The organism is Microbacterium sp. LKL04, assembly GCF_900102005.1.
Classification (GTDB): domain Bacteria; phylum Actinomycetota; class Actinomycetes; order Actinomycetales; family Microbacteriaceae; genus Microbacterium.
Genome location: NZ_LT627736.1, coordinates 280341 through 505946, shown reverse-complemented (window position 1 = coordinate 505946; position 225606 = coordinate 280341). Strand labels below are relative to the sequence as shown.

Sequence of the window (225606 nt, the reverse complement as noted above, 5' to 3'; positions counted from 1 at the left end):
CGGAAGCCGAACGACGCGAGGTCGTCGTACCGCATGTCCATCTCCTTCACGACCCACTGCAGCGCCTCGGCCGCCTTCTTCGGGTTCGTGATGATGGGGGTGATGAGGTGCGGCACGCCGGCGTAGGACGTGAGCTCGACGCGCTTCGGGTCGATGAGGACCATGCGGACGTCCGACGGCTTCGCGCGCATCAGGAGGCTCGTGATCATCGAGTTCACGAAGCTCGACTTACCCGAGCCGGTCGAACCGGCGACGAGCAGGTGGGGCATCTTCGCGAGGTTCGCGACGACGTACCCGCCACCGACGTCCTTGCCGATGCCGATCGTCATGGGGTGCGTCGCCTGCTGGGCGTTGGGCGAGCGCAGCACGTCGCCCAGGGTGACGATCTCACGGTCGGTGTTCGGGATCTCGACCCCGATCGCGCTCTTGCCGGGGATCGGCGCGAGGATGCGGACCTCGTTGGAGGCGACGGCGTAGGCGATGTTGTTGGTGAGCGCCGTGATCCGCTCGACCTTGACCCCGGAACCGAGCGCGATCTCGTACTGCGTCACTGTCGGACCGCGCGAGAACCCGGTCACCTTCGCGTCGATCGAGAACTGCTCGAAGACGCCCATGATGGCGCGCACCATCGCGTCGTTCGCCTCGGAACGGGCTTTGTGCGGCGTGCCGGCCGCCAGAGCGTCGGCGGACGGAAGGCGGTAGTCGCCGGCATCCGGGTCGACGGAGTCGAGGTTAGCGGCGACGAAGTCGGGCACGGGCGGGATGGGCGGGGCCTCGGGCGCGGCGTCGCGCTTGCGGCCCGGTGTGCGCGGGGGTGCGGGCGCGATGATCTCGGTGACCGCGTCGGGCATGACGGCGGGCGTCGGAGTGGTGACGGGGTTGTCGAAGCTGCCGTCGCCGCTCGCCTCGAGCAGGGCGGTGAGGTCGTCGGCACCGAGGCCGCCGTCGGCGTCCTCCTCGCGGCCCGACTTGTTGCGGCGCCACCACGGCAGGGAGTCACCGTCGTCCTCGGGGGCGTCGAACGCGACCGTGGGGCCGGTCTCGCCCTTCGTCGGCGCCGCGTCGCGTTCGGGACGCTCCGCACCGAACATCCAGGCGTACAGGTCGCCGAGGCGCTGCCCGATGCGGTTCGGAGGCGTCTTCGTGAGGATCAGGACGCTCAGAAGCGCCAGGAGACCGAGGACGATGCCCGCCCCGATCTCCGTCATGACCGTCAGCGGCTCACCGATCGCCCATCCGAACAGGCCGCCGGCGCCGCTGAGCTCGACGAGACCCTCGCTGGGCTGCGGGCGCCCCCCGGCGACGTGGCAGAAGCCTGCGACGACGAGGACGAAGAGTCCGGCGCCGATGCCGATGCGACCGTTGTCGTGCACGGACGGCGGATGCCGGAACAGCCACCCGGCGAGCAACAGCAGGATGACGGGGAAGACGAACGCCTCGCGGCCGATGAGGGCGCCGACGCTGTAGGCGCTGATGTTCGTTCCCACGTCGGTGCCGATCAGGAACCACTCCACGACGGCCCCGGCGATGGCCATCAGGACGAGCAGGAAGGGGAACCCGTCGCGGCGCTGATCCTTCTCGAGCGACTCCGATCCGAACGCGCGGAACATGCCCCCGGCGACGTGCGCGAGCCCCAGCCAGGCGCGAACGATGACAGGGGGGCGGTCGGCGTCGTCGACGTAGCGGCGCGGGGCCGGCTCTGACTTGCGCCGCGGGGTCGGTTCGGCTTTCTTGGCCCGCGCCGAGGAGCCCGACGCGGTCGCGCGGGGTTTGCTGGTCGGACTACTGCTCCTGGGCATAGCTTCCACGGTAGGCGGCATGTCCGACATGTCGCCGGATTGACGCGGGTTTCGGCGTCAGCCGAGGCGCTTGACCATCGTGTCGCGGCCGATGCCGCTCCGCGTCACCGCGAAACCCTCGGTCCGGTAGAGCACCTGAGCGAAGTTGCCGCGCTCCACCGACAGGCTGATCCGTGCACGCCCTTCGGCCCGCGCGGTCTCGCACAATCGGCGCAGCAGCGCTCGTCCGACTCCGTGGGACCGCCAGAGAGGCTTGACGCCGATGATGAGCTCCGGCACGCCGCTCCCGACATAGCCGAATCCCGACTCGATGCGCGGCAGCGTGCGATACCAGGCCGCGCCGATGTCCTCCGCCCCGGCCACGGCGACGAAGCCGACGTCCCCGGGACGCATCCACCCCGCGAGGTAGCGACGGTGGAACGGATCGGCGAGGACGTCGTGGCGCGGACGGGGCGGCCCCGGCCGCCAATTCGCGGCCTCGACGACCATCTCACCCAGGAAGACGCCGTCGGCCTGCGAGGCAGAGCGGAGCGTCCAGGACTCGGGCATGCCCGAATGTTAGCGGGCGGGCGAGCCCTTTCAGCGGGTCAGGCCTCGATGACCATCGGCACGATCATCGGACGGCGACGCAGCGACTGGTTCACCCAGCGGCCGATCGTGCGACGGACGACCTGCTGCAGGGCGTGCTGGTCGCGGACCCCCGACTGGGCCGCCTCGGTCAGCGCCTGCGCGATCTTCGGTTTGACCGAGTCGAACACGGCATCGTCTTCGGCGAACCCGCGAGCGTGGATCTCAGGACCCGTGATGATACGGCCGGACGCGGCATCCACCACAACGATGACGGAGATGAAGCCCTCTTCGCCGAGGATCCGACGGTCCTTGAGGTCGGCATCCGTGATCTCGCCGACCGACGAGCCGTCGACGTAGACGAAGCCGAGATCGAGCTGACCGACGACGTTGGCGACCCCGTCCTTGAGATCGATGACGGTGCCGTTCTCGGCGATGATCGTGTTCTCGGCGGGGATGCCGCTGTCCTGGGCGAGCTTCGCATTCGCCATCAGGTGGCGGTACTCGCCGTGGACGGGGAGCACGTTCTTCGGCTGCAGGATGTTGTAGCAGTACAGCAGCTCGCCGGCGGCGGCGTGACCCGAGACGTGGACCTTCGCGTTGGCCTTGTGGACGACGTTGGCGCCGAGCTTGGTCAGCCCGTCGATGACTCGGTAGACCGCGTTCTCATTGCCCGGGATGAGGCTGGAGGCGAGGATGACGGTGTCGCCCTCCCCCGGCTCGATGGCGTGGTCGAGGTTCGCCATGCGCGACAGGACCGCCATCGGCTCTCCCTGCGAGCCGGTCGACATGTAGACGATGCGATCGTCGGGGAGGTCCTTGGCCTTCTTGTAATCGATGAGCACACCGTCGGGCACGTTCAGGTACCCGAGCTGCTCGGCGATCGTCATGTTGCGGACCATGGAACGCCCGAGGAACGCGACGCGACGGCCGTGCGCAGCAGCGGCGTCGATGACCTGCTGGACGCGGTGCACGTGACTCGAGAAGCTCGCGACGATCACGCGGCGCGGGGCCTTGCCGATCACCTGGTCGAGCACCGGCCCGATCGCGCGCTCGAGCGGGGTGAACCCCGGGACGTCGGCGTTCGTGGAGTCGACGAGGAACAGGTCGACCCCCTCCTCGCCGAGGCGGGCGAACGCGCGGAGGTCGGTGAGCCGGCCGTCGAGTGGAAGCTGGTCCATCTTGAAGTCACCCGTCGCCAGCACGAGGCCCGCGGGGGTCCGGATGCCGACGGCCAGTGCGTCGGGGATGGAGTGGTTGACGGCCACGAACTCGAGGTCGAACGGACCGACCTGCTCGCGCTGGCCTTCCTTCACCGTCAGCGTGTACGGCTTGATCCGGTGCTCCTTGAGCTTCGCCTCGACGAGAGCGAGAGTCAGCTGCGAGCCGATGAGGGGGATGTCGCCCTTGCGCTTGAGGAGGTAGGGCACCGCCCCGATGTGGTCTTCGTGGCCGTGCGTGAGCACGACGCCGACGATGTCGTCGAGGCGACCGCGGATGGCTTCGAAGTCGGGGAGGATCAGGTCGACGCCGGGCTGGTGCTCCTCGGGGAAGAGGACGCCGCAGTCGACGATCAGCAGCTTGCCGTCGAACTCGAAGACGGTCATGTTGCGACCGACCTCACCGAGCCCGCCGACGGGGGTCACCCGGAGGGTTCCGGGCTCGAGCGGGTTCGGGGCGGAGACGGGGTTGCTCATCGAGTGGTTCCATGCACCTTCGGAAGGGCGCCGCCGGCAGCGGCATTGCGATCAGGTCGGAAATTGGAGAAGTCGGCGCCCTGGATGTCCTTCACGAGATCGAGCTCATCCTCGATGAGGGCGGCTTCCCACTCCTCCGGGCCCACGAGCGGCAGGCGCACGCGGGGGCTGGAGATGCGGCCGAGGCCGTGGAGGATGTATTTCGCGCTGACGGTGCCCGGCACGTGCGTCATGACGGCGCGGACGAGGGGTTCGAGCTTCTGGTGCGCGGCGGTCGCCGTCGTGAGGTCTCCCCGGTTCACCGCATCCACGATGGCCCGATAGGGAGCCGACGTGATATTCGCCGTGACGCCGATGAGACCGGCGGCCCCGATCGACAAGTGCGGGAGGACGTTCGCGTCGTCGCCGGAGAAGTAGAGCAGGTCCGTCTGGTTGAGGACCCGGCTCACCTCGCTGAAGTCGCCCTTGGCGTCCTTCACCGCGAGGATGTTCGGGTGCTTGGCGAGGCGGAGGATCGTCTCGTACTTGATGGGCACGCCGGTGCGACCGGGGATGTCGTAAAGGATCACCGGCAGATCGGTGGCGTCCGCAACGAGGCGGAAGTGCGTCAGGATGCCGGCCTGCGTCGGCTTGTTGTAGTACGGCGTGACGATCATGATGCCGTCGGCGCCGGCCTTCTCACTCGCCTTGTAGAGCTCGATCGCGTGCGCGGTCTCGTTGGAACCGCCGCCCGTGATGATCTTCGCGCGGCCCGAGGAGACGGACTTGCCGACCTCGACGAGCTTCAGCTTCTCGGCATCCGTCAGCGTGCTGGTCTCACCGGTCGTGCCGGTCACGACGATGCCGTCGGCTCCGCCGGTGATGACGTCGTCGATGTGCTTCTCAACGGCCGGCCAATCGACCTCGCCGTCGGCCGTCATCGGAGTGACGAGCGCGACGAGCACCTGACCGAACGGATTGGCGGAGTGCGTCATGGTTCCCAGGGTACCGGTCGGCGTCCGTCGGCCGTGCTCGGGGTTCGGTGGGGGTGGGTGCCGTGTGCCGAAAGACCGATCGGGTCTGGACGCGCCGGCCTCGACGGTGCCCAAACGGGGTGTCAACGGCCGGGAGTGGTCTTTTGCGACTCCGGCGCGTCAGGAGGACGCCCGACGCGCGCGAACGAGAGCACCCGTCGAACAGCGGCGCGGAGAGCGGCATCCGTCACTCCGGCGGCCCGAAGAGTCGAGGTTCGCGCCACACCGCCGTGCGCCGCGACGGCATCGACGGCTGAGCGACTCACCCGGTCGAGTGTGCGGAACCACCCCCGAGGGCGATGATCGGACGGGCTCCCCGGTGGACCGATCCCGAGGTCGGCTGACTGGGGAGGATCCTCGACGTGCGGCATCCCGGATGGAAAGACCGGCGGAGGACACGACGCGCCGTGCCATACCCCTGTGCCCCGGGGCGTCGCGGGACGGACCGGTCTTTCGCGTCAGCGGCCGCGGGAGGCGGCGGCGACCACGAGTCGGTCGGGCAGCAGGCGCGACACGGCGACGAGCGCCTTGTAACGGAGGGACGGGATGCTGACGGCCCGGCCGTGCGCGGCATCCCTCAGGGATTCGCGGACCACCTTCGGGGCGGTCAGCCACATCCAGCGTGCGACGCCCTCCTCCCCCGGAGGGAGCCCGAGCCGCTCGTGGAAGTTCGTGTGGACGAAGCCGGGGCAGACGGCCGTCACCGTCACGCCCGTCGGTGCGTAGACCGCGTTCGCCCAGCGGCTGAAGCTCACCACCCACGCCTTGGCCGCGCCGTACGTCCCCCGCGGGATGAGTCCCGCGACGGACGCGATGTTCAGGATGCGGCCCCGGCCGCGCGCGAGCATCGCCGGGAGCGCGGCCCGGGTGAGCCGCATCGTGACCTCCACGTGCAGCTCGAGGTGCCGGGCCTCGTCCTCGATGTCGCCCGATGCGAACCCGAGCGACAGGCCGTACCCAGCGCTGTTGACGAGGAGGTCGACGCCCTGCTCGAGTCGCTGTTCGACACGGTGCCGCTGGCCCGGGTCCAGGAGGTCCGCGACGAGGACCTCGGCATGCCCGCCGCGTTCGTCGAGCTCGGCGGCGAGGGCCTCGAGGGCCGCATGGTCGCGCGCGACGAGGACGACGTCGGCGCCGCGCGCGGACAGCTGCCGGGCGTACTCGGCTCCGATCCCGGAGCTCGCGCCCGTGACGAGTGCGGTGCGGTTCATGCGCGTCAGCCTAGGACGCGCCGAGGCTCAGGGGGCGACTCGCCCGTTCGCGTTGAACGCCGCGTACGTCAGCGGCATGAGCTCCCGCCAGACGTTCTCCATCTTCTCGGCGCACATCTCGATCTCGCGCTGCGGGAACGACGGGAAGTGCGTGCCCTCCCGCGTCGTGCGCAGCGACAGGAAGTTCATGAGCGACCGCGCGTTCACCGTCACGTACATGGACGACATGATGTTGAGCGGCAGGACGATGCGGGCGACTTCGCGGGCGATGCCGGAATCCAGCATCCGCTGGTAGCTCTCGAAAGCGGCGACGGATGCCTCGCGCGTCTCGCGGGCGACGAGCTCGACCTGCTCGTCGGATCCGGGGAGGAAGTTGTACGCGCCGGGCTTGCCGACCTGCACGAGGTTGCGCTCGGGCGCGGGGACGTAGAAGACGGGGCGGAGCTCGCGGTATCGACCCGACTCCTCGTTGTACGACGCCATCCGGTGGCGCATGAACTCGCGGAAGACGAAGATCGGCGCCTGCACGTAGAAGGTCATCGAGTTGTGCTCGAACGGCGAGCCGTGCCGATCGCGCATCAGGTAGTTGATGAGGCCGCGGTCGCGCCCTGTCGCCTCGGAGCCGTCGGCCGCCGCCGCGAGGGTCTGCTCGCCCTGGGTCGACACGCGCGCCGCGAAGAGGACGTCGCTGTCGGAGGCGGACGATCGCACCAGCTCGACCGTGACATCGCTGCGGAACTCGATCTCGGGGCTTTCGGGGCGCTCACTCACGGCTCACACACTACCCGCCGGGCTCGTCACACATGACGTCGCGCGAGCCGCGACACCACGCGCGGGACTACTGTGGAGCGGTCATGGATCTCCTTCCCGCCATCCTCGTGCTGACCGCGCTCCTCGTGGTCACCGTGGGCATCGGTCTGACCCTGCGGTGGCGGCAGAACCGGCCGCGCCCCTTCGACCCCCGCGAGATCGTCGAACCCACCCGTCTCGGGGCCGAACGCCTCGGCGAGACCGCGACGCTGCTGCAGTTCAGCACCGAGATGTGCAGCCGGTGCCCCGGCGTCCACCGCACGCTGCGCGAGATCGCCGACGACCGCGACGGCGTCCTGCACCTGAACGTCGATCTCACGCACCGCGTCGACATCGCTCAGCACTTCCACGTCCTGCAGACCCCGACGACCCTCATCCTCGACAAGGACGGCATGGTCCGTTCCCGGTTCGGCGGCGTTCCGGGTCGCCAGGTCGTCGAGATGGAATTGGACCGCGTGACGACGGGAGCCGACCGTGGCTGATGTGCGAGGGATCGATCCCCGGGGTCCGCGCTTCGCGGCATCCATCACCGCTGTGCTGCTGCTCATCGCGACGCTGCTCGCGCTGCTCGGTGGCTCGACGGCCCACACCGACGCGGGGTTCGGCTGGCTGAGCCCGCTCGGCGGCGGCATGTTCATCGTCCCCATGCAGGGATGGGTGCTTCCCTTCACCCCCGTGGGCATGCGGGTCCTGGATCCCGGCTTCCTCGCCGTGCTCGTCATCGCCCTCCTGTTCCTCTGGGGCGTCGTCTCGCCGCGCACCGCGCCGTGGAGCGTGCTCTATCGCCGTGCGATCCAGCCGCGCCTCGCTCCCCCGACCGACCTCGAAGACCCGCGCCCGCCGCGCTTCGCGCAGGGCGTCGGCCTGTTCGTCACGACCATCGGTCTCGTGCTCCACGTGCTCGGCGTTCCGCTCGCCCTGCCGATCGCGGCGGCGTTGGCGTTCATGGCGGCATTCCTCAACGCAGTGTTCGGCCTGTGCCTCGGATGCCAGTTGTGGCTCCTCCTGCAGCGCGTCGGTCTCGTCGGCCGCACCGCCTGAGTCCCCTCCCCCTCCTCGTCAAGACGTATCGCCCGCTGATCCGCGAGGCATATGCTCGGCAGCGATTCGTCACGACCACGACAGAGGAGACACCATGAGCGTCACGAGCGAAGCCACCACCAGCTGGAAGGGCACCCTGTTCGAAGGGTCGGGCGAGGTCGCCCTCGAGAGCTCCAACCAGGGCCCGCTTCCCGTGAACTGGAAGGCCCGCAGCGAGGGATCGACGTCGGTGACGACGCCCGAGGAGCTCATCGCAGCAGCCCACTCGTCGTGCTTCAGCATGGCTCTCTCCAACGCCCTGGCCGAAAACGGCACTCCGCCTGAGAGCGTCGAGACGACGGCATCCGTCACCTTCATCCCGGGGACCGGCATCACGGGCTCGCACCTGAACGTCAGCGCATCCGTCCCCGGCCTCTCGGCCGAGGACTTCGACCGCATCGCGAACGAGGCGAAGACCGGATGCCCCGTCTCGGCAGCCCTGTCGGGCATCGAGATCACGCTCGAGGCGACGCTTGCCTGAGCGCCGCGTCGTCGTCTCGGGCGCGTCGGGCTTGATCGGACGCGCCCTCATTGACTCCCTCGTCGCCGACGGCTACGCCGTCACGCGGCTCGTCCGCCACCCGGCCCAGGGCCCCGACGAGGTCACCTGGTCGCCCGGTGAGAAGCCGCTCGATCCTCAGGTGCTCGCAGGCGCAGAAGCTGTCGTCAACTTCAACGGCGCGACCATCGGACGTTTCCCGTGGACGGCCTCGTACAAGAAGCAGCTCGTCTGGTCGCGCCTGCGCCCGACGCAGACGCTCGCCCGCGCACTCCGGGAGCTCGGCGAGGATGCGCCTCTGTTCGTCAGCTCGTCGGCGTCGGGGTACTACCCGCCCGACGGACACGGGCGCACGTTCGACGAGACCGGTCCGCGCGGCGACGCATTCCTTTCCGAGCTCTGCGGCGAGTGGGAGGCTGCCGCCGTCGCGTCGGGCGCTCGTACGGCGCTCCTGCGCACCGCCCCGGTCGTGCACCGCGACGGCGTCCTCAAGCCGCTGCTGCTGCTCACGAAGCTCGGACTGTCGGGACCGCTCGGACGCGGAACCCAGGTCTGGCCGTGGATCTCGCTCGATGACGAGATCCGCGGCATCCGTCACGTCATGGACCACAGCATCACGGGACCCGTCAACCTGACCGGGCCGGAGCGGGCTACGGCGAACGACCTCGGCTTCGCGCTCGCGCGTCGCTTGAACCGGCCGTACCTGCTCCGGGCGCCCCTCTGGGCCATCCGACTGGTCCTGGGGAAGGATGCCGTCGACGCGCTCCTCGCCACCGACTCGCACGTCGTGCCCGCGGTGCTCCTCGAGTCCGGGTTCCAGTTCCACCACCCGACCGTCGAGGACGCGGTGGCCGCGGCGGTCTGAGGACTCAGCGGCGCCGTTCGGCGCGCTCGTGCGAGATCGCGGTGCGGATCGCGCCGCGGGCGCGCCGGCGGTCGCCTGCTCCGTCGTAGAGGAGCCCGAGCCGGTACCAGGCGCGCCAATCCGTCGGGTTCGCCTCGACGGCGTCGCGGTACGCGGGGAAGAGGGCGTCCGCCTCGGCCTGGACGGGTCTGCCGCTGGGCCGGAGCGTGAGCTCTTCGGCGGGCAGGGCGCCCTCCGCCTCGAGCCGTCGCCCCAGCCGCTCCGCGCCCGCGCCGAAGCTCAGCTCGCGCCACAGCGCCCAGACGGCGACGACGGGAAGCAGCACGAGCGCGACGCCCATCGCTATGCCCACGGCGTCGCCGCTCGTGAACAGCAGCACGGCTCGCTGTGCGACGAGAGCGATGTACAGGACGAGGACGACGGCGACGATCCCGACGCCGATACGCGTCCTCATCGGGTGGTCGCCGCCGCGGCCTGATCCGAGGCGTCCCCGTCGGCGACGGGCGCCGTACGGGCGGGGTGAGGCATCCGGATCCCGATGTCGATCATCGAATCGAGCCCGAGGACGACGCCCGACGCGTCGCGAGCGGCTGCGAGGGCGACCCGGATGCCGGGGGCGTACGCCGCGGCCGGGTCGATCGTGTCGTGGACGATCGTGAGGGACTCCCCCGGCCCCGACAGGATCGTCTCCTGCCGTGCCACGACACCCGGCCGGCGCAGGGAGTGCACGGGGACGCTCGCGATCTGCTGCCCGCGGGCGCGCTGATCGACGTGCGGAGCCTCGACCGGGCCGGCCTCGGAGCGTGCGGCGGCGATCAGCTCCGCGGTGCGGACTGCGGTGCCGCTGGGCGAATCGACCTTGGTCTCACGGTGCGTCTCGACGATCTCGATCGACGGGAAGAACGGGGCGGATGCCGCCGCGAGAGCGGACCCGATGACGGAGCCGAGCGAGAAGTTCGGGATGAAGACCGCGCCGGTGCCCGCGGCATCCACGAGGGGACGGACGAGGGCGATGCGCTCGGCGGACCAGCCGGAGGTACCGACGAGGATGTTCTTGCCGCGTTCGATCGCCGCGCGGACGACATCGATCGACACGGCCGGCGTCGAGGCGTCGACGACGAGGTCGGCGGCGTCGATCTCGGCGAGATCGCTCGAGGAGCCGAGGACAGCGACGGTCTCGAAGCCGTCGGTCGCCGCGATGACCTCAGCGATGATGCTGCCGAGCTTGCCGGTCCCGCCCACGAGGGCCACACGCGTCGTCATGTCCCCAGCCTAAGCGGGCAGCAACCCGGCGACCGTGTCCCACGCGAGCTTCACGACCAGGAGTCCGAGGACGACGAGGAACACCACGCGGACGAAGCCGTTGCCCCCGCGGGTGGCCATCCGGGCGCCGATGAAGCCGCCGGTGATGTTCGCGCAGGCCATGACGAGACCGAGCGCCAGGATGATCTCGCCGTGGACGCCGTAGACGATCAGCGCGGCGAGGTTGGTGGTGAGGTTGGCGATCTTGGCATTGACGCTCGCCTGCAGGAAGCCGAACCCGAGGACCCCGACGAGGAGGATGACGAAGAACGACCCGGTGCCGGGACCGAGGATGCCGTCGTAGAACCCCACGCCGAGCCCGATGACCCCCGAGCGCCACACGACCGCGACGCGCTCGGCGTGCCGCGGCTCGTGGTGCAGGCCCATCTTCGGGCGGAGGAGCGTGTAGACGCCCACCGCGACGACCGCCACCAGGACGACCGGCGTGAGCACCTCGCGGGGGACGTACCTCGAGAGCGCAGCGCCCACCGCCGAGCCGCCGAAGGCCCCGAGGACGAGCGGGATCAGGAGGACGAGATGGACCTTCACCCGTCGGAGGTACACCCAGCTCGCCGACAGCGTCCCGAAGAACGAGCTCAGCTTGTTGGTGCCGAGGATGAACGGGGTGGCGACGTCCTCGGGCACGCCGATGACGAGGGCCGGCAGCTGGATGAGGCCGCCCCCGCCCACGACGGCGTCGACCCACCCGGCCACCCCTGCCGCGACCACGAGGAACAGCAGCGCGCTCGCGGAGACGGGGAGCCAGTCGGCGAGGAGAGGACCGGTCAGCACCTCACACCGAGAGGATGTCGGGAAGGCCCGTCCGGAGCTCCACCGGGAGGTGTGCGAGGTCGTTGTGGGCCACGAGGGACCACGGCCGCCCGGGACGCTGAGCGAGCACGGTGAGACCGCAGTGCGCCTGGTTGATCGTCAGCCAGCGCCATTCCGGAGCCTGCAGCACCTCTCGGACGAACCAGGCGATGACGAAGTTGTGGGTGATGAGCAGCTCGTGCGCGTTGGGGCGGTGAGCGAGGAACTCCGCCCCGGCATCCGCCATCTGCGCCGCGCCCGCGTCGGCCTCGGCCTCGGTCACTCCCCCGAAGAACGGCTCGTAGACGTTCGGGGTGTCGGGCGTCATCCCGCTCGGCACGCAGTCGAACAGCAGGGCGGTCGGCTCGGGGTCGACGGCGGGGAGCCGCTCCGAGACGGCCCGTGCCGTCTCGGCGGCGCGCAACAGCGGCGAATGCCAGACGGCGGTCAGCGGAACGCCCGACAGGCGGTCCGCGAGGAGGTCCGCCTGTCGCCGACCGCGGGGCGAGAGCGGTCCGTCGGCGAGTCCGTGCTCCGCGTCGAGGTGCTCGCCGTGCCGCACCAGGTACAGATAGTGCGTCACGTGGTCGCTCGCTTCATCGTGGTTCCCCCGGGTCCCCGGACGTTCCCGGGGTAGCTCCAAGCCTAACCGAGGCTCAGTCGGTGGCCTTGGCGATCTCGGCGAGGTGCGCGCGGCTGAGATGCACGCCGACGCCCTGGACGAGCTCCTCGACGTGAGCGACCGCATAGGCGTTGACGATCGGTGCGGCGACGACACGCTGCGCGAGCAGCCAGGCGATCGCGACCGCCGCGGGCGGAACGGCGAGCTCCGCCGCGATGCGGTCGAGGGCGCGCAGCGTGCGGGCGCCGCGACGGTTCATGCTGGCGGCCAGCTGCCGCCCCCGGACCGAGCCGCCGACGCGGTCGCGAGCCCGGTGCACGCCGGAGAGGTAGCCGTGCTCCAACGCCTGCGAGGGCGTCACAGCGATGCCCTGGGCGCCGGCGACGAGACGGAGGTCGCCGTCGAACTCGTCGCGACGGAGCACGTTGTACGGGACGTCGAGCACCGTGAACCGGGGATACCCCGCGGCCGAGAGGATGCGGGCCTCGACGAGCTGGGCGGCGCGGTAGCCCGCAGCGCCGATCGCGCGCACCTTGCCGGTGTCCACGAGCCATTCCGCCGTGGCGAGGGTGTCTTCGAGGAGCGTCGTGCGGTCGGCGGTGCCGTCGAGCGAGAGGACGTCGATCCGGTCGGTGCCGAGACGGGTGAGGGATGCCTCGACCGCGCGCACGAGGTTGACGGACCCGAGTCCGGGGTTGTCGGCACCGCGGCCGACCTTGACCGTGAGGACGAGATCGTCGCGGTTGCGGCGCGCGGCCATCCAGCGACCGATCGCATGCTCGCTGCGGCCGGCGGCGTAGCTGTCGGAGGTGTGGACGGCGTTGCCGCCCCGTTCGACGTATCGGTCGAGGATCGCGTGCGCCGCGGCGAGGTCCACGTGCCAGCCGAACTCCGCACCGCCGAGGACGAGCGGAAACACCGAGAACCCGGTCTCGCCGAGCGGAACGCGGATGTTGCGGCCGACCGGCGCACCGTGCACGGGGAGCGGACCGGAGGGGTGGATGCCGGGCACGACCGTCGGCGACGCCTGATCCGCCGTCTCGAACGCTGCCATACCCGTCTCCTTGCGGAGCGCTCGGGGGTTCGCGTGCCCACGCATCCTCCGATGCGCTCTCTCCGAGGGTAGAACAGCCCTCAGACCCGACGCGGACGCGCGCGAGACAACGGGTGACGTTTCCATAACGGTTCGATCCCACCGGATCGACTGAGCGTCCCGACACGACGAACGCCCGCCCTCCGAAGAGGACGGGCGTTCGCCAGAGCGTGGCTCAGGCCTCGGCGGGCGCCTCGGCCGCCGCGTCGCCGGCCGGAGCCGACTCCTCGACGACGGGCTCGAGCGAGAGCTTGCCGCGGTCATCGATCTTCGTGATGCGCACGAGGATCTTCTGTCCGACACCGAGCACGTCCTCGACGTTCTCGACGCGCTTTCCGCCGGCGAGCTTGCGGACCTCGCTGACGTGCAGCAGGCCGTCCTTGCCCGGCAGGAGCGAGACGAACGCACCGAAGGTCGCGATCTTGACGACCGTGCCCAGGAACTGCTCGCCGACCTCGGGGTTGGTCGGGTTGGCGATCGCGTTGACCTGCGCACGGGCGGCCTCTGCCGAGGGTCCGTCGACAGCGCCGATGTACACGGTGCCGTCGTCCTCGATCGAGATCTGCGCACCGGTCTCGTCCTGGATCGCGTTGATCGTCTTGCCCTTGGGGCCGATCAGCTCGCCGATCTTGTCGACGGGGATCTGAACGCTGATGACGCGGGGCGCGGTGGGCGCCATCTCGTCGGGAGCGTCGATCGCCGAGTTCAGGACGTTCAGGATCGTGAGGCGAGCCTCCTTGGCCTGGGTCAGCGCGGCCGCGAGCACCGACGACGGGATGCCGTCGAGCTTCGTGTCGAGCTGGATGGCCGTGATGAACTCGCTCGTTCCGGCGACCTTGAAGTCCATGTCGCCGAGAGCGTCTTCGGCGCCGAGGATGTCGGTCAGCGCGGCGTAGCGCGTCTGGCCGTCGACCTCGTCGGAGACGAGACCCATGGCGATACCGGCGACGGGGGCGCGCAGCGGCACACCCGCGTTCAGCAGCGACAGGGTCGAGGCGCAGACCGAGCCCATCGACGTCGAGCCGTTGGAGCTCAGCGCCTCGGAGACCTGACGGATCGCGTACGGGAACTCCTCGCGGCTGGGCAGCACCGGCACGAGGGCGCGCTCGGCGAGGAAGCCGTGCCCGATCTCGCGACGCTTCGGGCTGCCGACACGGCCGGTCTCACCGGTCGAGTAGGGCGGGAAGTTGTAGTGGTGCATGTAGCGCTTGCTCGTCGTGGGCGACAGCGAGTCGATCTGCTGCTCCATCTTGAGCATGTTCAGCGTGGTGACGCCCATGATCTGGGTCTCGCCGCGCTGGAAGACCGCCGAGCCGTGAACGCGCGGGATGACCTGCACCTCGGCGTCGAGCGGGCGGATGTCGGCGAGCCCACGACCGTCCATACGGACGCCCTCGGAGAGGATGCGGCCGCGAACGACGATCTTTGTGACCGACTTGTACGCCGCAGCGAACTCGATCGGCGCACCGGCGGGGAGCTGTTCGGCCTCGACGGCGGCGATCAGCTCGGCCTTGACGCGGTCCTTGACCTTGTCATCGGCTGCCTGACGCTCCTGCTTGTCGGCGATCTGGTAGACGTTCACCAGGTCGTCGTACGCGCGGCCGGCGACGAAGTCGTAGACCTCGGAGCTGTACGGGGCGAAGACCGGGTAGACGCCGGGCTCGCGCGACGAGGAGGCAGCCATCTGAGCCTGCGCCTCGACGAGCTGCTTGAGGAACGGCTTCGCGGCCTCGAGGCCGCCGGCGACGATCTCTTCGCTCGGCTTGACGGCGCCGCCCTTGATGAGGTTCCAGCTGTTCTCGGTGGCTTCGGCCTCGACCATCATGATCGCGACGTCGCCGTCGGGCAGGACGCGACCGGCGACCATCAGATCGAAGACGGCCTCTTCGACCTGAGCCTGGTTCGGGAACGCGACCCACTGGTCGGCGTGCTCGCCGTGGCCGGGGATGAGCGCGAGGCGCACACCGGCGATCGGACCCGAGAAGGGCAGACCGGAGATCTGCGTCGACGCGGAGGCCGCGTTGATCGCAAGGGCGTCGTAGTACTCGCCGGGTGCGATCGAGAGGACCGTGACGACGATCTGGACCTCGTTGCGCAGGCCGTCGACGAACGACGGACGCAGCGGCCGGTCGATGAGGCGGCAGACGAGGATCGCCTCGGTGGAGGGGCGGCCCTCGCGACGGAAGAACGAACCGGGGATCTTGCCCGCGGCGTACGAACGCTCTTCGACGTCGACGGTCAGCGGGAAGAAGTCGAAGCCCTCACGGGGGTGCTTGCCGGCGCTGGTGGCCGACAGGAGCATGGTTTCTTCGTCGAGGTAAGCGGCAACGGCGCCCTGCGCCTGCTGTGCCAGTCGTCCGGTCTCGAACCGGACGGTGCGGGTGCCGAAACGGCCGTTGTCGAGAACGGCTTCGGCGGCGGTGATTTCTGGACCTTCCAAGAGGTCTCTCCTTCTTTGTTTAGACTCGCACGCGCGTTTCGCGCACGAGATCGTGCGAAGGAGCAGGAACAGGCAGTTATGGGCGCGCGGAGACGTCCGCGAAGTCCGCCTGCGCTGGCCACCAGTCGAAGACCACCATCCGCCGGAACGGGATGGGAATCCACCACAGGGGACCAGCTTCCTGCCGGGCCTGCTCCATGAGCTCACTGTGAAGTTGAGCGGATGCCGCGAACAGAACCGCGGACAACCCGAGCCAGCCTATCAGCGCACCCCCTTCGGTGCGTATCGTGGCGGGATGAGCGACGACGAGAAGACCGCGGACGCGGCATCCGATGACATGAAGCGGAAATTCCGCGAGGCGCTCGAGAAGAAGAACTCGCGCACCCGGCAGGGCGAGGCCCACCTGGACGGCGATTCGGCCGTGCACGGCACGCACGGTGCGGTCACCAAGCGCGAGTTCCGACGCAAGAGCGGCTGAGCACGACACGACGAAGGCCCGGATGCCGAGTGGCGTCCGGGCCTTCGTCGTGACAGTCGCGTGTCAGCTGCCGAGATCGGCGCGGCGCGCGCGGGCCCGCTCCTCCTTGGCCTCCGCCTCGGCGAGCGCGGCGTCGTTGAGTCCGGAGGTGTCGACGGCACCGGTGTCATCCGAGACGCCGTGGGCGGTCAACGTCGCCTCGTCGAACGGGCGGCGGCCGGCGAGGACGGCCGCCACCTGCTCGCGGTCGATCTGCTTGGTCCACGTCCCGATGAGGAGGGTGGCGACGGCGTTGCCGGTGAAGTTCGTCAGCGCACGCCCCTCGGACATGAACCGGTCGATCCCGACGATGACGCCGACGCCGTCGACCAGGTCGGGACGGTAGGCCTGCAGGCCGCCGGCGAGGGTCGCGAGACCCGCGCCCGTGACGCCCGCGGCGCCCTTGGAGGCGATGATCATGAAGACGAGGAGTCCGATCTGCTCGGGGATGGACATCGGGGCGCCGAGCCCGGTCGCGATGAACAGCGAGGCCATCGTCAGGTAGATCGCGGTGCCGTCGAGGTTGAACGAGTAGCCGGTGGGCACCGTGATGCCGACGACCGGCTTGGAGACGCCGAGGTGCTCCATCTTGGCGATGAGGCGCGGCAGGGCCGACTCGCTCGAGGACGTGCCGACGATGAGGAGGTACTCGCGCCCGAGGTACTTCATGACCTGGAAGATGTTGACCCGGGCGACGGCGTAGAGCATCGTGCCGAGCACACCCACGATGAAGACGATGCACGTGATGTAGAAGGCGATCATCAGGATGCCGAGGCTCACGATCGCCGCGAACCCGGTCTTGCCGACGACGGCGGCGATGGCGCCGAACGCACCGATCGGGGCGAGCCAGAGGATCATGCCCAGGATGCGGAAGACGAGGGCCTGGAGGTTCTTGACCGCATTCATGATGGGCTCGGCCTTCGCGCCCATCTTCTGCAGAGCGAAGCCGACCAGCAGCGCGATGAAGAGGACCTGCAGCACGCTCTCGCCGGTGAAGGCGGAGAAGAACGTGGTCGGGATGATGCCGAGGATGAACTCGGTCGTCGTCTTCGCCTCGCTCGTGTCGCCCGCGTCGTACTGGGCGTTCTGCATGTTCAGGCCCTCACCCGGGTGGATGATGTTGCCGACGACGAGACCGATCGCGAGGGCGAAGGTCGACATGGCCATGAAGTACAGCAGGGCGAGGCCGCCGATGCGACCGACCGTGGCTGCCTTCGCGATCGACCCGACACCGACGACGATCGTGCAGAAGATGATCGGCGCGATCATCATCTTGATGAGGTTGACGAACGCCTTGCCGACCGGTTCGAGGGACTCTCCGAAGGCGGGCCAGATCAGACCGACGACGCAGCCGAGGACGACGGCGATGATGACGGAGACGTAGAGCCATGTGTGCTTGTCCCACGCCTGCTTGCCCCGGCGCGGGTTGTATCCGGGGAGCCGGAACGAGGATGTGAGGGCCATGATCTCTCCTGGGTGACAGTCGTTGTCGGAGTCGACGGCGGTGTCGACGAGGATCAGCGTGCCGCGTGTGCACGCGCCCGAGCAGTTGTGGTCGTATTGGTCGCAGATCGACGAGAGGAGGCGATGTGGCCCGATCAGGCGCAGCGAGCGCGGCATCCCGCGTGTTCCTCGCCGTCGCCGCGGCCGTCGTGATCCTGTCGCTGGCGATCGCGGGGATCCTTCTGTGGGAGGGGCAGCGCGCCGCCCGCGCCGAGGCGGAGCGTGTCACCCGCGCCGTCGCCGAGACGATCGCCGACAGCACCGGGGTCGCCGATACCCTCGCGCGCGGAGACCGCGCCGCGGCGACGCGTCTCCTGCAGCCGGAGGTCGAGGCGGTCACGAAGGACGCCGGCGTCGATTTCGTCACGATCATGGACCCGGCCGGCATCCGCATCACCCATCCGGACCCGGCTCGCATCGGCAAGACGTACATCGGGACGATCCCGACCGGGACGGCCACGCTCACGGAGGAGTTCACCGGCACGCTCGGACCGTCGGTCCGCACGATCGTGCCCGTCCAGTCCGACGGCGTCGTGGTCGGACGGGTCTCGGTCGGCGTCACGATCGGCTCGATCACCGAGGCGCTCGGCCCGCGCATCCTCGTCGCCGTCGCCATCGCCGTCCTCCTCGCGGCGGCGGGACTCGCCGGCGCGGTCTACGCCCGCCGGGTGACCCGTCGGGTCGCGGGCGACCTGCCCGCCGGGGCCGTCCGCGACGCCGTCTCGTCCTACGAGTCGATGCGAACGCTCGGCGACGCGTTCCGGGCGCAGACCCACGAGCACGGGAACCGCCTGCACACGGCCATCGCCCTGCTCGAACTCGGACGCACGCGCGAAGCGATCGACATCCTCTCCGAGGACGCGCGGCAGAGTCAGCTCCTCGTCGACCAGGTCGCGGCGCGCCGTGAGGGCGATCCGACCGTCGGTGCGCTCCTGCTCGGCAAGGCGTCGCAGGCGGCCGAGCGTGGCGTCGAGTGGCGCGCCCGCATCGACGCCGACGCTCCGCGCTCGGTCCTCTCCCCCGTCGACGCGGTCTCGGTCGTCGGCAACCTCATCGACAACGCGCTGGATGCCGCGGCATCCGCTCCCCCGCCGCGGTGGGTCGACGTGCAGATGACGCGCACGACCGAGGACGAGCTCGCCCTCGAGGTCGCCGACAGCGGAGCCGGGATCCCCGCTGACATCGCGGACCGCATCTTCGAGCACGGGTTCTCGACGAAGCCCGCAGGCAAGGCCGGAAGAGGCGTCGGGCTCGCCCTCGTCCGCGCGATCGTCGACGAGGCCGAGGGCACGATCTCCCTGCATTCCGACCCGACGACCTTCCGCGTGATCCTCCCACGGGGTGACGCATGATCGGCGTCATGCTCGTCGACGACGACGCTCTGACCCTCGAACTGCACCGCGGCTACGTCGAGCGGCTCGACGGCTTCGAGGTCGTCGCGGAGTGCACGGGCGCGCGCGCCGCCGTCTCCGCGCTCCTGGGCAGCCCCGGGGCGGGCGAGATCGATCTGGTCCTCCTCGACATGACGATGCCCGACGGCTCCGGTCTCGACGTCCTCCGCCACCTGCGGGCGCGCACCGGCACCGTCGACGTGATCGCCATCACCTCGGTCAGGGATTCCGAGGTCGTCCGTCAGGTGATCGCCCTCGGCGCCGCGCAGTACCTCGTGAAACCGTTCACCTTCAGCGACTTCCGCGACCGGATGATGCAGTACCTGCGGTTCCGCGAGCGACTCTCGCTCGCCGCGGGGACAGCGACCCAGGCCGAGATCGATGCGATGGTGGGCGCCCTCCGCACCTCACCGACCCCCACCCTTCCGAAGGGGCTGTCCGCAGAGACGCTGGACAGGGTGAGCGCGCTCCTGCGGTCCGGACCCGCATCCGCGAGAGAGGCCGCCGACAGCCTCGGGATGTCGCGGGTCGCCGCGCGACGCTACCTCGAACACCTCGCCGAGGCGGGGCGCGCCGAGCGTGCGCAGCGCTACGGGACTCCCGGCCGCCCTGAGGCGGAGTACCGCTGGGTGCGCTGACCGCCCGCTACCTGCGGACGTCCGCGTGTCCCGTGGGGCGCCCGACGACGACGTAGTCGGGCAGCTTCGCGGAGCGGCCGTCGCCTGCCGTCCGTCCCCGCAGCCGACGCCACATCCACGGGAGGGCATCGCGGCGCAACCAGGTGCCGGAGGACGGCGGGTCCTCATCGACGTGGAACGCCTCGTCGAGGTCGGCGAGAGCGTCGGCGTGGGGCACGCCGAGCGCCTCGGCAGCGCGGTAGGCGACGGAGCGGTGCCCGCGGGAACGAAGGTGCACCTTGTCGTCCGCCCACACGTCGACCCTCGCGAGATCGACGTCCGCAGCGAGATCGAGAAGGGTTGCCCCGGTGCGGGCGGCGACCGCACGCAGTCGGGCGTTGTAGACCGCGAACCGCCGCGTGAACACGCGTGCGGCCAGGCGGTCGGGCAGGAAGATCGTGGCCAGCAGCACGTCGCACCCGGCGCTCCGGAGCCGCGTGACGGCATCCTCCACCTCAGCCGCGAGGGAGAGGGGGTCGCACACCGGCTGCACGAGGTCGTTGGCTCCGATGAGGATCGAGACGAGGTCCGGACGCAACTCCAGGCATCGCGGCAGCTGCTCGTCGACCAGGTGGGAGACCCGTTGGCTGCGGACCGCCAGATTCGCGTAGCGGAACGGCCGGGTAGCCCCGCCGCTCAGTGCGAGCAGGTGCGCCAGCCGGTCCGCCCAGCCGCGGAACGACCCCGCCGGCATCCGGGAGGTGTCGCACAGACCCTCGGTGATCGAGTCCCCCAGCGCGACGTAGCGGGACCATCGACGCGCAGGTGCGGGTCGGGTGACCGTGTCCGGACGGGGCCATGCGACGACGCGACGCCCGGCATCCCGGCGATGGAGGATTGCGGCCCGGTCGTAGTGCTCGAGCAGGCGCTCGGCGAGCGCGTCCCACGTGCGTCCGGCGACCGCGGTCCGCGCGGCGTGGGCGAAGGCGTGGCGCTTCGCATCGTCGCCCGCGAGGTCCACGACACGAGCGCGCAGGTCGTCGGCGTCCCCGGGACGGTACAGCCATCCGTCGACGCTGCTGCGGACGAGGTCGACCGGGCCGCCGGTCCCCGTCGCGACCACGGGGACCCCGCTGGCCTGCGCCTCCTGGATGGTCTGCCCGAACGTCTCGCTCTCACCGGGGTGGACGAAGACGTCGAACGACGCCAGGGCCGTCGCGAGCGCGTCCCCGTCGAGGTGTCCGAGGAAGACGGCTTCCGGGAGGAGCCGCTCCAGCGATGACCGCACAGGGCCGTCGCCGACGATGACGAGACGGATGCCGGGGGTCCCCCGGAGCGCGATCAGATCCTCCACCTGCTTCTCGGGGGCGAGCCGACCGACGTACCCGACGATCACCTCGCCGGGGGCGATGCGGGCACGCCAGGCCTCGTCGCGTCGCTCGGGGGTGAACCGCTGCCCGTCGACGCCGCGCCCCCACAGGCCGACGCGGTCGACGCCGAGCGCCGCGAGCTGGACGCGCGCGGCCTCGGAGGGGGCGAGGGTGAGAGTGGCCCTCCGGTGCAGCCGGCGCACCTGCGCCTCGGCGAGCGCGGTGGCCTGCGGGACGCCGTACCGCCCCGCGTAGGCGATGACGTCGGTCTGATACACGGCGACGCTCGGCAGACGCTGCGAGTCGGCCGCGATGACGCCCTGCCACCCCAGCAGGAAGGGCGAGGCGAGATGGACGACGTCGGCACCGAAGCGTGCGAGGTCGCGCGCGATCGAAGCCGCGGGCGGGACCGCGAGCCGCACAGCGGGGTATTTCGGGAGCGGGATCGACGCGACGGCGCGGCCCGGCATCCCGAGGTCGTACCGCCTGACCCCCGGGGCGACGACGAACACGTCGTGCCCGCGGCGCTGGAGATGCTCCCGGATCTGGAGGACGGACCCGGTGACCCCGTTCATGTGCGGGAGGAATGACTCGGTGACGACCGCGACTCTCACACGACCAGGGTGCCCGCGTGCACGGGGCGGGCCAGGGCTCAGACCGCCGGATCGCGGACTGTTCATCCACCTCTCGTCTCGCCGTCACCGGAGCGTTCCCCGCCGGCTTCGCGTTCGCGCGGCGTTCACATCGCACTGGTACGCAGGGGCCGTGATCGGCGATCTCCTCACGAGCGTGGCCTCGAGTCCTTGGGCGCTCCCCGCGCTGTTCGCCCTCGTCTTCGCCGACGCAGTGCTCGTCATCGTCCCCGGCGAGGTGGCGGTGACAGCGACGGGGGCGCTCGCCGCCGCCACGGGCAGTCCCCCGCTCGTCGCCGTCGTCATCGTCGCCGCCGTCGCCGCCTTCTGCGGGGACGCACTCTGCTACGGCATCGGCAGGGTCGCAGGCGTGGACAGATGGCGGTGGATGCGGCATCCCCGCGTCCGCTCAGCCTTCGCGTGGGCCGGCACCCGACTCGCCCAAGGCACGGCGACGGTCGTCTTCACGGCCCGTTTCATCCCGTTCGCCCGACTCGCGGTCAACCTCACGGCGGGCGCCACCCGGGTCCCGCCCGGTCGCTACGTCGTGGCGGTCGCCGTCGCGGCGACGGCGTGGGCCGTCTACCAGGCCGTCATCGGCGCCGCGATCGGCACGCTGCTGCCGGACAACCCGATCGTCGCCGTCATCGCCTCGATCGTCGTCGCGATCGCGCTCGGACTCGTGATCGACGTGGCGGCGGCCCGGCTCGCGGGCCGCCGCACGCGATGAACGGCTATTCGCCCGAGAGGCCGCCCAGCAGGTGGCCGAAGGATCCGCCCTTGCCGAGGTAGGACTCGGGGTCGAAGGGGTCGAGCGCCTCCTCCGCCGGGCGTCGGGTGACGGCATCCGCCAGTTCCCGTGCACCGCGCTCGATCCGTGCCGACAGGGGCGACACGTCGTCGGCACGGGCGCCCCAGTCCGACGACGCGGCGAACACGCCCGTCGAGACGGCCTCGGCGTGCAGGTAGGCGAACAGCGGTCGGATCGCGTAGTCGATGGCGAGCGAATGACGGGCCGTGCCCGCGTTCGCTCCGATCAGCACGGGCTTGCCCTGCAGGGCGTCGGGGTCGAGCACGTCGATGAACGACTTGAACAGCCCCGAGTAGCTCGTCGAGAAGATCGGCGTCACGACGATCAGCGCATCCGCCGAGACCACCGTGTTGATCATGGTCTCGAGCGCGGGCGGCGCGAAGCCGGTCAGCAGGTTGTTCGTGATGTCGTGCGCGTACTCGCGCAGTTCGAAGGTGTCGACGGATGCCTCCACCCCCCGCTCGCGCAGGTCCGCCAGCACGGCGGCCGAGAGCTTGTCGGCCAGCATTCGCGTCGACGAGGGGTTCGACAGCCCCGCCGACACGACCGCGATGCGGCGGGCGCTCATCGTGCACCACCCAGACCGAACGCGGCGCCGACGGGCGTCGGGGTGTCCTGGTAGGGACTCGGACCCGACAGGTTGTCGCCGCGGTTGGCGCGGGGACGCGCCTCGCGCACCGGTCCGTCGCCGTACGTCGCCGCGACCCGCGCCGCGTGCGTGGGCGCGTCGGGGACGATCGCCGGCCGGTCCTCCGCGAGCTCCTTGCGGAGGACGGGGACGACCTCGCCGCCCAGGAAGTCGAGCTGCTCGAGGACCATTTTGAGCGGAAGCCCGGCGTGGTCGACGAGGAACAGCTGCCGCTGGAAGTCGCCGAACAGGTCGCGCATCCCGGCGTAGCGGTCGATGACCTGCTGCGGCGAGCCGACGGTCAGCGGCGTCATCGCGGAGAAGTCCTCCATCGACGGACCGTGACCGTAGACGGGGGCGTTGTCGAAGTACGGGCGGAACTGCGCGACGGCATCCTGCGAGTTCTTCGCCATGAACGCCTGCCCGCCGATCCCGACGATCGCCGTCTCGGGGGCGCCGTGGCCGTAGTGCTCCCAGCGCTGGCGGTACAGCCCGATGAGGCGCTGGTAGTGCTCGGCGGGCCAGAAGATGTTGTTCGCGAAGAAGCCGTCACCGTAGTAGGCCGCCTGTTCGGCGATCTCGGGCGTGCGGATCGAGCCGTGCCAGACGAACGGGGCGACTCCGTCGAGCGGACGCGGCGTCGAGGTGAAACCCTGCAGCGGGGTGCGGAACTTGCCCTCGAAGTCGACGACGTCCTCGCGCCACAGCTTGTGCAGCAGCGCGTAGTTCTCGATCGCGAGAGGCACGCCCTGACGGATGTCCTTGCCGAACCAGGGGTAGACGGGTCCGGTGTTGCCGCGGCCGAGCATGAGGTCCATGCGCCCGCCCGACAGGTGCTGCAGCATCGCATAGTCCTCGGCGATCTTCACCGGGTCGTTGGTCGTGATGAGCGTCGTCGAGGTCGAGAGGATGAGGCGCTCGGTCTGCGCGGCGATGTACGCGAGCGTCGTCGTCGGCGAGGACGACCAGAACGGCGGGTTGTGGTGCTCCCCGATCGCGAACACGTCGAGGCCGACCTCTTCAGCGTGCTTGGCGATCTCGACGGTCGCCGAGATGCGCTCACGCTCGCTGGGCGTGTGACCCGTGGTCGGGTCCTGCGTGATGTCGGTGACGGTGAAGATGCCGAACTGCACCCCGGGCCAGCTGGCGGTGCTGTTGGTGTCGCTCACGATGTCTCTCTCGATTCCCGGACGGATCGCGTCCGATTCATGCAAGTGAATATACCGGAGTCAACGTCTCAGCGTCCACGTTATTCCCGCAGGTACGCTGGCCCGAATGAGCACCCCCGGCCGCACCCGCCGCGTGCCCATCTGGGACAACGCCCGGGCCGCCTGCATCCTTCTCGTCGTCCTCGGGCACGCGATCCAGCGCCTGACCTACGACTCCGACATCGCGCAGAGCCTCTACTACCTGATCTACGCGTTCCACATGCCGGCGTTCGCGCTGATCTCCGGGTACTTCTCGAGGTCCGATCCGCCGAACCGGCGCCGGATGGTCCGCATCCTCACCGACATCGTGCTCCCCTACGTCATCTTCGACGGGCTCTGGACCCTCACGAAGCTGCTCGTCGAAGGACGCACCAACCCCAACCTCACGCAGCCCTCGTGGACGCTGTGGTTCCTGCTCGCCCTCGCGATCTTCCGACTCGTGCTCCCCTACCTCGCACTGCTCAGGATGCCGCTGCTCTGGGCGCTCGTCGTGTCAATCTCGGTCGGCTACCTCCCGAACGTCGACTCCACACTCTCCCTGTCGCGGACCCTCGGCTTGCTGCCCTTCTTCACCCTCGGCTGGTGGCTGCATCAGCACGGCTTCCTGGAGCGGCACGGATTCCTTCACCGCCGACGCGTCTCGCTCCGGATCGCCGCCGCCGCCGTCCTGGCCGCGGCGGGCGTCTGCGCATGGCTCTTCGTCGACGAGCTCACGACCATGCACCTCGGACAGTGGCTCTTCTACGAACAGGACTACGCCGATCTCGGCGGGACGCAGTGGTGGGCCGGCGGCATCCGTCTGCTGCTCATGGCCATCGCGCTCGTGCTCAGCGCATCGTTCTTCGTCCTCGTCCCCCGACGGGAGTACCGCTGGACGGCGATCGGGCGTTACACGATGTACGTGTACCTGCTGCACTCGTTCGTGCTCTACCCGCTGCGCGAATCGGGGATCCTCCGGGGCCTCGACCCGACCTGGCTGTGGCTTCCCCTCGTCGCACTCCTGTCCGCGGCGATCACGGTCGGGCTCGCGTCGAAACCGGTTCGGCGCGTCTTCCGACCGCTCGTCGAACCGCGTCCGGGGTGGCTCTTCGCCGATCCCGACCTGGTCCGCCCCGGCGCGACGCGCACCGACCCGACCGGGTCGCGGCGTCCTCAGACGCCGACGCCGGCAGGGTCGTAAGCCAGCCCGAAGGCCGCCGCGACGCCCTCGTTGGTCACACGCCCGCCACGCACGTTGAGCCCTTTCGCGAGCGCAGGATCGGCGGCCGCCGCGGCATCCCAGCCGCGGTCGGCGAGTGCCGTCACGTAAGGGAGGGTCGCATTCGTCAGAGCACGCGTCGACGTTTCGGGAACCGCCCCGGGCATGTTCGCGACGCAGTAGTAGACCGCATCGTGGACGGCGAACGTCGGGTCGTCATGGGTCGTGGGCCTCGATCCCTCGAAGCACCCGCCCTGATCGATGGCGATGTCGACGAGTACCGCCCCCGCCTTCATCCCCGCAACCATGTCGAGCGTCACGAGCTTGGGCGCCGCCGCTCCCGGGATGAGGACCGATCCGATCACGAGATCGGCGGATGCCACCTGCTCGGCGATCTCGAAGCGGGTGGACGCCCGGGTGTGAAGGCCCGTGTAGCGCTTCTCCAGTTCACGCAGCCGCGGCAGCGACACATCCAGGACGGTGACGTCCGCGCCCATGCCGAGCGCGTTGGCCGCAGCGTGCTCCCCGGCGACGCCGCCGCCGATCACGACGACCTTCGCCTTCGGCGTGCCTGCGACGCCACCGAGCAGCGTACCGCGGCCACCGGCCGCGCTCATGAGCGTGTGAGCGCCGACCGTGATGGAGATGCGCCCCGCCACCTCGCTCATCGGCGACAGGAGCGGAAGGGCGCGGTCGGCGGTCTGCACGGTCTCGTAGGCCACGGCCGTGGTCCCCGCGGAGATGAGGGCGTCGGTCAGCGGCCGATCCGCAGCCAGGTGGAGGTACGCGAACAGCGTGAGATCGTCACGGAGGTGGGGGTACTCCGCTGCGATCGGCTCCTTCACCTTCACGACGAGCTCGGCCCTCCCCCACGTCGATTCCGCATCGGGGGTGATGACGGCACCGGCCGCGGCGAACGCGTCATCTCCGATGCGCGAGCCTGCGCCGGCGCCGGACTGCACGAGCACCTCGTGACCGCGCGCCACGAGTGCGTCGACCCCCGCGGGGGTGATGGCCACGCGGTTCTCGTTGTTCTTGATTTCCGTAGGGATGCCGATGCGCATGGCGTCACGCTCCTCGTCAGCGAGTGATGTGCGAATCATCCTTCAGAAGATTCGTTACAGCCGGGTGACAGTCGAAGATCATTCGGTGAAAATGGATTCACACTCCCGAATCGAGGAAGAATGACCGCAACTCCGCTCGATGCGACGAAGAATCATCGGCCGGCGGCTGACCTCGACGAGGTCGATCGGGCCATCGTCGAGGCCCTGGCCGCGGAGGCGCGGCTCACGAACGCCGAGGTCGCCGCCCGGGTCGGCGTCGCGGCATCCACCGCCCACGCGCGCACCCGCGCGCTCGTGGACCGCGGCGTGATCACCGGCTTCCACGCGAGCGTGGACCAGCGGATCGCCGGCGCGGGCCTGCAGGCCATCGTCCATGTGACCCTGCGCCCCGGCTCCCGGCATGAGAGCATCACCGAGTTCGCGCACGAGGTGCGCGGCCTGCCGCAGGTGATCCAGATGTTCTTCCTCGGCGGGTCCGACGACTTCCTCATCCATATCGCCGTCGCGGATTCCAGCGATGTCCGTGCCTTCGTCGTCGAGCACCTCTCGGCGCAGCGCAGCGTCGCGAACACGCGCACGAGCATCATCTTCGACTACCACCGCAACCGCGTCGCCGCCCCGTTCCACTGAGTCGGTAACCGCTTGAAACAAAGCGCCGACCACCAGAAACCTCTGCTTATCCTCGGACCATGTCCGCGCAGAGTCTCCCCGTCCTCGACCTCTCCCTCCTCGATCAGGGAGCGGATGCCGCAGAGGCGTTCCGCACCGAGCTGCGCCGCGCGACCCACGAGGTCGGCTTCTTCTACCTCACCGGCACCGGCGTCTCCCCCGAGCTGGAAGACCGCCTCCACCGCGCCGCGCGCACCTTCTTCGAGCTGCCCGATGAAGCCAAGCTCGAGATCGAGAACATCAAGAGCCCCCACTTCCGCGGCTACACACGCATCGGCGGCGAACGCACACAGGGTCTCGTGGACTGGCGCGAGCAGATCGACATCGGCCCCGAGCGTCCGGCGATCGACGATCCCGACGCTCCCCCCTATGCCGCCCTCGTCGGACCCAACCTGTGGCCGAGCGCCCAGCCCGAGCTCCGCGAGATCACCGACGAGTGGACCGCGATCCTCTCCGCCGTGGGACGAAAGCTCCTCCGCGCCTGGGCGGAGGCTCTCGGCGCACCGGCGACGTACTTCGACGACCACTTCGGCGAGGCGCAGACTCTGCTGAAGATCGTCCGCTACCCGGGGTCCAGCGCCCCCGAGCCCCAGCAGGGCGTCGGAGCGCACAAGGACGCCGGCGTCCTCACGCTGCTGTGGGTCGAGCCGGGCAAGGGCGGCCTGCAGGTCGAGAAGGACGGCGAATGGGTCGACGCCCCCGCCGTGCCCGGTACGTTCGTCGTCAACATCGGCGAACTCCTCGAACACGCGACCGGCGGCTACCTCACGGCGACGAACCACCGGGTCGTGTCGCCGCGCGCCCCCGGGGACCGCATCTCGGTGCCGTTCTTCTTCAACCCGTCGCTCGATGCGGAACTCCCCGCTATCGAGCTGCCCGCCGAGCTCGCGGCGCAGGCCCGCGGGATCTCCCAGGACCCCCGCAACCCGATCCACGGCCTCCATGGCGAGAACGCGCTGAAGTCCCGACTGCGGGCCCACCCGGACGTCGCCGAGATCTGGCACCCCCACCTCGTCACGGCGCGCGTCTGAGTCGCGCACCCCGCCGGGAACGATGAAGGCCGCCCCACACCGTGGGGCGGCCTTCTCAAGAATGTTCTGCGCGATTGAACGCTGGCAGCGATGCCTTATCGACGGAGGCCGAGTCGCTCGATGAGCGAGCGGTAGCGGTTGATGTCGACGTCCTGGAGGTAGCCCAGGAGACGGCGGCGCTGACCGACGAGCAGGAACAGACCACGACGCGAGTGGTGGTCGTGCTTGTGCTCCTTGAGGTGCTCGGTGAGGTCCTTGATGCGCTGCGTCAGCATCGCGACCTGCACCTCGGGGGATCCGGTGTCACCGGGGTGCGTCGCGTACTCTTCGATGATCGCCTTCTTGACGTCTGCTTCCAGTGCCATAGGTGATCCCCTTCCTCTTCGTTGCGCGGCGCCCGACGCCTGATGCGTGGGCTCTCTTTATCCGCGGCCGATCGAACGGCAACCACAGGAGTCTACAGGACGACGCGGCCGCGGACGACCGAGGGCCTGGCCGCCGAAGCGACCAGGCCCTCGTGTGCGATGCGTCTCAGCCGACGGCGAGCAGATCGATGATGAAGATCAGCGTCTTGCCGCCGAGGAAGTGGCCGCCGGCCGGGCCGTAGGCCAGGTGCGGCGGGATGACGAGCTCACGCCGTCCGCCGACCTTCATCCCGGGGATGCCGTCCTGCCAGCCCTGGATGAGGCCGCGGAGGGGGAACTGGATGCTCTCGCCGCGGTTCCACGACGAGTCGAACTCCTCGCCGGAGACGTACTCGACGCCGACGTAGTGGACGGTGACGGTGTCGCCGGGCTTCGCCTCGGCGCCGTCGCCCTCGATCAGGTCGCGGACGACGAGGTCGGAGGGAGCGGCTCCCTGGGGAGCGTCGATCTCGGGCTTGGTGCGGTCTGCAGTCATGAGTCCATCCAAACCGAGCGGCATCCGGTGGTCAAACGCGACTCAGGCCTGGATCGAGCCCTGGAGGTCGAGCTCGATCGTGACGTCCTTGCCGACGAGCACGCCACCGGTCTCGAGCGCGGCATTCCAGGTGAGGCCGAAGTCCTCGCGGTTGATGACCGTCTTCGCCGTGGCGCCGGCCTTGTAGTTGCCCCAGGGGTCGGTGCCGAAGCCGCCGAAGTCGACCTCGAAGGTGACGGGCTTGGTGACGTCCTTGATGGTCAGGTTTCCGTCGACGAGGAAGTCGCCCTTCTCGATGCGCACGCCGGTCGACGCGAAGGTGATCTCGGGGTAGGTCTCGACGTCGAAGAAGTCGGCGCTGCGAAGGTGACCGTCGCGGCCCTCGTCCTTGGTGTCCAGCGACGCGGCGTCGACCTTGGCCTCGAGCGTGGCCTCGAGCGGGTTCTCGGGGGCGACGAGGGTCGCCTCCTTGACGTTGAAGTGGCCGCGGACCTTGGAGATCATCATGTGGCGGACGCTGAAGCCCACCTCGCTGTGGGACGCGTCGAGGATCCAGGTCCCCGCCTTGTAGCCGGGGATGTCGAGGGTGGCGGTGGAGTCGGTCATGATCGTCCTTCGTGGAGGGGTTCCGGCACGCGCCGGCGGTCAAGAGGGCGAAACGTCGCCGGGTCCAAGCCTATTCCCATGAATGCAGATCCACCGGTAAGCGACCCCTCTTGACACCGCACGGGGGCGGCGGGATCATTTCAGTACGCCAACTCAGCGCCCGGAAGACTCGCAGGCATCGCCGCGGCACCGGGCGCTGAGTCTTTCCCCCGGCGCTCCACCGCCGCTCACCTCAGGGCGCGAGGACGGCCTGACGTGCGCGGGTGGCTCGTTCGAGGTAGACGCGTTCGTCCGCAGCGGCTCGAGGATCCCGTCCGCTGACGACTCGTTGCCGAGCCGCCGCGAGGGACGTCGCCTCCGCGATGAAGCGTCGCATCGCCGAGACCCGGTCGCCCGGCAGCGACCGAGCCCAAGCGAGGGCGCGGGAGCGCCCGCCGCGCGTCGCCAGCATGTCGACCTCGGCGGGAGAGAACCAGCCCACCGCCGCATAGTCGGCGAGCCGGGCGCGTGTGAGACGCGCCTCCTCCCGGCGGAGGAGCACGATCCCCACGATGAACGCGGCGAACAGCGGGACCTGGAGCGTCACATACAGGACGAAGAAGTCCGCCATGGCCGCTGAACCGTTCCACAGCGCGTGCAGCCCGATGGCACACAGGACCCCGACGGTCCACCTGCCGAGAGCGGCACCTCCCCTCGCGCCCGTCCGTGCGGCGAGCCCGAGGGCGTATCCCGTGGCGGCCGTGAACATGACGTGCGCGAACGGAGAGAGGATGCCGCGCAGGAAGAACGTGAACGCGGCGCCCTCCGCACCGCCGGTGAGGAGACTGTCGCCGAAGTACAGGATGTTCTCCGTGAAGGCGAACCCCGCTCCGACCAGTGCGCCGTAGACGACGCCGTCGACGGGACCGTCGAACGCGCGACGGGCAGCGACGAAGAGGAGGAGGACTCCGGCCCCCTTCGCGATCTCCTCCACGATCGGAGCCTGCACCACCGACGACACCGTCTCGGGCAGCCAGGGCGCCACGACCGAGACGACCAGCCCGACGCCGAGCGCCACCGCTACCGATGCGACGGCTCCCCACAGGAGCGCGAAGACGACGAGCCCGCGCGGCTCCGGCTCCCATCGGTCGATGATCCGGATGGCCGCCACCACGACCGCGAGCGGGACCAGGGCGAGGACGGCCGAGACGACCGAGGCGATCGGCCCGAGGAACGCGAGGAAGTAGACCGCGAGACCCAGGGCGACGACCCCGAGCACGATCGCGACGACCCACAGAACCACGCGCCCACCCGAGGCCGCCGGCACCGGGAGCTCGCGGTGCGGCGGAGCTGGCGGTGGCGTCATCGCCGTCGCGTGGACCGGCTGCGCAAGGGGCGACGGGAACGACATGCGCTCAGCCTAGGGCGGCCCGATCGAGCGCCGGAGCGGGGGACGATACCCTGGAGCAATGCGCTTCGCCCACGTTGTCCCCGACGGAGTCGACGAGCCGCAGCTGGTTCTCGTCGAAGAGGATCGCGTCACCGTCGTGTCGCGCCTGTTCGACGGGGCCCCCTCTCGTCTGCAGCAGCTGATCGAGGGCGGCGACACTCTTCTCGACCGGGTGCGTGAAAGCGCACCCGCAGCCGAATGGATGCCGCTCGGCACCCCTGTGTTCGCGTCGGCGATCCTCGACACACCGATCACCATCGCGATCGGCCTCAACTACTCCGCCCACTCCAGCGAGCTCGGCCTCAAAGCGGACGCCGCACCCACGGTCTTCATCCTGTGGCCCGGCTCCCTCACCGGCCACCGCCAGACCACGACCTGGCCTCGCTCGCTCAGCACGTCCGTCGACTACGAGGCTGAGCTCGGCGTGATCATCGGACGACCCGCGCGCGACGTGGCGATCGAGAACGCCCTCGACCACGTGTGGGGCTACACGGTGGTGAACGACATCACGGCACGCGACATCCAGTTCTCCGAGGCTCAGTGGTCGCGCTGCAAGTCGTTCGACGGGTTCACCCCGACCGGGCCGTTCGTGGTCACCGCGGACGAGGTCCCCGACCCGCAGGATCTCCACATCTGGGCGATCGTCGACGGGAAGATGGTGCAGGACGCCTCGACCGATCAGATGATCCACCCCGTCGCGAAACTCGTCTCGTTCCTGTCGCAGTCGGCGACGCTGCTGCCGGGAACACTCATCTCGACCGGGTCGCCGGGCGGGGCCGGCTACTCCCGTGACCCGCAGATCTTCCTGCGCGACCGATCGACCGTCACGGTCGGCGTCGACGGGATCGGCGAACTCACGACCTTCTGCCGCATCCTCGACTGACGCGGCGAACGAACGACGAAGCGGCGACCACCCGAGGGTGATCGCCGCTTCGCTTTGCGGATGTCAGTAATCCAGCTGGGTCGACCCGTTGAGGACGTCGGAGCACGGCAGGTCGACGCCGTACACGTTGACGATGGCCGTCGGGTCTGCCGCGCAGGTCATCCCCGCCGCGATGGGCGGCCAGACGAGCGCGAAGAAGATGATGATCCCGACGATCATGAGGACGACGCTCACGATGATAGCCGCGAGGGCCAGTCCGTTCTTGACGCCGGCCTTACGGCTCTGAACAAGGGCGACGATACCCAGGATGAGGCCGATGAGCTGCGTGAAGGGGATGATCGCGAGGATGAGCGCGACGATTCCCATCGTGCGCCCCGGCTTCGCACCGGGCGTGGGTCCACCCGCGTTGTACTGCGGCGCGTTCCCGTAGGCCGGAGCCTCGTACGCCGGCGGCGCGGGCGGGATGTTCTGGGAGTTCGGCTGGTTGGGGTCGGTCATGGGGTGTCCTTCACATCGCAGATCGGCCGAGATACGACCCCGACGCTAGCGTTCATGGTTCTCTCAGACAACCTGGAATCAATTCTGGTCCGCAGCGGTCGGTTTCGTGATAATCGGGATCGCGCGCGTGACCGCCTGCAGACCCGACAGCCGCGCCGGGGACAGCTGCTTGTCGACCTCGTCGCGTGACATCAGGCCGGCCTCGACGACGAGGTCTCCCACGTTGCGCTTGGTCAGCAGAGCCGTCTTCGCGAGGGCCGCCGCCGCCGTGTACCCGATGAACGGCGTCAGCGCCGTGATGACGCCGACGGACGAGCCGACCATCGTGCCGAGTCGTTCGCGATTGGCGGTGATGCCGTCGACGCAGTTGACGCGGAGCGTGCGCATGCCGCGCCGCATCCAGGTGATCGACTGGAAGATCGAGTGCGCGATGACCGGCTCGAAGGCGTTCAGCTGCAGCTGACCGCCTTCGACCGCCATCGTCACCGTGAGGTCGGCGCCTGCGACGGCGAAGGCGACCTGATTCACGACCTCGGGGATGACCGGGTTCACCTTGCCGGGCATGATGCTCGAGCCCGCCTGGCGCGGCGGCAGGTTGATCTCGCCGAAGCCCGCCTGGGGACCGCTGGAGAGCAGGCGCAGGTCGTTGCTGATCTTGGACAGCTTGATCGCGTTGCGCTTGAGCGACGACGAGAACGACATGAATGCGCCGGTGTCGCTCGTGGACTCGACGAGGTCTTCCGCGGTCTCGAGGTCCAGCTCGCTGATCTCACGCAGGTGCCGCAGGACGGCACCGGAGTAGTCCGGATGCGTCGTGATGCCGGTGCCGATGGCCGTCGCACCCATGTTGATCTCGTAGAGGAGGTGCGCGTTCTCGCGGAGGCGGTGGTAGTCCTCCCCGAGCGTTGTGGCGAACCCGTGGAACTCCTGCCCGAGCGTCATGGGGACGGCATCCTGCAACTGGGTGCGCCCCACCTTGAGCACGTCGTGGAACTCGTCGGCCTTCTTCAGGAAGGACTGCCGCAGCAGATCCAGCTCTTCGAGGAGGGACTGCAGGTCGAGGCCGAGTCCCACCTTGATCGCCGTCGGGTAGACGTCGTTGGTGGACTGGCTGCGGTTCGTGTGATCGATCGGAGACAGGAAGGCGTAGTCGCCCTTCTCGCGTCCGGCCATCTCGAGCGCGACGTTGGTGATGACCTCGTTCGCGTTCATGTTGGTCGAGGTGCCGGCGCCGCCCTGGATGACGCCCACGACGAACTGGTCGTGGAACTCGCCGTCGATGACGCGCTGAGCTGCCTGATCGATGAGGTCGGCGCGGGATGCCTCGAGCACCCCGATCTCCTTGTTGGCGCGCGCGGAGGCCTGCTTGACCATCGCGAGGGCGACGACGAGGTCGCGGTAGACCGAGATCGGTCGCATCGAGATGGGGAAGTTCTCCAGAGCCCTCGCCGTGTGGATGCCCCAATAGGCGTCGGCGGGGATCTCCATCGATCCCAGGGAGTCGGTTTCGGTGCGCGTCGTCGCGTCAGATGCCATGTGCGGTGTCCTCGTGGGTCACAGGGGTGCAGGGATGGATCGAGCCTATCCCCGCACCCCCCGACCTCACCGGTTCACGCTGGACATGTCGGCGTAACGATCGCCGACCGCCGGCGCCACGTCACCGAGTCGGCGCAGCTGGTCATCGGTCAATGTCAGGTCGGCGGCTCCGATGTTCTCCTCGAGTCGCTCGAGCTTGCGCGTCCCGGGGATCGGGACGATATCCTCGCCCTGCGCCAGGAGCCACGCGAGCGCCACTTGAGCCGGAGTCGCCTCGGCTTCCGCGGCGATCCCCTCGACGACCTCCACGATGCGGAGGTTGGCGGCGAGCGCCTCGTCCTCGAATCGCGGGTTGCTGCGACGGAAGTCGTCCTCGGCGAGCTGGTCGACCGAGCGGATGGTGCCGGTCAGGAAGCCGCGACCGAGCGGCGAGTACGGAACGAACCCGATGCCGAGTTCGCGCAGCGCCGGCAGCAGCTCCGCCTCGGGGTCGCGGGTCCAGAGGGAGTACTCCGTCTGCACGGCGGTCACCGGGTGCACCGCGTGCGCGCGGCGGATGGTGGCAACGGATGCCTCCGACAGTCCGTACCCGCGGATCTTGCCTTCCTGCACGAGCTCGGCGAGCGCACCGACGGTCTCCTCGATGGGGACGCCCGGGTCCATCCGGTGCTGGTAGTAGAGGTCGATGCGATCGGTCTGCAGGCGCTGCAGTGACCCCTCGACCGAGCGGCGGACGTTCTCGACGCTGCCGTCGACACCGGAGCGGCCGTCCGGGTGACGGACGATGCCGAACTTCGTCGCGAGCACGACCTCGTCGCGGCGACCCGCCTCCGCGAGCGTCGCGCCGAGGAGCTCCTCGTTCGTGTGAGGTCCGTACATCTCCGCGGTGTCGAGCAGGGTCACGCCGCGATCGAGGGCGCCGAGGATCGTCCGCTTCCCTCCCGTGTCGTCCTGCCCCGCGCCGGTGTAGAACGCGCTGATGCCCATGAGGCCGAGGCCGATGCGACCGACCTGCGGTCCGTGGGCTCCGAGTGTGGTGGTCTTCATGATGGGCCGATCTCCTTGTCGTAGATGTCGATCTTGTGGTCGATGGCGGCGAGGCTCAGGGTGACCTCGTCGAGCTGCCGTCGGACGACCTCCCTGTGCTCGACGAGCAGCCGGCGGCGTTCGGCGACCGTCCCCTCCCCTTCGCGGGCGAGCTCGGTGTAGCGACGCATCGTGGCGATCGGCATCCCGGTCCAGCGCAGCCGCGCGAGGAAGCGGATCCAGACGAGGTCCGCGTCGGAGTAGCGACGGTGGGATGACGATGCCCGGTCGACCGGGTGCAGCATCAGCCCGGCCCGCTCGTAGTAGCGCAGCGTGTGGGCGCTGACGCCGGTGGCGTCGGCTGCTTCGGCGATCGAGGCGCCGGAGGGACCGGAGAGGAGGGTCATGCCTTCACGGTAGAACTTCGAGCGCGCGTGAAGTCAAGCGGTGGCTCAGGAAGGTTTGCGCGAGAACGCCTCGAGGCGCTCCTGCGGGCTGAGGGCTGCCATCCTCTCGACCCATTCGGCCGAGAAGTAGTCGCCGGTGGGGGCATCTACGACAGGCACGACGGTGTGGGTGATCGTGTCGTCGTACACGTGGACGAGGTGGAAGGACTGGCCGGCATCCATCCCGTTCACGTCCGTTGCGGGTCGCTGCAGATTCATCGTGTAGCAGGTGGCCGACGCCACACTCACGGGGAGGCCGGCGAAGGTCCCGCTCGTCGAGTAGTGCAGGTGGCCGGCGAGGATGCCGCGCACGTCGGTTCCGGCGACGATGTCGGCGAGGGCGTCCTGCTCCCGGAGCTCGAGGATGTCGAAGAACGGGATGTGGCTCGGCAGAGGTGGGTGGTGGAGTGCGAGGAGGGTGCCGAGCGGCGCCGGCTCGGCGAGGACGCCGCGGAGCCATTCGCGCTGGGCCGCGTCGACCTCGCCGTGATGCCAGCCGGGAACCGTCGAATCGAGCACGACCAGTCGCAGCCCGCCGAGGTCGTGCACGGCCGTGAGCGGCTCGAGCGAGGCTGGTTCGTCGAACAGACCCTCGCGCATCGCGGGGCGTTCATCGTGGTTGCCTGCGACCCAGACGATCGGCGCGTCGAGCCGTTCCGCGACCGGCTCGACGATCTCGCGCAGGCGCCGATACGCCTCGGGCTCGCCGAGGTCCGTCAGGTCGCCCGTCACGATGAGGGCGTCGGGACGGATGCCGGTGCGCTCGATCGCCGCAAGGGCGGCCTCTGCTCCCCCGGTCGAGTCGTACGCGCCGCCGAGCCGACGATCGCCCGCGAGCAGGTGGGTGTCGCTGAGGTGGACGATCGAGCGGAGGGCGGGCGCGTGCCGGCCGAAGGAGACGGACTGCATATCGTCAGCCTATTGACGGTCCCGGACGGTGCGCGGTCAGTGGTTGAAGAGGATCAGCAGGAGCCCGCCGAGGACGACGAGCCCGCAGACGGCGAACGACCCGTATGCGCTCACCAGGGCGACGCGCTTCTGCGCGGGGCTGAGCGGGTTCTTCTTCGCGGCCTTCTTGGCTGCCTTCGCCGCCCGCTTCTGCTCCTTCGGCGTCATGACCGTCAGCGCGTCCGTGAAGGTGGCGGGGATCACGACGGGCACGCGCCCGGCGAGGACGAGCAGCCGCAACCCGACGGCGTAGAAGAAGACGACGACCGACGCGGCGAGGATCGCGGCGACGAAGACCTGGACGAAGGCGAGCCAGTCGATGCTGACGCTCATCGGACGCCCTCCTCGTCGGATGCGGCGGCCGCCTGCGCGACGCGCTGCTGACGCCGTGTGGGCGGCGGCTCCTCGGTGAGGTCGACCGCGGCGCCGGAGTCGGCCACCTCGCTCATCGCGTTGGCCGCGGTGACCTCGCTGCGACGCGACCGCAGGAAGATGGCGAGGACGATCGCGACGGCGATGACCGCGCCGATGATGACGCCGATGAGCTCACCGACGCCCTGCCCGAACAGGTTCTCGAAGCCCACGATGAGGAACGCGGCGAGCGCTCCGACGATGCCGGCCGCCGGGAGCGTCAGCACCCAGCCCACCGTGATGCGTCCGACCGTGCCCCAGCGGACGACCGCGCCGCGGCGCCCGAGGCCGGATCCGATGACGGAGCCCGAGGCCACCTGGGTCGTCGACAGCGCGAACCCGAGGGCGCTCGAGGCGAGGATCGTCGAGGCGGTGGATGCCTCTGCCGAGAAGCCCTGCGCCGGCTTCACGTCGGTGAGGCCCTTGCCGAGGGTGCGGATGATGCGCCAGCCGCCCATGTAGGTGCCGAGGGCGATCGTGAAGGCGCAGGCGAAGATCACCCAGAGCTGCGGGTCGGACTGGGTCTGCCAGCCGACCGTGATGAGCGCGAGGGTGATGACACCCATCGTCTTCTGCGCGTCGTTCGTGCCGTGGGCGAGCGCGACCAGCGATGACGTGAAGATCTGTCCCCAGCGGAAGCCGTCGCGCCCGTCGGGCTTGTTGTCGTAGCGACGGGTCACGACGTAGGCGATCTTGGTCGCCACGAAGGCGATGATGCCGGCGGTGAGCGGCGCGATGAGCGCCGGGAGGACGACCTTCGAGAGCACGACTCCCGTATCGATGGCGCTGATGGAGGCGCCGACGACCGTCGCGCCGATGAGGCCGCCGAACAGGGCATGCGACGAGCTCGAGGGGAGCCCCAGGAGCCACGTCAGCATGTTCCAGGTGATGGCTCCGATGAGCCCGGCGAAGATGATGGCCGGGAAGATCGATTGCGAGAGCTGATCCTCGCGGATCATGCCACCCGAGATGGTCTTGGCGACCTCGGTCGACAGGAACGCGCCGACGAGGTTGAGGACGGCAGCCAGGAGCACGGCGACCTTGGGCTTCAGGGCACCCGTCGCGATGGGCGTGGCCATCGCGTTGGCGGTGTCGTGGAAGCCGTTGGTGAAGTCGAAGAACAGTGCCAGTGCGATGACCAGGACGACGATGAGTGCTGCGGTCTCCACAGTTCGCTTTCCGTCGGGAATCGGGGGAACGGGCGCCGCGGCGATCGGCAGTGCGAACGAAAAGTTCACCCAGACGTCAGCGAGTGTTCAGTCGGGCCTGGAAAATCCTCGCACACGTTGCGCCATGGCATAACCCGCGCGCGCTCGCGAGGGTCGGTTAGCGTGGTCGGGTGACTTCCGAAGCTGTGACACCGCCCGTCGCCGACCGCCGCCCCTTCACCCGGACCCATCACGGCGACGCCGTCTCGGATCCGTATGAATGGCTGCGCGCGAAGGAGGACACCGAGGTCGTCGGTCACCTCGAGGCCGAGAACGCCTACACCGATCAGCGCACGGCGCACCTGGAGGGTCTCCGGAACCGGATCTTCGACGAGATCAAGGGCCGCACGCTCGAGACGGATCTCTCGGTACCCTCACGGCGCGGGCAGTGGTGGTACTACGGACGCACCCTGGAGGGCAAGCAGTACGGCATCAACTGCCGCGCCCCCATCGCGGACGTCGACGACTGGACCCCGCCGGTGCTGTCACCCGACACGGACGTCCCCGGCGAACAGGTCCTGCTCGACGGCAACGTCGAAGCCGACGGCCACGACTTCTTCTCGCTCGGGAGCCTCGACGTCTCGAACGACGGCACGCGCCTGCTGTACGGCGTCGACATCGCCGGCGACGAGCGTTACACGCTCCGCATCCGCGACCTCGCGTCGGGTGAGGATCTGCCCGATGTCATCGAGAACACGTCCTCGGGCGCGGTCTTCTCCCCCGACGGCCGGCACGTCGTCTACACGACGGTCGACGACGCGTGGCGTCCCGACACCGTCTGGCTCCACGTCGTGGGGACGGATGCCGCTTCGGATCGGATCCTCTTCACCGAACCCGACGAGCGCTACTGGGTCGGCGCCGGTTTCACCCGCAGCGACCGGTTCCTCGTGATCGGGGTCGGATCGTCCATCACCTCCGAGGAGTACCTGGTCCCGGCCGACGACCTCACCGCCGAGCCGCGCTCCGTGTGGCCGCGCCGCGAAGGCGTGGAGTACTCGCTCACCCACGCGGTCGTCGGCGGCGAGGACGTCCTCTACATCCTGCACAACGACGGCGCCCTGGACTTCGAACTGGTCCGGGTCGCGGCATCCGATCCGACCGGGTCGCGCCACGTCGTCCTTCCGCACCTCCCCGGGCGTAGATTGCTGGACGCCTCGGCGTACCGCGACTGGGCGATCGTCGAGTACCGACGCGACGGTCTCGCCCGGGTCGGCATCCTCGACTACGCGACCGACGACGTCCGCGAGATCGCGTTCGAGGAGCCGCTGTACGCGGTCGGGGCGAGCGGGTCGTCGGAGTGGGCACCGCCCGTCATCCGGCTCGGGTACGCCTCGTTCGTGACCCCGGGCACGGTCTTCGACTACGAGGTCGCCACGGGCGAGCTCCTGCACCGCAAGAGCCAGCCCGTCCTCGGGGGCTACGACGCCTCGGACTACGGACAGGAGAGGGTCTGGGCGATCGCCGACGACGGCACGCGGATCCCCGTCTCGCTCGTGTGGAAGCGCTCGTTCGGCGAGCCGGGCAGGTCCCCGCGCCCCGTCCATCTCTACGGCTACGGCTCCTACGAGCATTCGATCGAACCGGGGTTCTCGGTGGCGCGCCTTTCGCTGCTGGACCGCGGCGTGGTCTTCGCCATCGCCCACGTCCGCGGCGGCGGCGAGATGGGGCGTCAGTGGTACGAGGAGGGCAAGCTCCTCCACAAGCGCAACACGTTCACCGACTTCGTGGCCGTCGGCCGCCATCTCGTCGCCGAGGGGTACACCTCGCCCGATCGCCTCGTCGCCGAGGGCGGCTCCGCCGGCGGGCTCCTCATGGGCGCCGTGGCGAATCTCGCCCCCGATCTGTTCGCCGGCGTTCTCGCGGGTGTCCCGTTCGTCGATGCGCTGACCACGATCCTCGACCCCTCCTTGCCGCTGACCGTCATCGAGTGGGATGAGTGGGGTGACCCGCTGCACAACGAGGACGTCTACGCCTACATGAAGTCGTACACGCCCTACGAGAACGTCCAGGACGGTGTCTCGTACCCCCGCATCCTCGCCGTCACCTCCCTCAACGACACCCGCGTCCTCTACGTGGAACCGGCGAAGTGGGTGGCCCGCCTGCGCGAGGTCGGCGCGGACGCGCTCCTGAAGTGCGAGATGGTCGCCGGTCACGGCGGCGTCAGCGGTCGGTACAACTCGTGGCGCGAGCGCGCGTTCGAACTCGCGTGGCTGCTGGACGTGCTGGGACTCGCCGAGACCGACTGATCGTCGCGATCGCATCGCGCGGCTGGGTACGATTCCGCCATGGCCTCAGATCCTCGCTACCGCGCGTCGGTCCGCATCGATCTCGATCTGGTCTGCGCGCACCCCGACGATCTCCTCACCGGCATCGACGGTTCGTCCCGCATGTCCGCGTCGACGATGGATGCCGAGGACGCCCTGCTGTCGCTCCTCGACGTCGCGGTCTCCCCGGGAGCAGATCACCTCGTCCGGATCGAATCCGCCAGCACGGCGGTCGTCGACTCCGAGTGGGAGGGGACGTCGGGCGGCGTACCCGCAGGCTCGTCCGACACCGCCCGAGTGGCGCGCGCGGGCGCGAGACTGGCTGGCATCGACTGGGCGCTGAACGAGCTCTTCGGCGGGGCGACCGGTGACGCGACGGCATCCGAGTTGCGGCAGCGCACCATCATCAAGGGACTCGTCTGGAACGCCTCCGTCATGGTCGTGGACTGCCTGTTCGATGACGTCCTCCACCTGGCGGATGCCTCGGGCGACCACTCCGCGTGGCGGGATACCCACGTCATCTCGCAGTTGCCGCCGCAGTACGCGACCCATTACGACCGAGGGTTCGCGCAGAAGTTCCTCGCCGCGACGATCGAGGTCACATCACGCCTGAGCGCGTCGCCCGTGTACCCGCCGACCGTCGCGCACGAGCTGGCGCTCAAACTCGTCCTCGATGAGGCGGAGCGCAACGCGGACCGGCTGAGCGGCGACCTGCCCGAAGGATGGCGGGAGCACCTCGACACCGTGCTGTTCCAGGATCTCGACGTCGACTCGCTGTTCGCCGAGCAGGACGCGGCGTCGAAACGGGATGCCGCAGCGGCGACCCCTCCCCTCGACTTCGCGAGCTGGTTCATCCCGTACGCGCACGCACCGGCGCCCGCGCCGTACGCGAGCGACGACCTCAAGGAGCCCGCAGGGCGCTAGCACGGCCGACCCCGTCGAGGCAATTGTCAGTCTTGGCCTTCGGCATCCCATAAAATCGGAAGTCCCCAGGGGGAGTACTCCGATACGGTCGGTTCGTCATTACGGATGTGAAGGCGCATCCCGGACCACCGGTCTCGAGCAATCGAGATGGAGAAGACTCTGGCGTCATCTGTTCACGCCATCGAGGAGACTCCTGTGGAAATCACCCCGCTCGTCTGGGGCATCACGATCGCCGTCACGATCGCCTTCTTCGTCTACGAATTCTTCGCCCACGTGCGCAAGCCGCACGAGCCGTCCATCGCCGAATCGGCACGCTGGTCGGCCTTCTACATCGGCCTCGCCCTGCTGTTCGGCGTCGTCATCGGCTTCATCCCGGGCTGGGGATGGGTGTACTCGGGTGAGTACTTCGCCGGCTACCTGACCGAGAAGGCGCTGTCGATCGACAACCTCTTCGTCTTCCTGATCGTCATGGCCGGCTTCGCCGTTCCGAAGATCTACCAGCAGAAGGTGCTGATGATCGGCATCGTGATCGCCCTGATCATGCGCGGTGGATTCATCGCGGTGGGCGCCGCTCTCATCGAGAACTTCTCGTGGATCTTCTACATCTTCGGCGCGCTGCTGCTGTTCCTCGCGTACCGTCAGGCCTTCACCCACGGCGAATCCGACCCGGCCAACGGCAAGTTCATGCAGTTCGTCCGCCGCCACCTGCCCGTCAGCGACGAGTACAACGGCGACAAGCTCACGGTCAAGAAGGACGGCAAGCGCTTCGTCACCCCGATGCTGCTCGTCATCGTCGCGATCGGCTTCGTCGACCTCATCTTCGCCGTGGACTCGATCCCGGCCATCTACGGCCTCACGAACGAGGCGTACATCGTCTTCACCGCGAACGCCTTCGCGCTCATGGGCCTCCGCCAGCTCTACTTCCTCATCGGCGGCCTGCTCGAGCGTCTCGTGTACCTGGCTCAGGGCCTGGCGGTCATCCTCGCCTTCATCGGCATCAAGCTCCTCTTCCACGCCCTGCACGTCAACGAGCTGCCCTTCATCAACGGGGGCGAGCCTCTGCTGTGGGTTCCCGAGATCCCGATCTGGCTCTCGCTCCTGTTCATCGCCGCCACGATTGTCGTGGCTACGGTCGCGAGCCTCGCCAAGACGCGGCGCGACGACGCCAAGGCGCTCGCGAGCGGGACGCCCACGACCACTCCCGAGCAGAAGAAGGAGCACAGCTGACCGATGATCAGCGACCATACGCAGACGCCCACCGTTGAGGCCGACACCATCGAGCAGATCCGATGAACGACCTCGCCCTGAACATCGCCCTCGTCGTGGTGTTCGTCCTGGTGGGCGGAGTGTTCGCCGCCACCGAGATGGCTCTCGTCACGCTCCGTGAGAGTCAGATCAATGCGATCGCGGCGCGCGGCAAGCGGGGCGCCAAGGTGGCGGGGTTGGCACGGAACCCCAACACGTTCCTGTCGGCTGTCCAGATCGGCGTGACCGTGGCCGGGTTCGCGTCGGCCGCGTACGGCGCCACGTCGATCGCCCCGTCTGTCGCCCCGCTCATCGAGTCGTGGGGCGTCGATCCCGGATTGGCGCTGACCTTCGCGACGCTGATCCTGACCCTGCTGATCGCCTACCTGTCGCTCGTGCTCGGAGAGCTCGTGCCGAAGCGGCTGGCGATCCAGCGGAATGCGCAGTTCGCCTACGCCGTCGCCCCTGTCCTCGACGGGTTCGCGAAGGTCATGCGACCCGTCATCTGGCTGCTGTCGGTCTCGACGAACGCGCTCGTGCGCCTGCTCGGCGGTGATCCTCACAAGACCGGTGAGGAAATGACCGACGAAGAAGTCCGCGACATCGTCGCGAGCCACGAAGGCCTGCCAGAGGACGAGCGTCGGATCCTCGAGGACGTGCTCTCGCTGCGGGGCCGCCAGCTCAGCGAGGTCATGCGCCCGCGTCCCGAGGTGACCGCGCTGGATGACACCGCCACGATCGGGGAGGCCGTCGCCGAGGCACGGGAACTGCCGTTCTCCCGGTATCCCGTCGCCGACACCTCCATCGACGACATCGTCGGATTCGTCCACGTCCGTGACCTGTTCGAGGCGGTCGTCGAGGGCCGGGATGCCCCGTTGTCGGGCATCGTGCGTCCGATCCCGTACTTCCCGTCGACGGCGCGCGTCCTCCCGACGCTGACGAAGATGCGAGCCGAGGGCCACCAGATCGCGGTGGTCGTCGACGAATACGGCGGGACCGACGGCATCGTCACCCTCGAGGACCTCGTCGAGGAAGTCGTGGGCGAGATCTTCGACGAGTACGACACCGCCATCGCCCCGGACGCGGACCGCGAGATCATCGACGGTCGCCTGAACCTGCAGGACTTCTCGGAGGCGACGGGCGTCGTGCTCCCCCGTGGAGCGTCCGACACGGTCGCCGGCTTCGTCACGGAACGGCTCGGCCGTCTCGCGGTCGTCGGCGACGTGATCGAGGTCGACGGCGCGACGATCGAGGTCACGGCCCTCGACCGTCGCCGCATCGCCGAGGTCCGCGTGACCGCGCGCGACGCGGTCGAAGCAGACGAGAGCTGACCTCAGACGTCGCACAACAGAGAGCCCCTGCGTCCTCGAAAGGAGCGGGGGCTTTTCTGCGTTCTGATGTGGGGTTCGTGGTGCCGGCTACAGGACTTGAACCTGCAACCCCCGTATTACAAGTACGGTGCGCTACCAATTGCGCCAAGCCGGCAGATGGCCCAGTCTAACCGGGCCGCGCAGCTCACTCCGCAGGCGCAGTGGGCGTCGGTGTCGCGGTCTGCTCGGTGTAGAACTTGTCGCTCGCGCTCGTCAGGACGAACTGCGAGAACTCCGCGGCATCCTTCAGCGCACCCATGTACGGCTGGCCGTTGACGAGGATCATCGGCGTTCCGGCGAGCTGCAGACCGTCGGCGTCGGGGATGCCGGAGATCGCACGCTCCGTGGCGTCCTTCGTCCACTCGATGTAGTCGCCATCCTCGATGCAGTCGCGGACCTTGTCGGGCTCCTGGGCGCCGACGGCCTGCGCGAGGTCGGCGAGTTCGGTGTCGGAGAACCCATCGGTGTCCATCGCGGGCTGACGGCTCAGCAGTTCCGTGTTGTAGGCGAAGAAGACGTTCTCGTCGTGCGTGGCGACGCACGCCGCAGCGGCGGCGGCGCGCAGCGAGTACTTGGTGCCGTTGGACTTGGCGGTAAGCATCGACACGGGGTGGTAGCTGAGCGTCGCCGCGCCCTCGTCCACCCACGTCTTCAACTGATCCACGTTGGCGAGCTGCCATTCGCGTGCGCCCGGGGAGAGGTAGTCCACGTAGACGCGGATGTCGACGGGAGCCGCGGATGCCGTCGGTGCGGGTGCGGCCTTGTCCGACTCCGGGGTGGCCTCGACCGCGCTGTCGTCGATCGCACCCTGGCTGCCCGCGACGCCGGCGACGTCGCTGACGGCGAAGCCGTCGGAGCTGGCGGTGTCCGGGGTCAGGTCCCGTCCACCCATCGTGGAGGTCACCGACCAGACGACGACGGCAGCGACAGCGGCGACAGCTCCCGTCGCAAGGACACCGAGCGAGATGCGGCGCGCGAGCCGGACGCGCGACTGCTTGACGTGGACGCGCTGCGCTTTCTCGCGCACGGCCTCGCGACGATCGGTCGCGGATGACGGGGTGTCGCCGGAATCGGTGGACATGAAACCTCGGGAAGATCTGTGGTGCGGCCGGAGGGCCCGGCGCCCGGGTGTGGCGCACGCTCCGATGTTAGTCAGACGCGCTGGAAAAAGGCTGACGAGGAGGCATCCCCTCCCTCCGCGCAGGCGTGGCATACTGAACACGCACCCGATGGCGGGTGTGCGGGGTGTCCCCCGCTCGCTTCACAACGGATCGTCCGGCACGTACCTGCCGGTGAAGGAGAAGAAAAGATGGCGTCCGTCACGTTCGACAACGCAACCCGTCTGTACCCCGGTGGCACCCGCCCGGCGGTCGACAAGCTCAACCTCGAGGTCGCCGACGGCGAGTTCCTCGTCCTGGTCGGTCCTTCCGGCTGCGGTAAGTCCACCTCGCTCCGCATGCTCGCGGGTCTCGAAGAGGTCAACTCCGGCTCGATCCGCATCGGCGACCGCGACGTCACCGACGTGCCGCCGAAGGACCGCGACATCGCAATGGTGTTCCAGAACTACGCGCTCTACCCCCACATGACCGTCGCCGAGAACATGGGCTTCGCGCTCAAGATCGCCGGTGTCGGCAAGGAGGAGCGCGCCTCCCGCGTTCTCGAGGCAGCCAAGCTCCTCGACCTCGAGGAGTACCTCACCCGCAAGCCGAAGGCCCTCTCGGGTGGTCAGCGTCAGCGCGTCGCCATGGGCCGCGCGATCGTTCGTCAGCCCCAGGTGTTCCTCATGGACGAGCCGCTGTCGAACCTCGACGCCAAGCTCCGCGTGCAGACCCGTACGCAGATCGCCTCGCTGCAGCGCCGCCTCGGCGTCACGACGGTCTACGTCACCCACGACCAGACCGAGGCCCTCACCATGGGCGACCGCATCGCCGTCCTGAAGGACGGCCTCCTGCAGCAGGTCGGCACCCCTCGCGACCTGTACGAGAAGCCGAACAACGTGTTCGTCGCCGGCTTCATCGGGTCGCCCGCCATGAACCTGTTCCCGGCCGACCTGGCAGAGGGCGGCATCCGCTTCGGCTCCGAGATCGTCCCCCTCGACCGCGACACGGTCGGCCGCGCAAACGGCAGCCAGGTCACCGTCGGCGTCCGTCCCGAGGACATCGAGGTCGGACCGGCCGACGGCAAGGGCCTCGCGGTCCAGGTCGACCTCGTCGAGGAGCTCGGCGCGGACGGCTACCTCTACGGCCACGTGGACATCAACGGCAAGCGCACCGACATCGTCGCGCGCGTCGACGGTCGCAACCACCCGAACGCGGGCGAGACGGTCACCCTGGCCGCCAAGCCGGGCCACGTGCACGCGTTCGACATGGAGTCGGGCGACCGCCTCAACGACAAGCCGGTCGTCTCGGCCTGATCGTCATCATCAGCAGGACCGCGGCGCGGGAAGGTCTCCGGACCTCCCGCGCCGCGGTGCGTGAGTCGGAGGTCACCGCGTGGTCCATTCCCTGAGCATCACCGCCAGCAGCGTCGACGCAGGGCTCCTGGCCCTGCCCTGGTCCACGCCTCTCGGCGAGTGGCCGAGCGACGCGATCGTCTCCCTCCCCAAGGGACTCTCCCGCCACCTCGTGCGCTTCGCGAGCCTGTCGGGCCGTGTCGTCGCGGTGAAGGAGACCACGGCCGAGATGGCCCGTCGCGAGTACGAGATGCTCGGCTCGCTCGCTCGCCTCGACGTGCCCTGCGTGAGTCGCGTCGCCGTCATCGACGGGCGCCGCACGCCGAAGGGCGAGCCGCTCCCCGCCGCTCTGGTCACCGCCCACCTGCGCTTCTCCCTCCCCTATCGCGCGCTGTTCACGCAGGTGCTGCGACCCGACACCGCTACGCGCCTCGTCGACGCTCTCGCAGCGCTCCTCGTCCGCCTGCACAACGTCGGCTTCTTCTGGGGCGACGTGTCGCTGTCGAACACGCTGTTCCGGAGGGATGCCGGGGCGTTCGCCGCGTACCTCGTCGACGCCGAGACGGGTGAGCTCCACGAAGGGGGTCTGACGCGCGGCCAGCGCGAGCACGACCTGGACGTCGCGCGCACCAACATCGCCGGGGAGATCATGGACCTCGAAGCCGGCGGACGACTCGAGGGCGGTGTGGATGCCGTGGCGATCGCCGACGGCATCATGTCGTCGTACCGGTCGCTGTGGAGCGCGCTCACCGAGACGGAGACATTCTCGGCCAACGAGACCTGGCGCATCACCGAGCGCGTGCAGCGCCTGAACAGCCTGGGGTTCGACATCGGCGAGATGTCGATCGACGAGACCTCCGACGGCACCAAGGTGCTGATCCAGCCGAAGGTGGTGGATGCCGGGCACCACCAGCGGCGTCTGCTGCGCTTGACGGGCCTGGATGTCGAAGAGAATCAGGCCCGCCGCCTGCTCAACGACATGGACGAGTTCGCTGCCCGCGTCTCGCGCCTCGGCAGCGACGAGGAGATGGTCGCCCACGAGTGGCTGACCCGCGTCTTCGAACCGGTCGTCAAGGCGATCCCGTGGGAGCTGCGCAGCAAGCTCGAGCCCGCCGAGGTGTTCCATCAGGTGCTCGAGCACCGGTGGTACATGTCACAGGCCCGCGGGCGGTCGATCCCGATCGCCGAGGTCCTGTCCTCCTACATCGACGGCGTGCTGCGTCACCGCCGCGACGAGGCGACCGTGATGGGTCCGCCGACCGAGACGACGGCGCTTCCGGTGATCACGTCCGACGTGCCCGTCAGCGACGACGACGAAGACGAGGTCGACTGGCGCGACCTCGTCTGATCGTGGTCGTCAGTATCCGACGGTGAACCGCTCGCGCACATGCGCGGGCGCCTCGATCTCATCGAGGACGGCGATCGCGAAATCGGCGCCGGAGATGAAGGACTCGCCCGTGTCGTCGGTGACGATGACGTCGCCGCCGGTGCGGTACGAGCCGGTGCGCTCCCCCGGCGCCCATGCGCCGAATCCGCCGGCCGGGTGGATGTAGAACCAGTCGCGACCGCTGGTGTCGGCCTGGAGGTCTTCGAGGATGCCGATGGCTTCCATCGCCTCGGGCTTGATCTCCTCGGGAAAGCCGCTGTCGATCACGCGGGGACCGCCCGGGGCGACGAGGCTGCCACCGGCGCCTCCGATGACGCCGACGCGCACCGAGAGCGGCAGCGCCGCGATGACGCCGTCGACGGCCTCTCGCATCTTGCCGACCATGTCTCCGCGGGGCGAGGTCGCGAAGACGACGACATCGACTCCGTCGAGTTCTGCCGCGAGTGCCGGGGCGTCGAGCATCGTGCCCTCGACGTAGGTCGCTCCCTCGATCCGGTCGGCGGGGATCTTGCGCGCGACGGAGACGACGGTGTGTCCTCGACGGACACCCTCGGCGACGATGTTGCTGCCGGCGTAGCCGGTGCCTCCGATGACGGCGATGCGGGTCATGATGGTTCCTCTCCTGCGGATGGACAGTCGAGTGCCAGTCTGACCCGTCTCCCTATGGTCGCGCTATCCGTCGGCCATGCAGCGACGCGTATGCGTCACTCGCTCGCGGAACGCAGCGTCGACACCTGGTACAGCGCGACGGATGCCGCGATGCCGGCGTTGAGCGATTCGGTCGCCGCGTTGATCGGGATCGACACGATCTGGTCGCAGGTCTCCGTCACGAGGCGCGACAGGCCCTTGCCTTCTGAACCCACGACGATGACCACGGGGCGGTCCGCGAGCTCGAGCGCCGGCAGCGACACGTCGCCTCCGCCGTCGAGACCGAGGATGAAGACGCCCTGCTTCTTGAACTCCTTGAGCGTCGTCGTCAGGTTCGGGGCGATCGAGACGGGGATGCGGGCGGCCGCGCCCGCGCTCGTCTTCCATGCGGCGGAGTTGACGCCCGCCGAGCGGCGCTGCGGCAGGATGATCGCCTGTCCACCGAAGGCGGCCGTGGAGCGGATGATCGCGCCGAGGTTGCGGGGGTCCGTGATCCCGTCGAGGGCGACGAACAGCGGCAGCTGGCCGCGGTCGATGACCTGCTCGAGCAGGTCCTGCGGGTGCGCGTACTCGTAGGGCGGCACCTTGAGCGCGACGCCCTGGTGCACGCCGTCGAACCCGGCCATGCGGTCGAGCTCCTGACGGGTGACCTCGAGGACGGGGATCTCGCGGTTCGTCGCGATGGAGAGCATCTCCTTGACGCGGTCGTCCATCTCGACACGCTGCGCGATGTAGAACGCGGTCGCGGGGATCTTGGCGCGGAGGGCTTCGAGCACGCTGTTGCGACCGGTCACGGTCTCGGTGTCGTCACCGGACTTCGCCTTGGGCGCGCGCCCGCCGGTCGTCTGCCGGATCTGCGGCTTGCCGCCCGCCGCGACGAAGCGCTCCTTCGCTGCCTTGCGCTTGCCGGCCGGGTGCCAGGCGCGGTCCTCGGCCTTGGGGGTCGGACCGCGACCTTCGAGCGAGCGCTTGTTCTTGCCGCCGGTCCCCTTCGTGGGGCCCTTCTTGCCGCGTCCCGCGGAGGGGTTGCCGTGCTTAGCCATCGTTCAGACTCCAATGGGTCCCCGAGGGACCGTCTTCGAGGACGACGCCTGCCGCCGCGATCGCATCGCGGATGCGGTCGGCTGCCGCCCAGTTCTTGGTCGCGCGGGCCTCCGCGCGCTGGTCGATCATGGTGCTGACGAGGCGGTGCAGGGCGGTCGCCATGGACTGCGCCATCACCGCGGACCACTTCGCATCCATGGGGTCTATGTCGAGAAGGCGCACCATCGCCGTCACCTGCCGGAGGGAATCCTCGGCGGCGGCGGAATCGCCTGCATCGAGGGCTGCGTTGCCCCGACGCACGGTCTCGTGGAGGACTGCCAGCGCCTGCGGCACACCGAGATCGTCATCCAGCGCCGCCGCGAACTCCTGTGGGACATCCGATGCGAACCAGCCGACGGATCCGTCACGGGCGCGGAGCCCGCGTTGCAGGAACGAGCGGATGCGGCCGAGCGCGGCATCCGCTTCGGTGAAGGTGGACTCGGTGATGTCGAGATTCGAGCGGTAGTGCGCCGAGATGAGCGCGTAGCGGACCACGAGCGGGTCGGTGTCGCGCAGGACATCCTCGGCCAGGAGGAAGTTGCCGAGAGACTTCGACATCTTCTGGTCGCCGACCGTGACGAGCCCGTTGTGCACCCAGTAGCGCGCGAAACCGTCGCCGGCCGCCGTCGATTGGGCGAGCTCGTTCTCGTGATGCGGGAAGCGGAGGTCGAGGCCGCCACCGTGGATGTCGAACTCGGGACCGAGGTATCGGCGGCTCATGGCCGAGCACTCGATGTGCCAGCCCGGTCGCCCGGAGCCCCAAGGAGAGTCCCATGTCGCGTCCGCGGGCTCGCCGGGCTTCGCACCTTTCCAGAGCGCGAAGTCGCGCGGGTCGCGCTTGCCGCGCGGGTCCGCATCGGCGGCCGATTCCATGGCGTCGACCGACTGACGGGTCAGCGCGCCGTAGGGCGCCCAGGAACGCACGTCGAAGTAGACGTCGCCGGCGGCGGCGTACGCGTGCCCCGCCTTGATCAGGCGCTCGATGAGCTCCTGCATCTGCGGGATGGACGCCGTCGCCCGCGGTTCGTAGGTGGGGGGCAGGATGCCGACCGCGGCATACGCGCGGGAGAATTCGAGCTCCATCCGGTAGGCCAGCGCCCACCACGGCTCCGATTCCGTCGCGTTCGCGAGGACCTTGTCGTCGATATCGGTGACGTTGCGGACGAAGGTGACCCGGCCGAATCGGTGCTCGAGCCACCGGCGGAGGATGTCGAAGCTCAGCGCCGCGCGGACGTGGCCGATGTGGGGTCCGGACTGGACCGTCGGACCGCAGACGTACATCGTGACGTTCTCGGGGTCGGCGGGCGCGAAGTCGCGCAGCGCCTGAGCCTGGGAGTCGTAGAGCCGAACCGTCACCGGTCCATGCTACCGGCGGGTGGCATCCGAGCCCGCTCCGAGGCGATAGAAAGGACGGGTGCTGCACGTGTTCGCCGTCTTGGCCGCCGCCCTCCTGTTCGGGACCACCGGAACGGCACGAGCACTCGGACCGGACGAGGCCTCGGCGCTCTCGGTCGGCGTCGCTCGGTCGGTGGTCGGCGGGACGGCCCTGGCCGTGCTGGCGTTCGGACTGGCCGCGGCGCATCGACGCCGGGTGCCGGACCGCCCTCGGCCGAAACCGACCTGGCGTCCGCTCGCCCTCATGGCCGTCACCGGTGTCGCGCTCAGCCTCTACCAGCCGCTCTTCTTCGTCGGCACGCAGACCAACGGTGTCGCGGTGAGCACGGTGATCGCCTTGGGCTCCGCTCCCGTGCTCGCCGGCATCCTGGAATGGATCCTCTCGCGCCGCGTGCCGTCGATGCTGTGGATGGGCGCGACCGCCCTGGCTGCGATCGGCGTGGTCCTGCTGGGGCTCGGCGGCGGAGGCGGCTCGGGCGGCGTCGACGCGCTCGGTCTCGCCGCCGCCGTCGGCGCGGGCGCGTGCTTCGCCGTGATCGCGAATGCGCAGCGCCGTCTCCTCGACGCAGGGTGGGACGCGTTCACCGTCGTGGGCGCCATGGGAGTCGGGTCCGCGCTGATGTGCGCGGCCGTCATCCCGTTCGTGGATCTGTCGTGGACCCTCACGCCGCCCGGCATCGCGATGGCACTGTGGCTCGGCCTCGCGACGATCGGCGTCGCCTACTCGCTCTTCACGTGGGGGCTGCAGGGACTCACTGCAGCGACCGCCGCGACGCTGACGCTCGCCGAGCCGTTGACCGCGACGGTGCTGGGCGTGACCGCGCTCGGCGAGACGCTGTCCCCCCTCGCCGTCGTCGGGCTCGCGGTCCTGGCCGCAGGCCTCGTCACCCTCGCGTGGGGCAGCCGTCGGCCCCGCGACCCCCGACCTTTCGCCGTGGAGGCCTGACATGCCCGTATCCGACGACCTCGACATCCGCGTCGACGATCTGACCGGCGAGTCGACCGTCGCGCTCGTCCGCCAGCACCTCGCGGGGATGCACGAGCTTTCGCCCGCCGAAAGCGTCCACGCACTGGACGTGTCCGCGCTTCGAGATCCCGCCGTGACGGTGTGGTCCGCGTGGCGACGCAACGACCTCGCGGGGATCGGCGCGCTCTCCCGCCTGAGCGACACGGACGGCGAGCTGAAGTCGATGCGCGTGACCGCCGACCACCTCGGGACGGGGGTGGGACGCGCGATCCTCCGCCACATCCTCGCCGACGCCAGGGCGCAGGGCGTCACCCGGGTGTGGCTCGAGACGGGCTCGGATGCCGGGTTCCTGGCCGCGCGGACGCTGTACGCCAGCGAGGGGTTCACCGAGTGCGAACCGTTCGGCTCCTACCGGCCGGACCCCGCGTCGACGTTCATGACGCGTCCCCTCTGACCCGCTCGATCAGGCGGGGACGACGACCGCGACCGCGAAGGCCGCCACGCCGTCTCCTGTTCCGGTGAACCCGAGGCCGTCGGTCGTCGTCGCCGACACGGTCACCGGCGCGCCGAGGGCGTCCGACAGCACGCGCTCGGCTTCGACGCGCCGCGCGGCGAAGCGCGGGCGCTTGGCCTGCACCTGAACGCTGACATTGCCGATCACCCAGCCGGCCTCCGCCGCGAGCGCGCGGGTCCGCGCGAGGAACGCCGCCGCATGCGCCCCCGCGTACTCGGGCTGATCCGTCCCGAAGTGCGTGCCGATGTCCCCCAGGCCCGCGGCCGCGAGGACCGCGTCCACGATCGCGTGGGCGACGGCATCCCCGTCGGAATGCCCATTCAGCCCCGGCTCCCCGGGCCACTCCAGACCGGCGAGCCACAGGGTGTCGTCCCCGCCGAAGGCGTGTACGTCTGTTCCGATCCCGACGCGCGGGATCGCCGGGGCGGGGACCCGGACGACCGGCGGGACGGGTGCGACGAGTGCGCGAGCGCGCTCGAGGTCTGCCGCTGTCGTGATCTTGAACGCGAAGTCGTCTCCGGGAACCGTTCGCACGACGGTTCCGGCTGCCTGGAGGAGCGCGGCGTCATCGGTGTGGTCGGCGGCCGCGTCGCGGTACGCCTCGTCGAGCACCGCGCGTCGGAACCCCTGCGGGGTCTGGGCCGCGGCGAGGACCGAGCGGTCGACCGGCTCGACCACCGCGTCGCCGTCGACGCGCTTGAGCGTGTCGACGACGGGGCGGACGGGGATGACGGCATCCGATCCGCCTTCAACGGCGTCGATCACACGTTCAAAGACCTCGGGAGGGGTGAGGGCGCGCGCGGCATCGTGGACGAGGACGATCTCGACGTCCGGCCAGACCGCCCCGAGTCCGGCGGCGACCGACGTCTGCCGGGTGGCTCCTCCCGCCACCACGGAGACCAGGTCCCGGCGATCCCCGGCAGCCTCGAGCGCCTCGGTCTCCGCGTCGCCGACCCGGTCGCCCGGCGCGACGACGATCACCTGTGCCTCGGGTGCGGCGAACACCCCGCGGAGGGCATGGCGCAGGATCGTGTGCGAGTCGATGCCGACGAACGCCTTCGCCGACCCCGTGCCGAGTCGCGTGCCCGAACCTGCGGCGACGACGATGACGGCAACACGCGGAACGGGGATGAGGCTCATGCCTCCGAGCGTACCGAGCCGTCGGCGACCGGGCTGCGGCGCAGCAGGAGGACGGCGACTCCCAGGAGGAGGGCGCCGACCACCGCTATCGGGAGGTCGAGGAACCACTCCATGACGGCGAAGGGCGGTACGAACGCGCACACCCACGCGACCGCCACGATCCCCGTGGCCGGCGCGCGCCCGAGCGTGCCCAGCGCCTCCCATTTCGCGAGGACCAGCGAGAGCGCGAGCAGCACTCCGAGCACCACGATGAACAGGATCGGACGCGACCACCACCACGCGGGCGACGCCGGCGCCGGTGCGGCGCCGGGGATCAGCAGGCTGACGCCCGTGAGGGCGAGCATGACCGGAAGGTGCCAGAGGTAGATCGTCATGAGGCGCGACCCGAGGACGAAGACCACGCCCTGCATCGCCCGGAGCGCCATGAGGCGCGCGAGCACCGGCTTGAGCAGGCGCAGCAGGCAGGCCTGCGCTATCCCGAGGATGACGAGCGGAACCGTCGGCGGATTCAGGTTGCCGAGCATGCTCGCGGAGTACGGGCCGAGGGAGGTGAGCGGCCAGAGCAGGAGGTAGCACGCCGCCGCGATGGCGACGAGGGAGAGCGGATGCCGTCGGTCGAACCATCCGTCGGCGTACCAGAACCCGAATTGCTGGATGAGCGGCCAGACGAAGAGGAGATTGAGCAGCCCGATCTCCGGGATGCCCGTCGAGAAGCGCACGGCGTCGACGAGGACGACCCCCATCGCGAGGGTCAGAAGCGTGAGGACCGGGCGGCGGGCATGGCACGCCGCCAGGAGCGGCACCGCTGCCTGACAGAGCAGGTATGCGGCGAGGAACCAGAGGGGGGATCCGGCGCCGATGGCGGCATCCGCAACGAGCTGGTCGGGCAGCCCCGCCGCGGTCGCGACCCCGAGGACGACGGCGAAGAAGATGAACAGCGGCAACGCCGGCTGAGCAAGGCGGAGCGTGCGGGTCCGCACGAACCCGGCGGCGTGGCCGCCCTTCGCGGTCCAGGAGCGCCAGCCCGTCGCCGAGGCGAACCCGCCGACGACGAAGAACAGCGGCATGATCTGCCCGACCCAGGTTGCTGCGTTGAACCAGGGCTGCTCTTCGGCGGGACGGGATGCCGCGAGCCCGCCGTCCGGGCCGGGACCGATCCCCACCTGCACGAGGTGGACGACGATGACGAAGAGGACGCACACCACGCGGGCGAGGTCGAGCGTGAGATCACGACGCGAGAGGTCCACGGTGGCGGTCACGGAACGGGTGGTCACGGGCACATCATGCCGCACCCCGTCACCGCCGTGCGGCATGCGCTCGGACAACGAAGAACGGCCGGCTGAGCAGCCGGCCGTTCTCAGAATGTGTCAGGAAGCGAGGACCTCGTCGAGGACGGTGGATGCCTTCTCCTCGTCGGCCTTCAGCGCCAGCGCGATCTCGGAGATGAGGATCTGCCGGGCCTTGGCCAGCATCCGCTTCTCCCCCGCGGACAAGCCACGGTCCTGGTCGCGGCGCCAGAGGTCGCGGACGACCTCGCTGACCTTGATGACATCGCCCGACGCGAGCTTCTCGAGGTTCGCCTTGTAGCGACGCGACCAGTTGGTCGGCTCCTCGGTGAAGGGTGCGCGCAGGACATCGAAGACCTTCTCGAGCCCGTCCTTGCCGATCACGTCGCGGACGCCCACGAGATCGACGTTGTCCGCAGGGACCTCGATGATGAGATCGCCCTGGGTGACGTTGAGCTTCAGGTATTTCTTCGTCTCGCCCTTGATGACGCGATCCTTGACCTCGATGATGGTCGCAGCGCCATGGTGCGGATAGACGACGGTTTCGCCAACCTCAAAAAGCATGCAGTTGTGTCCTTTCGGCAACCTCCAGAATACCACAGGCGACATACGCTAAGGTTCGCCGCCGACCTGCCCGATGCCACTCCCACGACCCCATAGGATGAGAGGGTCGCCGTTCGTGTCATCTGGAGGATCCGTGAAATCGCGTCTCATCGCGTCCCTGGCCCTGGGCGCCGCAGTCGTTCTGGGCACCACCGGCTGCAACATGCTGGCCCCGCAGGCGACGACCATCCAGTACTCCGCTTCCGACGGCGTCAACATCCCCGACTCCGGGCCTCTCAAGGTGCGCAACGCCCTGATCATCGCCGACGAGGAGGGCACGCTGGGCAACCTCGTCGCCTCGATCGTGAACTCCACCGATGACGCGCTCGCCCTGAACGTCTCGATCGAAGGCCAGCCGCAGAGCGTCGAGATCGCCGCGAACTCCTCCGTCACCCTCGGCGTCGACATGGCACCCATGACGTTCGACAACGTCGGCAAGCCCGGCGCCAACGTCGAGGTCTCATTCCAGTCCGGCGAAGGCGAAGGCGTCCGCGTCTTCGTCCCCATTCTCGACGGCACGCTGCCCTACTACACGCAGTTCGTGCCGACCCCCGCCCCGACGGCGACGCCCGCCGGCTGATCTCACGCTGCACGACGAAGGCCCCCACCGACTCGGTGGGGGCCTTCGTCGTGTGGCCGCGTCGTCAGGCTTCGAAGCGATAGCCGAGCCCGCGCACCGTGAGCAGCATGCTCGGGTCGCTGGGGCTCTTCTCGATGCGGGAGCGGATGCGCTTGATGTGGACGTCGAGGGTCTTCGTGTCGCCGAAGTAGTCGCTCCCCCACACCCGGTCGATGAGCTGACCGCGGGTCAGGACGCGACCGGCATTGCGCATGAGGAGCTCCAGGAGCTCGAACTCCTTGAGCGGCATCGAGATCTCGGTGCCTTCGACCGAGACGGTGTGGCGGTCGATGTCGAGGGTGACGCGCCCGCCTTCGATGATGCGGTCGTCGACGTCGAGCTCGTCGTTCTCGCTGCGGCGGAGGACCGCGCGCATGCGTGCGAGCAGTTCCCGAGACGAGTACGGCTTGGTGATGTAGTCGTCCGCGCCGAGTTCGAGTCCCACGACGATGTCGACTTCGCTGTCCTTGGCCGTCAGCATGATGATGGGCACCTTCGAGGTGGACCGGATGACGCGGCACACCTCGGTCCCCGGCATCCCGGGGAGCATGAGGTCGAGCAGGACGATGTCGGCGCCACGCGAGGTGAACGAGTCGAGGGCGATGCCGCCGTCTTCGGCGATCTCGACCTCGAATCCCTCTCTGCGCAGGAGGTAGGCGAGCGGGTCGGCGAGATCGGGTTCGTCTTCGACGATCAGGACGCGGGTCATGGTGTCTTCCTTTTGGCGGGCGCCTTCGCGCCGATCTTCTTGGGCTTCTTCTTGCGAGTGGGGGTGTCGCGATCCGCCTCGGCGACGAGGGGAAGTCGGATCGTGAACGTCGACCCGCGACCGGGACGCGACCACAGCTCGACCGACCCGCCGTGCCGCTGGACCGCGTGCTTCACGATCGCGAGGCCGAGGCCGGTTCCGCCGGTGCGGCGAGAGCGCGCTTGATCGGCGCGGTAGAACCGTTCGAAGACGCGCTGCTGGTCATCCTCGGGGATGCCGATGCCGTGGTCGGCGACGGCGATCTCGACGGCGCCGTCGGCTTCGCGCACGCCGATCCCCACCTGCGCTCCGGCGGGCGAGTAGGCGATCGCGTTGGCGAGCAGGTTGCTGACGGCTTCGGTGAGGATCTGCGGGTCGCCTCGCACGAAGAGCCCCTTCTCCCCTCCACTGGCGACGCTGATCTCCGCCGACTCCGCGGCGATGGCCTGGGATTCGATGGCCGACCGGACCACCTCGTCGACCGCCACGTCGCGCATCTCGGCGATCTCATCCGCCGACTGCAGGCGCGAGAGGTTCATGATGCGGGAGGTCAGCTGCCCGAGGCGGGTCGCCTCACCGCTGAGCCGCCGCACGAAGTGGCGCACCTGATCGGGGTCGTCGGCGGCGGACTCGATCGCCTCGGCGAGCAGCGTGACCGCGCCGACGGGCGTCTTGAGCTCGTGGGAGGTGTTCGAGACGAAGTCGCGGCGCATCTGCTCGACGCGCTCGCGCTCGGTGATGTCGCGGATGACGATCAGCGTGAGCCGCGGCGTGATGACACTGGCCCGCGCGGCGACGACGCGAGGCTCGACCCCGCGGTTGAGGGTCATGTTCTCGGTCGCGGGGAGCCCCGTCTGACGAGCGTTGCGCACGAGGTGCCGGAGGCGATCGGCGTCGAGGGTCTCGTTGACCGTGAGCGAGAACACCTCTGCCGTGGCGGATGCCGCGAGCACGAGCATGGACGGATCGACCACGACGGCGGCGTCGTCCATCGCCTGGAGGACGGAAGCGGTGCCCTCGGGCATGTCCAGCGATGTCACCAGCCGGGTGCGCGCGCGCTCCTGCATCGCGTAGACCACGAGTCCGACCGCGCCGGCGCCCACGAAGAGCCCCACGACGAGCGCCAGCAGCTCGAGCTGCGTCGAATCCATGACCCCAGCGTAAGGTGGTCGCACCTCCGCAATCGGACGGAAATCGGCCCGTGCGTCGCGCACCGTCGACTGTTCACCGTGTCGGCACCGACCGTTAACCTGAGCGCGGGAGGATCGCCGAGGTCTCTGCGCGACAGGTCGCGCCCCTCACCCGCCCGCACGAAGAGAAGGTGCTCCATGCGCGAAGTTTTCCACCAGTCCCTCGAGGACGTGCAGACCCGTCTCGTCGAGATCTCCGACCTCGTGACGGTCGCGATCGAGCGGGCGACCCGCGCGTTCGCGACGAGCGACGTCGCCCTCGCCGAGGACGTCATCGACAACGACAAGGTCATCGACGACAAGGCCATCGAGCTCGACGAACTGGCCATCGAGATCCTCGCCCGTCAGCAGCCGGTTGCCCGCGACCTGCGCATCGTCGTCGCGGCGCTGCGTGTGAGCGCCTCGCTCGAGCGGATGGGTGACATCGCCGAGCACATCGCCCAGCTGACGCGCATGCGCTTCCCCGAGCGCGCCGTCCCGAAGGGCCTCAAGAACACCTTCACCAAGATGGGCGAGATCGACACCGAGGTGGCACGCACCCTCGCCGACCTCCTGCGCACCGAGGACCTGTCGCTCGTGAGCCGTCTGCACGAGCTGGACGACGAGCTCGACGCGCTCCACCTCGCGGTCTTCGAGAAGGTGCTCAGCGACAACTGGCAGGGCGAAGCGTCGGCGACCGTCGACGCGACGCTCGCTTCCCGCTACCACGAGCGCTTCGGCGACCACGCGCTCTCCGTCGCGAAGAAGGTCTCGTACCTGGCCACGGGCACGTGGTCGGCCGACCCCGAGGGCGTCGACGCCGAGGTCTGATCCCGGCTCGGGTGCGCCCGGACGACGAAGAGCGGATGCCGCGAGGCATCCGCTCTTCGTGTTCCCGGTGGCGTGCCGGTTACTTCTTGCCCTGCGAGGCGACCGCGGCGGCGCCGGCGGCGGCGGCTTCGGGGTCGAGGTACTCGCCCGGCTCGAGCGGCTCGAGGTTCTCGTCGAGGCGGTACACGAGCGGGATGCCGGTGGGGATGTTCAGCTCGGCGATGTCGTCGTCGCTGATGCCGTCGAGGTGCTTCACGAGCGCGCGGAGGGAGTTGCCGTGGGCCGTGACCAGGACGGTCTTGCCGGTCTTGAGGTCGGGGACGATCTCGTTCTCCCAGTACGGGAGCAGGCGGTCGATGACGATCTTGAGCGACTCGGTGCGGGGCACGTCGCCGTCGATGTCGGCGTAGCGCACGTCGCCGACCTGCGTGTAAGGGTCGTCGTCGGAGATGTCCGGCGGCGGAACGTCGAACGACCGGCGCCAGAGCATGAACTGCTCCTCGCCGAACTCGTCGAGGGTCTGCGCCTTGTCCTTGCCCTGCAGGGCGCCGTAGTGACGCTCGTTCAGACGCCACGAACGCTTGACGGGCACCCAGAGGCGGTCGGCTGCGTCGAGCGCGATGTTCGCGGTCTGGATCGCACGCGACAGCAGCGACGTGTGGAGGATGTCGGGGAGCAGACCCGATTCCTTCAGCAGCTCGCCACCGCGCTGGGCCTCCGCCTTGCCCTGATCGGTGAGGCGGACATCCACCCAGCCGGTGAACTGGTTGGACTTGTTCCACTCGCTCTGACCGTGCCGAAGGAGGATCAACGTGTAGGGGGCTGTCATGCCCGCAATCCTACCGGCGCGGTGGGTGCGATCATGGGGTCATGACGCGTTCCGATCCGGTCGTGGGGCAGGTGACCCGGGGGACGACGAACACCAACCGGCTGCGCCGGGTGGATCGTTGGATCGCTCGGCATCCGATCCTGCGACGGACAGCGGACCCGCTCGTGGTCGACCTCGGCTACGGGGCGAGCGGCGTGACCGCGTTCGAGCTCGAGGCGAGGCTCCGTCGCGCTCGCCCCGACGTCGAGGTGCTGGGGCTGGAGATCGAACCCGCGCGCGTCGGTCGGGCGCGCGAACAGCTCGCTCGGGTGCGCGCGGGCGAGGCGAGCTTCGCCCGGGATGCCCGGGTCTCCTTCGCGCGCGGCGGGTTCGAGGTACCGGTGCCGGACGGTCGACGTCCAGCCGTCATCCGCGCGTTCAACGTGCTGCGGCAGTACGACGAGCACGAGGTCGCCGACGCATGGGCGCGGATGGCGTCGCGCCTGCGCCCCGACGGCATGCTCGTCGAGGGGACGTGCGATGAGCTCGGTCGGATCTCGACCTGGATCGAGGTGGGGCCGGATGCCGCGCCGCGCAGCCTGACCATCTCGTTGCGGCTCGCGGAGCTCGACTCCCCCGCGATCGCGGCGGAGCGCCTGCCGAAGGCGCTCATCCACCGGAATGTGCCAGGGGAACGGGTGCACGACGTGATCGAGGCGCTCGACCGGGAGTGGACGCGCGCGGTCGCGGCGTCAGCGTTCGGGCCCGTGCAGCGGTGGCGCGCCGCGCTCGACGCGCTCGACGCCGCGGGATGGGCGATCGGCGGTCGCGCGCGATGGCGGCTCGGCGAGCTGACCCTGCCCTGGGACGCTGTCGCGCCGCGGTGACCCCGCGATTACGCCGTGGTGACGAACGGGGTCAGACCCGCGGCAACCGGGCCCGGGCGTCCGCCGGGCTGAGGCCCGTCGCGCACAGCAGGTCGGTGGCGAGGGGGCGGAGCGCCGTGATGAGCGTCTGGTCGCCGAGGGAGCCGTCGGGCACGAGTGCGATTGGATCGAGGCGCGCGGCGACCGCGGTGAGCACCTCGCGCGCAGCCGGTTCGTACGTGATGTCGGTGAGGGACTGCTGCACGAGGTCGGCGCCGCGGATCAGCTCGACCAGGAGGTCGGCTGCGACATCGCGCTCGCGGCCGTCGTCGACGAGGTAGGCGGCGCGGCGCGCGACGACGCGGAGGTTGCGCACCGCGAGGTCCATGCTCACCCGCATCCGTTCGTACCGTTCCAGCTCGAACCGTTGCCGCCGCAGGAACGGCGAGATGCGGGCGATCGCTGCGCCGGATTCGACCGAGGTCTTCCAGTCGTCCACGAGGCCCTGCAGCTCGCGCGCCTTCTCGAGACCACGTTCGGTCCGCACCCGACTGCCGCGGCGAAGCCCCTGGGCGACGGTGCCGGCGGCGCCCTGGAATGCGGAGAACAGGCGCCCGGCATCCGTCAGCGCGGTCCGCAGCGGACTGCGCGGGATGAGGGCCGTCACCAGCAGCGCCATCGCGCCGCCGATGAGCGCGTCGAGCAGGCGCAGGAACGGCACCTGGGCTGGCACGACGACGACGATGATCGACTGGATCGCCGCAGCGATCGCGAACCCCGCCTGCGGGGACACGAAACGGGCGATCGACAGACTGACCGCGAGAGTGAGCGCGAGCTGCCACCAGCCGTTGCCGGCGAGGAACACGACGAGCTCGGCGACGAACACGCCGAGCGTCATTCCGATGACGGTTTCGAGGACGCGCCACGGTCGCGCGTCGCGGACGAGTCCGAGGCTCGAGATCGTGACGGTCGCCGCGATCAGCGGGGCGGGATGCCCGAGGCCGTAGTGCGCGATCGAGAACGCCGTGCTGGCTGCGACGACCAGCTGAAGGATCGCGACGGCGGAGCCCTTCAGGCGGGTCCACCCCTCGCGCGGGTACCGGCGGGCGGTGGGTACCGGAGCCGTCGCCGTCGGTTCCCCCGTCATCGTCAGCGGCGCTGGGACAGGCGCGGCAAGCGCGGGACGGATGCCGCGCGACCCGCATTCGGCGGCACGACGACCTCTTGCGCCGCGGCGATCTCGCCGTCAGGCACCTCGACCGTCAGCGCGGCGTCGACCGGCACGGACCGCTTCACGATGGCGAGGGCGATGGGACCCTCCTCGTGGTGACGGGCGACCGAGGTGACGGCGCCGACATCGGCCCCGTCGAGCCGGACCGCTGCGCCGGGTGCCGGGAGCTCGGCATCCGATCCGTCCAGCTGGAGCGAGACGAGTCGCCGCGGCGGGTGGCCGAGGTTGTGGACCTTCGCGACGGTCTCCTGTCCGCGGTAGCACCCCTTGTCGAGGTGGACCGCGGTGCGGAGCCAGTCGACCTCGTGCGGCAGGGTGCGTCCGTCGGCCTCGCTCGCGGCGCGCGGGCGCCACGCGGCGACGCGCAGAGCGTCCGCGGCGAGGTATCCCGCGAGGCGGGCCTCACCGCGGCCCGCCGCGGCGGCGAGGTCGTCGAGGACGGCACGGCGCACGACAGCCTCGGCCCAGTCGCGATCGGCTCCCGGGTGAGGGTCGACGGCGGCGTATCCCCAGCCGCCGATGCCGACATTCGGCCACGGGTCGCGCCAGACGACCTCGGCGCCGAGCGCATCGACGGCCGCGTTCGTGCCGGCGACGACGGCGAAGCCCTCGGACGCGTCCTGCGGGTCGACGCGCAGGCGGAAGCGCATGCGGGTCAGCCAGGTCAGGAGCGCGCCCGCCCGGTCCCGGTCGACGATGAGCCACGTGCGCTCCCCGTCGTCGACGACGGATGCCGCGTGCTCCACGTGCCCCTGCGGATCGAGCACCAGCAGTTCGGTGCCGACGCCGGGAGCGAGCGCGGCGAGCGCCTGCGATGTGATCGAGTCCAGCCACGAGAGCCGGTCCTCGCCCGCGACTGTGAGGACCGTGCGATCGGCCAAGGGCGCGACCGCAGAGCCCGCGGCGAGGTCGCGCTGCTCGCGGACGGGGTTGCCGAGGTGCGCGAGACCGCGCTCGTCGACGACGGCGCCGGGGACTCCCGCGAAGACGTCGGCGGTCACTGGACCCTCGCCAGCCGCGCGGAGGCGTGCGACGACAGTGCGGTGCCGAGGGCCGCGATGTCCCAGGCCCAGAGCAGGTGGCCGTCGACGAGGCCGTACATCCGGGTGGCGGACGAGTAGTCCTTCGCACCGGCGGGACGCACGATCGCATCGGTCGCGATGTCGATGCGCGGGCCGCGGACCTGTCCGAGGTAGAGCTCGCTGATCCCGTCGGAGTGGACGAGCGCCACTTCGATCTCGAACCCGCCGCCGTCGGCGCGCAGCGCCTCGACGTCGTCCACGGTCCGGGCCGCGTCACGGGGGGCGAGGGCCGGAAGAAGTGCCGGTCCTGCGTCCTGCTCCGTCGAGGGACGGGACAGACGCCAGAAGCCCGTCTCGGCGACGAGGTCGTGGCGGGTGCCGTCGGCATCCTCGAACCATGCGGTCGCCGCGTAGTTGAGCGCGTCCCCGCCGTCGTGGCTGAAGCTCACGCGGTGGGAGAACTCGCCTGACATGGTCCGACCCTGCGCGTCGTATTCGAGGACGCCGGTGCCTTCCCAGACCCCGATGAGCCAGGAGAGCGGGACCAGATCAGCCGGAAGGTCGGTCGGCAGATCGATCACGGTCTCAGCGCTGACCGCGGTAGAGGTTCCACACCACGACGCCGGACACGAACGCGATCGCGAGCGATGCGAGGCCGAGCAGCCCGACGAAGAAGAGTTCGAGTGCGACGAGATCCATGCCGTCCACTTTAGCCGCCGCGGACGCGGGTGCGGTCGACGGATACCGCCGGCTCAGAAGCCGGCAAGGAGCTCGGCGAGCGCGAAGCCGGCACCGAGCAGGCCCATGACGGCCAGGGCACCGAGGACGCTCGCCGCGATGCGGACGATGAAGCCCTGCGACCGGCCCGAGGCGAGCTGGACCGCGAAGGCGACGAAGAAGCAGAGGCCGAAGCCGACGAGCAGCCACGCGCCGCGCCAGTCCGGTTCGACGAAGACGCCGACGGCGAGCGCGACGAGGGCGGCGACCACCCAGACCGCGATGACGCCGGCGATCCGACGACGGGGCAGGATCTCGGGCGCGGTCATGGTCCCATTGTTGCGCACAGCGCGGGCGGGTGCACCGGCGGCGACACGGCGCCTGCCGGGGGTACCCCTAAGATGAAACGCGTTTCCGAGTCTGCACCGGAGGGTCCTCCTTGGCACAGCTGCTCGTCCTGAGCTCCGCCGCCGGCGGCGACTCCGTCCTGCCCGCCCTCGAGCTCCTCAGCCACCGCGTCCGGCAGATCCCCGCCGAAGCCGCGCAGCTGGTGAACGCCCCGAACGCGGACGTCGTCTTCGTGGATGCGCGCAAGGACCTCGTCGGAGCGAAGTCCCTCTGCAAGATCCTCACGACGACGGGGCTCGACTCTCCGCTCGTGCTCGTCGTCACCGAGGGCGGCCTCACCGCCGTCTCACCCGACTGGGGCATCGACGACGTCATCCTCGTCACCGCCGGTCCCGCCGAGGTCGACGCCCGCATCCGCCTCGCCGTCGGTCGCGTCTCGAAGGAGCAGGTGTCGACGCGCATCCAGACCTCGGGCATCAGCATCGACGAGTCCTCTTACTCGGCGAAGGTGCACGGGAGGCCGCTCGACCTCACCTACAAGGAGTTCCAGCTCCTGCACTTCTTCGCGACGCATCCGTCCCGGGTCTTCACCCGCGAGCAGTTGCTCAGCGAGGTCTGGGGATACGACTACTTCGGCGGCACCCGCACCGTCGACGTCCACGTCCGACGTCTGCGCGCCAAGCTCGGCGACCTCGAGCAGCTCATCGGCACCGTCCGCAACGTGGGCTATCGCTTCAACGTGTACGAGGACGACCAGCTGCCCGGCGCGCCCGCCTGAGGCCGACACAGCGGCATCCGTCCGTCGTGTTCACGCATGGGACACGTCGCCCTGCAATGATGTGGGGATGATCGACACCCAGGTTCACGACTCCGGACTGGGCGACGCGGACGACGACGACTTCGACGACGTCGTCGAGGCGTACGACTCGCAACTGCCCGACAACCGCTACCTCGACCGCGAGCTCAGCTGGCTCGCCTTCAATCAGCGCGTACTGGAGCTGGCCGAGGATCCGAACCTGCCCACGCTCGAACGCGCGAACTTCCTGGCGATCTTCGCGAGCAACCTCGACGAGTTCTTCATGGTGCGCGTCGCGGGTCTGAAGCGCCGCATCCTCACCGGACTCGCGGTTCCCACCAACGTGGGGCGCGCTCCCCTCGACGTGCTCGCCGACCTCGCCACCGCCGCGCACGCGCTGCAGGAGCGCCACGCCGCGGTCTGGTCGAAGCAGGTGCGGCCCGCCCTCGCCGAGTCCGGCATCGAGGTCGTGTCGTGGGCCGATCTGTCGGATGAGGAACGCGAGATCCTCTACGACTACTTCTCGTCGCAGGTGTTCCCGGTGCTCATGCCGCTGGCAGTCGACCCGGCGCACCCGTTCCCCTACATCTCGGGGCTCTCACTCAATCTCGCGATCCGCATCCGCAACGCGCGGACCGGACGCCAGGAGTTCGCGCGTCTCAAGGTGCCCCCGATGATGCCGCGCCTCGTCGAGGTCCGGAAGGACGGCAACACCGTCCGCTACCTCCCGCTCGAAGAGCTGATCTCCGAGAACCTCGGCGACCTCTTCCCCGGCATGGAGATCCTCGAGCACCACACGTTCCGCCTCACCCGCAACGAGGACGTCGTGATCGAGGAGGACGAGACCGAGAACCTCATCCAGGCGCTCGAAGCGGAGTTGCTGCGTCGCCGGTTCGGTCCGCCGATCCGCCTCGAGATCACCGAGGACATGGACGACGTCACCCTGTCGCTGCTGCTCGACGAGCTCGACATCACCGAGAACGACGTCTACCGACTGCCCGCGCCATTGGATCTGCGCGGCCTGTTCTCGCTGTCGCAGATCGAGCGGCCCGACCTGCGCTACCCCGCGCACGTACCGAAGACGGCGACGCCCTTCCAGCCCGCCGAGCAGAACGGACGCGCGGACCTGTTCGCCGCCATCCGCAAGGAGGACATCCTCGTCCACCACCCGTACGAGTCGTTCACGACGAGCGTCGTCTCGTTCCTGCAGCAGGCCGCCCGCGACCCCCACGTGCTCGCGATCAAGCAGACGCTATACCGCACCTCGGGCGACAGCCCGATCGTCGAGGCCCTCATCAACGCGGCGGAGAACGGCAAGCAGGTGCTCGCCCTCGTCGAGGTGAAGGCGCGCTTCGACGAAGCGGCGAACATCGGGTGGGCTCGCACGCTCGAGAAGGCCGGCGTCCACGTCGTCTACGGCCTCGTCGGACTGAAGACGCACTGCAAACTCCTGCACGTGATCCGCGAGGAGGACGGCGCCCTTCGCAGCTACAGCCACATCGGCACGGGCAACTACAACCCGAAGACGAGCCGCATCTACGAGGACTACGGGCTGTTCACGGCGAACGAGCAGGTCGGTCGCGACCTCACCCGTCTGTTCAACGAACTCAGCGGGTACGCGATCGAGAAGAAGTTCAAGCGCCTGCTCGTCGCTCCCCTGCACCTGCGCAAGGGACTGCTGCGCCTCATCGACGCCGAACGCCGCAACGCGCTGGACGGCAAGCCCGCCTACGTGCGCATCAAGGTGAACTCGATGGTCGACGAGCAGATCATCGACGCGCTGTACCGGGCGAGCCAGGCCGGCGTGAAGGTCGACGTGTGGGTGCGCGGCATCTGCTCCCTGCGCTCCGATCTGCCCGGGGTGAGCGACAACATCACGGTCCGCTCGATCCTCGGCCGCTACCTCGAGCACTCCCGGATCTTCGCGTTCGCGCACGGCGGGGAGCCGCAGGTCTACATCGGCAGCGCCGACATGATGCATCGGAACCTCGACCGTCGTGTCGAGGCGCTCGTGCGCGTCATGGAGCCGGCCCACGTGACCGAGCTGCTGGCGCTGTTCGACCTCGCGATGGACGACGGCACGAGCTCGTGGCACCTCGGTGCCGAGGGCGAATGGACGCGTCGTCACCTGGGCGCCGACGGCACGCCGCTCGTCGACCTGCAGGAGAAGACGATGTCGGACGTCCTGCGCCGGCGGCGCCAGCGGGCGGTGCGATGACCGAAACCGCGGTCTACGCCGCCGGCGGCGTGGTGTGGCGGATGCTCGACGGCAAGCTCCTCGTGCTCGCCATCCACCGCACCAAGTACCGCGACGTCACCCTGCCCAAGGGCAAAGTCGATCCCGGGGAGACGCTCGCCGAGACGGCCGTGCGCGAGATCCACGAGGAGACCGGCATCCGTGTGCACCTCGGCGTGCCCGTCGGGATCTCGAACTATCGCCTGCCGAGCAAGCGGACGAAGATCGTGCACTACTGGAGCGCGCAGGCGACCGAGAAGGCCATCCGCGAGTCCGCGTTCGTCCCGAACCGCGAGATCGCCGCACTGGAATGGATGCCGGCGCGCAAAGCGCTCGGCAAGCTGAGTTACCCCGTTGACGTCGAGATCCTCGAGAACTTCCTTCGCCTCGTGGACGACGGCGTGCTCGAGACCTTCCCCCTGGTGGTGCTGCGTCACGCGAAGGCGACTCCGCGCGATGACTGGTCGGGAGAGGATGCCGCGCGCACCCTCTCCCCTCGCGGCAAGAAGCAGGCGAAGGCGATCGTCGGACCGCTCCGGGCCTTCGGGGTGCGCCGCGTGTACTCGAGCGACGCGGTGCGGTGCGTCGACACTGTCACCCCGCTGGCGAAGTCGCTGCGCCGCGACATCCGTCGTACCGCCGCGATCTCGCAGGATGCCTGGGATGCCGGGACCGCGGACGCGCGCACTCTCGTCGGCACGCGCGTGCGGGCGCGAAAGCCAGCGGTGCTGTGCTCGCACCGGCCGGTCCTCCCCGACGTGATGCACGAGATCGCGCTGGCGACGGGAACGGTGAAGGGCTCGTACCTCGGCGCCGCGTCGTCCCTCGAACCGGGCGCCTTCTCGGTCGTCCACCTCTCGGCGACGAACCCCGGATCCGGGATCGTCGCGATCGAGACGCACGCGCCGCAGGTGTGATCCGACAGACGGACCCGTTCGGACCGGGTCCGTTCACCTGTCGTTCACCTCCGGAGCGGAACCTGGTCACCGGCGGCTCTTAGCGTCGAGCCAGCCCCGCACCGGGGTGTCCCGATCACCCGAAGGAAATCACACGTGAAGCTCAACCGCATCGCCCGCGTGGGCGCTGTCGCAGCCGTCGCCGTCCTGTCGCTCTCGGCCTGCGCGGCCAACGAGGGCACTCCTGCTGGCAGCGGCCAGCCCTCCGACGGCGGCTCCTCGCTGTCGGGCACCGTCAAGGCGACCGGCGCCTCGTCGCAGGGCGCGGCCCAGCAGGCGTGGACCGCTGCGTTCCAGACGGCGAACCCGGACGTCACGGTCAACTACCAGCCGACCGGTTCGGGCACCGGCCGCGACAACTTCATCGCGGGCTCCAGCAACTTCATCGGCTCGGACCGCGCGTACAAGACCGACGAGATCGCGGCCGGCAAGTTCGGCGCGTGCGCCACGGCCGACATCATCGAAGTCCCCGCCTACATCTCGCCCGTCGCCGTCGTCTTCAACCTCGAGGGCGTCAAGGAGCTGAACCTGACTCCTGAGGTCATCGGCAACATCTTCAACGAGAAGATCGAGAAGTGGAACGACCCGGCGATCGCCGATCTCAACGAGGGCGTCGAGCTCCCGGACCTGGCTATCACTCCCGTCTTCCGCGGCGACGAGTCGGGCACCACCGGCACGTTCACCGCGTACCTCGCGGCCGTCGCCCCGGATGCATGGCCCTACGAGGACGACGACGCCTGGCCCGTCAAGACCACGCGCTCCGAGGCAGCACAGCAGACCTCGGGCGTCGAGGCTGCCGTCAACGGCGGCCAGGGCACGATCGGCTACATCGACGCCTCCCGCGTCGGCGAGCTGGGCTCGGCCGCCGTCAAGGTCGGCGACGACTTCGTGCCGTTCTCCTCCGAGGCTGCTGCGGAGCTCGTCGCGTCGTCGCCGCTCGAAGAGGGCCGCGCCGACGGCGACCTGGTCTTCGACGTCGACCCCGCCGAGGCACCGGCCGGGTCGTACCCGATCGCTCTCGTGAGCTACCTCATCGGCTGCGCGCAGTACGAGGATGCGGCCACCGCCGACATCGTCAAGGCGTACTTCTCGTACATCGTCAGCGAAGAGGGCCAGAAGGTCGCCAACGAGGCTGCCGGCTCCGCTCCCCTGTCGACCGAGGTCGCCGAGAAGGCCCAGACCGCGATCGACATGATCAGCGCCAAGAAGTAAGACCCTCGCTGCTGGTGGCTCCCGCTTGTCGGGAGCCACCAGCAGCACTCACGTCCGCCCCGCTTCCGACCCGAGGACTGCGATGCCCCCCACCACCGAACTGGTCGCCGACCAGGACACCGCCCGGCGACCGACGCGTCGACGTGGCGATCTCGTCTTCTCGAGCACCGCGCTGGGCGCGGGCATCATCATCCTGATCGTCCTCGCCGCCGTCACGCTCTTCCTCATCGTCGAAAGCGTGCCGGCCTTCACCGCGAACCCCGACGAGACCCAGTTCCTGAGCGGTGAGCCGTTCTGGGAGTACGTCTGGCCGTTCGTCTTCGGCACCCTCTGGGCCTCCGTCATCGCACTCGTCGTCGCGACGCCGCTGGCGATCGGCATCGCCCTCTTCATCTCGCACTATGCGCCGCGAAAGCTCGCCTCGGTGCTCGGATACGTCATCGATCTGCTCGCCGCTATCCCGTCGGTCGTCTACGGCCTGTGGGGCGCGCTGGTCTTCTCGCAGCTCCTGCAGCCGTTCTACGTCTGGCTGAACGAGAACTTCGGCTGGATCCCCTTCTTCGCCGGTGCGGTCTCCCCCACCGGGCGGACGATCCTCACGGCATCCCTCGTCCTCGCCGTGATGATCCTGCCGATCATGACCGCCATCACGCGCGAGGTCTTCCTGCAGACGCCGGTCCTCCACGAGGAGGCGGCGCTCGCCCTCGGCGCGACGCGCTGGGAGATGATCCGCATGGCCGTCTTCCCCTTCGCCCGCGGCGGAATGGTCTCGGGCGCGATGCTCGGCCTCGGCCGCGCGCTCGGCGAGACGATGGCCGTCACGATGGTCCTCTCGGCGACGGGTGCGGTCACGTTCCAGGTGCTCAACTCGAACAACCCCACGCCGATACCCGCGAACATCGCCCTGAACTTCGGTGAGGCGTACGGCGACGGCGTCAACGTCCTCATCGCGACGGGCCTCATCCTCTTCATCGTGACCTTCGCGGTCAACGCGATCGCCCGGTGGGTCGTCAACCGCCGTGCCGAGTTCTCTGGAGCGAACTGATGACCACCCTCACCCGCTCCGAGACCCGCACGCCCGTGGGCAACTCGCTCACCGCGGGACAGCTGCCCAAGTGGATGCCGTGGGTGCTGCTCGCCGGCGCGCTCGTGCTGTCCGGCATCCTGTTCGCCATCATGAACAGCGGCAGCGATGTGGCCGACTTCAACATCGCCGGCGCCACCTTCGTGGGCGTCGTCCTGTTCGCGATCGTCCTCGTCGTCCTGTCGAGCGTCGTCGAGACGCGGCGCCGCGCCGCCGACCGGCTCGCGACCGTGCTGGTGTCGATCGCCTTCACGATCGCCCTGCTCCCGCTCATCTCGCTGCTGTTCACGGTCATCGTCAACGGCGTCGCCAGGTTCGACCCGACCTTCTTCTCCAACTCGATGCGCAACTTCGTGGGCGAAGGCGGCGGCGCCGTCCACGCGATCTGGGGCACCCTCATCGTGACCGGCTGGGCGACCGTCATCTCGGTGCCGATCGGTCTCATGACCTCGATCTACCTCGTCGAGTACGGCCGCGGCCGGGTCGCGAAGCTGATCACCTTCTTCGTGGACGTGATGACCGGCATCCCGTCGATCGTCGCGGGTCTGTTCATCGTCGCCGTGTGCGCGCTGCTGTTCGGTCCGGGGCTCAACACCGGCTTCATGGGCTCGCTCGCCCTGTCGGTGCTGATGATCCCGGTCGTCGTGCGTTCCAGCGAGGAGATGCTGCGACTGGTTCCGAACGAGTTGCGCGAGGCGAGCTACGCCCTCGGTGTGCCGAAGTGGCTGACGATCGTGAAGGTCGTCCTCCCCACCTCGATCGCCGGCATCACGACGGGCATCATGCTGTCGATCTCGCGCGTCATCGGCGAGACCGCGCCCCTTCTGCTGACAGCCGGGTTCACCCAGTCGCTCAACATGAACGCGTTCGACGGCCCCATGATGACGCTCCCGGTGTTCGTCTACGACCAGTTCCAGAACCCCGGCACGAACATCCCCGCCGCGCTCGAGCGCGCCTGGGCCGGAGCGCTCACGCTCATCATCATCGTCATGGCGCTGAACCTCATCGCACGCTTCGTCGCGAAGAAGTTCGCCCCCAAGTTCGGCCGCTGACCCGCGGCATCCGACAGAAAGCACCCCGAAGTGTCCAAGAGCATCGAAGTCAACGACCTCAACGTCTACTACAGCGACTTCCTCGCCGTGGAGGGCGTCTCCCTCGACATCGAGCCCCGCAGCGTCACCGCCTTCATCGGCCCATCCGGTTGCGGCAAGTCCACGTTCCTGCGCACGCTCAACCGCATGCACGAGGTCATCCCCGGTGCCCGCGTCGAGGGTGAGGTGCTGCTCGACGGCGAGGACCTGTACGGTCAGGGCGTCGACCCGGTGCTCGTGCGCCGCCAGATCGGCATGGTCTTCCAGCGCCCGAACCCGTTCCCCACGATGTCGATCCGCGACAACGTGCTGGCCGGCGTGAAGCTCAACAACTCGCGGATCTCGAAGTCGGACGCCGACGCCCTCGTCGAGAAGTCGCTGCGCGGTGCGAACCTCTGGAACGAGGTCAAGGACCGGCTCGAGAAGCCCGGCTCCGGCCTCTCGGGCGGTCAGCAGCAGCGCCTCTGCATCGCGCGTGCGATCGCCGTCTCACCCGACGTCCTGCTTATGGACGAGCCCTGCTCGGCCCTCGACCCCATCTCGACCTTCGCGATCGAGGAGCTCATCCAGGAGCTCAAGAGCCAGTACACGATCGTCATCGTCACGCACAACATGCAGCAGGCGTCGCGCGTCTCGGACAAGACCGCGTTCTTCAACATCGCCGGCACCGGCAAGCCCGGCAAGCTCATCGAGTACGACGAGACCGGCACGATCTTCACCAAGCCGTCCGTGCAGGCCACCGAGGACTACGTCTCGGGCCGCTTCGGGTGAGCCGGCTGTAGGGGGCGAGGGATGCTGCGCGGGAGCGCGGTGTCCCTCGTTCTGGTTTGTGGGGCTGGGCGGGGCGCCGGGGGCGCGCGCCGTGTGCGGATGCAATAGATGGCGGGCGACACGCGGCATCCCGGCCCTGAACGGCGGGGTGTCGCGGTGGATCTATTGCATCCGGTGACGTTTGTCGGCCGGGCGTGCATGGTTCGGGCTGTCGCGGCGCGGCGGCGCGCCGCTGTGGCGCTGTGTGGGGATGCAATAGATCGCCGGCGACACGCGGCATCCCGGGCCTGAACGGCGGGGTGTTGCCGCGGATCTATTGCATCCGCTGACGCTGGCGGCGCGGGCGCTCCCTCGTCGCACGGATCGCGGCGGACAAAGGCGATCGAGGACTTCTCCCCCGCGGGGGTGGGATGCCGGTTTTCCCCGGCATGAGCCGGTGCGGCTCGTGAGGGCCGGGAACGGGCGAGGCTCGCGGGTATGTGCGAGCTTCGGCATCCAATCGTCCGTCTGCGGCAGCTGCTCGATGCGGGGTGGTCGCAACGTCGGGTGCAACGGGCCCTGCGGCGCGGCGAGCTCGAGCGGGTGCGGATCGGGGTCTACGCGTGGCCTGAGACGTGCGCGGAGGCGCGACTGGCCGCGAGGCACGGCGGTTCGCTGGCGTGCGTGAGCGCGGCGCGGCACCGCGGCCTCTGGGTGATGGAAGATGCACGGATGCCGCACGTCTGGATGCGGCCCGGGCAGCGTACGCACGACCATCCGTGCGACTGCACCGAGCATTGGGATGCCGCCGGGCCCGGGGAGGATCGGCGGGAACCGTCACTCGCACGGATTCTGCGACAGATCCTCACTTGCTACGGCGGCGAGGCGTTCTTCGTCGCGCTGGAATCCGCGCGCCGGCAGGACCTTCTGGACGGTGACGACATGCGCTGGCTGAGCCGGAACGTGAATCAGGAAGGGCGCGATGCGCTCGGACTCAGCAGGGACGACGCCGACAGCGGGCTCGAGTCGATGCTGCGGTGGCGGCTGCGCGGCCTCGAACTGCGCGTGCAGACACAGGTGCGTATCGCGGGCGTCGGGGTGGTGGATGCGCTGATCGGCGACCGGCTGATCGTCGAGGTCGATGGGCGCGACAACCACGACGGACCGTCGCTGCGGCACAAGGACCTCGTTCGCGACGCGAACGCGGCCATGTGGGGGTACGTCACCCTCCGCTTCGATTACGCGCTCATCGTCCACGACTGGGACATGGTCGAGCGCGCGATCCTCGGGGCGCTCGCGCGGTTGTGAGAGCCGAGGTGCGTGCGCGGGTGCAATGGATCATCGGCGGCACGCGGCATCCCGGGGCGCATGGGCGGCGTGTCGGGTCGCGACTATTGCATCGGGTGACCGGGGCGAGAACAACCGGGTTCCCACGCATCGGCCCGGCGGCGCGTGTGCGGATGCAACGGATCGCCGGCGACACGCGGCATCCCGAACCCAAGCGGCGGCGTGTCGGGTCGCAACTATTGCATCCGCGAACGCCGGCGACGGCTCAGTCGCGCGGGCTGAGCAGGTACTGGTTGAAGGATGCCGTGAGCTCGCCGTCGAGGGTCAGGGGCCGCTCGTCGACCGCCGTGATGGGCGCGGCCAGGCGGACGCTCGAGACGAGCCACGCGGCATCCGCGTCGTGGAGCGCCGAGACCGGCAGGGTCTCGTAGGCAGTCTCGAAGCCGCGCTCAGCGAGGTGGTCGAACAGGCTCAGCTGGGTGGTCCCGTGAAGGATGCCGCCGTTCGGCGCAGGGGTGACGAACGTGTCGCCTCGCCGGATGATGAGCGACGCGGTCGGCGCCTCGAGCACGAACCCGTCGGAGCTGACGAAGACGGCATCGTCGGCGCCGCGGCGCTTCGCCTCGCGGATCGCGGCCATGTTCACGGCGTACGACAGCGTCTTCGCGCCCAGCAGCAGCCACGGCGCCCGACCCGGCAGGTCGATGCTGTAGCCGCGGTCGAGGACGGCCACGGCGATACCCTCGGTGCGCGGCTTCGTGAAGTCCGCCGCCGGCGCCACCGTCACCCACGCGGTCGGGGTGGGACCGTGCTCGACGCCGCGGCTCAGGATCAGCTTGATGACCGCCTCTCCCTCCCCCGACGCCGCCTGCGCGCGGCTGATCGCCTCGCGCCACTGCTCGAGGTTCGGCGCGGGCAGCTCGCAGATCTCGGCGGAGTGCGCGAGCCGCGCGAGGTGCGGCTCGACCTCCTGCGCGTGTCCGTCGACGACGCCGATCGACTCGAAGATCCCGTCACCGCGCTGCGTGCTCAACTCCCCCACGGTCAACGCGGGAGTCGAGGGATCGATCTCGCTGAACGTGTCGGCGAAGTCGGTGCGCGCATCGTCGGATGCCGCAGGGTCGATCATGAGTGCGAAGCGCCAAGCCATGCCACGAAGCCTACGCGGCGGCATCCCCGTCAGCCGATGCAATAGTCGCCGCGCGACACGCCGCACGCGAGCCCCGGGATGCCGCGTGTCGCCGAGGAACCATTGCATCGGTGCACGCGCCTCGAGACCGCATCCCGACACGCCCGACCGACCCCGAATCCGCGCCGGACCGGAATACCTCGGGAGCCCCTCCGTTACACTTTTCTAGCCGGGCCGCAGTAACCCCGGGCTCCATCTTCAGCCGCTGCGAGCGGCCACGCGCCGAGAGGCGTTCTGCGGTCCGGCACTTTCTATGCCTACGTGAGGCCGTCGCGTCGCCACAGGGCTGCGGCCGCGATGAGGTCCCCCGCGTACGTGTCGAGGCGTAGCGCCCGCGTCGTGAAGGTCGACGCCCGCACCGGCTCGCTCTCGTCGTAGTCGTCGGCGAGATCGGTCGCCCCTGCAGCCACGACGCGCGAGAAGGATGCCGCCCGCTCGAGCGCGAGCGCGAAGTCACCCGCGAACACCCCGCGCAGGATCAGGTCGATGAGCGAGACGAGCTCGTCCGGGCTCGCCGGAGCCGGCGCACCCGCGATGACGACGTCCGCCGACGACAGCCGCGTTCGCCCACGCTCGTAGAGCAGCGCAGCGGTCGCCGCGTCGTCGTGGATCATCAACTGCAGCAGGTACAGCCGCCACAGCGCACCCGGCAGCGAGCGTGCGGGCGAGTGCGCCCAGAGCTCCGCGATCGTCGCGATGCCGTGCGCGTCGGTGAAGGTCACGAGCCTGTCGATGACTTCGTCGTGCGGCTGTTCGCGCACCCGTGAGAGCAGAGCGGATGCCGTGGCGTGAGCCACACGGCTGGCTTCGGCGGGATCATCGGCGGCGAAGTTGCGATCGAACGAATCGGGTGAGCGGCGGACCGGCTTGTGGAAGTCGCGGGACGCGTCAGACATCCCTCCAGGCTACTCCGGCAGCAACGCACCCCGCCCGGTCGGAGCCGGAGCGGGGTGCGTTGTGAAGGCTGTCAGGCCGTGGGGATCGCGACGATCGGCTCGGTCGTCGGCTTGCCGTCGGGCGAGCCGCCCGCCTGCTCGACCGTGATCGCGATGATGTCGCCGGGCTGGAAGTCGCCGTCGAGGAGGGCGGTGACATCGTCGGACGGGTCGAAGGTCCCGGCCGCGATCGGCTCATCGCCTCGGACGAACCAGAGTTCGAACGTGCGGTCGTCGGCGATGCTGGGCGCATCGTCGGTGGTCAGCACGACCTTGCCGAGCGAGGGAGACCAATGCACCTCCGCCTCTCCGCCGTCGGTGAACTGACCCGTGGCGCTCTGCGCGTCGGGCGAGGCCTCGATCTGCTCGAGCGCCTGCACCTGAGCCGGCGTCCGCACCTGTTCCATGATGGAGCCGACGCCCCAGCCGATGCCGACGAGGAGGGCGGCTGACGCGACGAGGGCGAACAGTCCGCGCGTCCAGGTCCGACGCTGGACGGCCTGGACCGCCTCGGTCGGCGGTCCGGCGACGACGAGCTCGGGCTCGGGCTCGACGACGGGCTCGGGAGTGGATGCAGCGGCCACCGGCATCCCGTGCGGAAGTGACCCGATCTGCGCGAGGAGGCGATCGCGGACGCCCGCGGGAGGTGCCTCTTCTCCGGCACCTTCGGCGAGGAAGCCGGCGACCTGTGCGTCGGAGTCGACGAGCTCTTCCCACTCGGGGTGGTCGGCGAGGGCCCGCTGATACGCCTGCTCGTCCTCCGCGGACAACGCGTCGAGCGCGTGCCCAGCCGAGAGTTCGGCGAAGTCCTTCTCGTTCACAGCGTCACCCCCATCTCCTGTCGTAGGCGGTTCAATCCATCACGCATCCGTGTCTTGATCGTTCCGAGCGGCGCTCCGAGGAGTGCCGCGATTTCACTTTGGCTATACCCCCCGAAATACGCGAGGGTGATGGCTTCACGTTGCGCGTCGGGCAGCGAGCGAAGCGCGCGTACGACGCGACGACCTTCGATCCGCAGCTCGACCTGCTCGGCTATGCCTTCTTGTTGTGTGTTCGCGTCACGGGTGCCGACGCGAATGTCCCGGTCCACGCTGGACTGCGATGCGCGGACCCGGTCGACGGCCCGACGATGAGCCATCGTCAGGATCCAACTTCTTCCTTGCCCCTTGTTCGGAGCAAAGGCAGAAGCGGATTGCCAGATCTCCAAGAAGACTTCTTGGAGCACTTCCTCGCTCTGGGAGGGGTCGACGAGGACCCGTCGGATCAGTCCGAACACCCGCGAGGACAGCATGTCGTAGAGCTCTGCGAAGGCTGCCTGATCGCCACCGGCGACGCGAACGAGGAGATCGCCGGCGTGATCCGCCGACTCCCCGTCTTCAGGGACTTCTACACCGTCGATAACCATTGGTCCCAGCATGCCATCCTCGCGCGCGCGAACACGGATGGCAGGGCGGGAATCCCTGGTGAGCAGAGCGGATCGAGAGCGATTCGTGACCCGCGCAGGCCCCGCGAAACCGCGGATCCAAAAAAATCTCGACAGATGTGCAATCCGTTTGCCTAGCGGTTCCGAAGACCTGTCATCGCCGCCGCAGAGGGCGGTCCCAACACATGGAGGAAATCATGTTCAGCACGAAGAAGAAGATGACCGCAGCACTCTCTCTGACGCTGGTCGGTGCCTTCGCACTCGCCGGATGTTCGTCGAACTCGATGGACAGCGGCAGCGGTTCGAGCGAGGCCCCGTCCTCGCAGGCTCCGATGGAGTCGCCCGAAGCCACCGAAGGCGGCATGGACACCGCGTCGAACCTCGTCGGCCCCGGCTGCGCGGACTACGCGGCAGCTGTTCCGGACGGCGCCGGCTCGGTCGAGGGCATGTCGAAGGACCCGGTTGCGACCGCGGCCTCGAACAACCCGCTCCTCAAGACGCTCACCGCTGCTGTCAGCGGCCAGCTGAACCCCGACGTCGACCTCGTCGACACCCTGAACGGCGACAAGTTCACCGTCTTCGCTCCGGTTGACGACGCTTTCGCCAAGATCCCCGCCGAGACCATTGAGGGTCTCAAGACGGACTCGGCCACGCTGACCAAGATCCTTACGTACCACGTGGTCCCCGGCGAGATCGCTCCGGCCGACATCGACGGCACCCACAAGACCGTCGAGGGCCAGGACCTCGAGGTCACCGGCTCGGGCGACGAGCTCATGGTCAACGACGCCAAGGTCATCTGTGGTGGCGTCGAGACCGCGAACGCAACCGTGTACCTCATCGACTCGGTGCTGATGCCCCCGATGTAATTCACGGTCTCATGACCGGCGGCGTCGTCGAAGCTCTGCGGGCTTCGGCGGCGCCGCCTCCTTTTGTTTCCACCTTCCGGGGGATGCCGGTGACCCGGGCTCTGCGTAGCGTCGAGGTATGGCGAACAACAACATGCGCGGAATGTCGTTCGGTCTGTCGATCGCGTTCGGCATGCTCGGCGGCGCGATCGTCGGGATGCTCTTCCTCGACAACATCGGCCTCGGTGCGGCCTTCGGCCTCTCGTTCGGGATCATGTTCGGCATCATCTTCAGCTCGCAGAAGGGCACGAAGTGACGGATGCCGCCGCCCTCGCCCATTAGGCTGGGTCGCTGAGGGCCTCTAGCTCAGTCGGTAGAGCATCGGACTTTTAATCCGCGGGTCGTGGGTTCGAGCCCCACGGGGCCCACCTCTGAAACAGCGTCAGAACCTCTGATTTCCCGCGGAATTTGGGATGCTGTGAGTCACTGAACGCCAGCTCTTGGCAACAGAATGGCAACACTTCTGACGGCCGATTCTGGCGCCCGCGGGCTAGACGAACCGCGCCGCGGCCTCGGCAACGGACCGCAAGTGCGCGGCGGACCTAGTTGGTCGTCGAGTCGCTGGTCGACGAGGCGCGTCGACTCCGCGTCCGCACGCCGCTCTCCAACGAGGCGAGAACGTCTCCGACGCCAGACGCATCGGCGGCTCGAGCCAGCGCGGCAGCCACGTTGTCGAGGTAGTCGTCGAAGAGGTCGGCGTAGGTGTCGAGGGTCATTGCACCCGACGAGTGACCGAGCACCCGCTGGACCGGCTTCACGTTGGCGCCGGCACTGATCGCCAACGACGCTGCGGTGTGACGCAGATCATGAGGGGTGACGCGCGGGAACGGAGGCGGCGGACGAAAGCCAGCAGCAGTCGCGGCTTCGATGCGCTCCTGCGTCTCATCGCGAACCTGCATTACGGCGCTGTTGAACCATCCGATGGTCGACTTCGCTCGTCGGACGAAGTGGTCCCCGTCGCCGAAGAGCAACGCGTCCCTCGGTCGCGTGGCGACCAGGTGCTCGATGACCGGCGCGAAGAACACCGGGGCGGCACTGTCCGCTTCTCGTGCGTCTTCGGCGTGCCGATGATGCCCTGGCTGCCGACCTCGACTGCGTTCTCTTCGACCCTCACTCGGTGTCGCGCGGTGTCGACGTGCTTGCGTCGTCGACTCTGCAGGGCTCGGAAGGCACGATCACCGGCATCTCTGTTGGCTTCATTAGTAGTCGTTCGTCCCGCGCTCTTCGCGCATCGCATCGCGCGGGTTATCCGTTCGCTCCGCCCATAGCGCCTCCACCACCGCATCGTCGACGCCGGCGATGCCCGTTGCAGGACCGGTAACCGCACGCGCTCCGGCCCGTGCGCAATAGGCCTCAACCGCGCATCGCTCGCGAGCGGACGCACAAACGGGCAGGCGCAATTCGGACCTGCCAGGATCGAGCCATGGATATCGCTGCGCTCGTCATCTCCGGCTTGGCCGCTGTTATCGCCGGGATCGGAACGATCCTGGCCAACAGGCGCGCCAATGAGGCGCTGCGGGAGTCCAGGAGGGCAACAGCAACGGCGCTCTGGTCCGCGCTACAAGAGGCGGTGCAGCGGCTCGTTGGATTCGATCCGAGTGCGGAGCCAGTTGGCGAGCGTCTTGCGAATCTGCGCATCGCCGCGATCGCACTTGCCGACGAGTACACGGAGTGGGAAGGTCTCGACGCGTGGCTGGAGTCCGAACGAGTCCTCGGCGCGACCCTCGGCCGACAGGTGATGGATGCGGCGCAACCGGGCGACACGGTGGAGCGTCGTCTCAAGGTCCTCGACCCGCTGATGAGTTGGGCGCACGCTTTCAGTCAGAATCTCCGCCTGTTCCGCAACAGCGGGTACGACAGGCAGACTCTCTCCAAGTTGCAGATGCACGCCGCGGACCTCACCAGAAGTATTTCTGAGCGGCACGGTTGGGAGTCGCCGCGCACCTCGAATCCTCGCTTGAGCACGCTCGACTAGTGCAGTAGCGAACCCGCGTCGGGCTGGGCGCTTCCTCTGAGCACCGATCTACGGGCGGCGCCAGAGCCCTAATTCATAGAGAACGTGAAGGAGCGGTGACGGCTTACCAGCCGAGGAATTGGCTCGCAACTTCGAGGACTCCTGCGGCCGCCACTTCAGTGGTGATTCCTCCGGCGAGCCGGACCGCGCCGGTCCCGATGGAGCCTGCGATCTTCCCAAGCTTCGACTTCTTCGCACAGGCATCGCTGTCTCCGGTAATGATCGCGACAGCTTCTCCGATCACCTTCGCGTCAGCGAGAAGATCTTGGAGTGCGGCAACCAGGCCCGTGAGATCGCCCTTCGCCACCGTCGAACTCTGGGTGATCCCGTTGCCCTGTGCGATGTTCGCACCGTCACCGTAAATGTGATTTATGTTGACCATCACGGCCTGTTCAATCGCGGGATCGTCTCGTGTTGGTCCACCGACTTCCCCCGCGGCTGGGTTCGCGGTCTGAAGGTCCAGAGCTAGGTCGAGTGCCTTGGTTCGTATGCTCTCGACGATCGCAGTTACGAGCGCTGGAGTGACCACGCGGTGCGCCGAGTACACCCCCATCATGTCGAAGTGCGGAACTTCCTCCTTTTCGACGAGCTCGTTGTACTCGGCCAGTGCGTAAGGATTCCAGGGTTGCCCCAGCTCCTCGCCCTGACCCGCAAGCACCTCCAGCTCGGCGGCAGCCTGGCGAAAACTGAACTTGAACAGCGGCAGGAAGTGCGTGGGAACGCCAACGGTAGAGAGAGTGCTTTGCGCGCTCGAGTTGAAGGGGCCCGCCCAAGTCGCCTTCACCGTAGCGTCGTACGGCCCTCGGTACGCAGGGAGTGGCGCATCCTCGGCATACCCGTCAAGTTCAGCCCTGACCCACTGACGTAGTTCGGTCGCGCCGACCCGATGTGCGACCGTCTGCACTTTGCGGAGAAGGTTTGTCGTGGATACACCGTCGGACGACGCGCCGTCGATAATTTCGTCGAGAAGCCCCATCCTCGGATCGTATCGATCTTCACGTACGCCGCGCCCTGAACTGCGCCGCCTCTCTCTCCGAACTGGTGCTCGACAGCAATGGACGCTTGGCACATATGCGTGGCTTGCCTGTGTCCAGCCTCTCCGGCCCCGCGCACGTCCGCTGCCTGACATGCGTGGCATCGCTGAATCGACCGACGGGATCGATAGGGTCGTGACAGCGTGGCGCGTCTGTAAGGGGACTAGATCCATATGGCGGTTCAACAAGTGCGGGTTAGCCTCGTTGCAGGTTCCGTTGCAATGGACGCCTTGTGCGCCGGGTATGAGTCAAAGGTTTGGCGGTCCGACGCGCTTGTCGAAGACGTATTCGATCGTCACCTCCTGACCTTCGCGCTCAGCTATTCGGAGGCGAAGAACGTAACGAGCGCAACCGCCATACGGTCAATCCGAGACGCCGCGGTTTCCGTCTACACGACCGACAAGTACCGCCGCCGAGGCGAGTTCGGAGAGTTGCTCCTCCACGCCGCCCTGGTCGACTTCTATGACGCTGAGCCGGCCGTCAGCAAGATCTACTACGAAGACTCGTCCAATGACGTCGTCAAAGGCTTCGACAGCGTTCACGTTGTAGCGGACACAGCCGGATCGCTCAAGATCTGGCTGGGTGAAGCGAAGTTCTATTCTGACCTGGATGGCGCGATGCGGAGCGTCCTTCAGGACATCGAGACTCACTTGGCTAGGGACTTCCTGCGCAAGGAATTTGTGTTCATCACGCGCAAGGTCGATGACGCGTGGCCCCACGCGACGGCGTTCAAGGAGATGATCGCGAGGGCCCGGAGCCTCGACGAGATCTCGACGTCACTCGTGATGCCGATCTTCCTTACGTACGACAGCGAGGCGGTCGACGCGCACGATGTCGTCGGTGACGAGTACATTGCGGCCTTGACGGCGGAAACGGCGGCAGCGCTCGAAGAGTTTGAGTCTCGGGTGGCAAAGCCGCTCGAGGTCGAGATCCGCTTGATTTTGGTTCCGTTGAAGTCGAAGGCGAAGTTGGTCGATCTAATGCACGCGAAGCTCAAAGCCCTCCAAGGCATCTGATGGCGAACACAGACTTCGCCGAGCTGCGCGAGATCTCCAACTTGCTACTAACGAGCGATGACGAGCAGCACGCTCGGGACAGGTTCATCCGGTTCCTCGATCGATACTCTGGCACCGGTCCGCTTACTCCGGTCGTGGACTCGCTGGCCGTTCGGCTGGGCCTATTTCCATACGCGTCGCCGAACGTTAGCGCAATTGGCGAGGCGGAAGCCCTTAGCTTCGCGTATCACTCGCCGCAGGTCCTACGCGAGCGCGACTTTACTTTTCACGCTGAGCAGCAACGCATCTACGAGCGACTCATGGACGGCGAGAGCATAGTCCTCTCGGCGCCCACCTCGTTCGGAAAATCTGCAATCGTGGACGCACTCATCTTGTCCGGAAAGTGGCTCAACATCGTCATCATCGTGCCGACGATCGCGCTCATCGACGAGACACGGCGACGCTTGGTTGCTCTGGACACTGGGTACACGGTCGTATCGCACCCGGGCCAGGTGCCCGCCGAACGCAACATCTACGTACTTACCCAGGAGAGATTCCTCGAGGTCGACCCTGTGCCACCTGTCGACTTCTTTGTGATCGACGAGTTCTACAAGCTCGGGGATGGAGAGACGGATGAGAAGCGCCGGTCGACGCTCAACATAGCGTGGCGCCTGCTTCGAAACACAGGCGCTCAGTACTACCTGCTCGGACCGAACGTCGACGCGCTCGGTGTGGACAATGGGAGCGACCTGGCTAAGTCCTTCATCGCTACCGATTTCAATCCGGTCGTGATTGATGTAGAAGATCGATCGCACTTCGATGCCGACGATCGACTCGCGGACATGCAGCAGTTCCTCGAACAGGATGCCGCTGGCCCCAGCCTGATCTTTGTAAGTGCACCCGGTCGCGCGAGCGAGATCGCCTTCGAAATATCGACGGACGCAGCCGACCCGTTCGTTCTCGAACTGGCTGACTGGATCAGCCTCAATTACGACCCCGAGTGGTTTGTCTCAAAGGCGCTCGCTGGCGGTGTTGGCACCCATACCGGACCTATGCCTCGGAGCCTGCAGCGGGCCATGATTCGACTCTTTGCCATGGGGAAGATCGATCGGCTCGTCTGCACAACCACACTCATCGAGGGTGTGAATACAGTGGCGAAGAACGTGATCATCTACGACAAGAAAATCGATAGGAAGCCAATTGACTTCTTCACGTTCTCGAACATCCGCGGCCGGGCTGGCAGGATGCTCAAGCATTTCGTCGGACGAGTGATTTCATACGCTGATCACCCGGAGCCGACCCTGTCCACTGTGGACATGCCGATTGAGTCGCAGTCGCCGGCGGCCTCGCTCGCAACGCTGATACAACTGGATCGCGACGAGTGGTCGGCTGAGTCGAAGGCACGGTTGCAAGACATTCTCGACCAGGATGAGCTGTCGATAGAAACGATCCGTAAGAATCGGGGCCTGGATCCAGGGCTGCAGGTTGGAGCCGCTCGTCGCATGCGTGACGCGTCTGCGGGCGACTTTCGTAGTCTCACCTGGTCGGGCGTGCCAACTAGGGATCAGTTCGCGGCCACAATAACTCTCGGGTACGACGAACTCCTGCGCGGCCGCGACAGAAGCGGCGACAACCCGCAATCCATCCTCGCCAAGCTGAACGCGGCCCGGAGAGCTCAGGGCAGCGTCCCGTCACTCGTCGAAGCGGCCCTGCCGCACAAGCGGGCCAACCAAACTCGAAGTGAAGTCGTCGATGACGTCTTGAGTTTTCAACGCAACTGGATGGGTTTCAAGATCCCATCTATGCTGCGTGCGTCTAGTTCGATCCAGACCGAAGTGGCGCAAGACAGAGGTATGCCGGCGTCCAACTACGAATTCATCATCCGTGAGATCGAGTCCCTATACCTACCTCCCTTCATCGCGGAGCTCGAGGACTATGGGCTTCCGATACCTGTGGGCGTGAGGCTCGCGAACCTGGGGCTCAGAGGAGAGTCGATCGAAGACGCTGCCGCGAACCTGGTCGCGATGGCAAAGCGCCAGGACGTATTGGCACGGCTCACCAAAGTGGAGCGATGGTTCCTGTCCGACGTGGCGTCGGGGCTCACTCGGGAGATACCGACAGTTAAGGTGCAGGGAACTTCGAGGGATCAGTAGCGCCGATCGGTCCAACACATTTCAGATGCCAAGGCGCGGGTTCCTCTCGCGTGCTCGGAGCCTGCCCCTCAGTGCATTCGGCGAGCATCGGTTGTCTCCTGCCCCGCCCCGCACGCTCAGACGGGCCTGTCCGTTCACGAGCTGGAGTGCTTCGTCATGGAGCGTGCCGGGGGCTCTGTGTCGACGTGGTCGACCACGAGCTGAGAACCAATCCCGGGGTGTTCGCAACGTCCCTCATCCGCGCACTGCTCGCCTCTCGCGCGGATTGAGCCGATGCCCCTAAGCCCGGAAATCAACGATCCTGATTGAATACGACCCGGCTGATCGCCCGTCGGCCGAGTTCGAGCCCCACGGGGCCCACCTCTGTTGTCACCCGCCGGGGCGGAGGACGGCCCAGCCCGCGTTCAATTCATCCGCGAATATCTTGAGCTGCACGAGGGTGTCTGCGTCGAATGCGACCCCCTCGATCCGGCCGGGCGCGCCACAATCCTGGGTGACGGACGTCGGCCCGACGGGGTTGGCCGGTTCCTCGCCTTCGGCGGGAGCCGGGGCCCATTCGAGCGTCACCCGGGCAGTCGACGGACTGCAGTCGAAGTCGATCACGTACCGCTCCCCGGCCTCCACCACACCCGAGACGGTCGCCTCGCCTTCGGAAACGCCGTCGGCCCCCTCGGCGACGAATGTGATCCGCGAGAGCTCGTCGTCAGCGACGCCGGGCACGGCATAGTCGCCGTCGACCGTCGCGGGAGGGCTGGGGGCGGACACCGTGGGAGAAGGCATCGCCGGCGGTGGAGTCGTCGTCGCGTCATCGCTCAGATCGGTCGTGGAGACACACCCCGTGAGCACCATCGACACGGCGAGTGTCACAGCGGTAGTCCACATCGAGCGTCGGCTCATGGGCGCCACGTTACCCGCGAGGCAGGATCGGCCGAAGGTGCTGTGAAAGCGGAGACCGAGATCGAAGCTCAAGCGACTGAAGGAGTCCGACGAGCGGTCGACTGACTGACGGTCAACTGCCTGCGCTCGTAGCGGCGGTCTGCCTGAGTATGAAAAAAGCCCCGACTGTTACCACACAGCCGGGGCGAGACGAATGAGAAGTCCGCCTATCGATCCCTACGATACCGCGGCAACCTGGGAGTCGCCCCGGCGCCTCCTCGACCCGGCGACAGCGTGGGGGCGTTACGGTTGCGGAATGCTCCGCCTCGTCGCCCGGGTCTATTGGACGTTCAGCAGATGGACGCTCGCAACCGAGCCCGCGCCGACCCGACCCACCGTCGTCCTCGGGGCGCCGCACACCTCCAACTGGGACTTCGTGCTCATGCTGGCGATCGCCTGGCGCCTGAAGATGCGCTTCCGTTGGCTGGGCAAGGAGAGCCTCTTCCGCGGCTGGCGGGGTCCGCTGATGCGCTCGATCGGCGGCATCCCAGTCGACAGAGCGAACCCCGCCGGGGTGGTCGACGCCCTTGTCCACCGCATCCGTGCCGGCGAGGTCTTCGGCCTCGTGGTGACGCCCGAAGGCACGCGCGGCGGCGTCGGGCACTGGAAGTCGGGCTTCTACCGCATCGCCCGCGAGGCCGACCTTGGCGTCACGCTCGGATACGTGGACCGCACCACCATGACGACCGGGCTCGGACCGACGCTCACTCTCACCGGCGACGTCGGCGCGGACATGGATGCCATCCGCGCGTTCTACTCCGACAAGTCGGGGCTGCGTCCCGAGCGACGCGTCGAGCCTCGCTTGCGCGAGGAGGGCGATCCTCGGCCGGCAGCTTCGGCTTAGCCGCAGCTGAATCCGGCGACAAGAGGTCTTACTCCTCCGTCTCCGCTGCGGTCGATGTCACATACCAATCGGTGAACGACCTCGCGCGGCCGTCATCCGTCAAGCGAATGACCATGAGGTTGTCGTACAGCCGACTCTTCGTCGTTGCGCCCGGGTAGCTGGTCCGGCCGCGGATGATCGCGATGTCGCCGTCGACCGCCGTGAGCTCATGCTCGAATGACCACGTGTCGGGCTCATCCTTCTGACCGAGCCACCCCGCGAGGATGGCGTCGTGGCCGACCCATGGCTCGGTCGAGGGGCCGTCGCGGTACTCAGCGTCCTCCGTGAACAGCGACCGGATGTCGTCCCGGTCGTTGGTCTCCCACGCGCGCACGTATCGGCCGATCCAGTCGTTGGCAGCCGCAGCCGCTGCCTCGCGATCCCACATTGCCCCAGGCTCGCTGACCGTTGCGGCGAGCGCAAGGTGCTCCGCGCCAGGAGTCAGTAGTACACCGCCAGCCGCCCCCGCGGACCGTCGACCACATCGACCGGCGTATCGAAGATCCCCGTCAAGACATCGCCACGGATGATCTCGTCCGGGGTCCCGAACGCAGCAACGCGCCCGTCCTTCATGGCGCACACGCGGTCGGCGTAATGGCCGGCGAAGTTGATGTCGTGCAGCACGACGACGATCGTGCGACCCAGCTCGCGCGCCGCGCGCTGCAGGTGACTCATCATCTGCACGGCGTGCTGGATGTCGAGGTTGTTGAGCGGCTCATCGAGCAAGACGTACTCCGTGTCTTGTGCGAGCACCATCGCCACGTAGGCGCGCTGACGCTGCCCGCCCGACAGCTCGTCGAGGTACCGACCCTCGAGCCCGTCCAGGCCGAGGAAGTCGATGGACCGGTCGATGACCCGCTCGTCGTCGACCGTGAGCCGCCCCTGCGAGTGCGGATACCTCCCGAACCCGACCAGCTGTCGTACCGTCAGACGAGTGACGAAATGGTTCTCCTGCCGGAGGATTGCGACGACTTTCGCGAGCTCGCGCGACTTCACCGCCGCGACGTCATGTCCCCCCACCGAGATCGACCCGGCGTCGGCGGGCAGCAGGCGACCGATCATCGTCAACAGCGTGGACTTGCCGGCGCCGTTCGGCCCGATGAGCGCCGTGATGCCGCCCGCGGGCAGGTCGAGGGTCACCGGGCCGATCGCGACCTCGGTGGTGTAGCGCTTCTCGACGGCGGTGAGAGAGATCACAGGCGTCCCTTTCGGAGCAGGTGGATGAGGAAGAGCGTGCCGCCGACGATCTCGACGATGACGCCGACCGACCCGGCGGCGTAGAAGACGTGCTTGAGCACGACGTACGCACCACCGAGCACGACGAAGCCGACGAGCGCGGCGAGCGCGAACATCCGGCGATGGTCGAACGTGTCGGCCAGTTGATACGTCAGCATCGCGACGAGGAAGCCGAAGAAGGTCATCGGCCCGATCAGCGACGTCGAGACGGCCATGAGGATCGAGACCAGCAGCAGCGCCAGGATCGAGTCGCGTCGCTGGGACGAACCGAGACTCAGAGCGACCTCGCGTCCCAGCCCGAGCACATTGAGACGGCCGCCTCCCCACACCATGAGTCCCGCCGCGACGACGACGAGCGGGATGGCGATCGGCAGGTTCGTACCGTCGGCATTCGCGACGCTGCCGATGAGCCGCGCGGTGAGCAGGTCGAACTCGGTGGGCGTCAGCATCCGTTGCAGGAACGTCGAGAACGCGGCCAGCGCACCGCCCAGGATGATGCCGACCAGCAGCATGATCTGCACGTTCGCGTAGCGGCCCGAGAGCAGCCAGCCGTAGAGAACACCCGAGAACGCGAGCATCGCGAGGATCTGCAGGAGGTAGGGCCCCGTCCCCTGGACGAGCAGCGCGCCGGCCGCACCGAAGAAGAAGATCGCCGCAGTCGATATCGCCGTGTAGAGCGACTCGAAGCCCATGATCGACGGCGTGACGATGCGGTTGCCGGTCACGGTCTGGAAGGTGATGGTCGCGATCCCCTGACAGACGGCGACGATCGCGATGACGACGACGCTCGTGACCCGCAGCTGAGCGATCCGCCAGAAGCCGGCGCTGCCTGCGGGCGCGGGGTTATCCCAGGCGAGGATGCCGACGGCCACCACGACGGCGAGGACGATAAGCACCGCGAGGGTGAGCGCGTAGCGACGGGCCCGGATCGCGGTGGGGAAGGCGCCCGACAGCGCGACGGTGTCAGCCACGACGACGCTGCCGGAGGAGAAGGGCGATGAACACGACGGCTCCGACCATGGCGAGGATGAGCGAGACGGGCACCTCGAAGGGCGCGTTCACGATGCGGGCGAGGATGTCGCACACGGTGACGAGCGCGATGCCGCCGAGCGCCACCCAGGGCAGGTTCGAGCGCAGGTCGTCGCCCCGGATGAGCGACACGACGTTGGGGACGATGAGTCCGAGGAACGGCAGGTTGCCGACGACGACGGTGACGACACCGGCGGCGAGGGCGATGAGCACGGTGCCGATGAGGACGACGCGCGAGTAGTCGACGCCGACGTTCGTCGCGACGTCGCGCCCGAGACCGGCGATCGTGAAGCGATCCGCCGTGATGAACACGGCGATGACGACGAGCAGGACGATCCAGAGCGGCTCGTACTGCCCGCGCAGGACAGAGGTGAACGAGCCGGTGAACCAGGCCGCCATGCTCTGCAGAAGATTCGTCGACAGCGCGATGAAGGTCGACACCGCGCCGACGACGGCGCCGAGCATCATCCCCACGATCGGGACGATGATCGACGACGTCAGCATGACGCGACGCAGGAAGAGGAAGAACAGCATCGTGCCGACGAACGCCATGCCGACCGCACCGATCATCCGGACCATGAGCGGCGCGTCGGGGAAGACCAGCATGACGAGCAGCAGACCCAGACCCGCCCACTCGGTCGTGCCGGTCGTGGTCGGTTCGACGAACCGGTTCTGCGTCAGCTGCTGCATGACGAGCCCGCACATCGCCAGCGCCGCTCCGGCGAGCACGAGTCCCACCGTGCGCGGGATCCGCGTGATCGCGAACATCTCCGCGCCGTCGGCAGCGCCGATCACGTCGTAGACGCCGACGAAGAGCGACAGGACCACCACCCCCCCGACGACGGCGGTGCCGCCGACGAGGGGCCAGGTGAGCAGGCGCCCGCGGGAGCGTCGGCTCACCGCGGGCGCCGTCAGGGCGTCGGTCATCGACCTTCGAGCGCGTCGGCCAGGTCGTTGAAGAACTGCGTGTACGTCTCGATGCCCTCGTTCAGGTAGGTGCCCTGCGGCATGTAGACCACGTTGCCCTCGGTCACGGCGGTCACGTTCTTCAGAGCCTCAGAGTTGCTGATCAGGTCATTGGCGGGCGTGTACGCCTCGTCGGTGTTGACGCTGACCGCGGCATCCCGATCCATCACGAGGATCCAGTCCGGGTTCGACGATGCGACCGCCTCGACCGAGATGTCATCGCCCTGGTGGTCGGTCGAGCCCTCGGAGTCGAGCGCCGGGGTCAGCCCGAGGATGTCGTACACCGGGCCGAGGGTGCGACCGGTCGTCGGCGCGGCGTAGTTGATCTCGCCGCCCGAGGTGATGAGACCCATTGCCGTCTCGCTCGTGTCGTACGCGGCCTTCACGCGATCGATGGCGGCCTCGAAGTCGGCGACGAGGGTCGCCGCTTCTTCCTGCTTTCCGAAGATCTCGCCGAGCGCGATGACCTGGCGCTTCAGCTCGGCATCCAGCGGCTCGCCATCGCGCGGGTCGAGCTCGACGATGGTGGCGTCCGGCACGAGGGTCTGGAAGTCGCCGTAGTACGTCGAGAAGCGCTGGCCGTTGACGATGAGGTCGGGGTCGGCGGCGACGACGGCTTCAAGGTCGGGCTCGCGGTGGTTGCCGAGGTTGGCGACGTTCGGGTCGTCCTTGAACGACAGCCCGGCGGGGAAGATGTCGAGCGGCGCGCCGACGACCTCGACACCCCAGGAGTCGAGCATCGCGATGGTGCGGTTGTCGGTCGCCACGACGCGCTTCGGCGGCGTCGTGACGGTCTGCTCACCGTGGTTGTCCTCCACCGTGACGGTCGTCACCTCCGCCTCTGCGGCGGGTTCGACTTCTGTCGTCGGGCTCGCGCACCCGGCGAGGATGACGGCCGCGAGTGCGACGAGCGGGGTGGCGGTGAGGGGACGGATGCTGCGCATGTGACTGCTCCTGTCGTCGGAAGCGCGGGCGCGTATGAGCGCGCTGGCGCGTCCGTTCGGAAGGGGATGCCGGGCGATCGCCGGTGCGTCTTAGGCTAGCCTTACCTATGTGAGCTCCGTCAAATCCGCCTCCTCCTTCCGCTTCGAGCGGCAGCCGCTCGACCTGACCTTCCGGCGGGCGACGCTCGCCGCCCGGACGTGGGAGACGTCGACGTACGTGCGCGTCCGACTCGAGGGCGACGATCTGCGAGGCTTCACGTCGCTCGGCAGCGACGATCACATGCGACTCTTCTTCCCCGACGACGACACCGACGACCTCGAGGTCATGCGTCAGTCACCGAGCCGCGAGTACACGCCGCTGGCGTGGGATGCCGATGCGGGCTGGCTCGAGGTGGAGTTCGCGGTGCACGGCGACGACGGTGTCGCGGCGCCGTGGGCGGCGACGGCCCCGCTCGGTTCAGTGATCGGCGTCGGCGGTCCGCGCGGGTCGATGGTGATCGCCGGCCGCCCGGACTCCTGGTTCCTCGCGGGTGACGAGACCGCCGTTCCGGCGATCCGGCGCTTCGCGGCGCTCATGGATGAGGATGCCACCGGCCGCGTCCTCATCGAGGTCACCGATGCCGCCCACGAGCTCGCGGTTGCGGCTCCGACCGGCGTGACCGTCGCGTTCGCTCATCGGGGCGACGCATTGCCGGGGACGGCCCTGGCGGCTGCGCTCGATGACCTCTCGGAAAGTGAACGACCGGCCGGCGACGTCTTCGGGTTCGTCGCAGCCGAGCAGGGTGTCGTCAAGGCGGGGCGGCGCCTGCTGCTCGAGCGGTGGGGCGCGGCATCCGATCAGGTCATCGTGAAGGGTTACTGGAAGGCCGGAGAAGCCGAGTATCACGCACCGCACTGACGTGCGATCAGTGCCCGGGTAGCTTCCTCACTGCCTGGGCACCGACCGCACGCCGCGAAGCGTTACATGCGGCCGAACGTCGCGTCGATGTCGGCCATCTCCATAGCAGCCGTCGCTTCGATGAGCGCTCGCAGCTCCTTGTCGGCTCCCGGAGAGAACTCCTCGGGCCGCTCCGGCGAGATGGTCATGGGCGAACCCGCGGGTGCCTGCTCACTGGCATCCAGCTGCGTTCCGTCGTTCGACGGCGACGCCCCCTGGAAGATCCGACCGGCCTCGGACTGATTGCCCAGGTCGAACGAATACTGCTTGCTCTGCAGCCCCAGGTCGACGAGACGCTTGACCTCGGGGAACTGCTCGGCGTTGGTCTTCGGGATCGGGAGCGACGTACGCCAGTTCACTCCGAGGGTCTCGAGAGCCTTGGCGTAGGCGTTCTCGTGTGCCTGGTCTCGCACGATGAGGTACGAGATCGTGCTGCGCGCCATCTTGTTGTCGGTCATCTCGTAGAGCCGGCACTTCTGCAGTCGGCCCGTCGACTCGAGCATGAGGTTGTAGAGCAGATCGAGCACGAGGTTGCCCGAGTTGTAGACGTAGCTGCCCATCCACGGGTTGCCCGCGGCATCCACCGGCAGCGCACCCTGCGCGCCGACCAGGTAATGATGGATGTTGCTGTGATCGACGGCGATGCTCAGCGGCGTCGCACCGCCGGCACCCGGCTCGTCGACGGGATCGGTCGGCTTGCCCTTGTACCCGGGCGAGCCATCAAGCAGACGCGAGATCGTTGTGCCGATGAGCTCGACGTGGCTGATCTCCTCGGTGCCGATGCCGTGGATGAGGTCCTTGTAGGGCTTGCCCGAGGGTCCGCGGAAGTTGATGCTCTGGAACAGGTATTGCATCATCGTGCGCATCTCGCCGAACTGTCCGCCGAGACCCTCCTGCAGCGCATTCGCTGCGGCGGGATCCGGCTCGTCCTGTGCGATCTCGTTGATGAACTCTTGAACGTGGAAGTACATGGTTCCTCCGGGGGGGGGTTGGGGATGCCGACGATCCACCTGTCTCCGCGCCCCGCCGCGCCCCTTGCCGACGTAGAGGACACCCGCTACCTTCCGGCCCGTGAGTCGATTCAGCCGACCCCGGCGATGCGTTCGTGGGTCGCGCGGACGAAGGCGGCATACCCTCCCGGCGTCCGTCCCCAGAAGCGGCCGGACGTGACCACTTCGTTCTCGTCCGTCGCGACTACGCGTGCGCCGAGCGACCGTGCGGCATGAACGAGCGCGACGTCCTCGTGCTCGTCGAGATCAGGGAACTCCCCCGCCGCGACGTACACCTCGGCACGCAGTCCGAGGTTCGCGCCGTGCGTATTGCCCGCCGGACGGCCTCGCGGGTGCGTCGCCAGCCAGTGCTCCGCGTGCTCGGCGGTGAGGTCCGCGAAATCCGGACGGACGGTGCCGAGGACCACATCTGCTCCCGCGGCGCGCAGGTCGAGCTGATGACTGAGCCAGGCGGCCGGGACGGTCGAGTCTCCATCCGTCGTGCCGATCCAGACGTCAGCCGGGGGCGATCGCAGCTCCGCGACGGCCGCCGCTACGCCGAGGCGTCGAGCCGTCCCCACGTTTCGCGCGGCGATCTCGATCGTGCGAACCGGCCACGACAGCGCGATCCGGGCCGAGGCATCCGTGCACGCATCGAGGACGACGACCGTCGAGATCCGCACTCCGGGATGGGTTTCACGGGTGTACTCGATGGCCGCGGTGAGCGCCGCGAGACAGTCGTCGAGGAGCTCGGCTTCGTTGTGCACCGGGACGACGATCGCCACCGAAGGGACGCCTCTAGCCGTCATGCGACGAGCCCCGTCTCGGCAGCGACCGATCGGGCACCCGTGAGCCCGTAGACCTCGAGTACGAAGTCCTCCTCCTCGTGCAGCACCAGGCGGGTGAGCCCCTCGGCCGCGCGAAGCGCCGCGTGGACGTCGTCACCGGACTGCGGATATTCCGTGACGGGATGCCGCCAATGGCAGGCGATGAGGTGGCCACCGGCATCCATTGCTCGTCGGATTCGGTCGATGGCGGTGGTCAGGTCTGCGGCATCCCAGTAATAGCCGACCTCCGACAGGACGACGAGGTCGAACGTGCCGGCGGGCCACTCCCCCGGCAGTGCGAGGCGTTCGAGACGCACACCCTCTCGATCGCCGAGGCGACGACGTGCGATCTCGAGGGGAGCGTCCGCGATGTCGATCGCGAGCACCGCGTCGCACCGGTCGGCGAGCGACTCGGTGAGAACACCGGTGGAGCACCCGAGCTCGAGGGCGGACGAATACCGCGCACGAGGCAGGCTCGCCAGGGCGATGCTGCGTTTGCGCTCCTCGTACCAGCGGGTCTCGAAACCCCACGGGTCGTCGCCGTTGCGGCGGTAGAAGTCCTCGAAGAATGTCTCCGCCAGACTGCGCCCGGCGGGGCGGACGAAGACCTCGAACGGCCGGTCGAAGTGCGCCTGCATCCCCTCGTGGAGCATCACCTCGTCGCCCGGTGCGTCGGACAGCGGCTCGACCTGGCTGCGGTGGCGACGCAGGGCGCGCCGCTTCGCATCGACGGTTGCGTCGTCGATCGCAAGGACCTCGATCTCGGCCCACGGCACATCGTCGGACGTGCCCCAGTGCCACAGCCAGATCGGGTACCACCGGCACGGGATGCCCCGCTCGGCGCACACTTCGGCCGTCACCTCGCCGACCACCCGATGATCGCGATGGCCGTCGCCCGTCCATGGCGCGACGACGAAGCACGAGCCGGCGCCGGCGACGATCTCGCGGAGCGCCGTCGAGATGCGGGCGCGATGACCGTCGGTCCCGCCGTCGGGGATGCCGAGGAACCGCAGCTCGATCGACGGCGCCAGCTGCGCGAGCGCGTCGGCCGCCTCGCGGCGGCGCAGCGCGCCGAGCTCGACGGGTGTCGCGGACGGCGAGTCGGGATGCGATCCCTCCCCGTCGGTGACGACGAGCACCGTCACCCTCGCCCCGCGGCGGGCGGCGACCGTCATCAGACCTGCCGTTCCCAGGGTCTCGTCATCGGGGTGCGCCGCCACGACGACGAGGTGGTCGACGTCGACGTCGAGGCCCGCCGGGTTCCGCCCGGCGAAGGCCTCGGCCCAGACCTCTTCGCCCGTCCCGGGATCGAGGTGGCTGAAGCTCACCATGCGCCGCGCCCCTGACTGAGGTCGGCGCCGATCCGAGCCAAGTCCCGCTCCCCGTGGTGCTGGCGGAGGTAGATCTCGAGATCCGCGACCCGACGCGCGTGCGCGTCGTCGGCGACCAGCGGCAACGGTCCGAGCGCACGGGCCGACTCCGCGAGAGTGGTTTCGACGGCACCCGCGACGATGGCTCGCACGCGTGCGGCCAGGATGCCGGGCTCGGGAACGCGGTCGGATGCGGCGGGCGCAGCATCCATCTCGTGCGCAGCCGACTGCAGCGCGAGTCGCGCCGTCCACAGAGCCGTGTCCACGCGACCGAGATGCAGACGCGACAGCTGGTCGGCACCGTCGCCCTGCGCCGCCGCGAGGAGCGCTGCGCGGAGGGGGATCGCGCCGCCCCACCAGCACGCGGCCACCCCGACACCGCCGGCCGCGAAACCCGGCCGCCGGAGGTACCAGCCGGGCTCTCCGACCGGCACGGCCGGCGCCGCCGCGAAGTCCACCGGGGCGCTGACGACCTGGCGCAGCCCGCGCGCATGCCACGGCCCGTCGTGAGAGCGGACCTCGGGCCGCTGCAGCGCCACGGCGAAGAGGCGGCGCTCGTCGCCGACCCATGCGGTGACGAGCGCGTGGGTCAGGTGCTGCGCGAGCGAGCACCACGGCTTGGTGCCCGTCAGCATCCAACCGGAGCCACCCCGATGCGCATCGAGACGCACGCCTGCACCTTCGGCGGCGAACACGCCCCACGACGAGCCGGGATCGGCACCGATGGCTGCGAGGTCGGGCCCGACGTCGGCGCGTCGCGCCTGTTCGAGGATGTCGAGCGCGTCGAGGTGCGGCTCGAGGATGCGGGCGGCCGCGACATCCCGCTCCGCGGCCGCCGCCAGGAACGACCAGTCGTCGGCAAGGGAACGGGCGTCGTCGCGCGCGATGCCGACGCCGACCGCCCACGCGAGCGTGGTGGACACGTCGGTTCCGAACCCTGGGAGTTCGTCGGCCTCGGTGAGTGCGGACTGTTGCGCGCGCGGGAGCGGGTGATCACCGAAGGCAGACGAGGGCGATGGGTGTGCGGCGCGGGGACTCACACGTGCGAGTCTGAGGCCGGGCGGCGACAAACGGCAGAGGCTTGCCATGGCGTCGGCCTCTTCGCTAGCGCTCGGACGCGGCGGTCGGCGGCCGAGGCAACTGCTGCGCCGACAAGCGCCTCATGGTGGTCCCGAGATGACTCCGTACTCGGCGTAGTCTCAGGATCGGGTCGAACAGACGCGCGATCCACATCCTCGAGAAAGCAGCACGACATGGGGCATCTGATCTACGGTGTCGCACCCGCCATCAATATCGAAGACCGGACACTGCACCACCTCCGTGCCGTGATCGTGACCAAACTCCGTCGCGACGAGAGCTTCGTCTTCACGTGGGACGACGAGCCGACCACCACCGGCGACGACTCGTCCACGGAAGGCGGCCAGTACGGCAGCGTCTGGATCTCGAAGGCCTCGTCGCTGTACTTCAAATTCGACGCCCCTCTAGGAGGCGCGCTGAACGCGGAGTGGCTGCAGCTCCTCGCGGACTCTGCGCAGAGCGTGACTGGGCTCCGTCCGCTGCCGGAACCCTCGCACCCCTGATCCGCCGTTCCGGAACCGGTCTGTCAAGGGGACTGGTCGTGAGCGCTGGGAGCGTACGCTCACCGAATGACCGCACGTTCGCCCGGGGAGAAGACGATCGTCGCCATCGACGATGATCGCTTCGAATTGGATGCCGACGCGTCGGTTCCCGAGCTTCGCGATGCGATCGAGCGTGCGGTTGCGTCTGGGGGAACGTTCGTGGACATCGAGGTCGCCCACGGCAACTCCGTCGCGGTCCTGGTTACTCCACGCACACGCGTGATCATCAGCGTGATCCACGAGATCGCCCCCGAGCCCGAGCCGATCTCGTATTCCAGCGGCTTGCACATCATCGACGACATCTGATCAGACCGTTGCGGGTCGAGAGCCATCACACCGCCGTCGTCAGAAGTCAAGCCTGTCGTGCGGATCGACGACGGCCCTGAGCCTGAGGCTCCCCCATCTGATGAGAGGAGCCCGTCGTGACTCAGGCCAAGCCATCATTCGAACCATCGACCGCAGAGTTGATCTCCCGCCTGTCGGAGCAGACGTCCCGCCTCGTGCGGGACGAGATGCGTCTCGCCCGAGCGGAGTTCTCGTCGACGGCGAAGCAGGGCGGGCTCGGCGTGGGGCTGCTCGGCGCAGGCGGCGTGCTCGCGTGGTTCGGCGTCGGCGCGCTCATCGCGACCGCGATCATCGCGCTGTCGCTGGTCCTCCCTGCGTGGGCCGCAGCGCTGATCGTCACCGCCCTACTGTTCATCGTCGCCGGCATCCTCGCGCTCATCGGCAAGAAGAAGGTGTCAGCCCTGTCGCCCATGCCGGAGCTGACCGTCCGCAACGTGAAACAGGACATCGCCGAAGTGAAGGAGCGCACCCACCATGACCACCCCTGACATCCCCGCGCGCGACGTGCCCCTCTCCTCCGCCCCCGCCAACAGGCCGGAACCCGCGGACGACGCGTCGGTCGCCGAGATCGAAGCCGACATCGCGCAGACCCGAACCGAGCTCGGCGACACGGTGGAGCAGCTCGCAGGCAAGCTCGACGTGAAGGCGCGGGCGAAGCAGCAGGTCGAGACCGTGAAGACGAACGTGGCCGCGCAGATCGGCGACGCCCGCGACCACGCGGCCGACTACGTCCACCAGGCGACGGATGCCCTCACGGACGACGCGGGCAAGCCGAACCGCAACGGCTGGATCGCCCTCGCCCTCGCGGTCGTGGCGATCGGTGCCGTCATCACCGCCGTCGCACGCCGCGGCCGCTGACACACATCTCGGAAGGACCCCGCATGTCGAAGAAGACGTCGAAGTCAGAGAAGAAGTCGAGCACGTAGGCGAAGATCCTGTACCGCCCGATCGGGCTGATCAGCGGCATGGTGAGCGGAGCTCTCGCCGGTGTGATCTTCAAGCACCTCTGGAAGCGCGCGAGCCCGACCCACCGCGACGACAGCCCGAAGGCCCTGGAGTCCGAGTTCGGCCTCGGCGAGGTGCTGATCGCGGCCGCCCTGCAGGGCGCCTTGTTCGCGCTGGTGAAGGCGCTGGTCGACCGCGGCGGCGCCCGGGCGTTCGAGCGCGCGACCGGAGAGTGGCCCGGCGACTGACCCCGGGTGTAGGTCAGCCGCCAGGTGCCGCGCGGGCATCTATTGACGCTGTACTTGCATTTTGCAAGTATCGTGACATGAGCCTGTTCATCACCTGCCCGGTCGCCGACGTCGCCCGGGCTACCGCTTTCTACAGCGCCATCGGCTGGACCCTCAACGCCGAGATGTCCGACGACAACGTCTCGTGCTTCGCCATCGCCCCCGACCAGTACGTCATGCTCGGAAGCCGCGAGATGTACGCGAGCGTCGGCGGCAGCGAGGAACTCATCGGCGGCCCCGATACTCCGTCGAAAGTCACGGTTTCGTTCGACATGAACAGCCGCGAAGAGGTCGACGCGCTTCTCGAGCGGGCGAAGGCCGCGGGGGCGCGGATCGGCGACACCGATGACTACCCCTTCATGTACCAGCGGCAGTTCGACGACCTCGACGGCTACCACTACTCCCCGTTCTGGATGAAGCCGGACGCCGACCAGACCTCGTGACCGACCTCGCCGCAGCCCTCGACGTCGTCGGGGCACGCTGGGCTCTGCTCATCGTGGAGCAGCTGCTCGAGGGTCCGCAGCGGTACGGCGACCTTCAGCGCCATCTCGGGGTCCCGACGAACATGCTGGCGACGCGACTCAGAGAGCTGGAGGCAGCTGGCGTCTTGCGGAGACTCCCCCTGAAGCACAACACCCGGGCGTACGTCCTCACCGACCGCGGACTGGAGCTCGCTGACGCGATCACGGCGCTCGGTCGCTGGGGCGTCGGCCTGGCCGGCGCCGAGTGACCGTCAGCCCCCGATGGCGTTCATCCCTCGCGCGGGCTGCAGGAACGACGGGTCGTTGATCGCGTGGCCGGGGAGCTTTCCCAGCACGCACGCGTGGAGCGTCTCGGCGATGACGCGCTGACGATCCTCGCGTGTGGCGGCCACCGGCATCCCACGCACAGCGCTCGTGACGTCGTACTCCGTCAGCGAGAAGAGGCAGTTGCGGAACTGACCGTCGGCGGTCAGGCGCAGTCGGTCGCACGCTCCGCAGAAGGGTGCCGTCACCGACGCGATGACGCCGACCTCGTGCGGGCCCCCGTCGATCCGCCACTTCTCAGCGGGCGCGCCACCTCGGCCCGGCACCGGCTCGAGCGACCACCGCTCCGACAGCGCCTTGAGGATCTCCTCGCGGGTCACCATCGCACTGCGGTCCCAGGTGTGCCCGGAGTCCAGCGGCATCTGCTCGATGAACCTCAGCTGGGCGCCGACCTCCATCGCGAAGGCGACGAGGTCGGCGAGCTGGTCGTCGTTCACGCCGCGCATCGCGACGGCGTTCAGCTTCAGAGGCTTCAGGTCGGATGCTGCGGCTGCCGCGATCCCCTCCAGCACGTCGTCGAGCCGGTCGCGGCGCGTGAGCGCGGCGAACCGCTCGCGATCGATCGTGTCGATGCTGATGTTCAGCCGTGTCAGCCCCGCGGCGATCAGGTCGGGCAGCACCTCGGCGAGCCGGATGCCGTTCGTCGTCATCGCGACCTCGACCGGCCCCTCGGGTCCGGAGATCGCGGCGACGCGACGGACCACGTCGACGATGTCGGCGCGGAGCAGAGGCTCGCCGCCGGTGAGCCGGAAGGTGCGGATGCCGAGGCTCGCAGCGACCTCAGCGATCTCGACGATCTCATCCGTGGTCAGAATGCTCGTGCGCGCGAGCCATTCGTTGCCCTGCTCGGGCATGCAATACGTGCAACGCAGCGAGCACCGGTCGGTGAGTGAGATCCGCAGGTCGCGGTGGACGCGTCCGTGGGTGTCGACGAGGCCGACGGCGGGATCGGGAAGGCCGGCCGATCCGGAGGGGATCTGCGGCGCGCGCCCTAGCGAAATCGGGATTGCGGTCACCGCTGCGTCCCCCATCGCCGTCTCATCTTCCGAGCCTAATCGGTGGGGGTGGCTAAGAGGGCTGGTCAAGGGCTCGAATGTGCGTGTGCCATCGACCGTGCCCGGAGAGACGAACCGATCACCGCACCGCCGCGAGCACCACCGGGTCCTCGCACCCCCTCGCGAAGCCCTGGATGCGCCGATCCATGTCGCGCTTCAGCACGATCGCACCGATCCGCTCGGCGAGCGGAGCAAGCCATTTCGGGCGACACGCGAAGTTGTACCGCCAGACGGCGAGGGTGCTGCTCGGGTCGTCCGCGACGGGCGTGAACTTCCACCCGCCGGCGAGACGCTCGAAGAACCACGACCCCTTCGTCATCTTCATGCCGACGTTCGACGGAGGGTTGAACGAGACGTACTCGCTCTCCATCCGGAAGCCGAAGCGCTGCACGGTGAAGGTCCGCACGCCCTTCCCCGGAACGTCCGCGCCGCCCAGGAAGTACTGACGCCGGATGAAGGGGTCCCAGCGCTTGCGTGTCTCGCCCGTGGTCTGCGAGACCGCGAACGCGACCTCCACCTCGACCGGCACGACGCAGCGGGACTCGATGACGGGCATGGACCCATGGTGACAGGCCCGACGCCAGCGCCGCGCACCTCAGCCCAGCGGCACGAACCGCACTCGCGATGGTTCGACGTGCAGCCACACCGTGTCGCCCGGCGCCCACTGGGCACCCGTTTCGGCGACATCGACCACGCCCGCCGTGGTGCGCACCCGAACCCCGGCGAGTGTCGGTTCGACGCGCACCACGTCCGCCGCCCACGCGTTGACGCCGGCCCCGTCCACGATCCGCACGTCACCCGGCCGGAACACGGCGGCGAGCGCGACGCCCTCGACCCCGGCATCCGCTCCCATCAGCACGCGGCCCGCGGCATCGGTCCACCCGCCGCGCGCCGAGACCCCCGGCATCCGATTCATGTCGGCAACCGATGCGACGAACGCGGATGCCGGGGCTCCCAACACCTGCCGCACGGGACCGCTCTGCACCACGGCGCCCGCCTCGATCACGAACAACCTCTCGGCCAGCGCCACCGCGTCGCCGGCGTCGTGCGTCACGGCGACCGTCGTCACCCCCGCGAGCTGCTCCCGCAGCATCCCCCGGATCTCGGACGCCGTCACGGGATCGAGCGCGACCAACGGCTCGTCGAGCAGCACCACCTGCGGCGAGGCTGCCAGCGCCCGGCCGATCGCGACGCGCTGCTGCTCTCCCCCCGACAGCTCGCGCGGCATGCGCGACCCCAGCCCGCCCAGGCCGACCCGGTCGAGCCACGCATCGGCATCGGCGCGCGCCCGGGCGACAGGTGTGCCGGCGGCGCGCGGCCCGAAGGCGACGTTTTCGCGCGCGCTCAGATGCGGGAACAGCCGCGGGTCCTGACCGAGCAGCACGACGCCGCGGTGCATCGGCGGCGTGTGCACCCGGGGTGCGGCCATGCGCTCCACGGTCCGCCCGGCGACAGCGACCTCGCCGCCGTCCAGCGGGACGAGACCGGCGAGCGCGTCGAGCAGTGTCGACTTGCCGGCTCCGCTCGGACCCATGATCGCGACGGTCTCCCCCGCGGCGGCGTCGAACACGACGTCCACGCGGAAGCGCGGCCGGTCGACGACGACGTGCGCCTGCAGCCCGCTCATCGCGCCGCCCCCGGCCGCCAGCCGCGCACCAGCATCAGGACGAGCACCGCGGTCGCCAGCAGCAGGAGCGCGAGGGCGACCGCGGTCCCCTGGGTTACGCCCGCCCCGTTGAACGCCGTGTAGATCGCGAGCGGCATCGTCTGCGTGACACCGGGGCGGTTGCCTGCGAACAGGGCAGTCGCACCGAACTCACCGATCGCGCGGGCGAAGCACAGCACGACACCCGCGACGATGCCGGGTGCCGCAAGCGGCAGCGTGATGCGCCGGAGGATCGTCCACCGACCGGCTCCCAACGCGGCGGCGGTCCGCTCGAAGTCCACCCCGGTCGAGCGCACCGCGCCCTCGACGGCGAGCACGAGGAACGGCAGCGCCACGAACGTCTGCGCCACGATGACCGCCGGCGTGGTGAACGACAGACCCCACCCGCCGAGCCACCCCTGACGACCGAACAGGTACAGCAACGCGATCCCGCCGACCATCGGCGGCAGGACGAGCGGAACGGTCACCGCCGCACGCAGCACCGCCGCGAGCCGCGGACCCGACCGCGCGATCAGCAGGGCCAACGGCACACCGATCACGATGCATGCCACGGTGGCCGCCGCGCCGGTACCGAATGACAGCCCGAGTGCCTCGAGCGCCGCGGGCGAGGTCACGTCGACGACGAACGTCGACCAGTCCACCCGCGCGATGAGAGCCAGCAACGGCAGGATGAGAAAGGCAAGACCGACGAAGGCGGGGAACGCGAGGCTTCGAGGGACATATCCCCGCGCGGAGCTCACGGCGCCCCGAAGCCGTGGTCTGCGAGGATCTTCTGCCCGGCCTCGGAACGCACGAACGTGACGAACGCGGCAGCCGCGTCGGGGTTCGCGGCATCCTTCAGCGCGGCGATCGGATACCTGTTGACGACCTCATCAGCGCCCTCGGGAACGACCGCCTCGACGTCGCTGCGCCCGACGACATCGGTCGCGTAGACGAGGCCCGCATCGGCTTCACCGGCCGCGACCTTCGTCAGCACCGCCGTGACGTTCTGCTCGAGGCTCGCGGCGTCGACGGCCACACCCGCCGCGCTCAGCAGCGTCGCGGATGCCGCGCCGCACGGCACCTCGGGCGCGCACAGCACCGTGACGACATCCGCCAGGTCGGCCAGCGCCGAGACCTTCTTCGGGTTGCCTGCCGGGACGGCGATCACGAGTGTGTTCGAGGCGAAGACTGCGGGGTCGAGGGCGAACTCCGCCACCTTCGCCATCGTGGCCTCATCGGCCGACGCGAACACGTCCGCCGGTGCCCCCTCGGCGATCTGCGTCGCCAGGGTCGACGACCCGTCGTAGACCGGACTGATCTCCACCCCGGGATGCTGCGCCGTGAACGCTTCGTCGATCTCGTCGAACGAGCCCTTGAGGGATGCCGCGGCATACACCGTCAGCGAACCGCCGAGCTGGTCGCCGGAGGTCGACGGCGCAGCCGCCGCGCATCCGGTGAGAAGGAGCGCGAGCGCGCCGAGGGCGAGCGGCCGGACCAGGGAACGACGCATGTCACTCCCCCGCCAGCTCGACGACGACGTTGGTGGCCTTGACCGAGGCCCTCGCGAGAGTACCCACCTCGAGCTCCAGCTCGCGCACCGCCTCGGCCGACAGGAGCGAGACGACGCGGTGCGGGCCGGACTGGATGTCGACCTGGGCCATGACGCCGTCGACCTGCACGCGCGTCACGATCCCGACGAAGCTGTTGCGGGCGCTGGAGCGGTGCTCGTATCCGTCGCCCGGGTCGTTCGCCATCGAGACGGCGAACTCGGCGAGCGCCTCGCCGGGGATCTCGGCGGGCATGGCATCGGTCACCGGGAGCAGTCCCTGGTCGATCCAACGCCGCACCGAATCGTCGCTCACGCCGAGGAGGCGGGCGGCTCGCGCCACACGGTAGGTCGTCATGGAAATGATCATGCCGCATGCGCGGGCCGTGTGGGCCGGAATGATCCGCATCTGCGGATTCGATGCAGTGAGCGAATCCGATCCCGCGGCATCCTCACCGCCGTAAACTCGGGACATGCGCCCCCTGGTCGATCCCGTGTCCGAGTTGGATCCCGACGAGCGCCGGCGGACCGCGCGGCACACGGTGCTCAAGGGCATCGGCGACGAGGGGCAGCGGCGGCTCGCGAACACGCGCGTCGCCGTCGTCGGCGCCGGGGGCATCGGGTCTCCTGCGATCCTCGCCCTGGCTGCGGCGGGCGTCGGGGCCATCACCGTGATCGACGACGACACCGTCGAGCTCCACAACCTGCAGCGTCAGATCGCGCACCGCATCGAGGACATCGGCGTCCACAAGACCGAGAGCACCGTGCGCGCCGTCGCGGCCCTGTCGCCCGTCACCGTCGTCACCCCGGTCACGGCGCGCCTCGACGACGACAACGCGCAGGAGTTCTTCGCGGGTGCCGACATCGTGATCGACACGAGCGACTCGTTCGCCACTCGTCGCGCGGTCGCGGCCGCCACCGAGGCGCTCGGGCTCCCCCTCGTGTGGGGAGCGGTCCGCGAGTGGCACGCGCAGATCACGGTCTTCTGGTCGCAGCCGTCCGCGGGCGACCCGGTCGTGCTCAACGACCTCTTCGCGGTCGGCACCGAGGGCGACCCGCCCACCTGCGCACAGGTCGGCGTGCTCGGCGCCCTCTGCGTGCAGGTCGGCGGCATCCTCGCCACCGAAGTCGCGAAGCTCGCGATCGGCGTCGGCACCCCCTTGCTCGGTCGCATGCTCATCCTCGACGCGCTCTCGAGCCGCCAGCACGAGATCTCGCTGCGGTCGGCCGCAACGGCTGCGGCGGCGAGCGCATGAGCGGGCTTCGCAGCGTCGAGGAACAGCTCGCCCGGGTCCTCGCCGCCGTCCGCACCCTCCCCACGGACGTCGTCCCGGTCGGGCGATCCGCCGGCCGCACGCTTGCGGCACCGGCCGTCGCGGCGCACGACATCCCTCTCTTCGACAACTCCGCGATGGACGGCTTCGCCGTGCGCGCCGCGGACGTGGCGGCGGCCGGGCCGGGGCTTCCCGTTTCCCTGCGGGTGGTGGCCGATCTTCCCGCGGGAGTGTCGGACGACCCCGCGCTCTCGGCGGGTGAGGCCGCCCGGATCATGACGGGGTCGCCCACGCCCACCGATGCGGATGCGATCGTGCCGTTCGAGAACACCGCGGGCGGGCTCGCCGACTCGCTCGACGTCGTCGAGGTGCTCGAGGCTCCCGCCGCGGGCGCGTTCATCCGCCGTCGAGGCGCGGACCTGCGCGCCGGGGACGTCGTCATCGCCGCCGGCGAGCGGATGGGACCGTTCCAGGTCGCCGCCGCCGTCGCCGCCGGGGTCGACAAGGTGACAGTGGTCCGCCCGCCGCGGGTCGCGGTCGTCTCGACCGGCAGCGAGCTGACGGGACCGGGCGAGCCCGTGCGCCGCGGACTCATCCCCGATTCGAACGGACCGCTCCTCGCTCAGCTCGTCCCCGGGGCCGATGCCGAGATCGTGATGGTCGCCCGCGTCGCGGACGATGGCGACGCCGTCGCGCAGGCCACCGCCGACGCGCGGGCCGCAGGTGCCGACGTCATCATCTTCACCGGCGGCGTGAGCGCCGGGGCCTACGAACCCGTGCGCGCCGCGTTCGACGGGCACGGCGAGGTCGAGTTCGCGAAGGTGTCGATGCAGCCCGGCAAGCCGCAGGCTTTCGGGACGGTGGGAGACGGATGCCTCGTCTTCGGCCTTCCCGGCAACCCGGTCAGCGTCGCCGTGTCGTTCGAGGTGTTCGTGCGCCCCGCGCTCCTCGCGCTGCAGGGACGGTCGGTCATCCACCGAGCGCACATGACCATGGCGGCGGCGGAGCCCTGGACCACGCCGCCCGGACGGCGGCAGTACCTCCCGGCCGTGGTCGACCTCGCGGCACGGACCGTGCGCCCCGCGACGGCGGGAGGCTCGGGCTCGCACCTGGCCGGCGGGCTCGCACAGGCATCCGCCTTCGCGATCGTCCCCGCCGAGGTCGCGAGCGTCGCCGCGGGCGACGCTGTGGATGTCATGCTGGTCTGATGAGCTTCCCCCACCTCGATTCGGCCGGCAGGGCGCACATGGTCGACGTCACGGCGAAGGCCCCCACGGTCCGCACCGCCACCGCGCGCGGCTTCGTCCGGTGCAGCCCCGAGGTCGTCACCGCCCTCCGCGACGGCACCGCGCCGAAGGGCGACGTGCTGGCGGTCGCGCGCATCGCCGGCATCCAGGCGGCGAAGTCGACGGCGACGCTCCTGCCACTCGCCCATGTCATCGGTGTGCACCGCGCCTCGGTCGAACTCGACATCACCGACGAGGGCGTCGAGATCGAGGCCACCGTCGGCACCGCCGACCGCACCGGCGTCGAGATGGAGGCGATCACCGCCGTATCCGTCACCGCGCTCGCGGTCGTCGACATGATCAAAGGCCTCGACCGGGCCGTGGTGATCGAGAACGTCCGCATCGTCGCGAAGTCCGGCGGACGCTCGGGCGACTGGGTACGTCCCGGCGAGGAGCAGCCGTCATGACGCTCGTCCGTTATTTCGCCGCTGCCGCCGAGGCTGCCGGGACCGAGAGCGAGGAGCGCGAGGAGGCGACCCTCGCCGAGCTCCGCACGGCGATCCTCGACGAGCACCCACAGCTGTGGTTCGTGCTGCCCGACTGCGCGGTGCTGGTCGACGGCGTGCGGACGGACGGGGACGCCCCGGTCGCGGATGCGCGCATGATCGACGTGTTGCCGCCCTTCGCCGGCGGCTGAGGCTCAGCCGCCGATGCCCTTCCACGCCGTCGTGCCGTCGACCTCGAGCTGACGCTTCCAGACGGGCAGATCGGTCTTGATCGTCTCGATGACGGCGCGGCAGACCTCGAATGCCTCGGCCCGGTGCTCGGACGCGACGGCGATGACGACCGCGGCGTCACCGACGGCGAGGTTTCCGACGCGGTGGCTGACCGCGACGACGGCGCCCGAGGCGCCCGCCGCCTCGGCGGCGATACGGTGCAGGGTCGACTCGGCGTCGGGGTGAGCGCTGTACTCCAGCCCGATGACGGTGGTCGCGGCATCCGGATCGTTGTCGCGCACCCGACCGACGAACGTCGTCACGGCGCCGTACTTCGGATCCTCGACAGCACGCAGGTGCGCGTCGAGGTCGAGGGCGGTCTCTTCGAGCCGGGCGATCCGAACGATGTTCACGAGTGGTCTCCGCCTCTCACCTGGTCGACCACGTGTGTGGCGACCGACACGATCACAGGGATGCCGGAGCTCACCGCGCGCGGCGATCCCGGCAGGTTGACGACCAGGGCCCCCTCGGGGTCGACGACACCCGCGACGCCGCGGGAGATCACCGACAGCGGGGTGTCGGTGAGGCCGACGCGCCGGAGCTCCTCGGCGATGCCCGGGAGCGACCGGGTCACGACGCGCTCGGTGCCCTCGGGCGTCTGATCACGGGGGCCGACGCCGGTGCCGCCGGTCGTCACGATGAGCCGCGCGCCGGTGGCGAGAGCGCGTCGCAGGGCGGCCTCCACCGAGTCCGCACCGTCGGGGACGACCTCGAGCCCGGCGATCTCGATACCCGCGGCCTCGAGAAGCTGCACTGCCAGCGGGCCGCCGCGGTCCTCGCGCTCGCCCGAGGCGGAGCGGTCGGACACCGTGATCACGACAGCGCGGAGAGACGTCACGTGCTCACCCTAGGCCGTGTGGGTCACGACACGGTGACGAGCGAACGCTGCCATCCCGACGAGCCGTTCGGGGCGATCGCGGCACGCTCCTCGATCTGCATGTCGCCGTTCTTGTTGATCGCGCGGACCGCCACGTAGTGCGTGCCGGGCTCGGCATCCCATTCGAGGACCCACTGCACCCAGGTGTCCTCGTTGATGGGGGTGGACAGCTTGGCCGGCATCCACTCGCCGTTGTCGATGCTGACCTCGACGCGTTCGATGCCGACGGTCTGCGCCCAGGCGACGCCTGCGATCGGAACCTTGCCGGCTTTCACAGGGCTGCCGCTCTTCGGGGTGTCGACGCGCGACGAGAACTTGATGGGCGCTTCGGCGCTGTAGCCGCGCGGGGTCCAGTACGCCTCGTCCTCCGCGAACGTCGTGATCTTGAGCTCCGTGACCCACTTCGTCGCGGAGACGTAGCCGTAGAGACCGGGGATAACCATGCGGACGGGGAAGCCGTGCTCGGGAGGGAGCGGCTCGCCGTTCATCGCGACGGCGAGGATCGCGTCGAGGTTCTCGTCGGTGCCGGCCGAGAGCGGCGTGCTCGCGGTGTATCCGTCGACGCTGCGGGACAGGATCATGTCGGCGCCCGCCTTCGGGCCCGCCATCTTGAGGACCTCTCGGAGCGGCACGCCCTGCCAGATCGCGTTGCCGACGAGGTTGCCGCCGACCTCGTTCGAGACGCAGGTGAGCGTGATGGCGTACTCGTCGAGCCCCATGTCGAGGAGGTCCTGGAACGACAGCTCGACGCGCGTGTCGACCATGCCGTCGATGACGAGGCGCCAGGTCGACGGGTCGACGTTCGGCACCGTGAGCGCCGTGTCGACGCGGTAGAAATCAGCGTTCGGAGTGATGAGCGGGCTGATCCCCTCGACGTCGAGCTCGGCGCCCGAGGGAATCGTCACGGTGGATTTCGGGGCAGGCAGCTTGAGCGCGCGACGGATCGCGTCTGCGGATGCGGTGGCGGCGCTGACGGTACGGGCGGCGATGCCGACGATGACGGCGGATGCGCCGGCGATACCGGTCATCAGCAGGAAGCGTCGGCGGTCGAGACCGTCCTCGCGCGCCTCCCCGTCTGACGTGTGCGCGTCGCGCCAGGCCCGCAGCCGCCGGCCGAGGAGGAAGAGGATCGCGGCCCCGCCCAGCGTTCCGAGGAGGGGAGGCAGGAAGGCGAGCGGGGTCGCCTCGGCACGGGTGACGATCGCCGCGCCCGACAGGATGCCGGCGACGAAGAGTGCGACGACGCCGAGCGGGGGTCGGATGTATTCGAGGATTCCGGCGATCGCCGACGCGATGACGACAGCGAGACCGAGCCCGGCGAGGAGAGCGATCTTGTCGTACTCACCGAACGTGCTGATCGCGAATTCCTTCAGCGGCCGCGGGACGATGTCGATGACGAACGCGCCGACGGCGAGGATCGGACTGGCCGTGCTCGCGAAGATCAGCGCGGCCAGCTCGGCTACCGCGAGGAAGACCGCGCCTCCGACCAGGCCCGAGACGGCTGCCCAGAAGAAGAACCGCTTGCCTGTGGTGTGAGTGCTCATGTCATCCCTTCAGGGTTTGTTCGTAGCGAACACCGAATCGGATGCACCTGGCTGCGGCGATGACATGCGTGACGGGCTTGCGCGTCTCACTCTGACGCATCGGGCGCGGGGAAACTCCCTCTTGCGGATGCGAAGCGGATGGCCATCACCCCGCGAACGGCCACGCCACCGTCAGCCGCAGTGGCTCGTCGTCGCGGGGTGAGTTGTGCCAGATCTCCCGCGGCGGGCCGATGGGGGCACGGCCCGCATCCGTGATCCAGGCGTACACCTCGTCGTAGAGCGCGAGGATCTCGGGGAAGTCCGTCTCGCGGCCCTCCGCGTGACGGAGCGCGACCTGGCCGCCGGTCATCCGGTAGCTGCGGACGTCCTCGGTGCCGTCGATCAGCCCGTCGACGGGTATGACGATCTCGAGCGGACCGTCGGAGTCATCGGTGACGGGCGCGTGGAAGACCCCGAACGCATCCCCTGTCACCTGCAGCCCCGCACCCGCGGCGATCTGCCGCAGGTGGTAGACCTCATCGTGGATCATCTGGTCCATCTCGTGGGGCGCCATGCGGCGCATCACGCTCAGGACGGGGCGGTCGCCTTCGATCGCGGTGTCGACAGCGGACATCAGGGTCTCCTTCGTGAGATGAAGCCGCGCTCGAGCGAGCACGACATGGTGAGCCTGCGTTCGACGATCCATCGCTGCTGTCGCCTCGTCGAGCAGGGCGACAGCGGCATCCGGATCTTCCTCGGAGAGGTCGACGATCGACGCGATCTGATCGAGCGAGAGGTCGGCCGACCGCAAGAGCGCGATCAGCCATCCCGTCGGCACCTGATCGGCCGAGTAGTAGCGGTATCCGGTCTCGGCATCCACCCGGCGCGGAGGGAGCAGCCCCCGCTCGGCGTAGATCCGGAGCGCCTTCGCCGACAGCAGGGTCGACGCGCCGAACCGTCCGGCAGTCATCCACTCGTCGTCTCGTGCAGTCACAGGTTCACCCTCAGCCCTGCCCCTGGGGCGAGGTCAAGCCCCCGCTCGAGACCGGGGCTCTCGAGGTTGTGGGCGCGCGCGCAGGAGCAGTCAGTCACGGTCGGAGCATGGCATACGTCCTCGCGGGGCGCACGGGTAGCGTGGGCCTGCGGCGAACTCGCCGGACCGGTACCGCGCGGGGGGCGTAGGACATGACGACAAACGAATGGCCTGCCCGCAGGGATCGGCTCACACCGTTCCTTCTCATCGGCGCGGCGGCCCTCGCGCTCGTCGCGGTCGTCTACCTCGCAGGCCGGGAGTTCGGCTTCCTCGCGCGGTGGTGGCTGTTCAGCGGGGCGCTCGCCTTCCCCGGCTTCGTGTTCGCCGGCATGCTCGCCGCATCCCTCATCCTGACCTTCCTCGCGCTACTCCTCCGGCGACGCCGGAAGGTCGCACTGTTCGGCACCGGTGTCGTGAGCGTCGGTCTGCTCGTCGTGCTCCTCGTGACGGCAGTCGCCATGCCCGCCACCGTCACCCCCGAGGCCGTCCCGGCTCGCCAGGACGGTCAGCTGCGAGTGCTGGGATGGAACGTCTTGCAAGGAGCGGAGGACGCGGCATCCCGCGCCGCTCTCATCGGCACACTCCAGCCCGACATCGTCGTGCTCAGCGAGCTCTATCAGGGCAACCTCCTCCGGGACGGTGATGTACCGGCGGGGTACGTGAGCTATGGCGTGCGCGGCATCGCGGTGACCGTGCTCGTCGCGGACGACCTGCCGCGCTACCGGGTCGTGGACGCGGACGAATCTGGCCGCACGTCCGGTTTCGTCCTCGCTCCCGAGGTCGACGGTGCTGCGCCGCGCATCGTCGCCGCGCACCTCGTCGCTCTCAGCTTCCGTGGCGATTCGTCGGGACGCGACTTCGGCCTCGACTGGATCTCGTCGCACTGCGGCTCCCCCGACACGATCGTCGCGGGCGACCTCAACGCCGTCCCCGCGAACATGCCCGGAAGACGACTCGGCTCGTGCCGCACCGTCGGCGCCTTCGCTCCGTCATGGCCCTCGATGGTTCCACCGTTGTTCGGCGCCGCGATCGATAACGTCCTCGCGACACCAGAGTGGGATGCCGCGCGGGTCGCCACACTCGATGTCGCCGGCATCGCGACGGACCACCGCCCCATCGTCGCCGACCTCGTCCGCCGCTGACCCTGCGGACGGGCATAGCCTCGAACGGTGCCCGACCTCGAGATCCTCCGATACGCCGCCTTCACCACGCACTCCGACGGCGGCAACCCCGCCGGCGTCGTGCTCGACGCGTCCGCCCTCGACGAGGCGTCGATGCAGGGCATCGCTGCGGACATCGACTTCTCCGAGACGGCGTTCGTCACAGGGACCGACAGCGACGGCGCCCTGACGATCCGCTACTTCTCCCCCATCGCCGAGGTGCCGTTCTGCGGTCACGCGACCGTCGCCACCGCCGTCGCTCTCGCCGATGCCGGCCGCGTGGGGGCGGGCGCGATCCGGTTCGCGACGCCGGTGGGTGCCGTCGAGATCCGGGTGAGCACGGATGCCGCGGGCACACGCGCCTCGTTCACGAGCGTCGAACCGTCGGTGTCGCCGATCACCGCAGACGATCTCACGGCGGTCCTCGACGAGATCGGGCTAGAGGCGTCGGACCTCGATGCGGATTTTCCACCGCGGATCGCGCACGCCGGCAACCCGCATCCGGTCCTCGTCATTGCCGACCGTGCGGCGTTGGACGGCTTCACGTTCGATGCGGCGCGCGTGCGCTCTCTCATGGACGACCGCGCATGGCCCGCGACGATTACGGTCGCCCACCGACTCGGCCGGGACCGCTTCGTCGCACGCAATCTCTTCCCCGTGGGGCGCATCACCGAGGATCCGGCCACCGGATCGGCCGCGGCGTCGTTCGGTGCGTACCTGCGGTCGCTCGGCGCGGTCGCACCGCCCGCGCAGATCGTCATCGAGCAGGGCGCGCACGTCGGCCGGGCCGGCGAGCTGACCGTCGACATCCCGGCATCGGGCGGCATCGTCGTCACCGGTCACGCGGTCCGCATCGACTCCTAGAGCCTCGCACGGCGCAGTAGCCGGAGGACCTCGGCCGGCTGCTCGACGGCTGCGAAGTGGCCGGCGTCCGGCAGCACCACCTCGTCGAAGCCATCGATCAGTGCCGCGAGCCCGGCACCGTCATCCGTGCCCACGAACACGTCGCGGGCACCGCGGACCGACCTCACCGAGCAGCGGATGCCGCGCCACGACGACTCGTCGTAGGCTGCGGCGGCACGGGACGCGGCGACGAAAGCCCGCGGCCGGATCTCGTCGGCGAGCGCGTGCACGACGGAGGGGTCGATCCGGCGGGACAGCGCGAAGAGGGGTGCGCTCAGGGGTCGCAGGAGACCGCCGCGGTCGAGGGTGCGGAGCAGCGGAGCGGACGCGTCGCCGAGACCGCGGAGGATGCGCATGGCCAGGAGCATCCCCGCGAAGGCGGGCAGCCCGAGCCCGCCTCGGAGCGGCCGTCGCACGGCGTCGAACACGGCCGGTCCCGACGGCGAGACGAGGAAGACGGAATCAGTCCTCTCGGGAGAACGGGCAGCCAGGTCGAGGGCCAACGCGCCGCCGAGCGAGTGACCGACGACATCCCATCGCTCGTATCCCAGGGCCATGACGACCTCGCGGATCGCCTCGCTGAAACGCCCGATGTCGATCCCGTCGGACGGGAAAGGGCTCTCGCCCCAGGCGGGCAGGTCGAGCGCGACGACGTTGCGCACCGGATCGTCGCATCGAGCAGCGGCTCGCAGCAGCGGGGTCCAGCTCGTCCACGATCCGGCGGCGCCGTGCAGCAGGACGGTCGCCACGGGGCTGGCGGCGACCCCCACGCGTGCGACGACCGTGCCGATGGTCGTCGGGATCTCGACCCGACGCAGGCCGAGGGCTGCGGCATCCGTCTCCAGTCGCGTCCGAGCGCGCGCGGATTCGGGTTGCCAGGTGATCGTCACGGAGGGTGTTCGTCGCCGACCGCGCATCGGATCGGGCGGCGCGCCGAGCTCAGGCGGACTGATCCACCGTGGGGCAGAATCACCACGTGAGCACCGATTCCCGCGCGCGGCGCGTCGCCGTGGGTCAGGACGCTGAGATCCTCGTCAGCATGACGCAGCCGGTCGCGGTGATCCGGGCCGCCGGCGAGGATGACCGGGTCGTCGCCTGGCCGGATCTGGACGTCGGCGACGTCGCGGTCGGTGTGACCGTGTACGCCGCTCCGGACGGTGCGTGGGTCGTGTACGCGTCCAGCGAGGACGATGAGGACGATGAGGGCGATCTGCATCGGCCGGTGACCGCCGTCCACGTCCGCTGGGTCGGCACGGTCGCCCAGGCACACGCGGACGGCAGCAGGTACGCCGTCGGGGCGACCCGCCACGGGCTCTGGCTGCGCGAGCGCCGCGACCCGGATCCCGACGACCGGGCAGCGTGGTCGACGGACACGGAGCTCATCGTGATCGCCGGCGGGACGCGCACGACGCGCACGATCGATCGACGCGTCCTCATCGTCGAGGACGCCGGCGATGCGCCGCGCATGGTCTTCTCGCCCGACGCGCCCGATGTGCGCGCGGAACACGGCGGAACCTCCTACCACTACCGGTACGCGACCGCTCTGCTGCCCACCGGTCCGCTCCCGGAACGACTCTTACCGATGAGCGATGCGGTACCGCTGTCCGAAGAGGAGTTCATGGACATCCTCCACTGGAGACAGCCCGACGAGGTCGTCGACACCACGCCGGACGTGCCCTGGCGGCGCATCCATGTGCCGATGGAGCGACGGGATGCCGCGATCACCGCGCTCGTCGACGAGTTCGGCGACCTCGCCCAGTACTGGCGGGGACCGGATGGGGAACGTCAACCGCTGACTCCGGGGCTGAGCGAGCCCCGCATCGACATCGTGGGGGAATGGCCCGACACCCGTGTCGAGGTGACGTTCCGGCATCCGCTTCTTCCCGGTGGCCTCCTGCGGCGCGCGCTCCGCGTCTTCGACGACGCGGGTCGCATCACCCCTCATCCGTATGCGTCGATCCACCTCATGGAGGATCTCGACACCCACGCCCCGCTGCCGCCGGCGAGCCCGGGCGAGGTCCGCGCCTTCTGACGGGCGTCAGGGCACACCGGAGCGCGGGGCGGGCCTCGGGAATGCTTCTATGCTGACGGATACGACTGACACCGACCGGCGGGGGACCATGAAGGTGCGAACAGACGCGATCGAGGCGTGGGAGCAGCACGTAGCCCTGTTCGCGATCGTGAAGCTGGACTCGAGCGGCTTCGTGCGGGGATGGAACGTCGGGGCCGAGGACCTGAAGGGCTACTCCGCCGACGAGATCATCGGACAGCACTTCTCGCTGTTCTACCGCGCCGTCGACCGCGAGAACCGGCTCCCCGACACGCTGCTCGACAGGGCGCGTTCGGATGGGAGCGTCGAGGATCACGGGTGGCGGGTGCGCAAGGACGGCTCGCAGTTCTGGGCTCACGTGACGATCACCGCGATCCACGACGACACGGGCGTCGGCGGGTTCGTGAAGATCGTGCGCGACATTACAGCGGAGAAGCAGGCCCAGGACGAGCAGGTGTCCCTGCAGCGCACCTTCGCCCACGACCTCATCTCCCCTGTCACTGCCCTCCGCGGCTACCTCGACCTACTCGAGGACGAGATCGGTACGGACAACCGCTACCTGCGGCTCGCCCTCGAGACCAGTGAGCACCTTGCGGCGATGGCGGGCGCTTTGATGGCAGATGCCGTCCGCGGGATGCGCGACGACGAGCGCACGTTCGACGTGTCGCTCGTGGTGCGCGGATCGGCGACCGTCGTCCTCCGCGCCGGCGCGGAGGAGCGCATCCACTTCGACCGACTGGACACGGCGACAGTGCGCGGCGACGTCCTCGCCCTGTGCCGCGCGTTCGCGAACGTCCTCGAGAACGCGGCCCGCTACTCCGACGAGGACATCCACGTCGAGGTCGTCCGCGGCGACGATACGGTCTCCGTGACGGTGCGGGATGCGGGCCGCGGCATCCACCCGGATGACATCGACACCATCACGGCGCCCGGCGAACGCGGACGTCTCGCCGAGCCCGAGGACGGCGGCACCGGGCTCGGGCTCGCGAGTGTGGCGACCGCCGTCGCCGAGCACCACGGGACGATCGAGATCGACAGCGCGATCGGCGTCGGGACGACGATCACCATCACCCTGCCGCTGGCGGGCTAGGGCCCGTCCTCGTCCTCCGCCCCACAGTCCGGGGCGAGCCGAAACTGGGCTGAACTTGTCGTCTCGTAGGGCCGTCCGTCGATCGAATACCGCGCTGTGTATCCCTCGGAGCGATGGATGTCGCCCCCGCCGACGGCCTCGACGACGAACAGCACGGTCATCTCCTCTCCGGGCGAGATTGCAGTCCCGGGGACGGTGATGCGCCGATCCCAGAATTCCGCCGCCGGCGGGAAGGCGTCCGCACCCAGGCTGACCTGGTTCTGAATCGGCACGAGGTAGATCTCGCGCAACGCGAGCCCCTTGGCGCCCTCCAGCTCGATGGACTCCATGACGACCGTGCCGGCTGCGGATGCCCGCGCCACGTCACCGAACGTCACCGGCTCATCGATTTCGGAGTTGCAGGACTCGTATCCCTCGCCCAGCGAAAGCGGCGGCCCACTCGCGCAGGCCGACAGACCGAGGACGAGCAGGAGCACCGCAGGAACGACGAGGCGACGGTGCGTCATGCGCCCACCCTGGCACAGGGTCAGCCGATACGGGTGCGGAGGGCCTCGGCATCCGTCTCGCCGTCGACGAGCACGGCACGCGCGAGGTCGCGAGCATCCTCGACGTTCCACAGCAGCACGCCGATGGGCGCGCCGTTCTCGTCACGGTAGTAGACGACCGTGCGGTCCTCGTCGAGATCGACGACGAGCGGATCCTTCTCGGGGTCGAGCGTGCCGACCGCCTCCCATCGCACGCCGAACACGGCCGAGTAGAAGTACGGGGTGTGGGTGTACGGCAGCCGCTCCCCCGCCATCGACCGGCCGACGGCCGCGCCCTGCTCGTTCGCGTTGTCGACGTGCTCGACCCGCGTGCGTCCGAGGATCGGGTCGGGGTAGGACGCGATGTCGCCCGCTGCCCAGATCGCGTCGTCGTTCGTGACGAGGTGCTCGTCGACGACGACACCTTCGTCCACCTCCAGCCCCGCCTGTTCGGCGAGGTCGGTTACAGGGTCGACGCCGAGTCCGAGCACGACGATGTCGGCGGGGCGCTCCTCGCCGCCTTCGAGGGCGACGTGCAGGCGGTTGCCGGCGGTCCGGACCTCCTCCACGCGGGCACCCGGAATCAACTCGACGCCGGCGTCACGGAAGAGCTGCTCGTAGCGCGTCGCGAGCGCTGGCGGGAACGTGCCGTCGCCGAGGACCTCGGACGGGAAGACGAGGTCGGTCTCGACGCCGTTCTGCACGAGCGCCGCCGCGATCTCGGCGCCGATGTAGCCGCCGCCGATGACGACCGCACGCCCGCCGTTCGCGGCGAGGTCGCGGAGGCGCCGGTAGTCGTCTGCCGAGCGGAAGAACAGGATGCGGTCGTCCTCAGGCACGGGGATCTCGCGGGGTTTCGAGCCCGTCGCGATGAGGAGTCGACGGTAGCCGAGGTCGTTGCCCTCGCCGATCGACACGGTCTTCGCGTCGCGGTCGATACCGGTGACGAAAGTCTCCAGTCGGATCTCCGCGCCCGTCTCCTCGGTGCCGAGCGGCACCTGATCCCACGTGAAGTCGGGGTCGGTCCAGAGCTTCTTCGACAGGGCCGGACGCGTGTACGGCGGATCGACGTCCGCGCTGAGGATGCCGATGGTGCCGTCGGGATCCAGTTCCCGGATGCCGCGGGCCGCCGCATCCGCCACCATTCCGCCACCGACGATCAGATAGTCGTACGTCCGCATCACACGCTCCGTTCGCATCGTTTCGGCCACGGTATGTCGGGGCGTCGGGGTGCGGCGCGGGGTTGCGGGATGCGGCCACGGCCGTTAGGTCGAGAGGATGAGGGATGCACACCGACGTGATCTTCATCGGGGGGCGCTCCGGAGTGGGCAAGTCCTCCGTCGCGGCCGAGGCCTCCCACCTGCTCGCGCAGGCGGACATCCGCCACGCCGTGATCGAGGGCGACAATCTGGATCAGGCTCATCCTCAGCCGTGGCGCAGCGGCATCCCCCTCGCGGAGCGGAATCTCGCCGCCATGTGGGCGAATTATCGTGAGGTCGGGTATTCGAGGCTCATCTTCACGAACACCGTCAGCGTGCTGCAGGTCGCCGAGCTGGAGGCTGCTCTGGGCGGTGACGTGCGGTCGACGGCGGTGCTGCTGACGTCGACGGATGCCGTCGCCGCGGAACGCCTTGCCAAGCGAGAGATCGGGACGGCCCTCGAGGAACACGTGGCCCGAAGCGCCGCGGCTGCGCGGCGGTTGGACGTCGGTGCCCCGGATGCCGTACGGATCGCGACGGATGGGCGAGCGGTCGCCGAGATCGCGCGCGTTGTGCTGGAGCGGGCGGGTTGGATGTAGGACCTTTCGTCGGATGAGTGGTTTCTCATTATCGGATCTGTCCACGGGCTGTTGATTCGGCGCTTTTCGGGGTCGGAATGTCCGAGGTTGGTGCGAGAGTCCAGGTATGACGGAAGCAATGGAAACCCCCGGTAGCGAGACGTATCTCGCCGCCCTAGCGGGGATTCTTGCGGACGTTGAGGACGCGGGTCGTGTCATCGCTTCCGGGCAGATCGCGGAGCTTCGCGTGCTTGCGGCAGCGGGGCGGTTGGCAGAGGCGCAGGGCGTTCACTCCGACGCGAATGTCCTTCTGCACGACATGGCCCTGCGCTCCATCTCGGCCGAAGTCGCCGGGACGATGCGGATGACCGACCGGACGGTGCAACGACGCATCGGGGAAGCCCGAGTGACGATCGAAGGGTTCCCCGCGGCAGTAGCCGCATGGGAAGCGGGCCGGATCGTCCGCGGGCACGTGAGCGCGATCGTGGATGCCGGAGTGAACCTGCCCGCGGAGATGTGGGCGGAGTTCGAGGCGATCGCGATCGAACGATGCGAGGGTCAGACGCCGAACCGGGTGCGGGGTGAGTTGGAGATCCTGGCGTACCGGATGCACCCTCGATCGTTCGCGGAACGACACGAGAAGGCGACCGCGGGTCGATGCGTGCGACTCGTGCCGGGACGGGATGGAATGAGCGATCTGATCGTGACCCTCCCGACGGTAATCGTGGAAGGGATCCACGACCGGCTCACGCAGCAGGCACGCGCGATCATCGACACCAGAGTGGAGCGGGCGACCGGCTCGGAGGTCGTCGCGACCGACGCGCGCACGACCGATCAGGTCCGCGCTGATGTGTTCGCCGACCTCCTCCTCGCAGGGACACCGGCCTTGGATGACACGCGCGACACCACCGCGGGTCCGCTCGGCGCGATCCGCGCGAGGGTGCAGGTTCTCGTCCCCGCCGCGACGTTGACCGGGCACGACGACGGGCCGTGCGACCTGACCGGCCGCTCGCCGATCGACCCCGCGACCGCCCGCACGCTCGCCCGTGACACCAGAATCTGGGAGCGCCTGTTCCACGACCCCACCACCGGGGTCACCGTGTCGACCGACTCGTACCGGGTCCCCTCCGGAATGCGCCGGTTCCTGCAAGCCAGGGACCAGCACTGCCGGTTCCCCGGATGCCGCGTCGCCGCGATCCGCTGCGAGATCGACCACACCCACGACCACGCCCTCGGCGGGAAAACAGAACTGAGCAACCTCGCCCACCTCTGCCAACGGCATCATTCGATGAAGCAATTCACCGCCTGGCGGGTGCGACAACTGTCGGGTGGGGTCCTCGAATGGACCTCACCCCTCGGCAGGACCTACAGAGAAGACGCACCCACACCGGCCGTCGCCTTCACCCCTGCCGCCACACGACCCGCAGACCCGGCACCCTTCTGAGGCGACGCCGAACCTCGCAGTCGCGAGCGCGAATCACGACCACGCGCCACCGCTCCACGCGAGCACGCGGGCCGGGCGAGTCGAGACCCGACAGAGCGCACGAATCTCGTGCGAAGCCCGGTCGCCCACGTGGGGCGCGACGCATCGGCTCACGCGCCCTGCTCTTCGCGCCAGCCCTTCTCCTTCTCGATGTACTCGTTGTCGGCGAAGTCCGCGAAGTCGCTCTCGTCGGTCACCCGCCGCACCTCGAGCTTGCTGCCCGGCGTCAGCGGTGCGCGCTTCGCCCACTCCAAGGCCTCCTCGGCGGTCCCCGTCTGCACGATCCAGAACCCGTTGAAGAGCTCGTGGACCTCGCCGTAGGGGCCGTCGCTGACCACCGGCGTCTCGCCGTCGAAGTCGACGACATACCCCGGCTCGGGCGCGAGGCCGTCGCCACCGACGAGAACGCCGGCGTTCATCATCGACTCGTTGTACGCGCCCATCGCATTGATGACCGCCTCGAAATCGGTCTCGGCGAAGGCCTCTGCCGCAGCCTGCGTGCTCCGCATGATCAGCATGTGCTTCATGGTCATCTCCTGAGTTCCGGGGGACGCTTTTCGTCCCTCTCACTATCGCGTCGAACAAGTGCGATCGGAATCGACATCGACGCCGAACAAACTCAGGCGGGTTCCGCCAGGACCGACGGACGCGGCTCGATGACGGCGGCCACGATCGCCTCGATCGCGAACTCCGACGCCCGCCCCAGGTCGACCGCCGTCGGATCGAGCAGCCACTGCACCTGCAACCCATCCATCACGGCGAGGATCGCCGCCGAGCCGTGCGCGATCGAGCCGGGATCCGTGATGCCTCGCTCCTCGCAGACCCGCTCGAACGCCTCGCGCAGGTCCTTTCGCAGCACGGTGTACCGGTGCTCGAAGTACGCCCGCCCGGGGTGGTCGTCGGTGACCGACTCCGCCGACAGCACGGCATACGCCTGCACGATCCCGGCCCGCTGCATGTTCATGATCGCGGTGTGCACGAGGTGGCGGAACAGCTCCATCCCGCCCGGGATGCGCCCGCCGTCCAGATCGACGACATCCGTCTGATCCCGATGCTCGAGCACGTCGAGCAGCAGCTGATCCTTCGACCCGAAGTGATGGAGGATGCCGGCGTGCGTCATCCCGACCTGGTCGGCGATGTCCTGCAGGGTGCCGTTCGCGAAGCCCTTGGAGCCGAAGATCTCCTGCGCCGCGTCGAGGATCTCTCGACGACGGACGAGCGTCGCGGGACGCGACTTCGTCTGGTGTCGGCTGTCGACCATGATCTGCCTTCTTCCCCGCGTGCGGATCAGATCATACGCAGATCGCGACGCCCGCATCACTGGAGGGTTGTGAACTTACTTACTTGATTGTAAGTTTTCCCATGCAATCACACTCAGCGCCGAGTGGCACTCCTTCGGAGGTCTGTTCGCGGCGCCGGGACCACAGATGAAGGAGAAGCAATGAGGCTGAAGACCTCCCTCGCCGCCGCCGGTCTCACCGCGGCACTCATCCTCACCGGCTGCGCCGCCGGCGGAGGAAACAACGACTCCGGGAACCAGGGCTCCGGAGCCGCTCTCACGATCGCGAAGCCCGACGGCGCGATCACCACGGAATCCCACAACCCCTATCTCGGCGACTCGGCCGGCTCGCGTTACGGCTACTCGAAGGTCATCTTCGAGCCCCTCGCGCTCGTCAACCCGACCGGAGACCTCGGCACCACCCCGTGGCTCGCCGAGAAGGTCGAGTGGAACGACGACTACACCCAGCTCACCGTCACGCCTCGCAGCGGCGTGAAGTGGAGCGACGGTGAGGACTTCACCGCCGACGACGTCGTCTTCACCTTCAATCAGTACCTGAGCGGCAAGCTCACCGACACCGGCGCTCTCGGCGTCACCGAGGTCACCGCCGACGGCGACACGGTCGTGCTGACCTTCTCGAGCTCGAAGTTCACCTCGCAGGGCCGCGTCCTGCACACCCCGATCGTCCCGGAGCACATCTGGAAGGACATCGAGGACCCCAACACCGACCCCCTGACCGATGAGGGCAAGCTCGTCGGCACCGGCCCGTACGTGATGTCGAACTGGTCGACCGAGTCCGTCTCTCTCAAGGCGAACCCCGACTACTGGGGCGGCGACCTCGCCGTTCCCCAGTTGAACTACGTTTCCTACGGCGACAACGCCGCGCTCACCACGGCGCTCGTGTCGGGCGACGCGGACTGGGCTCAGGCCTTCATCCCGCAGGTCCAGGAGAGCTACCTCTCCGCCGACCCGGACAACGTGTTCCTGGTCTCGCCCACCCCGGGCGCCGGCACGCTCTTCATGAACCTGCAGAAGAAGCCCTTCAACGACCCCGCACTGCGCGAGGCGCTCGCCTGGACGATCGACCGCGAGGCCTACGTCGACATCGCCCGAGAGGGTGCGAGCGAGGCGATCTGGAACAAGACCGGCCTCAGCTCCGTGCTCGAGAGCGAGATCATCGACGAGTACAAGGACGACAACTACTCCGTCGACGTCGACAAGGCCAAGGAGGTCCTCACGGACGCCGGCTACACCTGGAACAGCGGCACGCTGACCGACCCCGACGGTGAAGCTGTCGAGTTCTCGGTCTCCGTCCCCGCCGGCTGGAGCGACTGGAACACCGAGCAGGCCCTCATGTCGGAGGAGCTCGAGAAGGCGCTCGGCATCAAGGTCAACGTCGACCAGCCCGATTTCGGCGGCTGGGACGCCGGCAAGCAGGAGGGCAACTTCGACGCGATCATCCACTGGCTCGAGGACACCGGCAACGCGTACGGCCTGTACACGTCGACCATGGACCCGAAGTGGATCGTCGACGGCAAGGCGTCGTTCAACTTCGGCCGCTTCGACGACCCCGCGGTCACCGAGGCGCTGAACACCTACGCCAACGCTGCCTCGGATGACGAGCGCGCCGAAGCCGGCGCAATCCTGCAGAAGGCGTTCGTCGAGAACGTCCCCGCCATCCCGCTGGGTGCCCACCCGCTCCTCGGTGAGTTCAACACCCGCAACTACGTCGGCTGGCCCTCCGAGGACGACCAGTACGCCGCGGGTGACCCGACGCAGGTCGGCGTCGTTCAGATCCTGACGAAGCTGAAGCCCAAAGAGTAATCCGATCGACGGTGGGACGGATGCCGCATGGCCCGCGGCATCCGTCCCGCTCCCCCTGCTCACCTCCACGAAAGCGAGCACGCACCGATGCGCGATTCGTTACTGTCCGTCGACGACTTCTCGGTCGTCTACGACGTCGACCCCCCGGTCGAAGCCGTCACCCATGTCAGCCTCGAGCTGCGCCGCGGCGAGATCCTCGGCCTCGCCGGCGAGAGCGGATGCGGCAAGACCACGCTCGCCTACGGCGTCCAGCGCCTGCTCAAGGCACCCGCCGTCATCTCGAGCGGATCGGTCACCTTCCGCGACGTCTCCGGCGAGGACATCGACGTCAACTCGCTCGATCCGGAGCAGATGCGCCGCTTCCGCTGGGACAAGATCTCGATGGTCTTCCAGGGAGCGATGAACGCCCTGAACCCCGTCGCCACGATCGGGTCGCAGCTCGCCGACGTCTTCGAGGTGCACCGCCCCGACATGAACCGGGCCGCACGCCGTGACGCGGTGAACGAGCTGCTCGAGATCGTCAAGGTCGGTGCCGCCCGCAGCCGCTCGTACCCGCACGAGCTCTCGGGCGGTATGCGCCAGCGCGTCATGATCGCCATGGCGCTCGCGCTCCGCCCGCAGCTGATGATCATGGACGAGCCCACCACGGCGCTCGACGTCCTCGTCCAGCGCGAGATCCTCAAGCAGATCTCGCAGTTGCGCCACGAGTTCGGCTTCTCCGTCATCTTCATCACCCACGACCTGCCGCTGCTGCTGGAGATCAGCGACCGCATCGCCATCATGCGCAAGGGCGAGATCGTCGAGATCGACACCGCCGAGCGCATCTGGACCGCCCCGCAGCACGAGTACACGCGCACGCTGCTGTCCTCGTTCCCGCGACTGACCGGTGAAAGGGGGGTCGTCGTCCGATGACCACACTCGAATTCGACAGCGTCACGAAGATCTACCACGTCCGCGGTGCGGGTCAGATGAAGGCCCTCGACGACGTGTCCTTCACCCTCTCGTCCGGCCAGACGATCGGCCTCGTCGGCCAGTCCGGCAGCGGCAAGTCCACGATCGCGAAGATCCTCACCCAGCTCGAGACGCCCACGAGCGGCGAGGTCCGCCTCGACGGGAAGCCCATCCCCCGCCGCGGCAAGGGCCTGCGGGACTACCGGCAGCAGCTCCGCATGGTGTTCCAGGACCCGTTCGCCTCCCTGAACCCGTACCACTCGATCCGCCATCACGTCGAGCGCCCTCTGCGCCTCGACAACGTCGTCCCGAAGAAGGAGGTCGAGGACGAGGTGCGCCGCCTCCTCGACCGCGTCCGGCTCGATCCGGACTCGGTCATCGACCGCCGACCTCACGAGCTCTCGGGCGGGCAGCGGCAGCGCGTCGCGATCGCCCGGGCCCTGGCATCCCGTCCTCGCCTCCTCGTCGCCGACGAACCGGTGTCGATGCTCGACGTCTCGATCCGCATGGGCGTCCTGAACCTCCTCGCCGACCTGCAGCGCGAGGAAGGGCTCGGGGTGCTCTACATCACCCACGACCTAGCCACCGCACGTCACTTCAGCGACGAGATCCTCGTGCTCAACCAGGGCAGGGTCGTCGAGAGCGGCACCGCCGACGACGTGATCCTGCGTCCCCAGAACCCGTACACGCAGGAGCTCCGCGCTGCGTCCCCCGACCCCGAGAGCCACTTCGCGTCGGCTCCGGGACTGCCCGGAGGTGCCCGATGACCGCCGTCGAACCCCAGCTGCCCGTCGAGACGTCCGACGCGCTCGAGGTCGGCACCACCGCGACCACCGCCGTGAAGGGGCGCTCCCGCATCCCGTGGCGCTTCCTCGGCAGCCGCGCCCTGTTCTACCTCTTCACGCTGTGGGCGGCGATCACGATCAACTTCTTCCTGCCCCGCCTGATGAAGGGCGACGCGGTCGATCAGTACCTCGCCCGCAACCGCAACGTCACGCCCGAGGCGGCCGACGCGCTCCGCGCCCTGCTCGGCATCGACACCGACAAGTCGATGTGGCAGCAGTACGTCGACTACTGGGGCCTGATGGTCCGCGGCGACCTCGGCGTCTCGCTCCTGCACGGCCTCCGCCCGGTCGGTGAGGTCATCAGCGCGGCCCTCCCCTGGACGGTGGGGCTCGTCGGATTCGCCACGATCATCTCGTTCCTCATCGGCACGATCGGCGGCGCCATCATCGGCTGGCGTCGAGGGAGCCGCTCCGAGGTGATGATCCCGATCACGACCTTCCTCAGCACCATCCCGTACTTCTGGCTGGGGCTCCTCGCCATCGCCCTCTTCTCGGTCAACCTCAAGTGGTTCCCGATCGGCAAGGCGTACGGCGTCGGCTACTCGCCCGAGTTCACCCCGGAGTTCATCGGGCAGGTGATCCACCACGGCACGCTCCCGGCGGTGACGATCATCATCGCCTCGCTCGGCGGCTGGATGCTCGGCATGCGAAACATGATGCTCACGGTCCTCGACGAGGACTACATCACCGTCGCGCAGGCCAAGGGCATGCCGAACTCGCGCGTGCTGTGGCGGTACGCCGCCCGCAACGCGGTCCTCCCCCAGATCCAGAGCTTCGCGCTGTCGATCGGCTTCATCGTCGGCGGCACGATCGTCATGGAGATGGTCTTCAGCTACCCCGGCGTCGGAAAACTTCTGCTGGATGCCACGAACGGCAAGGACTACGCGCTGATGCAGGGCGTCTTCCTGGTCATCACGCTGTCGGTGCTGGTGGCGAACATCCTCGCCGACATCGCCTACGCGTTCCTCGACCCGCGCACCCGCCAGACGGAGGCCTGACCATGACCACCACCGCCACCATCCGCATGGCCCGCACCGAGGACCCGACGCCCAACACGTTCTGGGCCCGCCTGGGGTCGGCGTTCGCGATGTTCCGCAACGCCAAGTCGATCACGGGGCTCGCCATCCTCGGCTTCTTCGTCCTCATCGCGATCTTCGCCGACGTCCTCGCTCCGTTCTCGCCCACCCAGGTCGACAACACGGCGCGGTTCCAGCCGCCGTCCGCCGAGCACTGGCTGGGCACCACCCACATCGGCGAGGACGTGCTCAGTCAGGTCATCCACGGCACGCGCGGCGTCATCGTCGTCGGCTTCCTCGCTGCGATCCTGGCCACCGTCATCGCCATCGTCGTGGGTGTCGTCTCGGGCTACGTCCGCGGGTGGAAGAGCGAGGGCCTCTCGGCGCTGACGAACGTGTTCCTCGTCATCCCGGGTCTGCCGCTCATCATCATCGTCGCCTCGATGTTCGAGGAGCCGCCGCTCGTCCTCATCGCCGCGGTCCTCGGGATCACCGGCTGGGCGTGGGGCGCACGCGTCCTGCGCGCGCAGACGATGTCGCTCCGGAACCGCGATTTCATCCAGGCCGCCCGAGCGAACGGCGAGCCGCTGCGCCGCATCATCACCGTCGAGATGCTGCCGAACCTCATGGCGCTCATCGCCGCGAGCTTCGTCGGCACCGTGACCGCCGCCATCCTCGGCCTCACGACTCTGTCGTACATCGGCGTCATCCCGGTGAACACGTACAACTGGGGCACCATCCTCAACTGGGCGAGCGCTCAGGGCGCATTCCGTCAGAACCAGTGGTGGTGGTACCTGCCCCCGGGGCTCTGCATCGCCGCCATCGGTGTGGCACTGTCGCTCATCAACTTCGGCATCGACGAGTACGTGAACCCCCGCCTGCGCTCCGCCGGCGAGCGGGCCCGCGCGATGAAGAAGAAGGGCCTGAACGTCAACGACGCCGTCACCGCCGTCCGCACCGTCGAGGTCCCCGCCACCCGCCGGAAGGCCCGCGAATGACGACCGTCGACACCGCTGCCGCCGCCTACCTGGATGCCGCTCTGTCAGTCGAGGAGCGCGTCGCCGACCTGCTCGGGCGCATGACGCTCCCCGAGAAGGTCGGGCAGATGATGCAGTTCGACGCCCGCGAGGACCTCGAGCACATCGTGCACGAGCGTCACGCCGGCTCGATCCTCCACACGTCCCCCGAAAAGGTGCTCCGCGCCGCGGAGCTCACGGCACAGACCCGGCTGCGCATCCCGCTGCTGGTCGCGGAGGACTGCATCCACGGACACTCGTTCTGGGAGGGGGCGACGATCTTCCCGACACAACTCGGCATGGCCGCGTCCTGGGATGCGGACCTCATCGAGAGCGTCGCGAAGGCGACGGCGGCCGAAGTGGCGGCCACCGGCATCCATTGGACCTTCTCCCCCGTCCTCTGCATCGCCCGCGACCTCCGTTGGGGGCGCGTGGGCGAGACGTTCGGCGAGGACCCGTTCCTCATCGGCGAGCTCGCCTCGGCGATGGTGCGCGGCTACCAGGGCGACGGCCTCGACGACCCCGACGCGATCCTCGCGACCGCGAAGCACTTCGCCGGGTACTCCGAGACCCAGGGCGGCCGTGATGCGAGCGAGGCCGACATCTCTCGGCGCAAGCTCCGCTCCTGGTTCCTGCCGCCGTTCGAACGCGTCGCGCGGGAGGGATGCCGCACCTTCATGCTCGGCTACCAGACCACCGACGGCGTGCCGATCACGGTGAACGACTGGCTGCTCAGCGACGTGCTCCGCGGCGAGTGGGGTTACACCGGCACCCTCATCACCGACTGGGACAACGTCGGTCGCATGGTGTGGGAGCAGAAGGTGCAGCCCGACTACGCGCACGCCGCCGCGGCCGCCGTGAAGGCCGGCAACGACATGGTCATGACGACGCCCGGCTTCTTCGCCGGTGCCCTCGAGGCTGTCGAGCGCGGGATGCTGGCCGAGGCCGACATCGACCAGGCGGTCTCGCGCATCCTGTCGCTCAAGTTCCGCTTCGGGCTGTTCGAGAACCCGCGCCTTCCCGACCGGGAGCGCATCGCCACGGTCATCGCGCAGGGCGCCCACACCGACCTCAACCTCGAGGTCGCGCGGCGCTCGCTCGTCCTGCTCCGCAACGACGGCACGCTCCCTCTGGCGCCCGCGACGCGACGGATCGCCGTCGTCGGCCCGCTCGCCGACGACGCGCAGACGCAGCTCGGCGACTGGGCGGGCTCGTCCGGACAGGTCGACTGGATGCCGGATGGCCATCCGCGTGCGCAGATCACGACGGTCCTCGACGGGCTGCGCGAGCTCGCGGGCGCGACGGCCGAGTACGCGCCGGGTGCGGAGATCCTCCGCCTCGCGGACGACCCCGCAGGTGTCTTCCCCGACGGTCAGCCGCGACCGCCGATCGTCGCACCGAGCGAACCGGATGCCGCGCAGATCGCCGAGGCGGTCGCTCTCGCTGAGCGATCCGACGTGGCCATCGCCGTGGTCGGTGACCGGATCGAACTCGTCGGCGAAGGCCGGTCGACCGCGACGCTCGAGCTCGTCGGCGGCCAGCGGGCGCTCCTCGACGCCCTCGCGGCGACGGGCACGCCGCTCGTCGTCGTGCTGATGGCGTCGAAGCCGCTGATCCTGCCGGAGTCGGTGCGCGAGGCATCCGTCATCTGGGTCGCGAACCCGGGCATGCAGGGCGGACGGGCGATCGCGGAGCTACTGCTCGGCGAGATCGAACCCTCCGGGCGCCTGCCGATCTCGTTCGCGCGGCACGCCGGTCAGCAGCCGACGTACTACAACCAGATCCGCGGCCAGCACGGCGACCGCTACGCCGACCTGACGCAGCAGCCGGCGTTCGCGTTCGGCGACGGCCTGACGTTCACGACCGTCGAGTACGGCGACGCGGAGGTCCTGACGCCCGTCGTCTCGGCCGGTGACACGGTCCGCGCACGGATCACGCTCCGGAACACGGGGGATCGCCCCGCACACGAGATCGTCCAGGTGTACGTCCGCGATACGGTGACCTCGGTGAGCTGGGCCGACAAGGAGCTCAAGACCTACCGCCACGTCGATGTCGCCGCCGGTGCCGACGCCACGGTCGAGATCGACCTGCCGGCATCCGACTGCACGATTGTGGATGCCGCCGGCCGTCGCATCGTGGAACCCGGGGAGTTCGAGCTCCTCATCGGGCCGTCGTCCCGCGACGAGATGCTGCGGGCGGTCTCGTTCGAAATCCGCTGACGCGACGGCTCTCGCTATCGTCGAGGTATGCGCGCCATCCCCGCCGACCTCGATCCGGACGTCGTCGCCGAAATCGATCGTCGACTCGCTGCGGTGTCGCGGGACCACGATGTCGAGATCCCGTGGGCGATCGAGAGCGGCAGCCGCGCGTGGGGATTCCCCTCACCCGACAGCGACTACGACTGCCGCTTCATCTTCGTACGGCCGCGCGAGCAGTATCTGACGCTGTGGCCCGAGCGCGACGTGATCGAAACCCCGCTGGACGCGGTGTTCGACGTCAACGGCTGGGATCTCGCGAAGTCCGTGAAGCTGATCGCGAAGGGCAACGCGACGGCGATCGAGTGGCTCCGCTCTCCCATCGTCTACACGGGCGACCCGGCATTCCGCGACGGCCTGCTCGATCTCGCCGACCGCATCGTCGAGCGCGGGGCGGTCGGACGTCATTACCTGCACGTCGCCCGGCAGCAGCGGGCGGTTAAGCCCACCCTCAAGCGGTTCTTCTATGTCCTCCGTCCTGCTGCCGCCCTGAGATGGCTCGAGGTCCATCCCGCGCAGGCTGTCCCGCCGATGGACCTCCCCGCCCTGATCGAAGAGGGTGACCTCGACGACGATGTGCGGACTGCGGTGCACGACCTCATCGCCCAGAAGGCACAGACTCGCGAGCTCGGTGCGGGGACCCCGCCGGCGATCCTCGACCGCTTCGTCACCGCGCAGCTCGACCGGGCCGAGGTGTACGAGGACGCCGCGCCGGAACGGGACGGTGCGCTCGTCCGGTCGCTCGCGGACGAGTACTTCCTCTCGTTGGTTCGACCTACTTGAGCCCCGTCATCGTGATGCCCTGCACGAAGTAGCGCTGCAGGAAGAGGAACAGCAGCAGGATCGGTGTCACGACGAGCACGGACCCCGCCATGAGCAGACCGTAGTACGTGCCGTTCGACCCGACGGAGTAGAGCGACAGCGCGACGGGCAGCGTGTACATCTGCTCGGTCTGGGCGATCACGAGCGGCCAGAGGAAGTTGTTCCACGATCCGAGGAACGTGAGGATCGCGAGCGTCGCGATCGGCGGGCCGCACTGCGGCAGCACGACCCGCAGGAAGATGCGCCACTCCCCCGCGCCGTCGATCCGCGCCGCCTCGATGAGCGCGTCGGGGACACCCATGATGAACTGCCGCATGAGGAAGACGCCGAGCGGTCCTGCCAGGAACGGCAGGATGAGCGCCGGATACGTGTTGACGAGCCCCATGTTCGCCACGAGGACGAACATCGGCACGAGCGTGACGACGCCCGGCACCATGAGCGTTAGCAGCACGAGGCCGAACAGCACCTTCTTGCCGGGGAACTCGAGCTTGGCGAGCGCGTACGCGACCATCGAGCAGAACACGATGTTGCCGACGACCACCACGAGCGCGACGACCACCGAGTTGAAGAAGAACTGCCCGTAGTCCAGCTGCGTCAGCCAGCGGGAGTAGTTGTCGAGCGTCGCCTGCTCGGGCCACCACGTGATGGGACGCTGGAGCAGCTCGCCCTGCGTCTTGAAGCTGCCGAGCAGCATCCACATGAACGGGGCCAGCGTGACGATCAACCCGATCGTGAGCGCGAGGTAGGTGGCACCCCGCGACCAGCTCACCGATCTCCGCCGCCGGCGGGGCGCGGCATCCGTCGTCACCGCGGCCTTGTCGGGCTCGGTCACCGTCGTGATCGCCATGTCAGTTGTCCTTCGATCGCAGCAGCCGGAACTGCACGGCCGACAGCGCCGCGATGAACGCGAACAGCACGTAGGCCGCCGCGGACGCGAGCGAGTAGTCGCCGTATCCGAACTGGTTGTAGACGTAGTAGCTGATGGTCAGCGTCGAGTTGAGCGGTCCGCCTTGCGTCATGACGAACGGCTCCTCGAACACCTGCAGGAACCCGACGGAGAGCAGGACTGCGCCCAGCAGCAGCGTCGGGCGCATGAGGGGAAGCGTCATGCTCGTGAACCGTCGCCACGCGCTCGCGCCGTCGACCTCCGCGGCCTCGTAGACGTCCCGCGGAATCGCCTGCAGCCCCGCCAGGAAGATGATCATGAGCGTGCCCATGTTGCGCCATGCGCCCATGAGGATGATCGAGGGCATCGCCCAGAACGGGTCGTTCAACCAGTCCGGTCCGTTGATGCCGACCCACGACAGCACCGTGTTCAGGAGCCCCGAGTCCTGCAGGATGAACTTCCACACGACCGCGACGGCGACGATCGAGGTCACGACCGGGGTGTAGAACCCCACCCGGAAGACGCTCCGGAACTTCTCGATCCCGGAGTTCAACGCGACCGCGAGCAGCAGGCCGAGCGCCATCGTGAGCGGGATGCCGACGCCGACGAAGTAGAACGTGTTGACGATCGATTTCACGAACAGCTCGTCCTGGAACAGCGCGACGAAGTTGTCGAACCCGATCACGTTCACCGAGAACGGCGAGCGCAGGTCCCGCACCCCGAGGTCGGTGAACGACATCGCGAAGGATCCCAGCAGCGGGCCCAGCATGAAGACCGCGAAGATGACGAGGAACGGCAGGGCGAACAGCCACGCCACCACGGCGGTGCGGCGCCGCTGGGCGGCGAAGCCTCCTCGCCGCCCAGCCGCACTCGTCGAGACGAGCGCCACGACGCCTACCAGCCCGTGCCGAGGGATTCGGCCTTGGCGACGATGGCGGATGCCGACTCCGCCGCGCTGCTGCCGTTGGCGACCTTCTCCGCTTCGGTCTCGATGAATGCCGACATCTCGTTCCAGCTCGGCACCGACGGCGGTGCGACGGTGTTCTCGAGCTGGTCGTTGAGGACCGACAGGCGCGGGTCGGAGGTGAACGGCTCGGAGTCGAGCGCGGAGGTCACGGCCGGGAGGGCGTTGACCGTCTCGAACCACTCCTGCTGCGTCTCGGGCTCGGACAGCCAACGGATCAGCTTCCAGGCTCCGTCGGCGTTCTTCGCGTCCTCGAACACACCCAGGTGGCCGCCGCCGAGGTACGAGTCGTTGTTGTCCGTGCCGGCAGGCACCGGCGTGGTGAGGACGTTCTCGTCGACCCACTCGGGCGACTCCTGGTCGCCGAGCACGCCCACCATCCAGGGACCGGAGATGAAGGTCGGGTTCGATCCGTTCGCGAACGCGGCCGTCTGCGCGTCGCCGTAGCCGGACATGGGCGCGAGCCCCGCGGTGAAGAACGAGGCGTAGTAGTCGAGCGCCTCAGTCAGGGCCGCCTCATCCCACGCGTAGGCGTCACCGGCGTCGTTCAGGACCTCGCCGCCCGCCTGCGCGTAGAACGGCAGGATCACCTGGGTCGAGTCCTCTGCGTCGCCCATGGGGAGTTGGATGCCGTAGTCGGAGCCGTTCGCCTTCATCGCTTCCGCGAAGGTTGTCAGGTCGTCCCACGTCTTCGGCGCCTCGACACCCGCCTGTTCGGCGAGGTCCTCCCGGTAGTACATGACACGCGTCTCGACGTACCACGGCACCGCGTAAGAGGTGCCTTCGACCTCGGTCGATTCGAGCGCCGTCTCGTTGAACGACTCCTCGTCGACGAGGTCGCCGGGGACCTTGGCGAGGCCGCCCGCGGCGACCATCGACGGAAGGAGCGACGACCCGATCATGATCGCATCGGGCACCGTGCCGGCGGCGACGGCGGTCTGATACTTCGTCATGACGTCGGTCCACGGGATCGACGTGACGGTCACCTTCGCGTCGGGGTTCTCCTTCACGAATCCGTCCGCGAAATCGGCGAGGTTCTCGCCCTCCTCACCCATCGCCCACACCTCGATGGTCCCCTTCGCCGCGGACTCGTCGACTGTCGCGGCCTCGCCGCCGCCACCCTGACCGGCATCGTCCGCCCTGCCGCACCCGGCGAGAGCCAGCATTCCGACCACACCGATGGCACCGAACGCGAGTGCCCTGTTCCGCATCTTCACGGGATCCTCCTCATCGAGTCTTGACGCCGCAGCAGTTGACGGGAAAAGTAACTTAGCAACTGCTCGCTTAGTTTGTTGAGCATAGACTGACGGCAACCGACCTCGCAAGAGAGCAGGCCATGAGCAACGCAGCCGAAGACACGCCCACCGACCTTCCCGGCCGACCCGACCTCCGTCGCGTGCGCGGGGACAAACGGCGGACCACGATCGTGGAGACCGCCGTCGAAGTGTTCGGCGAGCAGGGCTACCGCGGCACATCGCTGCGCGAGATCGCGCGCCGCGTCGGCATCTCGGACGCGGGCCTCTTGCACCACTTCGGTTCCAAGGTCGGACTGCTTGCCGCAACCATCGCGGCGCGCGACGAGATCGACCGCGCACGCCGCGAGGAGTCCGAAGCCGCCGGCGTCAGCTTCGTCGACACGATGCGCGAGCAGGTGGCGCGTAACACCCGCTCCCCCGGCCTCGTCGCCCTGCATGTCGTGCTCTCCGCCGAAGCGACCGACCCGCAGCATCCCGCCCACGAGTCCTTCCGCGATCGCTACCGCGCCCTCCGGCACCAGGACGATGAGTCGTTCTCACGGTTGCAGGACGAGGGCCACCTGAGGAACGACCTCGACGCGGAGCGAGTCGGTCAGCTCGTGACGGCGATGATGGACGGCCTGCAGCTGCAGTGGCTTCTCGATCCGGACGCCGTCGACATGGCGAGGCTGTTCGAGGACTTCCTGCACCTGCTCGAGATCCCGGCCCCGGGCCAGGGCGATGCCGCGGAGAGTCGCTCCGGTTAATCCCGGGTGAGCACCTCGGGGGACGCATCGTCGAATCCGTCGGACAGCTCGACCCGCGTCCACGGCACCGGCGCCTTTGCGAACACCGGTTCCAGCACGCGCCACATCTCGTCGGCGTCCGCACCGACGAAGAACACGTCGTAGCCACCGGCGCCCGCACCATTGCCGTCGATTTGACCGACGCCGGCATCGACCAGCGCCTCGTCGGCGGCGAGCTCGGTCTCGAAGAGCGCGTCCATCAGGTCGATGTCGAACTCGTCCTCGCGCGCCTCGAAGGAGACGGTGACCCAGGCGTCCTCATCGGCCGGGTCCGGCTCCTCGATGATCTCTGCGGACGTGTCCGGATCCGACCCCCCAGTGACGTCGGACAGCTGCATCTGCAACAGGGAGCTCGGTGAGCATGCGCTCAGCGCCACGCCTGCCGCCAGGAACAGCATCGCGGCGGGCAGGCGGAGGGCGCGAGAGACCATGTCGCGATCGTATCGGCCACGGTGGCCCCTCGACCTCACCCGGGAGCGAGGCGGTACAGCACCTCCGGGCGTCCCCGCTTGCCGTAACGGTGCGACACGGCGATCGCGCCGGATTCGGCCAGGTGCGTCAGGTACCGGTGTGCGGTCGCCCGCGACAGGTCGCACGACGCGGCGACCTCGGCGACGGACCGCCCGGCCCCGGCATCGAGCGCGGTCAGCACGCGTTCCAGCGTCGGGGCGGCGAGTCCCTTCGGCAATGCCCGAGCCCCGCGGGCAGGCGCCGTGACGGTGCGGATGCCGCCGGTCGCCAGCAGCCGATCGATCTCCGCCTGTGCGAGCGGACGCTCGCGCCCGGCATCCGCTCTCGCGTCGCGCTCCTCGCGATACCGCTCGAGTCGCTCCCGCAGCGCGGGCTCGGTGAACGGCTTCACGAGGTACCCGACGACCCGACCGGCGAGCGCCTGACGGACGGTCGTCTGATCCTGCGACGAACTGATCACGAGGACGTCCGGTCCACCGTCCGCGACCGTCCGCAGCCGGTGCAGCACCTCAACTCCGCTGATGTCGGGCAGGCGCATGTCGAGCAGGACGAGGTCGACCCCCGAGGAGCCCTGGGCGAGGGCTTCCCGCCCCGTGCCGGCGGATCCTGCGACGACGAACCCGGGCACGCCGTCGACGAATCGGCAGTGCAGGGCGCGCGCGCCCCGGTCATCATCGACGACCAGCACACGGATCGCCTGCCCGCTCACACGCGCTCCATCTCGAAGGCGAAACGCGCACCGCCGAGCGCGGACGAACCGACCTCGATCGTGCCGCCGCGGGATGCCACCGTGCGCCGCACGGTATCGAGGCCGTACCCCCGCCCGAAGCCCGACGGGTCCGTCTTCGTCGAGAACCCCTGGCCGAAGATGCGACCGATGACGGCCGGATCCACCCCCGGACCGTCGTCGTCGACGGCCCCGATGAGGCGACCCTCGGCCTCGCGCAGCACGCAGCGCACCCGCCGCGCGCCGGCCTCGCCCGCATTGCGGCACAGGTTCGCGACGACCGACACGGCACCGTCGTCGAGGTCGCCGTCGAGCGCGAGGTCGAACTCGGCCTGCGCGCCGAGTTCCAGCAGCTCGGCACGCACGGCGTGCACGGTCGCGGCGGCGACGGGTTCTCCAGCGTCCTCGGCGCCGGCCGCGGTGCGCACCGGGGCGACCTCCTCGATGTAGCCGAGCGCCGCTGCCGTGTCGCCGTGCGAGACGAGCCCGTGGACGACGTGCAGTCGCGTGCCGAACTCGTGCGCCTGCTCGCGGAGGGCGGCGGTCGTCCGCCGCATCTGCGCGTTCTCCGCAGCGACCGCATCCGCCCGCCGGAACCTGCGCTCGACCGCGGTCGTCAGCGCGGAACTCGCGAGCGACGCGACGACGAGCGCGCCGATCCCCCACGGCAGCAGTGCGCCGAGCGCGGCGTCCCGGTCCGCCGCGATACTCGACTCCAGCACACCGACGGCGACCATGCCGACCACGACGCCGCCGTCGTCCCGCACCGGCACCTTCGCACGCAGCGACGGCCCCGAGGCGCCCCGCTCGGTGCCGAGGAACGTCCCACCCTCCAGCACGGGCCCGTTCGTGGTCTCGACCTGCACGCCGCGCTCGGAGGCGAGCGGATGCGTGATGCGGACGCCCTCGTCGTCGGTGATGACGACGTAGTAGACGCCCGCGGACTCGACGACGAGCTCGGCGAGCGGCTGCAGCGCCGTCGTCGCCGCGGCGAGATCGGCGGCGTCGGCGAGATCGCCCGGGCGACCGGCATCCGTCACCGTCGTCAGGGTCGTCCGGACCTCGGCGAGATCCGCGAGGCTCCGGGCGACGGCCATGACCCGCTCGGCCGTCGCCTCGCGGATCGTGCGCTCCTGCACCGTCATCGCGACCGCGACCGTCGCCGACAGCGCGGCGAGCGTCACCACCGAGGGCAGGACGAGCAGCGCGAGCCGGAGCACGCGGGGCCGCCGCGGAGACGCCATCGTTCACCACTCCCGTCCATGCACGGTGCGTGAGCGTTTAAGAGAACAAAAGCCGAAGGATGCCGCTGCCGCACCGCGCGCTGTCATCCTATTTCGATCTCGCGGAGACGACGATGTCCGCGCGAATGGAGCAATGATGACCCAGACAGATACCCCTGCACCGCCGCCGAGCAGGCGCCGCACCGTGGTCGGCCGCGTGGTCGGCGGTGTCATCGCCGCCGCCGCGATCGGAACCGCGGCCGCCGGGTCGATCGCCTCGGCGAGCACCGGCAGCGACATCAACGCGTCGATGACGATCGTCGCCCCCGCCGCCGCCGGCGGAGGCTGGGACGGCGTCGCCCGTGAACTCCAGCAGGCGCAGAAGGCCAACGGTCTCGTGAACAACGTGCAGGTCGTGAACATGCCGGGTGCCGGCGGCACGATCGCCCTCGGCAACGTCTCGGTCCTCGAGGGCCAGGCGAACAACATGCTCGTGGGCGGCACGGGTCTCCTGGCCGCCACGATCCAGTTCAACTCCGCCGCGACCCTCGACGACGTCACCCCGCTCGCGGTGGTCGTCGAGGAGTACGACGTCATCGTCGTCCCGGCCGACTCCCCTTACGAGACGCTCGACGACCTCGTGCAGGGCTGGAAGGAGGACCCGAAGGCCCTCCCCTGGACCGGCGGCGGCTCGTTCGACCAGCTCGTCGTCACCGACCTCGCGCTCTCTGCCGGCATCGAGCCGGTGGACACCACCTACATCTCCTCCGACGGCGGCGGCGAGGCGATCCAGGCGCTCCTCAACGGCACCGCGAAGGCCGCCGCCGGCGGTTACCCCGACAACATCGACCAGATCGAGGCGGGACGTCTGCGCGCCCTCGCCCTCGTGGCGAAGGAGCCCGTCGACGGGATCGACATCCCGACCGCCGCCGAGCAGGGCTACGACGTCTCGCTGACGAACTGGCGCTCGCTCTCGGCGCCGTCCGGTCTCGAGGACAGCGAGCGCGAGGCACTCACGCAGCTCGTCCTCGACAGCGTCGCGACCCCCGAGTGGGCTGACGCGATGGACCGTTACTACTGGACCGAACGCATCATCACGGGCGACGAGCTCGACACGTTCCTGAAGGACGAGGAGACGCGCATCCGCGCCCTCTACGAGGAGATGGGCCTGTGACCTTCCCCGCCAACCCCACCTCGGCGTCCGCCGTCGTCGGCCAGCGCCTACGGCTGGTCTCCGGGCCCGGTGCCGCGGCCCTCCTCAAGGGCCTTACGATGCCGGTGATCCTCGTCGCCTTCGCCACCTACCTCGTCGTCGGCATCGTCACCATGCGCGTACCCGAGGGCACGGCGTTCCCCGGGCCGCAGTTCTTCCCCGGCATCATCGCGGCCGGCCTCTACATCTTCGCCGCCACCCTCGCCGTCGGCGCGATCCGCGAGATCCGCGCGACGCCCGACGCCCTCACCGCCGAGATCGAGGCGGCGCGCGCCGAGGCGGCGAGCGAGGAACCCGCAGCGAAGCCCGTCCGCGTCGACATCCGCTCGTTCGCATGGGTGGTCCTGTCGTTCCTCGCCTTCGCCTTCCTGCTCGAGTTCCTCGGCTGGATCATCGCGGCGGGCCTGCTGTTCTGGTGCGTCGCGCGCGCGTTCGGCTCGACGAAGTGGCTGCAGAGCCTCATCGTGGGGCTCACGCTGAGCTCGCTCGCCTACATCGGTTTCGACATGGCCCTCGGGATGCCCCTCCCGTCGGGCATCCTCGGAGGGTTCTGACATGGACGTCCTGACACTTCTCGGCGAAGGATTCGCCGGCGCCCTCACCCCCGCGAACCTGCTGTGGGTCCTGATCGGATGCCTCCTCGGCACCGCCGTCGGAGTCCTCCCCGGCCTCGGGTCGTCCATGGCGGTCGCTTTGCTGCTTCCGATCACCTTCTCGCTCGACCCGACCGCGGCGTTCATCATGTTCGCGGGCGTCTACTTCGGCGGCCTGTTCGGCGATTCGACGATGGGCATCCTCATGAACACGCCGGGGCAGGCATCCGCCATCGCCTCGACGTTCGAGGGGCACAAGATGGCGCTCAACGGCCGCGCCGCCCAGGCCCTCGCCACGGCCGCCATCGGCGCCTTCATCGGAGGAATGGTCGCCTCGATCGTCGTCGTGTTCGTCGCCCCGGCCCTCGCCGACTTCTCGAGTCGGTTCGGTCCGGCCGAGTTCTTCGCCCTCGCCGTCTTCGCCTTCGCGGCGACGTCGTCGGTCGTCGCCGACAGCGCGATCAAGGGTCTGACGTCGCTGTTCATCGGTCTCGGGATCGCCGTCATCGGCATCGACGGCGTCTCTGGCGCACCGCGGTTCACGCTCGACTCGCCGAACCTGTTCGACGGCATCTCGCTCGTGACGGTCACGGTCGCCATCCTCGCCCTCGGCGAGGTCATCTACGTCGCCTGCCTCGAGCGGCACATGACGGACAAGGCGCTCATCAAGCCCACGGGTCGCCCGTGGCTGAGCCGCCGAGAGCTGAAGGAGGCGGCGCCCGCCTGGCTGCGCGGCACCGCCATCGGCCTTCCGTTCGGCGTGGTCCCCGCGGGCGGGTCGGAGATCCCGACGTTCCTGGCCTACGGCCTAGAGAAGCGCCTCGACAAGCGGCGCAAGAACCCCATGTTCGGCAAGGGAGCCATCCGCGGTCTCGCCGCCCCCGAGGCGGCCGGCAACTCGACCACCGGCATGGCGATGGGCGCTCTCCTCGCCCTCGGCCTCCCGATCTCGGCGACCGCCGCGATCATGCTCGCCGCCTTCCGCCAGTACGGTCTGCAGCCCGGCCCCCTGCTGTTCGACCGCGCCCCCGACCTGGTCTGGGCGCTGCTGGCGAGCTTCTTCATCGCGATGGTCGTCCTCCTCATCCTGAACCTGCCGTTCGCGATGCTGTGGGCGAAACTCCTGCTGATCCCGCGCCCGTACCTGTACGCCGGCATCACGCTCTTCTGCGGGCTCGGAATCTATGCCACATCGGGGTCGACCTTCGACCTGGTGATGCTGCTGGCCATCGGACTGCTGGGCTTCCTGATGCGAGCGCTCGACTTCCCGCTCGCCCCGCTCATCATCGGGATGGTCCTCGGCCCGCTGGCCGAGACGAGCCTGCGGGATGCCGCGATGAGCACCAACGGCGACTTCACCGTCCTCGTGCACGGACCCATCACGATCACCCTGTACGCGTTGCTCGCGGCGGTGCTGGTGTTCTCGATCCGAAGCAAAGTCGTGGCACGGAAGCGCGCGAAGTCCGCAGACAAGGAGCTCGTGGGCGCCTGACCCGAACGCGACGAAGGCCCCGGTGCGTGTGCGCCGGGGCCTTCGCCATGCGATCGTCAGGGGGTCGGCATCCCGCCGTTGACGTTCAGCGTCTCGCCGAGGACGTAGCTCGACTCGGCGGAGGCGAGGAACACGTACGCGGGCGCGAGCTCGGCGGGCTGGCCCATGCGTCCGAGCGGGGTCTCCTCGCCGAACGACTCGATCTTCTCCTGGGGCTGACCGTCCGACACCTGTAGCGGTGTCCAGATGGGGCCCGGGGCGACCGCGTTGACCCGGATGCCCTTCGGCGCCAGCTGCTGCGCGAGCGCCTTCGTGAAGGCGTTGATCGTCGCCTTGGTCGAGGCGTAGTCGACGAGGGTCTCGGACGGCGAGTACGCCTGGATCGACGTCGTGTTGATGATCGTCGCGCCCGCGGGCAGGTGCGGCAGTGCCGCCTTGGTGATCCAGAACATCGCGTCGACGTTCGTCGTGAACGTGTCGTCGAACTGCTGGTCGTCGAGCGTCGTCAGATCCTTGTTGAAGATCTGCTTGCCGCCGTTGTTGACGACGATGTCGAGACCGCCGAGCGCCTCGACAGTCTTCGAGACGAGCTCGACGCAGTAGTCCTTCTGCCTCAGGTCGCCCGGGAAGGTGAGGACAGTCGCGCCGGCCTCGCGGAGGATGCCTGCGATGCGCTGCGCGTCCTCCTCCTCCTCCGGAAGATACGACAACGCGACGTCGGCGCCCTCGCGGGCGAAGGCGATCGCGGTCGCCGCTCCGATACCGGAGTCGCCGCCCGTGATGAGGGCCTTCCGACCCGTCAGCCGGCCGGAGCCACGGTAGGTGTCCTCGCCGAGATCGGCCTTCGGGGCGAGATCGGCGTCGAGGCCGGGCTCGCTCTGGTAGCCCTTCTGAGGCTGGATCTCCGAGTAGAGCTCCACCGGATTCGTGAACGTGTACTGGTCGCGTGCCATCGTGCTCTCCTTCTTCATTGGTGGTCTGGTGGTCGTCAACGACCGTCGGCGTCGTCGCCGACCAGGTCGCGGATCGTGAGTGCCGCGCGGATGAGGGCGAGGTGGCTGAGCGCCTGCGGCAGGTTGCCGAGGAATGCGCCGTCTTCGGGGTCGATCATTTCGGCGTACATGCCGACATCGTTCCCGGCGGCGACGAGCTCGTTCATCGCCGCGATGCCCTCGTCGTGTCGTCCGACGCACACGAGCGCGGCGGCACGCCAGAAGCTGCAGGCGACGAACGTGGCCTCCTCGTCGCGCATGCCGGTGTAGCGGAACAGGTGCGGCCCCTCGCCGAGCTCTCCCGTCAGCGCATCGATCGTGCGCGACATCCGCTCGCCGCGGTCGAACCCGCTCAGCGAGTGCAGCAGGACCGACGCGTCGAGGTCGCGGCTGCCCTGCGCCATGACGTACGCGCCGCGGGACTCCGACCAGCCGTGCTCGTCGACCCAGGTGCGGACGAGCGCCGCCTCGGCAGCCCATCGCTCGCTGCTGCCCGGGATCTGGCCGAGCTCGGCGAGAGCGACGGCGTCGTTGAGCGCCTGCCAGCACCCCATTTTCGACGAGGTGTAGTGCCGCTCCTCGGGGAGCTCCCACATGCCCGAATCGGGGTTCCGCCACGAATCGCACACCTTGTCGGCGTACATCGAGAGCATCCGCCCCGTCTCGACGTCGAGGGCGTTCCCGGCCTCGACGTACGCGCGGCAGATCGCGAACAGGTCGCCGTAGACGCCGAGCTGGACCTGCTCCCGGGCCGGATTGCCGGTCACGACCGGACCGACGCCGCGCCAGCCGGGGACGTCGTAGGTCGTGACGTGTCCGTCGAGTTCGCCGTCGAGGGTGTACATGACGTGCAGTTCCGGGCCGTGCCGGCGGATCGTCCGCAGCAGCCACGAGATCGCCGCGTGGGTCTCCTCCCGCAGGCCGAATCCGATGAGCGCGTCGACCGTGTAGGCGAGGTCGCGCACCCACGCGAGCCGGTAGTCCCAGTTCTTGCCGCCGGTCAGGTCCTCCGGCAGAGACGTGGTGGCCGCCGCGGCGATCGCACCCGTCGGGCTGTGGATCAGCATCTTGAGCATGAGCGCGCTGCGCTGAACGTCGTTCGCCCAGGGGCCGTCGTACGAGAACTCCCGGGACCACGCGCGCCACGCCTCGATCGTGCGATCGATGCCGCGATCGACGTTGTCGGGGTTGGGGAAGTGGATCGGCTCGTCGTGCGTCCCGACGACGATCAGCAGATGCCGGCTCCCCTGCGACGTCGTGAAGCCGCCTGCGAGCCCCGTCGCGATGCCGTCTGACGAGGCGGCGGGCTCCGGACCGTAGTCCCGCCCCGTGACGCCGATCGTCGTGAGTCCGGAGCGCAGGATGCTGCGCTCGTTCGCGCGGTCGTGCCAGGGCGCGGCGGTCTTCAGCGACGTCCCCGGCTGCACCCGCCACCGGAAGGCGACCTCGCCTTCGACGCCGTCCACCCGTCGCGCGAGCTCCGCCCACGGGAGCCGCCCCGCGACGCCCGTCACGAGCGCGTCGGTCACGGTCGCTTTGCCCGACGCCGTCATGAACGTCGTGACGAGGACGTTCGTGCGGGGCAGGTATCGCCGACGCACCTCGTACTCCTCCACCGGCTCGAGCTCGATGCAGCCGCCCGCGTCGTCGTCGAGCAGCCGCCCGAAGATCGGCAGGTCGTCGATGCCGGGGATCGGCATCCAGTCGATCTGGCCACGCAGTCCGATCAGCGCGATCGTTCGCCCGTCGCCGATCGGCGCATAGCTGCGGAGATCCTGACCGGGGCCGGTGTCGTCGAGGTGAGGCACACGTCAACTCTCGCCGGGGCTGCGAGTGATGGGATGCCGGTTGACACCCCGCCGTCGATGTGTGACGAGGTGGAGTGCCTCAGGCGGCCACGTCGGCGCGCTCTGCGAGTCCGTCGATCGCGCCTCGATAGGCATCGAGCATCCGCCCCGACCCGACCCGGTGACGCGCGGCCAACGCGGCGGCACGGTAGTCCGGCCGGCGCGCGATGACCTTCGCCCATGCGCCCGCGATGGCGTCGGCGTCGTGCGGGGTGACGAGTCCGATCCCCGACACGACCTGCGCCGCGTCGCCGACGGCGGTCGTCACCGGCGTCGCTCCGCATGCCGCGCCCTCGATGAGGCACAGCGGCGACGCCTCGCCGAACGCGCTCGTGAGCGCGACGATGTCGGCGCTGCGATAGACGCGCGGCATGTCGTCACGGATCCCGAGCCGGTGGATGCGATCGGCGGGTGCCCCCGCCTCGGTGATCGCGGCGGTCAGCGCCGTGTTGTCGGCCGTCATCCCGGCACCGCACATGACGTACTGCGCGCGGGCGTCCCGCCGCGCATGCGATGCGACGGCGCGGAGGAAGAGCCCGGGATCCTTCATCGCATCGAAACGGGCCGCGAAGACGACGACCGGAGCGGCCCCGGCGATGCCGAGCTGGGTGCGCAGCGGCATCCGCTCGTACGGCTTGGGGCGGTAGCGCGCGAGGTCGACCCCGTTCGGGATCACGAATCGGTCGACGGCGGGCGTGAGGAACCGCGCGTAGGCGTCGCTGGTCGATTCGGCGCACGAGATGGTCGACGTGAGACGACCGGATGCCGCCAGCTCCCCCAGCCAGCGAACCGCGGCGCCCGAGTGCGTCGGGTCCGACCGGTGCAGGCACGCGGCGATGGGCACGTCGGGCAGCAGGCCTCGCGCGTCGAGCGCGAGCAGGAGCCCGAGGGGCTGTTCCTTCAGGGTGAGGATCACATCGGCGCGGGCGACGGCGTCCGCGGCGATCTCGAGCTCCGCTGCCGTGAAGCTCTCCGGCGCGGGGGCGACCACTCCTGCTTCGCGTCCGAGGTCGGACACCTCGATGCCCGCCTCGCGCAGCCATCGGTACCGCGGATCGTCGGTCATCGGCTGCAGCGCGCCCTCACGGCGTGCCTGCGAGGCGATCGACAGCACGGAATGCTCGTGCGCCCCGTCGACGTGGAGTCCCGTGATGACGTTCGTGTGCAGCACGCGGGCACCGCCGGCGAATAGGCCTTCGTAGAGCGAGAGGATGCGGGGACGACTCATTCACCCATGGTCGGGCGGCGAGGCCCGAGGGCGATGAACCCCAGGTGACCATCGCGTGAAGATCAGCGCGCGGTCGTCACCGCGGTCCACGCCGCGTCGGAGAACACCGTCACCCACGCCGCGAAGACGACGAGACCGAGCAGGGTCGCGGCCAGCCAGCCCCAGAGCGGAGCGAGCCCCCGGCCCGTGCGCCGACGCACGACGACCGAGCGTCCGACGACGTAGACGCCCAGCGTGGCCACGAAGGCGAGCGCCGCCCAGCCCCACGCGAACGGCGCGTCGATCCCGCGCCGACGGAGCGCCCGGCGGTCGAGCCAGGCGAACAGGACGGCGATCGCGACGAGCACCAGATCCACGGCGACGAGGAGAACGAGCCCCGCCGCGATGCCGCCCGAGGGCGTGAGTCCGTCGATACGGGCGAGGGATGCCGCGTCGAAGAACACCCCCGAGTACAGCGGAAGGACGGACGCCAGGATCGCCAGCCAGATCCACACCGTGCCCGGGCGCAGCCGCGAGGCCGGCGCGGGCGCGTCTGCCTGCGGAGCCGGCGCGGGAGCCGAAGCCGGAGCCGGAGTCGCAGCCGCGTTCTGCGGCGCGACCGTGTCCGTGGCCCAGTCGGTACCGTCCCACCAGCGCAGCTGACCGGGCTCGCCCGGATCGGCGTACCACCCGGCGGGTGCCTGACGGGTCACGGGGTTCCGTCGTGATCGTCAGCCGACACGGCGAGCTCAGCTCCGGCGTGGGCGAGCTCGGCGAGAGCGGATTCACTCGGCGCGGGTGCGACACCGGCGATCAGGTCGGTGAGGATGCGGACGCGACGCCCGTGCGCGATGGCGTCGAGAGCCGACGCGCGCACGCAGTGATCCGTGGCGATGCCGGTGACGTCGACTTCGACGACCCCGTGCGCCGTGAGGATGTCGGCGACCGTCTCACCGGCATCCGTCACGCCTTCGAACAGGGAGTACGCGGGGATCCCCTGCCCCTTCTTCACGTGATGGGTGACAGAGCTCGTGTCGAGGCCCGGGTCGTAGTCGGCCCCAGAGGTACCGGCGACGCAGTGCACCGGCCAGGAGTCGACGAAGTCCGGCGTGGCCGAGAAGTGGCCGCCGTTGTCGCCCTCGCCGTCGTGCCAGTCGCGCGAGGCGACGATCACGTCGTAGTCGGCGGCGTGGGCGTGCAGGTGCGCGGTGACCGCCGCGGCGACCGCGTCACCTCCGTCGACGCCCAGGGCGCCACCCTCCGTGAAATCGTTCTGCACATCGACGATGAACAGCGCTCGAGTCATGAGTCGAGAGTACGACGGGTGGGCCGCTGGTGCGCGCAGCCGGCGCGACTACCCTGACGGAATGGCCTCCCCCGACCGCTCCGCTCCCCCCACCGGCCAGATCCTCGCGGCGTTCGGCATCGACGTCGTCCTCGTGGTGATCTTCGCGGCGATCGGACGGGCGAGTCACGACGAAGCGCCGATGGCGGGGCTCGCGACGACGGCCGGCCCCTTCGTGGCCGCGCTCGTCCTCGGCTGGCTGCTCTCGCTCGCGTGGCGGGCGCCGCGGGCGGTCGTCCGTACCGGCATCCCCGTCTGGATCGTCACGGTCGCGGGCGGGATGATCCTCCGCGCCGTGACCGGTCAGGGCGTGCAGGTCGCCTTCGTCATCGTCGCGGCGTCCGTCCTGCTCCTGATGCTCGTGGGGTGGCGCGTCGTTGCGGCGCTCGTCGCACGGCGGCGCTCCCGCTGATCAGTCGTCGACGCGCGAGAGCTTCGACGGCCACCAGATCTTCTTGCCGATGTCGTAGGCGAGCGCGGGCACGAGGAGCGACCGCACGATGAATGTGTCGAGCAGGACGCCGAACGCGACGATGAAGGCGAGCTGCACCAGGAACAGGATCTGGATGACCCCGAGCGCCGCGAACGTGGCCGCGAGCACGAGACCCGCCGAGGTGATCACCCCGCCCGTCGCGACGAGGCCGCGGAGGATGCCGCGCCGCGTGCCGTGATGGATCGACTCCTCCCGCACACGCGACATGAGGAAGATGTTGTAGTCGATGCCGAGCGCGACGAGGAACACGAAACCGTAGAGCGGTACCGCGGGGTCGCCGCCGGGGAAGCCGAACACCTCGTTGAAGACGAGGGCGCTGACGCCGAGCGCCGCCGCGAACGACACGATCACACTGACGATCAACAGCACCGGAGCGAGGATCGACCTGAGCAGCAGCATCAGGATCAGCAGGACGACCACGAGGATCACCGGGATGATGACCGTCCGGTCGCGGATGGACGTGTCGTTGGTGTCGAGGTCCACCGCGGTCGTGCCACCCACGACGGCGTCGAGCGTCGTGCCTGAGACCGCCGCGCGCAGGTCGCGGACCGTGTCCTCGGCGGCGAGGGAATCGGCGGCGTCGGACAGGGTCGCGACGAGCATGACGTCACCGCCGTCGACCGTCGGCGCCGGTGCGGGAGTGCCGGGAGGGCCCTGCGCGGTGAGGACCAGCGCGCCGCCCTCGACGGCGGCGTCCGCCTGACCGGCCGGTGCGTCGGCCGAGACGATGGCCACCGAATCGATACCCGCCTGGTCCGCGACCAGGTCCACGGCGTCGGGCGCCTCGCCCTCCGGGACGATCACGTACAGCGGGCTTCCGGACCCGGCGGGGAAGTGCTCGGCGAGCACGGCCTGCCCGTCGCGCGCCTGCGACGCACCGAGGACGAGCTCGCTCGCGGGAACGCCGTCGGCCTTCAACTGCGTGACAGCGACGGATGCCGCCAGCAGCACCACCGTCGAGAGGATCCAGACGATCCGCGCGCGGCGCGCGACGAAACGCGCGAGCTTCGCCCACATGCCGCGTGTCGGCTGCGTCAGGTCGGCGGGGAGCTCGGTCATGCCGGTCGTGGGGATGAACGGCCAGAACGCCGCCCGCCCGACGAGGGCGAGGAGGGCCGGGAGGAAGGTGAGCGCCGACAGCATCGCGAACGCGATGCCGATCGAGGCGATGGGGCCGAGCGCGCGATTGCTCGCCAGGTCACTGAGCAGCAGGCACAGCAGACCTGCGATGACGGTTCCGCCCGATGCGAGGATCGGTTCGACCGCGCCCTTCCAGGCGGTGGTCGCGGCATCCCATCTCTTCCGCCCCGCTCCGATCGCCTCGCGGAACCGGGCGACGTACAAGAGGGCGTAGTCGGTGGCGGCACCGATCACGAGGATGAAGAGAATGCCCTGCACCTGCCCGTTGAGGACGAGGATCTCCGCCTTGGCGAGCCACCAGACGCTCAGAAGCGCGACGCACAGGGCGAACACCGAGGTCAACAGGACGAGGATCGGCAGGAGCGGCGACCGGTAGACGATCACGAGGATGACGAACACGGCGCCGAGCGCGACGAGCAGCAGGAGACCGTCGATGCCGGTGAACCCGGTCGCGAGGTCCGCCGTGAAGCCTGCGGGACCGGTCACCCATGCGCTCAGCCCGTCGGGTGCGTCGGCGGCGACGAGGTCGCGGATCTCGCCGACGACGTCGGTCACCTCCCCCGAGGCGTCAATCGAGACCACGACCTGGGCCGCTTCGCCGTCCTCCGACGGGATCGCGGGAGACACCTCCTGCACGCCTTCCAGCTCGCCGAGCTGGTCGGCGACGGCCTGCACGCCCTCCAGCTGCGTCCGGGCGAGGGCGCCATCGGCATCGAAGACCACGAGGGCGGGAATCGCGTCACCGCCGAGGAAGTCGCCGAGTCGCTCCTGCACCTGCGTCGACTCCGCACTCTGCGGCAGGAAGCTCGACTGGTCGTTCGTCGAGACCTCGTCGACCTTGCCGAAATACGGTCCACCGATGGACCCGCCGGCCAGCCAGATGACGACGAGGACGAGCGGGAGCGCGATGCGCAACCAGCGGGAGGGCGTCGATGCAGGAGACATATACCTAGATTAGCTAGATATACGCTTTTTCAGCAATACGGCCGTCAGGACGGTGCGACGCGGACGAAGTACGCGACGAGCGAGAGTGCCGATGCGAGAAGCCCGAGGGCCGCTCCGCCGACCGCCAATCCGGTGAGAAGCCGCAGGACCGGCGGTCGGCGGGTGAATCTCATCCGGTCGTGCCAGCCGTGCCGGTACCAGATGTTCGCGGCGGGCTCGTCGGCGAGGCGGTCGCGATCCTCGTCGGCGAGAGGAGCCGAATTGACCTCGCCCTCGCTGTCGATCCAGCGCAGCGTGCGCCCGTCATCGTCGAGGTACGCCTCGGCGGGGAGCCAGCTACCGTCGGATGCCCACACGACGACGGCGACGACACCGAAGCCCGCCGCCGCGCCGAATCCGACCCACGTGAAGATCTCGAGAATCGCATCGAGGGCCTGTGTCACCCGTGTGTCCTCTGTTCTGGAGCCACCTAAGGGAATCGAACCCTTGACCTATTCATTACGAGTGAATCGCTCTGCCGTCTGAGCTAAGGTGGCGCGCTTCGCTCGCGCGTTGCACGATCATCGATCCTACAGGGTCCGGAGCCATGCTGCGAACGCCGGCCTCACGGTGCCTCGCATCGGAGGTCTCCGTCCGGCACCCTGTCGTCCTCGAAGTACGCCACGACGGCGTCGTCGATGCACGCGTTCCCCTTGTTGAAGCCCGTGTGCCCCTCCCCCACACGAGTGAGCAGGATGCCGGAGCTCAGCTGCTTCGCGAGAGCGGCAGACCACTCGTACGGGGTTGCGGGGTCGTTGGTCGTGCCGATGACGAGGATCGGGGCGGCACCCTCCGCGTGGATCTCGTTGCGAGAGCCGGTCGGCGGGTACGGCCACGCGTCGCAGAGGCTCGCGTCGGAGGCCCAGTACGGCGCGAAGGTCGGCGCCTTCGCCGCCACCTCGGCGTTCGCGTCGTCCACGACATCGGCCGGGTCGGCGGGGTAGTCCATGCAGTTGTACGCCGAGAATGCCTCGGTCGAGTTGTCGAGGTACTGCCCGTCGTACCGGTTGTAGTACCGGTCGACGAGCTCGAACATCTCGTCCGCGTCGCCTTCGAGGACCCCCGTGATGGCCGACGACAGCGATGACCAGTTGCCCTCGCTGTAGAGCGCCGAGACGATGCCGGTGACGAGGGAATCGGCTCCCAGCTTCCGTCCATCGCTCGCCGTCAGCGGGCTGGCGTCGACCGCGGCGAGTGCGTCACCCATCTGCTGCCGGGCGTTCGCCTCTGTCCCGCTGAAGGGGCAGTCCGACCCCGTGAGACAGCTGGCGAGGTAGGCGTCGAACGCCGATTGGAATCCGGCTGCCTGGCGGGCGCCGACGATCGCGCTCGGGATCGACGGGTCGAGCCCGCCGTCGAGGACGACCCGGCCGACGTTCTTCGGGAACAGGTCCGCGTAGGTCGCGCCGAGGAAAGAACCATAGGAGTACCCGAGGTAGGAGAGCTTCTCGTCGCCGAGGACGCCGCGCAGGAGATCGAGGTCGCGCGCGGCGTTCTCCGTCGTGACGTAGGGCAGCAGACCGTCACTGTTGGAGTCGCACGCACGAGCGAAGGACTCCGCCGACGACTGCTGCTCCGCCGTCCGCTCGGGCGTCCCTCGGGGCGCCGACGGGATGGCGAACAGGTACCGGTCCATCGCCGCGGCATCCAGGCATCGGACCGCCGTCGAGCGCCCGACGCCGCGCGGGTCGAAGCCCACGACGTCGTAACTGTCGAGCAACTCGTCCCCCACGGCGAAGCTCGCCGCCTGCTGCACCAGATCGACGCCGCTCGCGCCCGGGCCACCGGGATTCACGAAGAGCGACCCCTTGGCCGTGCCGCTCGACGCGAGGTGGACGATCACGGAGAGCTCGATGTCTCCCCCACCGGCATCCGACCAGTCCTTCGGGGCGGTGATCTGAGCGCACTGGTAATCGCCGTCGCCGACCCCGCGGCAGCTCTCCCAGTCGACCTTCTGGCCGTAGTACGTCTCGAAGCCGGCCGGGGCGCCCTGGGTCACCGGCGTGCGATGCGGGGCCGGCCGGTCGTCGGACGACCGCTTCGGTGTGCAGCCGGCGACCAGGGCGACGGCTACGCCGACGGCGAGGACCGCAGCAGCGGCGCGATGCCACACTCCGCGGGTCACGGGGTGCGTCCCGTCGCGACGGTGATGAGCATGCTCTCGAGCGCGAGGGCGGGTGCCGCGTTGCCCTGCAGGTTGGTGCGCGTGAGCGCGATCGCGTCGAGCACCGTCAGGGTGTGCTGCGGAGTCCACGCCGTCGCCAGGGATTCGATCTCGGCCGTCAGCTCGCGGTTGATGAGCTCGGTGTCGCGCCCGAACTGGCGCATGAGCGTGTCGCGGTACAACGACTCGAGGTCGGTCAGCACCCGGTCGATCCCGTCGCGGAGGCTGCGCGTCGCGCGGCGCTTCTGCTCGTCCTCCAGGGCACTGACCTGGCTTCGCACGGCGGGGGGCACGGCGCTTCCCGGCGGGACGCCGAGGGTCCGCAGCAGCGCGTCGCGCTCGCTCTCATCGCGTTCGGCTGTCAGCGCCTTGGCATCCTCGGTCGCGGACTGCACGATCGTGGCCGCGATCTCGACCGCGTCGCCGACGCCGCGGACCCCGAGGACACCTCGAAGGGTCCGTTCGCGGCGTTGTCGCGACGCGGCATCCGTCGCCAGTCGCTGCGCCATGCCGATGTGGCGCTGAGCGAGCCGCGCCGACTGCTCCGCCACCCCCTCGTCGACCCCGGTCCGCTGCACGATGAGTCGCGCGACATCGGCGACGTCGGGCTCCCGCAGCCGGAGGACCCGCACGCGGGAGCGGATCGTGGGCAGGAGGTCCGCGTCGCTGGGCGCGCACAGGATCCACACGGTCTGCTCGGGCGGCTCCTCGAGCGCCTTCAGCAGGACGTTGCTCGTGCGCTCGACCATGCGGTCGGCGTCCTCCATGACCATCACCCGGTAGCGGCCGAGCGACGGCGAGAAATAGGACCGCTCGACGAGCGAGCGCGCGTCCTTGATCGAGATGATGACGCCTTCGGTACGCAGAGCCGCGAGATCGGGGTGCGTGCGGGCCATGACCTGGCGCATCGCGTTCTCGTCGCCGGGCTCGGCGATGAGCGCCGCCGCGAAGGCGTAGGCGAGGGTCGAGCGTCCCGATCCGGGCGGGCCGGTGATGAGCCACGCGTGGGCGAGCTGCGAGGGGTCGGATGCCGCGGCCCGCAACTGAGCGACGGCCTCGTCCTGGCCCCAGACCTCGCCCCACGGGAGCGCGTCGACGGTGGTGGCGGTCATGCGGTTCAGCCTACGAGGTGGCGGCGACGCTCAGGACGAGCGTGTGGACAGACGCTCGTCCACTCGCGCGCGGATCGCGGCGGCGATCACCTCGATGGGCTGCGTCGCGTCGACGACGAGGAAGCGCTCCGGCTCGGCATCCGCCAACGCGAGGAAGGCTGCGCGCACTCGTTCGTGGAACGCGCTCTTCTCGGCTTCCAGCCGGTCGAACGGCTTGTCGGCGGCATCCAACCGATCCCGAGCGGTCGCGGGGTCGACGTCGAGCAGGACGGTGACGTCAGGCAGCGCGCCCTCGGCGGCCCACAGCGACAGGTCTCGGATCTCGCCGCCGTCGAGCACGCGCCCGGCGCCCTGGTAGGCGACCGAGCTGTCGAGGTAACGGTCCTGGATGACGATCTCGCCGCGGGCGAGGGCCGGTCGCACGTGCGTGGCGACGTGGTGCGCGCGGTCCGCGGCGTACAGGAGAGCCTCGGCGCGCGGGGCGATGTCGCCGCGGTGATGCAGCACGATGTCGCGGATCAGCACACCCACCTCGGTGCCGCCGGGTTCGCGCGTGCGGACGACGCTGCGGCCCTGCTGACGGAGCCACTGCTCCAGCAGGGCCGCCTGCGTCGTCTTGCCCGACCCGTCGCCACCCTCGAGGGTGATCCAGAGCCCGGAGGTCACTTCTTCTTCGCCGCCGGCTTGCGCGCGGCGGGCTTGCGGGTCGTGCGCTTGGGCGCCGGACCCTTCGCCCGCTTGTCGGCCAGCATCTGCACGGCGACCTCGAACGTGATGTCGTCCGCGGTCTGCCCGCGCGGGATCGTGACGTTGGTCGTCCCGTCGGTGACGTAGGCGCCGAAGCGGCCGTCCTTGATGCGGATCGGCTTGCCGCTGACCGGATCGGCCTCGAACTCCTTGAGGGAGGTGGCGGCGCGGTTGGCGTATTTGGGCTGCGAATAGATCTCGAGGGCCTGTTCGAGGGTGATGTCGAAGATCATGTCCTCGCTCGCGATGCTGCGCGAGTCGGTGCCCTTCTTGATGTAGGGACCGTACGGACCGTTCTGCGCCGTGATGACGGTGCCCGACTCGGGGTCGGCCCCCACTTCGCGCGGCAGCGACAGGAGTTTCAGCGCCGTCTCGAGATCGATCGTCTCGGGCGACATGCTCTTGAACAGCGACGCGCGCTTGGGCTTCGGCGCGACCGCCTTCTTCGCACCGCGCTTGGCCTTGACCTCTTCGGCCGGTGCCTCCTCCTCGGGGAGCACCTCTTCGAGGTACGGACCGAACCGACCGTCCTTGATGACGACGTCGCGGCCGTTGTCGGGGTTCTGTCCGAGCACGCGGTCGCCGCCGACGGGAGCATCGATGAGCTCACGCGCCTTCTCGGGGGTCAGTTCGTCGGGCGCGAGGTCCTCGGGGACGTTGATGCGTCGGGGGGTCTCGGGGTCGTCGCCCGGCACCTCGAGGTACGGTCCGTAGCGACCGAACCGCAGGACCGCGACGTCGCCGATCTTCGTCGAGTTGATCTCGCGGGCGTCGATGCCGCCGAGGTTGTCGACGATGTTGCGCAGACCCACGTGGCCCTCGGAGCCGAAGTAGAACTCGCGCAGCCAGGCGGCGCGGTTCTGCTCGCCGCGGGCGATCGCGTCGAGGTCGTCCTCGAGAGCGGCTGTGAAGTCGTAGTCGACGAGGTCGGCGAAGTGCTCCTCGAGCAGACGCACGATGCTGAAGGCGAGCCAGCTCGGCACGAGCGCCTGGCCGCGCTTGGACACGTAGCCGCGGTCGAGGATCACGTCGATGATGCTCGCGAAGGTCGACGGGCGTCCGATGCCGCGCTCTTCGAGCGCCTTGACGAGCGAGGCCTCGGTGTAGCGGGGCTTCGGGCTCGTCGCGTGACCCTTCGGCTCGACATCGGTCAGCGTCAGGGCGTCTCCGACGGCGAGCGCGGGCAGCGACTGGTCGTCGGTCCGGTCGTTGTCGTGGCGCTTCTCGTCGCGCCCCTCCTCGTAGGCCTCCAGGAAGCCCTTGAAGGTGTAGACGGTGCCGGATGCCGTGAACGTCGCGGTCTGACCGGCGGCATCCGCGTCGATCGTGACGGTCGTGGTCTCGTACTTCGCGTCGGCCATCTGGCTGGCGACGGTGCGCTTCCAGATCAGCTCGTACAGGCGCAGTTCGTCCCGGTCGAGGCCCGAGGTGACCTCCTTGGGCGTGCGGAAGTGCTCGCCCGAGGGACGGATCGCCTCGTGCGCCTCCTGCGCGTTCTTGGCGTTGTTGCGGTAGCTGCGCGGGTTCGCGGGCACGGCCTTGTCGCCGTAGAGCGCGACCGCCTGCGTGCGCGCGGCTGTGACCGCCTGCGCCGACAGCGCGGTCGAGTCGGTGCGCATATAGGTGATGTAGCCCTTCTCGTAGAGCCGCTGAGCGACGCCCATGGCGTGCTTGGCGCTCATCGAGAGCTTGCGACCGGCCTCCTGCTGGAGGGTCGAGGTCGTGAAGGGCGGCTTGGGGCTGCGCGTGCCGGGCTTGGCCTCGACGCTGACGACGGATGCCGCAGCCGACGCCTCGAGCGCTGCGGCCAGCTCGCGCGCCTGGTCCTCGGTGAAGACGACGACGGCCTTCTTCAGGGAGCCGGTGTCGTCGAAGTCGGTGCCGCGGGCAAGCGGTGCGCCGTCGAGGCGGGCGAGACGGACGGCGAAGGCATCCGATCCCTTCACCGCGGTGGAGTCGACGTCCCAGTACGAAGCGGAGACGAACGCCATGCGCTCGCGTTCGCGCTCGACGACCATGCGGGTCGCGGCGGACTGCACGCGGCCGGCGCTCGTGCCCTGGCCGACCTTGCGGCGGGTGACGTCGGAGACGTCCCAGCCGTAGAGGCGGTCGAGGATGCGGCGGGTCTCCTGCGCGTCGACGAGGGCGTGGTCGAGCTCGCGGGTGTTCTTCACCGCGGCCTGGATGGCGTCCTTCGTGATCTCGTGGAAGACCATCCGCTTGACGGGGACCTTGGGCTTCAGGGTCTCGAGCAGGTGCCACGCGATGGCTTCGCCTTCGCGGTCCTCATCAGTGGCGAGGAGGAGTTCGTCCGCTCCCTTCAACGCCCGCTTGAGCTCGCTGACCGTCTTCTTGCCGCGGTCGCTCTCCACATATAGAGGGGTGAAGTCGTTCTCGATGTCGATGGAGTACTTCCCGACGGAGGTCTTCTTCAGATCCGCGGGGATGTCCTTCTTGTCGGCGAGGTCGCGGATGTGTCCGACCGAACTCATGACCTCGTATCCGTCACCCAGGTATCCCTGGATCGAGCGCATCTTCGTCGGAGACTCGACGATGACGAGCTTCTTGCCCTGTGCCACGTGGCGTCCTTTCTTCGTTGCACACCATACACACCGCGTTGTCAAGAGTGCGCTGAGAGGGGTGGCCGTCGCGACGCTCACCCCGGCGGAGGCCCCGCGCGTGCACGGGCCCTCGCGTCCCACGCACCGAAGGCGATGGAGACCTCGACGGTCGCGACCAGTCCGTCGAGGCGACACGCGCTCACCGACGCGCCGACCCGACCCGCGACCGCCGCCGCCTGATCGCACGGCTCGCCCGGCACGAGTCCCGACGCGGTGTCGGCGGCCGCAAGCGCCGCAGCATCCGCGGCACCGGATGCACGGGCCGCGGTGGATGCGGCCGCACCCGCGGTCAGGAAACCGACGGCGAGGGTCGCCGTGACCACGAGGACTCCGACCGTCGTCGCCGTCCCGGCCATCAGTCGCCCTCCGGCGCGGCGAGCGCACACGATGTCGCCCGCAGGTCCGGCAGCGGCAGCGGAACCCCGACACCTGCCGACAGATCCGCGCAGACCAGATCTCCCTCTCGCCGAGTCTGCACCGTGGCACCCGAAGCGAGAGCGGATGCCGCGGCCTGCACCCGGTCAGGCGACTCCTCGCGTGCCGCGAGGCGCGCTGCCTGCGCCGCAGCATGTTCCAGCCGCACCTGGCGCGCGCCCACCGAGAGGGCCGAGACCGCGAGCACGATGACGAGGACGACGGCGGGGACCGTCACGGCGAACTCCGCCGCGACAGATCCCCGCTCGTCCCGCCTCATGAGACGGTGAGGGCGCGCCGGACGAGGTCGGTCAGGATGCCGCGCACCTCGTCCGAGCGCATGATGATCACCAGCAGGCCGGCGAAGGCGACGGCCGCCATCGTCGCGATGGCGTACTCGGCGGTCGCCGCGCCGGACTCGTCGGCGAAGAGCTCGGCCGCGCGGCGGCGGGTCAGGGTGGGCAGGTCGTGGATTGTCATGGTTATCCTCCGGTGGGTTGCGAATGATGGGCACGTCGTGGGCTCACAGGGTGAGCGGGGTCGTGGTGAGGACCGAGAGCAGCATCGGCCCGACGCCGAGCAGCAGGAAGGCGGGCAGCGTGCAGACCCCGAGCGGCAGCAGCAGTCGCCCTGAGAGGGTCGCGGCGCGAAGCCGCCCCTCGGTGCGCGCCGCCTGGCGGCGGGCCGCGGCATCCGCTCGCAGCAACTCCACGGCGGGGGCACCGGCCGATCGCGACAGGGCGAGCACCGCCTCTGTTCCCGCCGACGGCCCGAGCCCGGAGGCAGCCGTCGCCACCTCGATCGCCCGCGGGATGGACACCCCTCCCGACAGCGCGATCGCGATCACCTCGGCGTCGAGCCCCGGGATCTCCTCCCCCGGCTGAGCTCGGGCGACCAAGGCGCGCGTCCACCGGTGCGTCGTCAGCATGAGGAGCCCACCCGCGACGAGACAGGCCGCGCCGACGGGAGTCGCGAGCGCGGCGAACGGATCGAACCCGAGAGCAGCGCCCAGTCCCAGCGCCACGAGCGGCAGCCATGAGATGAGCCGTGCCGTCGTCTGAGGTTCGGCGAGCGCCGTGCGCACGTCATCGCGAGCCTGGTGAGCGTCGCGAAGCGCCTCGGCCAGCCCGCGTAGGCTCATCGCGAGCGGCGCTCCCACGACCGTCGCGACCTGCCACGCGATCCCGATCTGCCGCCAGGCATCGCCGCGTTCGGAGAGAGCGGATGCCGCCGAGCCACCGGCATCCCATCGGTCGCACACAGCGATCGCTGCCGGGTCTCCCGCATCGGCGAGATGTCGCCACGCGGCATGGGGCGCGATCCCCGCCTGCAGCAGGACGGCGAGGCGCTGCACGACGGCGGCGACCTCCGCCGCGTCGGGCGACGCCGCCTCCCGCGCCGTCGTTCGGCGCATCACGAGATCGCCTCGATCCCGAGCCGGTCGTCGCGGACCACGGGGCGGGCGAGCCCGACCACGCGTCGCACGCCGTCGGATCCGCGTTCCACGTGGACGACGGCGCCGATCGCACTGGCGGTCTGACGCGCAAGAGCACGATCATCCATTCCGGCGAGAGCACCCAGAGCCTCGAGCCGCGCGGGGAGGTCCGCGAGGCCGCTCGCGTGCACCGTCCCCGCACCACCGTCGTGGCCCGTGTTCAGGGCGGCGAGGAGCTCACGGACTTCCTCGCCGCGGCACTCGCCCACCACCAGACGGTCGGGACGCATGCGCAGCGCTTCGCGGAGGAGACGACCGAGCGGGATTGCCCCCACGCCCTCCAGGTTCGCCTGCCGCGCCTCCAGTCGGACGTGGTGAGGGTGGGCGATGCGGAGCTCCGCGACGTCCTCGATCGTGACGATCCGATCCGAGACCGGGACCCGCCCCAGCAGCGCGGCCAGCAACGTCGTCTTGCCGGCGCCTGTCGCCCCGGTCACCAGGACGTTGGTGCGCCGGTCGACAAGTCTCTCCAGCCGCGCACCCGTCGCCGCGTCGAACGCGCCGCGCCGACCGAGATCGTCGAGATCCGGCATCCCGGTTCCCGGCAACCGGATGGAGATCGTCGCCCCCGTGCAGGAGATCGGCGGCAGAACCGCGTGAACGCGGGCCCCGTGCTCCCACCTGACATCTGCGCAGGGAGTCGCATCGTCGAGGTGGCGCCCGCCGAGCGCGATGAGGCCGACCGCGAGGTCACGAACCGCGTGCTCGTCGAGTTCCCAGTCCGGGACGCGCTCCGTTCCTCGTCCGCGGTCGATGTAGAGACCGTCGCAGCCATTGACGAAGACGTCCGTGACATCCGGGTCCGCCAGGTACCGCCGGAGCGGCGCGACCACGGGATGCCCCGGCACCGGTCGCGGCTCTGCGGCGGCGCCGACACCTCGACGAACGACGATGAACGGATGCGGCATGCCCGAGACGCTAGGCAGCCCCACCCGATGGTGAGTCTCCGATGCCGACGCCCGTGTACGACGAGCGGCCGAGCGCATGTGTGCAGAAGACGGCGGCGAGCACGAACCCGGGAAAGAGAGAAGGGCGGCACCCAGTGGGGGGAAAGGGTGCCGCCCACGCGATCGCGCATCAGGGGGGATCAGTGCGATCGCGAAGCCGAATCGATGTTCGGGCGGTAACTATCTTACGCTCCTCGCGCCCACGGCTGCGCTTTCCACCCTATGAATCCGCCCTCACCCACTAACGGCGGTAGTCGGGCGTCCGCGACGAAAAATAGAGTGACCGCATCGCCGCACGGGGCCACGACGGCCGGGACGCAAAGGAGCGCCGCATGAGCAGCCAGATCGACCACCTCCTCACCGAGACCCGACGCTTCGCGCCGTCCACGGAGTTCGCCGCGCAGGCCAACGGGCGCGCCGACCTCTACGACGCCGCCGCCGCCGATCGGGAGACGTTCTGGGCCGAGCAGGCGCGCGCCCTCCACTGGGCGAAGCACTTCACGAAGACCCTGGACTGGTCGAACCCGCCGTTCGCGACCTGGTTCGAGGACGGCGAGCTCAACGTCGCCTACAACTGCCTCGACCGTCACGTGGAAGCAGGCAACGGCGACCGCGTCGCTCTGCTGTGGGAGGGCGAGCCGGGCGACGAGCGTCGTGTCACCTATGCAGAACTCACCGACGAGGTGAAGCGCCTCGCGAATGTGCTGACAGACCTCGGCGTCGAGGCCGGCGACCGCGTCGCGATCTACCTGCCGATGATCCCCGAGGCCGTCGCATCGATGCTCGCCGTCGCGCGCATCGGCGCGATCCACTCCGTCGTCTTCGGCGGATTCTCTGCCGACAGCCTCCGCTCCCGCATCGACGACGCCGGTGCGAAGCTCGTCATCACCAGCGACGGCGGATACCGTAAGGGCAAGGCCTCCCCTCTCAAGCCCGCCGTCGACCAGGCCCTCGGTGACCGCGGACACGGCCCGCAGGAGACCGTCGAGCACGTCCTGGTGGTCAAGCGCACCGGGAACGAGGTCAGCTGGCAGGACGGTCGCGACCTCTGGTGGCACGACCTCGTGCCCGCGGCATCCCCGGATCACGCAGCTCAGCCCTTCCCTGCCGAGAACCCCCTCTTCATCCTCTACACGTCGGGGACGACAGGGAAGCCGAAGGGCATCCTCCACACGAGCGGCGGGTACCTCACGCAGGCGGCGTTCACGAACAAGGTCGTCCACGACCTGCACCCCGAGAGCGACGTCTACTGGTGCACCGCAGACATCGGTTGGATCACGGGTCACACCTACGTCACCTACGGCCCGCTCGCCAACGGCGCGACCCAGGTCATCTACGAAGGCACGCCCGACACTCCCCACCCGGGCCGGTGGTGGGAGATCGTCGCGAAATACGGGGTGACGATCCTCTACACGGCGCCCACCGCCATCCGCTCGTTCATGAAGCTCGGCCGCAGCATCCCCGAGCAGCACGACCTGTCGTCGCTGCGCCTGCTGGGCAGCGTCGGCGAACCCATCAACCCCGAGGCGTGGATGTGGTACCGCCACGTGATCGGCGGCGATCGGGCCCCCATCGTCGACACGTGGTGGCAGACCGAGACCGGCGCGATCATGGTGTCCGCACTCCCGGGCGTCACCGAGACGAAGCCGGGCAGCGCGCAGGTCCCCCTCCCCGGCGTGAGCCTCGACGTCGTGGACGATCAGGGCAACGAGGTCGGCAACGGCAACGGCGGGCTCCTGGTTCTGACGGAGCCGTGGCCGAGCATGCTGCGCGGCATCTGGGGCGACCCGGAGCGCTTCGCCGAGACCTACTGGGACAAGTTCGGCGAACAGGGCTTCTACTTCGCCGGCGACGGTGCCCGCCTGGACGAGGACGGCGACGTCTGGTTCCTCGGGCGCGTCGATGACGTCATGAACGTCTCGGGCCACCGCCTGTCGACGACCGAGATCGAATCGGCCCTCGTCGGGAACGAAGCCGTCGCCGAGGCGGCCGTCGTCGGTGCGTCCGACGAGACGACCGGGCAGGCGGTCGTCGCCTTCTGCGTCATCAAGGAGTCGTACATGAAGGCGAACTCCCTCGATGGCCTCGTCGATACGCTCCGCGCGTGGGTGGGCGACCAGATCGGGCCGATCGCCCGCCCACGCGACGTCTACATCGTGACCGAGCTCCCCAAGACCCGCAGCGGCAAGATCATGCGGCGACTGCTGCGCGACGTGGCGGAGGGGCGTGAGGTCGGCGACACGACGACCCTTGCCGACACGATGGTGATGTCCACCATCAAGGGTCAGGTGACGAAGAACGTCTGAGTCGGCTCAGCCCGCCGGCGTGGTGGGCACGACGTCCCAGTGCTCACGGATGAGGTTGCCGTCGACGCGGAAGATGTCGAGCGCCGTGTACGGGTCGTCGGCCTTCGCGCCCACGGCCTGGGACAGGGTCCACACCAGGTCGCCGTCGGACAGCGACACCGTCGACTCGATGGGCGGGAAAGCGGCTCCCCCGCCGAAGAGGGACTTCAGCGCCGCTGTCCCGTTCGGTGCGACCGGATTGTGCTGCAGATAGTTCGGATCGAATGCACGGTCGAGGATGCCCGCATCCTGGTCCTTGAAGAGCGTGTCGAAGGCGGCGACGGCGAAGACCCGATTCTTCTCCTCCTGCGCCTCGGTGGGCGCGGGCGAAGGCGTGGCGGGGTCGTAGAGGTCGCTGAACATCGAGTTCGTGTTGCCGCTCGCCGCCGGTCCCTGCGCGATGGGCTGTGCGAACGCCCATCGTTCGACGATCTTGCCTCTGGCGAGACGGAAGACATCGGCCGCGGCCTCCCCTGTACGCTCATCGGAGGGGTCGGCGGTGACCTGGTAGTGGACGGCGACGAGATCACCGTCGGCGGCGGTGCGCTTGATGACGGCCTGCGCCCCCGAGACGCTCTTGTGCTCAGCGGCGAATTGCGCGAGGAGACCGGCGGGTCCCGACGCGTTGTTCCCGCCGTGCACCGTCGCGTCCTTCTCGACGCTCGCGGCGGCCGCAGCGCGGGCCTCAGCTGAATCCGGGTCGGGGAATGTCGCGGAGAAGAGCCGGGTGACGACCGCAAGGTTGGCCTTCTCCGTCGCCGCATCGTCCCGGGCGACGCGTGAACCGCCCGAGGTCGTGGATGCCGCCTGGGCTGGGCTCTCGGAAGACGACGGGGCCGCAGCGGCCGGCGGTCCACCGGCGGCGCACCCGGTCAGGAGGGCGGCGCCGGCGAAGACGGCGGCCGTGCGGAAGAGAGGGGACGATGAGAAGCGAGTGCTGATCATGGGGCCAGAGTGGCGCCGAGGTCTATGCGTATCTCACCGGCGTGTTATTGGGTGCCTGAGAAGTTGCACTCGGTTCAAGAAAGCGAGAAGACGACCTCGACCTCGACCGAGCTGTCGATGGGGAGAGCCGCCACGCCGACGGCGGAGCGGGCGTGTCGCCCTGCATCGCCGAAGATCTCACCGAGCACGGTGCTCGCTCCGTTGATGACCGCCGGGTGGCCGGTGAACTCCGGGGCGGATGCCACGAATCCCGTCACCTTCACCACGCCGGTCAGCCGGTCCACGCCGCCCACCGCCGCCGCAGCCGCAGCGATCGCGTTGAGGGCGCACTGGCGCGCGAGCGAGGCGGCCTCGTCCGCGGAGACGTACCCTTCGCCGTCGCCGACCTTGCCCGTGGCCGGCATCGCGCCGTCGACCATGGGGAGCTGACCCGAGGTGTAGACCAGATCGCCGTGCACCTTCGCAGGGATGTAGGCGGCCAGTGGCGGGACGACGGCGCCCAATTCGATGCCGAGCTCGGCCAGCCGGGCCGTGACCGACATCAGCCCTGTCCGAACTGACGAGCGGCGACGGCCGCGGCATCCAGCCCGGCGTTCGCCGAACCCTCGCCCCCCGACGGACGCTTGAAGTAGCCGACGAGGCCACCCTCGGGACCCGTCACCACCTGCACCAGCTCCCACCCCTGCTTGCCCCAGTTGTTGAGGATCGCGGCGGTGTTGTGGATCAGCAGCGGGGTGGTCATGTACTCCCACGTGGTCATTTCGAGTCTCCCGGAGGTCGTCACGGCGCGGCCCTGGCGGGCTCGACATAGGGAGCGTCACCGAGGCATCCCCCAGTTATCTCCCTTACGATCAGCCTATGCCCCACTCGAAACGCACGGCCACCGGTGTGCTCGGAGGCCTGATGGGCCTCGTCGGCCTCAGCACCGTCGCAGGCCTCCTCGTCTCGGCGACCGTCACCCCCGCCATCGCGGTGTCCGGTTATGCCGCCTCGAGCGCGATCCAGATGTTCGAGGACATGCCGAGCTACCTCAAGATCGAGAAGCTCATGCTCCCGACGACGATCTACGCCAAGAACGACGACGGCAAAGACGTCAAACTCACCGAGTTCTACGACCAGAATCGCATCCCGGTCACCTTCGACCAGGTCACCCCGGTCATGTACGACGCGATCCTCTCGAGCGAGGACAAGAACTTCTACACGCATGGCGGCATCGACCTGCTCGGCACGCTCGGCGCCCTCGCGCGCAACGCGACCTCGAGCACGACCCGCGGCGGCTCGTCGATCACACAGCAGTACGTCAAGAACGTGCTGCAGCAGGCGTGCGAGGCCAAGGCCACCGACCAGGACCAGGTGTACGCCTGCTACAAGGAGTCGACCGCCAACGAGGGCACCTCGGGGTATCAGCGCAAGATCCAGGAGATGCGCTACGCGATCCAGCTCGAGAAGAAGTACTCCAAGGACGAGATCCTGATCGGGTACCTCAACATCGCCCACTTCGGCGGGTCGGTGTACGGGATCGGCGCCGCCGCACGTCACTACTTCGACACGACTCCCGACAAGCTCACCATCGAGCAGGCCGCCGTGATCGCCGGCATGGTGCAGGAGCCGAACACTCTGCGTATCGACAAGCCCGGCGGCACGATCACCGCCAAGGACGGCACGCAGGTGAACGGCAAGGAGGACAGCTACCGCCTGACGACGGTCCGTCGCGACTACGTCCTCAACCGACTGCTCGAAGACAAGAAGATCACCCAGGCCGAACACGACGAAGCGATCAAGGCGCCGATCACCCCCAAGATCACGTCGCGTCCGCAGGGCTGTTCGGAGGCGAAGGACTCGGAGTTCTTCTGCGCCTACGTCACGTCGATCATCCGCAAGGACGAAGCCTTCGGGAAGACCGAGAACGACCGGCTGGCGACCCTGCGACGCGGGGGCCTCAAGGTGTACACCACCCTCGACACCTCGCTGCAGAAGAAGGCGAACGAGGCGATTTCCGTCGTCCCGGCTGACGTGAGCTACATGGACCTCGGCGCCTCCGGCGTGCAGGTCGAGGTGGGGACGGGTCGCGTTCTCTCCATGGTGCAGAACCGCCCCTGGAGCGACCAGGTCGGCGAGAAGGGCACCACCCAGGTCAACTACAACGTCCCCACGGCGAACGGCGGCGGAGGCCACTCGGCCGGATCGACCTACAAGGTCTTCAGCCTCATCAACTGGATGCAGCAGGGCCACTCGGTCAACGAGATGCTGAACGGACGCATCGGCAAGAAGACGGTGGAGACGTGCGACGGCAACACCCAGGCGGTGTGGACCGGCCCGGGCAAGGCACCGGACGGCTCGAACCGCATCGGCAACTTCGAGCGAAACCCGGGCTACAGCGGCACGGTCGCCCGCTTCACGAAGGACTCCCTCAACTCCGGCTTCCTCACGATGGCGGAAAAGATCTCAGTCTGCTCCACCAACCGCGTGGCCATGGACCTCGGTGTCACCACCGGCGGCGGCGGACCGCTGGACACCAAGAATCAGCCTTACGACGTGCTCGGGTCCCAGGCCGTGGCGCCGGTCGACATGGCGAACGCCTACGCGGCCATCGCCTCCAACGGCACGCTGTGCGCCGCGAAGGCCATCGATCGCGTCGTGGACGCGGATGGTAAGGAGCAGCCCATCCCCGACACGAAGTGCGAGCGGAAGCTCAGCGAGGACGTTGCCGCTACGGCTGCCTACGTCCTGGAGAGCGTCATGTCCGCCAGCGGAACCGGTAGCGGCGCCCGCACGTTTGACGGCGTTCCGATCTTCGGCAAGACCGGCATCCACGAGTTCATCCACACCTGGATGATCGGGTCGAGCTCCAAGGTCACGACCGCTGTCTGGGTGGGCAACGTCAACGCCATCGAGCGCAACGGCGCGTGGGAGAACGTGCGCCTGGACGAGCATGTCGAGAGCGGGTACAAGCTCTCCCGCATCCGCAACTCGATCTGGCCCGCCATGCAGCGGGCGGCCAACGCCGAGTTCGGGGGCTCCGCCTTCCCGAAGCCGTCCACGGAGCTGACCAAGCGCGCCTACGCCCAGCTGCCCAACGTCGTCGGTCTGGACGTCGACGCCGCGACGCAGCGCATCGAGGCGGCCGGCTTCAGTGTCACCGTCGGCGACCCCGTGGCCTCGCCCGAGGCCGAGGGCACGATCGTCGCGCAGAGCCCCGGTGCCGGCCGCGTCGTGTCGGGCACGACGGTCACGATCAGCCCCAGTGACGGCAAGGGTGTCGTCGTGCCCGGTGTCAGCGGAACGCCGCAACAGGCGGCTGCAGCACTCAACGGCGCCGGATTCACCAACCTCGAGCAGAGCTGCAAGCAGGACGATGCGGCTCCGCCCGAGGGAGTCGTGACCGGCACGGATCCCGCTGCAGGCGAGACGGTCGGACGGGACGACACCATCACGATCCAGTACCAGGCCAAGGACTGCGGCGACGACGGCGGCGGCCCCGGCAACGGTAACGGCAACAACGGCAACGGCAACGGCCCGTGAGGCCTGCGTCACGGACCGCCCTCACCGCGCTCGGCGCGGTGGGGGCGGTCGGCGTATCCGCCGCCGTCTGGGGCATCGGCATCGAGCGGTACCTCTTCACGGCGCGTCGTCACGAGCTCGCCGTGCTCCCCGAGGGCAGCCCGTCGCTGACGGTCCTCCACCTGTCGGACGCGCACATGGCCCCGTGGCAGCACCGCAAGCAGCGGTGGATCGCCGACCTGGCAGACGCCGTACAGCCCGATGTCGTCATCAACACGGGCGACAACCTCGGGCACGATGACGGGATCCGCGGCATCCGCGCGGCCTTCGAACCCCTCCGCGGCGTGCCGGGCTTCTTCGTCCACGGCTCGAACGACAAGGTCGCTCCCAGCGGGCGGAACCCGTTGAAGTACTTCACCGGCCCGTCTGACCACCCCGTGCGCGGTCGTCGCCTCGACACCGACGCGTTGGACGCGTATCTGAGCGATCTCGGACAGACCGCCCTCGACAACACGGCGGCGACCATCCGCGTCGCGGGCCTCCGCATCGACGCACTCGGCGTCGACGATGCCCACCGGCAGTGGGACGACCTCGAGGCCGCCACCACGGCTTTGGAGGTGCTGCCCGGCGATGACTCCCCCCGGTTGCGACTCGGGGTCACGCACGCGCCGTACCAACGGGTGCTGAACGCGTTCACGGATGCCGGTGCCGACCTCCTCCTCGCCGGTCACACTCACGGGGGCCAGGTCCGCATCCCCTTCGCGAGGAAGGCGCTCGTGGCCAACTGCGACATCCCGCTCGACCAGGCCCGCGGGCGGAGCGAGTGGACGCACGCAGGACGGACCGTTCCCCTGAACGTCAGCGCCGGCCTCGGCCACTCCATCTACGCCCCCATCCGGTTCGGCTGCCGGCCCGAGGCATCCGTCCTCGTCCTCCGCGCCCGACGCGCCGACGATTCGCCCGAGAGGCGGTCGGCAGGGTAAGCTTGGAGGGTTGCCACGGGGTGTGGCGCAGCTTGGTAGCGCGCGTCGTTCGGGACGACGAGGCCGCAGGTTCAAATCCTGTCACCCCGACCGCAGAGAGGCTCCGCCGGATTCCGGCGGGGCCTTTCGCATCCCTCCCCGGAGGGGCCATCGCACCTCCCACGGAACGGAGCACCATGACCTCTCCCCGCCTCGTCGCGTTCGATCTCGACGACACACTCGCCCCCTCGAAGACGGCGATCGACCCGCGCATGGGCGACCTGCTCCTCCGGCTCGCCGAGCGCATCGAGGTCGCGATCATCTCCGGTGGTCAGCTGCAGCAGTTCCAGACCCAGGTGGTCGAGCGCCTGCCCGAGACGGATGCCGCGACCCTCGCCCGCCTGCACCTGATGCCGACATGCGGCACGCAGTACTACCGCCTCACGACGGACGGCATCGAGACGGTGTACGCGCTCTCGCTGACCGAGGACGAGAAGTCCCGCGCCCTCGCCGCCGTCGAGGAGGAGGCGAAGCGCCTCGGCCTCTGGGAGAGCCAGACCTGGGGCCCCATCCTCGAGGACCGTGGCTCGCAGATCACGTTCTCCGCACTCGGCCAGTCCGCACCCCTCGACGCCAAAACGGCGTGGGATCCGACCGGCGAGAAGAAGAACGCCCTGCGCGACGCCGTGGCCGCCCGCATCCCGGACCTCGAGGTCCGCTCGGGCGGGTCGACGTCGGTCGACATCACGCACCGCGGCATCGACAAGGCCTACGGCATGCGCAAGCTCGCCGAGCAGACCGGCATCCCCCTCGACGACATGCTCTTCGTCGGCGACCGCCTCGACGAGCACGGCAACGACTACCCCGTCCTGGCCATGGGTGTCACCTGTCACGCCGTGGAGGGCTGGGAGGACACCGCAGCCTTCCTCGACGAGCTGATCCCCACGCTCTGAGGCGTCAGCGCAGCCTGTCGCCCGACTCGCGCAGGTAGCACCGCGCGCACATCGACTCGTACGTGACCCGGTCGGACGACAGCTCGTCGATCGCGACCTGGTCGCCGTCGAAGACGAACCGTCCGCCGACGAGCCGCGGGTTGAAGAGCGCCTTGCTCCCGCACCGGCAGATGGTCTTGAGCTCCTCGAGGCTGTGCGCGAGCTCCATGAGTCGCGCGGACCCGGGGAAGGCCCGGGTCTGGAAGTCCGTTCGGATGCCGTAGGCGAGGACGGGGATGCCGTCGCTCACCGCGATCCGGAGCAGGTCGTCGATCTGCTCCGGGGTCAGGAACTGGGCCTCGTCCACGAGCAGGCACGCGACGTCCGTGCGGACGTCGGGCACGAGCGCCGCCTCCGCCTCGCGCTGGACGCGCCGACGATGCTGGGCGAACAGCTCGCGAGCATCGTCGTCGGGGCCGATGAGGAAGTCGACGGTGCGCTCGACGCCGAGGCGACTCGAGATCTGGTCGGCACCCTTCGTGTCGATCTCGGGCTTGGCCAGCAGCACATGCTGGCCGCGTTCCTCGTAGTTGAACGCCGCCTGCAGCAGGGCCGTCGACTTGCCCGAGTTCATCGCGCCGTAGCGGAAGTACAGCTTCGCCACGGACGCGTCTCAGACGTTGATCTGCAGCGCGGCTGCGGTCTTCTGCAGCACCTCGGAGGCCGTCTCGGGAGACGTGTTGAGCGTCTGACCGTACGTGGGGATGAGCGTCTTGAGAGTGGGCTCCCAGCCCGCCAGGCGGTCGGGGAAGCACGTCTTCAGCAGGCCGAGCATGATCGACGCACCGGTGGAGGCACCCGGGGACGCACCCAGGAGGCCCGCGATCGAGCCGTCGGCGGAGCTGACGACCTCGGTGCCGAACTGCAACACGCCGCCCTTCTTCGGGTCCTTCTTCATCACCTGCGCGCGCTGGCCGGCCTGCAGCAGCTCCCAGTCCTCGTCGCGCGCGCTCGGCATGAAGTCGCGGAGGGAGTCGACCTTCTTGCCGTGACCCTTCAACAGCTCGCTGACGAGGTACTTGATGAGGCCGGGATTGTCGATGGCGACCTTGAGCATCGGAAGGATGTTGCCCGGGCGCACCTGGGCGACGATGTCCGTCATCCGGCCGTTCTTCAGGAACTTCGGGCTGAACGTGGCGAACGGACCGAACAGGAGGGATGCCTCACCGTCGACGACGCGGGTGTCGAGGTGCGGGACAGACATGGGGGGCGCGCCGACGGAGGCCTGCGAGTAGACCTTCGCCTTGTGCTGCGCGACGAGCTCGGGCTTCGAGGTCTTCAGCCACTGGCCGCCGATCGGGAACACGCCGTAGCCCGAGATCTCGGGGATGCCGGAGCGCTGCAGGAGCTTGATGGCCCAGCCGCCCGCACCCACGAAGACGAACCGCGCCCGCACCTTCCCGGGGGTCCGGCCGACCGTCTGGCGGTAGGTGACCTCCCACGTGCCGTCTTTCTGGCGCTTGAGGTTCCGTACCTCTCGGTTGGTCTCGACATCCACGCCGGAGGCGGCGAGGTGCTCGAAGAGCTGGCGGGTGAGCGAGCCGAAGTCGACGTCGGTGCCCGCGGGGACGCGGGTGGCCGCGAACGGCTCGCCCTTGCGACGCTTCTGCATGAGCAGCGGCGCCCACTCGTTGATGACGCGGGAGTCCTCGGAGTACTCGATGCCGGCGAACAGAGGCTGTTCCTTGAGCACCTCGTAGCGCTTCTTGAGGAACGCGACATCCTTCTCGCCGCGGACGAAGGTCATGTGCGGCGTCGCGTTGATGAAGGTGGACGGCTCGTCGAGGACGCCGCGCTCGATGAGGGCGCTCCACAGCTGACGCGACTGCTGGAACTGCTCGTTGATGCCGATCGCCTTCGAGGGATCGATCGTGCCGTCGGAGGACTCGGGCGTGTAGTTCAGCTCGCAGAGGGCGGCGTGGCCCGTCCCCGCGTTGTTCCACGCGTTGGAGGACTCCTGCGCGACCTCGGAGAGGCGCTCGAAGACGCCGATCTTCCAGTCCGGCTCGAGCTGCTGCAGGAGGGTGCCGAGGGTGGCGCTCATGATGCCGCCGCCGATGAGCAGGGCGTCGTAGGTGTCCGTCGGACTCACTGCGGCGGGGCCGGCTGCTGCGGCGTTCTCTGCGGCCTGATCGTCTGCTCCGGGATTGTCAGTCACGGTCATCCAGTCTACGTCGCCGCTACGGCCGGAGTCGCCGCCCGCGGCGGGTCGAGGCGGCAGGAAAGCGGGTTCTTTCCCCTGATGAAAGGCGGATGCCGGGTCCCATCACGCGGGGCGGGACCCGGCATCCGTCCTCAGACGCGGGCGGCCAGGTCGGCCGCGACGAGCTCGGCGATCTGAACGGCGTTGAGCGCCGCGCCCTTGCGGAGGTTGTCGTTGCTGATGAAGAGCACGAGCCCCTTGCCCTCGGGCGCGGACTGGTCGGCGCGGATGCGTCCGACGAGGCTCGGGTCGGCTCCGGCGGCAACGAGCGGCGTGGGGACGTCGGCCAGGGCGACGCCTGCGGCGTCCGCAAGGATCTCACGGGCCCGGTCGGGCGTGATGTCCTCGGCGAACTCGGCGTGGATCGACAGCGAGTGGCCCGTGAAGACCGGAACACGGACGCACGTGCCGGCGACGCGGAGGCCCGGGAGCTCGAGGATCTTGCGGCTCTCGTTGCGGAGCTTCTTCTCCTCGTCGGTCTCGTTGTCGCCGTCGTCGACGAGACTGCCCGCGAACGGGATGACGTTGAAGGCGATGGGCGCGACGTACTTCTGCGGCTCGGGGAAGTCCACCGCGGCACCGTCGTGGACGAGGCCGATGGCTCCGCCCTGGGCGACGACGGATTCGACCTGGCCGAGGAGCTCCTCGGCGCCCGCGAGACCGGAGCCCGAGACCGCCTGGTACGTGCTGACGGTGAGCCGGACGAGCTCCGCCTCGACGTGCAGCGGCTTCAGGACGGGCATCGCGGCCATCGTCGTGCAGTTCGGGTTGGCGATGATGCCCTTGGGCAGGTTGCGGATCGCGTGCGGGTTGACCTCGCTGACGACGAGCGGCACCTCGGGGTCCATGCGCCAGGCGCTCGAGTTGTCGATGACGACGGCGCCGGCATCCGCGAAGCGCGGGGCGTGGGCGCGGGAGCCCGTCGCACCCGCCGAGAACAGGGCGATCTGGATGCCGCTGGGGTCCGCCGTCGCGACGTCCTCGACGACGATCTCGCGACCGTCGACCTCGATCGTCGAGCCCGCCGAGCGTGCCGTCGCGAACAGGCGCAGCTCGCGGATCGGGAAAGCGCGGTCGACGAGGATGTCGCGCATCACCGTCCCGACCTGTCCGGTGGCGCCGACGACGGCGACGGAGAATCCCGATTCGGAGAAGACGGTCATGGTGCGGTTCCTCGAGGGTGCGGCGCCGCGCGACGGGACGTCGCGGCAGGGCGCAGGAGAGCGGGTTCCGGCGATTCTACCGGCGCGCCGGGTACCGCGATCCGCATGTGTCGCCGCGGGACGCTACACCCACGCGCGAAGCTTCTCGGGGTTCCGCATCATCCAGACATCGGTGATCCGATCACCATCGGTGGCGAAGGTGACCGCGGCCGCGAGGACGCCGTCGACCCGGATCGCGAACCCGAGCCCGTCTCCGGTGACGGCCGGCTCGTAGGTCGCGGTCGGCTGCTTGGCCGCGAGCCCGAGCAGGAAGCGCGCGACGTGGTCCGCCCCGCGGACCGGCCGCCGCGCGGCGGACACGATCCCGCCGCCGTCGGAGACCAGGACGACGTCGGGCGCGAGCACCCGGACGAGGGCGTCGAGACTCCCGCTCGCACTCGCGGCGGCGAAGGCCGCGATCAGTTCGTCGTGACGGCCCCGCGGGACGCCGGCGCCCGCGCGGCGCCCGACGTGACGGCGAGCGGATGCCGCCAATTGCCGGCACGCGTCCGCCGACCTCCCCAGCACCTCGGCGATCTCGGCGAACGGCACCGCGAACGCCTCGTGTAGCACGAAGGCGACGCGCTCGGCGGGGGTGAGCGTCTCCACCACCACCAGGAGGGCGGTCGACACGCCCTCGGCCCCGACGACGACATCGACAGGGTCACCGGACGCGCCGACGGGAACCGGCTCGGGCAGCCACTCCCCCACGTACGTCTCGTGCCGGACGCGTGCGGAGCCCAGCACGTCGAGGCAGATCCGTCCCGTCACGCGCATGAGCCAGCCGCCGGGATTCTCGATGGCCTCGCGCTCGGATGCGCTCAATCGCAGCCACCGGACGTAAGCCTCCTGCACTGCGTCCTCAGCGTCGGCCAACGTTCCGAGCATGCGGTACGCCGCGGCGACGAGCGTACGGCGGGAGGCGTCGACGTCGCCGATCGGGCGGGTCGCGGCATCCGTCATGGCGATCTCCGTCCCGGGCCTCACATTCGGGGAGGCTGCGTCGTCACCACAGTGACACACCTTCGGAAGGGACGACATGAAGATCGCAGTGGCAGGCGGGACAGGCACGGTGGGACGGCTCGTGGTGGAGCGAGCGCGGGAGGCGCGGCACGACGTCGTCGTCCTCTCGCGCGCCGCGGGGGTGGACCTCCGGGACCGGGCGGCGGTCGAGCGCGCCCTCGCGGGGACGGAGGCGGTCATCGACGCAGCGAGCGTCGCCACGACCAGCGCGGCGACGGCGACGGAGTTCTTCGCCGCGGCGTCCGGCACCCTCCTCTCCGCCGCGGCGAGCACCGGGGTCGGGCATGCCGTGCTCCTGTCGATCGTCGGGATCGACCGGAACCCGAACGGCTACTACGCCGGCAAGGTCCGGCAGGAGCAGGTCTTCGAGGACGGCGCCCTGCCGTGGAGCATCCTGCGGGCGACGCAGTTCCACGAGTTCGCCGGGCAGGTCGCGATGCAGGCGCGCCTCGGGCCGCTTCAGCTCGCTCCGCGTGCACGGGTGCAGCCGGTCGCCGCGGCGGAGGTCGCCGCGCGGCTCATCGACCTCGCCGTCGCAGGCGCGCAGGGGCGGGTGCCGGACCTGGCCGGTCCCCGCGAGGAACGCCTGGACCGGATGATCCGGGCCTGGGTGCACCGCGACGGATCGCGGCGGCTCGTCATCCCGGTGGACATCCCGAGCGCTCAGATGCGCGGCATGCGCGAGGGCCTCGCCCTGCCGGGACCGGGGGCGACCATCGCCGGGCCGAGCTTCGTCGATTGGCTCCGCTCGCGGCGCTGACGCGTCAGCGACCGGTGCCGGCGTGGACGACGGCTTCGGTGTCGCCGTCGAGCCCGTAGGCCGTGTGCACGACGCGCGCGGCCTCGGCGAGGTCGTCGCCGCGGACCACGACCGAGATGCGGATCTCCGAGGTCGAGATCATCTCGATGTTGACGCCCGTCGTCGACAGGGCCTCGAACAGCGTCGCCGAGACACCGGAGTGCGTGCGCATGCCGGCGCCGACGACCGAGAGCTTGCCGATCTGGTCGTCGTGGACGAGCTTGTCGAAGCCGACCGCGCCCTGCTCGACCGAGAGGGCGCGCAGCGCCGTGGAAGCCTCGGCCTTGGGGAGCGTGAAGGAGATGTCGGTGCGGCCGGTCGCGGCGGCTGACACGTTCTGCACGATCATGTCGACGTTCGCGCCGGACTTCGCCACGATCTTGAAGATGTCGGCGGCCTTGCCGGGGACGTCGGGCACACCGACGACGGTGATCTTGGCCTGGCTGAGGTCGGTGGCGACACCGGTGACGATGGGCTCTTCCATCTCTTCTCCCTCTTCGTGGTCGGGGGCGGTCATCCCCGCACCGAGAACATACGTGCCGACGCCCGAGCTGAAGGTCGAGCGGGCGTGGATCATGACGCCGTGGCGGCGGGCGAATTCGACGGCGCGGATGTAGAGAACCTTCGCCCCGTTCGCGGCGAGCTCGAGCATCTCCTCGGAGGTGACGGTCGCAAGCTTGCGTGCCTTCGGCACGACGCGGGGGTCGGCCGTGAAGATGCCGTCGACGTCGCTGTAGATCTCGCAGACGTCGGCGTTCAAGGCGGCGGCGAGCGCGACGGCGGTCGTGTCGGACCCGCCGCGGCCGAGCGTTGTGATGTCGCGGGTGTCGCGACTGAACCCCTGGAAGCCGGCGACGATGACGATCGCTCCCTCGTCGAGCGCCTCGCGCACGCGCACCGGCGTGACGTCGACGATCCGCGCGGCGCCGTGTGAGCTGTCGGTGATCATGCCGGCCTGGCTGCCCGTGAACGAGCGCGCCTCGAAGCCCATCGAGTTGATCGCCATCGCCAGCAGCGCCATCGAGATCCGCTCACCGCTGGAGAGCAGCATGTCGAGCTCGCGCGGCGCCGGCAGCGGCGAGACCTGCGAGGCGAGGTCGAGCAGCTCGTCGGTCGTGTCGCCCATCGCGCTGACGGCGACGACGACGTCGTGACCGGCACGTCGAGCGTCGACGATCCGCTTCGCGACGCGGCGGATGCTCTCGGCGTCGGCGACGGACGAACCGCCGTACTTCTGGACGATCAGGGCCATGGTCGGATACTCCCGGGTGGATGCCGGACGCAGCCGGCGGGCGGTGACTCACGCCCGGGCACCATCCTACGGAGCGCCTCGTACCGCCACCGCCATGTGACGCCCGCGAGAGCCGCTCATTTAGGCTGGAGGACATGGGACGACGCCAGTTCTTCACGTCGCTGCAGGCGCTCGTCCGCTCCCCCGAGAGCTCGGCGCCGCACACCGAGATGCTGCCGGTGATCGACGACGCCTTCGCGGTCGGGGTCCTCGATCTCAGCATCCGCATCGGGGAGTCGATGCTCGCCTCGGGCGCGCCCGCGAGCGAGGTCACCCTGACGATCGTGCGGGTCGCCGGCGTCTACGGACTCGACCCCGTCCACGTCGATGTCAGCTACAACTCGATCACCGTGGCGCACCATCGGAGCGGCGCAGACAAGCCGATCACCCTCATGCGGGTCGTCCGCAGCCAGGCCCCCGATCATGCCCGCCTGCAGCGACTTCAGGCCCTCGTCACCCAGATCAGGGGCGGGATGCCGGTCGACGCCGCGCGCGCCGAGTTCCGTGTCGTGCGCCGCACACCGTTCGCCTACCACCCGCCCGTCATCGTCACTGCGCAGGCGCTCCTCGCGGTCGGCGTCGCCCTCATGTTCGGCGCCAACTGGCTCGTCATCCTGCTCTCCTTCATCGCCGCGGGAGGAGCCGCGATCACGCAGTTCCTCCTCGGCCGTGCCCACGTCCCCTTCTTCTTCAGCCAGGTCGCCGGCGCCTTCGTCCTGACGCTCATCGCCGCCGTCGCGCCCAGCCTCGAGGCGACGGGGTGGCCCGTCGCGCAGGACATCAAACCGACGGTCATCGTCGCATCGGGGATCGTGCTGATGCTCGCAGGGCTCACCGTGGTGGGCGCCGCGCAGGACGCGATCGACGGTTTCGCCCTGACGGCGACGGGCCGCATCCTCGAGCTCATGACGCAGACCCTGGGCGTCGTCCTCGGCATCCTCGCGGGCCTCGAGACCGCCCGGGTGGTGGGTGCCGGAATGGACGTCCCCAACGACCCGCTGCCGTTCGGACCGCTCCCGCTGCAGTTCGTCGGCGCGGCGCTCATCGCCGTCTCGGTCACGATCTACAACGGAGCCGGCCTTCGGGTCGTGGCGGTCAGCGTGGGTCTGAGTGTCGTCGCCTGGGCGGGGTACACCGCGGCATCCGCTCTCGGCTTCGAGACGGCGGCCGCGAGCGGCGTCGGCGCCTTCGCGGGCAGCCTCGTCGGCATCCTCGCGGCGTACCGGCTGCACGTGCCGTCGGTCGCCATCACGACCGCGGCGATCCTGCCCATGGTCCCCGGAGCGGCCGTCTTCCGCGGGCTCCTCGGCGTCGTCGAATCGGGCAGCAGCACAGCCCTGCTCCTCTCGGGCTTCACGACCCTCGCCTCCGCGGCGACGATCGGGATCGCCCTCGCCGTCGGTGCTTCACTCGGCATCTACGTCGGCCAGCCGCTGCGCGCGTCGCTCGGCACCGTCATCCGTGCCCGCGCGCGCGAGCGCTCCTGAGCTCTGCTCTCAACGCGCCCCCAGGCTCTGCCTTAGGCTCGCCGCATGAGCTCTGCCAGTGACGAGATCTGGAACCGTGCCGCCGACCTCGACGAACCGCTTTCCCTCCCCGGGGACCTCGCCGTCCGGCGGGTGCTGACCTTCCACGCCACGGTCCAGGGCGGCGGCTTCTGGAACGCGATCGAGTCGCACTCCGCGGACGAGGAGTTCCCCCTCGACGCCGTGGCGGACGGCTATCGCACCCTGGGTCTCGAACCGACGGCCGAGGCCGTCGACCGCGCCGCAGCGGAGTACGACGAGACCGCCGGCATCGGCGACGACGACGCGTGGGGCGAGGCCGAGGAGCGCGTCACCGAGGAATACCGCATCGAGGACGAGGACATCGCAGCTGCCGTCGAACGCACGCTCGCGCAGGAGCCGGAGCTGTTCGCCCCGACCGACTGACCTCAGACCGCGCGGCGGCCCTCGAACGCGCGACCGAGCGTGACCTCGTCGGCGTACTCGAGGTCGCCGCCGACGGGCAGACCGGAGGCGAGCCGGGTGACGCTGATCTCGAGACTGCGGAGCAGGCGGCTGAGGTAGGTCGCCGTCGCCTCGCCTTCGAGGTTGGGATTGGTGGCGAGGATGACCTCTGTCACGGTGCCGTCGGCGAGGCGCTGCATGAGCTGCGCGATCCGCAGATCGTCGGGGCCGATGCCCGCCATCGGACTGATCGAGCCGCCGAGCACGTGGTAGAGACCGCGGAACTCGCGCGTGCGCTCGATGGCCGAGACATCCTTCGCGTCCTCGACGACGCAGATGAAGGTGCGGTCGCGCCGCGGATCACGGCAGATGGAGCACTGCGCCTGCTCCGAGACGTTGCCGCAGATCTCGCAGAAGCGCACGCGCTCGCGGAGCTCGGACAGCAACTGCGCCAGTCGGGACACGTCGAACGACGGAGTCTGCAGGATGTGGAACGCGATGCGCTGGGCCGACTTCGGGCCGATGCCGGGAAGACGACCGAATTCGTCGATCAGGTCTTGGACGATGCCGTCGTACATGGATCAGTTGAACCTCGTCGGAGGGGTGTACGGCTCTTCGCGGACGAAGCGGGCACCCAGAAGCTGGCGGACGGCGGCCTCGCCGACCCGCTCGATCCCGCCAGGGCGAGGTCCGCGGGGCGGCTCGGGGGCGGGACGGGGCGGCGGCGAGTGGACGGGAACCGGAGCATCGGCATCCACCGGCGGCGGGATGTCGTCCTCGTCATCGTCGGACGGGGCCTCGGCAGGAAGGACATCGCCCTCGCGCTGCACCGTGAGCGTCCGCACCGGTGACGGCGCCGCATCCTCGGGCTCGTCGTCGACGGGGAACTGCGCGGCCGGTGCGTTGTCGTCGGTCGGGATCGGGGCGACCGCCCACTCGGTCACAGGCGCCGCCGAAGCGGGCGCGGACCGGGTCGCTGACGCGGGCCGGGATGCCGCGACCGGCGACACCCCGTAGCCGCCCTCGGGCGCGTCGGGCTCGGGCGGTGCGTCCGGACCGATCCCGCCGGGCGGCGGCGGAGTCGGATCGGTGTCATGGCGGGTGAGGTACTTCACCCGCACGCCGAGCACCGACAGGATCGCGCTGCGGAGGTCCTCGCTCGGCCCCTTGCCTGCGGAGAGCTTCTTGAACGACTGCACGTCGGAGTGACTCTGGAACGACAGCGTCAGGATGTCGCCTTCGGCGTACGCGACCGGACGCGACGCGGTGGCGATCATCCACGAGGTGCGGCTGATGTCTTCGAGGCGGCGCAGGATCTCGGGCCACGCGTCGCGGATCTGCTCGAAGGTCACCGGCCCGGTGGGGACCGCCGGCTCGGGAGCGGCAACGGGCGGAGCCGACGCGGGCTCGGGGGTCGCGGCGGGCGCAGGGTCCTGTGCTGCTGCAGGCGCCTGTGCTGCCGCAGGTGCCTGTGCTGCTGCAGGTGCCTGTGTTACTGCAGGTGCCGCGGGAGGGGCCGATGCCGACGCGGTCGCCGCGGGGCGAGGCGCAGCCGCCGACTGCGGAGCGGAAGCGGCCGCCGCGACCGAGGCCGCGGGGGCGCCGGCATCCGTCGCCGCGAGCACGCGTGCCACGAGGAGCTCCAGCTGCAGACGGGGCGAGGTCGTGCCGGTCATGTCGTCGAGCGCCGTCACGACGAGGTCGGCGATCCGTGAGAGCCGGTCGGTGCCGAAAGCGGATGCCTGTCGCGCCATGCGCTCGAGCTCGTCGACCGGCACCCCGCGCAGCACGGCGCGGGCGCCCTCGCCGGTCGCGGCCACGATGATGAGGTCGCGCAGGCGCTCGAGCAGGTCGTCGACGAAGCGCCGCGGATCCTGACCGGTCTGCACGACGCGGTCGACGGCTCCGAACGCGGCCGCCGCGTCGTGGGACGAGAAGGCGTCGACGACCTCGTCGAGCAGCTCGGCGTGCGTGTACCCGAGGAGGGCGACGGCCCGCTCGTAGCCGACGGCGCCGTCCTCGGACCCGGCGATGAGCTGATCGAGCAGCGACAGCGTGTCACGGGGGGATCCGCCGCCCGCGCGGACGACGAGGGGCAGCACGCCCGCCTCGACGGAGACGCCCTCGGTGGCGCAGAGCTGCTCGACGTACTCGAGCATCGCCGCGGGCGCGACCAGGCGGAACGGATAGTGGTGGGTGCGCGAGCGGATGGTGCCGATGACCTTCTCGGGCTCGGTCGTCGCGAAGATGAACTTGACGTGCGCGGGCGGCTCCTCGACGAGCTTGAGCAGCGCGTTGAAGCCCTGCGCCGTGACCATGTGGGCCTCGTCGAGGATGAAGATCTTGAACCGGTCGCGTGCGGGCGCGAACACGGCGCGCTCGCGGAGGTCGCGCGCGTCGTCGACGCCGTTGTGGGATGCCGCGTCGATCTCGACCACGTCGAGGGAGCCGCCCCCGCCGCGACTGAGCTCGACGCACGAGTCGCATGTGCCGCACGGAGTGTCGGTCGGACCCTGCGCGCAGTTGAGGCAGCGTGCGAGGATGCGCGCCGAGGTCGTCTTGCCGCACCCGCGCGGACCCGAGAAGAGGTACGCATGACCGACGCGGTCGCTGCGGAGCGCTGTCATGAGCGGCTCGGTCACCTGGCTCTGCCCGATCATCTCGCCGAAGGTCTCCGGGCGATAACGGCGGTACAGAGCGGTGGTCACCACAACAGACTACGGCGTGGCACCGACATCCGATCCGGTGCTCGTCCCCGGGAACAGCGCGCCCCCGGCGGGCGTTGCAGCGACCATGCCCCCCGCGCCCGTCGATGTCCTCGTCATCGGCGCAGGTCAGGCGGGACTGAGCGCTGCGTACCACCTGCGTCGCCGCGGGTTCGTCCCTCTCGGCGACGCTGACGGCTCGCCCACCTTCGTCGTGTTCGACGCCGAGTCCGAGCCCGGCGGCGCGTGGCAGCATCGCTGGGCGACCCTGCGCATGGGGACGGTGAACGGCATCCATGAACTGCCCGGTTACGCCGTGCCGCCGGCCGATCCACAGGCCCCGAGCCGCGAGGTCCTGCCCGCCTACTTCGCCGCGTACGAGGATCGGTTCGACCTGCGCGTGCGACGCCCCGTCCGAGTCCGCGCGGTCCGACGCGCGGACGACGATCCGCGCGGGCTGCTGACGGTGGATGCGCAGGATGCCGACGGCCCGCTCTCGTGGTCGGCGCGATACGTCGTCAACGCCACCGGGACGTGGCGGAAGCCGTTCTGGCCGACCTACCCCGGGCAGAGCTCGTTCGCGGGGCGTCAGCTGCACGTCCACGACTACCGGTCCGCCGAGGAGTTCCGTGATCAGCGCGTCGTCATCGTGGGTGCCGGGGTCTCGGCGATCCAACTGCTCGACGAGATCTCGCAGGTGACCGACACATTCTGGGTGTCGCGCACCGAGCCCCAGTGGGACGCGACCGGGTTCGATACGGCCGCGCGGATCCAGGCGATCGCGGGCGTGGAGGAACGCGTCCGGCAGGGGCTGCCGCCGGGGAGCGTCGTCTCGGTCACGGGCGCTCACTGGTCGCCGTGGGCGGAGGCCGCAGAGGACCGCGGCGCCCTGGTGTGGCATCCGATGTTCACCGCCATCGAACCGGAGGGCGTACGGATGCCCGACGGCACCCTCCAGCCCGCGGACGTCATCCTCTGGGCCACCGGTTTCCGCGCCGACATCGCGCACCTCGCACCGCTGCGGCTGCGCACCGCGGCCGGCGGCGTCCGCGTGCGCGACACCCGCGCGATCGACGAGCCGCGCCTGTTCCTCATCGGGTACGGCCCGTCGCAGTCGACGGTCGGTGCGAACCGCGCCGGTCGCGACGCGGTCCGGATGATCGTCCGCGACCGCGCCGCCGACTGAGCTCAGACCCGCGCGGTCACCTCACCGGCGCCCAGCGTCGGGATCTGCTGCGTGCGGGTGTCGGCGTCGGCCGCGATCTCGTCCGCGGCATCCGTCCCCTCCGGATCGACCGTCACGACCGGGATCGTGCCGGTGTGGACCGGAACCGAGGTCGCGGCCGTCGCGTCGGGGACCGAGGCGGATAGGAGCGTGCCGTCCTCACGGAGCTGCTCGCCGATCTGCTGCAGCGTCGGCCGCCCCGGGATGACGGGGCCCTGGCCGTCGAGCGGAACGGTCACCGTCTCTCCGCCCGCGACCGTGTAGCCCGCGCCGCGGACCGTGAACGACACGGCGTCGCCGTCGCCGGCGCTGACGACCATCTCGTCACGGCGGACCGTGACCTGCAGGCGCGTGCCGTGCCAGTGGAGCGTGTAGGACAGCGAGGGCCAGTCTGCGGGCAGGCGCGGATCGAAGGTCAGCGCGCCCCGGTGGTCCCGCATGCCGCCGAATCCGGCGACGAGCGCGGTCCACACCCCACCCGCGGAGGCGACGTGCACGCCGTCCGAGGCGTTCGCGTGCAGGTCGCCGAGGTCGACGAAGGCCGATTCCCGGAAGTACTCGAGCGCGAGGTCCTGATATCCGACCTCCGCCGCGAGGATCGCCTGAACGACGGCGGACAGCGTCGAGTCGCCTGTCGTCAGCGCGTCGTAGTACTCGAAGTCGGCGAGCTTCTCGGCGGGCGTGAACTGGTTGCCCTGCAGGAAGAGCGCGAGCACGACGTCGGCCTGCTTGAGCACCTGGTAGCGGTAGATCACGAGCGGGTGGAAGTGCAGCAGCAGCGGACGCTGCTCCTCGGGGGTGTTCTCGAGGTCCCACACCTCCCGCTCGAGGAAGACCGCATCCTGCGGGTGGATGCCGAGTGCCTCGCTGTACGGGATGTGCATGGCCTCGCCGGCACTCTGCCACGCGACGGGCTCGGCTTCGTCGAGATCGAGACGCTCGGCCATCGCGCGATACGCCTCGGGCTGGTCGATGGACATCTCGCGGACGACCCGCGCCGCGTAGCGCAGGTTGTAACGGGCCATGACGTTCGTGAAGAGGTTGTCGTTGACGACCGTCGTGTACTCGTCGGGCCCGGTCACACCGTGGATGTGGAAGCTCTCGGGGTCGCCCGTCTCGGTGAACCGCCAGAACCCGAGCGTCGCCCACAGACGCGCCGTCTCGACGAGGATGTCGACGCCTTCGCGGTAGAGGAACTCCGTGTCCCCCGTCGCGCGGACGTACTTGCCGAGGGCGAAGGCGATGTCGGCGTTGATGTGGTACTGCGCGGTGCCCGCCGCGTAGTAGGCCGAGGCTTCCTCGCCGTTGATCGTCCGCCATGGGAAGAGGGCGCCCGCCTCGTTCAGCTGCCCCGCACGCTTCCGAGCGGCGGGGAGCATGAGGTACCGCATCCGGAGCGCGTTCCGCGCCCAGAGCGGCGTCGTGTACGCGAGGAACGGCAGGACGTAGACCTCGGTGTCCCAGAAATAGTGGCCGCTGTACCCCGAGCCCGTGACGCCCTTCGCCGGCACGCCGAGCGAATCGGCGCGGGCGGCCGCCTGGGCGAGCTGGTACAGGCACCAGCGCGTCGCCTGCTGAAGATCGTCGTGCCCCTCGATGACGACGTCCGAACGCTCCCAGAACGCCGAGATCCACGCCTGCTGACGATCGAACAGGTTCTGGATGCCTTCGTGCTCGACGCGGTCGAGGGTGCGGCGACCGCGCTCCACGAGCTCACGGGCGGGGACGCCGCGGGACGTGTGGTACGCGACGGCCTTCGTGATCGTGACGGGTACGCCCTGGCGGGCCTGCACGCGGAAGACGTTCTTGGCGATGTCGGGCTCGACGAGCGACCGGGAGGAGTACTCGTTCTCGGTTTCGACGAGGTGGTCGGCGACGACGGCGACGGTCATGCCCGACTCGGTCACCTTGTACGACAGCGCCGAGCGGTCGCCGTCCTGCCAGTACTCCTCGGGCTGAAGCACGCGGCCGTTGAACCCGTCGGCCTTCCGCGGGTCGAACCCGGCCTCGGCCTTCGCGCCGTGCGCGGCGCCGCCGTAGACGTCTTGGCCGTCCTGTCGGTTGATCAGCTGGCAGCTGACGGTGACGGGGGCGTCGGCGTTGAGGACGGTCACCGAGATCCGCATGACGGCGACGTGCCGCTCCTCGAACGACACGAGCCGTTCGTAGTCGACGACGACGTCCTTGCCGCTCGGGGTCATCCAGCGGACATGGCGGGTGAGGACGCCCCGTCGCATGTCCAGGGCGCGCTCGTACTCGCGGAGGTCCGCGATGTCGAGCGAGAGCGGCTCGTCGTCGACGTAGACCCGCATGACCTTGCTGTCGGGAGCGTTGATGATCGTCTGCCCGACCTCGGCGAACCCGAAGGCGCGCTCGGCGTGCCGGATGGGGAACACCTCGTGGAACCCGTTGAGGAACGTGCCGTGCTCGTGCGCGTGGCGCCCCTCGGGGTGGTTGCCGCGCAGCCCCAGGTAGCCGTTCCCTTCGGCGAAGATGGTCTCGGTGACGCCGGGATCATCGAGGGAGAACGACGTCTCGACGAGACGCCACGGGTCCACGGGGAAGCGCTGACGATCGATCATGAAGGGTCCTTTTCGGGAGACAGGACGAGAAGTGAAGGGGATGCCGGGGGTCTGACGCGTCAGACGAAGACGGCGAGGTCGTCGACGACGACGTGGGCGCCGGCCTCGCGCAGCGCGTCCGCGCCCGCGCCTCGGTCGACACCCACCACGAGACCGTACCCGGCGGCAGCGGCCGAGCGCACGCCCGAGTGCGCGTCCTCGACCGCAGCGCTCTGCGCCGGATCGACGCCGAGCATCTCGGCGGCACGAGCGAACACGTCGGGCGCGGGCTTGGAGGCCAGGTGCTCGGTCTCGGCGACGACGCCGTCCATGATGACCGGGAAGCGGTCGACGATCCCCGCGGCGGTGAGGACCTCGCGGGCGTTCTTCGAGCTGGAGACGACGGCGATCGGGATGCCGGCTGCCTGGAGCTTCTCGACGAGCGCGAGCGATCCGGGGTAGGCGGCGATCCCCTCGGCGCGCAGGACACGCTCGAACACGAGGTTCTTCCGGTTGCCGATGCCGCACACCGTGTCGGCCGACGGATCGTCGGACGGATCGCCCCACGGGACCTCGACGTCACGGGAGCGCAGGAGGCTCGCGACGCCGTCGTAGCGCTTCTTGCCGTCGAGGTGCTCGAAGTAGTCGCCCTCGGCGTAGGCCGGTTCGATGCCCCAGGCGGTGAACAGCTCGGTGAACATGCTCTCCCAGGCGTGCATGTGGACTTCGGCCGTGGGCGTCAGCACGCCGTCGAGGTCGAAGAGGACGCCGTCGTAGCGGGTGAGATCGGGGAGGTCGGCCATCGTCACCGGTACAGCGTATCCGTCACGCCGTCGCGACCGCGTGGGCCTGGCGGGCGATCTCGAGTTCCTCGTCGGTGGGGACGACGAGGACGGTGACGGGCGAGTCGTCGGTGGAGATGACCCGGATGCCGCGCTCGCTCGAGGCGTTGCGCTCGGCGTCCAGTCGCACCCCGGCGAAGCCGAAGGTGTCGAGCGCGGCGGCGCGCACGACAGCGGAGTTCTCGCCCACGCCCGCCGTGAACGAGATGACGTCGGCGCCGCCGAGCTGAGCGAGATAGGCGCCGATGTAGGCGCGGAGCCGGTGGATGTAGACGTCGAAGGCGAGGCTCGCGTCGGCATCCCCCTCTCGGCGGCGCGAGTCGATGTCGCGCATGTCGGAGGCGCCGGCGAGGCCGAGCAGCCCGCTCTTCTTGTTGAGGAACGAGTCGAGCTCCCCCGGTGTCATGTCCTCGCGCCGGGCGAGGACGCCGAGGACGGAGGGGTCGATGTCGCCCGAGCGGGTTCCCATCACGAGGCCTTCGAGCGGAGTGAGCCCCATCGATGTGTCGACCGACTCGCCGCCGCGGATCGCGGTCGCGGAGGCACCGTTGCCGAGGTGCAGCACGATCTGGGAAAGGTCGGAGAGGGGCCGACCGAGGAAGGCGGCGGCCGCCTCGCTCACGAATTTGTGGCTCGTGCCGTGGAAGCCGTACTTGCGGATGCGGTGCTTCTGCGCCGTCTCGCGGTCGATGGCGTACGTATATGCCGCCGCCGGCATCGTCTGGTGGAAGGCGGTGTCGAACACGGCGACGTGGGGCACGTCGGCGAACGCCGCCCGCGCCGCGCGGATGCCCTGGAGCGCCCCGGGGTTGTGCAGTGGCGCGAGGGCCGAGAGCTCGTCGATGTTGATCTCGACGAGCGGGGTGACGAGCGTCGGCTCGAAGAAGCGCGCACCGCCCTGGACGACGCGATGGCCGACGGCGACGGGGCGGTCCCGCTCGAGGGACGGGCCCTGAGCGTCGAAGGCGTCGAGCATGACCGCGAAGCCTGTCGTGTGGTCAGGGATCGGGCGCTCGATGCGCGTCGTCGCCTTCGTCGCGGTGACGCCGGCTCCCTCCCCGGCGAAGAAGACGGTGTGCGTGGCGACGCCGGTCGCCTCGCCGATCCGCTCCACGAGCCCGGAGGCCAGAGCCCGCTCGGTCTCGACGTCGACGAGCTGGTACTTGAACGACGACGAGCCGCTGTTGATGACGAGGACGGGGGTCATGCGCGGGTCTCCGGGGCTGCGGCATCCGCCGCGTTCTGGGCTTGGATCGCGGTGATCGCGATCGTGTTCACGATGTCCTCGACGAGCGCTCCGCGGGAGAGGTCGTTGATGGGCTTGTTGAGACCCTGCAGGACCGGCCCCATCGCGACGGCGCCCGCCGAGCGCTGCACGGCCTTGTACGTGTTGTTGCCGGTGTTCAGGTCGGGGAACACGAAGACCGTGGCACGGCCCGCGACGTCCGACCCCGGCATCTTCGTCGCGGCGACGGCGGCATCGGTCGCGGCGTCGTACTGGATGGGACCTTCGACGAGAAGCTTCGGGGCGCGCTCGCGCACGAGCGCGGTGGCCTCGCGGACCTTCTCGACGTCGGCGCCGGAGCCGGACTCCCCCGTCGAGTACGACAGCATCGCGACCCGCGGCGAGATCCCGAACTGGTCCGCCGTCGCGGCTGACGACACGGCGATGTCGGCGAGCTGCGGGGCGGTCGGGTCGGGGATCACGGCGCAGTCCCCGTAGACGAGCACACGGTCGGCGAGCGCCATGAGGAACACGCTCGAGACCACGTCCACACCCGGCTTCGTCTTGATGATCTCGAACGCGGGACGGATCGTGTGCGCCGTCGTGTGCGCCGCACCCGAGACCATGCCGTCGGCGAGCCCCAGGTGCACCATGAGCGTGCCGAAGTAGGAGACGTCCGTGACGGTGTCGGCGGCCTGGCGGAACGTGATGCCCTTGTGGGCGCGCAGCCGCTCGTACTCCCGGGCGAACTTGTCGACGTGGACGGCGTCGAACGGGCTGAGGACCTCGGCGGCCTGGATGTCGAGACCCAGTTCGAGCGCGCGGGAGCGCACCTCGATGGGCTCACCGAGGATCGTGATGTCGGCGATGCCCCGCGCGAGGGCCGTCGCGGCGGCGCGGAGGATGCGGTCGTCGCTCCCCTCGGGCAGCACGATGCGGCGCCGCTCGCTGCGCGCCCGCTCGATGAGGCCGTACTGGAACATGAGCGGCGTGACGACACTCGAGCTCGCGAGGCCGATTCGTCGCAGCAGGTCGTCGGTGTCGACGTGCTGGTCGAACAGCGACAGGGCGGTGTCGTAGCGGCGCTGCGAGTGGGCGGCGAGGCGACCGCGTGCGCTCATGATTCCGCGGACGGTCTCATAGGTGCCCTGATCGGTCGCGAGGATCGGGAGGTTCGAGTCGAGACCGTCGATCAACCGCTCGACGTGCTCGGGCAGCTCGAAGGGTCCGTAGAGGACGATGCCCGACAGCGACGGGAAGGTGCCGGACGCGTTGGCCAGCAGCGCTGCGAGCAGCACCTCGGTGCGGTCGGCAGCCACGGCGAGGATGGCCGCCTCTTCGAGACGCGGCAGGACGTTGTTGAGCGACATCCCCGCGACGACGACGTGGAGCACCTCCCGCTCGAGCAGGGCCTCGTCACCCTTCATGAGGGTCGCGTCCAGCGATCGGGCGACGTCACGAACCGAGGGCGCCACGAGGTAGGCGTCCTCGGGGATCGCCCAGACGCCGATGTCGCCCTCGGCGGCGGGCACACGCCGCACGGCGGAGACGATGTCGTCGAGTCGGTCGGGGTCGGCGCGGTTGACGACGACCGCGAAGATCCCCGCACGCTCGTGCTTGAGCTCGGCCAGGGCGAGCGTGGCGAGGTTCCCCACCTGCTCGGGGGACAGGCCCGCGGCATCCGTCGACCGCTCACCGTCGGCGGGCTGCCCCGACAACACGACGAGGACCGGAGCCCCGAGGTTCGCGGCGATCCGCGCGTTGTAGCCGAGCTCGGCGGGGCTCCCCACGTCGGTGTAGTCGCTGCCGATGATGACGACGGCGTCGCATTGGGCTTCGACGGCCTTGTACCGCTCGACGATGCGACCGAGGGCGGCATCGGGGTCGGCGCGGACCTCGTCGTAGGTGGCGCCGATGCACTCGTCGTAGCCGAGGTCGACGCCGTCGTGGTCCAGGAGCATCTCGAGCACGTAGTCGCGCTCCTCGGTGGACCGGGCGATCGCTCGGAACACCCCGACGCGCGGCGACCGACGGCTCAGGGTGTCGAGGACACCCAGGGCGATCGTCGACTTGCCGGAGTGACCTTCGGCGGAGGTGATGTAGATGCTCTGAGCCACGCTCCCAGCCTAGGCTCGCGGCCCATGCACCGGCTGGGTGCCGCCCCATCTCGCCGAACGGCATCAGGGCAAAAGAAAGACTCTCCGCGAACCCGGCAGAGCCCGGTTACCCTTGCTACGTTTCCGTCCTGGGGGAGTTGGCCTGGGTGCCGTCTCGCGGAGAGCTGCTGCAAGTCTACCCGACGTCGGCCGCCGCCCAGCGACGCCGGGTTAGCATCGGTCCTGGCGCGCTGCTGCGCCCACCGCGTGAGGGGGACGGATGACCGACGACCAGACGACCATGACGGCGCCGGAAGGCCAGGCCCCGATGCGGGCGACGACCCGAGTCGACGCGACCGCATTCGCGGAGACGACCGCCGCGCTCGTCGATTCGGTGTCGAAGGTCATCGACGGCAAGCCGCACGCCGTGCGCGCCGCGCTCATCTGCCTCCTGGCCGAGGGTCATCTGCTCATCGAAGACGTTCCGGGAGTCGGCAAGACGATGCTCGCGCGGGCACTGGGCAGCTCGATCCAGGCGACCGTGCGCCGCATCCAGTTCACGCCCGACCTGCTGCCCAGCGACGTGACCGGCGTGAGCGTCTACGACCAGTCCGAGGGCCGGTTCGATTTCAAACCGGGCGCGATCTTCGCCCACATCGTCATCGCCGACGAGATCAACCGGTCATCGCCCAAGACGCAGTCCGCTCTGCTCGAGGCGATGGAGGAGCGGCAGGTCACCGTCGACGGCACGAGCCGGGGCCTGCCCGAGCCCTTCCTCGTCGTCGCGACGCAGAATCCGCTCGAGATGGAGGGCACCTACGCCCTCCCCGAAGCCCAGCGGGATCGGTTCATGATGCGCATCTCGATGGGGTATCCGGATGCTGAGAACGAAGCGCTCATGCTGCGTCAGCGCGACACCGGAAACCCGCTCGACGCCATCCGCGCCGTGACCACCGCGGACCGCGTGTCCGCGCTCATCGCGTGGACTCGGACCGTGCACGTCTCGCCCGCCGTCGAGGAATACGCCGTCGCACTGTCGCGCGCGACGCGCGAGCACGGCGATCTGCGCCTCGGCGCCAGCCCTCGCGCGACGTTGCAGCTCGTCCGGGCGGCGAAGGTCTGGGCGGCGCTCGAAGGCCGCGAATACGTCATCCCCGACGACCTCGTGTCGCTGCTCGAGCCCGTCTTCGCCCACCGTCTGATCGCCGCGCGCGGCGCCGCGGTCTCGCGCGGACGAGGCGGAGTCGACCTGGTCGCGGCGGCTCTCGAGCAGATCGTCAGGTCGGTGCGCGTGCCGGTCGCCGCGCGCTGAGCGAACGTCCCCATGACACGGTGGCCGCTCACCCCCCGAGGCACGGGCGCGATCGTGCTCGCATTCGCGGCGTTCATCCTCGCTCCCGCGTTCGGCGTTCCGGCGCTCCTCTTCTTCGGCGTCCTGCTGGTGGCCGCGGTCGGCCTCTCCTTCGCCTCACTGTGGCTCGGTCACCGCGCCGACGGCGTCCGCCGCTCGTTCGCGCCGCCCGTCGCCTCGGTCGGGGCCGACGTCGATGTGCGCGTGCGCATCGAGTCGCGCTCGGTCCTGCCGACGATCGTCGGCACCTGGCACGATCGACTGCCTCGCGGCGTCGAGGGCGAACCGACCGGTGTCTACCCGGCGCTGCGATCCGGTCTCGTCTCGGGCAGCCACCGCGTCGACATCTCCTACCGCGTGCGCGCCCGGCGGCGCGGTGTCCGCCCGATCGGGCCGCTCGTGGTCGAGACCACAGATCCCTTCGGCCTGTCTCGCCGCCGGCAGGAGCTCGGCGGAGCCGTCCCCCTCACGATCGCCCCGGCCGTGGTGGCGCTGGAGATGTTCGACGACTTCCCGGGAGCAGCGGGCGGAACCATGCAGTCGGTCACCGACAAGCTCGGCCAGGGCGCCGACAACCTCATTCCCCGCGCCTACGCCCCCGGCGACTCGATGCGCCGCATCCACTGGCGGGCCAGCGCTCACCGCGGCGAACTCATGGTGCGGCAGGAGGAACGCGAGTCGAACCCCGAGGCGGTCATCGTCTTCGACCGAGCGGTCGCGAGATGGAGCGCAGACGCGCTGCGCTCCCCCGGCGAGGACCTCGACTTCGAGGCAGCCGTCTCGACGGTCGTCTCGGCCGCCGCGCGCTTCATCCGTGAGGGGTACAGCGTCGCGGTCATCGACGTCGACGGGACGGAGCTCTTCGACCCGATCGAGGGTGGCGACACCGCTGCGCTCGAGGCGATGACGACAGCGTTCGCCACACTCACGGCGAGCCGCGCCGGCGCCCTGACAGACCTCGCCCCGCTGTTCGCCGGGGCGACTCTGGGGCCCGTCGTCGTCATCACCGGGGAGATCTATCCGGCGGATGCCGCGTCCCTGGCTCCGATCGTGGGCCACACCAGCATGCCGGTGCTGTTCGCCCTCGCCGGGGCGGGCGACGCGCTCCGCGTGGCGCGCGAGACGGGATGGCGCGTGCACAGCCTCGAGCCCGAGGACGAACTCGAATCGCTCTGGTCCGGCGTCCCCGGGATGGAAGGGTTACGCGGCCATGTCGGATGAGCTCAGCGAGGCGACGCGCCCTCGGCACGACGGCCTGTCGACGACGGCGCTGCTGCTGGCCCTGGTGGCATCCCTCGTCCCGCTGTTCACCGTGGTCTCCGGAGGTGCGTGGGCGGCGCTCGCGTTCGTGCTCGCGGCGGTGCTCCTCGGAGCGGGTTACCTGCTGCGTCGTCTGCGGGTGAGCGCCGTGCTCGTCACCCTCATCCTCGCGGCGGTGTGGACCGCGATCATGACAGCCGTCTTCTTCTCCGACGTGGCGTGGCTGTTCGTCGTCCCGTCGGGCGAGGCGTTCGCCCGGGTGCCGCGACTGATCGAGATCGCGAGCAACGACATCGCGGTGGGGGTCGCCCCCATCGACGCGTCCGCGTCGCTGACCTTCCTCATCGTGGGCGCCGTCGGGCTGCTCGCCATCGCGCTCGATCACGTCGTCCTGACGGCACGGATGCCGCTGCTCGCCGGTGTCGCACTGATCGCCGTCTGGCTGATCCCGACGCTCGCCGTCCCCCGCCCGATCGATCTCTGGGCGTTCACCCTTCTTGCGCTCGCGCTCCTGTGGCTGCTGCGCACCGAAACGCGCGGACGCGACCGGACCCGGTCGACGGCCGCGCCGCGTGGCGGTGTCGGCGCGGTCGCGGCCGTGATCGCGGCATCCGCCGTCGTCATCGCCGTCATCGCCGCACCGGCTCTCCCCTCACCCGCCGCGCCCAGCGGCGGGCTGGGCGGCGGCACGCGAATCGACGCGTCCCTGAATCTCGGCGACGACCTCCGCCGCCCCGCCGAGGTGCCGGTGGTCAAGCAGTGGAGCGCTGCGTCCGCCCCGGCCTACCTCCGCGTGGCCACGCTGACCGAGCTCGAGGGCGATTCCTGGCAGCCCGATCGGAGCCGCTCGGTGCCGCTCGACGAATGGTCGCCCGAGGACGCCGCCGGCGACGGGATCGAGATCGCCGAGGAGCGACGCACAGTCGAGGTGCTCGACCTGTCGTCGGCCCAGTTGCCGGTGCCCGCCGACGCCGTCTCGGTCGACGGGGTGACGGGGCTCTGGCGGATCGCCCCCGCCAACGGGACGGTCGTCTCCCCTTCGACGGCCGCGCGCGGGCAGCAGTTCGAGGTCGTCAGCCGCACACCTCGGCCCACCCTCGAGCAGGCACGGGCCGCCGAGGCGAGCGGCGGACCGCGGCAGGCCCGCGACCTGCCCGCCGACACCTCACCCGAGATCGCGGAACTGGCCGCCGAGGTCACCGCCGACGCGTCGAACGACTACGACCGTCTGCTCGCGCTGCAGTCGTGGTTCCGAGGTCCCGAGTTCGACTACTCCCTCGACGCACCCGTCGAGGACGGCTTCGACGGATCGGGGATCGAAGCCGTCTCGACCTTCCTCCAGGTCCGGTCCGGGTACTGCGTGCACTTCGCGTCGGCGTTCGCGATCATGGCGCGGACCCTCGACATGCCCTCGCGGGTCGTCGTCGGCTTCCTGCCCGGTCTGCCCACCGGCGACGTCGTCGACGACCAACGGGTGTATCAGGCCACCACGGCCCAGCTGCACGCCTGGCCCGAGATCTTCTTCGACGGCATCGGCTGGGTCCCCTTCGAACCGACGAAGAGCCTCGGCGTGGCCCAGCGGTTCACCTCCGAGCAGGACACGTCGAACGAGCCCGAGCCGACGCCGACGCCGACGGCCGCCGCGGAGCCGACCCCCACCGCATCCTCGGCGCCCCGCCCCGAAGAGGACCCCACGGCGGGCACCCCGCAGGCGACGACGTTCTCGATCCTGCGGGTCCTGCCGGCTATCGGCATCCTGCTCGGCGCTCTGCTCGTGCTCGCCCTGCCCGCCCTCGTCCGCGCGGCGCTGTTCCGGAGGCGCGTGACGCAGGCCCGCCGGGGCAGCGCCGGGGCGGCGTGGCGTCTCGTCCAGGAAGCGGCGATCGACCTCGGCATCCCGGTCCCCGATTCCGAATCCCCTCGGGCGTTCGGCGACCGGCTCCGGCGCGACCACGGCGCCCCGGAGGCGGCGGTGGAGCGTCTGGTGAGCGCGGTCGAACGGTCGAGCTATGCCCTGCCCGGATCGTTCGCCGACACCGACGGGACGGAGCTGACGACGGATGCCGCCGCTGTCCGCTCCGGACTGTTCGCCTCCGTGTCGGCGTCCCGACGCCTCGTCGGGCGACTGCTCCCCCGGTCCCTCGTCATCCGTCCCGGCTCGACCTTCGCCGAGGCGACGCCGCTCGGGCGCTGACATCCGGGACGCCGGGAACGACGAAGCCCCGCACCTCGAGGTGCGGGGCTTCGCTCTGGCGGAAGCGACAGGATTTGAACCTGCGAGACGAGTTACCCCGCCTACATGGATTCCAGCCATGCTCCTTCGGCCGCTCGGACACGCTTCCAACGGGAGAGCCTACCACGCAGGCTCCGCGCGCCTCGCGCACCGGTCGGGCCGGCGGCATCCATCACACGGGGCTCAGTTGAGGGCTCGCGTGCTGTCGGGGATCACGCCGTCCCGGTACAGATCGGCGGCGAGGTCCTGGTAGGCGGTCAGGGCGACGCGCTGCGTGAGCGGGCCGTACGAGATCCGGGCGACGCCGAGCTTCTCGTACTCCGCCGCGCGGAGGGCACCGGGAAGGCCGATCACGCTCACGCGGCCGATGCCCTCGACGAGCCGCGCCGTCGTCTCGGCGTCGAGCTGGCCGGGCACGAAGACGACATCGGCACCCGCGTCGATGAAAGCGCGGCCGCGGGCGACGGCATCCGCGATCGATTCCTCGAGCGGGCGGTCGCCGCCGCGGACGAACGCGTCGGTCCGGGCGTTGAGGGCGAACGGGACCCCCTCCGCCTCAGCGGCCCGGACGGCGGCAGCCACCCGGGCGACGGACTCGTCGAAGGGACGGAGCCGGTCTTCCATGTTCGCCCCGGCGATGCCGACACCGATCGCGCGCCGAACGGTGTCGGCCGTGTCGGCGTACCCGTCGTCGAGGTCGGCCGACACCGGCACGTCGCCGGCCGCGGCGACGATGCGCCCGACCATGTCGAGGGTCGTCTCGAGCGGGATGCTGCCGTCGTCGTATCCGAAGGATGCGGCGATGGAGTGACCCGCCGTGGCGATGGCGCGCGTCTCCGGCAGGGCCAGGACGGCTTTCGCGGAGATCACGTCCCACACGTTGACGACGCGGAGGATCTCGGGGGCGGCGTGGAGGTCGCGGAGGCGGCGAGCGCGGCCGTCGACGGAGAGAGTGCTCATGCCTCCACCGTGCCACGACGGCCCGGTGGAATGCACCACCGGGCCGTCGAGGAGCGATCGGACGCGCCGTCCGCTCAGCCCACGTCGCCTCTCCAGGCACCGGTCTCAGCGCCGCGGGATTCGATGAACTCCTTGAACTTCTGCAGGTCCTTCCTCACCGCATGGTCGTCGATGCCGATCGCGGCGCCGACGGTCTCGACGAAGCCCTCGGGCTTCCAGTCGAGCTGCACGGTCACTCGCGTCTCGGTGTCGCTCAAGCGGTGGAAGGTGACGACGCCGGCGTGATCTTCGTCCACGCTCTTCCACGCGACGCGTTCGTCGGGGTGCTGTTCGGTGATGTGAGCGGTGAACTCCCGCTCCGCTCCGCCGATCTTCACGTTCCAGCGCGTCGTCGTCTCGTCGATCTGGGTGATCGACTGCACGTAGCTGAGGAAGTGGGGGAAGGACTCGAACTGGGTCCACTGGTTGTACGCGGTCGACACGGGCACGGTGACGTCGACGGTTTCGATGATGCTGGCCACGGTTCTCCTCTCGTCGGAATGTGCGACCCATCATCGAGCGAGCCGGCCGATCGGCAGCAGGGGCTTGCGTCTCCTGCGTCGGACCGATAGGCGGCGGGTAGGCTCGTCGGCGACTCCGCCACTCCGACGCAAGGAGCCGCACCGTGCGCACCTCTGTCCTGCCGCTGCCCGTCGCCGCGGTCGCCCTCACCCTCGCCCTCGCCGGGTGCACGGGTCAGACCACGCCCGCTCCTCCCGCGTCGTCGGCGAGCGGCGCGCCCGCCCCCTCTCCGACCGCGACGGAACCGGCCCCCTCTCCCACGACAGCGGCTCCGGCCGTGGACACCCCGCCGGAGTGCGAGACCCTGGATCTCAGCGCCGGAACGGTCGCCGGCGCCGATCTCGGACCGTGCATCCAGGCGACGCTCGTCCGCTACGACTCAGGCACCCTGACCATCGACGGCGACGAACTGGCGGGCACGGTCGTCTATCACTACGACCCCGCGTTCGAGTTCCGCGGCGATCTCGAGACCGGGGCGGGCCCTGCCGCCATCAGCTTCGTCGACGGTGTCATGCTGCTCGACGAGGGAGACGGGCCGGTCGTCGCCGATGTGGGCGCCTCCGACGCCGGATCCCAGGCCGCCGGCTCCACCGCCGAGGTGTACCGGGTCTTCTCGGACCCCGGTTTCATGGGAGACCTCATCGGGGCGGGCGAGAGCTGGTCGGTGTCCGATGCTCCGGAGAAGGTCGAGACCCCGGATGGCGGATCGGTCGACGCTTACCGTCTCGAGAGCGGCGCGGCGTACTCGTGGTACGACATCCCGATCGATTCCTACACGCTGTGGCTGACCGCCGACGGTCGCCCCGTCGCCGCCGAATCCACGACCGGCTTCCTGGGTCGCACCGCGACGGTGACGCAGCACCTCACGGGTCTCGGCGAGCCCGTCACGATCACGCCCCTGTCCTGAGACGCGTCAGCGGGCCGCGAGGGCGGTGAGCGCCTCGCCGGTCATGCGCTGCGTCGTCCACTCGTCCATGGCCTCGGCGCCGATCGAACGGTAGAACCCTACGGCCGGCGCATTCCAGTCCAGGACCGTCCATTCGAGTCGCGGATATCCGCGCTCGAGCGCGACCGAGGCGAGCGAGGCGAGGAGGGCGGTCCCGTAACCGCGGCCGCGATCGGCCTCGTCGACGAAGAGGTCCTCCAGCCAGATCCCGTGGCGTCCGGTCCAGGTCGAGAAGGTCAGGAACCACACGGCGATGGCGCGGATCTCACCGCCCCGTTCGATCACGTGCGCGAAGGCTTTCGGGTCGTCGCCGAACAGAGACGCCGTCAGGTCGGCGGTCGTCGTGCGCACGGCATCCGGCTCCCGTTCGTACGCGGCGAGCGCATGGATGGCAGCGAGGATGCCGGCCTCGTCGCCGGGCGCGGCGACGCGCAGCACGGCGCCGTCGTCGAGCGTGCGAGAGGAGAACGCAGATGCAGCGGGCATGCCACGAATGTAGTGCGGATGCCGCGGGATCGCCGCCGATCAGAGCGGCACGCTAGTCTCGATCAACCGCCCTTTGGAGCAAAGCAGGTTCACTCATGGCCAGACGCGGAGCCAACCAACCGAGCGTCGGCGGATACAACGAGGCCGTCGTGCTGGACCAGATCCGTCGATCGCACGGCTACAGCCGTGTCGAGTTGGCCGATGCGACCGGGTTGTCGGCGCAGACGGTCTCGAACATCGTGCAGCGGCTGCTGGACGCGGGCATCGTCGAAGAGGCGGGCCGCACGAGTTCCGGACGCGGCAAGCCCCGCACGACCCTGCGCCTGGTCGGCAGCAGCCGGTACGCCGTGGGGGTGCACCTCGATCCGGGGCTCATCACCGTCGTCCTGTTGTCGATCGACGGCGAGGTCATCGCACGGCACGCCCGCGCCACTCCCCTCGCTCAGGACCCGTCCGACACGGTCGAGGTCCTGACGCAGGACATCGAGATGACCCTCACCGGCTCGGGAATCGACCGGAGCCGCATCGTCGGCCTCGGCATCGCGGCCCCGGGGCCGATCGACGTCGAGCGCGGCATCGTCCTCGACCCGCCCAACCTCGCCGGGTGGGACCGCGTGCCGCTGCGCGACGCGGTGGCGGGTGCCACCGGCCTCACCGTCCTCCTCGAGAAGGATGTGACGGCTGCGGCGGTGGCGGAGAAGTGGATCGCTGCTCCGGGCGGCGCGCAGAACTTCGCATTCCTGTACGTCGGCACGGGCCTCGGCGTCGGGCTCGTCATCGGCGACGAGGTCGTCCGAGGCGGATCGGGCAACGCCGGCGAGATCGGACACATCGTCGTCGACCCCGACGGCCTGCCCTGCGCATGCGGAATGCGCGGCTGCATCGCGGTGAGCTGTGCGCCCCTCCCCCTCATCGAGGAGGCCGAGCGGCGGGGCATCATCGACGCTCAACGCACGGGGGACGATCCGACCGAGTTGGATGCCGCGCTCACCCGACTCGTGGCACGCGCCGATGGCGGCGACGCGGTCGCACAGACTCTCCTCGCCCGCTGCAGCGAACACATGGCGCGGGCGTTGGCCGTCGTCTCGAATCTTCTCGACGTCGACCGGATCGTCCTCGGTGGGCCCTTCTGGGGACGCCTCGAGCACGTGCTCGCAGAGACGGTGCCACCTCGTCTCGACGAGCTCCGTGCGGCGAGGGGCGTCCACCCGGTCGTCGTGTCGGGGACCGCGCTCGGATCCGACGTCGGAGCGATCGGTGCGGCCTGCCTCATCCTCGACGAGGCACTCACCCCCCGGCCGACGTCGCTGCTCGTGCCGACCGCGTGATGTCATTCACGTCACAGTCGCCGCGGCGCCTTGACTCGGCTATGTCCACTGGATTGACTTACCGTGTCCGGACACGGAGTGCGGGCATCATCGTTCGGAGCGAGGGGGCCCCGTGAGAGTTCGCAACGCCGTCACATCCATCGCAGCCGCATCGGCCGCCGTCCTCCTTCTCGGCGGATGCACCGCGGACGGCGGCGACGACGCCGGTGACACCGTCACGGTCGTCTACTCCAAGACCGATTCCTTCACCGTCCTCGACGAGCTGATGCAGACGGCGAAGAAGGAGTTCGAGGCATCCCACGAAGGGATCACCGTCGAACTGCAGCCGATCACCGCGACGGACGACGACTACAAGACCCGGCTCCAGCTCTCGCTGGCCTCGCCCGACACCGCACCGGATGTCTTCTACGAGGACACGTTCGCCGTCCGCAGCGACATCGAGGCCGGGTACCTCCTGAAGCTCGACGACAAGCTCGACTCATGGGATGACTGGGAGATGTTCGACGACGCGGGTCGCACCGCGGGACAGGGCGAGGACGGCAGCACCTACGCACTGCCGCTGGGTACGGACACCCGCGTCATCTGGTACAACAAGGACGTCCTCGAGAAGGCGGGCGTCAGCACACCCTGGCAGCCCGAGAGCTGGGACGACATCCTGGCGACCGCCGCGCAGATCACGCAGAGCGACCCGGATGTCGTGCCGTTCAACATGTACGCCGGCACCGGCACCGGCGAGGGCACCGTGATGCAGAGCTTCTACGAGCTGCTCTACGGTACGGGCGACGGGACGGGCCTGTTCGACGACGACTCCGGCAAATGGGTTGTCGGCTCGCAGGGCTTCGTCGACTCGTTGACCTTCCTCCAGACGCTGTACGACGAGGGCTACGCGGTCAGCCCCGACAAGGCTCTCGACCCCAACGTGTGGCAGGCGGTCTTCGGAGACTGGTTCCCCCAGGGCACCCTCGGCGCGACGGTCGAAGGCTCGTACACGCCGTCTTTCTGGGCGGAGGGCGGGGACTTCGCCTGGCCCGAGTACGCCGACACCATGGGCGTGGCGCTGTTCCCGACCCAGGACGGCCAGGAGCCCGGAGGCGTCAGCATGTCCGGCGGCTGGACGCTCGCCGCCTCCGCGCAGACCGATGTGCCCGACCTCGCGTTCGAGTTCATGACGACGGTCGTCAACAAGGAGAACGCGCTCTGGTACGCGATCAACAACGCGCAGATCGCGGTCCGGACGGACGTGGCGCAGGAGCCGACCTACCTCGAGTCGAACCCGTTCGTGAAGGCGGTGACGGATGCCGTCTCGGTCACCCATTTCCGCCCGGCCAACAGCGACTACCCGCAGGTCTCGGTCGCCGCGCAGGAGGCGACGGAGGCCGTGATCACGGGGCAGAAGTCGCCCGCCGAAGCCGCCGCCGCCTACGACGACGCCGTGCGGAAGATCGCCGGTGACGACGGAGTCATCACCGAGTGACGGCATGACAACGACCCTCGCGCGCCATCCCCATCCGGCGGCGCCCGCGCCGCGGCGCGCCCGGACGCGGGTGGGCGCTCGCGTCACGCCGACCCGGGCGCTGCCGATGCTGCCGGCCGTCGGGCTCCTCGTCGTCTTCCTCGCCGGTCCCATCGCATGGGCGGTCGGCGGGTCGCTCACCGACCGGGCCCTTACCGGCGTGAGTGCGGCGAAGCCGGAGTTCGTCGGCCTCGACAACTTCGCGAGGCTCTTCACCGACCCGGTCCTCCCCCTCTCGGTGCTGTTGACCGTGCTCTTCGTCGTGGGGTCGGCGATCATCGGCCAGAACGTGCTCGGACTCCTGCTGGCGGTCCTCTTCCGGGCCGGGAGCCCTGCCGTCGCAGGCACCGTCGGGGTGATCGTCGTGACCGCGTGGGTGCTCCCCGAGATCGTGGCAGCCTTCGTCGGGTACGCCTTCCTGTCGGCAGACGGCACCCTCAACGGGGCGCTGTCGCTCATCGGGGTGGCCGGACCGAACTGGCTGTACGCGCTGCCGATGCTCGCGATCATCCTCGCGAACACGTGGCGAGGGACGGCGTTCTCGATGCTGATCTACCGAGCCGCCCTCGATGACGTCCCGCCCGAGGTCACCGAGTCGGCGATGATCGACGGCGCGGGGGCGTGGCAGCGGCTGCGGTTCATCACGCTCCCCATGATCACGGGCACCATCTTCACCAACCTGCTCCTGACGACGCTCCAGACGCTGTCGGTGTTCACGCTCATCTGGGTCATGACGAAGGGCGGGCCGGGCGACCTGTCCGCCACGCTCCCGGTGTTCGCCTATTCGCAGGCGTTCTCGTTCGGGGACATCGGTTACGGGAACGCCATCGCGATCGTCATGCTGGCTCTGGGCGCGGTGTTCTCGCTCGCCTACGTCCTGTCGCTGCGCCGCCGAGGGAGCGTCTCGTGAGCGTGGCGACGCCACCTCGTCGGTCCCCGCTCGCAGCCAGCATCGCGTCGCCGCGGCGCGGAGCGACGCGGTTCTGGGCGAACCTCGTCCTCGTGGTGATCGGCGTGATCTTCGCCGCGCCGCTCGCCTGGGTCGTCCTGGCCTCGATCGATTCCGCCGCGACCTACCAGGTCGCGTGGCCCGCGGAACCCACCCTCGACAACTTCACGGACGTCCTGACCCCCGAATTGACGCTGCGCCCGCTCCTGAACAGCCTGTTGCTGTCGACCGGCGCGGCAGCGGTGACGGTCGTGGCATCCGTCCTCGCCGCCTATCCGCTCTCGCGCTACCGGTCCCGCTTCAATGCTCCGTTCCTCTACTCGGTGCTGTTCGCGAGCTGCCTGCCGATCACGGCGATCATGGTCCCCGTCTACAGCCTGTTCGTGCAGATGCGGCTCATCAATCAGCCGTGGGCGGTCGCCCTGTTCCTCGCCGCGAGCGCACTGCCGATGGCACTGTGGATGACGAAGAACTTCATGGACTCGGTCCCGGTGAGCCTCGAAGAGGCCGCGTGGGTCGATGGGGCGAGCGCCATGCGCGCGCTCCTCACTGTCGTCGTCCCGCTCATGCGCCCGGCGCTCAGCGTCGTCTTCGTCTTCGTGTTCCTGCAGGCATGGGGCAACTTCTTCGTCCCGTTCGTTCTCCTGCTGACCCCCGACTGGCAGCCCGCGGCTGTCTCCATCTACTCGTTCTTCGGCCAGTACGGCACGGTCGCCTATGGACGTCTGGCCGCGTACTCGCTGCTGTACTCGATCCCCGTACTCGGCCTCTACCTCATCGTCACCCGCGGCCTCGGGGGCTCCTTCGCCCTCTCCGGTGCCGTCAAAGGCTGACCCGAACAGCCCCTCTCCCGCCGAACCTCTCCCGAAAGACGTCCTCCATGCATCGCAACGACCGACTCGCACTGCAACGGGTCGACCGGCTCGCCGGCGACCGACTGATCCCCGCGCTCTACCGCGACACGGCTCCGCTGGACATCACGGCGTGGGAGGTCCCGGGCGAGCCCGTGCCGTTCGCCGAGGCGGTCGCGCAGGACTATGCCCCCGTCCCGGTGGGCACCGCGTGGGGGCGGCCGTGGGGCACGGTCTGGTTCCACGTCACCGGCAGCGTTCCGGCATCCTGGCGCGACACTCCGGGAACGCGTCCCGAGATCGTCGTCGACCTCGGGTTCGACTCTTCCGGTCCCGGCTTCCAAGCCGAAGCTCTCGTCTTCCGCCCCGACGGGTCGATCGTCAAGGCCATCGAACCCCGGAACGCCGCCGTGCCGATCGACGGCGACGTGATCGACCTGTGGATCGAAGCCGCCGGCAACCCCAGCGTCGCCGGGACCTTCACCTTCGCCGCGACCCCCCTCGGCGACCGTGCCACCGCCGGCGACGAGCCGATCTACCGGCTGCGACGGCTCGATCTCGGCCTGCTCGATCAGACCGTGTGGGAGCTGCAGCAGGACATCTGGACGCTCCGCGGCCTCGTCGACGAGCTCGAGCCGGACCGCACCCGCCACGCCCGCGTGCTCGCGGCGCTCGGACGCGCCGTCGACGCGGTCGACCCCGACGACGTCGCCGGCACCGCCGCGGCGGGTCGGGCCGCGCTCCGCGCCGTGCTCGCAGCCCCGGCATCCCCGTCTTCGCATCAGCTGACCGCCGTCGGTCACGCCCACATCGACTCCGCCTGGCTCTGGCCGATCCGCGAGACGGTGCGCAAGGTGGCGCGCACCTTCTCCAACGTCCTGGACCTCATGCGCACCGAGGACGACTTCGTCTTCGCCGCGTCGTCGGCGCAGCAGTACGCCTGGATGAAGGAGCACTACCCCGAGCTGTTCGGACGGATGAAGGATGCCGTCGCCGCCGGACGCTTCGCCCCGGTCGGGGGCATGTGGGTCGAATCGGACACGAACATGCCCGGCTCCGAAGCCCTCGCGCGTCAATTCGTCGAGGGCAAGCGGTTCTTCCTCGAGGAGTTCGGCGTCGAGCCACTCGAGGTCTGGCTGCCGGACTCGTTCGGATACTCCGCCGCGCTCCCCCAGATCATCACCGCCGCCGGGTCGCGATGGTTCCTCACGCAGAAGATCTCGTGGAACGAGACGAACCGGATGCCGCACCACACCTTCCTGTGGGAGGGCATCGACGGAACCCGCGTGTTCACGCACTTCCCCCCGGTTGACACGTACAACTCCGAACTGTCGGCGGCCGAGCTCGCCCTCGCCGAACGCCAGTTCGCCGAGAAGGCGGACGCCTCGCACTCCCTCGTCCCGTTCGGGTGGGGGGACGGGGGCGGCGGTCCGACCCGCGAGATGATCGCGGCGGCGCGGCGCACCGCAGACCTCGAGGGGTCGCCGCGCGTCCGCCTCGGATCACCCTCGCAGTTCTTCAGCGACGCCGAGGCGGAGTACACGGAACCGCCGGTCTGGTCGGGTGAGCTCTACCTCGAATACCACCGGGGCACCTACAGCGCGCAGGCGCGCACGAAGCGCGGCAACCGCCGCAGCGAGCATCTCCTCCGCGCGGCCGAGCTGTGGGCGACCGTCGACACGGTCCGCACGGGTGCGCCGTACCCGGCTGGACAGCTGCGATCGCTCTGGCAGACGGTGCTGCTCCACCAGTTCCACGACATCCTGCCCGGCACCTCGATCGCCTGGGTGCACCAGGAGGCCGAGGCGACCTATGCGCGCGTCGCCGCCGAGCTGCAGGAGATCATCGACACCGCGGTGCGTTCGCTCACCGGCGAGGGCGACCGCGCACTCACGGTGAACGCCGCGCCGATGCCGCTGGCCGGAGCCCCGGCGCTGGGCGTCGCGGAGGCGGCATCCGTCCTCCCCGTCGTTCCCGAACGGGACGGCGACGGGTGGTCGTTCCGGCACGAACGGTTCCACTGGGCGATCGACGGTCGCGGGCTCGTCGTGGGCGCCGTCGACCTCACCACCGGCCGGGAGCTCATCGACCCGGCGTTCCCCGCCGGCGTGCTGCAGCTGTTCCGCGACACGCCCCGCGAGTGGGACGCCTGGAACATCGACGCCGAGGACGGCACCCTCGGGACGACCCTCGCCGATGTCGTCGAGATCGTCGCGGACGGTGCAGACCTCGTCGTGCACCGGCGGTTCGGCTCCTCGGAGCTGGAGCAGCGCTACAGCGTCGACCCGTTCTCCGGCGCACTCGAGATCGCCCTGCGGCTCGACTGGCACGAACGTCAGAAGATGCTGAAGATCGCCTTCCCCCTCCGTGTGCGCGCCGAACGGGCCGAGTCCGAGATCCAGTTCGGTCACGTCTCCCGCCCGGTGCACGCGAACACGACATGGGATGCCGCCAAGTTCGAGACCGTCGCGCACCGCTGGATCCGCGTCGTCGAGGGCGGGTACGGGGTCGCCGTCGCCAACGACTCGTCCTACGGTCACGACGTGCAGCGCGCGCCGGGCGCCGACGGTGGTGCACGGACGGTCGCCCGCGTGACGCTCGTTCGGGCTCCGCTGTTCCCCGACCCGGAGGCCGACCAGGGGGCGCACGAGTTCCGGGTCTCGCTCCTGCCGTCCGCGACGGTCGCCGACGCGATCGGCGAGGGGCTCCGCCTCAATCTGCCCCCTGTCGCCGTGCGCGGCGCGGATGAGGTCGCGCCCCTGCTGACGCTGGACGACCCGGGCGTGGTCGTCGAGGCGGTCAAGCTGGCCGACGACGGTTCCGGCGACGTGATCGTGCGACTCTACGAGGGGCTCGGGTCGTCCCGCACGGCGCGGGTGACGGCAGGGTTCGCGGTGACGGCCGTCACGCAGACCGATCTGCTCGAGCGGGAGATCGAGTCGACGGCGCTCCGCGAGACGACCGGGACGGTCCGCCTCGACCTGTCGCCGTTCCAGCTGGTCACCCTGCGCCTGGCGCGCTGACCCGTCTCACTCCAGTCCGCGGACCGGGACCCCGAGCCATTCGCCGAGGTCCCGGATCTCGGCGTGCACCATCTCGCGTTCGTCCGCGTCGAGCGGGGCGAGCTCGTGGACCGCGGCGACCACGAGCGTCTCCTTCTTCTCGTCGAGCGCTGCGTCGAGGAGCGCGACGAAACGGTCGCCGACGAGGATCGGATGCGCGAAGTAGCCGTAGACCCGCTGATGCTTGGGCTTGAACTGCTCGAGGACGAAGGTGAAGTCGAACAGCTCGGTCAGGCGCGGCCGGTCGAAGAGCATCCGGTCGTACGGGTTGAGGATCGCCGCGCGCCCGCCCGGGTCGTCGTCCAGGGCCGCGATCGCCTCGGGGTCGACGCGCCAGCGCCACGAGCTCCCCTCCACCTCGGCTTCCTCGCCGGCCGTGCCGACGCCGGACCACGGCGACTTCTGCCGCGCGATGCCGAGGGCCTGCAGGCGCCGGCCCGCGAGTGCCTCCTCGGCGTCGGACGGGCTCATCGCGGCATCCGTCGCCCCGTAGACGCGTTCGGGCAGGTCCCACACCCGCTGCCGTCCGAGGCGACCACTGATCGCGACGTCGCCGAGGTACGACATCAGTTCCAGCATCCGCGGCACTTGGTTCGCCCCGTACCAGCCGCTCTCGTTCTTCGCCTGGACCGCGCTCGTGTCGGGGATCTCCGATGCCGGCAGGGGACCGTCGCGGTCGAGGCGGCGCAGGATCTCGGCGCGGAAGGCGGCATTCGCCTCGAGATAGGCCGCCGTCGCGGCGCTCAGGCGGCGGCTCGGCATGATCGCGCGCAGAGCGGGGAGGAGGGATGCCGGGCGGAAGTGCCCGTCGTACTCGAACAGCAGCCGATCGCCCTCGACGGCCTTCGACAGCTGGCCGGGCTCGTACGCCCACCCGATCCGCGACCAGCAGATCGACTGCTCGCTGGGGGCGATGACGGCGGTCGGGTCGATCTTGATCGCGGCGATCTGCTCCGCCACTTCGACGACGTCGCCGGGACGATCCGCGTCGAGCAGCTGCGCGCGCACCGCGATGCGGCGCGCCTCGTCCCTCGTGAGCCGGTGCATGGCACGAGGCTAGCGCCGACGTCCGACGCGGGTCAGCCCGTGGGCTGCAGCGACGCGTCGACGGTGCGACGCTCGTCGAAGACGAAGCAGTCGCCGTCGAACCCGTCGGCGCCGATGTGCTCGAAGTAGCCGAGGATGCCGCCCTCGAGCTGACGCGCGTCGATTCCGTCCTCGCGGAGGACGAGCGCGGCCTTCTCGCACCGGATGCCGCCGGTGCAGAAGCTGACGACGGTCTTGCCGACGAGCTCGTCCCGGTGCGCGGCGGCGGCCTCGGGGAACTCGGTGAACTTATCGATCCGCCAGTCGAGGGCGCCCGAGAATGTGCCGTGGTCGACTTCGAACGCGTTGCGGGTGTCCAGCAGCACGACCTCGCGCCCGTCGTCGTCGACGCCGGCCTCGAGCCAGCGGTGGAGCGTCGTCGGGTCGACGGCCGGAGCCCGGCCGGCGTCAGGACGGATCGTGGGGCGATCCATCCGGATGATCTCGCGCTTGTGTTTGACGAGCATCTTGCGGAACGGCTGCTCGTCCGACCAGCTCTCCTTCGTCGTGAGCGACGCGAAGCGCCCGTCTGTGCGCAGCTCGTCCACGAACCCGCGCACATCCTCGGCGGGTCCCGCCAGGAAAAGGTTGATGCCCTCCTCCGCGAGGAGGATCGTGCCGCGGAGTCCGCGCGCCTCCGCCCGCTCGTACAACACAGGACGCAGCGACGCGGGGTCCGCGATGTGCATGAAGAGGTAGGCGGAGATGTTCAGGACGGATGCCACCCCTCCAGCGTAGAGGCGGGGCGGCATCCGCTCGGATCATTGCGCCGACCACCCGCCGTCACTGGCCAGCACCACGCCGTTGATGTTGACGCCGTCGTCCGAGAGCAGGAACGTGATCGATGCGGCGAGCTGCTCCGGGGTGGCGACGCCGGGCATCGTGCCGTGGAACGCACCGAGGCGCTGCTGGCCGTACTCCGAGACGTTCGGGGGGAAGGGGATGCCGGTGGCCACCCCGCCGGGGGCGACGGCGTTGACGCGCAGACCCTTCGGCCCGTACATGACGGCCGCGCTCTTGGTGAGCCCGACGACGGCGTGCTTGCTGGTCGTGTAGGCGTTGCCCGAGGCGCTGCCGCGGAGGGCGGCCTCGCTGGCGACATTGACGATCGAGCCGGCGCCGGCCTTCAGCATCGCGGGGAGAACCGCGCGGGTCAGCTTGAACGGGCCGGTGACGTTGACGGCGATGACGCGGTCCCACATGGCATCGGATGTCTCCCCGAGCGGCGAGAAGTCGTCGTTGATGCCGGCGACGTTGGCGAGCGCGTCGATCCGCTCTCCGGCCGCGGCGACGATGGCGTCGATGGATTCCTGGGTCGTGACGTCGCCGGCCACGGTGACGATGTCGGCATCCGGCATCGATGCGGCGAACTCGGCGAGGCGGTCTGCGGAGATGTCGGTGGCGATCACCCGGGCGCCTTCTCGGGCGAGACGGCCGGCGGTGGCCCGACCGATGCCGGATGCCGCGCCGGTCACGATCACGGTCCTACCGGCGAAACGGCCGGCCGAGGTCGGCTCGGCCCCAACGATCGATTCGCTCTGGGGGATGACACCGCCGTTCGCCTGTCGCACGAGGTCGTCGACGGCTGCCTGGGGCATGGCGCCCTGACTGAGGACGACGAGCTGTTGCAGCGGGAGTCCCCGCACGGGCGCGAGGGACTCCGCGGTTCCGCCCCCGGCGGCGATCAGCCCGCGCAGGAGCGGACCGCCTACGTCGCTGTCGAGCCAGTCGCCGATGCTCGTGGCGGCAGTGAGAACCTCGTCGGTCATGGTCGTCCCTTCGTCTGAGCGGGTTATTCCCGCCCGGGAAATGATACTCTCGGCGGCGCCACCGCAAAAGGGAGTCTCATGACCGGAACGACCCGTCGCGGTCGCGGCACGCGAGCAGGGCTCGACCGAGAGCGCATCCTGAACGCGGCACGGGACCTCGACCCGGCGACCCTCACGATGCAGCAGGTCGCCGACGCCCTCGGCGTCGACCGGAAGGCACTCAACCATCACGTGACGGACCGCGAGAGCCTCCTCGAGATGCTCGCGGTGGATGCCTTCCGTCGCCGGTTCTCGTCGTCGGAGTTCGATCTCGGCTCGACCTGGCAGGATGCGTGCCGCGGCTACGCGGGAGCACTGTCCTCGAGCCTGATGGACATCGGCGCCTGGGTCGACCATCTTCCGTTCACGACGCCGGACGACCTCGCCATCATCGACCCCGCCGAGGAGCTGGCTGCCCGGCTGCGCGCGGCGGGCTTCGGCCTCGAGACGACGAGCCGCGGCATGCACCTGCTGATGAGCATCTGCCAGGGCTTCGCGCGCGAGGTCGTGACCGCCGGCTACTCCGCGCAGGATCCGCAGGTCGCGCATCTCCGAGACGCGCTCGACGCGTCGACCGGGGGCTACCCCGTTCTGCGCGAACTCATCGACGCCGCTGTCGACAACCACGGCGAAGCGCAGTTCCGGTTCGACGTGGACGCGTTCATCGCCGGCATGGAACGCCTGCTCTGACCGCGCCCACGTGCGTCGGAGTCAGCCGACGAACGGAGCGGACGCCGCATCGAGGGCGGAGACCTCGTCGGCGGCGAGGTCGATCGTCGCGCCGGCGATGAGCGCGTCCACCTGGTCGACGCGCGACGCCGACGCGATGGGGACGGTGCCCTTCGCGCGCAGCCAGGCGAGGGCGACGGATGCCGGGGCCACGTCGTGCGCCGCGGCGACGTCATCGAGCACCGAGAGCACCGCGAGTCCTTCCGGGGTCGCGTAGGCCGCCGCCGATCCGGCACGGGGAGAGGTCTGACCCGACGCGTCGGTGGAGCGGTACTTGCCGGTGAGGAACCCGCTGGCCAGGGCCGAGTACGGGACGACCGTGAGGCCGAGCTCCTCCGCAGCGGGCTTGACGGCCCGCTCGATGGCGCGGTCGACGAGGTTGTACCGGGGCTGGGTGACGATCGGCTCCGCGACACCCTGCTCGCGGGCCAGGCGCACCCACTCCCGGGTGTTCTCGGCGGAGAAGTTCGAGATCGCCGGGTAGCGGATGAGGCCGTCGGAGACGAGCGCGCCGAACGCGGCGACGGTCTCTGCCAGCGGAGTCGCGTCGTCTTCGGCGTGCGCGTAGTAGACGTCGATCGTGTCGACGCCGAGGCGCTTCAGCGAGGCCTCGGCACCGGCCCGCACGGTGCCGGCCGACAGACCGGGGAACTCGGGGTGCTTCGACACCTTCGTCGCCACGACGACGTCCGACGGCCGCCGCGAAGCGAGCCACTCGCCGAGGATCGTCTCGCTCTCGCCGCCGGAGTTGCCCGGCGCCCATGCGCTGTAGACGTCCGCCGAGTCGATGAAGTCGCCGCCGGCGGCGGTGAACGCATCGAGGACGGCGAAGGAGGTGTCGCGGTCCGCGGTCCAGCCGAAGACGTTGCCGCCGAACGACAGGGGGAACACGGTCAGGTCACTCGTACCGAGAGCAGTCATGGATTCGATCCTGACACGCTGACGGATGCCCGGGGCCCGACCTCAGCGACGGACGATGTCGTCTGCGTTGACCTGAATCCACGTCATGAGCGGCATGACGCGCTCCATCAGCTCGACGCCTCGGGGGGTCAAGGAGTACTCGACGCGCGGCGGGACCTCGGGGTACGACGTGCGCGCGACCAGGCCGTCGGCGGCGAGGGTGCGGAGGGTCGTGGCGAGCATCTTCTCGCTGATGCCGTCGACGCTGCGTCGCAGCTCACCCCAGCGGAGCGTGCCATCGGTGAGTGAGAGGAGGACGAGGATGCCCCACTTGCTCGTGATGTGGTCGAGCACGGTACGCGTGGGGCAGGCCTCCGTGAAGATCCCCGGAGACTCCTGCTGCATCTGCGCGTAACTGACGGACATGTCAGCAGCTTACCTGAAAGTGGGTACCCTCCTCGAGGAATGTTTCGGCCCCCGACGGGGGTTCCCTCTCGTGTCGCGCATCTCGCCCGATCACCGAAAGGACTCGCCATGACCATCCTCGTCACCGCCGCCAGCGGACAGCTCGGCCACCTCGTCATCGACGCCCTCCTCGCCCGCGGCGTCTCGCCCGACAGCATCGTCGCCGGCGCACGCACCGTGGCGAAGGCCGCCGACCTCGCCGACAAGGGCGTCCGCGTCGTCCCGCTGGACTACACCGTGCCCGAGTCGATCGACACTGCTCTCGAGGGCGTCGACAGCGTTCTCCTGATCTCGGGCTCCGACCCGGGCGCACGCCTGGCCGGCCACGTCAACGTCATCGAGGCGGCCGCGCGCGCCGGCGTGAAGAAGCTGGCCTACACGAGCGTCTCGCACGCCGACACGAGCGAGCTCGTCCTCGCTCCCGACCACAAGGCGACCGAAGAGGCCATCGCGGCCAGCGACATCCCCGCCGTGCTCCTGCGCAACAACTGGTACATCGAGAACTCGGCCGGCGACCTCGCCACGGCTGCGCAGACCGGAGTTCTCTCCGCCGCGGTCGGCGATGCCGCCATCTCGGCTGCCGCGCGGATCGACTTCGCCGAAGCCGCCGCTGCGGTCATGCTCGACGATGCCCACATCGGCCGGACCTACGAGCTCGCAGGCCCTCGCGCGACGTACGCCGACATCGCCGCGGCGATGGGCGAGGTCCTCGGGCGCGAGGTCGTCTACGCTCCCGCGACACCCGAAGAGCTGGCGGCCCGCCTGGCATCGTTCGGCCTCGACGAGGGCACGGTCGGGTTCGTCGTGGCCCTCGACGCCGGCATCGCGAGCGGCGCGCTCGACGCCACCGAGACCGATCTGACCGACCTCATCGGCCGTCCCACCACGTCGTGGGTCGACGCCCTGCGCGTGCTCGTCCCCGCGAACTGACGGCCCCCGCAGCGTCTCCGGCCGCGGCATCCATATTCAACGGAATGGATGCCGCGGCCGCTGCGTTGTTCCGGGTATGCAGAGCTTCGGAACGCTGTCCTTCGGCCACTACGGCCCCCTCGGCGGGGGTCGCGAACTCACCGCCGGCGAGTCGCTGACGCAGGCAATCGACCTCGCTCAGGGCATGGACGAGCTCGGGGTGAACGGCGCCTACTTCCGCGTGCACCACTTCGCCCGGCAGCAGGCCTCCCCCATGCCGCTGCTCGCCGCGATCGCCGCGCGGACCTCGCACATCGAGGTCGGGACCGGCGTCATCGACATGCGCTACGAGAACCCGCTGTACCTCGCCGAAGAGGCGGCGGCGCTGGACCTCATCAGCGACGGGCGGCTCGCCCTGGGCGTGAGCCGTGGCTCACCCGAGAGCGTCGTCCGCGGCTACGAGACGTTCGGCTACACCGGGTCCCAGGACCCCCGCGGCGCCGACCTCGCCCGCGAGCACTTCGACCTGTTCCTGCGCGCGATCGACGGCGAGGGTCTCGCCGAGAGCGACCCGCACAGCCCGTTCGGCGGCGGACAGGGGCTGCAGCGCATCGAGCCGCACTCCCCCGGGCTGCGCTCGCGGGTGTGGTGGGGCGCGGGCAACCGCGACTCGGCCGAGTGGGCGGGCCGGATGGGGGTCAACCTCATGTCCTCGACACTCCTCACGTCCGCGGACGGGCGTCCGTTCGACATCCTGCAGGCAGAGCAGATTGACGCCTTCCGCACCTCGTGGCGCGAGGCCGGTCACGCCGGTACGCCGCGGGTCTCGGTGAGCCGCAGCATCTTCCCGATCACCACGGCGGAAGATGCCATGTACTTCGGCGGACGCTCCGACGGCGACCAGATCGGCATAATCGACGGGATGCGCTCGACGTTCGGCAAGACCTACGCGGGCACGCCCGATGAACTCGTCGAGCAGCTGCAGCACGACGCCGCGGTGCGGGAAGCCGACACCCTCATGCTGACCATCCCGAGCCAGCTGGGCGTCGCGTTCAACCTGCGCCTCGTGGAGTCGTTCGCACGCTACGTCGCCCCGTCGCTGGGCTGGGTGCCGACCAACGCGGTCGCCACCGCCTGAGGCCGAACCCCGGGCGGGACCGCGTCGGCTAGCGTGACCCCGTGACGATCACCCGGCGACGCATCACCCGCGGCGACGTCGACCTGTCCGTCCTCGACGCGGGCGGAGCCGGGCCCCTCCTCGTCCTTCTTCACGGCCTGGCCGGAAGCGCGGCCGAAATGGTCGCGACGGCCGAGGCGCTCACGGACTCCTTCCGTATCGTCGCCCTGGACCAGCGCGGGCACGGACGGAGCACCCGGCGACCGGGGGATCTCTCGCGCCGCGCCTTCGTCGAGGATGTCGTCGCGGTGATCGACCTGTTCTCACCACGGGACCCGGCGACGCTCGTCGGCCAGTCGATGGGCGCGCACACCGCGTTCCTGACCGCTGCGACCCACCCCGATCTCGTCGCGGACATCGTCATGCTCGAAGGTCACGCGGAAGGAGGACGCCCGGGCGAGGCCGCGGCACTCGGCAGCTTCTTCGCGTCGTGGCCGACGCCGTTCGCGGACCCCGCCGCGGCGCTCGCGTTCCTCGGCGACTCGCCCCTCTCCCGCGCCTGGATCGCCGACTTCGAGGAAACGCCCGCAGGCCTGTCGCCGCGATTCGACGCGGATGTCATGGCGGCCGTCCTGGAAGACGTGCATCGACCTCAGTGGACGGCGTGGGAGAGCCTCACCGTGCCGACGCTCGTCGTCTTCGGGAAGGACGGCATGTTCACCGCGGCGCAGCGCGACGAGTTGATCGCCCGCCGTCCGCAGACGCGTCGCGCCGACCTCTCACAGGGGAGCCACGACGCTCACCTCGACGCGACCGGCGAGTGGGTCGCGACCCTTCGCCGCCACCTCACCGGCGAGCGCTCCGGAGCGGTTCAGCCGATGAGCGGACCGCCCTCGCGCCAGTAGCCGAGGAACGACACCCGATCCTTCGGCACGTCGAGTCGCCCGGTGAGCAGGCGCCGGAGCGAGGTGACCGTGCCGGACTCCCCCGCCAGCCAGACGTAGACCTCGTCCCGCGGCAGACCCGCCGTGGCACTCGCCCACGCCGCGACAGCGCGCTCGAGTCCGCCTGCATCCTCCCGATCGATGCGTCGCACGCGGTGCGGCGCGACGACGTGCGGTGACAGCAGGTCGTCGCCGGGGGCCGCGGCATCCACCAGCACATCGGCGACGACGCCGTCGGGCAGCGCCGACAGGATGTTGCGCGCCGCGGGGTACGCGGTCTCGTCGGCGACCAGCAGCACACGACGCGCGGAACCGGGATGCCAGTGCACGCCGTACCCCGTCCAGCCCACGCGGCGGTCGGGTCCGGTCACGACGAGGCGGTCACCGGGACGAGCCGACGCCGCCCAGGCGGAGGCCGGACCCGCGGGGGTGTGCAGGTACACGTCGACGTCGATCTCGCCGACGTCCGCCCGGATGGCTGCCGGCGTGTAGGTGCGGAGGACGTTCCGATCTGACTCGTCGAGCTCCTTCCACCGGGTGTACCAGTCCGAGGGATGCGGCGTCGGCTCCTCGAGCAGGCCGAAGTCCGCGAGCCCTCCGCCCGGGAGCGGCAGCACGAGCTTGATCCGCTGGTCGAGACCCCACTCCGCGAAGTTCCGCAGCGCGTCGCCTCGCAGCGTGATCCGGATGAACCGCATGCTCAGCCTCACGGTCGCGGCGACCTCCACCTCGAAGGCGCTGTACGCCCAGGGGCGTTCGAGGACTGCGGTCATGGTCGGACCTCCGTGGTGTGGGGCGCCCGGAGCGGGACGACGAGCGGCCCTCCCGTGACGGGATCGGGGATGACGGTGTTGGCGAGGCCGAAGACGGCCGACACGTTCTCGCTCGTCACCACCTCGGCCGGTGGACCCTCCGCTATGACCCGTCCGTCGCGCATGGCGACGACGGTCGTCGCATAACGGGCCGCCTGATTGAGATCGTGCAGCACAGCGACGATCGTCCGTCCCAGCTCGTGGAGCGCCGCGAGGAGCTCGAGCAGCTCGACCTGATGAGCGACATCGAGATACGTGGTCGGTTCGTCGAGGAGGAGCACCTCGGTCTGCTGGGCGAGGACCATTGCGATCCATACCCGCTGGCGCTGGCCGCCCGACAAGGCGTCGACGGGGCGGTCCGCCAGCTGGGTCGTCCCCGTCGCGACGAGGGCGTCGACGACGGCCGCCTCGTCCGCCGGCGACCAGGGTCGCAGCATCCCCCGATGCGGGTATCGGCCCCGCGAGACGAGGTCGCGCACCGTGATCCCCTCGGGAGCGACGGCGGTCTGCGGCAGCAACCCCACCCGTCGCGCGAGTGTCTTGGCGGGGATCTGGGCGATCGACCGACCATCGAGGACGACCTGCCCCTCCTCCGGAGCGAGCAGGCGCGCCAGGCCCCGCAGGAGCGTCGACTTGCCGCACGCGTTCGGGCCGATGATGACGGTGAACGAGCCGGGTTCGATCTGCAGGGAGAGCTGCTCGACGACACGGGTGTCGGCGTAGGCGAACGAGGCCCGGTCGACGGCGAGGGAGGCGGGAAAGCGATCAGGCACGACGACGGATCTCCAGGACGATGACGGACAGAAGGTAGAGGCCGCCGACCGAGACGGTGACCACACCGACCGGGAGGGGCGTCGGCAACGCATGCTGCGCGACGAGGTCGGAGGCGAGGAGCACGACTGCTCCGAAGAGCGCCGACGGCCCCAGCGGCAGCGACGGTGTGCGCGCGAGGCGGCGGGCGACCTGCGGGGCCGCGAGCGCGACGAAGGCGACGGGACCGGCGACGGTCGTGGCGGCCGAGACGAGGCCCACACCCAGGAGCAGAGCCACTGCCCGCACAGCGTGCGGACGGGCGCCCGTGGCGGACGCGAGGTCGTCACCGAGCTCGAGCTGCCGCATTCGCGGGACGAGGCAGAACGCCCCCACCGCGATCGGGAGGGCGGCCACGAGCGCCCCCGCGACGGGACCCGCTGCGACCCCGTTGAGCGACCCCGCGCCCCACGCCGACGCGAACATCGCGGTCTCGAGCTCGACCTGCAGCAGCAACCACGTGTTCATCGATGCGAGCATCGCCGAGACCCCGATACCGACCACGATGATGCGGAAGCCCTGCAGACCTTCTCGCGAGGCCAGCACCTGGATCGCGACGGCCGTCAGGAGTCCTCCGACGAGCGAGCCGGCGACGAGGGCCTGCCAGCTCGCCGAGACGAGCACGAGGGTGAGCAGCATGCCGCTGAACGCGCCGCTCGATAGCCCCAGGATGTCGGGGCTCGCGAGCGGGTTGCGGGTGACGGTCTGGAAGAGCGCGCCTGCGATACCCAGGAGCGCCCCCACCCCGACCGCCGCGATCACGCGCGTCAGCCGCCAGTCGACGACCACGGTGTGTTCGATCCCTTCGCCTCCGCCCGCCAGGATCGTCGGGATCCGCTCGAGCGGCACGGGGAAGTCTCCAAGGATCAGCCCGAGCGTCGTCAGCGCGACGAGCACGACGGATGCCGCGGCTCCCACCGCGAGCACGCGGCGCGGTCGTGCGGCGGTGGGCCGAACCGGTCGCATCACCCGGCCCGAGCGGCCCATGGTGGTCGCCACCATCACAGGGCCCTCGCCGTCCGTCGACGCGCGAGCGCGATGAGGAGCGGCGCGCCGACGAAGGCGACGACGATCCCGACCGGGACCTCGGCGGGGGCGATGACGACGCGGCCGAGGACGTCGGCGCCGAGCACGAGGATGGGCCCGGCGAGAAGCGACATCGGCAGAACCGCCCGATGGTCGGGCCCCACGATCCACCGCACGGCGTGCGGGATCATGAGGCCGACGAACGAGATCGGCCCGGCGATCGCCGTGGCAGCTCCCGCGAGCAGGGTGACGGCCACGATCACCCCGACCCGGATGCGGCCGACGTCCACTCCCTGGGCGCGCGCGACGTCGTCACCGAGCGCCATCGCGTTGAGTCCGGGGGCGAGGACGAGCGCGAGGAGCGCCCCCGCGGCGGCGAAAGGCGCGATGGCGGCGAGATCGTCCAGGCCCGCACCGAGCAGGGAGCCTGCGTTCCACCCGCGCATCCGGTCGAAGGCGTCGGGGTCGGTCAACGTGATGGCCGTCGTGATCCCCGAGAGGACGGCGCCGAGCGCGACGCCCGCAAGGACCAGGCGCACGGCCCCGCCCGTCCCGCTCGCGCCGATCACGTAGACCGCCATCGTCACCAGCAGCGCGCCGGCGAACGCCGGCCAGACGATCTCCCCCGCACCGGACAGACCGAACAGCGATACGCCGAGAGCGACGGCGAACGCCGCCCCCGCGCCGACCCCGAGGAGCCCCGGGTCGGCGAGGGGGTTGCGCGTGAACGCCTGCATCAGTGCTCCGGCCGCCCCGAGCGCCGCGCCGGCGACGAGGCCGACGACGGTGCGCGGCACCCGCAGGTCCCAGACGACGAACGCCGTCTCACTCGTCCCCCGGCCGGCGAGCGCATCGATCACCGCGGGCGGAGCGAGCGGGTTGGCGCCGAGCGCGAGCGAGGCGATGACGGCGACGGCGAGGACCACCGCGACGACACCGACTCCGAGGATGCGGCGCCCTGGACGTGCGGCAGCGGTCACCGGTTCGCGGAGAGGTACCGCTCGATGTCACCGAGGACGGCGGCAGCACCCTTCGGGCCGACTCCGGACACCCAGGTGCTCGTTTCGACCAGCGTGGCGTCGGGGAAAGCGGTCGCGACGGCGGCGGGGATCGCGGAACGGTCGGCGACGTCGGCCGCCGTGACGAACACGTGGTCGGCCCTCGCGGATGCGACGTTCTCGGGCGACAGGTCCGCCTGCAGGCCGTCCTCCCACTCCTGGTCGGGGATGCTGAAGCCCACGCACTCGAGCAGGCTGCCGGCGAACGACACCGGGCCGTACAGGCTCAGCGTGGTCTCGTCGCGGGGCCGGATGAGCTGCACCGTCTGACCGGCGACGTCGTACTCGTCGCGGATGCGGGCGCACTCGTCGTCGACGCCGGTGAGGAGCTCGGCGACCTCGTCCTCGCGCCCCAGCGCCTCGCCGATGAGCGACGCGTTCTCGCGCCAGGGATCGGCCTGCGAGGCGATGAAGACGGTCGGCGCGATGGCGGTCAGCTGCTCGAAGAGCTCCGAGTGCCGGGACTCTGTGCCGAGGATCAGATCGGGCTTCAGCGCCGCGATCGCCTCGAGATCCGGCTCGGGGACGGTTCCGACGGGGGTGACGTCCTCGGCACCGAGGTACGCGGGGATCGAGGTCACATTGCCTGCGACGGCGGCACCGACCGGGGTGATGCCGACCGCCACCGCGGTGTCGAGCTCCAGGGGCTCGAGCGTCACGACACGGGCGGGCTCCTCGGGTACGTCCGTCGCGCCGCGGGCGTGCTCGACGGACCGCGTTCCAGAGGCCGCCGAGGCCCCGGCGGGCTCGGGCGCGGTGGCGGCGGTGCAGCCCGCCAGGGCGAGCGCGATCATGCCGGCGGCGGAGGCGAGGACCAGTCGTGAACGAGGGGACATGTCGGGATGAGCCTTTCCTTGGAGCTAGGTAAGGTTAGCCTAACCACAAGAGCGTCGCGGGTTGGACCACCCGGCCCGCCGTGCGAGTCAGGGTCGCGGGCGTAGTGTGGACGCATGCGGACCCGCGCGGACATCGAGTGCTGGCTCACCGATATGGACGGTGTCCTCGTCCACGAGAACACGCCGATCCCCGGCGCTGCGGAGCTCCTCGAGCAATGGCGCGACGACGGCACCCCGTTCCTCGTCCTCACCAACAACTCGATCTTCACGCCGCGCGACCTCAGCGCGAGGCTCCGCGCGTCGGGGCTCGTGGTGCCCGAGGAGTCGATCTGGACGTCGGCGCTGGCCACCGCGGACTTCCTCGCCTCGCAGAAGCCGGGCGGCACGGCCTTCGTCATCGGCGAAGCCGGCCTCACGACCGCACTGCACGAGGCCGGTTTCATCATGACCGAGACGAGCCCCGACTACGTCGTCGTCGGCGAGACGCGGAACTACTCGTTCGAGGCCATCACCAAGGCGATCAGGTTCATCGGCGCCGGGTCGCGCTTCATCGCCACGAACCCCGACGCCACCGGTCCCTCCATGCAGGGCGTCCTCCCCGCGACCGGAGCGATCTCCGCGCTCATCACGAAGGCGACGGGCAAGGAGCCCTATGTCGTCGGAAAACCCAACCCCATGATGTTCCGATCGGCGCTCAACCGCATCGGCGCCCATTCCGAGAACACCGGGATGATCGGCGACCGCATGGACACCGACGTCGTCGCCGGCATCGAGGCAGGGCTCCACACCGTGCTGGTGCTCACCGGCATCAGCGACGCCGCGGAGATCGAGCGCTACCCGTTCCGACCCGACGAGATCCTGAGCTCCGTCGCCGACCTCGTCCGCGAGGAGCCCCTCGAGAGCGACTCGCCGGACGTGCAGCCTTCGCTCGGGCTCTGATCACCACCCCATCGAACCCGGGGCACCCTTGAACGGCCCGGCCACCTGAGACGTGATCCACCCGCCGTAGAACCGACCCGGTTGCGGGGTGACGACCTCGCCCGCGACCGTGCACTCGTCCATCTCCTGTGCGTAGACCGCCACGCGGTCGGCGAGCTCCTCGTATCCCGGCTCGGGGCTCGGGTAGTTCCATGCCGCGCCGGGCACAGTGCGTCCGCCGCCGTGGACGTCGAGGTACCGCGCGGCGCCCTTGAACTCGCAGAACGATGCTCCCTGCGCCCGAGTCAGTGCGCCGGGCACGAAGTCCGCGATCGGCAGGTAGTAGACCGGTGGGTGGCTCGTCTCCAGGACCCGCAGGGCTCCGGTCGTCGAGGCGATGCGCTCTCCGCCGAGGGTGATCGTCACGGTGCCCGGGACGGGTTCGACGCGAGGGGGCCGGGGATAGTCCCAGACGCTCTCCTGTCCCGGTCCGACCGGGTCGGGTGTGGGATGCCGCATGTCCTCCAGATTAAGGGCGGAATCCCACTCAAGGGGCGCCCCCGCAGGCCGAGCATCCCGCGATAATGGACCCATGACGGCCCGGCGCCCGACGGCCTACAACGCCATCTCCACGTCCTCGCGAGTGGAGATCCTCCACTTGCTGCAGACGACCCCGCAGCAGACCGTCGGCGAGCTCGTGAAGGCGACGAAGCTCCACCCCAATACCGTCCGCGAGCACCTGCAGCGCCTCATCGAACGCGGATTCGTCGCGACCGAGATCGAGAAGCGGACCGTTCGGGGCCGCCCACGCGTCTTCTACCGCGCGGTCGACGGGGTCAGCGTGTCGAGTCCCGAGCATCGGCGCAAGGTCCAGGCCGCCGTCGAACGGGGCGACCTCATGCGTCGCGTCATGCCGGATACGGCCGGATCGCTCACCGGAGAAGAGCAGCACCAACTCGACGCCCTCGTCGAACAGCTCCTGGACGGCGGGTTCGACCCGGAGATCGACGAGGACGGCCTCACGATCGACCTCACGCCCTGCGTGCACGCCGCCGACCAGGCCGACAACCGCGAGACGCTCTGCGATGTTCACCTGGGGCTGATGCAGGGCGCTCTCAGCGAGGCAGGCGGGCCGCTCGCCGTCGATGGGATGCGCTCGTCGTGCGATCCGCAGCAGTGCGTCATCCAGCTGCTCCGCCGTCGCCCCGAGGCCTGATGCCGACGCCCGGCTGACGCCGCAGCCCGCGGGAGTCAGTAACGCAGGTTGGTGCGGACGTGGTGGTAGTACAGCCACGCGTAACCGCCCCGCCAGTGCACCTTGTACCAGTGGCGTCGGGAGTCCGACACCTGCAGTGGCGTTCCCGACGGAATGGTGCCGGCGATGGTGCCCCCGGCCGAGCTGCGGTACCACGGGGTGTTCCGCACGGTGCGCACGTGAAGGTCGGAATGGGTCACGGCCGCTCCGAACGACCCGTTGAAGTGCGAGTACACGGTTCGCGCGATGTCCCGGATGCCGGCCTTCGACGCTCCGGGGGCGCCGATGACGGTGACCACGAACCGACTCGACGAGCTGCGGACCACGGCCGAGTCCGCCTGCAGCAACCCACCCGACACCCACAACGATCCGGGCTTGGACGCCTGGTACGCAGAGGCCGGCAGGCCGTTCGGCAGTCGCGAGCGGAAGAGCTGGGTGTGCATCAGGTTGAGCATGTGCCGGGTGTGCGTGGCGTTCAGCAGACGCCCCTCCTCCAGCCGCTTGAGCAGGTTCGTGAGGTCGTCGGAGGTCGTGCGGTTGCCCGCGTACAGCACGTCCTGCCCGCGCAGGACCTGCCCGTATGCGGTCCGGGAGTACCCTGCGGCCGCGATCTCCCTGTTCAACTGCGACAGGCCGATCCAGTGCACGAGGTCGGTGTGGCAGAAGTTGTCGGACATCCAGATCATCTCGCGCAGGCACTCACCCACTGTGAGACCCGACCCGAGCCGCGTGGACAGCGAACCCGCACCCCGCTCGATCCGCTTGTACGTTCCCCACGCGGCGAAGAGCTTCATCATGCTGGCGGGCTCGCGGCGCGTCGCGCCGCCCATGCTCACGGTCTCGCCGAGACCGCCGACCTCGCGAACGGTCACCGTGTACGACGAGGAGGAGTTCCGGTTCAGCGCGGACTGCAGCGAGGAGCGCAGCTTGTCCTGCCGGGTGGTGCGCACGGCGGTGCACCCCTTGCCCGTCTCGACCTCGGCGCGCAGTTGCGCCGTCGGACCGACGACGAGGACTTTGTCGCCCCGTCGCTGGAGCACCGCGGCGGAGGCATCCGACAGGCAGCGCTCGCCGCTGAAGTAGAGCGGCTGCCCCGTCGTGGCAGCGAGTGCGGTCGCGGCGGGTGAGCCGAATCCGGTCGCCTCGGCGGAAGCGGTGACCACCCCGCGGGTCGTCGTCGAGGGGTATTCGGCGGTCGCGGAGTCGGCGATGCCGGCGCGGTCGGCGCCGGCGAGCCTCGCGACGGTGAACCCCTCGCTGCGCAACGCGTTGCCGTAGGACGTGGGGAGCCCCGACGTCCCGTTCATGAAGACGATCTGTCGTGCACCGACGGCGCGCAGCGTGGCGAGTGCGCCGGGCGACGGCGGCCGCGCACCTTCGACCACGAGGAATCCGCTACCGGTGGCCGCGGCAGTCGCGGCCGCCACCGGTGCCGCAGCGAGCTGGCGCACGTCGACGAGGTAGACGGTCTCCGCGGTGGGGGTGGCCGCGACGAGTGCCTTCTGCGACAGCGACATGGTCGTGCCCGCGTCGACGCGCACCGAGGTGCGCCCGGCCGAGAGCCGGCTCACGACGGCATCCGAGACGGCAGCGCGCGAGCCCATCACGACGATCCGATCCGGCGCGAGACGAGTGATCTCCGACGCCGTCGCGGCGGGGACCGACCCGGTGTCCACGAGCAGCATCGGTCCACCGACCGAGCCCGCGACGTAGGCCGCGAGCTGCTGATCGGCAGCGCGCTGGGACGAGACGATGACGACCGTGCGCGCACCCCGGGGGTAGACCGCTTTGCTGATCCCGGCGGCGAGCGTGTACCGGGTGCTGCCGGTGAGTCGTACCGACGACGGGAGGACAGGGGTCGTCGCCTCTCCCAGTGCGGCGGCTGCTGCGGCCGAGGAATCGCGGGCGGCCGGAGGGGCGGGAGCCGGGCTGGGCGACGGCGACGGGCTCGGCGAGGGCGAGGGCGAGGGTTCCGGCGTGGGCGTGGGCGTGGGCGTCGGGGTCGGCGACGGCTCGGTCGTCGCCGTCGGCGAAGGGGATGCCGTCGGGGTCGGCGAAGGCTCGGGCGCCGCACCCGCCACGGCGGGACCGGCCGTCAAGACGAGCACCGCGGTCACCCAGACCGCAGTGAAGGCTGTCGTCCGCCGCAGCATCGCGGGAACACGGGAACTGTCACCGCGAGTCATGTGGTCCACCGTAGGCGGAGGGCGCGGTGTTTTGCACGGCCCGATCCGATTCGGCGGTGAACCGGGCGTCGTACGGTCGGACCATACCCGTGGAAGGACCAAGCCCGTGGACTTTCTGGACCCGCTCATCCTGGCTCGCCTGCAGTTCGGACTGACGACGCTCTACCACTACCTGTTCGTGCCGTTGACGCTCGGCATGGCGCTCACCGTCGCGATCTTCCAGACGATCTGGCACCGCACCGGCGACGTGAAATGGCTGCATCTCACCCGCCTGTTCGGCAAGATCTTCCTGATCAACTTCGCGATGGGCGTGGTCACCGGCATCGTGCAGGAGTTCCAGTTCGGCATGAACTGGTCGGACTACTCCCGCTTCGTCGGCGACGTGTTCGGCGCTCCGCTCGCCTTCGAAGGGCTCATGGCCTTCTTCTTCGAGGCGACCTTCATCGGATTGTGGATCTTCGGGTGGGACAAGCTGCCCCGCCGCATCCATCTGCTCACCATCTGGGCCACCGCGTTCGGGTCGATCCTGTCGGCCTACTTCATCCTCACCGCCAACGCGTTCATGCAGAACCCGATCGGGTACCAGCTGAATCCCGAGACCGGCCGGGCGGAACTGAAGAACTTCTTCGAGCTCCTCACCAATCCGGTGGCGCTCGCCGCCTTCCCGCACACGATCTTCTCGGCGTTCATGTTCGCCGCCGCCGTCATCATCGCCGTCGCCGCGTGGCACCTCCGCCGCGGCCAGCACGTCGAGACAATGCGGCCTGCACTCCGCTACGGCATGTGGTTCATGATCATCTCCTTCGCCGGCACCGCGATCAGCGGCGACCAGCTGGGACTCGTCATGGTCGAGACCCAGCCTATGAAGATGGCCGCCGCCGAGGCGCTGTGGAACAGTGCCTGCGGCGCCGACGCGTCCTTCTCGATCTTCTCCATCGGCACCCCGGACGGCACCGCCGAGGTCTGGTCGCTCCGCGTCCCCTACTTGCTCTCGTTCCTCTCCACGCACACGCTCGACGGCTGCGTCGAAGGCCTCAACGACCTGCAGTCCGAGTACACCGCGCAGTACGGCGCCGGCATCGACTACATGCCCGAGATCTGGGTCACCTACTGGTCGTTCCGCTGGATGATGGGCTTCGGTGGCATCGCCACCCTCATCTCGGTCGCCGGCCTCTGGGTCACCCGCAGGAAGGCGACGCGTCCCGTCGCCGGGTGGATGTGGCGCGTCGCCATCTGGTCCGCACCGCTCCCGCTGTTCGGCAGCCTCGTCGGCTGGATCTTCACCGAGATGGGCCGCCAGCCCTGGATCGTCTTCGGCCTCATGCACACCTCCGACGGCGTCTCGCCCAACGTCCCCGCCTGGACCGTGCTCATCTCCCTGATCGCCTTCACCGCGATCTACGCGGCGCTCGCCGTCGTCGAGTTCCGCCTCATCCTGAAAGCCGCGCAGAAGGGCCCGGATCCCCTGCCCGGTCCCGATGACCCCGACCCTCGGGACCTGCCGGTCGATCAGACCCCCTCGACGGTCTACTAGGAGCACGCCATGGATCTCGCCTACCTCTGGTTCTTCATCGTCGGGGTGTTCTTCGTCGGCTACTTCGTGCTCGACGGCTTCGACTTCGGCGTCGGGATGAGCCTGCCGTTCCTCGGTCGCGACGAGGTGTCGCGCCGCCAGGTCATCAACACGATCGGTCCCGTGTGGGACCTCAACGAGACCTGGGTCATCGTCGCCGGCGCCTGCCTATTCGCCGCGTTCCCGGAGTGGTACGCCACGCTCTTCAGCGGGTTCTACCTGCCGCTGCTGCTCATCCTGCTCGCCCTGATCCTGCGCGGCGTCTCGTTCGAGTACCGCCATCAGCGCGAGGGACTGGCCTGGAAGCGCGGCTTCGACCGGATGATCGTGATCGGCTCGGTGGTTCCGGCGCTCCTGTGGGGCGTCGCGTTCGGCAACATCGTGCAGGGCGTCCCGATCGACGCCGACAAGAACGTCACCGGCACCCTCCTCGACCTGCTGAATCCGTACGCCCTCTGCGTCGGCATCACGACGCTCCTCCTGTTCTTCCTCCACGGCGTGTACTTCGTCGGACTGAAGGCCGACGGTCAGGTGAAAGAAGACGCCCACCGTCTCGCCCGCCGTGCCGCCCTGCCGACGATCGTCTTCGCGGCGGCGACCGTCGTCTGGACGACGCTCATCTCGATGGAGCGCGACGCTCCCCTGGTGGCTGCCGTCATCGCGTGCGGCGTCATCGCCGCGCTCGCTCTGCTCGCCTCGGCCGTCGCGAACGTCCGCCACCGCGACGGGTGGGCCTTCGCCCTGGGAGCGGCGACCATCGTCACCGCGGTCCTGATGCTCTGGTTCGCCCTCTTCCCCTACGTCATGCCCTCCTCGACCGACCCGGCGAACTCGCTGACGATCGAGAACGCGTCGAGCACCGACTACACGCTGACGGTCATGACCTGGGCGGCGGTCATCTTCCTGCCCGGAATCCTCGCCTACCAGGCCTGGACCTACTGGGTGTTCCGCAAGCGCATCACGCGGGTGCAGATCGAGAAGGCGGATGCCGCGGCCGCTCACTGAGCACGCGGGAGGAACGCGCCATGCCAGATGAGGCCACGCCGAGGCAGCCACCGGTCGACCCGCGGCTGTGGCGGTACGCGACGGCATCCCGCTCGTTCTTCGTCGCCATCGCGCTGCTGTCACTCCTGCAGACGGCGGCGATCATCGGCTTCGCCTTCTTCACGACCCGCGCGATCGTGGATGCGATCGCCGGGGCCGATATCGCGGGGACCCTCGTCGCCCTGGCCGGTGTGGTGCTCGCCCGGTCCGTCCTGTCGCTCCTGCGCGAGCGGGTCGCGGCCCGGGCGTCCGCCCGGGTCGAGTCGCAACTGAGGGAGGCGGTGCTCGACGGCGTCGCCCGGCTGGGCCCGGGTTGGACCGCGACGCGCAGCACGTCGCACCTCGCGCTCGTCGCGGGTCGGGGACTCGACGCGCTCGAACCGTACGTCGGCCGGTACCTGCCGCAGCTCGTGCAGACCGTGATCGCGACGCCGATCATCGTCGCGGTGATGTGGTCCGCCGATGCGATCTCGGGGCTCACGGTGCTCCTCACCCTCCCCCTCATCCCGATCTTCATGATCCTCATCGGCCTCGCGACGCGCTCCGTGCAGCGACGGCAGTGGGACACCCTCGCCCGGCTCGCGACACGGTTCTCCGACACCGTCCAGGGGCTGTCGACGCTCACGGTGTTCGGCCGTCAGCGTCGCGCTGCCGACGCGATCGAGCGGGTCACCGACGACTACCGCCGCGAGACGATGACGGTGCTGCGCGTGTCGTTCCTCTCGGGTTTCGCGCTGGAGTTCCTCGCCTCGATCTCGGTCGCGATCGTCGCGGTTGCCATCGGGTTCCGTCTGATCGACGGCTCGCTGACGTTGAGCGTGGGCCTGTTCGTCCTCCTCCTCGCGCCCGACGCCTTCCTGCCCCTGCGGCAGGTCGGCGTGCAGTTCCACGCCTCGAGCGAGGGTGTCGCGGCGACGCGGGACGTCTTCGCCGTGCTCGACGAGGCGGCCGCGGCATCCGCTGCTCCTGCGCCGGGAGCCGCGCCGACGAGGCCGGATCACACGCTGCGAGTGCTGGACGTGCGCGTACGCGACCTGCCGCCCGTGACCCTGGACGCGCGCTCGGGGGAGATCGTGCTGATCGAGGGGCCGAGTGGGGCCGGCAAATCGAGTCTCGTGCAGGCACTGCTCGGGTTCGCGCCCACGACGGGTCGCATCGAGTTCGACGACGCCCCGGTCGCCTCCCTGGCACCGTCGTCGTGGCTCGGGTGGGCGGGCCAGCGCGCGGGTCTGGCCGCCGGCACCATCGCGCAGAACATCCGCCTCGGCGACGACGACATGCCCGCCGAAACGGTTCGCGAGGCCCTCGGGCTCGTGGGTCTCGGCGACCTCGATCCCGACCGGATGCTCGGGGTGCAGGGGGCGGGACTGTCAGGGGGTCAGGCCCAGCGCGTCGCCGTCGCCCGAGCGCTCGCCCGCCACCTGCGCGGCCACGCTCCCGTGCTCGCGCTCGACGAGCCGTCTGCCGCTCTCGACGCCGCCGCCGAGAGCCATCTGTGGCGCTCGCTGCGTCAGGTGGCGGATGCCGGGGCGCTGATCCTCCTGGTCTCGCACCGCGAGAGCGCCCGGGCCATCGCCGACCGCGTCGTGCGCCTGAGCGCGGCGGAGGTGGCCGCGTGACGACCACGAGCGAGGTGCTGCGCGACGCGATTCCGACACCGCGGCGGTTCTGGCGGGCGCTCGCGTCGGGGTTCCTGTCCGAAGCATCGGCCGTCGCGCTCCTCGCGGTGAGCGCGTGGCTGATCGTCCGCGCCTCGGAACAGCCGCTCGTCATGTACGTCACGCTGGCGGTCGTGGGCGTTCGCGCCTTCGCCCTCTCGCGGGCCTTCTTCCGCTACACCGAGCGCCTGTCGAGTCACGACGCCGTCCTCCGACAGCTCGCCCGAACGCGTACCGGCCTCGTGCGACGGCTGCTCCCGCACGCCCCCGCCGGTCTCACCTCGTCCTCCCGCGGTGACGCCTCCGCCGCGCTCGTCGACGACGTCGACGACCTGCAGGATCTGCCTCTCCGCGTGATCCTGCCGCTCGTGTCGTCCGCCACCGTGGCGGCGGGATCGGTCATCCTCGTCGCCCTCGTATGGTGGCCGGCCGCCCTCACGCTGCTGGGGTGCCTCGTCGGCGCCGCGCTCGCGGCGCTCGCGTGGGGCTGGGCGGCGGGCGCCCGTGCCGAGCGGTCGATCGCCCCCCTGCGCGCCCGGCTCCGCGACGTCGTCCTCGACCACCTCTCCCGCCTCGACGTGCTCGTCGCCTTCGGCGCGGAAGACGCCTCGCGCGCCGCGGTCCGGAAGGCGGATGCCGCCCTCCGCCGCGCGGTCCTGCGGCGGGCGGGCGCCCAGGCGGGCACGGCGGCGCTCGTCTCGCTCGCCGCGGGCGGCGCGACGGTCGCCGCCCTCCTCGTCGCCGCTCCCGCCGCGGGGGGCGGCGGCCTCTCCGGCCCGGCGCTCGGCGTGGCGGTTCTCGTTCCGATGGCGGTGTTCGAGGTGTTCACGGCCGTTCCGCTCGCCGCATCCGCATGGCGGCACGTGCGGGCCGCGGCATCCCGTGTCGCGAAGGTCGTCCCGGCGACGGTGCCCGCCGAGATCCCGGCACAGGGAACGTCGACGGGCGAGGCCCCGTCGCTGGGCGACGGGCTCCGGCTGCGCGGCGTCGACGTCCGCTGGCCGGGCGCGACCGAGGCCGCGCTCACGGGCGTCGACCTCGACGTCCGCCCCGGCGAGCGCCTCCACATCGTCGGCGCGAGCGGCGCCGGCAAGTCGACGCTCGCCCACGCCCTCGTGAGGTTCCTGGCCGTCAGCGGCGAGTACTCGATCGGCGGAAGACCGGTGGACGAGATCGCGCCCGACGACCTGCGCCTGACCGTGGGACTGTGCGAGCAGCATCCGATGCTCTTCGACGAGGACATCCGGCAGAACCTGCTCTTCGCTCGCGACACCGCAACCGACGCGGAGCTCGAGGCTGTGCTGGGGCGGGTCGGGCTCGGTGACTGGCTTCGCGCGCGTGGCGGACTCGATGCCCGGGTCGGCGAGCGCGGCGCCCTCGTGTCGGGCGGTCAAGCCCAGCGCATCTCGCTCGCGCGGGCGCTTCTGCGCGGGTTCCCCGTCCTGATCCTGGACGAGCCGACCGCGGGGGTGGACCCTGAAGCGGCCGATGCGCTCCTCACCGATCTGCTGGAAGCCGTCGACGGGTCGCACGCGGTCGTGCTCATCTCGCACGCCGCGGTCCCGGCATCCCTCGTCGACCGCACGGTGCGGGTCGCCGGCGGACGGCTGACGAACCCCTGAGCCTCAGCCTGTCGGGGCCTCGCGCTCCGCCGCCGCGGCGATGCGGTTCGCCATACCCGCGAAGATGAACCCGTGGAAGGGGAGGACGGCGAACCAGTAGAGCCGACCGGCGAGCCCGGTCGGGAAGAAGACGGCACGCTGGTCGTATCGCGAGCCCGAGCCGTCGGGCGTCGCCCGCAGCTCGAGCCAGGCGAGTCCCGGCACCTTCATCTCGGCGCGGAGCCTGAGCAGATGCCCCTCCTCGACGGCTTCGACCCGCCAGAAGTCGATCGCGTCCCCCGCAGCGACCTTGCCGCGGCTGCGACGGCCGCGCTGCAGGCCGACACCGCCCACGAGGCGATCCATCCAGCCGCGAACGGCCCAGAGGAACGGTGACGAGTACCAGCCGTTCTCCCCGCCGATTCCGACGATGACGCGCCACAGCTGCTCGGGGCTGGCCGACGTCTTCGCGGACTGCTCGTCCGTGAAGACGAGCCGGCCCGCCCACTCGGGATCGCTCGGCAGCGGGTCGCTGGGAACCGACGAGACCTCCGCGTCCTGCCAGCTGGTCTCCACGGCGTCCGCTTCGACCTTGCGGAGAGCCAGCCGCACCGACTCGCGATACGGCGTGAGTCCGCCCTCGGGGCGCGGCAGCAGGTCGTCGACGTCGTGGTCGTCCATGATGCACTCGTTCTGCAGCGATGCGATGAGCGGACGGGCGATCGAGCGCGGCACCGGCGTCACGAGGTTCACCCAGTGCGAGGCGAGCCCGGGAGTCAGCACGGGCAGGGCCGCGATCGCCCGCTGGCGGAGCCCGGCCTCGACGGCGTACCCGTTCATCATCTGGCCGTAGCGCAGCACATCCGGGCCGCCGATGTCGACCGCCCGGTTGACCTCCGGATCCACGTGGGCCGCGGCGAGCAGATAGTGCAGCACGTCGCGGACGGCGATCGGCTGGATGCGGTTGCGCACCCACTTCGGCGCCGGCATGTACGGCAGCACATCGGTCAGGTGACGGACCATCTCGAACGAGGCCGAACCCGACCCGATGACGACACCGGCCTGCAGGACGAGCGTCGGCGCACCGCTGTGCAGCAGTGTCTCGCCCACCTCGACCCGCGAGCGCAGGTGGGGACTCAGCTCGACGCCGTCCGGGTGCAGACCCCCGAGGTACACGATCCGTCGAACGGATGCCTCTGCCGCCGCATCGGCGACGGTCTCGGCCGCGCGCAGATCCTTCGTCTCGAAGTCGTCGCCGCCACCCATCGAATGGACGAGGTAGTACAGCACGTCGACATCGTCGACCGCCCGGGTCACGGCATCCGCGTCTTCGGCAGCGCCCTCGACGACCTCGACATCACCGCCCCACACGAAAGCCGCGAGTCGCGCCGGCGTGCGGACGAGGACCCGCACGCGGTATCCCGCCGACAGCAGCCGCGGGACGAGCCGCCCGCCGAGGTATCCGGTAGCACCGAGGACGAGTGCACGAGGCGCGGACCCGTCCGGTCGGGGCTGCGCGACGAGGGCCGGTTCACGGCCGGTGGGGGCGGAGAGCTCGCTCATGTCGCCACGATAGACCGGTCTGGTGAGGGGCCGGCCCCCGCTCAGCGGGCTGCGTTTGTCAAGAGACACGCAGCCGGATGCACGGGGACGATCCGATACGTACCGTGGAGAGATGGCCAGGTCATCCCGCCCCTCGGTACCCCCGTCCTCCGAAGCACTGACCCGCTCGGCGCCGCCTCCCCGGCTGGCGGTGGACGACGTTGTCGTCGTGGATACCAAGCGCGTTCGTACCGCGATCGGCGGAACGGTCGTCGGCAACTTCATGGAGTGGTTCGACTTCGGGATCTACGGCTATCTCGCGGTGACGATCACCGCGGTGTTCACGGCCGATCTTCCGGAGCCCTGGGGTCTGCTGGCGACTCTGTTCGGGTTCGCGATCTCCTTCCTGGTCCGACCCATCGGCGGGCTCGTCCTCGGTCCGCTCGGCGACCGCATCGGGCGCCAGAAGGTGCTGTTCTTCACGATGGCGATGATGGCACTCGCCACAGCGCTCATCGGCGTCCTCCCCACCAGCGCGCAGATCGGCTTGTGGGCCATCATCCCCCTCTACGTCCTGAAGATGATCCAGGGCTTCTCGACGGGCGGGGAGTATGCGGGAGCGACCACCTACGTCGCGGAGTTCTCCCCCGACAAGCGGCGCGGCTTCTGGTCGTCATGGCTGGACCTCGGGTCGTACGTCGGCTTCGCCGCCGGTGCGTCCGTCGTCGCTCTCACGACTATCATCACCGAGTCGGTCTGGGGCGAGACCGCCATGACCGATTTCGGATGGCGGATCCCGTTCCTCGTCGCGATCCCCCTCGGGATCGTGGCGATCTGGTTCCGCCTCAAGATCCCCGAGACCCCTGCCTACGAGAACACCGCCGGGACCGACGAGCAACCCGACCGCGACGATCCTCTCGCGCGTCACGGCATCATCGGCATCCTCCGTCACCACTGGCGCGAGGTGCTCATCGGCATCGCGATCGTGGCGGCGACCAACACGGCGGGTTACGCGCTCACGAGCTACATGCCGACGTACCTCGAGAAGGAGGTCGGCGTCTCGAACCTCGGCGCCGCGGTCGCCACCGTTCCCGTTCTCCTCGTCATGTCGGCATGTCTGCCGTTCATCGGTCGGTTGAGCGATCGAATCGGGCGCCGCCCGGTGTACATGATCGCCGCCGGGTCGACGATCATCCTCATGATCCCGGCCTTCGCGATCATGCAGATCGGCCAGGAGTGGGCTGTCTTCGTCGCCCTCGGCATGGTCGCGATCCCCGTGGCCTTCTACGTCGCTGTGTCAGCCTCGACATTGCCGGCACTGTTCCCGACGGCTTCTCGCTTCGGTGCCATGGCGATCGCGTACAACGTCTCGGTGTCGCTGTTCGGCGGCACAACGCCGCTGTTCAGCCAGGCGCTCATCGACCTGACCGGGAACACGTTCATGCCGGCGTTCTACATCATGTTCTTCGCGCTTCTCGGGGGCATCGCACTGCTGTCGATGAAGGAGACCGCGAAGCGCCCCCTGCTCGGGTCGGTACCGACGGTCGAGACACACGAAGAGGCGGTCGAGGTCGTCGCACGCCAGGACGAGGACCCGCTCATCGACACGTCGACGATGCCGATCCCCGTCCACCGATCAGAGGTGGACTCCGTACGCCCGTGAGCCGGGCGATGAGGGCAGCGGCGTGAACCCCAGTCGGGTGTAGAACGCCATCGCTCCGGTGTTCTCGGCCGAGGCGACGAGGTGGAGTCCTCTGATGCCCCGGTCTGTGAGCGCGGCGAAGAGCGTCTCGATCAGTCGTCGGCCCGCACCCCTGCCCTGCGCCTGCGGCAGCAGGTCGATGTGCAGATGGGCGGGAAAGTCGTCCGCGTACCGCTCGGGCTTCTCGCCGCGCCCGTAGGCGTAGAGCAACGTGCCGTCCTGTCGCGTCACCTCGGTCTCGGGCTTCGGCCAGCGATGCGCGAACCGGGGCCACCACTGCGTCCGGAACCACTCCTCGAATGCATCGGTGTCGTCGGTGGCCACGACGTAGCCCACCGCCGTCCCGTGCTCGTCCTCGACCACGAAGGCGAGATCGGGGTGGCGTTCAGCGTAGGGCAGCGCCCAGATGTGCCCCCAGATCGCGTCGTCCTCGAAGATGCCCGTCGCGTCACCCCCGGCATCCGCGGTCCGCAGACAGATCTCCGCGAGCGCCGACTCGTCGCCGGGACGGAACGGACGGATGCCGCCGCCCCCGCTCATCGGCGACGTCCGTTCCCGAACACACCGCGGATGACGCTGCCGATGATCGACTGCGTCGTCTTCGACCCGAGGATCTCCTCGAGGGGGGAAGGCTCTCGCTTGCGGCTCGTGCGGGTGCTCCCGCCCGTCGTCCGCAGGATCCGCTCGTACTCCCGCTGGGCGTCGCGCTCCGCCTTCTGCTGCGCTTTGTCTGCAGCGGCCTTCTGCTTCGCGTACTCGGCGTCGGCCTTCGCCTTCTCGGTCGCCGCCTTCGCCGCGTCGGCGGCGGCGTCCGCGGCGGCCATCTTGGCGCCGAGGATCTCTCGCGCGGACTCCCGGTCGACGGGGGTTCCGTAGGTCGCGAGGAGGGGCGAGGCGGCGACGACGGCCTGCACGGCCGCCGCGGGCGTCGGGGACATGAGACCCTGCGGTGCACGCAGCCGGGTCCAGGCGACCGGAGTGGGGGCGCCCTTCTCGTTGATGACCGTGACGATCGCCTCGCCGGTGCCGAGCTCCT

Annotated in this window: 222 protein-coding genes, 5 tRNA genes and 1 other RNA gene (2 of these 228 running past the window's edge); 97 read left to right on the top strand and 131 right to left on the bottom strand. The window is 69.6% G+C overall.

The annotated features are described in order from the left end of the window. The 6 genes from BLP38_RS02535 to thyX all read right to left on the bottom strand — a co-directional run. Nucleotides 1-1799: the 5' portion of a DNA translocase FtsK gene (locus tag BLP38_RS02535; RefSeq protein ID WP_091352404.1), read on the bottom strand. The gene continues 910 nt to the left of window position 1, outside the view; 1799 of the gene's 2709 nt are visible here — the first part of the coding sequence; its start codon is at nucleotides 1797-1799; the stop codon falls past the left edge of the window. Nucleotides 1800-1856: 57 nt separating this feature from the next. Continuing rightward, entirely contained in the window at nucleotides 1857-2348 is a 492-nt protein-coding gene (locus BLP38_RS02530) for a GNAT family N-acetyltransferase (RefSeq protein WP_091352401.1), read from the bottom strand. A gap of 38 nt (nucleotides 2349-2386) precedes the next feature. Next, on the bottom strand, nucleotides 2387-4063 hold the full coding sequence (locus BLP38_RS02525; RefSeq protein ID WP_091352397.1) for a ribonuclease J: 1677 nt from the start codon (nucleotides 4061-4063) through the stop codon (nucleotides 2387-2389). Then, nucleotides 4060-5037 carry a 4-hydroxy-tetrahydrodipicolinate synthase gene (gene dapA / locus BLP38_RS02520; RefSeq protein WP_091352394.1) on the bottom strand — a complete coding sequence of 326 codons (978 nt, stop codon included), beginning with the start codon at nucleotides 5035-5037 and terminating at the stop codon, nucleotides 4060-4062. The genes BLP38_RS02525 and dapA overlap by 4 nt, the downstream gene beginning before the upstream one ends. Nucleotides 5038-5534: 497 nt before the next feature. Further along, nucleotides 5535-6287, bottom strand: coding sequence for an SDR family NAD(P)-dependent oxidoreductase (locus BLP38_RS02515; RefSeq protein ID WP_091352391.1), 753 nt, complete (start codon nucleotides 6285-6287; stop codon nucleotides 5535-5537). A 27-nt stretch (nucleotides 6288-6314) separates the two neighbouring features. Beyond that, nucleotides 6315-7058: an FAD-dependent thymidylate synthase gene (gene thyX, locus BLP38_RS02510; protein WP_091352388.1), complete on the bottom strand. Its 744-nt coding sequence runs from the start codon at nucleotides 7056-7058 to the stop codon at nucleotides 6315-6317. 83 nt (nucleotides 7059-7141) lie between these two features. Here thyX and BLP38_RS02505 point away from each other — a divergent pair, with 83 nt between their 5' ends. The 4 genes from BLP38_RS02505 (at nucleotide 7142) to BLP38_RS02490 (ending at nucleotide 9541) form a co-directional block, all read left to right on the top strand. Then, nucleotides 7142-7579 carry a TlpA family protein disulfide reductase gene (locus tag BLP38_RS02505; protein WP_091352384.1) on the top strand — a complete coding sequence of 146 codons (438 nt, stop codon included), beginning with the start codon at nucleotides 7142-7144 and terminating at the stop codon, nucleotides 7577-7579. After that, on the top strand, nucleotides 7572-8138 hold the full coding sequence (locus BLP38_RS02500) for a DUF4395 domain-containing protein (protein WP_091352380.1): 567 nt from the start codon (nucleotides 7572-7574) through the stop codon (nucleotides 8136-8138). Before BLP38_RS02505 ends, BLP38_RS02500 begins: the two co-directional genes overlap by 8 nt. Nucleotides 8139-8232: 94 nt before the next feature. Continuing rightward, nucleotides 8233-8658: an OsmC family peroxiredoxin gene (locus BLP38_RS02495; protein WP_091352375.1), complete on the top strand. Its 426-nt coding sequence runs from the start codon at nucleotides 8233-8235 to the stop codon at nucleotides 8656-8658. Beyond that, nucleotides 8651-9541: a TIGR01777 family oxidoreductase gene (locus tag BLP38_RS02490; RefSeq protein WP_091352371.1), complete on the top strand. Its 891-nt coding sequence runs from the start codon at nucleotides 8651-8653 to the stop codon at nucleotides 9539-9541. The genes BLP38_RS02495 and BLP38_RS02490 overlap by 8 nt, the downstream gene beginning before the upstream one ends. 4 nt (nucleotides 9542-9545) lie before the next feature. Here BLP38_RS02490 and BLP38_RS02485 read toward each other — a convergent pair whose 3' ends face one another. From BLP38_RS02485 to BLP38_RS02460, 6 genes are all read right to left on the bottom strand, one after another. Continuing rightward, nucleotides 9546-9995, bottom strand: coding sequence for a tetratricopeptide repeat protein (locus BLP38_RS02485; RefSeq protein WP_091352368.1), 450 nt, complete (start codon nucleotides 9993-9995; stop codon nucleotides 9546-9548). After that, nucleotides 9992-10804, bottom strand: coding sequence for a 4-hydroxy-tetrahydrodipicolinate reductase (dapB, locus tag BLP38_RS02480; RefSeq protein ID WP_091352363.1), 813 nt, complete (start codon nucleotides 10802-10804; stop codon nucleotides 9992-9994). Before dapB ends, BLP38_RS02485 begins: the two co-directional genes overlap by 4 nt. A 9-nt stretch (nucleotides 10805-10813) precedes the next feature. Continuing rightward, on the bottom strand, nucleotides 10814-11635 hold the full coding sequence (locus BLP38_RS02475; protein ID WP_091352359.1) for a TSUP family transporter: 822 nt from the start codon (nucleotides 11633-11635) through the stop codon (nucleotides 10814-10816). Between the two features lies 1 nt (nucleotide 11636). Then, nucleotides 11637-12236, bottom strand: coding sequence for a histidine phosphatase family protein (locus tag BLP38_RS02470; RefSeq protein ID WP_091352354.1), 600 nt, complete (start codon nucleotides 12234-12236; stop codon nucleotides 11637-11639). A gap of 73 nt (nucleotides 12237-12309) precedes the next feature. Beyond that, nucleotides 12310-13329 carry an aldo/keto reductase gene (locus tag BLP38_RS02465; protein ID WP_091352350.1) on the bottom strand — a complete coding sequence of 340 codons (1020 nt, stop codon included), beginning with the start codon at nucleotides 13327-13329 and terminating at the stop codon, nucleotides 12310-12312. Between the two features lie 214 nt (nucleotides 13330-13543). Then, complete coding sequence (locus BLP38_RS02460) at nucleotides 13544-15808, bottom strand: polyribonucleotide nucleotidyltransferase (RefSeq protein WP_091352346.1); 2265 nt, start codon at nucleotides 15806-15808, stop codon at nucleotides 13544-13546. A 295-nt stretch (nucleotides 15809-16103) separates the two neighbouring features. Between BLP38_RS02460 and BLP38_RS02455 the strand changes: the two genes are divergently transcribed. Next, nucleotides 16104-16286 carry a DUF5302 domain-containing protein gene (locus BLP38_RS02455; RefSeq protein ID WP_091352343.1) on the top strand — a complete coding sequence of 61 codons (183 nt, stop codon included), beginning with the start codon at nucleotides 16104-16106 and terminating at the stop codon, nucleotides 16284-16286. Nucleotides 16287-16349: 63 nt separating this feature from the next. On the opposite strand, the gene BLP38_RS02450 is transcribed toward BLP38_RS02455, so the two are convergent. Further along, nucleotides 16350-17789, bottom strand: a complete 1440-nt coding sequence (locus BLP38_RS02450) for a cation:dicarboxylate symporter family transporter (protein WP_091352339.1) — start codon at nucleotides 17787-17789, stop codon at nucleotides 16350-16352. Nucleotides 17790-17914: 125 nt separating this feature from the next. Between BLP38_RS02450 and BLP38_RS02445 the strand changes: the two genes are divergently transcribed. Next, on the top strand, nucleotides 17915-19180 hold the full coding sequence (locus BLP38_RS02445) for a sensor histidine kinase (protein ID WP_091352335.1): 1266 nt from the start codon (nucleotides 17915-17917) through the stop codon (nucleotides 19178-19180). Continuing rightward, complete coding sequence (locus tag BLP38_RS02440; RefSeq protein ID WP_091352332.1) at nucleotides 19177-19857, top strand: response regulator; 681 nt, start codon at nucleotides 19177-19179, stop codon at nucleotides 19855-19857. Before BLP38_RS02445 ends, BLP38_RS02440 begins: the two co-directional genes overlap by 4 nt. A 7-nt stretch (nucleotides 19858-19864) precedes the next feature. Here the strand turns inward: BLP38_RS02440 and BLP38_RS02435 are convergent, their stop codons facing one another. Next, nucleotides 19865-21820, bottom strand: a complete 1956-nt coding sequence (locus tag BLP38_RS02435; protein ID WP_091352330.1) for a GDSL-type esterase/lipase family protein — start codon at nucleotides 21818-21820, stop codon at nucleotides 19865-19867. A 151-nt stretch (nucleotides 21821-21971) separates the two neighbouring features. Here BLP38_RS02435 and BLP38_RS02430 point away from each other — a divergent pair, with 151 nt between their 5' ends. After that, complete coding sequence (locus BLP38_RS02430; RefSeq protein ID WP_091352327.1) at nucleotides 21972-22568, top strand: DedA family protein; 597 nt, start codon at nucleotides 21972-21974, stop codon at nucleotides 22566-22568. Nucleotides 22569-22572: 4 nt separating this feature from the next. Here the strand turns inward: BLP38_RS02430 and BLP38_RS02425 are convergent, their stop codons facing one another. Beyond that, nucleotides 22573-23217, bottom strand: coding sequence for an FMN reductase (locus BLP38_RS02425; RefSeq protein WP_091352323.1), 645 nt, complete (start codon nucleotides 23215-23217; stop codon nucleotides 22573-22575). Continuing rightward, on the bottom strand, nucleotides 23214-24410 hold the full coding sequence (locus BLP38_RS02420; RefSeq protein WP_091359447.1) for an LLM class flavin-dependent oxidoreductase: 1197 nt from the start codon (nucleotides 24408-24410) through the stop codon (nucleotides 23214-23216). The genes BLP38_RS02425 and BLP38_RS02420 overlap by 4 nt, the downstream gene beginning before the upstream one ends. A 142-nt stretch (nucleotides 24411-24552) precedes the next feature. On the opposite strand from BLP38_RS02420, the gene BLP38_RS02415 reads away from it, so the two are divergent. Beyond that, nucleotides 24553-25665, top strand: coding sequence for an acyltransferase family protein (locus BLP38_RS02415; protein ID WP_091352320.1), 1113 nt, complete (start codon nucleotides 24553-24555; stop codon nucleotides 25663-25665). Here BLP38_RS02415 and ald read toward each other — a convergent pair. Continuing rightward, the gene (ald, locus tag BLP38_RS02410; RefSeq protein ID WP_091359444.1) at nucleotides 25638-26747 is read right to left on the bottom strand and encodes an alanine dehydrogenase; all 1110 of its coding nucleotides are present in this window, start codon (nucleotides 26745-26747) and stop codon (nucleotides 25638-25640) included. The two genes, BLP38_RS02415 and ald, sit on opposite strands and share 28 nt — an antisense overlap. Before the next feature lie 120 nt (nucleotides 26748-26867). Between ald and BLP38_RS02405 the strand changes: the two genes are divergently transcribed. Further along, nucleotides 26868-27377: an Lrp/AsnC family transcriptional regulator gene (locus BLP38_RS02405; protein WP_091352317.1), complete on the top strand. Its 510-nt coding sequence runs from the start codon at nucleotides 26868-26870 to the stop codon at nucleotides 27375-27377. Nucleotides 27378-27436: 59 nt separating this feature from the next. After that, nucleotides 27437-28447: an isopenicillin N synthase family dioxygenase gene (locus tag BLP38_RS02400; protein ID WP_091352313.1), complete on the top strand. Its 1011-nt coding sequence runs from the start codon at nucleotides 27437-27439 to the stop codon at nucleotides 28445-28447. 95 nt (nucleotides 28448-28542) lie between these two features. Here the strand turns inward: BLP38_RS02400 and rpsO are convergent, their stop codons facing one another. The 4 genes from rpsO to BLP38_RS02380 form a co-directional block, all read right to left on the bottom strand. Further along, on the bottom strand, nucleotides 28543-28812 hold the full coding sequence (gene rpsO / locus BLP38_RS02395) for a 30S ribosomal protein S15 (RefSeq protein WP_018187174.1): 270 nt from the start codon (nucleotides 28810-28812) through the stop codon (nucleotides 28543-28545). 166 nt (nucleotides 28813-28978) lie between these two features. Beyond that, nucleotides 28979-29347 (bottom strand): FKBP-type peptidyl-prolyl cis-trans isomerase, encoded by a 369-nt coding sequence (locus tag BLP38_RS02390; RefSeq protein ID WP_091352309.1) that lies wholly within the window; start codon nucleotides 29345-29347, stop codon nucleotides 28979-28981. Nucleotides 29348-29389: 42 nt separating this feature from the next. After that, nucleotides 29390-29953: a YceI family protein gene (locus tag BLP38_RS02385; RefSeq protein WP_091352306.1), complete on the bottom strand. Its 564-nt coding sequence runs from the start codon at nucleotides 29951-29953 to the stop codon at nucleotides 29390-29392. Nucleotides 29954-30185: 232 nt separating this feature from the next. Beyond that, entirely contained in the window at nucleotides 30186-31343 is a 1158-nt protein-coding gene (locus BLP38_RS02380; RefSeq protein WP_091352303.1) for a PrsW family intramembrane metalloprotease, read from the bottom strand. A 58-nt stretch (nucleotides 31344-31401) separates the two neighbouring features. On the opposite strand from BLP38_RS02380, the gene BLP38_RS02375 reads away from it, so the two are divergent. Next, nucleotides 31402-32265, top strand: coding sequence for a fumarylacetoacetate hydrolase family protein (locus tag BLP38_RS02375; RefSeq protein WP_091352299.1), 864 nt, complete (start codon nucleotides 31402-31404; stop codon nucleotides 32263-32265). Nucleotides 32266-32328: 63 nt separating this feature from the next. Here BLP38_RS02375 and BLP38_RS02370 read toward each other — a convergent pair whose 3' ends face one another. The 7 genes from BLP38_RS02370 to BLP38_RS02340 all read right to left on the bottom strand — a co-directional run bounded on the left by BLP38_RS02370 (nucleotide 32329) and on the right by BLP38_RS02340 (nucleotide 38299). Next, nucleotides 32329-32763 carry a DUF4190 domain-containing protein gene (locus BLP38_RS02370; protein WP_231916551.1) on the bottom strand — a complete coding sequence of 145 codons (435 nt, stop codon included), beginning with the start codon at nucleotides 32761-32763 and terminating at the stop codon, nucleotides 32329-32331. Nucleotides 32764-32841: 78 nt separating this feature from the next. Further along, nucleotides 32842-34299 carry an aspartate ammonia-lyase gene (locus tag BLP38_RS02365; RefSeq protein ID WP_091352296.1) on the bottom strand — a complete coding sequence of 486 codons (1458 nt, stop codon included), beginning with the start codon at nucleotides 34297-34299 and terminating at the stop codon, nucleotides 32842-32844. Nucleotides 34300-34365: 66 nt separating this feature from the next. Further along, nucleotides 34366-35346, bottom strand: coding sequence for an aldo/keto reductase (locus tag BLP38_RS02360; RefSeq protein ID WP_091352291.1), 981 nt, complete (start codon nucleotides 35344-35346; stop codon nucleotides 34366-34368). After that, nucleotides 35343-35732 (bottom strand): MerR family transcriptional regulator, encoded by a 390-nt coding sequence (locus BLP38_RS02355; protein WP_091352286.1) that lies wholly within the window; start codon nucleotides 35730-35732, stop codon nucleotides 35343-35345. Before BLP38_RS02355 ends, BLP38_RS02360 begins: the two co-directional genes overlap by 4 nt. A 45-nt stretch (nucleotides 35733-35777) precedes the next feature. Beyond that, on the bottom strand, nucleotides 35778-36680 hold the full coding sequence (locus BLP38_RS02350; protein ID WP_091352283.1) for a phosphodiesterase: 903 nt from the start codon (nucleotides 36678-36680) through the stop codon (nucleotides 35778-35780). A 36-nt stretch (nucleotides 36681-36716) separates the two neighbouring features. Continuing rightward, on the bottom strand, nucleotides 36717-37052 hold the full coding sequence (locus BLP38_RS02345) for a peptidase (protein ID WP_091352280.1): 336 nt from the start codon (nucleotides 37050-37052) through the stop codon (nucleotides 36717-36719). After that, nucleotides 37049-38299, bottom strand: coding sequence for an inorganic phosphate transporter (locus BLP38_RS02340; protein WP_091352277.1), 1251 nt, complete (start codon nucleotides 38297-38299; stop codon nucleotides 37049-37051). Before BLP38_RS02340 ends, BLP38_RS02345 begins: the two co-directional genes overlap by 4 nt. Nucleotides 38300-38484: 185 nt before the next feature. Between BLP38_RS02340 and BLP38_RS02335 the strand changes: the two genes are divergently transcribed. The 4 genes from BLP38_RS02335 (at nucleotide 38485) to BLP38_RS02320 (ending at nucleotide 44102) form a co-directional block, all read left to right on the top strand. Further along, entirely contained in the window at nucleotides 38485-40584 is a 2100-nt protein-coding gene (locus BLP38_RS02335; protein ID WP_091352275.1) for a S9 family peptidase, read from the top strand. A 39-nt stretch (nucleotides 40585-40623) separates the two neighbouring features. Further along, nucleotides 40624-41526, top strand: a complete 903-nt coding sequence (locus BLP38_RS02330) for a hypothetical protein (RefSeq protein ID WP_091352271.1) — start codon at nucleotides 40624-40626, stop codon at nucleotides 41524-41526. 195 nt (nucleotides 41527-41721) lie between these two features. After that, nucleotides 41722-42753: a TerC family protein gene (locus BLP38_RS02325; protein ID WP_172824646.1), complete on the top strand. Its 1032-nt coding sequence runs from the start codon at nucleotides 41722-41724 to the stop codon at nucleotides 42751-42753. A gap of 62 nt (nucleotides 42754-42815) precedes the next feature. Continuing rightward, nucleotides 42816-44102 carry a hemolysin family protein gene (locus tag BLP38_RS02320; RefSeq protein ID WP_091352264.1) on the top strand — a complete coding sequence of 429 codons (1287 nt, stop codon included), beginning with the start codon at nucleotides 42816-42818 and terminating at the stop codon, nucleotides 44100-44102. 78 nt (nucleotides 44103-44180) lie between these two features. On the opposite strand, the gene BLP38_RS02315 is transcribed toward BLP38_RS02320, so the two are convergent. After that, nucleotides 44181-44256, bottom strand: a tRNA-Thr gene (locus BLP38_RS02315). A gap of 30 nt (nucleotides 44257-44286) precedes the next feature. After that, the gene (locus BLP38_RS02310) at nucleotides 44287-45222 is read right to left on the bottom strand and encodes a DsbA family protein (RefSeq protein ID WP_091352260.1); all 936 of its coding nucleotides are present in this window, start codon (nucleotides 45220-45222) and stop codon (nucleotides 44287-44289) included. 228 nt (nucleotides 45223-45450) lie between these two features. Here BLP38_RS02310 and BLP38_RS02305 point away from each other — a divergent pair, with 228 nt between their 5' ends. Both BLP38_RS02305 and BLP38_RS02300 read left to right on the top strand, forming a co-directional pair. Further along, on the top strand, nucleotides 45451-46554 hold the full coding sequence (locus tag BLP38_RS02305; RefSeq protein ID WP_065571219.1) for an ABC transporter ATP-binding protein: 1104 nt from the start codon (nucleotides 45451-45453) through the stop codon (nucleotides 46552-46554). Between the two features lie 79 nt (nucleotides 46555-46633). Further along, nucleotides 46634-47941: a DUF4032 domain-containing protein gene (locus tag BLP38_RS02300; protein WP_065571220.1), complete on the top strand. Its 1308-nt coding sequence runs from the start codon at nucleotides 46634-46636 to the stop codon at nucleotides 47939-47941. A 9-nt stretch (nucleotides 47942-47950) separates the two neighbouring features. Here BLP38_RS02300 and BLP38_RS02295 read toward each other — a convergent pair whose 3' ends face one another. From BLP38_RS02295 to cysS, 3 genes are all read right to left on the bottom strand, one after another. Beyond that, nucleotides 47951-48589 carry an NAD(P)-dependent oxidoreductase gene (locus BLP38_RS02295; protein ID WP_091352258.1) on the bottom strand — a complete coding sequence of 213 codons (639 nt, stop codon included), beginning with the start codon at nucleotides 48587-48589 and terminating at the stop codon, nucleotides 47951-47953. A gap of 95 nt (nucleotides 48590-48684) precedes the next feature. Then, nucleotides 48685-49671: a 23S rRNA (guanosine(2251)-2'-O)-methyltransferase RlmB gene (rlmB, locus tag BLP38_RS02290; protein ID WP_091352255.1), complete on the bottom strand. Its 987-nt coding sequence runs from the start codon at nucleotides 49669-49671 to the stop codon at nucleotides 48685-48687. Beyond that, the gene (gene cysS / locus BLP38_RS02285; RefSeq protein WP_091352253.1) at nucleotides 49664-51067 is read right to left on the bottom strand and encodes a cysteine--tRNA ligase; all 1404 of its coding nucleotides are present in this window, start codon (nucleotides 51065-51067) and stop codon (nucleotides 49664-49666) included. Before cysS ends, rlmB begins: the two co-directional genes overlap by 8 nt. Nucleotides 51068-51125: 58 nt before the next feature. Between cysS and BLP38_RS02280 the strand changes: the two genes are divergently transcribed. Then, a complete protein-coding gene (locus tag BLP38_RS02280) occupies nucleotides 51126-52052 on the top strand; it encodes a DMT family transporter (RefSeq protein ID WP_091352251.1) in 927 nt (308 codons plus the stop codon). 1 nt (nucleotide 52053) lies between these two features. Further along, complete coding sequence (locus tag BLP38_RS02275) at nucleotides 52054-52527, top strand: GNAT family N-acetyltransferase (protein WP_091352249.1); 474 nt, start codon at nucleotides 52054-52056, stop codon at nucleotides 52525-52527. Between the two features lie 9 nt (nucleotides 52528-52536). Here the strand turns inward: BLP38_RS02275 and ispD are convergent, their stop codons facing one another. The 3 genes from ispD to BLP38_RS02260 form a co-directional block, all read right to left on the bottom strand. Then, complete coding sequence (ispD, locus tag BLP38_RS02270; protein ID WP_091352248.1) at nucleotides 52537-53727, bottom strand: 2-C-methyl-D-erythritol 4-phosphate cytidylyltransferase; 1191 nt, start codon at nucleotides 53725-53727, stop codon at nucleotides 52537-52539. Continuing rightward, nucleotides 53724-55001 carry an acyltransferase family protein gene (locus tag BLP38_RS02265; protein WP_091352246.1) on the bottom strand — a complete coding sequence of 426 codons (1278 nt, stop codon included), beginning with the start codon at nucleotides 54999-55001 and terminating at the stop codon, nucleotides 53724-53726. Before BLP38_RS02265 ends, ispD begins: the two co-directional genes overlap by 4 nt. 93 nt (nucleotides 55002-55094) lie before the next feature. Continuing rightward, nucleotides 55095-55577, bottom strand: coding sequence for a CarD family transcriptional regulator (locus tag BLP38_RS02260; RefSeq protein WP_065571227.1), 483 nt, complete (start codon nucleotides 55575-55577; stop codon nucleotides 55095-55097). Nucleotides 55578-55710: 133 nt separating this feature from the next. Between BLP38_RS02260 and BLP38_RS02255 the strand changes: the two genes are divergently transcribed. Then, nucleotides 55711-56196: a DNA modification methylase gene (locus BLP38_RS02255; protein WP_091352244.1), complete on the top strand. Its 486-nt coding sequence runs from the start codon at nucleotides 55711-55713 to the stop codon at nucleotides 56194-56196. 64 nt (nucleotides 56197-56260) lie between these two features. On the opposite strand, the gene BLP38_RS02250 is transcribed toward BLP38_RS02255, so the two are convergent. Both BLP38_RS02250 and BLP38_RS02245 read right to left on the bottom strand, forming a co-directional pair. Then, nucleotides 56261-56944: a response regulator transcription factor gene (locus tag BLP38_RS02250; protein WP_091352243.1), complete on the bottom strand. Its 684-nt coding sequence runs from the start codon at nucleotides 56942-56944 to the stop codon at nucleotides 56261-56263. Continuing rightward, a complete protein-coding gene (locus BLP38_RS02245; RefSeq protein ID WP_091352241.1) occupies nucleotides 56941-58134 on the bottom strand; it encodes a sensor histidine kinase in 1194 nt (397 codons plus the stop codon). The genes BLP38_RS02250 and BLP38_RS02245 overlap by 4 nt, the downstream gene beginning before the upstream one ends. A gap of 177 nt (nucleotides 58135-58311) precedes the next feature. Here BLP38_RS02245 and phoU point away from each other — a divergent pair, with 177 nt between their 5' ends. Next, complete coding sequence (gene phoU, locus BLP38_RS02240; RefSeq protein ID WP_091352240.1) at nucleotides 58312-58983, top strand: phosphate signaling complex protein PhoU; 672 nt, start codon at nucleotides 58312-58314, stop codon at nucleotides 58981-58983. A gap of 79 nt (nucleotides 58984-59062) precedes the next feature. On the opposite strand, the gene BLP38_RS02235 is transcribed toward phoU, so the two are convergent. After that, complete coding sequence (locus BLP38_RS02235; RefSeq protein ID WP_091352238.1) at nucleotides 59063-59812, bottom strand: phosphoglyceromutase; 750 nt, start codon at nucleotides 59810-59812, stop codon at nucleotides 59063-59065. A gap of 41 nt (nucleotides 59813-59853) precedes the next feature. Between BLP38_RS02235 and BLP38_RS02230 the strand changes: the two genes are divergently transcribed. Beyond that, on the top strand, nucleotides 59854-60678 hold the full coding sequence (locus BLP38_RS02230; RefSeq protein ID WP_091352236.1) for a class I SAM-dependent methyltransferase: 825 nt from the start codon (nucleotides 59854-59856) through the stop codon (nucleotides 60676-60678). 31 nt (nucleotides 60679-60709) lie between these two features. On the opposite strand, the gene BLP38_RS02225 is transcribed toward BLP38_RS02230, so the two are convergent. The 4 genes from BLP38_RS02225 to BLP38_RS02210 all read right to left on the bottom strand — a co-directional run bounded on the left by BLP38_RS02225 (nucleotide 60710) and on the right by BLP38_RS02210 (nucleotide 63956). Further along, entirely contained in the window at nucleotides 60710-61804 is a 1095-nt protein-coding gene (locus tag BLP38_RS02225; protein WP_091352233.1) for an FUSC family protein, read from the bottom strand. Between the two features lie 2 nt (nucleotides 61805-61806). Further along, entirely contained in the window at nucleotides 61807-62889 is a 1083-nt protein-coding gene (gene ygfZ / locus BLP38_RS02220) for a CAF17-like 4Fe-4S cluster assembly/insertion protein YgfZ (protein WP_091352230.1), read from the bottom strand. Next, a complete protein-coding gene (locus BLP38_RS02215; protein ID WP_091352227.1) occupies nucleotides 62886-63491 on the bottom strand; it encodes an FABP family protein in 606 nt (201 codons plus the stop codon). Before BLP38_RS02215 ends, ygfZ begins: the two co-directional genes overlap by 4 nt. A gap of 171 nt (nucleotides 63492-63662) precedes the next feature. Then, entirely contained in the window at nucleotides 63663-63956 is a 294-nt protein-coding gene (locus BLP38_RS02210) for a hypothetical protein (RefSeq protein ID WP_091352225.1), read from the bottom strand. 110 nt (nucleotides 63957-64066) lie between these two features. Here BLP38_RS02210 and BLP38_RS02205 point away from each other — a divergent pair, with 110 nt between their 5' ends. From BLP38_RS02205 to BLP38_RS02170, 8 genes are all read left to right on the top strand, one after another. Continuing rightward, nucleotides 64067-64753, top strand: coding sequence for a winged helix-turn-helix domain-containing protein (locus BLP38_RS02205; RefSeq protein ID WP_091352223.1), 687 nt, complete (start codon nucleotides 64067-64069; stop codon nucleotides 64751-64753). Between the two features lie 67 nt (nucleotides 64754-64820). Beyond that, a complete protein-coding gene (locus tag BLP38_RS02200; protein ID WP_091352221.1) occupies nucleotides 64821-66989 on the top strand; it encodes an RNA degradosome polyphosphate kinase in 2169 nt (722 codons plus the stop codon). Then, nucleotides 66986-67924, top strand: coding sequence for an NUDIX hydrolase (locus BLP38_RS02195; RefSeq protein ID WP_091352219.1), 939 nt, complete (start codon nucleotides 66986-66988; stop codon nucleotides 67922-67924). The genes BLP38_RS02200 and BLP38_RS02195 overlap by 4 nt, the downstream gene beginning before the upstream one ends. Nucleotides 67925-68059: 135 nt before the next feature. Further along, nucleotides 68060-69175, top strand: a complete 1116-nt coding sequence (locus BLP38_RS02190; protein ID WP_091352217.1) for a phosphate ABC transporter substrate-binding protein PstS — start codon at nucleotides 68060-68062, stop codon at nucleotides 69173-69175. Between the two features lie 82 nt (nucleotides 69176-69257). After that, nucleotides 69258-70220: a phosphate ABC transporter permease subunit PstC gene (pstC, locus tag BLP38_RS02185; RefSeq protein WP_091352215.1), complete on the top strand. Its 963-nt coding sequence runs from the start codon at nucleotides 69258-69260 to the stop codon at nucleotides 70218-70220. Continuing rightward, nucleotides 70220-71311: a phosphate ABC transporter permease PstA gene (pstA, locus tag BLP38_RS02180; protein WP_091352212.1), complete on the top strand. Its 1092-nt coding sequence runs from the start codon at nucleotides 70220-70222 to the stop codon at nucleotides 71309-71311. The genes pstC and pstA overlap by 1 nt, the downstream gene beginning before the upstream one ends. Before the next feature lie 30 nt (nucleotides 71312-71341). After that, nucleotides 71342-72121: a phosphate ABC transporter ATP-binding protein PstB gene (pstB, locus tag BLP38_RS02175; protein ID WP_091352209.1), complete on the top strand. Its 780-nt coding sequence runs from the start codon at nucleotides 71342-71344 to the stop codon at nucleotides 72119-72121. Nucleotides 72122-72598: 477 nt separating this feature from the next. Next, nucleotides 72599-73408 (top strand): type IV toxin-antitoxin system AbiEi family antitoxin domain-containing protein, encoded by an 810-nt coding sequence (locus tag BLP38_RS02170; RefSeq protein WP_091352207.1) that lies wholly within the window; start codon nucleotides 72599-72601, stop codon nucleotides 73406-73408. A gap of 244 nt (nucleotides 73409-73652) precedes the next feature. Here the strand turns inward: BLP38_RS02170 and BLP38_RS02165 are convergent, their stop codons facing one another. From BLP38_RS02165 to sigK, 4 genes are all read right to left on the bottom strand, one after another. Then, the gene (locus tag BLP38_RS02165) at nucleotides 73653-74537 is read right to left on the bottom strand and encodes an aminodeoxychorismate lyase (protein ID WP_091352205.1); all 885 of its coding nucleotides are present in this window, start codon (nucleotides 74535-74537) and stop codon (nucleotides 73653-73655) included. A gap of 296 nt (nucleotides 74538-74833) precedes the next feature. Beyond that, nucleotides 74834-75472: a DNA-directed RNA polymerase subunit beta gene (locus BLP38_RS02160; RefSeq protein WP_091352203.1), complete on the bottom strand. Its 639-nt coding sequence runs from the start codon at nucleotides 75470-75472 to the stop codon at nucleotides 74834-74836. A 71-nt stretch (nucleotides 75473-75543) separates the two neighbouring features. Then, the gene (locus BLP38_RS02155) at nucleotides 75544-76332 is read right to left on the bottom strand and encodes an anti-sigma factor (RefSeq protein ID WP_091352201.1); all 789 of its coding nucleotides are present in this window, start codon (nucleotides 76330-76332) and stop codon (nucleotides 75544-75546) included. Continuing rightward, a complete protein-coding gene (gene sigK / locus BLP38_RS02150) occupies nucleotides 76329-76916 on the bottom strand; it encodes an ECF RNA polymerase sigma factor SigK (protein WP_091352199.1) in 588 nt (195 codons plus the stop codon). Before sigK ends, BLP38_RS02155 begins: the two co-directional genes overlap by 4 nt. A 215-nt stretch (nucleotides 76917-77131) precedes the next feature. Here sigK and BLP38_RS02145 point away from each other — a divergent pair, with 215 nt between their 5' ends. The 3 genes from BLP38_RS02145 to BLP38_RS02140 all read left to right on the top strand — a co-directional run bounded on the left by BLP38_RS02145 (nucleotide 77132) and on the right by BLP38_RS02140 (nucleotide 78207). After that, complete coding sequence (locus tag BLP38_RS02145) at nucleotides 77132-77800, top strand: fasciclin domain-containing protein (RefSeq protein ID WP_091352196.1); 669 nt, start codon at nucleotides 77132-77134, stop codon at nucleotides 77798-77800. Between the two features lie 118 nt (nucleotides 77801-77918). Next, nucleotides 77919-78095 carry a hypothetical protein gene (locus tag BLP38_RS14285; protein ID WP_172824644.1) on the top strand — a complete coding sequence of 59 codons (177 nt, stop codon included), beginning with the start codon at nucleotides 77919-77921 and terminating at the stop codon, nucleotides 78093-78095. Between the two features lie 39 nt (nucleotides 78096-78134). Further along, a tRNA-Lys gene (locus BLP38_RS02140) sits at nucleotides 78135-78207 on the top strand. 174 nt (nucleotides 78208-78381) lie between these two features. Here the strand turns inward: BLP38_RS02140 and BLP38_RS14370 are convergent. Next, nucleotides 78382-78864 (bottom strand): tyrosine-type recombinase/integrase, encoded by a 483-nt coding sequence (locus BLP38_RS14370; RefSeq protein WP_231916550.1) that lies wholly within the window; start codon nucleotides 78862-78864, stop codon nucleotides 78382-78384. 398 nt (nucleotides 78865-79262) lie between these two features. Between BLP38_RS14370 and BLP38_RS02130 the strand changes: the two genes are divergently transcribed. Beyond that, nucleotides 79263-79814 (top strand): hypothetical protein, encoded by a 552-nt coding sequence (locus tag BLP38_RS02130; protein ID WP_091352194.1) that lies wholly within the window; start codon nucleotides 79263-79265, stop codon nucleotides 79812-79814. A 103-nt stretch (nucleotides 79815-79917) separates the two neighbouring features. On the opposite strand, the gene BLP38_RS02125 is transcribed toward BLP38_RS02130, so the two are convergent. Further along, entirely contained in the window at nucleotides 79918-80829 is a 912-nt protein-coding gene (locus BLP38_RS02125) for an AbiTii domain-containing protein (RefSeq protein WP_091352192.1), read from the bottom strand. 231 nt (nucleotides 80830-81060) lie between these two features. On the opposite strand from BLP38_RS02125, the gene BLP38_RS02120 reads away from it, so the two are divergent. Then, entirely contained in the window at nucleotides 81061-81903 is an 843-nt protein-coding gene (locus tag BLP38_RS02120; protein ID WP_091352191.1) for a HamA C-terminal domain-containing protein, read from the top strand. Continuing rightward, on the top strand, nucleotides 81903-84035 hold the full coding sequence (locus BLP38_RS02115; protein WP_091352189.1) for a DEAD/DEAH box helicase: 2133 nt from the start codon (nucleotides 81903-81905) through the stop codon (nucleotides 84033-84035). Before BLP38_RS02120 ends, BLP38_RS02115 begins: the two co-directional genes overlap by 1 nt. Before the next feature lie 369 nt (nucleotides 84036-84404). On the opposite strand, the gene BLP38_RS02110 is transcribed toward BLP38_RS02115, so the two are convergent. After that, on the bottom strand, nucleotides 84405-84932 hold the full coding sequence (locus BLP38_RS02110; protein ID WP_231916549.1) for a hypothetical protein: 528 nt from the start codon (nucleotides 84930-84932) through the stop codon (nucleotides 84405-84407). Between the two features lie 295 nt (nucleotides 84933-85227). Between BLP38_RS02110 and BLP38_RS02105 the strand changes: the two genes are divergently transcribed. Beyond that, the gene (locus BLP38_RS02105; protein WP_091352185.1) at nucleotides 85228-85815 is read left to right on the top strand and encodes a 1-acyl-sn-glycerol-3-phosphate acyltransferase; all 588 of its coding nucleotides are present in this window, start codon (nucleotides 85228-85230) and stop codon (nucleotides 85813-85815) included. Nucleotides 85816-85843: 28 nt separating this feature from the next. Here the strand turns inward: BLP38_RS02105 and BLP38_RS02100 are convergent, their stop codons facing one another. The 5 genes from BLP38_RS02100 to BLP38_RS02080 are packed head-to-tail and all read right to left on the bottom strand — an operon-like array spanning nucleotide 85844 to nucleotide 90029. Then, nucleotides 85844-86242, bottom strand: coding sequence for a nuclear transport factor 2 family protein (locus BLP38_RS02100; protein WP_091352183.1), 399 nt, complete (start codon nucleotides 86240-86242; stop codon nucleotides 85844-85846). Between the two features lie 53 nt (nucleotides 86243-86295). Next, complete coding sequence (locus tag BLP38_RS02095; RefSeq protein WP_091352181.1) at nucleotides 86296-87051, bottom strand: iron ABC transporter ATP-binding protein; 756 nt, start codon at nucleotides 87049-87051, stop codon at nucleotides 86296-86298. Continuing rightward, complete coding sequence (locus BLP38_RS02090) at nucleotides 87048-88061, bottom strand: iron chelate uptake ABC transporter family permease subunit (RefSeq protein WP_091352179.1); 1014 nt, start codon at nucleotides 88059-88061, stop codon at nucleotides 87048-87050. Before BLP38_RS02090 ends, BLP38_RS02095 begins: the two co-directional genes overlap by 4 nt. Continuing rightward, nucleotides 88054-89046, bottom strand: a complete 993-nt coding sequence (locus tag BLP38_RS02085) for an ABC transporter permease (RefSeq protein ID WP_091352177.1) — start codon at nucleotides 89044-89046, stop codon at nucleotides 88054-88056. The genes BLP38_RS02090 and BLP38_RS02085 overlap by 8 nt, the downstream gene beginning before the upstream one ends. Continuing rightward, nucleotides 89043-90029, bottom strand: coding sequence for a siderophore ABC transporter substrate-binding protein (locus tag BLP38_RS02080; RefSeq protein WP_091352175.1), 987 nt, complete (start codon nucleotides 90027-90029; stop codon nucleotides 89043-89045). The genes BLP38_RS02085 and BLP38_RS02080 overlap by 4 nt, the downstream gene beginning before the upstream one ends. Before the next feature lie 109 nt (nucleotides 90030-90138). On the opposite strand from BLP38_RS02080, the gene BLP38_RS02075 reads away from it, so the two are divergent. After that, nucleotides 90139-90927: a siderophore-interacting protein gene (locus BLP38_RS02075; protein WP_091352173.1), complete on the top strand. Its 789-nt coding sequence runs from the start codon at nucleotides 90139-90141 to the stop codon at nucleotides 90925-90927. Between the two features lie 62 nt (nucleotides 90928-90989). On the opposite strand, the gene BLP38_RS02070 is transcribed toward BLP38_RS02075, so the two are convergent. The 4 genes from BLP38_RS02070 to BLP38_RS02055 all read right to left on the bottom strand — a co-directional run bounded on the left by BLP38_RS02070 (nucleotide 90990) and on the right by BLP38_RS02055 (nucleotide 95075). Continuing rightward, nucleotides 90990-91937 (bottom strand): manganese catalase family protein, encoded by a 948-nt coding sequence (locus BLP38_RS02070; RefSeq protein WP_091352172.1) that lies wholly within the window; start codon nucleotides 91935-91937, stop codon nucleotides 90990-90992. Nucleotides 91938-92047: 110 nt separating this feature from the next. Beyond that, a complete protein-coding gene (locus BLP38_RS02065) occupies nucleotides 92048-92740 on the bottom strand; it encodes a glycosyltransferase (protein ID WP_231916548.1) in 693 nt (230 codons plus the stop codon). A gap of 20 nt (nucleotides 92741-92760) precedes the next feature. Continuing rightward, nucleotides 92761-94113 carry a PIG-L family deacetylase gene (locus BLP38_RS02060; protein WP_091352168.1) on the bottom strand — a complete coding sequence of 451 codons (1353 nt, stop codon included), beginning with the start codon at nucleotides 94111-94113 and terminating at the stop codon, nucleotides 92761-92763. Further along, on the bottom strand, nucleotides 94107-95075 hold the full coding sequence (locus BLP38_RS02055) for an acyl-CoA/acyl-ACP dehydrogenase (protein WP_091352166.1): 969 nt from the start codon (nucleotides 95073-95075) through the stop codon (nucleotides 94107-94109). Before BLP38_RS02055 ends, BLP38_RS02060 begins: the two co-directional genes overlap by 7 nt. 330 nt (nucleotides 95076-95405) lie before the next feature. Here BLP38_RS02055 and BLP38_RS02050 point away from each other — a divergent pair, with 330 nt between their 5' ends. From BLP38_RS02050 to BLP38_RS02020, 7 genes are all read left to right on the top strand, one after another. Further along, nucleotides 95406-95732, top strand: a complete 327-nt coding sequence (locus BLP38_RS02050; RefSeq protein WP_091352164.1) for a DUF7882 family protein — start codon at nucleotides 95406-95408, stop codon at nucleotides 95730-95732. Nucleotides 95733-95798: 66 nt separating this feature from the next. After that, nucleotides 95799-96077: a hypothetical protein gene (locus tag BLP38_RS02045; protein WP_091352162.1), complete on the top strand. Its 279-nt coding sequence runs from the start codon at nucleotides 95799-95801 to the stop codon at nucleotides 96075-96077. A 116-nt stretch (nucleotides 96078-96193) separates the two neighbouring features. Next, nucleotides 96194-96604, top strand: coding sequence for a phage holin family protein (locus BLP38_RS02040; RefSeq protein ID WP_091352160.1), 411 nt, complete (start codon nucleotides 96194-96196; stop codon nucleotides 96602-96604). Continuing rightward, the gene (locus BLP38_RS14195) at nucleotides 96591-96974 is read left to right on the top strand and encodes a DUF3618 domain-containing protein (RefSeq protein WP_133398330.1); all 384 of its coding nucleotides are present in this window, start codon (nucleotides 96591-96593) and stop codon (nucleotides 96972-96974) included. The genes BLP38_RS02040 and BLP38_RS14195 overlap by 14 nt, the downstream gene beginning before the upstream one ends. Before the next feature lie 107 nt (nucleotides 96975-97081). After that, a complete protein-coding gene (locus tag BLP38_RS02030) occupies nucleotides 97082-97309 on the top strand; it encodes a DUF4235 domain-containing protein (RefSeq protein WP_231916547.1) in 228 nt (75 codons plus the stop codon). A gap of 77 nt (nucleotides 97310-97386) precedes the next feature. Further along, nucleotides 97387-97791, top strand: coding sequence for a VOC family protein (locus BLP38_RS02025; protein ID WP_091352158.1), 405 nt, complete (start codon nucleotides 97387-97389; stop codon nucleotides 97789-97791). Further along, a complete protein-coding gene (locus BLP38_RS02020) occupies nucleotides 97788-98078 on the top strand; it encodes a winged helix-turn-helix transcriptional regulator (RefSeq protein WP_091352156.1) in 291 nt (96 codons plus the stop codon). The genes BLP38_RS02025 and BLP38_RS02020 overlap by 4 nt, the downstream gene beginning before the upstream one ends. Before the next feature lie 3 nt (nucleotides 98079-98081). On the opposite strand, the gene moaA is transcribed toward BLP38_RS02020, so the two are convergent. From moaA to BLP38_RS01990, 6 genes are all read right to left on the bottom strand, one after another. Then, the gene (moaA, locus tag BLP38_RS02015) at nucleotides 98082-99185 is read right to left on the bottom strand and encodes a GTP 3',8-cyclase MoaA (protein WP_091352154.1); all 1104 of its coding nucleotides are present in this window, start codon (nucleotides 99183-99185) and stop codon (nucleotides 98082-98084) included. A gap of 103 nt (nucleotides 99186-99288) precedes the next feature. Continuing rightward, a complete protein-coding gene (locus BLP38_RS02010) occupies nucleotides 99289-99765 on the bottom strand; it encodes an SRPBCC family protein (protein WP_091352152.1) in 477 nt (158 codons plus the stop codon). Between the two features lie 39 nt (nucleotides 99766-99804). Next, nucleotides 99805-100836 carry an ABC transporter ATP-binding protein gene (locus BLP38_RS02005; RefSeq protein ID WP_091352150.1) on the bottom strand — a complete coding sequence of 344 codons (1032 nt, stop codon included), beginning with the start codon at nucleotides 100834-100836 and terminating at the stop codon, nucleotides 99805-99807. After that, complete coding sequence (locus tag BLP38_RS02000) at nucleotides 100833-101615, bottom strand: molybdate ABC transporter permease subunit (protein ID WP_091352148.1); 783 nt, start codon at nucleotides 101613-101615, stop codon at nucleotides 100833-100835. Before BLP38_RS02000 ends, BLP38_RS02005 begins: the two co-directional genes overlap by 4 nt. Continuing rightward, the gene (gene modA / locus BLP38_RS01995) at nucleotides 101612-102367 is read right to left on the bottom strand and encodes a molybdate ABC transporter substrate-binding protein (protein WP_091352146.1); all 756 of its coding nucleotides are present in this window, start codon (nucleotides 102365-102367) and stop codon (nucleotides 101612-101614) included. The genes BLP38_RS02000 and modA overlap by 4 nt, the downstream gene beginning before the upstream one ends. A 1-nt stretch (nucleotide 102368) precedes the next feature. Beyond that, the gene (locus tag BLP38_RS01990; protein ID WP_091352144.1) at nucleotides 102369-102761 is read right to left on the bottom strand and encodes a TOBE domain-containing protein; all 393 of its coding nucleotides are present in this window, start codon (nucleotides 102759-102761) and stop codon (nucleotides 102369-102371) included. A 115-nt stretch (nucleotides 102762-102876) separates the two neighbouring features. Here BLP38_RS01990 and BLP38_RS01985 point away from each other — a divergent pair, with 115 nt between their 5' ends. From BLP38_RS01985 to BLP38_RS01970, 4 genes are read left to right on the top strand one after another with little or no spacing between them, the layout of a single operon-like run. Next, complete coding sequence (locus BLP38_RS01985; RefSeq protein ID WP_091352142.1) at nucleotides 102877-103659, top strand: HesA/MoeB/ThiF family protein; 783 nt, start codon at nucleotides 102877-102879, stop codon at nucleotides 103657-103659. Beyond that, nucleotides 103656-104885, top strand: coding sequence for a molybdopterin molybdotransferase MoeA (locus BLP38_RS01980; protein ID WP_091352139.1), 1230 nt, complete (start codon nucleotides 103656-103658; stop codon nucleotides 104883-104885). The genes BLP38_RS01985 and BLP38_RS01980 overlap by 4 nt, the downstream gene beginning before the upstream one ends. After that, nucleotides 104885-105370: a cyclic pyranopterin monophosphate synthase MoaC gene (moaC, locus tag BLP38_RS01975; RefSeq protein ID WP_091352136.1), complete on the top strand. Its 486-nt coding sequence runs from the start codon at nucleotides 104885-104887 to the stop codon at nucleotides 105368-105370. Before BLP38_RS01980 ends, moaC begins: the two co-directional genes overlap by 1 nt. Further along, nucleotides 105367-105600, top strand: coding sequence for a MoaD/ThiS family protein (locus BLP38_RS01970; RefSeq protein WP_091352134.1), 234 nt, complete (start codon nucleotides 105367-105369; stop codon nucleotides 105598-105600). Before moaC ends, BLP38_RS01970 begins: the two co-directional genes overlap by 4 nt. A 3-nt stretch (nucleotides 105601-105603) precedes the next feature. On the opposite strand, the gene BLP38_RS01965 is transcribed toward BLP38_RS01970, so the two are convergent. The 4 genes from BLP38_RS01965 to BLP38_RS01950 all read right to left on the bottom strand — a co-directional run bounded on the left by BLP38_RS01965 (nucleotide 105604) and on the right by BLP38_RS01950 (nucleotide 109073). Beyond that, nucleotides 105604-106032, bottom strand: a complete 429-nt coding sequence (locus BLP38_RS01965) for a molybdenum cofactor biosynthesis protein MoaE (protein ID WP_091352132.1) — start codon at nucleotides 106030-106032, stop codon at nucleotides 105604-105606. Next, nucleotides 106029-106517 (bottom strand): MogA/MoaB family molybdenum cofactor biosynthesis protein, encoded by a 489-nt coding sequence (locus BLP38_RS01960; protein ID WP_091352130.1) that lies wholly within the window; start codon nucleotides 106515-106517, stop codon nucleotides 106029-106031. The genes BLP38_RS01965 and BLP38_RS01960 overlap by 4 nt, the downstream gene beginning before the upstream one ends. A gap of 23 nt (nucleotides 106518-106540) precedes the next feature. Then, nucleotides 106541-108100 (bottom strand): molybdopterin-dependent oxidoreductase, encoded by a 1560-nt coding sequence (locus tag BLP38_RS01955; protein WP_091352127.1) that lies wholly within the window; start codon nucleotides 108098-108100, stop codon nucleotides 106541-106543. 145 nt (nucleotides 108101-108245) lie between these two features. Beyond that, nucleotides 108246-109073 carry a MerR family transcriptional regulator gene (locus BLP38_RS01950; protein ID WP_231916546.1) on the bottom strand — a complete coding sequence of 276 codons (828 nt, stop codon included), beginning with the start codon at nucleotides 109071-109073 and terminating at the stop codon, nucleotides 108246-108248. Between the two features lie 191 nt (nucleotides 109074-109264). Here BLP38_RS01950 and BLP38_RS01945 point away from each other — a divergent pair, with 191 nt between their 5' ends. Both BLP38_RS01945 and BLP38_RS01940 read left to right on the top strand, forming a co-directional pair. Then, entirely contained in the window at nucleotides 109265-110254 is a 990-nt protein-coding gene (locus BLP38_RS01945) for an endonuclease/exonuclease/phosphatase family protein (RefSeq protein ID WP_091352122.1), read from the top strand. A 27-nt stretch (nucleotides 110255-110281) separates the two neighbouring features. After that, nucleotides 110282-111136 carry a PhzF family phenazine biosynthesis protein gene (locus tag BLP38_RS01940; protein ID WP_091352120.1) on the top strand — a complete coding sequence of 285 codons (855 nt, stop codon included), beginning with the start codon at nucleotides 110282-110284 and terminating at the stop codon, nucleotides 111134-111136. On the opposite strand, the gene BLP38_RS01935 is transcribed toward BLP38_RS01940, so the two are convergent. Continuing rightward, nucleotides 111133-112065 carry an alpha/beta fold hydrolase gene (locus BLP38_RS01935; RefSeq protein WP_091352118.1) on the bottom strand — a complete coding sequence of 311 codons (933 nt, stop codon included), beginning with the start codon at nucleotides 112063-112065 and terminating at the stop codon, nucleotides 111133-111135. The two genes, BLP38_RS01940 and BLP38_RS01935, sit on opposite strands and share 4 nt — an antisense overlap. Nucleotides 112066-112151: 86 nt before the next feature. Here BLP38_RS01935 and BLP38_RS01930 point away from each other — a divergent pair, with 86 nt between their 5' ends. Together BLP38_RS01930 and BLP38_RS01925 are read left to right on the top strand one after the other, a co-directional pair. Beyond that, complete coding sequence (locus tag BLP38_RS01930; RefSeq protein WP_231916545.1) at nucleotides 112152-113207, top strand: hypothetical protein; 1056 nt, start codon at nucleotides 112152-112154, stop codon at nucleotides 113205-113207. 88 nt (nucleotides 113208-113295) lie between these two features. Next, nucleotides 113296-114315, top strand: a complete 1020-nt coding sequence (locus BLP38_RS01925) for an ATP-binding protein (protein WP_091352114.1) — start codon at nucleotides 113296-113298, stop codon at nucleotides 114313-114315. Here the strand turns inward: BLP38_RS01925 and BLP38_RS01920 are convergent. After that, on the bottom strand, nucleotides 114312-114821 hold the full coding sequence (locus tag BLP38_RS01920; protein WP_091352113.1) for a hypothetical protein: 510 nt from the start codon (nucleotides 114819-114821) through the stop codon (nucleotides 114312-114314). The genes BLP38_RS01925 and BLP38_RS01920 overlap by 4 nt on opposite strands. 20 nt (nucleotides 114822-114841) lie before the next feature. Beyond that, nucleotides 114842-116020 carry an NAD(P)/FAD-dependent oxidoreductase gene (locus BLP38_RS01915; protein ID WP_091352111.1) on the bottom strand — a complete coding sequence of 393 codons (1179 nt, stop codon included), beginning with the start codon at nucleotides 116018-116020 and terminating at the stop codon, nucleotides 114842-114844. A 104-nt stretch (nucleotides 116021-116124) separates the two neighbouring features. Between BLP38_RS01915 and BLP38_RS01910 the strand changes: the two genes are divergently transcribed. Together BLP38_RS01910 and BLP38_RS01905 are read left to right on the top strand one after the other, a co-directional pair. Further along, on the top strand, nucleotides 116125-116637 hold the full coding sequence (locus BLP38_RS01910) for an adenylyl-sulfate kinase (RefSeq protein ID WP_091352109.1): 513 nt from the start codon (nucleotides 116125-116127) through the stop codon (nucleotides 116635-116637). Between the two features lie 106 nt (nucleotides 116638-116743). Beyond that, complete coding sequence (locus BLP38_RS01905; RefSeq protein WP_091352107.1) at nucleotides 116744-118060, top strand: HNH endonuclease signature motif containing protein; 1317 nt, start codon at nucleotides 116744-116746, stop codon at nucleotides 118058-118060. 149 nt (nucleotides 118061-118209) lie between these two features. Here BLP38_RS01905 and BLP38_RS01900 read toward each other — a convergent pair whose 3' ends face one another. Both BLP38_RS01900 and BLP38_RS01895 read right to left on the bottom strand, forming a co-directional pair. Next, a complete protein-coding gene (locus BLP38_RS01900) occupies nucleotides 118210-118626 on the bottom strand; it encodes a YciI family protein (RefSeq protein WP_091359438.1) in 417 nt (138 codons plus the stop codon). Nucleotides 118627-118718: 92 nt separating this feature from the next. Further along, the gene (locus BLP38_RS01895; RefSeq protein ID WP_091352105.1) at nucleotides 118719-119360 is read right to left on the bottom strand and encodes a TetR/AcrR family transcriptional regulator; all 642 of its coding nucleotides are present in this window, start codon (nucleotides 119358-119360) and stop codon (nucleotides 118719-118721) included. A 180-nt stretch (nucleotides 119361-119540) separates the two neighbouring features. On the opposite strand from BLP38_RS01895, the gene BLP38_RS01890 reads away from it, so the two are divergent. The 7 genes from BLP38_RS01890 (at nucleotide 119541) to BLP38_RS01860 (ending at nucleotide 128068) form a co-directional block, all read left to right on the top strand. After that, a complete protein-coding gene (locus BLP38_RS01890) occupies nucleotides 119541-121202 on the top strand; it encodes an ABC transporter substrate-binding protein (protein WP_091352103.1) in 1662 nt (553 codons plus the stop codon). 87 nt (nucleotides 121203-121289) lie between these two features. Further along, complete coding sequence (locus BLP38_RS01885; protein WP_091359434.1) at nucleotides 121290-122114, top strand: ABC transporter ATP-binding protein; 825 nt, start codon at nucleotides 121290-121292, stop codon at nucleotides 122112-122114. Further along, complete coding sequence (locus BLP38_RS01880; protein WP_091352101.1) at nucleotides 122111-122920, top strand: ABC transporter ATP-binding protein; 810 nt, start codon at nucleotides 122111-122113, stop codon at nucleotides 122918-122920. The genes BLP38_RS01885 and BLP38_RS01880 overlap by 4 nt, the downstream gene beginning before the upstream one ends. After that, nucleotides 122917-123996: an ABC transporter permease gene (locus tag BLP38_RS01875; RefSeq protein WP_091352098.1), complete on the top strand. Its 1080-nt coding sequence runs from the start codon at nucleotides 122917-122919 to the stop codon at nucleotides 123994-123996. The genes BLP38_RS01880 and BLP38_RS01875 overlap by 4 nt, the downstream gene beginning before the upstream one ends. 2 nt (nucleotides 123997-123998) lie before the next feature. After that, nucleotides 123999-125012 carry an ABC transporter permease gene (locus tag BLP38_RS01870; protein WP_091352095.1) on the top strand — a complete coding sequence of 338 codons (1014 nt, stop codon included), beginning with the start codon at nucleotides 123999-124001 and terminating at the stop codon, nucleotides 125010-125012. Beyond that, entirely contained in the window at nucleotides 125009-127249 is a 2241-nt protein-coding gene (locus tag BLP38_RS01865; RefSeq protein WP_091352092.1) for a glycoside hydrolase family 3 N-terminal domain-containing protein, read from the top strand. The genes BLP38_RS01870 and BLP38_RS01865 overlap by 4 nt, the downstream gene beginning before the upstream one ends. A 27-nt stretch (nucleotides 127250-127276) precedes the next feature. Beyond that, nucleotides 127277-128068, top strand: coding sequence for a nucleotidyltransferase domain-containing protein (locus BLP38_RS01860; RefSeq protein ID WP_091352089.1), 792 nt, complete (start codon nucleotides 127277-127279; stop codon nucleotides 128066-128068). Here the strand turns inward: BLP38_RS01860 and BLP38_RS01855 are convergent. The 3 genes from BLP38_RS01855 to BLP38_RS01845 are packed head-to-tail and all read right to left on the bottom strand — an operon-like array spanning nucleotide 128061 to nucleotide 131168. Next, complete coding sequence (locus tag BLP38_RS01855; RefSeq protein ID WP_091352087.1) at nucleotides 128061-128954, bottom strand: carbohydrate ABC transporter permease; 894 nt, start codon at nucleotides 128952-128954, stop codon at nucleotides 128061-128063. The two genes, BLP38_RS01860 and BLP38_RS01855, sit on opposite strands and share 8 nt — an antisense overlap. Nucleotide 128955: 1 nt before the next feature. After that, a complete protein-coding gene (locus tag BLP38_RS01850) occupies nucleotides 128956-129882 on the bottom strand; it encodes a carbohydrate ABC transporter permease (RefSeq protein ID WP_091352085.1) in 927 nt (308 codons plus the stop codon). A 5-nt stretch (nucleotides 129883-129887) separates the two neighbouring features. After that, complete coding sequence (locus tag BLP38_RS01845; protein ID WP_231916587.1) at nucleotides 129888-131168, bottom strand: extracellular solute-binding protein; 1281 nt, start codon at nucleotides 131166-131168, stop codon at nucleotides 129888-129890. Between the two features lie 125 nt (nucleotides 131169-131293). Here BLP38_RS01845 and BLP38_RS01840 point away from each other — a divergent pair, with 125 nt between their 5' ends. Next, the gene (locus tag BLP38_RS01840) at nucleotides 131294-131959 is read left to right on the top strand and encodes a TetR/AcrR family transcriptional regulator (protein WP_197672425.1); all 666 of its coding nucleotides are present in this window, start codon (nucleotides 131294-131296) and stop codon (nucleotides 131957-131959) included. Here BLP38_RS01840 and BLP38_RS01835 read toward each other — a convergent pair. From BLP38_RS01835 to BLP38_RS01825, 3 genes are read right to left on the bottom strand one after another with little or no spacing between them, the layout of a single operon-like run. Then, nucleotides 131956-132429: a hypothetical protein gene (locus BLP38_RS01835; RefSeq protein ID WP_091352082.1), complete on the bottom strand. Its 474-nt coding sequence runs from the start codon at nucleotides 132427-132429 to the stop codon at nucleotides 131956-131958. The genes BLP38_RS01840 and BLP38_RS01835 overlap by 4 nt on opposite strands. 35 nt (nucleotides 132430-132464) lie before the next feature. Beyond that, entirely contained in the window at nucleotides 132465-133178 is a 714-nt protein-coding gene (locus BLP38_RS01830; protein WP_091352079.1) for a response regulator, read from the bottom strand. Then, nucleotides 133175-134440, bottom strand: coding sequence for an ATP-binding protein (locus tag BLP38_RS01825; RefSeq protein WP_091352077.1), 1266 nt, complete (start codon nucleotides 134438-134440; stop codon nucleotides 133175-133177). Before BLP38_RS01825 ends, BLP38_RS01830 begins: the two co-directional genes overlap by 4 nt. Nucleotides 134441-134576: 136 nt before the next feature. Here BLP38_RS01825 and BLP38_RS01820 point away from each other — a divergent pair, with 136 nt between their 5' ends. The 3 genes from BLP38_RS01820 to BLP38_RS01810 are packed head-to-tail and all read left to right on the top strand — an operon-like array spanning nucleotide 134577 to nucleotide 137717. Continuing rightward, nucleotides 134577-135593, top strand: a complete 1017-nt coding sequence (locus BLP38_RS01820; RefSeq protein ID WP_091359428.1) for a tripartite tricarboxylate transporter substrate binding protein — start codon at nucleotides 134577-134579, stop codon at nucleotides 135591-135593. Next, a complete protein-coding gene (locus BLP38_RS01815) occupies nucleotides 135590-136186 on the top strand; it encodes a tripartite tricarboxylate transporter TctB family protein (RefSeq protein ID WP_091352075.1) in 597 nt (198 codons plus the stop codon). The genes BLP38_RS01820 and BLP38_RS01815 overlap by 4 nt, the downstream gene beginning before the upstream one ends. 1 nt (nucleotide 136187) lies before the next feature. Continuing rightward, nucleotides 136188-137717, top strand: coding sequence for a tripartite tricarboxylate transporter permease (locus BLP38_RS01810; protein WP_091352073.1), 1530 nt, complete (start codon nucleotides 136188-136190; stop codon nucleotides 137715-137717). 56 nt (nucleotides 137718-137773) lie between these two features. On the opposite strand, the gene BLP38_RS01805 is transcribed toward BLP38_RS01810, so the two are convergent. From BLP38_RS01805 to BLP38_RS01785, 5 genes are all read right to left on the bottom strand, one after another. After that, nucleotides 137774-138670, bottom strand: a complete 897-nt coding sequence (locus tag BLP38_RS01805; RefSeq protein WP_091359425.1) for an SDR family oxidoreductase — start codon at nucleotides 138668-138670, stop codon at nucleotides 137774-137776. A gap of 35 nt (nucleotides 138671-138705) precedes the next feature. Continuing rightward, the gene (locus BLP38_RS01800; RefSeq protein ID WP_091352071.1) at nucleotides 138706-140517 is read right to left on the bottom strand and encodes a glycoside hydrolase family 15 protein; all 1812 of its coding nucleotides are present in this window, start codon (nucleotides 140515-140517) and stop codon (nucleotides 138706-138708) included. Between the two features lie 79 nt (nucleotides 140518-140596). Then, on the bottom strand, nucleotides 140597-141784 hold the full coding sequence (locus BLP38_RS01795; protein ID WP_091352069.1) for a glycosyltransferase: 1188 nt from the start codon (nucleotides 141782-141784) through the stop codon (nucleotides 140597-140599). Between the two features lie 62 nt (nucleotides 141785-141846). Beyond that, a complete protein-coding gene (locus BLP38_RS01790) occupies nucleotides 141847-142476 on the bottom strand; it encodes a DUF2510 domain-containing protein (protein ID WP_091352066.1) in 630 nt (209 codons plus the stop codon). Next, nucleotides 142473-143069: an isochorismatase family protein gene (locus BLP38_RS01785; protein WP_091352064.1), complete on the bottom strand. Its 597-nt coding sequence runs from the start codon at nucleotides 143067-143069 to the stop codon at nucleotides 142473-142475. Before BLP38_RS01785 ends, BLP38_RS01790 begins: the two co-directional genes overlap by 4 nt. A gap of 61 nt (nucleotides 143070-143130) precedes the next feature. On the opposite strand from BLP38_RS01785, the gene BLP38_RS01780 reads away from it, so the two are divergent. Further along, a complete protein-coding gene (locus BLP38_RS01780; RefSeq protein WP_091352062.1) occupies nucleotides 143131-143520 on the top strand; it encodes a DUF3054 domain-containing protein in 390 nt (129 codons plus the stop codon). Here the strand turns inward: BLP38_RS01780 and BLP38_RS01775 are convergent, their stop codons facing one another. From BLP38_RS01775 to BLP38_RS01720, 12 genes are all read right to left on the bottom strand, one after another. Then, complete coding sequence (locus tag BLP38_RS01775) at nucleotides 143521-145686, bottom strand: MMPL family transporter (protein WP_091352060.1); 2166 nt, start codon at nucleotides 145684-145686, stop codon at nucleotides 143521-143523. Nucleotides 145687-145730: 44 nt separating this feature from the next. Continuing rightward, a complete protein-coding gene (locus tag BLP38_RS01770) occupies nucleotides 145731-146129 on the bottom strand; it encodes a hypothetical protein (RefSeq protein ID WP_091352058.1) in 399 nt (132 codons plus the stop codon). Between the two features lie 17 nt (nucleotides 146130-146146). Continuing rightward, nucleotides 146147-146222: transfer RNA gene (locus BLP38_RS01765), tRNA-Thr, on the bottom strand. Between the two features lie 68 nt (nucleotides 146223-146290). Then, nucleotides 146291-147850, bottom strand: a complete 1560-nt coding sequence (locus BLP38_RS01760) for an alpha/beta hydrolase (RefSeq protein ID WP_091352056.1) — start codon at nucleotides 147848-147850, stop codon at nucleotides 146291-146293. Next, nucleotides 147847-149001, bottom strand: coding sequence for a DNA polymerase III subunit delta' (locus tag BLP38_RS01755; protein WP_091352054.1), 1155 nt, complete (start codon nucleotides 148999-149001; stop codon nucleotides 147847-147849). The genes BLP38_RS01760 and BLP38_RS01755 overlap by 4 nt, the downstream gene beginning before the upstream one ends. Before the next feature lie 30 nt (nucleotides 149002-149031). Further along, nucleotides 149032-149667, bottom strand: a complete 636-nt coding sequence (gene tmk / locus BLP38_RS01750) for a dTMP kinase (RefSeq protein ID WP_091352052.1) — start codon at nucleotides 149665-149667, stop codon at nucleotides 149032-149034. Then, nucleotides 149664-152327, bottom strand: coding sequence for a type I DNA topoisomerase (gene topA, locus BLP38_RS01745; protein WP_091352050.1), 2664 nt, complete (start codon nucleotides 152325-152327; stop codon nucleotides 149664-149666). The genes tmk and topA overlap by 4 nt, the downstream gene beginning before the upstream one ends. Nucleotides 152328-152404: 77 nt before the next feature. Continuing rightward, nucleotides 152405-152725, bottom strand: a complete 321-nt coding sequence (locus BLP38_RS01740; protein WP_091352048.1) for an Rv3654c family TadE-like protein — start codon at nucleotides 152723-152725, stop codon at nucleotides 152405-152407. After that, the gene (locus BLP38_RS01735; protein ID WP_091359422.1) at nucleotides 152725-153021 is read right to left on the bottom strand and encodes a TadE family type IV pilus minor pilin; all 297 of its coding nucleotides are present in this window, start codon (nucleotides 153019-153021) and stop codon (nucleotides 152725-152727) included. The genes BLP38_RS01740 and BLP38_RS01735 overlap by 1 nt, the downstream gene beginning before the upstream one ends. A gap of 38 nt (nucleotides 153022-153059) precedes the next feature. Then, nucleotides 153060-153263, bottom strand: coding sequence for a DUF4244 domain-containing protein (locus BLP38_RS01730; protein WP_091352046.1), 204 nt, complete (start codon nucleotides 153261-153263; stop codon nucleotides 153060-153062). 43 nt (nucleotides 153264-153306) lie between these two features. Then, nucleotides 153307-154197 (bottom strand): type II secretion system F family protein, encoded by an 891-nt coding sequence (locus BLP38_RS01725; protein WP_091352044.1) that lies wholly within the window; start codon nucleotides 154195-154197, stop codon nucleotides 153307-153309. Continuing rightward, the gene (locus BLP38_RS01720; protein ID WP_231916544.1) at nucleotides 154197-155186 is read right to left on the bottom strand and encodes a TadA family conjugal transfer-associated ATPase; all 990 of its coding nucleotides are present in this window, start codon (nucleotides 155184-155186) and stop codon (nucleotides 154197-154199) included. Before BLP38_RS01720 ends, BLP38_RS01725 begins: the two co-directional genes overlap by 1 nt. 371 nt (nucleotides 155187-155557) lie before the next feature. On the opposite strand from BLP38_RS01720, the gene acs reads away from it, so the two are divergent. Then, on the top strand, nucleotides 155558-157531 hold the full coding sequence (gene acs / locus BLP38_RS01715) for an acetate--CoA ligase (protein WP_091352041.1): 1974 nt from the start codon (nucleotides 155558-155560) through the stop codon (nucleotides 157529-157531). Nucleotides 157532-157537: 6 nt separating this feature from the next. On the opposite strand, the gene BLP38_RS01710 is transcribed toward acs, so the two are convergent. The 3 genes from BLP38_RS01710 to BLP38_RS01700 form a co-directional block, all read right to left on the bottom strand. After that, on the bottom strand, nucleotides 157538-158515 hold the full coding sequence (locus tag BLP38_RS01710) for a nuclear transport factor 2 family protein (RefSeq protein ID WP_091352040.1): 978 nt from the start codon (nucleotides 158513-158515) through the stop codon (nucleotides 157538-157540). Between the two features lie 74 nt (nucleotides 158516-158589). Beyond that, nucleotides 158590-159057: a RidA family protein gene (locus tag BLP38_RS01705; RefSeq protein WP_091352038.1), complete on the bottom strand. Its 468-nt coding sequence runs from the start codon at nucleotides 159055-159057 to the stop codon at nucleotides 158590-158592. Continuing rightward, nucleotides 159057-159275 carry a DUF4177 domain-containing protein gene (locus tag BLP38_RS01700; RefSeq protein WP_065571304.1) on the bottom strand — a complete coding sequence of 73 codons (219 nt, stop codon included), beginning with the start codon at nucleotides 159273-159275 and terminating at the stop codon, nucleotides 159057-159059. The genes BLP38_RS01705 and BLP38_RS01700 overlap by 1 nt, the downstream gene beginning before the upstream one ends. 98 nt (nucleotides 159276-159373) lie before the next feature. Here BLP38_RS01700 and BLP38_RS01695 point away from each other — a divergent pair, with 98 nt between their 5' ends. The 4 genes from BLP38_RS01695 to BLP38_RS01680 all read left to right on the top strand — a co-directional run bounded on the left by BLP38_RS01695 (nucleotide 159374) and on the right by BLP38_RS01680 (nucleotide 163931). Next, on the top strand, nucleotides 159374-162037 hold the full coding sequence (locus BLP38_RS01695; protein WP_091352036.1) for a transglycosylase domain-containing protein: 2664 nt from the start codon (nucleotides 159374-159376) through the stop codon (nucleotides 162035-162037). Next, a complete protein-coding gene (locus BLP38_RS01690; RefSeq protein WP_091352035.1) occupies nucleotides 162034-162999 on the top strand; it encodes a metallophosphoesterase in 966 nt (321 codons plus the stop codon). Before BLP38_RS01695 ends, BLP38_RS01690 begins: the two co-directional genes overlap by 4 nt. Before the next feature lie 16 nt (nucleotides 163000-163015). Continuing rightward, nucleotides 163016-163089 (top strand) — tRNA-Pro (locus BLP38_RS01685). Between the two features lie 86 nt (nucleotides 163090-163175). Next, a complete protein-coding gene (locus BLP38_RS01680; protein ID WP_091352033.1) occupies nucleotides 163176-163931 on the top strand; it encodes an HAD-IIB family hydrolase in 756 nt (251 codons plus the stop codon). Nucleotides 163932-163935: 4 nt separating this feature from the next. Here BLP38_RS01680 and BLP38_RS01675 read toward each other — a convergent pair whose 3' ends face one another. The 4 genes from BLP38_RS01675 to sigJ all read right to left on the bottom strand — a co-directional run bounded on the left by BLP38_RS01675 (nucleotide 163936) and on the right by sigJ (nucleotide 168362). Next, nucleotides 163936-164574 carry a thymidine kinase gene (locus tag BLP38_RS01675; RefSeq protein ID WP_091352031.1) on the bottom strand — a complete coding sequence of 213 codons (639 nt, stop codon included), beginning with the start codon at nucleotides 164572-164574 and terminating at the stop codon, nucleotides 163936-163938. Between the two features lie 9 nt (nucleotides 164575-164583). Further along, nucleotides 164584-166134 carry a malate:quinone oxidoreductase gene (locus BLP38_RS01670; protein ID WP_091352029.1) on the bottom strand — a complete coding sequence of 517 codons (1551 nt, stop codon included), beginning with the start codon at nucleotides 166132-166134 and terminating at the stop codon, nucleotides 164584-164586. 131 nt (nucleotides 166135-166265) lie between these two features. Then, nucleotides 166266-167336, bottom strand: a complete 1071-nt coding sequence (locus tag BLP38_RS01665) for an aspartate-semialdehyde dehydrogenase (protein WP_091352027.1) — start codon at nucleotides 167334-167336, stop codon at nucleotides 166266-166268. Nucleotides 167337-167459: 123 nt separating this feature from the next. Further along, nucleotides 167460-168362, bottom strand: coding sequence for an RNA polymerase sigma factor SigJ (gene sigJ / locus BLP38_RS01660; protein WP_231916543.1), 903 nt, complete (start codon nucleotides 168360-168362; stop codon nucleotides 167460-167462). 52 nt (nucleotides 168363-168414) lie between these two features. Between sigJ and BLP38_RS01655 the strand changes: the two genes are divergently transcribed. Beyond that, nucleotides 168415-169158, top strand: coding sequence for an SDR family oxidoreductase (locus tag BLP38_RS01655; RefSeq protein WP_091352023.1), 744 nt, complete (start codon nucleotides 168415-168417; stop codon nucleotides 169156-169158). A gap of 4 nt (nucleotides 169159-169162) precedes the next feature. Here the strand turns inward: BLP38_RS01655 and BLP38_RS01650 are convergent, their stop codons facing one another. Then, on the bottom strand, nucleotides 169163-170449 hold the full coding sequence (locus tag BLP38_RS01650; protein WP_091352022.1) for an aspartate kinase: 1287 nt from the start codon (nucleotides 170447-170449) through the stop codon (nucleotides 169163-169165). Nucleotides 170450-170583: 134 nt separating this feature from the next. Here BLP38_RS01650 and BLP38_RS01645 point away from each other — a divergent pair, with 134 nt between their 5' ends. Both BLP38_RS01645 and BLP38_RS01640 read left to right on the top strand, forming a co-directional pair. Continuing rightward, on the top strand, nucleotides 170584-171975 hold the full coding sequence (locus tag BLP38_RS01645; protein ID WP_091352020.1) for a threonine/serine ThrE exporter family protein: 1392 nt from the start codon (nucleotides 170584-170586) through the stop codon (nucleotides 171973-171975). A gap of 45 nt (nucleotides 171976-172020) precedes the next feature. Continuing rightward, nucleotides 172021-172419: a DMP19 family protein gene (locus tag BLP38_RS01640; protein ID WP_091352018.1), complete on the top strand. Its 399-nt coding sequence runs from the start codon at nucleotides 172021-172023 to the stop codon at nucleotides 172417-172419. Between the two features lie 2 nt (nucleotides 172420-172421). On the opposite strand, the gene recR is transcribed toward BLP38_RS01640, so the two are convergent. After that, on the bottom strand, nucleotides 172422-173015 hold the full coding sequence (gene recR, locus BLP38_RS01635) for a recombination mediator RecR (RefSeq protein ID WP_091352017.1): 594 nt from the start codon (nucleotides 173013-173015) through the stop codon (nucleotides 172422-172424). Nucleotides 173016-173018: 3 nt separating this feature from the next. After that, a complete protein-coding gene (locus BLP38_RS01630) occupies nucleotides 173019-175145 on the bottom strand; it encodes a DNA polymerase III subunit gamma and tau (RefSeq protein ID WP_172824643.1) in 2127 nt (708 codons plus the stop codon). A gap of 85 nt (nucleotides 175146-175230) precedes the next feature. On the opposite strand from BLP38_RS01630, the gene BLP38_RS01625 reads away from it, so the two are divergent. Next, nucleotides 175231-176328, top strand: coding sequence for an NAD(P)-binding domain-containing protein (locus BLP38_RS01625; RefSeq protein WP_091352013.1), 1098 nt, complete (start codon nucleotides 175231-175233; stop codon nucleotides 176326-176328). A gap of 2 nt (nucleotides 176329-176330) precedes the next feature. On the opposite strand, the gene BLP38_RS01620 is transcribed toward BLP38_RS01625, so the two are convergent. The 5 genes from BLP38_RS01620 to ffs form a co-directional block, all read right to left on the bottom strand. Beyond that, complete coding sequence (locus BLP38_RS01620) at nucleotides 176331-178949, bottom strand: glycoside hydrolase family 65 protein (RefSeq protein WP_091352011.1); 2619 nt, start codon at nucleotides 178947-178949, stop codon at nucleotides 176331-176333. Between the two features lie 59 nt (nucleotides 178950-179008). After that, nucleotides 179009-179731, bottom strand: a complete 723-nt coding sequence (locus BLP38_RS01615; protein WP_091359418.1) for an HAD family hydrolase — start codon at nucleotides 179729-179731, stop codon at nucleotides 179009-179011. Nucleotides 179732-179753: 22 nt separating this feature from the next. Next, the gene (locus tag BLP38_RS01610; protein WP_091352009.1) at nucleotides 179754-180977 is read right to left on the bottom strand and encodes an acetate/propionate family kinase; all 1224 of its coding nucleotides are present in this window, start codon (nucleotides 180975-180977) and stop codon (nucleotides 179754-179756) included. Next, nucleotides 180974-183112 (bottom strand): phosphate acetyltransferase, encoded by a 2139-nt coding sequence (gene pta, locus BLP38_RS01605; protein WP_091352008.1) that lies wholly within the window; start codon nucleotides 183110-183112, stop codon nucleotides 180974-180976. Before pta ends, BLP38_RS01610 begins: the two co-directional genes overlap by 4 nt. A gap of 72 nt (nucleotides 183113-183184) precedes the next feature. Continuing rightward, nucleotides 183185-183281: signal recognition particle sRNA small type (gene ffs / locus BLP38_RS01600), an RNA gene on the bottom strand. 90 nt (nucleotides 183282-183371) lie between these two features. Between ffs and BLP38_RS01595 the strand changes: the two genes are divergently transcribed. The 3 genes from BLP38_RS01595 to BLP38_RS01585 are packed head-to-tail and all read left to right on the top strand — an operon-like array spanning nucleotide 183372 to nucleotide 187896. Further along, a complete protein-coding gene (locus tag BLP38_RS01595; protein WP_172824642.1) occupies nucleotides 183372-184403 on the top strand; it encodes an AAA family ATPase in 1032 nt (343 codons plus the stop codon). 12 nt (nucleotides 184404-184415) lie between these two features. Next, entirely contained in the window at nucleotides 184416-185663 is a 1248-nt protein-coding gene (locus tag BLP38_RS01590; RefSeq protein ID WP_091351998.1) for a DUF58 domain-containing protein, read from the top strand. Continuing rightward, nucleotides 185653-187896, top strand: coding sequence for a DUF3488 and transglutaminase-like domain-containing protein (locus BLP38_RS01585; protein WP_091351996.1), 2244 nt, complete (start codon nucleotides 185653-185655; stop codon nucleotides 187894-187896). Before BLP38_RS01590 ends, BLP38_RS01585 begins: the two co-directional genes overlap by 11 nt. A 56-nt stretch (nucleotides 187897-187952) precedes the next feature. Here the strand turns inward: BLP38_RS01585 and BLP38_RS01580 are convergent. From BLP38_RS01580 to BLP38_RS01570, 3 genes are all read right to left on the bottom strand, one after another. Then, nucleotides 187953-188044: transfer RNA gene (locus BLP38_RS01580), tRNA-Ser, on the bottom strand. 74 nt (nucleotides 188045-188118) lie between these two features. Beyond that, complete coding sequence (locus BLP38_RS01575; RefSeq protein ID WP_091351994.1) at nucleotides 188119-188895, bottom strand: isocitrate lyase/PEP mutase family protein; 777 nt, start codon at nucleotides 188893-188895, stop codon at nucleotides 188119-188121. A gap of 74 nt (nucleotides 188896-188969) precedes the next feature. Next, on the bottom strand, nucleotides 188970-189416 hold the full coding sequence (locus BLP38_RS01570; RefSeq protein ID WP_091351984.1) for an SRPBCC family protein: 447 nt from the start codon (nucleotides 189414-189416) through the stop codon (nucleotides 188970-188972). Nucleotides 189417-189559: 143 nt separating this feature from the next. On the opposite strand from BLP38_RS01570, the gene BLP38_RS01565 reads away from it, so the two are divergent. Next, nucleotides 189560-190363 (top strand): hypothetical protein, encoded by an 804-nt coding sequence (locus tag BLP38_RS01565; protein ID WP_091351982.1) that lies wholly within the window; start codon nucleotides 189560-189562, stop codon nucleotides 190361-190363. Nucleotides 190364-190369: 6 nt separating this feature from the next. Here the strand turns inward: BLP38_RS01565 and BLP38_RS01560 are convergent, their stop codons facing one another. Then, on the bottom strand, nucleotides 190370-190888 hold the full coding sequence (locus BLP38_RS01560; protein WP_172824641.1) for a GNAT family N-acetyltransferase: 519 nt from the start codon (nucleotides 190886-190888) through the stop codon (nucleotides 190370-190372). A gap of 95 nt (nucleotides 190889-190983) precedes the next feature. Between BLP38_RS01560 and BLP38_RS01555 the strand changes: the two genes are divergently transcribed. The 5 genes from BLP38_RS01555 to BLP38_RS01535 all read left to right on the top strand — a co-directional run bounded on the left by BLP38_RS01555 (nucleotide 190984) and on the right by BLP38_RS01535 (nucleotide 198552). After that, nucleotides 190984-192216, top strand: coding sequence for an ROK family transcriptional regulator (locus BLP38_RS01555; protein ID WP_231916542.1), 1233 nt, complete (start codon nucleotides 190984-190986; stop codon nucleotides 192214-192216). A 112-nt stretch (nucleotides 192217-192328) separates the two neighbouring features. Then, nucleotides 192329-193690 (top strand): extracellular solute-binding protein, encoded by a 1362-nt coding sequence (locus tag BLP38_RS01550; protein WP_091351978.1) that lies wholly within the window; start codon nucleotides 192329-192331, stop codon nucleotides 193688-193690. 4 nt (nucleotides 193691-193694) lie between these two features. Next, complete coding sequence (locus BLP38_RS01545; protein ID WP_091351976.1) at nucleotides 193695-194639, top strand: carbohydrate ABC transporter permease; 945 nt, start codon at nucleotides 193695-193697, stop codon at nucleotides 194637-194639. After that, nucleotides 194636-195511 (top strand): carbohydrate ABC transporter permease, encoded by an 876-nt coding sequence (locus BLP38_RS01540; RefSeq protein ID WP_091351973.1) that lies wholly within the window; start codon nucleotides 194636-194638, stop codon nucleotides 195509-195511. The genes BLP38_RS01545 and BLP38_RS01540 overlap by 4 nt, the downstream gene beginning before the upstream one ends. Before the next feature lie 47 nt (nucleotides 195512-195558). Then, nucleotides 195559-198552: an alpha-mannosidase gene (locus BLP38_RS01535; protein ID WP_091351972.1), complete on the top strand. Its 2994-nt coding sequence runs from the start codon at nucleotides 195559-195561 to the stop codon at nucleotides 198550-198552. A 6-nt stretch (nucleotides 198553-198558) separates the two neighbouring features. Here the strand turns inward: BLP38_RS01535 and BLP38_RS01530 are convergent, their stop codons facing one another. From BLP38_RS01530 to BLP38_RS01520, 3 genes are read right to left on the bottom strand one after another with little or no spacing between them, the layout of a single operon-like run. Then, complete coding sequence (locus BLP38_RS01530) at nucleotides 198559-199638, bottom strand: DNA glycosylase AlkZ-like family protein (protein ID WP_091351970.1); 1080 nt, start codon at nucleotides 199636-199638, stop codon at nucleotides 198559-198561. Nucleotides 199639-199670: 32 nt separating this feature from the next. Further along, complete coding sequence (locus BLP38_RS01525) at nucleotides 199671-200402, bottom strand: sulfurtransferase (RefSeq protein ID WP_091351968.1); 732 nt, start codon at nucleotides 200400-200402, stop codon at nucleotides 199671-199673. A gap of 36 nt (nucleotides 200403-200438) precedes the next feature. Then, a complete protein-coding gene (locus BLP38_RS01520; protein ID WP_091351966.1) occupies nucleotides 200439-201446 on the bottom strand; it encodes an SDR family NAD(P)-dependent oxidoreductase in 1008 nt (335 codons plus the stop codon). A 78-nt stretch (nucleotides 201447-201524) separates the two neighbouring features. On the opposite strand from BLP38_RS01520, the gene BLP38_RS01515 reads away from it, so the two are divergent. Then, nucleotides 201525-202175 (top strand): TetR/AcrR family transcriptional regulator C-terminal domain-containing protein, encoded by a 651-nt coding sequence (locus BLP38_RS01515; RefSeq protein ID WP_091351964.1) that lies wholly within the window; start codon nucleotides 201525-201527, stop codon nucleotides 202173-202175. A gap of 21 nt (nucleotides 202176-202196) precedes the next feature. Here the strand turns inward: BLP38_RS01515 and BLP38_RS01510 are convergent, their stop codons facing one another. Continuing rightward, on the bottom strand, nucleotides 202197-203135 hold the full coding sequence (locus BLP38_RS01510; protein WP_091351962.1) for an aldo/keto reductase: 939 nt from the start codon (nucleotides 203133-203135) through the stop codon (nucleotides 202197-202199). A 42-nt stretch (nucleotides 203136-203177) separates the two neighbouring features. After that, on the bottom strand, nucleotides 203178-203540 hold the full coding sequence (locus BLP38_RS01505; protein WP_091351960.1) for a winged helix-turn-helix transcriptional regulator: 363 nt from the start codon (nucleotides 203538-203540) through the stop codon (nucleotides 203178-203180). 108 nt (nucleotides 203541-203648) lie between these two features. Here BLP38_RS01505 and BLP38_RS01500 point away from each other — a divergent pair, with 108 nt between their 5' ends. The 3 genes from BLP38_RS01500 (at nucleotide 203649) to BLP38_RS01490 (ending at nucleotide 206510) form a co-directional block, all read left to right on the top strand. Beyond that, on the top strand, nucleotides 203649-204509 hold the full coding sequence (locus BLP38_RS01500; RefSeq protein ID WP_091351957.1) for an SDR family oxidoreductase: 861 nt from the start codon (nucleotides 203649-203651) through the stop codon (nucleotides 204507-204509). A gap of 76 nt (nucleotides 204510-204585) precedes the next feature. Next, nucleotides 204586-205626 (top strand): LLM class flavin-dependent oxidoreductase, encoded by a 1041-nt coding sequence (locus tag BLP38_RS01495; RefSeq protein ID WP_091351955.1) that lies wholly within the window; start codon nucleotides 204586-204588, stop codon nucleotides 205624-205626. 41 nt (nucleotides 205627-205667) lie between these two features. Next, on the top strand, nucleotides 205668-206510 hold the full coding sequence (locus BLP38_RS01490) for an alpha/beta fold hydrolase (RefSeq protein ID WP_091351953.1): 843 nt from the start codon (nucleotides 205668-205670) through the stop codon (nucleotides 206508-206510). Here the strand turns inward: BLP38_RS01490 and BLP38_RS01485 are convergent. The 5 genes from BLP38_RS01485 to BLP38_RS01465 are packed head-to-tail and all read right to left on the bottom strand — an operon-like array spanning nucleotide 206477 to nucleotide 211091. After that, nucleotides 206477-207322, bottom strand: a complete 846-nt coding sequence (locus BLP38_RS01485; protein ID WP_091351951.1) for a siderophore-interacting protein — start codon at nucleotides 207320-207322, stop codon at nucleotides 206477-206479. The genes BLP38_RS01490 and BLP38_RS01485 overlap by 34 nt on opposite strands. Continuing rightward, on the bottom strand, nucleotides 207319-208134 hold the full coding sequence (locus tag BLP38_RS01480; RefSeq protein ID WP_091351948.1) for an ABC transporter ATP-binding protein: 816 nt from the start codon (nucleotides 208132-208134) through the stop codon (nucleotides 207319-207321). Before BLP38_RS01480 ends, BLP38_RS01485 begins: the two co-directional genes overlap by 4 nt. Continuing rightward, nucleotides 208127-209173, bottom strand: a complete 1047-nt coding sequence (locus BLP38_RS01475; RefSeq protein WP_091351946.1) for a FecCD family ABC transporter permease — start codon at nucleotides 209171-209173, stop codon at nucleotides 208127-208129. The genes BLP38_RS01480 and BLP38_RS01475 overlap by 8 nt, the downstream gene beginning before the upstream one ends. Next, nucleotides 209173-210177 carry a FecCD family ABC transporter permease gene (locus BLP38_RS01470; protein ID WP_091351943.1) on the bottom strand — a complete coding sequence of 335 codons (1005 nt, stop codon included), beginning with the start codon at nucleotides 210175-210177 and terminating at the stop codon, nucleotides 209173-209175. The genes BLP38_RS01475 and BLP38_RS01470 overlap by 1 nt, the downstream gene beginning before the upstream one ends. Continuing rightward, entirely contained in the window at nucleotides 210174-211091 is a 918-nt protein-coding gene (locus tag BLP38_RS01465; protein ID WP_231916541.1) for an ABC transporter substrate-binding protein, read from the bottom strand. Before BLP38_RS01465 ends, BLP38_RS01470 begins: the two co-directional genes overlap by 4 nt. A 114-nt stretch (nucleotides 211092-211205) precedes the next feature. Between BLP38_RS01465 and BLP38_RS01460 the strand changes: the two genes are divergently transcribed. Then, nucleotides 211206-212030, top strand: coding sequence for an HAD-IIA family hydrolase (locus BLP38_RS01460; RefSeq protein ID WP_091351940.1), 825 nt, complete (start codon nucleotides 211206-211208; stop codon nucleotides 212028-212030). On the opposite strand, the gene BLP38_RS01455 is transcribed toward BLP38_RS01460, so the two are convergent. Continuing rightward, nucleotides 212031-212528 (bottom strand): DUF427 domain-containing protein, encoded by a 498-nt coding sequence (locus tag BLP38_RS01455; protein WP_091351938.1) that lies wholly within the window; start codon nucleotides 212526-212528, stop codon nucleotides 212031-212033. It lies immediately after the preceding gene. A 73-nt stretch (nucleotides 212529-212601) separates the two neighbouring features. On the opposite strand from BLP38_RS01455, the gene BLP38_RS01450 reads away from it, so the two are divergent. Beyond that, nucleotides 212602-213225, top strand: coding sequence for a helix-turn-helix transcriptional regulator (locus BLP38_RS01450; RefSeq protein WP_091351936.1), 624 nt, complete (start codon nucleotides 212602-212604; stop codon nucleotides 213223-213225). Nucleotides 213226-213260: 35 nt separating this feature from the next. On the opposite strand, the gene BLP38_RS01445 is transcribed toward BLP38_RS01450, so the two are convergent. After that, nucleotides 213261-215450 (bottom strand): serine hydrolase, encoded by a 2190-nt coding sequence (locus tag BLP38_RS01445; RefSeq protein ID WP_231916540.1) that lies wholly within the window; start codon nucleotides 215448-215450, stop codon nucleotides 213261-213263. Between the two features lie 106 nt (nucleotides 215451-215556). Between BLP38_RS01445 and BLP38_RS01440 the strand changes: the two genes are divergently transcribed. The 4 genes from BLP38_RS01440 to cydC are packed head-to-tail and all read left to right on the top strand — an operon-like array spanning nucleotide 215557 to nucleotide 221347. After that, nucleotides 215557-216984, top strand: a complete 1428-nt coding sequence (locus tag BLP38_RS01440; RefSeq protein ID WP_091351934.1) for a cytochrome ubiquinol oxidase subunit I — start codon at nucleotides 215557-215559, stop codon at nucleotides 216982-216984. Between the two features lie 9 nt (nucleotides 216985-216993). Continuing rightward, nucleotides 216994-218028, top strand: coding sequence for a cytochrome d ubiquinol oxidase subunit II (gene cydB / locus BLP38_RS01435; protein ID WP_091351932.1), 1035 nt, complete (start codon nucleotides 216994-216996; stop codon nucleotides 218026-218028). Nucleotides 218029-218048: 20 nt separating this feature from the next. Then, nucleotides 218049-219686 carry a thiol reductant ABC exporter subunit CydD gene (gene cydD / locus BLP38_RS01430; RefSeq protein ID WP_091351931.1) on the top strand — a complete coding sequence of 546 codons (1638 nt, stop codon included), beginning with the start codon at nucleotides 218049-218051 and terminating at the stop codon, nucleotides 219684-219686. Beyond that, nucleotides 219683-221347 (top strand): thiol reductant ABC exporter subunit CydC, encoded by a 1665-nt coding sequence (cydC, locus tag BLP38_RS01425; protein WP_091351929.1) that lies wholly within the window; start codon nucleotides 219683-219685, stop codon nucleotides 221345-221347. Before cydD ends, cydC begins: the two co-directional genes overlap by 4 nt. Nucleotides 221348-221350: 3 nt before the next feature. Here the strand turns inward: cydC and BLP38_RS01420 are convergent, their stop codons facing one another. Next, entirely contained in the window at nucleotides 221351-222889 is a 1539-nt protein-coding gene (locus BLP38_RS01420) for an SDR family oxidoreductase (RefSeq protein WP_091351926.1), read from the bottom strand. 190 nt (nucleotides 222890-223079) lie between these two features. Here BLP38_RS01420 and BLP38_RS01415 point away from each other — a divergent pair, with 190 nt between their 5' ends. Next, complete coding sequence (locus BLP38_RS01415) at nucleotides 223080-224531, top strand: MFS transporter (protein WP_091351924.1); 1452 nt, start codon at nucleotides 223080-223082, stop codon at nucleotides 224529-224531. On the opposite strand, the gene BLP38_RS01410 is transcribed toward BLP38_RS01415, so the two are convergent. Together BLP38_RS01410 and BLP38_RS01405 are read right to left on the bottom strand one after the other, a co-directional pair. Next, on the bottom strand, nucleotides 224505-225110 hold the full coding sequence (locus BLP38_RS01410; RefSeq protein WP_091351921.1) for a GNAT family N-acetyltransferase: 606 nt from the start codon (nucleotides 225108-225110) through the stop codon (nucleotides 224505-224507). The genes BLP38_RS01415 and BLP38_RS01410 overlap by 27 nt on opposite strands. Then, nucleotides 225107-225606, bottom strand: partial view of a helicase HerA-like domain-containing protein gene (locus tag BLP38_RS01405; protein ID WP_091351919.1) — the 3' portion only. The gene runs 1393 nt beyond the window's last position; 500 of the gene's 1893 nt are visible here — the last part of the coding sequence; the start codon falls outside the window, past its right edge — the gene reads right to left on this strand; it ends in the stop codon at nucleotides 225107-225109. The genes BLP38_RS01410 and BLP38_RS01405 overlap by 4 nt, the downstream gene beginning before the upstream one ends.

Bases quoted from the DNA above. Each gene is read 5' to 3' on its own strand.
- BLP38_RS02530 (WP_091352401.1), bottom strand. From the start codon at position 2,348: ATGCCCGAGTCCTGGACGCTCCGCTCTGCCTCGCAGGCCGACGGCGTC.
- BLP38_RS02525 (WP_091352397.1), bottom strand. From the start codon at position 4,063: ATGAGCAACCCCGTCTCCGCCCCGAACCCGCTCGAGCCCGGAACCCTC.
- dapA (WP_091352394.1), bottom strand. From the start codon at position 5,037: ATGACGCACTCCGCCAATCCGTTCGGTCAGGTGCTCGTCGCGCTCGTC.
- BLP38_RS02515 (WP_091352391.1), bottom strand. From the start codon at position 6,287: ATGAACCGCACCGCACTCGTCACGGGCGCGAGCTCCGGGATCGGAGCC.
- BLP38_RS02505 (WP_091352384.1), top strand. From the start codon at position 7,142: ATGGATCTCCTTCCCGCCATCCTCGTGCTGACCGCGCTCCTCGTGGTC.
- BLP38_RS02495 (WP_091352375.1), top strand. From the start codon at position 8,233: ATGAGCGTCACGAGCGAAGCCACCACCAGCTGGAAGGGCACCCTGTTC.
- BLP38_RS02485 (WP_091352368.1), bottom strand. From the start codon at position 9,995: ATGAGGACGCGTATCGGCGTCGGGATCGTCGCCGTCGTCCTCGTCCTG.
- dapB (WP_091352363.1), bottom strand. From the start codon at position 10,804: ATGACGACGCGTGTGGCCCTCGTGGGCGGGACCGGCAAGCTCGGCAGC.
- BLP38_RS02465 (WP_091352350.1), bottom strand. From the start codon at position 13,329: ATGGCAGCGTTCGAGACGGCGGATCAGGCGTCGCCGACGGTCGTGCCC.
- BLP38_RS02455 (WP_091352343.1), top strand. From the start codon at position 16,104: ATGAGCGACGACGAGAAGACCGCGGACGCGGCATCCGATGACATGAAG.
- BLP38_RS02450 (WP_091352339.1), bottom strand. From the start codon at position 17,789: ATGGCCCTCACATCCTCGTTCCGGCTCCCCGGATACAACCCGCGCCGG.
- BLP38_RS02440 (WP_091352332.1), top strand. From the start codon at position 19,177: ATGATCGGCGTCATGCTCGTCGACGACGACGCTCTGACCCTCGAACTG.
- BLP38_RS02425 (WP_091352323.1), bottom strand. From the start codon at position 23,217: ATGAGCGCCCGCCGCATCGCGGTCGTGTCGGCGGGGCTGTCGAACCCC.
- BLP38_RS02415 (WP_091352320.1), top strand. From the start codon at position 24,553: ATGAGCACCCCCGGCCGCACCCGCCGCGTGCCCATCTGGGACAACGCC.
- ald (WP_091359444.1), bottom strand. From the start codon at position 26,747: ATGCGCATCGGCATCCCTACGGAAATCAAGAACAACGAGAACCGCGTG.
- BLP38_RS02405 (WP_091352317.1), top strand. From the start codon at position 26,868: ATGACCGCAACTCCGCTCGATGCGACGAAGAATCATCGGCCGGCGGCT.
- BLP38_RS02400 (WP_091352313.1), top strand. From the start codon at position 27,437: ATGTCCGCGCAGAGTCTCCCCGTCCTCGACCTCTCCCTCCTCGATCAG.
- rpsO (WP_018187174.1), bottom strand. From the start codon at position 28,812: ATGGCACTGGAAGCAGACGTCAAGAAGGCGATCATCGAAGAGTACGCG.
- BLP38_RS02390 (WP_091352309.1), bottom strand. From the start codon at position 29,347: ATGACTGCAGACCGCACCAAGCCCGAGATCGACGCTCCCCAGGGAGCC.
- BLP38_RS02385 (WP_091352306.1), bottom strand. From the start codon at position 29,953: ATGACCGACTCCACCGCCACCCTCGACATCCCCGGCTACAAGGCGGGG.
- BLP38_RS02380 (WP_091352303.1), bottom strand. From the start codon at position 31,343: ATGTCGTTCCCGTCGCCCCTTGCGCAGCCGGTCCACGCGACGGCGATG.
- BLP38_RS02375 (WP_091352299.1), top strand. From the start codon at position 31,402: ATGCGCTTCGCCCACGTTGTCCCCGACGGAGTCGACGAGCCGCAGCTG.
- BLP38_RS02370 (WP_231916551.1), bottom strand. From the start codon at position 32,763: ATGACCGACCCCAACCAGCCGAACTCCCAGAACATCCCGCCCGCGCCG.
- BLP38_RS02365 (WP_091352296.1), bottom strand. From the start codon at position 34,299: ATGGCATCTGACGCGACGACGCGCACCGAAACCGACTCCCTGGGATCG.
- BLP38_RS02360 (WP_091352291.1), bottom strand. From the start codon at position 35,346: ATGAAGACCACCACACTCGGAGCCCACGGACCGCAGGTCGGTCGCATC.
- BLP38_RS02355 (WP_091352286.1), bottom strand. From the start codon at position 35,732: ATGACCCTCCTCTCCGGTCCCTCCGGCGCCTCGATCGCCGAAGCAGCC.
- BLP38_RS02350 (WP_091352283.1), bottom strand. From the start codon at position 36,680: ATGCAGTCCGTCTCCTTCGGCCGGCACGCGCCCGCCCTCCGCTCGATC.
- BLP38_RS02345 (WP_091352280.1), bottom strand. From the start codon at position 37,052: ATGAGCGTCAGCATCGACTGGCTCGCCTTCGTCCAGGTCTTCGTCGCC.
- BLP38_RS02330 (WP_091352271.1), top strand. From the start codon at position 40,624: ATGGCCTCAGATCCTCGCTACCGCGCGTCGGTCCGCATCGATCTCGAT.
- BLP38_RS02320 (WP_091352264.1), top strand. From the start codon at position 42,816: ATGAACGACCTCGCCCTGAACATCGCCCTCGTCGTGGTGTTCGTCCTG.
- BLP38_RS02310 (WP_091352260.1), bottom strand. From the start codon at position 45,222: ATGTCCACCGATTCCGGCGACACCCCGTCATCCGCGACCGATCGTCGC.
- BLP38_RS02305 (WP_065571219.1), top strand. From the start codon at position 45,451: ATGGCGTCCGTCACGTTCGACAACGCAACCCGTCTGTACCCCGGTGGC.
- BLP38_RS02295 (WP_091352258.1), bottom strand. From the start codon at position 48,589: ATGACCCGCATCGCCGTCATCGGAGGCACCGGCTACGCCGGCAGCAAC.
- rlmB (WP_091352255.1), bottom strand. From the start codon at position 49,671: ATGGCTAAGCACGGCAACCCCTCCGCGGGACGCGGCAAGAAGGGCCCC.
- BLP38_RS02275 (WP_091352249.1), top strand. From the start codon at position 52,054: ATGCCCGTATCCGACGACCTCGACATCCGCGTCGACGATCTGACCGGC.
- ispD (WP_091352248.1), bottom strand. From the start codon at position 53,727: ATGAGCCTCATCCCCGTTCCGCGTGTTGCCGTCATCGTCGTCGCCGCA.
- BLP38_RS02260 (WP_065571227.1), bottom strand. From the start codon at position 55,577: ATGCTTTTTGAGGTTGGCGAAACCGTCGTCTATCCGCACCATGGCGCT.
- BLP38_RS02250 (WP_091352243.1), bottom strand. From the start codon at position 56,944: ATGACCCGCGTCCTGATCGTCGAAGACGAACCCGATCTCGCCGACCCG.
- BLP38_RS02245 (WP_091352241.1), bottom strand. From the start codon at position 58,134: ATGGATTCGACGCAGCTCGAGCTGCTGGCGCTCGTCGTGGGGCTCTTC.
- phoU (WP_091352240.1), top strand. From the start codon at position 58,312: ATGCGCGAAGTTTTCCACCAGTCCCTCGAGGACGTGCAGACCCGTCTC.
- BLP38_RS02235 (WP_091352238.1), bottom strand. From the start codon at position 59,812: ATGACAGCCCCCTACACGTTGATCCTCCTTCGGCACGGTCAGAGCGAG.
- BLP38_RS02230 (WP_091352236.1), top strand. From the start codon at position 59,854: ATGACGCGTTCCGATCCGGTCGTGGGGCAGGTGACCCGGGGGACGACG.
- BLP38_RS02225 (WP_091352233.1), bottom strand. From the start codon at position 61,804: ATGACGGGGGAACCGACGGCGACGGCTCCGGTACCCACCGCCCGCCGG.
- BLP38_RS02210 (WP_091352225.1), bottom strand. From the start codon at position 63,956: ATGACCGCGCCCGAGATCCTGCCCCGTCGTCGGATCGCCGGCGTCATC.
- BLP38_RS02200 (WP_091352221.1), top strand. From the start codon at position 64,821: ATGATCGACACCCAGGTTCACGACTCCGGACTGGGCGACGCGGACGAC.
- BLP38_RS02195 (WP_091352219.1), top strand. From the start codon at position 66,986: ATGACCGAAACCGCGGTCTACGCCGCCGGCGGCGTGGTGTGGCGGATG.
- pstC (WP_091352215.1), top strand. From the start codon at position 69,258: ATGCCCCCCACCACCGAACTGGTCGCCGACCAGGACACCGCCCGGCGA.
- pstA (WP_091352212.1), top strand. From the start codon at position 70,220: ATGACCACCCTCACCCGCTCCGAGACCCGCACGCCCGTGGGCAACTCG.
- BLP38_RS02170 (WP_091352207.1), top strand. From the start codon at position 72,599: ATGTGCGAGCTTCGGCATCCAATCGTCCGTCTGCGGCAGCTGCTCGAT.
- BLP38_RS02165 (WP_091352205.1), bottom strand. From the start codon at position 74,537: ATGGCTTGGCGCTTCGCACTCATGATCGACCCTGCGGCATCCGACGAT.
- BLP38_RS02160 (WP_091352203.1), bottom strand. From the start codon at position 75,472: ATGTCTGACGCGTCCCGCGACTTCCACAAGCCGGTCCGCCGCTCACCC.
- sigK (WP_091352199.1), bottom strand. From the start codon at position 76,916: ATGGTTATCGACGGTGTAGAAGTCCCTGAAGACGGGGAGTCGGCGGAT.
- BLP38_RS02145 (WP_091352196.1), top strand. From the start codon at position 77,132: ATGTTCAGCACGAAGAAGAAGATGACCGCAGCACTCTCTCTGACGCTG.
- BLP38_RS14285 (WP_172824644.1), top strand. From the start codon at position 77,919: ATGGCGAACAACAACATGCGCGGAATGTCGTTCGGTCTGTCGATCGCG.
- BLP38_RS02130 (WP_091352194.1), top strand. From the start codon at position 79,263: ATGGATATCGCTGCGCTCGTCATCTCCGGCTTGGCCGCTGTTATCGCC.
- BLP38_RS02125 (WP_091352192.1), bottom strand. From the start codon at position 80,829: ATGGGGCTTCTCGACGAAATTATCGACGGCGCGTCGTCCGACGGTGTA.
- BLP38_RS02120 (WP_091352191.1), top strand. From the start codon at position 81,061: ATGGCGGTTCAACAAGTGCGGGTTAGCCTCGTTGCAGGTTCCGTTGCA.
- BLP38_RS02115 (WP_091352189.1), top strand. From the start codon at position 81,903: ATGGCGAACACAGACTTCGCCGAGCTGCGCGAGATCTCCAACTTGCTA.
- BLP38_RS02110 (WP_231916549.1), bottom strand. From the start codon at position 84,932: ATGAGCCGACGCTCGATGTGGACTACCGCTGTGACACTCGCCGTGTCG.
- BLP38_RS02105 (WP_091352185.1), top strand. From the start codon at position 85,228: ATGCTCCGCCTCGTCGCCCGGGTCTATTGGACGTTCAGCAGATGGACG.
- BLP38_RS02100 (WP_091352183.1), bottom strand. From the start codon at position 86,242: ATGTGGGATCGCGAGGCAGCGGCTGCGGCTGCCAACGACTGGATCGGC.
- BLP38_RS02085 (WP_091352177.1), bottom strand. From the start codon at position 89,046: ATGACCGACGCCCTGACGGCGCCCGCGGTGAGCCGACGCTCCCGCGGG.
- BLP38_RS02080 (WP_091352175.1), bottom strand. From the start codon at position 90,029: ATGCGCAGCATCCGTCCCCTCACCGCCACCCCGCTCGTCGCACTCGCG.
- BLP38_RS02070 (WP_091352172.1), bottom strand. From the start codon at position 91,937: ATGTACTTCCACGTTCAAGAGTTCATCAACGAGATCGCACAGGACGAG.
- BLP38_RS02060 (WP_091352168.1), bottom strand. From the start codon at position 94,113: ATGGTGAGCTTCAGCCACCTCGATCCCGGGACGGGCGAAGAGGTCTGG.
- BLP38_RS02050 (WP_091352164.1), top strand. From the start codon at position 95,406: ATGGGGCATCTGATCTACGGTGTCGCACCCGCCATCAATATCGAAGAC.
- BLP38_RS02045 (WP_091352162.1), top strand. From the start codon at position 95,799: ATGACCGCACGTTCGCCCGGGGAGAAGACGATCGTCGCCATCGACGAT.
- BLP38_RS14195 (WP_133398330.1), top strand. From the start codon at position 96,591: ATGACCACCCCTGACATCCCCGCGCGCGACGTGCCCCTCTCCTCCGCC.
- BLP38_RS02030 (WP_231916547.1), top strand. From the start codon at position 97,082: ATGGTGAGCGGAGCTCTCGCCGGTGTGATCTTCAAGCACCTCTGGAAG.
- BLP38_RS02025 (WP_091352158.1), top strand. From the start codon at position 97,387: ATGAGCCTGTTCATCACCTGCCCGGTCGCCGACGTCGCCCGGGCTACC.
- moaA (WP_091352154.1), bottom strand. From the start codon at position 99,185: ATGGGGGACGCAGCGGTGACCGCAATCCCGATTTCGCTAGGGCGCGCG.
- BLP38_RS02010 (WP_091352152.1), bottom strand. From the start codon at position 99,765: ATGCCCGTCATCGAGTCCCGCTGCGTCGTGCCGGTCGAGGTGGAGGTC.
- BLP38_RS02005 (WP_091352150.1), bottom strand. From the start codon at position 100,836: ATGAGCGGGCTGCAGGCGCACGTCGTCGTCGACCGGCCGCGCTTCCGC.
- modA (WP_091352146.1), bottom strand. From the start codon at position 102,367: ATGCGTCGTTCCCTGGTCCGGCCGCTCGCCCTCGGCGCGCTCGCGCTC.
- BLP38_RS01990 (WP_091352144.1), bottom strand. From the start codon at position 102,761: ATGACGACCTACCGTGTGGCGCGAGCCGCCCGCCTCCTCGGCGTGAGC.
- BLP38_RS01985 (WP_091352142.1), top strand. From the start codon at position 102,877: ATGCGCCCCCTGGTCGATCCCGTGTCCGAGTTGGATCCCGACGAGCGC.
- BLP38_RS01980 (WP_091352139.1), top strand. From the start codon at position 103,656: ATGAGCGGGCTTCGCAGCGTCGAGGAACAGCTCGCCCGGGTCCTCGCC.
- moaC (WP_091352136.1), top strand. From the start codon at position 104,885: ATGAGCTTCCCCCACCTCGATTCGGCCGGCAGGGCGCACATGGTCGAC.
- BLP38_RS01970 (WP_091352134.1), top strand. From the start codon at position 105,367: ATGACGCTCGTCCGTTATTTCGCCGCTGCCGCCGAGGCTGCCGGGACC.
- BLP38_RS01955 (WP_091352127.1), bottom strand. From the start codon at position 108,100: ATGAGCACTCACACCACAGGCAAGCGGTTCTTCTTCTGGGCAGCCGTC.
- BLP38_RS01945 (WP_091352122.1), top strand. From the start codon at position 109,265: ATGACGACAAACGAATGGCCTGCCCGCAGGGATCGGCTCACACCGTTC.
- BLP38_RS01925 (WP_091352114.1), top strand. From the start codon at position 113,296: ATGAAGGTGCGAACAGACGCGATCGAGGCGTGGGAGCAGCACGTAGCC.
- BLP38_RS01920 (WP_091352113.1), bottom strand. From the start codon at position 114,821: ATGACGCACCGTCGCCTCGTCGTTCCTGCGGTGCTCCTGCTCGTCCTC.
- BLP38_RS01915 (WP_091352111.1), bottom strand. From the start codon at position 116,020: ATGCGGACGTACGACTATCTGATCGTCGGTGGCGGAATGGTGGCGGAT.
- BLP38_RS01910 (WP_091352109.1), top strand. From the start codon at position 116,125: ATGCACACCGACGTGATCTTCATCGGGGGGCGCTCCGGAGTGGGCAAG.
- BLP38_RS01905 (WP_091352107.1), top strand. From the start codon at position 116,744: ATGACGGAAGCAATGGAAACCCCCGGTAGCGAGACGTATCTCGCCGCC.
- BLP38_RS01900 (WP_091359438.1), bottom strand. From the start codon at position 118,626: ATGAAGCACATGCTGATCATGCGGAGCACGCAGGCTGCGGCAGAGGCC.
- BLP38_RS01895 (WP_091352105.1), bottom strand. From the start codon at position 119,360: ATGGTCGACAGCCGACACCAGACGAAGTCGCGTCCCGCGACGCTCGTC.
- BLP38_RS01890 (WP_091352103.1), top strand. From the start codon at position 119,541: ATGAGGCTGAAGACCTCCCTCGCCGCCGCCGGTCTCACCGCGGCACTC.
- BLP38_RS01885 (WP_091359434.1), top strand. From the start codon at position 121,290: ATGCGCGATTCGTTACTGTCCGTCGACGACTTCTCGGTCGTCTACGAC.
- BLP38_RS01880 (WP_091352101.1), top strand. From the start codon at position 122,111: ATGACCACACTCGAATTCGACAGCGTCACGAAGATCTACCACGTCCGC.
- BLP38_RS01875 (WP_091352098.1), top strand. From the start codon at position 122,917: ATGACCGCCGTCGAACCCCAGCTGCCCGTCGAGACGTCCGACGCGCTC.
- BLP38_RS01870 (WP_091352095.1), top strand. From the start codon at position 123,999: ATGACCACCACCGCCACCATCCGCATGGCCCGCACCGAGGACCCGACG.
- BLP38_RS01865 (WP_091352092.1), top strand. From the start codon at position 125,009: ATGACGACCGTCGACACCGCTGCCGCCGCCTACCTGGATGCCGCTCTG.
- BLP38_RS01860 (WP_091352089.1), top strand. From the start codon at position 127,277: ATGCGCGCCATCCCCGCCGACCTCGATCCGGACGTCGTCGCCGAAATC.
- BLP38_RS01855 (WP_091352087.1), bottom strand. From the start codon at position 128,954: ATGGCGATCACGACGGTGACCGAGCCCGACAAGGCCGCGGTGACGACG.
- BLP38_RS01845 (WP_231916587.1), bottom strand. From the start codon at position 131,168: ATGCGGAACAGGGCACTCGCGTTCGGTGCCATCGGTGTGGTCGGAATG.
- BLP38_RS01840 (WP_197672425.1), top strand. From the start codon at position 131,294: ATGAGCAACGCAGCCGAAGACACGCCCACCGACCTTCCCGGCCGACCC.
- BLP38_RS01835 (WP_091352082.1), bottom strand. From the start codon at position 132,429: ATGGTCTCTCGCGCCCTCCGCCTGCCCGCCGCGATGCTGTTCCTGGCG.
- BLP38_RS01825 (WP_091352077.1), bottom strand. From the start codon at position 134,440: ATGGCGTCTCCGCGGCGGCCCCGCGTGCTCCGGCTCGCGCTGCTCGTC.
- BLP38_RS01820 (WP_091359428.1), top strand. From the start codon at position 134,577: ATGACCCAGACAGATACCCCTGCACCGCCGCCGAGCAGGCGCCGCACC.
- BLP38_RS01810 (WP_091352073.1), top strand. From the start codon at position 136,188: ATGGACGTCCTGACACTTCTCGGCGAAGGATTCGCCGGCGCCCTCACC.
- BLP38_RS01805 (WP_091359425.1), bottom strand. From the start codon at position 138,670: ATGGCACGCGACCAGTACACGTTCACGAATCCGGTGGAGCTCTACTCG.
- BLP38_RS01795 (WP_091352069.1), bottom strand. From the start codon at position 141,784: ATGAGTCGTCCCCGCATCCTCTCGCTCTACGAAGGCCTATTCGCCGGC.
- BLP38_RS01785 (WP_091352064.1), bottom strand. From the start codon at position 143,069: ATGACTCGAGCGCTGTTCATCGTCGATGTGCAGAACGATTTCACGGAG.
- BLP38_RS01780 (WP_091352062.1), top strand. From the start codon at position 143,131: ATGGCCTCCCCCGACCGCTCCGCTCCCCCCACCGGCCAGATCCTCGCG.
- BLP38_RS01775 (WP_091352060.1), bottom strand. From the start codon at position 145,686: ATGTCTCCTGCATCGACGCCCTCCCGCTGGTTGCGCATCGCGCTCCCG.
- BLP38_RS01755 (WP_091352054.1), bottom strand. From the start codon at position 149,001: ATGACCGCCACCACCGTCGACGCGCTCCCGTGGGGCGAGGTCTGGGGC.
- BLP38_RS01740 (WP_091352048.1), bottom strand. From the start codon at position 152,725: ATGGCCGGGACGGCGACGACGGTCGGAGTCCTCGTGGTCACGGCGACC.
- BLP38_RS01730 (WP_091352046.1), bottom strand. From the start codon at position 153,263: ATGACAATCCACGACCTGCCCACCCTGACCCGCCGCCGCGCGGCCGAG.
- BLP38_RS01725 (WP_091352044.1), bottom strand. From the start codon at position 154,197: ATGCGCCGAACGACGGCGCGGGAGGCGGCGTCGCCCGACGCGGCGGAG.
- BLP38_RS01720 (WP_231916544.1), bottom strand. From the start codon at position 155,186: ATGCCGCATCCGTTCATCGTCGTTCGTCGAGGTGTCGGCGCCGCCGCA.
- acs (WP_091352041.1), top strand. From the start codon at position 155,558: ATGAGCAGCCAGATCGACCACCTCCTCACCGAGACCCGACGCTTCGCG.
- BLP38_RS01710 (WP_091352040.1), bottom strand. From the start codon at position 158,515: ATGATCAGCACTCGCTTCTCATCGTCCCCTCTCTTCCGCACGGCCGCC.
- BLP38_RS01705 (WP_091352038.1), bottom strand. From the start codon at position 159,057: ATGTCGGTCACGGCCCGGCTGGCCGAGCTCGGCATCGAATTGGGCGCC.
- BLP38_RS01700 (WP_065571304.1), bottom strand. From the start codon at position 159,275: ATGACCACGTGGGAGTACATGACCACCCCGCTGCTGATCCACAACACC.
- BLP38_RS01695 (WP_091352036.1), top strand. From the start codon at position 159,374: ATGCCCCACTCGAAACGCACGGCCACCGGTGTGCTCGGAGGCCTGATG.
- BLP38_RS01680 (WP_091352033.1), top strand. From the start codon at position 163,176: ATGACCTCTCCCCGCCTCGTCGCGTTCGATCTCGACGACACACTCGCC.
- BLP38_RS01670 (WP_091352029.1), bottom strand. From the start codon at position 166,134: ATGACCGTGACTGACAATCCCGGAGCAGACGATCAGGCCGCAGAGAAC.
- BLP38_RS01665 (WP_091352027.1), bottom strand. From the start codon at position 167,336: ATGACCGTCTTCTCCGAATCGGGATTCTCCGTCGCCGTCGTCGGCGCC.
- BLP38_RS01655 (WP_091352023.1), top strand. From the start codon at position 168,415: ATGAAGATCGCAGTGGCAGGCGGGACAGGCACGGTGGGACGGCTCGTG.
- BLP38_RS01650 (WP_091352022.1), bottom strand. From the start codon at position 170,449: ATGGCCCTGATCGTCCAGAAGTACGGCGGTTCGTCCGTCGCCGACGCC.
- BLP38_RS01645 (WP_091352020.1), top strand. From the start codon at position 170,584: ATGGGACGACGCCAGTTCTTCACGTCGCTGCAGGCGCTCGTCCGCTCC.
- BLP38_RS01640 (WP_091352018.1), top strand. From the start codon at position 172,021: ATGAGCTCTGCCAGTGACGAGATCTGGAACCGTGCCGCCGACCTCGAC.
- recR (WP_091352017.1), bottom strand. From the start codon at position 173,015: ATGTACGACGGCATCGTCCAAGACCTGATCGACGAATTCGGTCGTCTT.
- BLP38_RS01625 (WP_091352013.1), top strand. From the start codon at position 175,231: ATGCCCCCCGCGCCCGTCGATGTCCTCGTCATCGGCGCAGGTCAGGCG.
- BLP38_RS01620 (WP_091352011.1), bottom strand. From the start codon at position 178,949: ATGATCGATCGTCAGCGCTTCCCCGTGGACCCGTGGCGTCTCGTCGAG.
- BLP38_RS01615 (WP_091359418.1), bottom strand. From the start codon at position 179,731: ATGGCCGACCTCCCCGATCTCACCCGCTACGACGGCGTCCTCTTCGAC.
- BLP38_RS01610 (WP_091352009.1), bottom strand. From the start codon at position 180,977: ATGACCCCCGTCCTCGTCATCAACAGCGGCTCGTCGTCGTTCAAGTAC.
- BLP38_RS01595 (WP_172824642.1), top strand. From the start codon at position 183,372: ATGACCGACGACCAGACGACCATGACGGCGCCGGAAGGCCAGGCCCCG.
- BLP38_RS01590 (WP_091351998.1), top strand. From the start codon at position 184,416: ATGACACGGTGGCCGCTCACCCCCCGAGGCACGGGCGCGATCGTGCTC.
- BLP38_RS01585 (WP_091351996.1), top strand. From the start codon at position 185,653: ATGTCGGATGAGCTCAGCGAGGCGACGCGCCCTCGGCACGACGGCCTG.
- BLP38_RS01575 (WP_091351994.1), bottom strand. From the start codon at position 188,895: ATGAGCACTCTCTCCGTCGACGGCCGCGCTCGCCGCCTCCGCGACCTC.
- BLP38_RS01560 (WP_172824641.1), bottom strand. From the start codon at position 190,888: ATGCCCGCTGCATCTGCGTTCTCCTCTCGCACGCTCGACGACGGCGCC.
- BLP38_RS01555 (WP_231916542.1), top strand. From the start codon at position 190,984: ATGGCCAGACGCGGAGCCAACCAACCGAGCGTCGGCGGATACAACGAG.
- BLP38_RS01545 (WP_091351976.1), top strand. From the start codon at position 193,695: ATGACAACGACCCTCGCGCGCCATCCCCATCCGGCGGCGCCCGCGCCG.
- BLP38_RS01535 (WP_091351972.1), top strand. From the start codon at position 195,559: ATGCATCGCAACGACCGACTCGCACTGCAACGGGTCGACCGGCTCGCC.
- BLP38_RS01530 (WP_091351970.1), bottom strand. From the start codon at position 199,638: ATGCACCGGCTCACGAGGGACGAGGCGCGCCGCATCGCGGTGCGCGCG.
- BLP38_RS01520 (WP_091351966.1), bottom strand. From the start codon at position 201,446: ATGACCGACGAGGTTCTCACTGCCGCCACGAGCATCGGCGACTGGCTC.
- BLP38_RS01515 (WP_091351964.1), top strand. From the start codon at position 201,525: ATGACCGGAACGACCCGTCGCGGTCGCGGCACGCGAGCAGGGCTCGAC.
- BLP38_RS01510 (WP_091351962.1), bottom strand. From the start codon at position 203,135: ATGACTGCTCTCGGTACGAGTGACCTGACCGTGTTCCCCCTGTCGTTC.
- BLP38_RS01505 (WP_091351960.1), bottom strand. From the start codon at position 203,540: ATGTCCGTCAGTTACGCGCAGATGCAGCAGGAGTCTCCGGGGATCTTC.
- BLP38_RS01500 (WP_091351957.1), top strand. From the start codon at position 203,649: ATGACCATCCTCGTCACCGCCGCCAGCGGACAGCTCGGCCACCTCGTC.
- BLP38_RS01495 (WP_091351955.1), top strand. From the start codon at position 204,586: ATGCAGAGCTTCGGAACGCTGTCCTTCGGCCACTACGGCCCCCTCGGC.
- BLP38_RS01485 (WP_091351951.1), bottom strand. From the start codon at position 207,322: ATGACCGCAGTCCTCGAACGCCCCTGGGCGTACAGCGCCTTCGAGGTG.
- BLP38_RS01475 (WP_091351946.1), bottom strand. From the start codon at position 209,173: ATGGTGGCGACCACCATGGGCCGCTCGGGCCGGGTGATGCGACCGGTT.
- BLP38_RS01465 (WP_231916541.1), bottom strand. From the start codon at position 211,091: ATGTCCCCTCGTTCACGACTGGTCCTCGCCTCCGCCGCCGGCATGATC.
- BLP38_RS01460 (WP_091351940.1), top strand. From the start codon at position 211,206: ATGCGGACCCGCGCGGACATCGAGTGCTGGCTCACCGATATGGACGGT.
- BLP38_RS01455 (WP_091351938.1), bottom strand. From the start codon at position 212,528: ATGCGGCATCCCACACCCGACCCGGTCGGACCGGGACAGGAGAGCGTC.
- BLP38_RS01450 (WP_091351936.1), top strand. From the start codon at position 212,602: ATGACGGCCCGGCGCCCGACGGCCTACAACGCCATCTCCACGTCCTCG.
- BLP38_RS01445 (WP_231916540.1), bottom strand. From the start codon at position 215,450: ATGACTCGCGGTGACAGTTCCCGTGTTCCCGCGATGCTGCGGCGGACG.
- cydB (WP_091351932.1), top strand. From the start codon at position 216,994: ATGGATCTCGCCTACCTCTGGTTCTTCATCGTCGGGGTGTTCTTCGTC.
- cydD (WP_091351931.1), top strand. From the start codon at position 218,049: ATGCCAGATGAGGCCACGCCGAGGCAGCCACCGGTCGACCCGCGGCTG.
- BLP38_RS01420 (WP_091351926.1), bottom strand. From the start codon at position 222,889: ATGAGCGAGCTCTCCGCCCCCACCGGCCGTGAACCGGCCCTCGTCGCG.
- BLP38_RS01410 (WP_091351921.1), bottom strand. From the start codon at position 225,110: ATGAGCGGGGGCGGCGGCATCCGTCCGTTCCGTCCCGGCGACGAGTCG.